This is a genomic window from Pseudomonas sp. MRSN 12121, from assembly GCF_000931465.1.
Taxonomy (GTDB): domain Bacteria; phylum Pseudomonadota; class Gammaproteobacteria; order Pseudomonadales; family Pseudomonadaceae; genus Aquipseudomonas.
Window position 1 is genome coordinate 5,270,219 of the sequence record NZ_CP010892.1, and the last position, 226,047, is coordinate 5,496,265.

The following is a 226,047-nucleotide window of genomic DNA, read 5'->3' on the forward strand; positions in this document are numbered from 1 at the left end:
GGGTATCGCGGATCGGCAGGTCGCGGCTGGCGACCACCACCTGGCGCACATTGACCAGTTCCTCCAGATAGAGCGTGGCGTCCGGCGCCATGGGCAGCGGATGGCGCGCGGAAATGCAGGCGATCATCCGCTCGCTGCCCACGTACTGGAAATACTCCAGGACGTTCAGGCTGACCCCGGCAAACGCCACGCCGACCGCGATCCGCCCGCTGTGCAGCAGTTGCAGGACATCGTCCTGGGGCGCGCTAAGCACTTCGATGTCGAGCAAGGGATGGCGCTCGGCGATCAGCTTGATCGCCGCCAGCACCTGCGACTTGTCGATGTCCTCGACCACGCCGATGGACAACCGGCTCTCCAGGCCCAGGGACAACTCCACCGCGTGCACCTGCAAGTGCTTGAGCTGCTCGGCGATCAGCCGCGCGTGGGGCGCCAGGGCGTTGGCCATGGCAGTGGGCACCGGCTCGCGGTGGCTACGGTCGAACAAGGGGTAACCCAGCTCGGCCTCGAGGTTGGCGATGCCCATGCTGACCGCCGACGGCACCTTGCCCAGGGCCCGGGCCGCCGCGGAAAACGAACCGCGCTCGAGCACGGCGAGAAACAACTGGATGCTGTCGCTGGAGAAATTCACACGCCCTACCTATCAATAATCCTGAAAGCTTCTGACTTTTTCTGTCAGGACTATTGAAGCTATCTTGCGCCGCCTTCGCCAGTCCTTCCTGCAACAGGAACGGCTCGCCCCCCTGAACACCGAGGAAAAAGCATGCAAGGCATCAAGCGCAAACTGGTCTATGTGTCACTGTTCGAGGTCTTCGGCATGACCTTCTCGGCCCTGGGCCTGGCCCTGCTCTCCGGCACGTCGCCCACCAGCACCGGACCGCTGGCGGTGGTGATCACCAGCATCGCGGTGACCTGGAACTTCATCTACACCAGCCTGTTCGAGCGCTGGGAAAGCCGCCAGGTCTCGCGGACCCGCACGGTCAAGCGGCGGATCGCCCACGCCGTGGGGTTCCAACTGACGCTGATCCTGTTCCTGATCCCGCTGATCGCCTGGTGGATGCACATCAGCCTGGTGCAGGCCTTCCTGCTGGACCTGGCGCTGATCCTGTTCATTCCCTGCTACACCTTCGCGTTCAACTGGCTGTTCGACCGGGTCTTCGGCCTGCCGGCATCGGCGCTGCCGGACCCGGCCTGAGCCCGCTGGCCGCAAATCGCCGTCGCCGCGAACCGGCGACACTGCTAAATTCCCTGGGCCTTCTCCAACCGCCAAGGAACGCCCATGGGAACCCTGAGAATTCTCGGTAGAGCCTCATCGATCAACGTCAGAAAAGTGCTGTGGACCTGCGAGGAACTGGGCCTGCCCTACGAACGCGAGGATTGGGGCAACGGCTTCCGCTCGACCCATAGCCCCGAGTTTCTCCAGCTCAACCCCAACGCCCAGGTGCCGGTGCTGATCGACGACGCCGGCGTGCTCTGGGAGTCCAACAGCATCTGCCGCTACCTGACCAGCAAGGTGCCCGGGCAGGCGCTGCTGCCCGACGCCCCGCGAGCCCGGGCGCTGGTGGAGCAATGGATGGACTGGCAGGCCACGGAGCTCAACCCCTCCTGGGGGTATGCCTTCCATGCCCTGGTACGGCGCAACCCGGACTACCAGGACCCGCAGCGGATCGCCGCCGGCGTGCGCGGCTGGAACGACAAGATGGCCCTGCTCGAACAGCAGCTGGCGCACACCGGCGCCTATGTGCTCGGCGATCGATTCACCCTGGCCGACATCGTCCTCGGCCTGTCGGTGCATCGCTGGGCGGCGGCGCCGCTGGAGCATCCGCACTATCCCGCCGTGGCCGCCTATTACGAGCGCCTCAGCCAGCGCCCGGGGTTCTTGCTGCATGGACGTAACGGCGAGCCTTGAGCCTTCTGTATCTTCTGTAGGAGCGAGGCTTGCCCGCGAAGGCGTCCGTCATCGCAACACCGATTCGGGTAGCCGAATTGGATGGTGCCTGTCAGGGCTCTATCGCGGGTAAGCCTCGCTCCTACGGAAGTGATGTGGTCTTGGCGGGTACGGCGGCACGAATCGGCAAAATGTAACGAAATACGACAATAAATCGGCGTGTATCCCGCCTTCCGGGCCTGCATTCACAATCATTGATTTCCGTTAGCCCGCTAAGATTCCTGGTCATCGCCACCTGGAATCCCGCGCATGTCTTCCCTCGCCTCTTCTGTCCCTGCCGGCGGCCGCGACCCGGTCCGCGCCGCCAGCATCAGCGCCCGCATCGATCGCCTGCCCGCCGTCGCCACGGTCTGGCGCCTGGTGGCGCTGCTGTCCATCGGCGGTTTCTTCGAGCTTTACGATCTGTTCCAGACCGCCTACATCAGCCCCGGCCTGATCCGCGACGGGATCTTCGCCACCGGCAGCGGCGGCGTGTTCGGTTTTTCCGACCAGGCCGCCTTCGCTTCGGCGACCTTTCTCGGGCTGTTCCTCGGCGCCAGCCTGCTGAGCCCGATCGCCGACCGCTTCGGGCGCCGGGCCATCTTCACCTTCGCCCTGGTCTGGTACACCGTGGCCACGGTCCTGATGGGTATCCAGACCTCGGCCCTGGGGGTCATCGGCATGCGCCTGCTGGTGGGCATCGGCCTGGGCATCGAACTGGTGACCATCGACGCCTATCTCTCGGAACTGGTGCCCAAGCACCTGCGCAGCTCGGCCTTCGCCTTTGCCTTTTTCGTGCAGTTCCTGTCGGTGCCGGCGGTGGCGCTGATGTCCTGGTGGCTGGTGCCGCAGGACCCGTTCGGCATCGCCGGCTGGCGCTGGGTGGTGCTGGCCAGCGCGGTGTTCGCGCTGTTTATCTGGTGGCTGCGTTCACGCTTGCCGGAGTCCCCGCGCTGGCTGGCCCAGCACGGGCGCTTCGAGGAGGCCGAGCGGATCCTGGACGGCATCGAGGCGCGCTGCGTCCGCGACCAGGGCCGGCCGCTGGACAGCCCGCAGCCCGAACCGGTGGACGTGCAGGGCACGGGGCGTTTCGCCGATATCTGGCAACCGCCCTATCGGCGCCGGGCGCTGATGCTGATCGTGTTCCATGTGTTCCAGGCCATCGGCTTCTTCGGTTTCGGCAACTGGCTGCCGGCGCTGCTCTCGGGCCAGGGGGTGAGCGTCACCCACAGCCTGATGTACGCCTTTATCATCACCCTCGCCTATCCGCTGGGGCCGCTGCTGTTCGTCAAGTTCGCCAATCGCTTCGAGAACAAGTGGCAGATTGTCGGCTCGGCGCTCGGGGCGATGACCTTCGGCACCCTGTTCGCCTGGCAGAGCACGGCCCTGGGGCTGATCGTCTGCGGGGTGCTGATCACCTTCTGCAACGCATGGCTGAGCTTCAGCTACCACGCCTACCAGAGCGAACTGTTCCCCACCGCGATCCGCGCCCGGGCCGTGGGCTTCTGCTATTCGTTCAGCCGCCTGTCGACGGTGTTCAGTAGCCTGCTGATCGGCTTCTTCCTCGACCACTTCGGCACGCCCGGGGTCCTGGCGTTCATTGTCAGCAGCATGCTGATCGTGATGTTCACCATCGGCCGTTTCGGCCCGCGCACCCGCAACCTGGCCCTGGAAAACATCGCCCAGCGCTGAGCGGTCGCCGCTGGCCGCAAGCGGCAAGGCCTGTCCGCCGCCTGCCGCTGGCTGCCCCCCGGCGCTGGCGCCAGGCCCCGGCGCAGAGGGCTGCCGGGCGCCGGCACGCAAATTGCTGCAATAGGCGCGATAGCCCTTACACACAGGTACCCAATCATGTTGGTCAGTGCCCACGCCACCTCGGCGATCCAGCCTTCCCAGCGGTCCGACCTGGACCCGACCACCGCTGCCGCCAGCGCGCTGTACAGCGGCCTGATGCAGAACGTGCAGAACGCCGCGACCTTCCAGGCGTCCCAGGCCGTGCAGCAGGCCAGCAACACCGTCAACGACAATGTCGCGGCGGCCTTCGCCAAGACCCGCGTGCTGTTGCAAGCCACCCCGCCGGCCAGCGGCACCGCGCAGACCAACAGCGCCACCCAGGGTTCGGCGGTGGACGAGTTCAAGGACTACATGAGCAAGTCTCCCGAACAGCGGATGCGCGACCAGATCCTCAACGAAATGGGGATTACCGAGGAAGACCTGAAAAACATGCCGCCGGAGAAACAACAGGCCGTGGCTCAGGAAATAGCCCAACGGGTCCAGGACAAGCTGAAACTGGCGCAGGTCGAGAAAGACCACAGCGGCGTCGCTACCCAGGTCGCCGACAAGTTCCTCGCCTCGTTGTAAGCCACGCAACACGCAACAACCGCTCAGCGCACAAGGGCTCCCCATGGGGAGCCCTTGTGCATTTCGCCACGCCGCATCGCCCGGACTCAGCCCGCATCCAGCATCTCGAGCAAGGCACGCAACGCCGGCGATGGCGCGCTGCCCTCGGCCGGCACCAGGGCGAAACTGCGCGGGATCGGCACGCTCAGCGGCAACACGCACAGGCCGTGGCGTTGCTCCGGCAAGGTCAGCTGCGGCACCAGGGTCACCCCCACCTGCTCGCGCACCAGGGTGAAGGCGCTGCTCCACTCCCGCACCTCGACCCGTACATCCGCCAGCGCCAGGCCGGCCTCCGCCGCCAGGCTCCGGGCGTTGGTCGAGCAACCGCCGGTGGCCAGCACGAAGGGCTCGCGCACCAGTTCCTGCAAGTCCACGCCCTGCTCCTGGCCACGCCGCGCCAGGGCATGCCCGGCCGGCAGCACCGCCACCCAGGTGTCGCGCCCCAACAGGCCGGCGCTACGCTGGGGCGCCGGATTGAGCACCACGCCGGCATCGACCAGCCGGGCGTCGAGCAAGGCCTCGACTTCATCGTCGCTGACCTCCAGCGCCACCACCTGGATACCCGGGTACAACTGCTTGAAACGCCGCAACAGCGGCGGCAGGAAGGTCGCCAGCACCATGGGAAAACTGGCCAGGCGGATCGTGCCCCGCAGCAGGTCCCGACTGGCGTCCGCGGTCTCGCGGATGGTCTGCAACGCCGCGAGCATCAGCCGCGCCTGCTCGATCACCTGCTCGCCGACGGCGGTGGGCAGGGCCTGGCGATTCTCGCGCACGAACAGCTGCACGCCGAGGTTGTCCTCGAGCTGCGCCAGGGCCTGGCTGGCGCCGGACTGGGTCATGCCGACCCGCTCGGCGGCGCGGGTGATGGTACCGGTATCCGCCACGGCCACCAGCATGCGCCAGTGCATCAGGTTCATCATGGCAGTAGCTGTCCTTATGGATAGTTCTTGAAAGAGTAATTTTACTGAGGGCAACGCGCACTATGACACTGGTCTCCCCTTTCCGGAGAGTCCTCGATGAACCTGTATTTTTCGCCCGATGCCTGCTCGCTGGCCCCGCATATCGTCCTGCGTGAACTGGCGCTGCCGTTCCGCCTGGTGCGGGTCGACAACCGCCGCAAGCTCACCGCCGACGGCGCCGACTTCCTGGCAATCAATCCCAAGGGTTACGTGGCGGCGCTGGAGCTGGACGACGGCCAGGTGCTGACCGAGGGCCCGGCGATCCTGCAATACCTGGCCGACCTCGAGCCCCGCGCGGGCCTGGCGCCGGCCAACGGCAGCTGGCCGCGGGTGCGCCTGCAGGAGATGCTCAATTTCGTCTCCAGCGAGATCCATGGCGGCCTCGGCTGGCTGTTCAACGACGAGTTTCCCGAAGCGACCCTGGCCCTGATCCGGCAGAAGCTGTTCAAGCGCCTGGGGCTGTTGAACCGTACCCTGGAACGGCAGGACTACCTCTTAGGCGCAACCTTCAGCGTCGCCGACGCCTACCTGTTCACCGTACTGCGCTGGACCACCGGCTTCGCCATCGACCTGGCGCAATGGCCCGCGCTGGCCCGCTTCCAGGCACGTATCGCACAGCGCCAAGCCGTACAGGCGGCCCTGGCGGCCGAGGCAGCCTCGTCCTAGCGACCGGCTTGCCCGCGATCGCAATCGCCCTGACACACCGCATCGCCGGCAAGCCGGGCTCCTACGAAAAGCCGCCCCCCCCCAACCGTAGGAGCGAGGCTTGCCCGCGATGGCGATCACCCTGGCACACCGCGGTGCCCGCATCGCCGGCAAGCCGGCTCCTACGAAAAGCCGACCCACCCCGGCTGTAGGAGCGAGGCTTGCCCGCGATCGCGATCGCCCTGGCGCACCGCGGCGCCTGTATCGCCGGCAAGCCGGGCTCCTACGAAAAGCTGGGCCGCACCGACCGTAGGAGCGAGGCTTGCCCGCGAGGGCCGTCGCCCCTTCACTCCAACCCGCCGCGTTCGATAAATTCGCTCAGCGCCAGCACATCCACCGAGCCCGGCCGGTCCTGGTCGAGGAAGGCCACCTGGCTGCGTACCGCGCGATGAATGCGCGCGCTGCCGCTGCCCAGTTGCAGGTCGCCGCGCAGGTCGATGGCCTGGGCGGCGACAATCAGCTCGATGCTCGCCAGCCAGCCCAGGCGCCGGACCAGTTGCCGGGTTTTCTCGATCACCGCCAGGGCCTGGCCGGCATAGTCCTCGACCCGGTCGGCGACCGGCACGCAGACCGCCGGCAGCGGATTGGCCAGGTGGCCGATCTCTGCCAGCAGCGCGGCGGCGGTCCGTTGCAGGGCTGCCATGCCGACCTGCCCGGAGCGCTCGCTGAGGAACCGAGGCAACTCGCTGGACGCCGGCGACAGCAGCTTGGCGATGCGCTCGGCGCAGCAGGCCGCCGCCCGGCTCAGGGCCAGCCCCAGGCTCTCCCCGGCGAGCGCCAGATGGGTGCTGTCGAAATTGGCGGTGGCCAGCACCTGCCGCTCCTCGTCGATCAGCGCCGGGTTGTCGGCGCCGCTGGCCAGTTCCACCTGCAGCTGTTCGCGCAGTTGCGCCCAGGCGTACCGCGCCGCGCCCTGGACCACGCCGGCACAACGAAAACTCAAGGGGTCTTGCAGGCGCCGCGCGCCGCCGGGCTGCTGCAACGAGCTGCCGTCGAGCAACGCCAGCAGCGCCGCCGATTGCTCGGCCTGCCCCGGCGCCGGGCGCAGGCGCGAAGCCCAGGGCTGGAAGGGGCTGAGGTTGGCCCGATAGCCTTCGCACGCCAGCGCCAGCGCCGCCAACAGGCTGTCCAGCGCGCGGTCGGCCTCGGCCAGCAACAAGGCCCCCAGGCCGACGCTCGCGGCATTCGCCGAGACCAGCGCCAGGCCGTCCTTGTCCACCAGCCGCGCCGGTGGCAGGCCATTGCGCCGCAGGGCTTCCCGCGCCGGCATGCGCTCGTCGCGCCACTGCACCCAGCCTTCGCCGAGCAGGGCCAGGCTCAGGTGCGCCAGCGGCGCCAGGTCGCTTTCGCCCAGGGAGCCCAGCAACGGCACCTCGGGCTCGATCCCGGCATTGAGCAAGGCCAGCAGGCTGTCGGCGCTGGCCAGGGAAATCCCCGAACGGCCCTGGGCCAGCCCGGCCAGGCGCGCAGCCAGCATGGCCCGCAGCTCGGCCCGCGTGGCCAGGCGCCCAAGGCCCACGGCGCGGCCCAGGGGGATGCGCCGTTGCCGGTCGTCATCCGCCTGGCTGAGGTCGACGTCCACCGCAGCGCCCAGGCCGGTGGTCACGCCATAGATCGAATCGCCCGCGGCCATCCGCTCGCGCAACAACCGGTGGCCGGCGTCGATCCGTTGCCGGGCCGACGGGGTAAATTGCAGCCCCGCGTCTTCCCGGGCCACCCGCAGCAGGTCCGCCAGCGCCAGGCCCTCCGGGCCCAGGCCGATCATGCGAAACGCAGCCGCTGGCCGATGCCCAGGCGCCGGGCCTTCTGCAGCAGCGCATGGCCCAGGGCGATATCGCTGAGGCTCAGGCCGCGGTGCCAGAACAGGATGGTTTCCGTGGCGCTCTGCCGGCCGCTGCGCAGCCCGGCGACGATCTGCCCGAGCTCGGCGTGCAGGGTTCGCTCACTCAGCTTGCCGGCCTCGACATGCGCCCGCAGCGCACCGAAGAGCCCACCCTTGCACTGGCCCCAATCGTCCACCACCAGCTTGTCCATGATGTCGGTCAGCGACAGCTCCACCGCGCTCATGGTGCCGTAGGGCACGACAAAGGCCCCCGGCTCGATCCACTCGGTGCGCAGCAACGGTTCGGGCTGGTTCAGCCGCGACGCCTCGACCACGATGTCCGCGCCGCGCACCGCGCTCTCCCAATCGCGGGTCACGCTCACCGGCTTGCCGAGGTCGCGGCGCAGGCGTTCGGCAAAGGCCTCGCGGCTGTCTTCGCGGCGCGAGTGCACGCGGATCTCCTCGAAGTCGAACAGGTGGTCGAGCAAGCGCACGTTCCAGTACGCCGTGCCGCGCGCGCCGATATGCGCCAGCACCTTGCTGTCCGGACGGGCCAGGTATTTGGCGCCGATGGCGGTGATCGCGCCGGTGCGCATATCGGTGATCGCCGAGGCGTCGAGAATGGCCTGGGGCACGCCGGTGGCCGGGTCCAGCAGGTTGAGGATCGCCAGTTCCGAGGGCAGGCCCTGCTGGTAGTTGTCGACGAAATCGCCCACCACCTTGACCCCGGCGCGGCCGATGTCGCCACCCAGCACGCCGCGCAGCACGTTGAAATGGCCGTTGGCCTCACCCCCGGGAATCAGGTGGGTACGCGGCTCGATTACCGCCTCGCCGCGGCCCTGGAGCGCCAGGCCGGCCTCGACGGCGGCGAGGATTTCAGCGTTGTCGAGGGCCAGTTCGGCGATGTCCGGGCCATTGAGAAAGTCGATATAGATAGGTCGCATGGCAGTCACTCGCTCTTGAACACGGCTTGCTCGATCCGCACCGCCCTGGGGATCAGGCGATTGGCGAGGAACAGGTCGGCGGTGCGCTGCTGGCTGGCGACGACCCGGGCGTCGATGCCCTGCAAGGGCGCGCGCGAACGATGGCTGAAGTAGCTTTCCACCACCGCCCGTTGCAGGCCGAGAATCCGCGTCATGCTGTCGATGCTGGCGTCGCGCTGGTCGAAGGACAGTTGCTGGGCCGCGCCGAACGCCTTGAGGATCGACGCCACGGCGGCGCCGTGCTGGCGCAGGAAGGCGCCGCTGGCGACGTAGAAGCTGCCGCCGGAATCCAGGCCCTGGCCGTCGCTCAGCAGCCGGGCGCTGCCATCGAGCAGCGCAGCCGAGTAGTAAGGGTCCCAGATCACCCAGGCATCCAGCTTGCCTTGCTCGAACGCGGCGCGGGCATCGGCCGGCGACAGGTACAGCAGGTTCACGTCGGTGAGTTTCAGGCCGGCGCGCTGGGCGCTCTTGAGGAAGAAGTTGTGCGCGCTGGAGCCCTTGAGCAGCGCCACGCGCTTGCCCTTGAGGTCGGCCAGGCCCTGGGCCTGGCTGCCCTTGGGCACCAGGATCGCCTCGGTCTTGCCGTCGCTCGGCTCGACGCCGATGTATTGCAGGTCGATGCCCGCGGCCTGGGCGAAGATCGGCGGGATGTCGCCGATATTACCCACATCCACGCTGCCGCCGTTGAGCGCCTCGATCAGTTGCGGGCCGCCGGGAAATTCGATCCATTGCACCTGGGTGCCGGGCAGGGCCTTTTCCAGCAACTGGTGCTCACGGGCCAGGACCATGCTCACCGAGCTTTTCTGATAACCGATCCGCAATTGCCCAGGCTCCCCGGCCAGGGCCAGCGAAGCGCAGAGCGTAAGACACAGGGTGACGATAAAACCTTTGAACATGAATGACTCCCAAACCCATTGAAAAAACGCCTCCTGTAGGAGCGAGGCCTGCCCGCGATAGCGGTTTGTCTGGCACACCGCGGCGCCTGCATCGCCGGCAAGCCTGGCTCCTACAAAAGCAGAGCCACGCCAACTGTAGGAGCGAGGCTTGCCCGCGATAGCGATGGCCCTGACACAGCGCGTTGCCGGCCACTGGCGGGCGGGCTACAGGGCGGCGCGAACGCGGCCGGCGACGTCGCTCGGCACCCAGCCCTGCCAGACCTGCGGCTGCTCGCGCAGGAAGGCCTCGGCGACCTGGCGCGGTGGCTGGCGCGTCTCGCTCATCTGCCCCAGGGTGCGGTTCAGCAGGTCGATGGGCAGGTCGACCTTTTCAAAGAAACTCACCAGTTCCGGGTACTGCGCCTTGAACGGCGCCGACACGCCGATGGCCAGGTGCGCCGGCATCGAACGGGTGCCCCGCGGATGGGGGTTGCTGGCGTCGGCCAGGGTCTTCCAGGCCTCGGCATCGAAGGCCGGCTCGTCCAGCTTCACCAGCTTGAACTTGCCCAGCAGCGGCGTCGGCGACCAGTAGTAGAACAACACCGGTTTGCCGCGGCGGATCGACGAGCTGACCTCGGCGTCCAGGGCCGCACCGGAGCCGGTGCGGAAGTTCACGAAGCTGTCGCTCAGGCCATAGGCCTTGAGCTTCTGGCTGTTGACGATTTCCGAGGTCCAGCCGGTGGGACTGTTGAGGAAACGCCCGCGAGCGGGGTCTTCCGGATCGCGGAACACCTCCTTGTAGCGGGCCAGGTCGGCCACCGACTTCAGCTCCGGCGCCAGTGGTGCGATACCGCGCGCGGCATCGCCCTTGATCACGTATTCCGGCACCCACCAGCCTTCGGTGGCGCCCTTGACCGTGTCGCCCAGGCCGAACACCTTGCCCTCGGCTTCGGCCTTGACCCAGGCCGGGCTGCGTCCGGCCCATTCTTCGCCGATCACCTGGATATCGTTCTTGGCCAGTGCCGCTTCCAGGCTCACGGTGCTACCGGGCAGGGTCTCGGTCGGGTAGCCGTAGCCTTTCTCGACGATCAGCCGCAGCACCTCGGTGATCAGGCTGCCGCTTTCCCAGGTGATGTCGCCGAAGTGGATCGGCGCCGGCTTGTCCGCCGCCGGGGCCTGCTGGGCCAGCAGGCCGAGGGTCAGCAGCGAAGTGCCGAGCAGGTGTCTGATGATCTTCATGGTGAACCTCTTGCTTGGTGTGCGTGGCGCCCCGTGGCCGCCGGCAGCGGCCACGAGGGGCGGTTAAAAGTCGTAGGTGAGCTTGGTGTAGTAGAACGCCCCCTCCGGCGCCGCCGGCGACAGGTAGCTGTACTGCTGGCCCGGGGTCTGGCGCAGGCGGCTGTTGAAATCGTCGGGCTTGCTGTCGAACAGGTTGTTGGCGCCCACCGACAGCCGCAGTTGGCGGTTGAAGGCGTAGTTGACGTCCAGGTCGGTGATCCACTGCGCGGCGAACGTCTGGTCGTACTGCGCATTGGCCGCCGACGCCGCGTACTTGCGGTACTCGCCGTAGCGGGTTTGGGAGAGCGCGACGGTCCAGGGGCCGTAGCGATGGATCGCCCCCAGCACCAGCTTGTCCTCGGGATAGCCATGTTCGAGGAAGCCCTGGGCCTCGCGGGTCAGCACGTCGAAGCCGAACGGGTTGGAGTGGATCTTCTCGATGGTGGTCCGCGCCTTGGTGTAGCCCGCCGACAGGCTCAGGGCGCCGTAACGCTGCAGGTCGAGGTTGTACTTGCCGACGATGTCGACGCCGCGGGTGCGCGTGTCGGCGGCGTTGGTCATGAACTGCGCCCAGGTGTACTGGCCGAACCCGGCCTCGCTGAGAATCCGCTCGGCATCCGGCCCGGAAATGCCGCCGCTGTAGAGCAGGCGGTCGCGGATCGAGATCTGGTAGGCATCGATGGTCAACGAGGCCTGCTCGGTCGGCCGCAGCACCAGGCCCAGCGAGTAGTTGGTGGATTTTTCCGGTTTCAGCGGCTGCGCGCCCAGGGCCCGGGCCGCCGGGTGGTCGGCCGGGAGCATGCGGGTCAGCACCGGGTTGCCGTTGACATCGACGTTGGTGGTGGTGGTCCAGGACGTACCGATCTGCCCCAGGGTCGGCGCGCGATAGGCATTGTTGACCGTGGCCCGCAGGCCCACTTGCGGGGTGAAGTCATAACGCGCCGAGAGCTTGCCGGTGGTGGCCGAACCGAAGTCGGAGTAATGCTCGCTGCGCCCGGCCAGGCCGAGCTGGAACTGGTCGGTGACCTGGTTTTCCAGGCCGAAATACACCCCGCCGACATGCCGCTTGTAGGTCCCGGCATCGTCCGGCGTCAGGCCCGACGCCTGTACCGCGCCGACCTGCACGCCATCGATACCGCCAAAGGAATAGGAGGAATAATCGCCCTCCTCCAGCCGGTACTGCTCGTCGCGATAGGCCACCCCGGCGGAGACCGTGAGCGGATGGCTCGACCAGGCGACGTCCAGGTCCTTGGCGTAATCCAGGGTGAGGTTGGTCTGTTCGTTGACCAGCGTCGCCACGTCGAACTTGGTCGGGCTGTTGGCGCCGTAGCTCGGGTTGACCGTGTTGAAGGCCAGTTCGTCGTGCTTGTCGCGGCCGTAGGTGGCGCTCAGGTCGAAGCGGCCGATGCTCTCGTCCTCGTAGCGGCTACCCACCGTCAGCGCGCCGTCCTCATAGCGGTAGCGGTATTTGGGAATGGTGCCGTTGGGGTAGATCGCGGCGACGTTGTTGGGGTTGCTGGCCAGCAGCGGCGGCGTGTTGTTGACCGACTTGTCCTGGCCGAACGTGGCGAAACTGTAGAGCCGCCACTGGTCGTTGAGACCGATCTCGGCGTTGGCCGCCAGGTTGTATTTGTCGCGCCCGGCGCCGCCCCAGCGCGGGTCCTGCAACTGGCCGCCGGCCTCGTACTTGTCGCCGATGTCGGTGGGTTTGTTGTTCAGGCCGTTGAAGCTCAGCGTCAGGAAACCATCCCCCGGCAGGCCCAGGCCGTACCAGCCGTCGGCGCTCTTGCTGAAGCCGTCGCCCTGGGCGTACTGGCCCAGTTGCGTGTTGAGCTGGCCGCCGCTGTCACGCTCCTTGAGCACGATGTTGACCACCCCCGCCACCGCGTCGGAACCGTATTGCGCCGAGGCGCCGTCGCGCAGCACTTCGACATGGTCGATGGCGCTGATGGGGATCATGTCCAGGTCCACCGGCTGCGCGCCAATGAACGGCACGCCGCCGGAGATGTTGACTACCGCCGAGGTGTGCCGGCGCTTGCCATTGATCAGCACCAGGGTCTGGTCCGGCGACAGCCCGCGCAGGGAAGCGCCCTTGGGGTTCTGCCCGCGGGTGGCGCTCTGGTTCTGCGGAAAGTTGAACGAGGGCAGCAGCTGGAACAGCGCCTGGTTGAGGCTGGTGGCGCCGGTCTGCACCAGTTCCTGGCTGTTGATCACGTCCACCGGCGCTGCGCTGGTCAGGGCCGTGGCGTCGTTGCGCCGGGTGCCGATGGCGACCACCCGGTCGAGGGTCGGGGCCGCTGCGTCGCTGGCCTGGGCCGAGGCTTTGCTGGCGGGCGCGCTGGCCGCTGGCGCGCCTTCCTTGATGATGAACGCGCCATCCGGGCTGACCTGCAATTGCAGGCCGGTGCCGCGCAGGGCGGCCGCCACCGCTTGCTCGGCGGACAACGAACCATCGACCGTGGCCGACGAGTACTGGCCCAGTTGCGGGGTAAAGGAAATCACCTGGCCGCTTTGCCGGCTGATGCTCAAGAGCACCTCGTCCAGCGGACCGGGCGCCAGGTGGTACTGCTGGCGGGCGGCTTCCGCGCCCTGCGCCCCGGTGAAGAACACGGCGGCCAAGGGACCGATGGCCAGGGCCAGGCGCGAACGACGCCGCACTGTTGTGGATGTACGCAAAATGACTCTCCCCCGCAAAAGATCCGACATCAGGAATCCCATCTCGGGAATCCGGTGACGCTGCTCCCCGCAGCGTTTACCGGAGTGATGTGCAATAGCCGGGAGAAAACTTGCAGATCGTTTGGTTATGGCCTTAGAACCAGCGTGCCCAGCCGTCGTAGGAGCGAGGCTTGCCCGCGATGGCGGTGTGTCTGGCCCACCTCGTCGCCTGCATCGCCGGCAAGCCTGGCTCCTACGGAAAAGCGCTGCCGGACCGTCGTAGGAGCGAGGCTTGCCCGCGATGACGGTGTGTCTGGCCCACCGTGTTGGCTGCATCGCCGGCAAGCCTGGCTCCTACGGAGGTGGTGTGTGATCCGATGAGGTTCACGCGGCACTCAGGGTCACCCACAGCTCGGTGTGGCGGGTGATACGGATGGGCAGGGTGCGGGCCAGGCTGTCGAGGATCTGCTGCGGGTTGTCCAGGCGGAACAGGCCGCTGACCCGCAACCCGGCGATGGCCGGGTCCAGGCGCAAGACCCCGCGTCGATACGGCCGCAGCGCTTCGACCACCTCCGACAGCGGCGTGTCGCGCAGTTCCAGCAAGCCATCGACCCAGGCTGTGGCGCTGCTCCGGCTCGGGTGCACGGGGCCGAAATGGAAGGCGTCGTAGGCCACTTCGTGGCCGCCGAGCAATTGCAGGCGCTCACCGCCGTGCCCGGCGATGTCCAGCGGGCCGTCCAGCGCCGTGGCCTGGCCCTGGCCGTCACGCTCGCGCAACAGCAGGCGGCTGCCGCTGGCCTGGACCCGCACCTGGGCGGTCTGCAGAAAAAACGGGCGCGCCGGATCACGGGCCAGGCTTAACAGCATCTCGCCCTCCAGCAACTGCACGACCCGCCGCTGCGGATCGAAGTCGATGTTCGCCGCGCTCCGCGCATTCAGGCGCAGCTGGCTGCCGTCGGGCAGGGTCAGCGACTGGCGCTGGCCAGTGCCGGTGCGCAGGTCCGCGGTCAACTCGGCCATGGGCAAGCCATGCTGGCTGAGCAGCGCGCCGGCCCCCAGCATCACCCCGGCGCCGAGCAAGGCCCGTTGCAGCACTTTGCGCCGGCTGCCGGGGGCGTTCAGCGCGCGTTGCAACAGCTGGCCGTCGATGCCCTGGGCGATCGGCACCTGGAACACCCCCAGGCGGGTCTCCAGTTGCCGGCACAGTTGCTCGTGGCGCGGGTCTTCGCTGCGCCAACGCTGGTAGGCACGGTGCTCGGCCTCGCTGGCCTGCCCCGAATTCATCAGCACCCACCAACGGGTGGCGTCGTCGATCAGGCGTTGCGTGGGTTCCTGGCTCATTTCAGTCCAGGTCCAGGCGCAGGCAACGCTGGGCGACCCGGGTCATGTAGTCGCTGACCGAACGTTGCGAGATCCCCAGTTGCTCGGCGATCTGCGGGTAGGTCAGGCCGTTGACCTGGGACAGCAGGAAGGTCGCCTTGACCTTGGCCGGCAGGCCGTCGAGCAGGCGGTCGATGGCTTCCAGCGCCTCGAGCATCTGCGCCAGGTCCTGAGGCGACGGCGGCACGCTGTCGGCCTCGTGCTGCAAGGCATCGAGGTAGGCTCGCTCCAGGTCGCGCCGGCGCCACAGCTGGTACATCAGGCGTTGCGAAATGGTCGTCAGCAAGGCCCGCGGCTGGCGGATCGGCGCCCCCTCGGGCCTGCTCAGCAACTGGACGAAGGTGTCGGCGGCGATGTCTTCGGCGCTGGCGCCAGCCTCCGAAGAGGCGTGCAGGTGACTGCGCAGGCGGCCGCACAGCCAGTCGTAATGACTGCGGAACAAGCCGCCCACATAGTCGCTGTGAGTCGTGTCGGCGCCGGACATAGTGGCTCCAATGAAGAAGGTTGCGCGGTATGTCCGGTGTTCCGGTGCGGCGATCCTAGCAAGGGATTTTTATTCTTTAAAAATATTTAAATCGCATTTTTATATGCAATTTAGAAATTAAAGAAACGACACGAAAAATCAGCGCAGGTGGGCGTACCCCAGGTTTTGCGCCTCGCGCTGGTAGTCGAGCAGGACCTGGTAGTCCGCCTCGGCAGCCGGCAGCACTTCGCGCAGCCCGAGGGTTTCGGCCACGGCGGGGAGTACCGCCAGCGCGGCGTTCATCGCCGCGCGGATCCGTTCGACCTGTTCGTCTTCCAGGCCCGCGACGCCGATATAAGGCAGGGTCGGGCTGGTGGCGCTGCGCGCGATCACTCGCAGGCCGGCCACCTCCTCTTCGGCATGCCGGGCCAGGTAGGCGAAGGTCACGCTGTCGACGGCCGCCAGGTCGGCCTGCCTTTCGCGCAGCCAGCGCAGGCTTTGCCGATGGCTGCCGCTGATGCCGACACTGGCGAAAAACCGCCCGTCGCGTTGCAGCGGCGCGAGCCGTTGGCGCAGCAGATTCATGCCGCTGTTGGAGTCTTCGCCGTTGATCACCCCGCGACTGCCCCGCAGCGCGGACAAGGTCTGCCGCGGATCGCTGGCGCGTCCCAGCAGCAGGCTGCAATGCTGGCCAGCGCTGGCGTCCGGCAGCTCGTAACATGGCCGGCCAATAACGCTGACCTTGCCTCGCAGGGTCGTCATCAGCGGGTAGCCGCAGGTCTGGGTCAGCAGCAGGTCCGGCGCCAGCCACAGCTGCATCAGGTCCAGGCCGCTGGCGTCGAGCCGGCTCTGGCCGAGGCGTTGCAGGATCGCCGCCAGCCACTGTTCATTGGCCTGGCGCACCGGCTCGGGGGCGACGTACATCAAGAGTTCGGCATAACCGGCCGTCATGGTTCAGCGCTCTGCAAAGGTGATTAGAGGGCAAAGGGGTGTTCGGGGCTGTCGATCGGCTTCACGGCATGGCGCCGCAGCAACTGGCCATAACCTTGCACCACAAAGCCGCCGCTGCGCGCCTGCCATTGTTCGCGGCGCTGGCGATAGGCGCGCGGCAGGCAATACCAGGGCAGGCCCGGCTGGTCATGGTGCACCAGGTGCAGGTTGAGGTGCAGGAACAGCCAGGTCCAGGGCCAGGCCGCCTCGTTGATGACCGTGCGCTGCTCCACCCGGGCATGGGGCCGGTGTTCGTAATAGGAGCGGAGCATCGCCACCGACAACGCCGGCACACTCACCAGCAGCAGGTAATGCCAGACCGGCAACACACTGTAGCGCGCGATGAACGCCAGCATCAGCAGGGTCAGCGCGCCGTGGGTCAGCCACATCAGCCAGGCCTGGCGCTGCCCTTGGCGCAGGCGCAGGGCCTCCTCCCGTGCCAGCGCCAGCAGGGCCAGGGGCGCGCCGAGCAGCAGGCGCCCCAGCAGGGTCTTGTTCAGCCAGTGCAGGCCCCGCTCGAACCACGAGCGGCTGTGCCAGTGCCGCTGGCCCAGGTAGCGGCTTTCCGGGTCGAGGCCGGGCAGGGTCAGGTCTTCGTCGCGGTGATGCCGCAGATGACTGTCGCGGTACAGGGTGTAGGGATACCAGACGGCGAAGGGCGCGTAGCCCAGCACCTTGTTCAGCCACAACCAGCGGGTGGGATGACCGTGCAGCAGCTCATGCTGCACCGACAGCCACAGCACCAGGATCGGGATCAGCAACAGGGTGCTCGGCCAGAGCCCCAGCCACGGGCTGGCCAGGAGTACGGCGAACCAGCTGGCGCTGGTGCCGACCAGCAATAGCCAGGTGGGCCATTCGGTGCGGGCGGTAAAGCTCTGGCGCAGGGTGTCGATTTCTTCGCGGTGCAGCGGGTCAAAATAATGGGCCATGGCGCGACTCGGAACAGGAACGGGCCGAAGGGCGGACCTTCGGCGTTTTGCTGTTCTGTGCAACGAGCCGGGGAAATCTTGCAGATCGATGGGTTATGAGCTTAGAAGCAAAAACAAGGAAGCCCGCAGGGCGGGCTTCGTGGCAGGGTCAATGGCCGAAGATATTGTGCTCGGCCTTTTTCGCACGCTTGTCGGCGCGTTTTTCCAGGGCGGTGCGCGCCGGTTTCTTCTTCGCCGCTTTTTTCGATTCCAGGCCTTTCATGATCCGCACTCCACACAGGGGGATGGTTCATCAGGTATACACCTGTTCCGCCCGCTCCGGTCTTTTATAATCTACGGCCCCGACTTGCCCGACGAACCCCATGCCCAGCCCCGACTACCTCCTGCTGGCCGACAGCCTGCGACCGCTGCTGAACAAGTTCTATCGTGCCCACCAGTCACCGATGCGCGCCGGCGAAGGCGAGCTGTGGGTTGCGAAACAGGACACGATCATCGCCGGCCTGAGCCTCACGCCCGTGGCCCAGGGGCATTGGCTGACCGGGCTGTTCGTCGCCCCGAGCCACCGTGGCCAGGGCATTGCCACGACCCTGGTCGCCCGCGCCCGGGCGCAAAAATCGCCAGCCCCGCTGTGGCTGTTCTGCCACCCGGACCTGCAAGCCCTGTACGCACGCATGGGTTTCGTCGCGGATCCCGCCCTGCCCCAGGCCCTGGCCGATCGCCTGGCGCGTTATCGCCGGAGCAAGAACCTGATCGCCATGGGCATGGATCCATTGGCATAGCTGCGTTGGCATAGCTCCGTTGCTATAGCTGCGTTGGCATAGCTCCGTTGCTATAGCTGCGTTGGTATAGATCCGTTGGTTAGGTCGACCGTCGATAATGTGTGATCGAAGGTCCAGGACCGCGTGCTAGCCTCGCACCCACATCGGCTACCCTCAGGACGCTCCATGAAACCGACCCTTCTGGCCCTCACCCTGCTACCTGCCCTGCTGCTCCCGGCCCTGGCCCAGGCCGCCGACACTGCGGTATCGCCCCGGCAGTACGCCGAAGTCCTGGCCGGCGACTGGCGAGCCCCGCAGAACAGCGCCCGCGACCGCTATCGTCACCCGCAGCAGACCTTGCAGTTCTTCGGTCTCAAGGCCGACCAGAAGCTGATCGAAATCACCCCCGGCGCCGGCTGGTACAGTGAAGTGCTCGCCCCGCTGCTCAAGGAGCGCGGGCAATACATCGCCGCGCTCCAGGCCCCGGCCAGCGGCGAATATTTCCAGAAATCGGCGGACAGCCTGAAACAGAAATTCGCCGCCGACCCGGCTCGCTACGCCAAGGCCCAGGTAGTCGAATTCGATCCCCAGGCGCCGGTACTGGGCCAGGCCGACTCGGCGGACGCCGTGCTGACCTTTCGCAACGTGCATAACTGGGTGCTGGCCGACACCGCGCCGGCCATGTTCCAGGCGTTCTTCAGCGTGCTGAAACCGGGCGGCGTGCTAGGCGTGGTGGACCATCGCGCCAAGGATGGCGCCTCGCTGGAAGACATCAGGCACAGCGGCTACCTGACCACCGCCTATGTGGTGAAACTGGCGACCGATGCCGGGTTCGTGCTCGATGGGCAAAGCGAGATCAACGCCAACCCGCGGGACACCAAGGACTATGCGCAAGGCGTCTGGACCCTGCCGCCGACACTCAAGCTGGGCGACGAGGACAAGGCCAGGTACCTGGCAATCGGCGAGTCGGACCGGATGACGCTGCGCTTCGTGAAGCCAGGGAAATGACCGCGGGGCTCGCCACCGCCCGGTGGCGAGCCTGATCCATCAGTCGTCGGCGTTGGGATCGAGGTCGGGGAACATCACCTCGGTGAAGCCGAACTTGCTGAAATCGGTGATCCGCGACGGGTACAGGCGACCGATCAGATGGTCGCATTCGTGCTGCACCACCCGCGCATGGAAGCCCGAGGCGACCCGCACGATCGGCTCGCCCCTGGGGTCGAGGCCTTCGTAGCGAATGTGCTGGTAACGCTCGACCGCGCCCCGCAATCCCGGCACCGACAGGCAGCCTTCCCAGCCCTCTTCGAGCACCGGGCTCAGGGGCGTGATCAGCGGGTTGATCAGGATCGTCTGCGGCACGGCCTCGGCTTGCGGATAACGCTCGCTGTGCTCGAAACCGAAGATCACCAATTGCAGGTCGACGCCGATCTGCGGCGCGGCCAGGCCGACCCCGCCGACGCTTTCCATGGTCTGGAACATGTCGTCGATCAATTGCCACAGCTCGGGGCTGTCGAACATTTCGGGCGGCACCGGTGGCGCGATGCGCAGCAGGCGCGGGTCGCCCATTCTGAGGATTTCACGGATCATGTTCAGGCTTCGTCAGTGGTCGGCTTGAGCGAGTGGTCCCGGCCCAGTCCCGATACGTGGTGTTTGGGTTCGTCGTGCTCGCCGGCCACCCTTTCTCCAGGGTTCTTGCCTTCGCTCGACATGTGCTCGATCACCGCATTCATTTCCGCCCCCAGCAACAGCACCGCCGAGGAAATGTAGAAGTACAGCAGCAGGACGATGATCGCCCCGATACTGCCATACATGGCGTTGTAGTTGGCAAAGGTCTTGACGTAGAAAGCGAAGCCCAGCGAGGCGACGATCCACACCATCACCGCCAGCACCGAGCCCGGGGTGATGAAGCGGAATTCCTGCTTCACGTCGGGCATCACGTAATAGATCAGGGCCACGGCGACCATCATCAGGATCACGATCACCGGCCAGCGCAGGATGGTCCAGACCGTGACGATGAAGTCTTCCAGGCCGACCTGCGAGGCGATCCAGCCCATTACCTGCGGCCCGAGCACCATCAGGGCCGCGGCCACCAGCAGCATGCCGGCGATGCCCACGGTGTAGAAAATCGACAGCGGGAAACGCTTCCACAGCGGGCGCTTCTCCACCACGTCGTAGGCGGCGTTCATCGCGCTCATCATCAGCCGCACGCCGGCCGAGGCGGTGTACAGCGCAATCACGATACCCACCGAAAGCAGCCCGCCCTTGGATTGCTGCAACTGGTCGATCACCGGGTTGACCTGCTCCAGCGCCTGAGGCGGCAACACCAGTTCCGATTGCAGGCGCAACCAGGAGAAGAAATCCGGCAGGTGCAGGAAGCCGATCAGGGCGATCAGGAACAGGATGAAGGGGAACAGCGAGAACAGCATCTGATAGGCCAGCGCCGAAGCGTAGGTCGACATTTCGTCGTCGATGAACTCGGTGACCGTGCGCACCAGCACCCGATGCAGGGGCAGGCCTTTCAAATCGGGAAAAATCATAGCGTCTCCTTTCGCCGCAGAAGGTCGTAGTCGGGAGCGACTCAGGGGCCGTTTTCTACAACAAACTAGCCTAGTTTGGCCACTTTGAACCCTTACGTCTTGTTTCGTGCCATGACCGACATGAAAACGGCCATCCGCGGATGGCCGTTTTCCTGCAGTGCGAACCGACGGATCACGCCTTGTCGATCGTCTTTTTCACCGCGTCCTTGGCCTTGCCGACAGCTTGCTGGGCTTCGCCTTTCTTTTCCTGGATCTTGCCTTCGGTTTCCAGCCGGGTGTTGTCGGTGGCCTTGCCGATCCCCTGCTTGATATTGCCGATGGCCTCGTTGGCCAGACCTTTTGCCTTGTCCGCTGTGCTGCCCATGGTATTTCTCCGTAGAACGATCGAGGGTTGAGGGTCTTGCCTTGGGATTGACCCGAGGCGTTCGCGCGGAGTTTCAATTATTTTCGGCAGGGCATTTCATCGCCTTATTTGCCTGCCACCTGCAGGTTGCGCTTTATGTTTGCCGGCCAACCCATGAGAATGCGCGACGTATTCAGGCTGCGCGCCGAAGATCCAATCCCGTAGGAATGTTATGAAACTCGATAAAAAGCTGGCCATCGCCCGCCGGAACCAGGAACTGGGCGGTGCGGTGCTGGGCGTCAACAACTGCCACTTCGCGGAACTGAACCGCAACCGCAACATCTGGTGGTTCGATCTGCCGGTCAGCCGCCTGGCCATCGGTCAGTACGAATGGGTGCACCTGCTGCTGTACACGCCGAGCACCGACCAGTTGCTGCACCTGAAGGTGCCGACCCTGTTCCTGCGCGAGAAAATCGAAGGCCTGGTGGTGCGTAACGCTGGCAAGCGCAAGGCGGCCCTGAGCCTGGAACTGAGCGCCGACAAGGATTCCTTCCTCAACGACGTGCGCCCTGCCGGCACCGGCGTAAATTTCGCCCAGTTCCAGCAGTAATCCGGCGAACGACGCCCAATAAAAAGCCCCGCGATGCGGGGCTTTTTTGTTGGCTGCCGGGCGCCTTACTTCTTCACGCCCAGCTTCTTCAGTTCCTCGTCGCGCAGCTCGCGGCGCAGGATCTTGCCGACGTTGGTGGTCGGCAGCGCATCGCGGAATTCCACGGCCTTGGGCACCTTGTAGCCGGTGACATTGGCGCGCATGTGCTCCATCACCTGCTCCTTGGTCAGGGTCACGCCCGGCTTGACCACGATGAAGATCTTGATCGCCTCGCCCGATTTCTCGTCCGGCACGCCGATGGCCGCGCACTGCAACACGCCCGGCAGGGTGGTCAGCACATCTTCCAGCTCGTTGGGGTACACGTTGAAACCGGAGACCAGGATCATGTCTTTCTTGCGGTCGACGATACGGATGTAGCCGTCGGGCTGGATCAGCGCGATATCGCCGGTTTTCAGCCAGCCGTCGCTCATCACTTCATCGGTGGCGTCCTGGCGCTGCCAGTAGCCCTTCATCACTTGCGGCCCCTTGACGCACAGCTCGCCGACTTCGCCCAGCGGCAGCTCGTTGCCGGCATCGTCGATGATCCGGCACAGGGTCGACGGCACCGGGATGCCGATGGTGCCGATCTGGATGTTCTGGCCCGGGTTGACGGTAGCCACCGGGCTGGTTTCGGTCATGCCGTAACCTTCGCAGATCGGGCAGCCGGTCACGTCTTTCCAGCGCTCGGCCGCCGCCAGTTGCAGCGCCATGCCGCCAGACAGGGTGACTTTCAGCGCCGAAAAATCCAGCTTGCGGAAGGCTTCGTTGTTGCACAGAGCGACGAACAGGGTGTTGAGGCCGACAAAGCCGCTGAACTTCCACTTCGACAGTTCCTTGACCATCGCCGGCAGGTCGCGCGGGTTGCTGATCAGGATGTTGTGGTTGCCGCTCAGCATCATCGCCATGCAATGAAAGGTGAAGGCATAGATGTGGTACAGCGGCAGCGGCGTGATCAGGATCTCGCAACCTTGATTGAGGTTGGCAGCCATCAGCGCCCGGCACTGCAGCATGTTCGACACCAGGTTGCGGTGGGTCAGCATCGCACCCTTGGCCACGCCGGTGGTGCCACCGGTGTATTGCAGCACGGCCACATCGCTGCTGGCCGGGTTGGCCTCCTTGACCGGCTGGCCATGGCCCTTGCTCAGCACGTCGTTGAACTTGACGGCCTTGGGCAGGTGATAGGCCGGCACCATCTTCTTCACGTACTTGATGACACTGTTGATCAGCAGGCGCTTGAGCGGCGGCAGCAGGTCCGCCACTTCGGTGACGATCACATGCTTGACGCCGGTCTTGGGCACCACGGCTTCGGCCAGGTGCGCCATGTTGGCCAGGCAGACCAGGGCCTTGGCGCCGGAGTCGTTGAACTGGTGCTCCATTTCCCGCGCGGTGTACAGCGGGTTGGTGTTGACCACGATCAGCCCAGCGCGGATGGCGCCGAATACCGCGACCGGGTACTGCAGGACGTTGGGCAGTTGCACGGCGATTCGATCGCCGGGCTGCAAATCGGTATGCTGTTGCAGATACGCGGCGAAAGCACCAGACAGTTCGTACAGCTCACCGTAGGTGAGTGTCTTGCCGAGGTTGCTAAAGGCCGGCTTGTTGGCAAAGCGTTGGCAGGACTGCTTCAACACTGCCTGAATGTTCGGATACTCGTCGGGATTGATTTCGGCAGCAATCCCAGCTGGGTATTTATCCTTCCAAAAGTCTTCGATCATGGAAGCCCACTCCTCAGCAACGCGAATTCGTCAGCGCATTCGATGCGATTATTATTGGTGTCTTTTGTTGGTGAGTCTGGCTGTTTAGATAGGCCGAGAAGTCACAAAGCGCGCCGAGAGTAGCAGCTTTGCCAAAGGCCGCCTAGAGCCAAAAAAGACCCATGCAGTCACCTTTGTGACTCAAGAATATTTAATAGTCATTTTTAGAGCAAAAATTCTAGCAGCCCGAATTCGGCTCTGGGATGGGCCTTTGCGGCCCGCAAAAGCATCGCGAGCAAGCTTCGCTCCTACAGAATCATGCAGGAGCGAAGCTTGCTCGCGATCACCGCGCCACAGCGCGCAATGGTTGGACCAGGCGCTGCATCAGGCGATGTCGCGCAGCTCCCGGCGCAGGATCTTGCCGACCGGAGTCATCGGCAACGAGTCGCGCAGCACGATGTGCTTGGGCACCTTGTAGCCGGTGAAGTTTTCCTTGCAGTAGGCCTTGAGTTCCTCGAGGCTGACTCCCGATTCGCGCGCCACCACGAACAGCTTCACCGCCTCCCCCGAACGCTCGTCCGGCACCCCGATCACCGCGCAGTTGGCGACTTTCGGATGGGCCATCACCACGTCCTCGATTTCATTGGGGTACACGTTGAAACCCGAGACGATGATCATGTCTTTCTTGCGATCGACGATGCGCACGAAGCCGTCGGGATCAATCACCGCGATATCCCCGGACTTGAACCAGCCCTCGGCATCCAGCACCTCGGCGGTGGCTTCCGGCTTCTGCCAGTAGCCCTTCATGATCTGCGGGCCCTTGATGCACAGCTCGCCGCGCGCCCCCAGCGGCTGCTCGACGCCCGCATCGTCGATGACCTTGAGCGTGGTGCCCGGCACCGGCAACCCCACCGTGCCCAGCCGCGACTGGTCGCCGTAGGGATTGGTGCAGGCCACCGGCGAAGTCTCGGTCAGGCCGTAGCCTTCGGTAATGCGGCAGCCGGTCAGTTGCGCCCAGCGCTCGGCGGTGGCCTTGACCAGCGCCGTGCCGCCGGAGTTGGTGAGCTTGAGGCTGGAGAAATCCAGGGTCTTGAACTCGGGATGATCCATCAGCGCCACGAACAGGGTGTTGAGCCCCAGCAGCGCCGAGAAACGCCACTTCTTCAACTCCTTGATGAAACCGCCGATGTCCCGCGGGTTGGTGATCAGCACGTTGTGGTTGCCGGTGACCATCATGCACATGCAGTTCGCCGTGAAGGCATAGATGTGGTACAGCGGCAGCGGCGCGATCATCACTTCCTGGCCCTCGCGCAGCAGCGGCTGGCCATCGGCGCCCAACTGGCCGAGGCAGGCGCGGGCCTGCTGCATGTTGGCCACCAGGTTGCCGTGGGTCAGCATCGCGCCCTTGGCCAGCCCCGTGGTGCCGCCGGTGTATTGCAGCACGGCGACGTCGTCGAGACCGGCACTCAGCGGCCTGATCGGCTGGCCACGGCCAAGGCGCAAGGTGCTCTTGAAGGCAATCGCCTGGGGCAGCCGGTAGGCCGGCACCATCTTCTTCACCTTGTCGACCAGGGTATTGACCAGCCAGCCCTTGGCGGACGGCATCAGGTCGCCCATCTTCGCCTCGATCAGGTACTGGATGTCGGTATCGGCCAGCACTTGCTCGACCTTCTGCCCGAACAGGTTCATGTACACCAGGGCCCGCGCGCCGGAATCCTTGAACTGGTGGCGCATTTCCCGGGTGGTGTACAGCGGGTTGGTGTTGACCACGATCAAACCGGCGCGCAAGGCGCCGAACACGGCGATCGGGTAATGCAGGACGTTGGGCATCTGCACCGCGATGCGGTCGCCGGGCGCCAGGTCGGTGTGGCTCTGCAGGTAGCCGGCAAAGGCAGCGCTGTGGCGCTCCAGCTCGGCGTAGGTCATGGTCACGCCCATGTTGCTGAAGGCCGGGCGGTCGGCGAACTTCTTGCAGGAACGCTCGAACACCTCGATCACCGATTCATAGGCACCCAGGTCGATGTCGACAGGTACTCCGGCGGGGCGTTTGTCATTCCAGAAATCAGGCTGCATTGTTCTTATCCTCGTTACCTGAGTTGTCCGACCGCTTGCCTGACGCCAGCGAAGCGGGGCTCTGCGGACGTTAGCAGCTATGGCGAACGGGGCAAATACGGGCGGGCGCGTCATTGATCACGTGAATCTTGCCGCCATGGCGCACACGGATCGGACGCTACGGCGACGATGGGCTATACAATGCAACGACCCCGCGCAAAGGAATCGCCATGATCCACCACTCTTTCTGGCTGACCGCGAGCGACCGTAGCCAGCTCTTCGTCAACCAGTGGCTGCCGCAGGCTCCGCTCAAGGCCGTGGTCCTCCTGGCCCACGGCATGGCCGAGCACAGCGGGCGCTACGCCAGGCTGGCGGCGGCGCTGTGCGACGAAGACTACGGCGTCTATGCGCTGGACCAGCGCGGCCACGGCAAGACCGCCGAGCACGGGGTACTCGGACACTTCGCCGACGATGACGGCTGGTGCAAGGTGGTCGGCGACCTGGCCAGCCTCAATCAGCACATCGGCCAGCAGCACCCGGACACGCCGATCGTGCTGCTGGGCCACAGCATGGGCAGCTACATCGCCCAGGCCTACCTGCTGCACCACAGCGCCAGCCTCGACGGGGCGATCCTCAGCGGCTCGAATTTCCAGCCGGTGGCGCTGTACCGCGCCGCCCGCCAGATCGCCCGCTTCGAACGCTGGCGCCAGGGCCCCCTGGGCCGCAGCGCCCTGATCGAATGGCTGTCCTTCGGTTCGTTCAACAAGGCCTTCAAGCCCAACCGCACGGCGTTCGACTGGCTCAGCCGCGACCCGGCCGAAGTCGACAAATACGTCCACGACCCGCTCTGCGGCTTTCGCTGCACCAACCAGCTGTGGCTCGACCTGCTGGGCGGCCTGCAACAGATCAGCAAGACCGGTAACCTGGCCCAGATCGATCCGGGCCTGCCGTTGCTGGTGATCGGCGGTGAATGTGATCCGGTGAGCGACGGCAAACGTCTCAAGGATCTGGCCGGCGCCCTGCGCGAAGCCGGCAGCCAGTGCCTGCAACTCACTATCTACCCGCAGGCGCGGCACGAATTATTCAATGAGAGCAACCGCGACGAAGTGACGGCGGACCTGCTGGCCTGGCTAAGCCAGGCCCTGGAACACCGCCGGCCGCCGAAAACCGAGTGACCCTGCTTCACACCCATTTTTTCCAAGCACAGGACTTGAGACACATGACCCAGGTGACCAACACCCCGTACGAAGCCCTCGAAGTCGGGCAGACCGCCAGCTACAGCAAGCATGTGGAAGAGCGTGACATCCAGCTGTTCGCCGCCATGTCCGGCGACCACAACCCGGTGCACCTGGACGCCGAGTTCGCCGCCGCCAGCATGTTCAAGGAACGCATCGCCCACGGCATGTTCAGCGGTGCGCTGATCAGCGCCGCGGTGGCCTGCGAACTGCCCGGGCCGGGCACCATCTACATCGGCCAGCAGATGAGTTTCCAGAAGCCGGTGAAGATCGGCGACACCCTGACCGTGCGCCTGGAAATCCTCGAGAAACTGCCGAAGTTCCGCGTGCGCATCGCCACTCGCGTGTTCAACCAGCGCGATGAGCTGGTGGTGGACGGCGAAGCCGAAATCCTCGCCCCGCGCAAGCAGCAGACCGTCACCCTGCCGACCCTGCCGGCGATCAGCATCGGCTGAGGCGCCTGTAGCCTGAACCCTGTAACTCTGTAGCCGCTGCCGAGCCTTGGCGAGGCTGCGATAGGACCGCAGGTCCTCCGGCGGCCTCAAGATCCTGCGCCCCCTTCGGGGTCGATCGCAGCCTCGCCAAGGCTCGGCAGCGGCTACAGGATCGGGTTCGGGTTCGGGTTCGGGTTCAGGATTCAGGGTTCAGGGTTCAGGGTTCAGGGTTCAGGGTTCAGGTTCGGGCTTATCGGCCGCCCTCTTCCACCTGCACGCTCGCCGTCATCCCGGCGCTCAGGTTGACGCCTTCGGGCACCTTGTCGAGCCTGATGCGCACGGGAATCCGCTGCGCCAGGCGCACCCAGTTGAACGTCGGCTCCACCTCGGCCAGCAGTTGTCCGTCCGGCGTGGTGTTGCGGTCGGTGATGCCGCGGCTGATGCTTTCCACATGCCCCTGCAAGGCCTCGCCCGCACTCATCAGCCACACCTTGACCGAGTCGCCGACCTGGATCCGCGGCAGCTTGGTTTCCTCGAAATACGCCTGCACATAGAAGGTCGAATCGTCGATCAGCGCCATCACCGACTGGCCGGCGTTCACATAGTTGCCTTCGGCCAGGCGCAGGTTGGTGATATGCCCGCTGCGCGGCGCGCGGACCTGGCTGCGCGCCAGGTTGAGCTCGGCGACCTTGGCATCGGCCTGGGCCTGGCGCAGCTCGCCGCGGGCGACGCCGGCGTTGATCTGGGCGTTCTCGCGCAGCTCGGCGCTGATCGCCTGCGGGCCGAGGCTGGCCCGGCGGCTGGCCTCGCGCTCTTTCAGGTTGAGCTGCTGCTGGCGGGTCTGCACCACCGCCTGGGCCTTTTCCAGCGCCGCCTCGAAGCGGTCGCGGTCGATGCTCAGCAACAGGTCGCCGGCTTTCACCGCCTGGTTGTCCTGGACCTTGAGCTCGCGCACCCAGCCCGACACATCGGGGGCGACTATCACCACGTCGGCGCGGATTCGCGCGTCGCGGGTCCAGGGGGTGAGCATGTAGTACTGCCACAGGTGAAAGCCGGCGAACAGCGCCGCCGCCACCAGGCACAGGGTAAACGCGATACGTACGGAGGCACGCATGAACAACTCCTTATAAAGGTCCGAGTACGACAGTGACCAGCGTCAGCACGCAGACGTACAGGGCCACATCGAACAGTGCTTCATGCCAGATCCAGCGTCCCAGCGGCGTCGCGCGCAACAGCATGCGCAACGCCCCGGTCAACACCAGCGCCAGCACCACATAAATCAGAAACGGGCTGAGCAACACTCCGCCCAGCGACCACTCACGCAGTCCCATGGTTTTCCTCCTGCTGCCGGCACCAGGCGCGCCAGCTCCTCTGCAACTGCACCACCGCGCCCCGGGCCAGCTTCAACGCGTCGCTGGGCGGGTGCTGTTCAAGACTGCGCAGAAACGCCGCGCTGGACTCGGCCAGCGCCTCGCCACGGCCAGCGCCCGGCCCTTGCTGCAAGACTTTCTCCAGGTGTTCCAGGTAACGCCGCTGCGAAGCGTCCGCGGGGACCTGCGCCACGGCCAGGCTCAGGCGCAGGTGCATCAGCTCGTCGCCGATATCCAGCCCCAGCAGGCCGTCGTCCCAGCGGCTGCGCGCCTGTTCCGGCAACTCCGGGTAATGCCGCGCCAATTGCAGCAGGCGATCGGCCATGCGCCCGCCGAACCAGCTTTCCGCGCCGCGCAGGTTGCGCCGGGTCAGGCGCACCAGGTCGTGCAGGGTCGCCGCCAGCAGGCGTCGCCCATGCCACGCCGGGTCGCGCAGGATCAGCAGCTGGAACGCCAGCACCGCGGCGCCCACGCCCAGCATCATCGCCTGGGCGCTGTTGAAGAAGTTCGCCACGTCGAAGCTCATCCGGTTCTGCGGCGAAATCAGCACAATGAAATGCAGGCAGAACGAGGTGGCCGTGGCGCCGATCTGTGGCTTGGCCATGCCCAGCGCGCCGAAAAACAACGGCACGCCCATGGCCATCGCCAGCAGCGCGAAACTGCTCCACTGCGGCAGCAGGACCTGCCCGACCACGAAGGCCACCGGGATCGCCAGGAAAATACCGCGCAGGAAACTCATGCCGATCTGCGCACCGTTTTCCCGGCTGGCGAACAGCCCGCAGACCACGCAGGTCAGCAGCATCGCCCCCGACGCCGCCGGCCAGGCGGTGGCCAGCCAGAAGCACGCCACGGTGAGGAACGCCAGGGCGCTGCGCGCGCCGAACAGCAGCGCCAGCGACAAGTCGCGATGGGGGGTCAGCGTGGCCGGCTGCTCGACCGGCGCCCGGCCCTCCTCCACCGCCTGCAATGCCAGGCAAGCGGCCAGGGCGGTGTCGAGCAACAGGGCGAAACGGGCCAGGCAATAGCTTTGCGCCGAACTGATGGCCGGGGCGTTGGAAGCGTCCAGCAACTGCGGCCGCAATACCTGCAAGGTCGCTGTGTCCTGGGCGGCGAGGGCCTGTTGCACCTGCTCCATCCAGGGTTCCAGTTGCCGCGCCTCGTCCGGCTCCAGCTGCTTCCATTGCCGGCGTACCGAGCGGGAAATGCGCAGCAGCATCAGCAGCTTCTGGCTCAGGCCGCTGATCGCCCGCGCCCGCTGCCGCCCCAGCGGGCCTTCGAACCAGGCATGTTCGCGCTGGGAATCCACGGCGACGATACGTCCGAGGATTTCCAACAGGCCCTTGCGCGCCAGCGCATCGCCGGCCAGGGTCGCGTGCGCCGCCTGCATCCCGCTTTGCCAGGCACTGCGCGCCTGGGCGCTCAACTGGCGTTCGACCCGCATGGGCCAGAGCAAGGCGCTGCTGGCGGTGGCACAGATGATGCCCAGGGAAATCTCGGTGCAGCGCGCCACGGCCTGGTCGAAGATCGACAACGGATGGGCGATGGCCGGCAAGGCGATGATCGCCACCGTGTAGCCGGCCAGCACGAAGGAATAGGACCAGGCGCTGCGCAACAGGGTCGAACTGGCGGTGCACAGCCCCAGCCACAGCGCCAGGGCCAGCAGGAACAGCCACGGCATCTGGGCGAACAGCCCCATGAACGCCACCGACATGCAGGTGCCCACCAGGGTCCCCACCAGCCGCGCCATGCCTTTTTGCAGGACCATCCCCGACAGCGGCTGGGCCACGATGATCGCGGTCATCAGCGCCCAGGACGGTTGCTCCAGCCCCCAGCGCATGGCCAGCCACAAGGCCAGCCCGCCACCCAGCACGGTCTTGATGGCGAATTGCACAGCCGCGAGATTGGGGGCGAACAGCGCCTGCAAAGTGATACGCACGAAAGAAACCCCGGGAAGGACAAGACAACGATAGTTGCAATAGAACCAGATTAGGTCGGCAAATTATTAGCTAGCTAACTATCATTAGTCCAGCACTAAATGACAGGCATAAAAAAACGCCAGGCTGGCTGGCGTTTTTGACAGGTTCGCAGCGTTACGAATTGGCGCGAGCCTGGTTGCGCAAGGCTTTGACCTGATCGTGGTTGCGCTGCACGCCGTGGTACTGGCGTTCCACTACATCGCGGATGCCTACCAGGTTGTGCTTGTCGATTTTCTCCAGCGCTTCCTTGTAGGCCTTCAGCGCGTGATCTTCGCCACGCTCGGCTTCATTGAGCACCGCTTCTTCGTCCTTGCCGGTCACCAGCGACTTGAGATCGACCCACCGGCGATGCAAGTCGCCGCTGACGCTGGTGGAGGTTTCCGGGTCGCCACCCAGCGAACGCACGGTGGCCTGCAATTCGGCCGCGGCCGTGGCGCAATCGGTGGCCCGCTTGGTGAACAGCGCCTTGAGCTCGGGGTGCTTGATGTCTTGCGCGCAGGTCTTGAACCCCTCCTGACCGTCCTTACTGGTTTCGATCAGATCGTTGAGGACCGAAATCGCTTCTTTGTTCATGTCAGTCATTTTTCAATTCCTTCCGGGTTGGGGGAGTCATGAGAGGTAGTGCACCGCCCATGCCAGTCAGCGGAATTTAATTTTTCCTTTATTTTTCAAATAGTTAATTTTTTACCCGGTTTCTGTATCCGCGTTATTTGCATGATCTGTCATTTGGCCTGCATGCAGAATGCCTGTATTTTCCGGGGTGTTCGTCACCTCAACAGACCGTTGCCATGAATCCCGAAACCCTCGAACTGCTGGTCACCCGCGAAATGCCCTACGGCAAATACAAGGGACGCATCCTCGCCGACCTCCCCGGCCCCTACCTCAACTGGTTCGCCCGCCAGGGCTTTCCCCATGGCGAGCTGGGCGGCCTGCTGGCGCTGATGCATGAAATCGATCACAACGGCCTCTCCGACCTGCTGGACCCGCTGCGCACCAAGCACGGCAAACCCAAACCCCGCCATTGAACAGAGACTCCCCATGCCACGGATTGCCCAACTTGCCCGCGACGAAGACTACTGGCGCGAAATTGCCCGCCGCTATGAGGTCGAGCCCGGGCCGATCAACCTGGAAAACGGCTATTTCGGGCGCATGAGCCGCGCCGTGGTCGACGAGTACCAACGGCAGATCGCCTTCGTCAACCGCAGCAACTCGGTGTATGTGCGCCAGCATTTCGACCGGGTCGGAAACTTGCAGATTCGACAGCAATTGGCCGATCTGCTCGGCGTCGACAGCCAAGCGCTCGCCTTCACCCGAGGCGCCGCGGAGGCGCTCCAATCGCTGATCCGCAACTACAACCGCCTCGAACCGGGCGACCAGGTGCTGTTCAGCGACCTGGACTACGGCAGCGTCAAGGGCGCCATGCGCTGGCTGGCCCGTTACCGCGGGGTCGAGGTGATCGAGATCGAGCATGCTCATCCGGCCAGCTTCGACAGCCTGCTGGCCAGCTATCGCGCGGCCTTCGCGCGTTACCCGCGCCTGAAACTGATGGCCCTGACCCACGTCACCCACCGCACCGGGCTGGTGATGCCCGTCCAGGCCATCGCCAGCGAAGCCCGCGAGTACGGAATCGATGTGGTGCTCGATGGCGCCCACGCCCTGGCCCAGCTGGATTTCGATCTCAAGGAGCTGGGTGTGGCCTTCGCCGGCTACAACCTGCAGAAATGGATAGGCGCGCCATTGAGCCTGGGTTTTGCCTACATCGACCCGCAACGCCTGGCCGACATCGACCCGGACATGGGCGAGGATCATTACGCCGCGGACGACATCCGCTCGCGGGCACCTTACGGCACGCCGAACATCCCGGCCTGGCTGACCCTGCCCCGGGTGTTCGAGGAGCACCGCGACATGGGCGGCGCAGCCCTCAAGGGCGCACGCCTGAATTACCTGCGCGACCTGTGGGTCAGCCAGGTGCGCGACCTGCCCGGCATCGAGGTGCTGACCCCGGACGATCCGCAGCTGTATTGCGGCATCACCGCGTTTCGCTTCACCCACCACGCCGACCAGCAGGCGATGGCCGAACGGCTGCTCGAGGAATACAACCTGTTCACCGTGGTGCGCAGCGGCTCGGCTTGCGGGCCGTGCATCCGCGTCACACCGGGCTTCGCCACCCCTGCCACGCATGTCCAGTTGCTGGTCGAAGCCTTGACGCAGTTGAGCGGCTGATCCTCCTGTAGGAGCACAGCTTGCGCGCGATGACGCCGGGACGGGCAATGCGGTTGGATGGCCGCTGCGCGGATCGCGAGCAAGCTTCGCTCCTACAGACAGGCTTTTCTCCAGGCAAAAAAAAACGGTGCACCGACCAAGCGCACCGTAAAGCCGTAGAACACACCAACGAATTTTTGAAACGGCAGGAACCTGTCAGTCCAGCAGCGCCAGGGCCTCGGCCGTGCACTCCTGGATCCGCGCCCAGTCGCCGTTCTTGATCCACTCGGGATCGAGCATCCAGCTACCGCCGACGCACATCACGTTCTTCAACGCCATGTAGCTCTTGATATTGGCCGGGCCGACACCGCCGGTCGGGCAGAACTTCACTTCGCCGAACGGGCCGCCCAGGGCCTTGATCGCGGCCACGCCGCCGCTGACTTCCGCCGGGAACAGCTTGAAGCGGCGATAACCCAGGCCATAGCCCTCCATGATCCCGGAGGCATTGCTGATCCCCGGCAACAGCGGGATCGGGCTGGCGACACTGGCTTCCAGCAGGTCGCGGGTGATGCCCGGGGTGACGATGAACTGCGAACCGGCGGCTTCGGCGGCGGCCAGCATCTGCCGGTCGAGCACGGTGCCGGCGCCAGTCACCAGCTCCGGGCGCTGTTCGCGCAGGATCTGGATCGCCTTGAGCCCGAACTGCGAGCGCAGGGTCACTTCCAGGGCGGTCAGGCCACCGGCGGCCAGGGCGTCGGCCAGCGGCAGCACGTCCTGTTCGCGGGCGATGGTGATCACCGGCAGGATCCGCGCCTTGGCGCAGAGGCTGTCGATCAGGGCAACTTTATCCGCCATGGAAACGGTCGGTTGGAGGTTTGTCATAGCGGCTGATCCTTGGCTCATGGGCACCAGTAAATCTCTAACGGAGGTTGCAGGAAGGCACGAATCGGCATGGCGGCGACATCGTCACCGGCCAGTGCCGCACCCAGGGTGGTCAATTTGGATTGACCGGAAATCGACAGCACGCTGTACTTGGCCGAAGCCAGCAAGGCGCGACTCATGGTCAGGCGCTGATGCGGCACACTCGGCGCCAGCATCGGCCAGCAGCGACGCGCGCCGTCGGCTTGCAGGGCCTCGGCCAGGTTCGGGCTGTTGGGGAACAGGGAAGCGGTGTGGCCGTCGTCGCCCATGCCCAGGACCAGCACGTCGATGGCGGACAATTCGCCCAGCAGCCGATCGGCCTGCACGGCGGCCTCTTCGAGATTGGCCGCGGCGTTATAGAGGCTGAGGAACTTGGCCTTGGCCGCCGGGCCCTGCAGCAGGTAGCGCTTGAGCAAGCCGGCGTTGCTGTCGGCGTGCTCGACCGGCACCCAGCGTTCGTCCGCCAGGGTCACCAGGACCTTCGACCAGTCCAGCGGCTGCTTGGCCAGGTGCTGGAAGAACGCCACCGGGCTACGCCCGCCAGACACCACCAGGGTGGCCTCGCCGCGCGCCTCGAGCGCCTGGGCCAGTTGCCCGGCCACCTTCAGCGCCAGGCCTTCGGCCAACAGCGCCGGGCTGCGGAACTCATGGGCCTGCACGCCCTGCGGCAGTTTCAATTCAGATATCGCCATACCAAGACCTCCCGTCCCGCGTGATCAGTGCGATGGAGCTCATCGGCCCCCACGACCCGGCCGCATACGGCTTGGGCGCATCGCCGGATTTTTTCCAGCCGGCGATCAGCTGGTCGCACCACTTCCACGCGGCTTCGATTTCATCTTTGCGGACAAACAGGTTCTGATTGCCACGCATCACTTCCAGCAACAACCGCTCGTAGGCATCGGGAATCCGCGCGCTGCGGTAGGTGTCGGAAAAATTCAGCTGCAACGGGCCACTGCGCAGTTGCATGCCCTTGTCCAGGCCTTGTTCCTTGGTCATCACTCGCAGGGAGATGCCCTCGTCCGGCTGCAGGCGGATGATCAGCTTGTTGCTGATCTGCAGGCGCTGCTCCGGAGCGAAGATGTAGTGCGACGGCTCCTTGAAGTGGATGACGATCTGCGACAGCTTCTGCGGCATGCGCTTGCCGGTCCGCAGGTAGAACGGCACCCCGGCCCAGCGCCAGTTGCGGATGTCGGCCCGCAGGGCGACGAAGGTCTCGGTGTCGCTCTGGGTGTTGGAGTTCTCTTCCTCCAGGTAGCCCGGCACCGCCTTGCCTTCGCTGTGCCCGGCGATGTACTGGCCACGCACCACCTGGGTGGTCAGGCCTTCCGGGCTGATCGGCGCCAGGGCCTTGAGCACCTTGACCTTCTCGTCGCGGATGCTGTCGGCCGAAAGGTCCGCGGGCGGGTCCATGGCGATCAGGCAGAGCAGTTGCAGCAGGTGGTTCTGGATCATGTCCCGCAACTGGCCGGCCTTGTCGAAGTAACCCCAGCGGCCTTCGATGCCGACCTTCTCGGCCACGGTAATTTCGACGTGGGAGATGTAGTTCTGGTTCCACTGGGTTTCGAACAGGCTGTTGGCGAAACGCAGGGCGATCAGGTTCTGCACCGTCTCCTTACCCAGGTAGTGGTCGATGCGATAGATGCGGTTCTCCGGGAAGAACTGCGCCACCGCGTCATTGACCTTGCGCGACGATTCCAAGTCCGAACCGATCGGCTTTTCCAGCACCACGCGGGTGTTCTCGGTCAGGCCGGCCTTCGACAGGTTCTCGCAGATCGCCCCGTACACCGCCGCCGGCGTGGCGAAATAGGCGATCAGGCGTTGCTCGCTGCCGGCCAGTTCGGCCAGCGCCTGGTAATCCTCAGCCTTGAGGAAATCCACATGCAGGTAAGTCAGGCGCGCCAGGAAACGCCCCAGCACCTCGGCGTCGATGTCCTTGGCTCCCACGTACTTGCGCAGTTCGGCTTCAATGTAGGCCAGGTGCTGCGGCTCGCTGCCCGGCTCGCGGGCCAGGGCGAGAATGCGCGTGTCGGCATGCAGCAGGCTGGCGGCATCGAGCTGGTACAGGGCAGGGAACAATTTGCGCAGCGCCAGATCGCCCAGCGCGCCGAACAAGGCGAAGGTGCACGGTTCAACCGTTATCGAAGGCATGATGTTTGTTCTTTTATCAAGTTCAACTACAAATACCTTTTTTCAAGGCATCACTCAAGGGAAAATGTAGTAATAACTACAACATTTTTGCAAAATACAGATTCGAAGTGGTGGTCAGCCGGAGCCATCAGTAGGATAAGCCACCGCCAAAGACCGGTTAAGACCGGCCTCCTTTGCATTGCCGACCCAGGAAAACCTTAATGGACCGCGTGCGAAACCTTCTGGAACAGATCCAGAATCGCCTTGAAGAATTGAACAAGGCGGAACGTAAAGTCGCCGAAGTCATCCTGCTCAACCCACAGCAGGCGACCCGCTTCAGTATCGCCGCCCTCGCCCAGGCCGCTTCGGTCAGCGAGCCGACGGTCAACCGCTTCTGCCGTTCGTTCGGCGTCAGCGGCTATCCGGAACTCAAGCTGCAACTGGCCCAGAGCCTGGCCAGCGGCGCGGCGTACGTCAGCCGCGCGGTGGAAGCCGACGACAACCCCGAAGCCTATACCCAGAAAATCTTCGGCAGCGCCATCGCCTCGCTGGACAGCGCCTGCCAGGCCCTGGACCCGAACCTGATCAGCCGCGCCGTCGACCTGTTGATCCAGGCCCGGCAGATCCACTTCTTCGGCCTCGGCGCCTCGGCCCCGGTGGCCCTCGATGCCCAGCACAAGTTCTTCCGCTTCAACCTGGCGGTCACCGCCCACGCCGACGTGCTGATGCAGCGGATGATCGCTTCGGTGGCCCATACCGGCGAGCTGTTCGTGATCATTTCCTACACCGGGCGCACCCGCGAACTGGTGGAAGTGGCGCGCATCGCCCGGGAAAACGGCGCCTCGGTGCTGGGCCTGACGGCCGCCAACTCGCCGCTGGCCAAGGCCAGCACCCTGAGCCTGAACATCCCGCTGCCGGAAGACACCGACATCTACATGCCGATGACCTCGCGGATCATCCAGCTCACCGTGCTCGACGTCCTCGCCACCGGCATGACCCTGCGCCGCGGCGTGGACTTCCAGCCGCACCTGCGCAAGATCAAGGAAAGCCTCAACGCCAGCCGCTACCCGGTGGGCGACGAGTTCAACTGATTCTGCATCGACCCTATCGCGGGCACGCCACACTCCTGTAGGAGCGAGGCTTGCCCGCGATGAGGCCCTCAAGCCCGAACGCTCACTTCTGCCCCCGCCCGCGCCTGCAGGCTCAGGTGCGCCCGCTCCCCCGGCGCCAGGCACAGGCTGTCGGTGCCGCCCGCCGCCGCTTCGACGCAGACGAACCCGGACACCTCGTTCCAACTCACCCCCAGCAAGGGCCGGCTGCCCGGGTGCCAGACCACGGTGTCGGCGGCGTTGCCGGTGTCGATGCGCAATTCGCGTTGCCAGGCATGGTCCTTGAGCTGCAATTCGCCTTCGTGCTGGAACACGCGCTGGCAGCCGCCATCCACCCGCAGTTCGCCTTGCTGGCGACACGCCTGGCGGTTCAATTGGTCGTAACCCTCGGCGCCATCGAGCCCAGACAGCGCTACCTCACCAACGTCGCCAATACGCCAGTAAGCGTGCAAAGCCTGGCTCAGCTGGCACGGCAGGCTGTCCTGATGCTCGGTGCTCAGGCGCAGGTCCATGCTTTCGCCCAGGTGCGCGTGCAGGTCGACCTGCCAGTCGCACAGCTGCAACTGCCAATGCAGGGACACCCCGTCGTCATCGCTGCCGCTGTCGAGCAGCTTCCAGTCGAGCAGCCGGGCCCAGCCATGGGACGGCCAGGCGTTCTCGCTCGGGTGACGGCCATACCAGGGCCAGCACACGGGCACCCCACCGCGAATCGCCCCCACTTGCGGCCACTTCGCCGCGCACCACAACCAGGGCTTCTGCCCCCGCGGCTGGAAGTGCAAAAGCTGCGCGCCCTGGCGACTGAACACCGCCTGGCACAGCGGATGGTCGATCACCAGCACGTCGCGCATCTGATAGCGCTCCCAGGCAAAAGTCGGGCGCTCGCGCAAGGATTTGAAAAAGCGTTGTAGCGGATGCTCATGCATGGGCCACGGTCCTGAAGATCATTGCTGTCCTGATATTCGTCATGCTGCGCACATTGCCGCGGCGAAGTCGCTCGCAAAAAAAAGCGGATAGCCTGGGCCATCCGCAAAAATGCGCACAGAGAGAGGAGCTTATAGCAACAACGTTAGGCTCTGTACGAAAAGTGGCTGCGCTCGGTCATGCTGCGTTAAAAACAGGCTCGGAATGCTCATGTAGGCCCCTACAGTCGAGCGCGACCCCGGCCGTTCCTCGCCTGTTTTTGCCTTGCCTGACCTTCGCTCGCCGACTTTTCCTACAGACCCTAGAACACCGACTGAATTTTCAAACCGGCCACCAGGGCATTATCCACTTCATCCACACCGCCCGGATGCGTGATGTATTGCAGGTTGGGGCGCACGGTCAGCCAGTTGGTGACATGGAAGCCGTAGTTGATTTCGTAGTTGTACTCGGTCTCGCGCAGCGGCGAGAACAGCGGGTCGTCGTAGTTGCTGACGCCGTTGCTGGCGTTGAGCAACTGGGCGTTTTTCTTCACGTCGTCGTTGACGTGGATACGAGCGACACCGATGCCGACGTCATCCTTGGGACGCGCATCGAACGGGCCCTTGTACACCAGCATCAGCGACTGGTAGTTGTCGATGAAGTTGGTGTCCTTGTCGTGGAAGGTGGCGTTGGCGGCGATATTCAGGCCGCGGGTCGCGTCGCCGTTGTGCGTGGTGAGTTGCTGCTGGCCGACGAACCAGTAGCCGTGCTTGCTGCTGTGTGAGCGGTAGGCGGCGCCGGTGGTGGCCGCGTCGTTGCCGTTGACGTCTTCGCGGACGTCGTCGGCATCGGCCGTGCTCTTGTAGTAACCCACGCGGTATTCGCCCGGCAGGTTGTTCACCTTCGGCGACCACACCAGTTCCACGGGCAGCACGGTGCCCTTGGTGCCGCTGCCGCTGAGCTTGAAGCCATTGCCCATCTCGGTTTGCGACGGGTTCTGGTTGTACGCACCGATCTGCGCATACAGCTCCGGCGTGATGTGGTACTTGACCCGTAATGCCGCCTGGCTGACCGGCCAGTTGTACCAGATGTTGGTCGCCCAGTTACCCACCTGGGATCCGCAGAACGCCAGGTTCTGGAAGTCGCAAGGGAAGGTGTTGAAGTCTTCGCCTTCGCCGAAGTAACCGGCCTTCACGTCCAGCTTGCCGTCGAGGAACTGATGCTGGATCCACAACTGGGTCAGACGCACCATGTGGCCGCGCCCGAAGACTTCCTGGGAGGAGCTCAGGGTCCCGGCACGCGGGTCGCCGACGCGGTCGTTGGAGATGTTTTCGCCGTTACGGTTGGTCAGCTGGATCTTGGCCTGGGTGTTGTCCCAGCCCCACAATTTTTCCAGGTCCAGCGCCACGCCCAGGCCGAACTGGTCGCTGTAGCGCCCGGTCTTGTCGTCGTTGTAGCCGCCATGCAGGTTGGCGCCCATTTCCCCGACGTAGTCGGCCTTGATGTCGATCCCTTTCTCGAGCAGCTTGGTGCGCTCGCCACCCCAGTCGCCGGTCATCCATTTCGAGTCGGCGCTGAACGCTTCGTCAGCGTGCGCGCTGCCGGCCAGGGTCATTGCCGCAATCGCAGACAACTGGCAGATCAAGCGTGCGTTGGTGCTCTTCTTTTTCATCCCTACATCCTCGTCTTTATTGTTATTAACTGTTTTTCTCTAACGCGGTTTACACCCGATGCGACGGATGACAGGCCATCCGCCGCGCATTCAGCGCGCCTTGCGCCAGCATCAACGGCCCTTGAACTGCGCCACGTTGGTCGCGTGGGCGGAGACGGACGCAGGGGCCGCAACACCCAGGCGCTCGCCACTCTTGGCATCAAACAGCAGGACCTTGGCCGGATCGAACTGCAAGGTCAGGGTCTCGCCGACCTGCGGCGCCACGTCCGGCGCCAGGCGGCAGCAGACCTTGGTGCCGTTGAGGTTGACGAACACCAGGGTATCGGGACCGGTCGGCTCGGTGACCTGGACCTCGGCACGCAGGGTCGGCAGGCCGTTGCCCTCGCCGTTCGCCAGGCCGATCTGCTCCGGACGGATACCGAGGATCACCTCGCGGTCCTCAAGGCCGGCGTCCTGCATGCCCAGGGGCAGCTCGCAACGGGCCTGGCCGCTGTCCAGCAGGGCCAGCAGGCGACCGTCCTTGCGTTGCAGGCGCAGGGGGATGAAGTTCATCGGCGGCGAGCCGATGAAGCTGGCCACGAACAGGTTGGCCGGGTCGTTGTAGATCTCCTTCGGCGTGCCGAACTGCTGGATGATCCCGTCCTTCATCACCGCCACCTTGTCGCCCAGGGTCATGGCCTCGATCTGGTCGTGGGTGACATAGACCGTGGTGGTCTTCAGGCGCTGGTGCATCAGTTTCATTTCGGTGCGCATCTCGACCCGCAACTTGGCGTCGAGGTTCGACAGCGGTTCGTCGAACAGGTAGATCTTCGGCCGCCGCGCCAGCGCTCGGCCCATGGCCACGCGCTGTTGCTGGCCGCCGGACAGTTGCCCCGGCTTGCGGGCGAGCAGGTGTTCGATCTGCAGCAGCTTGGCGACGCGGGCCACTTCCTCGTCGATCTCGGCGGTGGGCATCTTGCGGATCTTCAGGCCGAAGGCGATGTTGTCGCGCACGCTCATGGTCGGATACAGCGCATAGGACTGGAACACCATGGCGATGTCGCGGTCCTTGGGGCTCATGCCGCTGATATCTGCGTCGTCCACCAGGATCGCCCCGCCGCTGATGTTCTCCAGGCCGGCGATGCAGTTCATCAGGGTGGATTTGCCGCAGCCAGACGGCCCCACCAGGATCAGGAACTCGCCGTCGTCGATCTTCAGCTCGATGTTCTTCAGGGTGTCCGGCAAGCCGCTGCCGTAGGTCTTGTTGACGTTGCGTAATTCGAGAGTTGCCATCGTTTACCCCTTGACCGCGCCGGACGTCAGCCCACGCAGGAAATACTTGCCAGCGAATATGTAGACCAGCAGTGTCGGCAGCCCGGCGATCATCGCCGCCGCCATGTCAACGTTGTATTCCTTGGCCCCGGTGCTGGTGTTGACCAGGTTGTTCAGGGCCACGGTGATCGGTTGCGCATCGCCACTGGCGAACACCACGCCGAACAGGAAATCGTTCCAGATCTGGGTGAACTGCCAGATCAGGCAGACCATGATGATCGGCACCGACATCGGCAGCAGGATCTTGCCGAAGATGGTGAAGAAGCCCGCGCCGTCCAGGCGCGCGGCCTTGACCAGGGCGTCCGGCACGCTCACGTAGTAGTTGCGGAAGAACAGCGTGGTGAACGCCAGGCCGTAGACCACATGCACCAGCACCAGGCCGGTGGTGGTGTTGGCCAGGCCGAACTTGCCGAGGGTGAAGGACGCCGGCAGCAACACGGTCTGGAACGGCAGGAAGCAGCCGAACAGCAGCAGGCCGAAGAACAGCTGCGAACCGCGGAAGCGCCACATCGACAGCACGTAGCCGTTCAGGGCGCCGATGAAGGTCGAGATGATCACCGCCGGCACGGTGATCTTCACCGAGTTCCAGAAGTAGCCGCCCACCACGTCCCAGGCCTTGATCCAGCCGATGCCGTCGATCACGCTCGGCCAGCTCAGCAGGTTGCCGGTGCGGATGTCTTCCGGGGTCTTGAAGCTGGTCAGCAGCATCACCACCAGCGGCACCAGGTACACCGCCGCGGCCAGCAGCAGGGTGGCGTAGATGGCCACGCGGCTGAAGCTCAGCGCCGGTCTTGCGAGCGAATCAGTCATGGCGCTTGCCTCGCAGTTCGGAATACAGGTACGGCACCAGGATGGTCAGCACGGCGCCCAGCATCAGCATGGCGCTGGCCGACCCGATGCCCATCTGCCCGCGGCTGAAGGTGAAGGAATACATGAACATCGCCGGCAGGTCGGAAGAGTAGCCAGGGCCGCCGGCGGTCATCGCCGCCACCAGGTCGAAGCTCTTGATCGCGATGTGCGCGAGGATCATGAAGGCGCTGAAGAACACCGGGCGCAGGCTCGGCAGGACGATCTTCAGGTAGATGGTCGGCAGGCTCGCGCCGTCGACCTGGGCCGCGCGGATGATCGACTGGTCGACGCCGCGCAAGCCGGCGAGGAACATCGCCATGACAAACCCCGAGGCCTGCCATACGGCGGCGATCACCAGGCAGTAGACCACGCGGTCCTGGTCCACCAGCCAGTCCAGGCGAAAGCCTTCCCAGCCCCAGTCGCGCAGCATCTTGTCCAGGCCCAGGCCAGGGTTGAGCAGCCATTTCCAGGCGGTGCCGGTGACGATCATCGAGAGCGCCATCGGGTACAGGTAGACGGTACGGATAAAGCCTTCCTTGCGGATGCGCTGGTCCAGCAGCACCGCCAGGAACACGCCCAGCACCAGGCTGATGCCGATGAACATGCCGCCGAACAGCGCCAGGTTCTTGCTCGCCACCCACCAGCGGTCGTTGTCCATCAGGCGCATGTATTGCTGCAGGCCGACCCACTTGTAGCTCGGCATGAAGCTGGAATTGGTGAAGGACAGGATGAATGTCCAGAGGATGTAACCGTAAAAACCGACCAGGACGATCAGCATGCTGGGCGCCAGGACCAGCTTGGGCAGCCAGCGCTGCAACGCGTCGAACGGTGAGGCTTTGCTGAAAACCGCGACAGAGCTCATCGGGATAATCCAGTGTGGAGAAGTGAGTATCTGTAGGAGCGAAGCTTGCTCGCGAAGGCGGACTGACATTCAACATCGATGTCGACCGACGCACCGCCTTCGCGGGCAAGCCTCGCTCCTACAAGGAGAGCCTCAGAACGGCCGCGGGCGTACCCGCGGCAGCGGGATTACTGCGCGGCCTTGACCGCCGATGCCAGCTGCGCACTGGCCTTGACCGGGTCCGCGTCCTTGTCGTTCATGAAGTTGGTCACCACATCGAAGATCGCGCCCTGCACGGCCAGCGAAGTGGCCATGTTGTGCGCCATGCTCGGCTGCAGGCCGCCGGTCTTGTCGTCGGCCAGGAAGTCCTTGGCCGACGCCTGGGCGCAGGAGTCGAAGCCTTGCGCGGCCATGTCGTTGAGCATGTCGGTGCGTACCGGGATCGAACCCTTGTTGATGCTGAAGACCTTCTGGAAGTCCTTGCCCAGGGCGACCTTGGCCAGGTCCTGCTGCGCGGCGATGTCACCCTTGCGATCGGCCTTGAGCTTGAACACCGCCAGGGAGTCGATGTTGTAGGTGAAGGCTTTGTCGGTGCCCGGGAAGGCCACGCACTGGTAGTCCTTGCCGGCGACTTTCTTCGCCGCGGTCCACTCGCTCTTGGCCCAGTCGCCCATCATCTGCATGCCGGCCTTGCCGTTGATGACGTCGGCCGCGGCGATGTTCCAGTCACGCCCGGCGCGGTTCGGATCCATGTAGCTGGTGACTTTCTTCAGCTCGGCGAAGGCCTTGGCCATCTCCGGGCCGGCGAGGGTCTTCTGGTCCAGGTCGACCAGGGCTTTCTTGTAGCCGTCGGCGCCCATGACCGAGAGCACCACGTCTTCGAACACGGTGCTGTCCTGCCATGGCTGGCCGCCGTGGGCCAGGGCGATGAAACCGGCGGCCTTGAGCTTGTCGCCGGCGGCATAGAATTCTTCGAGGGTGGTCGGGGCCTTGTCGATCCCGGCTTTCTTGAACACTTCCGGGTTGATCCACAGCCAGTTGACGCGATGGATGTTCACCGGCACGGCCACATAGTCGCCTTCATATTTCACGGTGTCGGAGACTTTCTTGGACAGCAGGCCGTCCCAGTTTTCCGACTTGGCCACGTCTTTCAGGGTATCGGTGCTGAGCAGGCCGGTGCTGCCCCACTCCTGGATGTCCGGCCCCTTGATCTGGGCGACGCCGGGCGGGTTGCCGGATACGGCGCGGCTTTTCAGCACGGTCATGGCCGTGGCACCGCCACCGCCGGCGACGGCGCCGTCCTTCCAGGTGAAACCGTCTTTTTCGACTTGGGCCTTGAGCACATCGACCGCCGCCTTTTCACCGCCGGAAGTCCACCAATGGACGACTTCCACGGAACCCTTGGTATCGGCGGCAACGGAAACGAGAGGGAAAGCGCTGAGCGGGAACAACGAAGCAACGGAAATGACAGCAGCGAGACGAGAAATCGCATTCATCTGAGAGATACCTTTCTTGTTGTTATGCATGCAAGTCTGGTGCTTGCGTTGCACAGGATTCTAAACAGGGGGTGGGCTCGCGCAGGTAACGAAGGGATGCGCGAATGTCACCATGCAGTTACAAAACCCTCATTCTAGACGCTTCCGCCAAAGCCGAAGCCAGGCTCGGCGCCAAGGGCAGGCGCGGAATCAGCACCGCCTGCCAGGCGTGGTACAGGTCCGGCTTGCCGGCCCAGATCTCGGCGCTGGGCCGGTTGTCGCAGCCCAGCTCGTGGTGCCAGCTGCCGTGCAGCGGGTCGATGAAGTGCTCGGCGGTGAACTCCCAGAAGCGTCGATACCAGGCTTCGTAGCGCGCATCGCCAGTGCGTTGCAGCAGGGCGCTGGCCGCCGCGCTGGCTTCGGCGTGGGTCCAGTGCAGGCGCTGGCGCACCACCGGGCGCTGGTTCCAGTCCAGGGTGTAGACAATGCCCAGCGCGCCATCGACCTCCCAGGCGTCGCGGCAGGCGGTGTCGAACAGCTTCTGCGCATCCAGCACCAGCCAGCCCGGGCTCAGCATGCCGGCCTGGCAGCGCGCGGCTTCCAGGTGCAGCAACAGGCGGGCCCACTCGAACGCGTGGCCGGGGGTGGTGCCGTAGGGGCGGAAACCGTCGGCCGGATGCTCGCGGTTGTAGTCCGGCAGCGCTTGCCAGTGCCGGTCGAAATGCTCGACCACCCGGTAATCGCCGGCGGCGGCCTGCTGGTGGATGAGCCGTTCGACGATGTGCAGGGCGCGGTTGAGCCAGCGCGGGTCCTGGGTGACATCGGCCAGGGCGAGGAACGCCTCGGTGGCGTGCATGTTGCTGTTGGCGCCGCGGTAGGCCTCTTCCGCGCTCCAGTCGCGGCTGAAGGACTCGCGCATCGCGCCCTCCTCCTCGCTCCAGAAATGCGTTTCGATGATCCGGATCGCCTCCGCCAGCAGGGCCTCGGCCCCAGGCCGCCCGGCCACCACCGCGGAACTCGCCGCCAAAGCGACGAAGGCATGCAGGTACGCCGCCTTGCCACTGTTGCCGTCGCCGTGCTCCGGCGCGGCGAACCAGCCGCCATGCTCGCTATCGCGCAGCGCGCCGTTGAGCGCGGCGATGCCGTGGTCCACCAGGGTGGCGTAGCCGGGAATGCCCTGGATATGGGCCATGGCGAAACTGTGGGTCATGCGCGCGGTGTTCATGGTGCCGGCCCGGGCGCCGCTCGGCAGGCGCCCATGCTCGTCCAGGTCGCCGAAGCCGTCCGGCAACTGTGCAGCCCGGGCGAACGCCAGCAGGCGCTGGCCCTCGGCGGCCAGCCATTGATGATGGGCAGGGGCGTTCAGCCAGCTGCTGAACGCCAGGGGAATGCTGTTCATGGCGAACCTGTTGTTGTTCTTGTCAGGGCCTTGAGTCTAAACAACGGGTTCGCGCGGGCAGGTAACGAAGGTCACAGGAAATGTCACCAACCCGTGACAAAGCCCCCCCGGCTTCTGTAGGAGCGAAGCTTGCTCGCGAAAAACCTCAACGATGACCCGGTGTGGTTGAACGAACGCCGCTGCGCGGCTATCGCGGGCAAGCCTCGCTCCTACGAAGGCAGGAGCAGGACCTGACACACCCAGGATCCGTAGGAGCGAGCTTGCTCGCGATCAGCCGCCAGGCTGAGATTGGGCGCAGGCCGCGATATCGCTATCGCGGGCAAGTCGGATCGCCAGAAGATCTGTTCAGTCCATGGAACGGGGCAGGTACAGGGTCACGCGCAGGCCGCCTTCGCGCAGGTTCTGCAGGCTGACTTCGCCACCGTGGCTGTGGGCGATGTTACGTGCGATGCCCAGGCCCAGGCCGTAGCCCTGCTGCTGGCCGGACAGCCGGAAGTGTGGCTCGAACACCTGCTCCAGGCGCTGCTCCGGCACCCCGGGGCCTTCGTCGTCGACGTGCAGGACGAAGGCGCTGGCGTCGTCCTCGATGTGCAGGTGGGCGTTCTGCCCATATTTCAGCGCGTTGTCGATCAGGTTGCCCATGCAGCGCTTGAGCGCCAGCGGCTTGCCCGGGTACGGCGCCAGCGCCCGCCCCTGCTGGGTCACGCGGCCGTTGCCGTTGGGCGCCACGTAGGGCTCCACCAGGCAGTCGAGCACCTGGTTGAGGTCCACCGGCTCGATATTCTCGTGGATGTCGGTGTCCTTGACGCATTGCAGCGCGCCCTTGACCAGCAGCTCCAGCTCGTCCAGGTCGCGGCCGAACTTGGCCTGCAACTGCTCGTCCTCCAGCAGTTCGACCCGCAGCCGCAAGCGGGTGATGGGGGTGCGCAGGTCATGGGAAATGGCGCTGAACAACTGGCTGCGCTCGGTCAGGTAGCGGCTGATGCGCTCGCGCATGGCATTGAAGGCGCGGCCGACTTCCACCACCTCGCTGCCGCCGCCCTCGGCCACCGGCTGCACCTCGGCCCCCAGGGACATGTCCCGCGCCGCCCGCGCCAGGCGCTTGAGCGGCCGGCTCTGCCAATGCACCAGCAGGCCGATGAACAACAGCAGGAAACTGCTGGTCAGCACGATGAACCACACCTGCTGCGCCGGCAGCCCCTGTTCTTCGAGGCTGGTGTAGGGCTCGGGCAACAGCGAGGCGATGTACAGCCACTCGCCCGGCGCCATCTGGATCTGCGTGACCAGGACCGGCGGGTTCACCGGTTCCAGGGTCAGCGCATAGTGCGCCCAGGAGCGCGGCAGTTCGTCGAGCTTCAGCCCGCCATTGAAAATCCGCAGGTCGCCGGGGCTGACGAAGGTCACCGAGATATAGGCATCGCTGCCCAGGGACTGGCGCAGCACTTCCTCCACCGCCTTGAGCACCGCCTGCTTGCGCGGGGTGATGGGCAGCACCTCCATGCCCAGCGGCTTGTCGTTGAGGGTCACGACAAAACGGGTGCCGCCCATGCTGCGCAACTGGTCGAGCACCAGCGGCCGGTAGGCCACCGGCAGCGAGCGAAAGTAGCTGACGCTGGCGGTCATCGAATGGGCCAGGCTGCGCGCGCTGGTGACCAGGCCCTCAAGCTGCGTGGCACGCAATTGCGACACCCAGATCACGCTGGACAGGGCCTGGGCGAACAACACCGCCAGCAGGGTCAGCAGCAACATCCGGCCGAGCAGCGAACGCGGCACCGGCACTCGCGCCAGCAGCTTGCGCGCGAACTCAGTGGGCATTGCCGGCCACCACGGTGGCCGCCAACTGGTAGCCGCTGCCACGCACGGTGCGGATCAGCCGCGGCGGCTTCTCGGTGTCGCGCAAGCGCTGGCGCAGGCGGCTGACCGCCATGTCGACAATGCGGTCCAGGGGCATCAGTTCGCGCCCGCGGGTGGCATTGCCAATGGTGTCGCGGTCGAGGATTTCCTGGGGATGATCGAGGAACAGCTTGAGTAGGGCGAAGTCGGCGCCGGAGAGAATCACCTCCTCGCCGTCATTGTGGAACAGCCGGTGGCTGACCATGTCCAGGCGCCACTCGTCGAAACACAGCACCTCGCCCCCGACGCGTTCCTGGGCGAATTGCGCACGGCGCAGCAGGGCCTTGATCCGTGCCTGCAATTCGCGGGGGCTGAAGGGTTTGCCCAGGTAGTCGTCGGCGCCCAGCTCCAGGCCGATGACCCGGTCGGCTTCGTCGGAACTGGCGGTGAGCATGATGATCGGCACCTGGCCGACCCGCGGGTGCTGGCGGATCCAGCGGCACAGGCTGAAGCCGTCTTCGTCCGGCAGCATCACGTCGAGGATCACCAGGTCGCTCGGCGCCTCGTTCAGCGCCTGGCGAAAGCCGGCGCCGTCGGGCGTGCTGCGCACCTGGAAACCGGCGCGGCTGAGGTAGGTCTCCAGCAGCTCGCGTATTTCCTGGTCGTCATCAACCAACAAGATCGACTTACTGACTGAACTCACGCGGGCCGTCCTTTGTTGTTATGAATGGGGCCGGATTATGCCTTACCGCTCAGCAAAACGTAGACACCAAGGCTCTGTAGCCGCTGCCGAGCCTGCGAGGCTGCGATCGACCCCGCAGGGCGCGCGGGGATCTCAAGACCGCTGAAGGCCTTCGGCCTTATCGCAGCCTCGCAAGCTCGGCAGCGGCTACAGAGGCGGCGTAGTCGATCAGGCGAGCGCCTGTTCCAGCGCCACGCCGGCACCGGTCAGGCCGGAATACGGCGCGGTCACCAGCCACACCGGGATGCCCTTGAAGTAATCGCTCATGCAGCCCTTGTCGGCGAAACAACGGGCAAAGCCGCTCTCGACGAAAAAGTCGGCAAAACGTGGAATCACCCCGCCGACGATGTACACGCCACCGCGCGCGCCAGTGGTCAGCACGTTGTTGCCCGCCACCCGGCCCAGCCAGCAGCAGAACTGCTCCAGCACTTCCAGGGCGATGGGGTCGCCGGCCAGGCCGGCCGCGGTGATGGCTTCCGGGGTGTCGAGCCGCGGCGGGTGGCCGTCCACCGCGCAGATCGCCCGGTACAGCCGCGGCAGGCCGCCGCCGCTGAGGGCGGTCTCGGCGCTGACGTGGCCGATCTCGCTGTGCAGGTGCTGCCACAGCTGGGTTTCCCGCGGGCTACTCAACGGCAGGTCGACATGCCCGCCCTCGCCCGGCAAGGCAGCCCAGCGGCCTTCGCCCAGGTCGAGCAGGGTGCCGACGCCCAGGCCGGTGCCCGGGCCGATCACTACCGCCGGGCGCAGCGGCTCGGCGGTGCCTTCGCAGACCACCCGGAACTCGCCCGGCTGCAGCCGGGTCATGCCCAGGGCCATGGCCGAGAAATCATTGACCAGCAGCAGCTCGTCGACCTGCAGGGCCTGGCAGAACGCCTTGCGGCTCAGGCGCCAGTGATTGTTGGTAAAACGGAATTCGTCGCCGCCGACCGGGCCGGCCACCGACAGGCACACCGCGCCGATCGCCCCCGGCGCCAGGCCGAGCCCGCCCAGGTAGACGCCGATGGCTTGCTCCGGGCTGGCGTGATCCGCCGTCGCCAGGACCTGGACCGATTCCAGGCACTGGTTTTTCCACAACGCAAAACGGGCATTGGTGCCGCCGATGTCACCGACCAGCGCTAGCTTCACTTAAGGTTCTCCAGGGCAGAGGTAAAGGCGCTGGCGCCTTGCTCCGCCGAGCTGAAGGCCATGCGCATGAAACCGAACAATTCGCGGCCGGTGCCGACATTGTTGCCCAGCAGGCCCCGGGCCGGTTCACGGGCGGCGAATTCGTCGGCGTCTACCTTAAGCTCCAGCGTGCCCTTTACGCCATCCACACGAATGATGTCGCCATCGCGCACCCGCGCCAGCGCCCCGCCGACCTGGGCTTCCGGGCTGACGTGGATCGCCGCCGGGATCTTGCCCGAAGCCCCGGACATGCGCCCGTCGGTCACCAGCGCGACCTTGAAGCCGCGGTCCTGCAGCACACCGAGGAACGGCGTCATCTTGTGCAGTTCGGGCATGCCGTTGGAGCGCGGCCCCTGGAAGCGCATCACCGCGACGAAGTCCTTCTCCAGTTCGCCGGCCTTGAACGCGTCGGCCAGGTCCTGCTGGTCCTGGAACACCACCGCCGGGGCCTCGACGATCTGGTGCTGCAACGCCACCGCGGAGACTTTCATCACCCCGCGCCCGAGGTTGCCTTCCATCACCCGCAGCCCGCCTTCCGGCGAGAACGCGCGGGCCACCGGACGCAGGATGTTTTCGTCGAGGCTTTCGATCGGGCCGTCGCGCCACACCAGCTTGCCATTGTCCAGGAACGGCTCCTGGGTGTAGCGGCTCAGGCCACGGCCGGCCACGGTGTTGACGTCTTCATGGAGCAGGCCGGCTTCCAGCAGCTCGCGGATCAGGAACGCCATGCCGCCCGCAGCCTGGAAGTGGTTGATGTCGGCCTTGCCGTTCGGATAGACGTGGGACAGGGTCGGCACCACTTCGGAGAGGTCGGCCATGTCCTGCCAGGTCAGCTGGATGCCGGCCGCCTGGGCGATCGCCGGCATGTGCAGGGTGTGGTTGGTCGAGCCGCCGGTGGCGTGCAGGGCGACGATGGAGTTGACCAGCGAACGCTCGTCGACGATCTCGCCGATCGGCGTGAAGTTGCCGCTCTGCCTGGTCAGGCGGGTAACCTGCTGCGCCGCCTCGTAAGTCAGGGCATCACGCAACGGCGTGTAGGGGTTGACGAAGGAGGCGCCCGGCAAGTGCAGGCCCATGACCTCCATCAGCAGCTGGTTGGTGTTGGCGGTGCCGTAGAAGGTGCAGGTGCCCGGGCTGTGATAGGACTTCATCTCCGACTCCAGCAGCTCTTCGCGGGTGGCCTTGCCTTCGGCATAGCGCTGGCGCACGTCGGCCTTTTCCTTGTTGGAAATCCCCGACGGCATCGGCCCGCCCGGCACGAAGATGGTCGGCAGGTGGCCGAAGCGCAACGCGCCCATCATCAGGCCCGGGACGATCTTGTCGCAGATGCCGAGCATCAGCGCGGCGTCGAACATGTTGTGCGACAGCGCCACCGCGGTGGACAAGGCGATCACCTCGCGGCTCGGCAGGCTCAGTTCCATGCCGGCCTCGCCCTGGGTCACGCCGTCGCACATGGCGGGCGTGCCTCCGGCGAACTGGCCGACCGAGCCCATCTCGCGCAGGGCCTTCTTGATCTGTTCGGGGAAGTGTTCGTACGGCTGGTGCGCCGAAAGCATGTCGTTATATGACGAAACGATCGCCACGTTGGCGGCATTCATAATCCGCAGGCTGTGCTTGTCTTCGGCGCCGCACCCGGCGACACCGTGGGCGAAGTTCGCACACTGCAGCTTGCCCCGTTGCGGACCGTCGCTGGCAGCGCCGCGGATCAGGGCGAGATAAGCCTCGCGAGTGGCGCGACTGCGGGCGACAAGCCGTTCGGTGACCTCAAGAACGCGGGGATGCATGTGTAGAACTCCAGGCTAACGGATATGGCGACCTGTTTGTCTAGGCTGACCAGAACACCCGCCGCACAGGGGATAGCGGAGGGTTTCCTGACCATTCGGACCAGTTGATTCAGGTCACTCGTTGTAGATAAAACAAAATACTGCCACCAAAAAGGCTTGTTTTCTATTTTTTTGCGAATAATCTTGTAATTCCAACAACAAAATTTAGCAGGCGCTTTTCAATGACTCTACGAATCGCAATCAATGGTTTTGGCCGTATCGGCCGCAACGTCCTGCGCGCACTTTATACCCAAGGCTATCGTCAGGACCTGCAGATCGTCGCCATCAACGATCTGGGGGACAGTTCGATCAATGCCCACCTGCTCAAATACGACACCGTCCACGGCACCTTCGATGCCGAGGTGCAGCACGATCAGGAAAGCCTGACCGTCAATGGCGACCGGATCGCCGTCAGCGCCATCCGCAACCCGGCCGAACTGCCCTGGGCCGCCGAGAAAATCGACGTGGTCTTCGAATGCACCGGTCTGTTCACCGACCGTGCCAAGGCCGCCGCGCATATCAGCGCCGGCGCGCGCAAAGTGATCATTTCCGCCCCGGCCAAAGGCGCCGACGCCACCGTGGTGTATGGCGTGAACCACGACATTCTGCGCCAGTCGCACCAGATCATTTCCAACGCGTCGTGCACCACCAACTGCCTGGCGCCGGTGGCCCAGGTGCTGAACCGCGAGCTGGGCATCGAAAGCGGGCTGATGACCACCATCCACGCCTACACCAACGACCAGAACCTGACCGACGTCTATCACAGCGATCCGTACCGCGCGCGCTCGGCCACCCAGAACATGATCCCGAGCAAGACCGGCGCCGCCGAAGCGGTGGGCCTGGTGCTGCCGGAGCTGGCAGGCAAGCTGACCGGCATGGCGGTGCGGGTGCCGGTGATCAACGTATCGCTGGTGGACCTGACCGTGCAGCTCAAGCGCGACACCACCAGCGAAGAGGTCAACGCCCTGCTCAAGAGCGCCAGCCAGCATTCGAAGATCCTCGGCTACAACCACCTGCCGCTGGTCTCCAGCGACTTCAACCACAACCCGCTGTCGTCGATCTTCGACGCCAACCACACCAAGGTCAGCGGCGGCAGGCTGCTCAAGGTACTGGCCTGGTATGACAACGAGTGGGGCTTCTCCAACCGCATGCTGGATAACTGCCTGGCCCTGTGCAACGCCGAGTAAGCCCACCGCCTGCGACGCGGGAGCGGCCGCAGACTGCGATCTTTTGAACTTCAACCGGAGCTTCAAGCGCGCAAAGATCGCAGCCTCGGCCGCTCCTGCAGACACCATCGCCGCAGGAACCCCACCGATCGCTATCAGCCTCATCCAGGCCGGCATGGGCGCGCGCCAGCGCACCGCCACGGACGTCGATAATCCACTCGGGGCTTGACCGCCAGCGCAGATGATAAGCATTATCATCTGCTGCACATTCAGCCGGGTCCCGTTGTGAGCCAATCGCACTTCAATCATGTTTTTCTCGCCCAGCGCGTTTCCCTGCTGCGCACGTTGCAACGGATGGTCAACAATCCCAGCACCGCCGAGGACCTGCTGCAGGAAACCTACCTGCGCGTGACCCGGGCCCTGAGCGAGCGGGCCATCGATCACCTTGAACCCTTCGTCTTCCAGACCGCCCGTAACCTGGCGCTGGATCACCTGCGCTCGCGACGCATCCAGGCCCGTACTCTGCTCGAAGACGTGCCGCCGGAGGTAGTCGAGAGCGTTGCCGCGCCCCTGAGCAGCGCCGAGGATGCCGCCCATGCCGAACAGTTGCTGGAACGCCTGAACATGAGCCTTGCCCAACTCAGCCCACGCCAACAGCAGATCTTCATCCTCAGCCGCCTGCACGGCCACAGTTACCAGGAAATCGCCGAAAAGCTCGCGGTCTCGCAGAGCACGGTGCAGAAGGAACTGAAGCTGATCATGGCGATCTGCATTGGCGTCGCCGAGCGCCTGAACGGTCATTGAGGCGGCCGCCACGCCCCTTTGCTACCCTTGAGCGCCCTGCGCCCTCTCTCTGAAAAAACAGCCGTGCACAGACACAGCCGAGGAACACCCGTGACGGATATCCACCGTACCCAGTCGACCGCCCAGGCCGGGGCAACGCCGACTAGCGACAGCCCGGACCAGGCTATGGACCAGGCCTTGGACTGGCTGATCCTGCTGGAGAACCCGAGCCCGGAACAGACCCGGCAATTCCATCACTGGCTCAACGCCTCGCCGCTGCACGGCGCCGCCTTCGACAAGGCCCAGGCGATCTGGAACGGCCCGCAGATCGTGCGCTGCGCGCAAAGCCTGGACCAACGGAAAACCCGGCCCGGCGTGCTCGCGCGCCTGCGCCCGCACTGGCGGCCGCTGGCCACCGCGGCGGTGCTGATCCTCGGCCTGTTCAGTTTCAGCAATCTGCCCCTGCGCCTGCAGGCCGACCACCTGACGGTGGTTGGCGAACGCCAGCGCCTGCAACTGGAGGACGGCTCGAAAGTCCTGCTCAACACCAATTCGGCGTTCTCCAGCACCATCGACGAACGCCAGCGCGTGGCCCGCCTGTACCAGGGCGAAGCGTTCTTCGAGATTGCAGCCAGCCGCGGCCAGCCCCTGGAACTCGATGCCGGCCCGGTTCGCGCCAGTGTGCGCGATACCGATTTCGCGGTGCGCTACCTGGACGGCGTGGCCCAGGTCCGGGTGCAGCGCGGCGACGTCGACCTGCGCGCCACCCACGACGATGCCCGGGTGCGCCTGACGGCCGGCGAGAGCATCCGCATCGGTCCCAACGGTTTCGACCGCCCGGCCAGGCTCGACCCGGCCAAGGACCTGGCCTGGGTCCAGGGCCGGCTGGTGTTCGAGAACTGCCCGCTGGGCCAGGTGCTGGCCGAACTGCGCCGCTATTACCCGGGCTGGATCATCAACAACAACGAGCGCCTGGCCGATGTCGCCGTCACCGGCAACTACCGCCTCGACCAGCCGCTGGACGTGCTGCGCTCTTTGGCGCACATCACCTCGGCGCACCTGGAGGAATTCCCGGCGTTGGTGATTCTCAACTAGGCCCTGTCCAAAAAGTGGCTGCGCGCTGGACGCCTTCGGCGTTACGCGGGCCATGCTGCGTTAAAAACAGGCTCGGAATGCTCATGTAGGCCCCTACAGTCGGACGCGACCCCGGCCGTTCCTCGCCTGTTTTTGCCTTGCCTGACCTTCGCTCGCCTACTTTTTGCACAGAGCCTGGAACGCATTTATTTTTACGCGATCGCCACCGGTCGTTCGTCTCGTTATAGCCAATGCAATTGATTCGCATTAAAAACGGCGAATCAGCACCTATAAAGATTCGTGCGACACGGAGCGCTATCGATGTCCTCTCGCCTCAACAGCCGGTCCTCTGCTTCCCGCCCGGCCCGCCTGCAGCACTGCACACTGTCCCTGCTGACCGCCGCCATCCTGCTGGCCGGGGCCCAGGCCGCGCCGGTCATGGCCGCCAACGCGCCAGCCCAGCCGACGCGCAACATGGGCGACTACCAGTTCGCCATCGACCAGCAGCCGCTGGTCTCGGCGCTCAATGCCTTCACCGCCGTCACCGGCTGGCAGGTCGGCCTGCCGGCGGAACTGGGCGAAGGCATCGCCTCCCCCGGCGTGCACGGCTCGCTGCCCGCGGAAAAAGCCCTCGACCGCCTGTTGCTGGGCACCAACCTGAGCTACCGCAAGCTGGGCAGCAACAACATCGTCCTGGAAAAACGCGCCGCCGGCGGCGCCCTCAACCTGCAACAGGTGACCATCAGCGCCACGCGCCAGGAACAGGACGTCAACAGCGTGCCCAGCACCGTGACCGTGCACGACCGCCAGGACCTGGACCGCAACAACGTCAACACGATCAAGGAACTGGTGCGCTACGAGCCGGGCGTTTCGGTCGGCGGCGCCGGCCAGCGCGGCGGCATCAGCGGCTACAACATCCGCGGCATCGATGGCGACCGCATCCTCACCCAGGTCGATGGCGTCGAGATTCCCAACAGCTTCTTCAACGGCCCCTACGCCAAGACCCAGCGCAACTACGTCGACCCGGAAATCGTCAAGCGCGTGGAAATCCTCCGCGGCCCGGCGTCGGTGCTGTACGGCAGCAACGCCATCGGCGGCGCGGTCAGCTATTTCACCCTCGACCCGGACGACATCATCAAGCCAGGCCAGGACGTCGGCGCCCGCCTGAAGACCGGCTACAGCTCGGCGGACGACAGCTGGCTGAAATCCGCCACCGTGGCCGGCCGCCACGGCGAGTTCGACGGCCTGCTGCACTTCAGCCAGCGCGACGGCCATGAAACCGACTCCTACGGCAGCCACAACGGCACGGGCCTGGCGCGCACCGCCGCCAACCCGGAAGACGTGCGCACCAGCAACGTGCTGGCCAAGGCCGGCTGGAACTACGCCGACGACGCACGCCTGGGCCTGACCTACGAGAAGTACAAGGACGATCGCGACACCAACCAGAAAAGCGCCGTGGGCGGCCCGTTCAATGCCGGCCAGCCGCTGGGCATGTACCGTTCGCGCACCGGCAACGACACCATCACCCGCGAACGCTTCGGCCTGGAAAACAGCTTCGCGCTCGACAGCCTGGTGGCCGACCACATCAAGTGGAGCCTGAACTACCAGATCGCCAAGACCGACCAGAGCACCCTGGAGAACTACTTCCCGTTCACCCGCAACGTCATGCGCAGCCGCCAGACCCTCTACGAAGAAAAGCAGTGGGTCCTCGACGCCCAGGCCGACAAGGCCTTCGCCATCGGTGACACCGAGCACCTGCTGACCTACGGCACCACCCTCAAGCAGGAAAAGGTCACCGGCTCGCGCAGCGGCAGCGGCACCTGCCTGGCGGTCGGCCGCGGGTGCACGGCGGTGGGCGCCATCAGCCCGGCCGACGTGCTGAAAAAGTCCAGCGACTTCCCGGACCCGACCATCAACACCTACAGCCTGTTCGCCCAGGACCAGATCAGCTGGAACCGGTGGACCTTCCTGCCGGGCCTGCGTTACGACTACACCCAGCTCAAGCCGCACGTGACCCAGGAGTTCCTCAACACCGTGGCCGCCGACGGCCAGGGCACGGTGAGCGACAAGAACAAGACCTGGCACCGGGTCTCGCCCAAGTTCGGCCTGACCTACGCCCTGACCGACCAGTACACCTGGTACGGCCAGTACGCCGAGGGCTTCCGCACGCCGAGCGCCAAGGCGCTGTACGGCCGCTTCGAGAACAACACCACCGGCTACCGCGTGGAACCGAACTCGAACCTGGAACCGGAGAAAAGCCAGAGCTACGAGACCGGCCTGCGCGGCAACTTCGAGTCCGGCAACTTCGACGTGGCGGTGTTCTATAACAAGTACCGCGATTTCATCAACGAAGACGCGGTGACGCCCGGCTACAACGAGCTGACCTTCCAGAGCAACAACATCAAGCACGCCACCATCAAGGGCGTGGAGGTCAAGGGCCGGCTCAACCTCGACGCCCTGGGCGCACCGCAAGGCCTCTACACCCAGGGTTCGGTGGCTTACGCCTACGGGCGCAACAACGACACCGGCGAGCCGCTGAACGCGGTCAACCCGCTGACCGGCGTGTTCGGCCTGGGCTACGACCAGGACCACTACGGCGCGCTGCTCAGCTGGACCCTGGTGAAGAAGAAGGACCGCGTCGACGACACCAGCTTCAAGACCCCGGACGGCACCAGCGGCCAGTTCAAGACCCCGGGCTATGGCGTGCTCGACCTGACCGGCTTCTACAAGGTCACCGACGACGTCACCGTCAGCGCCGGCATCTACAACCTGGCCGACAAGAAGTACTGGCTGTGGGACGACGTGCGCGGTTACGACAGCGTGGGCGAGGCGGCGGTGCTCAGCCCCGCCAACCTCGACCGCCTGACCCAGCCGGGCCGCAACTTCGCGGTCAACCTGATCTGGGATATCTGACCCCGGACCTCCTCACTGCGCTTTTTCGATGGGCGCAGTGAGGATTTTTTACGCTACCGCGTCTTCTTGTTCGTCTAGTTAGCAAACGTCTCTCGTTCTCAGTCACCTTCGTTTTCACTGCCCAAGGACATCGTCATGACTTCCCAGGACTCCACCCAGCGTCCGAGCCTGCGCTCCCAACGCCTGAACCAGATCACCCATGAACCCCATGCCCGGCTCGACGCCCTGGTCAAGGCCCACGCGCCGTTCGAAAGCACCAGCAGCTACGCCCGTTTCGTCGTCGCCCAGTACCTGTTCCAGTCGGAACTGGTGGCGCTGTACAACGACCCGGCGCTGATCGCCATCGTCCCGGACCTGGCACAACGCTGCCGCGCCGAGGCGGCCAAGGCCGACCTGGCGGACCTGGACACCGAAGTACCGGCCCCGGTGGCTGGCGCGGTGCACAACCCGAGCAAGGCCGAGGCCCTGGGCTGGCTGTTCGTCTCCGAAGGTTCCAAGCTGGGCGCGGCCTTCCTGATCAAGCGCGCGGTGGGCCTGGGCCTCGGCGAAACCTTCGGTGCCCGGCACCTGGGCGAGCCGGCCGGCGGTCGCGCCGAGGGCTGGAAAACCTTCACCCGCATCCTCGACGGCCTGACGCTGAGCGCCGAAGAAGAGGCGGCCGCGGACAAAGGCGCGCTGGATGCCTTCAACCGCTTTACCGTGCTGCTGGAAAAGGCCTACGACACGGCGCCCGAACTGGCCTGATTTTTTCGCCGGCACCTTCGTTCCTGTAAGGAAGGCGTAGACTCACGCCAGCGACAGGAATGCCTGTGCCGGCGTCAGCCGTTTTTCCACCCTTTGTGGCTTGAGCCCCGGGCTCTTCCCCTCATCATCGAACCCATGACCGGCAAACCCCGCTCCTCGTCCAAAGCCTCGCGCCTGTTCTTCGGGTGCCTCGCCTATGTCAGCCTGGCCATCGGCCTGATCGCCATCGTCGTCCCCGGCCTGCCGACCACCGAGTTCGTACTCCTGGCCGCCTGGGCCGCGACCAAAAGCTCGCCGCGCCTGAGCGCCTGGATGGAAAACCACCGGCTGTTCGGCCCCATCCTGAGCAACTGGCGCAACGGCCGGATCATCAGCCGCCGGGCCAAGGTCAGCGCCACGGTCAGCATGCTGCTGTGCGCCGGGCTGATGCTGGGCCTGCTCACCCATCACTGGACGATGTACCTGGCCCTGGCCGGCATGGGCCTGGGCAACCTGTGGATCTGGTCCCGCCCCGAGGCTCTGCCCCAGGCCTCCTGAGCCCACTCGCCGCCCACCTCTGGCTGCCGCGCCCTGCGAGACAGCGCCTGTTTCCCGCGCCGCACATGGCAGTTTCATGACCGTTCATCAGATTTTTCTCAGGCAAATGCCGCCCAAGCCGATGTTCCGGGCATGGCGCTGAATGGACTTGGCGACCGGAGTCACTGACTCATCGCTCATCACCCGTCCATTCGCGAGATCGCCCTATGTTCGACGCTCTGTCCATTCGCCTGAAAATCGTACTGTTGTCCGGCCTGTGCCTGCTCGGCGTGGTGGGCCTGATTGTCGGGATGAACATCTACCAGAGCGACCAGAACGACCACCTGGTCAGCAGCTCCAGCTCGCGGATGCTCACCGACAGCGTGCAGAACCTGTTGCAGGCACGGGCCGCCGAGCAGGCGGTACGGGTACAGAAGACCTTTGGCGAAAGCCTGCTGGTGATCACAGCCCTGGCCGACCAGATCAATGACTTGCGGGCCATGGCCAACAAGCGCTCGCTGGATGCCCCGGCCCTGCGCGAAGAACTCAACCGCAGCCTGAAGACCGCCTTCGAGCGCAACACCAAGGTGCTGGGCATCTGGCTCGCCTTCGAGCCCAACGGCCTCGACGGCAAGGACAACGAGTTCGTCAACGACGCCGCCCGCGTCTCCAACGAAGCCGGGCGCTTCGCCAGTTACTGGAGCCGCGCCGGCGGCACCGGGCTGAACACGGTGATGGTCGAAGAGGACATGAACAAGACCACCCTGAGCGTCAGCGGCGTCCCCTACAACAGCTGGTACACCTGCCCGCGCGACGGCAAGCGCACCTGCCTGCTCGACCCCTACGCCGATACCGTGGGCGGCAAGCTGATGCTGATGACCACCATTTCCCTGCCATTGCTCGCCGACGGCAAAGTCATAGGCGTGGTCGGCGTGGATATCGCCCTGGATGCGCTGCAGGGCGCGGCGGCCGACTCCCAGCGCGGCCTGTTCGACGGTGCCGGGCATATGCTGATCGTCGCCGGCAGCGGCATCCTTGCCGCCTACAGCAACGATGCGAGCAAGGTGGGCAAAGGCATTGCCGAGACCCTCGGCGCCGAAGGCAAGGAGGTCCTGCAACTGCTGGCCGGCAATACCCCGAAAATCCTCAAGCAGGGCGACCTGATCCGCGCCGTTTACCCGGTCAGCCCGATTGCCGACGCCCGCCCCTGGGGCGTGGTGATCGACCTGCCCGAGCAGGTGCTGCTGGCCGACAGCGTGAAACTGCAAAGCGTACTCGACGAGGCCCAGACCCAGGGCACCCTGGTGTCGCTGCTGGTGGCGGCCGCCGCTGGCGTGCTCGGCCTGCTGCTGATCTGGCTGACCGCCTCCGGCGTGACCCGGCCGATCAACAGCGTCGCGCAGATGCTCAAGGCCATCGCCAGCGGCGACGGCGACTTGACCCAGCGCCTGGACTACAGCAAGCAAGACGAGCTGGGCGAACTGGTCGGCTGGTTCAACCGCTTCCTCGACAAGCTGCAACCGACCATCGCCCAGATCAAGCAGAGCATCACCGACGCCCGTGGCACCGCCGACCAGTCCTCGGAAATCGCCCGCCAGACCAGCGAAGGCATGCAGGTGCAGTTCCGCGAAATCGACCAGGTGGCCACCGCGTCCAACGAAATGAGCGCCACCGCCCATGACGTCGCCAACAGCGCCTCGAACGCCGCCAACGCCGCCCGTGGCGCCGATCAGTCGGCCAAGGAGGGCATGACCATCATCGAGCGCAGCACCCGCGACATCGGCACCCTGGCCGAGGAAGTCAGCAAGGCGGTGGTCGAGGTCGAGGCGCTGGCGGTCAACAGCGAGCAGATCGGCTCGGTGCTGGAAGTGATCCGCAGCATCGCCGAACAGACCAACCTGCTGGCCCTCAACGCGGCCATCGAGGCGGCGCGGGCCGGGGAAAGCGGCCGCGGCTTCGCCGTGGTCGCCGACGAGGTGCGCAACCTGGCCAAGCGTACCCAGGACTCGGTGGAAGAAATCCGCCAGGTGATCGAGCGCATCCAGAGCGGCACCCGCGGCGTGGTGGCGACCATGCATTCGAGCCAGGCCCAGGCCCAGAGCAACGCCGGGCAGATCCAGCAGGCGGTGCAGGCCCTGGGCCGGATCAGCGACGCGGTCACGGTGATCAGCGACATGAACCTGCAGATCGCCAGCGCCGCCGAAGAGCAAAGCGCGGTGGCCGAGGAGGTCAACCGCAACGTCTCGGCGATTCGCAGCGTGACCGAATCCCTCACCGAGCAGGCCACCGAATCGGCCCAGGTCAGCAGCCAGCTCAACGCCCTGACCACCCAGCAGATGAAGCTGATGGACCAGTTCCGCGTCTAAGCCTGCCTTTGTAGGAGCGAAGCTTGCTCGCGATGCACCCGGGGGCGCCGCATTCAACCAGTGAGTGCGCGTCTTCGTTGACGGCCATCGCGAGCAAGCTTCGCTCCTACGGATAAGCGTCGCGCCGTGACAGGGCTGCGGCGCCGCGCGGTTTTGCTCTATGCTGCCCCCTCTCTTGCGGAGGGCCTGCCATGACCGATCTACTGTCGTCTGTCCAAGCCGCGCTTGGCTTGCCTCATACCCCGATTGCCCTGACCTCGGAGGGCGCACTACCCTCGGCCTTCGCCGTCACCGAACTGGCCAGCGCCAGCATCGCCGCGGCCGGCCAGGCCACGGCCGGACTGCTGCTGGAGCAGACCGGGCGCCTGCCCGGCCTGAGCGTCGACCGGCGCCTGGCGTCCTTCTGGTTCGCCACCTCCCTGCGCCCGCTCGGCTGGCGCGTACCGCCCCTGTGGGACCCGGTCGCCGGCGACTACCCCAGCCAGGACGGCTGGATCCGCCTGCACACCAACGCGCCCCATCATCGCCAGGCGGCCGAACGGGTACTGGGCCAGGCCGCGGATCGTGCGGCCATGGCCGCCAGGGTGGCGCAGTGGAAGGCGCACGACCTGGAGCAGGCGGTGGTCGAGGCAGGCGGTTGCGCCGCGCAGATGCGCAGCTGGAACGAGTGGCAGGCCCATCCCCAGGGGCAGGCGGTGAACGCCGAGCCGCTGGTGCATTTCCTCTCCCGGCATGGCGACACCGCCCTGCCCTGGCGCGGCTCGCCGGCACGCCCCCTGGCCGGGATCGGGGTGCTGGACCTGACCCGGGTCCTGGCCGGCCCCATCGCCAGCCGTTTCCTCGCCGGGCTGGGCGCCGATGTGCTGCGTATCGACCCGCCGCACTGGAACGAGCCCGGCGTGGTGCCGGAGGTCACCCTGGGCAAGCGCTGTGCCCGCTTGAACCTGCACGACGCCGCCGATCGCCAGGTGTTCGAACACCTGCTGGCACACGCCGACCTGCTGTTGCATGGCTACCGCGCCGATGCCCTGGAACGCCTCGGCTATGGCGCCGCCGAGCGCCAGCGCCTGGCCCCGGGGCTGATCGACGTGAGCCTGAACGCCTATGGCTGGAGCGGCCCCTGGCAGAAGCGGCGCGGCTTCGACAGCCTGGTGCAGATGAGCTGCGGCATCGCCGAGGCCGGCCAGCGCTGGCAGCAGGCCGATAAACCCTGGCCACTGCCGGTGCAGGCCCTGGACCACGCCACTGGCTACCTGATGGCCGCCGCGGCGATCCGCCTTCTCGCCGAGCGCCTGAAAACCGCGGCCGTCGGCAGCGCCCGGCTGTCGCTGGCGCGCACCGCAAAACTGTTGTTCGAGCATGCCCCGGATGGCACCGAAGCCGCCCTGCGCGCCGAAGACCCGGACGATCAGGGGCTGCTGGTGGAACAGACCCCATGGGGGCCGGCCCATCGCCTGCGCGTGCCCTTGCACCTCAGTGGCACGCCGCTGCAATGGGACCTCCCCGCCAGCGACCTCGGCGCCCACCGCCCGCAGTGGCAAGCCCTGTAGCCCTGTAGCCCTGTAGCCGCTGCCGAGCACCAGCGAGGCTGCGATCGAGGACGCAGTCCTCGCCAAACCTGCCCATGCGGTGTGCCTGACGTAACGCGTGGCCTGATTTGCGTCCGCTTCGCGGCCGATCGCAGCCTCGCTTACGCTCGGCAGCGGCTACAGAATCACAGGATCGCAGGAATTACGGGATCACAACGCCGTCCACAAATGCTGCGCCGCATACCCGCGCCACGGGCGCCAGGCCTCGGCGCGGGCCAGCAATTGGCGGGCATTGACCGGCTCGCCTTCGAGCGCCGCCAGGGCGTTGATCAGGCCCACGTCCGCCGCCGGGAACGCATCCGCCTCGCGGAACTGGCGCAGCGCCACATAGTGCGCGGTCCAATCACCCACGCCCCACAGCGCCAGCAAGGCCGAAAGGCTGTGTTCGAGGCTGGCCTTGGGCGCAAACAACTGCGGGTCGTCGAGCGCTGCCTGGGCCAGCCCCGACAGGGTTCGCCCACGGCTGCGCGGCATGCCCAGGCTCGCCAGGTCGGCGCCGGCCATCTGCGCCGGCTCGGGAAACACATGGCTCAACCCCGCGGGCGCCCCCACCGCCGCCAACGGCTGGCCGTAGCGCGCCACCAGCTTGCCCGCCAGGCGAATGGCCGCGCCGACCGTGATCTGCTGCCCCAGCACCGCGCGCACCGCCAGCTCGAAACCGTCCCAGGCCCCAGGCACCCGCAACCCCGGCCGCGAGGCAATCAGCCCCGCCATCAGCGGGTCGCTGCACAGGTGCCGGTGGATGGGCGCAAGGTCGGTATCCAGGTCCAGCAGGCGGCGGATGCGCGCGACGATCGAAGTGCGGGCTTGCGGGTCGGGAAAATACAGTTGCAGATCCAGGGACGGCGCCAGCGCATCGGCATCGCCCGGCCCCACGCTGAACCAGCCATGCACGCCAGCGAGGCCGATGCTGCGCGAGTAACTATTACCCTCGACCCGCTCCAGCCCCTCGATGGCCCGCGCCTGGAGAAACCCCAGCATCGCCGGCCAGTCGTAGGGCGGTCGATAGGCCAGCCTCACAGCGACAGCACGCCACTGTACAAACCGTAGGCAGCCAGCAGGGCACCGGCGACCACGCAGGTGAAAATGCCCTTCTCGATCCCGGTGAACAACAGCTCGCCCTGTTCGCGCTTGGCCTTGGCGAACAGGATCACCCCGGGGGCATAGAGCAGCGCCGAGAGCAACAGGTACTTGACCCCGCCGGCGTACAGCAACCAGATCGCGTAGCACAGGGCGACGCCACCGATCAGCAGGTCTTTCATGCGTTCGGCCGAGGCGTGCTCGTAAGTCTCGCCACGCCCGCTGAGCAGCACCGCATAGGCCGCCGACCACAGGTAAGGCACCAGGATCATCGACGACGCGAGGTAGATCAGGCTGGTGTAGGTCCCGGCGGAAAACAGCGTGATCAGCAGGAACACCTGGATCATGCTGTTGGTCAGCCACAGGGCGTTGACCGGCACATGGTTGGCGTTCTCCTTTTTCAGGAAGGCCGGCATGGTCCGGTCGCGGGCGGTAGCGAACAGGATCTCGGCACACAGCAGCGCCCACGACAACAAGGCGCCGAGCAGCGACACCGCCAGGCCGACGCTGATCAACAGCGCGCCCCAGGGCCCGACTATGTGTTCCAGGACCGCCGCCAGCGACGGGTTCTGCAGGGTCGCCAGTTCCGGCTGGCTCATGATCCCCAGCGACAGCACGTTCACCAGCACCAGCAGGGCCAGCACGCCGATGAAGCCGATCACCGTGGCCCGGCCGACATCCGCGCGCTTCTCGGCCCGGGCCGAATAGACGCTGGCGCCTTCGATACCGATGAACACGAAGACCGTGACCAGCATCATGTTGCGCACCTGGTCCAGCACGCCGCCGAAGTTCGGATTGCTATGGCCCCAGATATCGCGGGTGAAGATATCGGCCTTGAACGCCACCGCGGCGATCACGATGAACATCACCAGCGGCACGATCTTGGCCACGGTGGTCAGCAGGTTGATGAACGCCGCTTCCTTGATCCCGCGCAGCACCAGGAAATGCACGGCCCACAACAACACCGAGGCGCAGGCGATAGCCACCGGGGTATTGCCCTGGCCAAACACCGGAAAGAAATAACCGAGGGTGCTGAACAGCAGGACGAAGTAACCGACGTTGCCCAGCCAGGCGCTGATCCAGTAGCCCCAGGCGGACGAGAACCCCATGTAGTCGCCGAACCCCGCCTTGGCATAGGCGTACACCCCGGAATCCAGCTCGGGCTTGCGGTTGGCCAGGGTCTGGAACACGAAGGCCAGGGTCAGCATGCCCACGGCGGTGATCGCCCAGCCGATCAGGATCGCCCCGGCATCGGCCCGGGCCGCCATGTTCTGCGGCAAGGAAAAGATCCCGCCGCCAATCATCGACCCCACCACCAGGGCGATCAGGGCGCCGAGCCGCAGTTTCTGTGTGGTTTGTGACATGCCTACCTCTGCGTCCGGTCAAATTGTCCAACAACAAAACTAGATGCAATTAGTTGCCTTGAACACGCCGGCAATGAACTAAAAGAGTCAATTATTCATCGTTTCCGGCCTCACCGACATGACGCCGATCAGAACTTGCTGAATGACTTGGCTTTTCTTCTCGAATAAAAGCCAGTTGCCATCAAGGCAGCTCGCCGCCTTATAACTTTTTAACTAGTTGCACATTCCTGAAAGCGGTCTAGTTTCAATCTGGCATCAATGAGAAGCCCTGTCATCCAGCCTTCCAGGCCTTCTGCAACACAGCTTCCAGGCATCCTGCCTGCTATCGCAAAGACTGCTTAAGTCATTCATTCACAATGGAATGTAGCGATGACCTGATCTAAGTCAGCTGTTTGAATCCCGTGCAGATCTACTCTGACGTCTCTCTTCTCCTGCAATGGAGTTATGCAATGTCTGACACTCCCGGAAAACTACGACTGGGTGCGCTAGTCGCCTTGGTAGTTGGCTCGATGATTGGCGGCGGGATCTTTTCCTTGCCACAAAACATGGCCGCAAGTGCTGATGTAGGCGCAGTTCTTATTGGTTGGGCGATTACCGCCGTCGGTATGTTGACGCTGGCGTTCGTGTTCCAGACCCTGGCCAACCGCAAGCCCGATCTGGATGGCGGTGTCTATGCCTACGCCAAGGCCGGTTTCGGCGACTACATGGGGTTCTCGTCCGCCTGGGGCTACTGGATCAGTGCCTGGCTGGGCAACGTGGGGTACTTCGTACTCTTGTTCAGCACCCTCGGCTACTTCTTCCCGCTATTTGGGGAGGGGAATACCCCGGCCGCGGTGATCGGTGCCTCGCTGCTGCTGTGGGCCGTGCATTTCCTGGTGCTGCGCGGGATCAAGGAAGCGGCGTTCATCAACCTGATCACCACGGTCGCCAAGGTGGTGCCGCTGCTGCTGTTCGTGCTGATCGCGCTGTTCGCCTTCAAGCTGGATATCTTCACCGCTGACATCTGGGGCTCGATGAACCCGGACCTGGGCAGCGTGATGAACCAGGTGCGCAACATGATGCTGGTCACCGTCTGGGTGTTCATCGGCATCGAGGGCGCGAGCATCTTCTCCTCCCGCGCGGAAAAACGCTCGGACGTGGGCAAGGCCACCGTGATCGGCTTCATCACCGTGCTGCTGTTCCTGGTGCTGGTGAACGTGCTGTCGCTGGGCATCATGACCCAGCCGGAACTGGCGAAGCTGCAGAACCCTTCGATGGCCGCGGTGCTGGAGCATGTGGTCGGCCACTGGGGCGCGGTGCTGATCAGCGTCGGCCTGATCATCTCGCTGCTGGGGGCGCTGCTGTCGTGGGTCCTGCTGTGCGCGGAGATCATGTTCGCCGCCGCCAAGGACCACACCATGCCGGAGTTCCTGCGCAAGGAGAACGCCAACCATGTGCCGGTCAACGCCCTGTGGCTGACCAATGCCATGGTGCAGATCTTCCTGGTCATCACCCTGTTCTCGGCCAGTACCTACCTGTCGCTGATCTACCTCGCCACCTCGATGATCCTGGTGCCTTACCTGTGGTCGGCGGCCTACGCGGTGCTGCTGGCGGTACGCAGCGAAACCTACGAAGCAGCCCTGGCCGAACGCAAGAAAGACCTGTTGATCGGCGGCGTCGCCCTGCTCTACGCGATCTGGCTGCTGTACGCCGGCGGGGTCAAGTACCTGCTGCTGTCCGCCCTGCTCTACGCCCCCGGCGCGATCCTGTTCGCCAAGGCCAAGCTGGAACTGGGCAAACCGATTTTCACCAACGTCGAGAAGCTGATTTTCGCCGCAGTGGTCATAGGCGCCCTGGTGGCCGCCTACGGGCTCTACGACGGCTTCCTGACTCTGTAACGCAAGATTGTTCCCATCTCTGGAGGATCACTGTAATGACCACGGAAAAAGTTAAGTACGGCGTCCATTCCGAAGCCGGCAAACTGCGCAAAGTCATGGTTTGCTCCCCAGGCCTGGCCCATCAGCGGCTGACTCCGAACAACTGCGACGAGCTGCTGTTCGACGACGTGATCTGGGTCAACCAGGCCAAGCGCGACCATTTCGACTTCGTCACCAAGATGCGCGAGCGTGGGATCGAAGTCCTGGAAATGCACAACCTGCTGACCGATACGATCCAGAATCCCGAAGCCCTGAAATGGATCCTGGACCGCAAGATCACCCCCGACACCGTCGGTGTCGGCCTGACCAACGAAGTGCGCAGCTGGCTCGAAGGCCTGGAGCCGCGCAAGCTGGCCGAGTTCCTGATCGGCGGCGTGGCCGGCGAGGACCTGCCGGACAGCGAAGGCGCCAGCGTGATCAAGATGTATCGCGACTACCTGGGCCACTCCAGCTTCCTGCTGCCGCCGCTGCCCAATACCCAGTTCACCCGTGACACCACCTGCTGGATCTACGGCGGCGTGACGCTGAACCCGATGTACTGGCCGGCCCGCCGCCAGGAAACCCTGCTGGCCAGCGCCATCTACAAATTCCACCCCGAATTCACCCAGGCCGACTTCGAAGTCTGGTACGGCGACCCCGACAAGGATCACGGCCAGGCCACCCTCGAGGGCGGCGACGTGATGCCGATCGGCAATGGCGTGGTGTTGATCGGCATGGGCGAACGGACCTCGCGCCAGGCCATCGGCCAGCTGGCGCAATCCCTGTTCGCCAAGGGCGCGGTGGAAAAAGTGGTGGTGGCGGGCCTGCCGAAATCCCGCGCGGCGATGCACCTGGACACCGTGTTCAGCTTCTGCGACCGCGACCTGGTCACGGTCTTCCCGGAAGTGGTCAAGGAAATCGTGCCGTTCGTCATCCGTCCCGATGGCAGCAAGCCCTACGGCCTGGACGTGCGACGGGAGAACAAGTCGTTCATCGAGGTGGTGGCCGAGTCCCTGAACCTCAAGCAACTGCGCGTGGTGGAAACCGGCGGCAACAGCTTCGCCGCCGAACGCGAACAATGGGACGACGGCAACAACGTGGTGGCCCTGGAACCCGGCGTGGTCATCGGCTACGACCGCAACACCTACACCAACACCCTGCTGCGCAAGGCCGGCGTGGAAGTGATCACCATCAGCGCCGGCGAACTCGGCCGCGGCCGCGGCGGTGGCCACTGCATGACCTGCCCGATCGTGCGCGACCCGATCGACTACTAAACGCGCCTTATCCGACATAGCAGCTTGCCGTCGCCTCCACAAAGGGCCTCGGCAAGTGGACGACCGAAATCTAGGAGATCCATCATGGCTTTCAATATCCACAACCGTAACCTGCTGAGCCTCGAACACCACACCGAACGCGAGCTGCGCTACCTGCTCGACCTGTCCCGCGACCTCAAGCGCGCCAAGTACACCGGCACCGAGCAGCAGCACCTCAAGGGCAACAACATTGCGCTGATCTTCGAGAAAACCTCGACCCGTACCCGCTGCGCCTTCGAGGTCGCCGCCTATGACCAGGGCGCCAACGTCACCTACATCGACCCCAACTCGTCGCAGATCGGCCACAAGGAAAGCATGAAGGACACCGCCCGGGTCCTGGGGCGCATGTACGACGCCATCGAGTACCGCGGCTTCAAGCAGGAAATCGTCGAGGAGCTGGCGAAATTCGCCGGGGTCCCGGTGTTCAACGGCCTGACCGACGAATACCACCCGACCCAGATGATCGCCGACGTGCTGACCATGCGCGAGCATGCCGACAAGCCGATCCACGACATCAGCTACGCCTACCTGGGCGACGCCCGCAACAACATGGGCAACTCGTTGCTGCTGGTGGGCGCCAAGCTCGGCATGGACGTGCGCATCTGCGCGCCCAAGGCCCTGTGGCCGCATGACGACCTGGTCAACCGCTGCAAGAAATACGCGGAAGAAAGCGGCGCCCGCATCACCCTGACCGAAGACCCGAAAGCCGCGGTCAAGGGCGTCGACTTCATCCATACCGACGTCTGGGTGTCGATGGGCGAGCCGGTCGAGGCCTGGGCCGAGCGCATCCAGCAACTGCTGCCCTACCAGGTCAACGCCGAACTGATGAAGGCCACCGGCAACCCACGGACCAAGTTCATGCACTGCCTGCCGGCGTTCCACAACAGCGAGACCAAGGTCGGCAAGCAGATCGCCGAGCAGTATCCGCACCTGGCCAACGGCATCGAAGTGACCGACGACGTGTTCGAGTCGCCGGCCTGCATCGCCTTCAAGCAGGCGGAAAACCGCATGCACACCATCAAGGCGATCCTGGTCTCGACCCTGGCCGACCTGTAACCACCCCGCCCGGGACCTTCTCCCGGAACCTGTAGGAGCGAGGCTTGCCCGCGATGGCGTCAGACCCGACACCACCTGATCGCAGGCAAGCCGCGCGCCCACCGGATCAACGAATTCTGGAAGGAATGCATTATGCGTATCGTCGTCGCATTGGGCGGCAACGCCCTGCTCCGCCGTGGTGAACCCATGACCGCGGACAACCAGCGCGCCAATATCCGGATCGCCACCGAACAGATCGCCAAGATCCACCCCGGCAACCAGCTGGTCATCGCCCACGGCAATGGCCCGCAGGTCGGCCTGCTGTCGCTGCAGGCGGCCGCCTACACCTCGGTCTCGCCTTACCCGCTGGATGTGCTGGGTGCCGAAACCGAAGGCATGATCGGCTACATCATCGAACAGGAACTGGGCAACCTGCTGGACTTCGAAGTGCCCTTCGCCACCCTGCTGACCCAGGTCGAAGTCGATGCCAAGGACCCGGCGTTCCAGAACCCGACCAAGCCCATCGGCCCGGTCTACGCCAAGGAAGAGGCAGAGAAGCTCGCCAAGGAGAAAGGCTGGACCATCGCCCCCGACGGCGATAAGTACCGCCGCGTGGTCGCCAGCCCGAAACCCAAGCGCATCTTCGAGATCCGGCCGATCAAGTGGCTGCTGGAAAAAAGCAGCATCGTGATCTGCGCCGGCGGCGGCGGCATTCCGACCATGTACGGCGAGGACGGTAAGCTCAGGGGCATCGAAGCGGTGATCGACAAGGACCTGTGCTCGGCGCTGCTGGCCGAACAGCTGGAAGCCGACCTGCTGGTGATCGCCACGGATGTCAACGCGGCCTTCATCGATTGGGGCAAGCCGTCGCAGAAGGCCATCGCCCAGGCGCATCCGGACGAAATGGAGAAGCTCGGTTTCGCCGCCGGCTCCATGGGGCCCAAGGTCCAGGCGGCCTGCGAGTTCGCCCGCCACACTGGAAAAGTCGCGGTGATCGGTTCACTCTCGGACATCGAGGCGATCGTCCAGGGCAAGGCCGGTACGCGCATCAGCACCGCCCAGTCCGGCATCAGCTACCGCTAAGAGAAATCCAGGGCGCAGGCCCCTCGCCTGCCCCTCTCCCATTCTGGAAGGAGAGACCCATGGCCCAGTTCGAACCCGGTCATTTGCACATCGAGCGACACGCGCTGAACAAGGATGATGTCAGCTACAACATCTGCATCGACTATCAGGTCGCGCAGGATCCCAAGGAAGGCAAGGGGATGCAGTTCAAGATGCACGGGACGATTCAGGGCAAGGAGCTCAACGAACCGTTCTTCCTGCCCAAGGACCAGGCCTACAACTTCGCCAGCAACGTGACGAAGATCGCCGAGAAATACGGGATTCCCAAGGCCCTGAGCAGCATCGGCTCGTTGCACAAGTACTACGACGCGATGTTCGAGGATGTGCGGGCGCAACTGGACATGAAATCCGGTGACCCGGTAAAACCCGAACACCTGGAGTGACCCCCTCCCCCCGCGGCCCGCGTACTTGTAGGAGCGAGGCTTGCCCGCGATAGTCGTCAACGATGACGCGGGCAGCCTGATACCCCCGCAGCGTCCTTGAGTTCATCGCGGGCAAGCCTCGCTCCTACAAGAAGCCCCGCGGACCGCACGGCGGATTTCACCAAACCCCATCCTCCAAGGCATACTGGCCACCCTCCGTTTTCCAGAACGTTCGACCGCCCCATGCGCATCCACGTCAGTTTCATCGACCGAGTCGGTATCACCCAGGAAGTCCTGGCCCTGCTCGGTGGACGCAACCTCAACCTGGATGCGGTGGAGATGGTGCCCCCCAACGTTTATATCGATGCGCCGACCCTCAGCCCGCAGGTGCTCGACGAGCTGCGCGACGCGCTGTTCAGCGTGCGCGGCGTACAGGCGGTGACCGTGGTCGACATCCTCCCGGGCCAGCGCCGCCACCTGCAACTCGACGCCCTGCTGGCGGCGATGACCGACCCGGTGCTGGCCCTGGACAGCGCCGGCAAGGTGCTGCTGGCCAACCCCGCGCTGATCGCCCTGTACGGTCGCGAACCGGCCGGGGAAAGCGTGGCCGAGCTGTTCGACGACCCGGCGCTGCTGGAAACCCTGCTCGAACAGGGCTTTCGCCTGCCGCTGCGGGAAATTGTCCTCAACGGCCAGACCCTGCTGCTGGACGCCACGCCGATCACCGACGCCGGCGCGCTGCTGACCCTGTATCAGCCGAACCGTATCGGCGAGCGCCTGTCGGCCTTGCATCACGACCACGCCGAAGGTTTCGACGCGCTGCTCGGCGAATCCCCGGCCATTCGCACCCTCAAGGCCCGCGCCCAGCGCGTCGCCGCGCTGGATGCGCCGTTGCTGATCCAGGGCGAGACCGGCACCGGCAAGGAGCTGGTGGCCCGAGCCTGTCACGCCATCAGCGCGCGCCACAACGCGCCGTTTCTCGCGCTGAACTGCGCCGCCCTGCCGGAAAACCTCGCCGAAAGCGAACTGTTCGGCTACGCCCCCGGCGCCTTCACCGGCGCCCAGCGCGGCGGCAAGCCGGGGCTGATGGAACTCGCCAACCAGGGCACGGTGTTTCTCGACGAGATCGGCGAAATGTCTCCCTATCTGCAGGCCAAGCTGCTGCGTTTTCTCAACGACGGCAGCTTCCGCCGGGTGGGTGGCGACCGTGAGATCAAGGTCAATGTGCGGATCCTCAGCGCCACCCACCGCGACCTGGAAAAGATGGTCGCCGAGGGCAGCTTTCGCGAAGACCTGTTCTATCGCCTGAACGTGCTGAATGTGGAAGTGCCGCCGCTGCGCGAGCGTGGCCAGGACATCCTCCTGCTGGCCCGCTACTTCATGCAGCAGGCCTGCGCGCAGATCCAGCGTCCGGTCTGTCGCCTGGCGCCGGGCACCTACCCGGCGCTGTTGGGCAACCGCTGGCCCGGCAACGTGCGCCAGTTGCAGAACGTAATCTTCCGCGCCGCAGCGATCTGCGAAAGCAGCCTGGTGGACATCGGCGACCTGGACATCGCCGGCACCTCGGTGGCGCGCCAGAACGACAGTGAAGTCGAAAGCCTGGAACAGGCCGTCGAGGAGTTCGAGAAAAGCCTGCTCGAAGGTCTCTATGTCAACTACCCCTCGACCCGCCAGCTCGCCAGCCGCCTGCAGACCTCCCACACCGCCATCGCCCATCGCCTGCGCAAATACGGGATTCCCAACAAGCCCTGAGGCAGAGCGCTCTGCTGCTTCTGTTTCTGCTTTTGTAGGAGCGAAGCTTGCTCGCGATGATTCTGAGGGCGCCGCATTCAGCCAGCGAGTACGCGTCATCGTTGACGATCATCGCGAGCAAGCTTCGCTCCTACGCAAACCAGGCGAAAAGCGACCTCCAGCTGTACTGAAAGCGCTACAGCGGAACGATATCGCTACAGCCGGTTGTAATCGGCGCTGCGCAAGGCTTTGATCCTCATAAGCTTTTTCTGGGGCCCCGCCCTGTAGCGATTTCGCTACAGGGGCAGTAATCCGTATCGCCTAAAAAACTCATAACTCATTGATTAATAACAAATAAAAAACATTGGCCGCCTTTTTGCTATGGGCTTGTCCATTCGGCTCTGCCCCGTGCACGAGCATTCAATCGCGTCCACCAGACGAATCTGGCCCTTGAGGAGTTTCCATGAGCGAGTTGCGTTTCACTGAAGATCACGAATGGCTGCGTACCGAAGCCGATGGCAGCGTTACCGTCGGCATCACGGCTTTCGCGCAAAACGCCCTGGGCGATGTGGTGTTCGTGCAATTGCCGGAACTGCAGGCCTACGACAAGGGCGCCGAAGCCGCCACCGTGGAATCGGTAAAAGCCGCCAGCGGCGTGTACATGCCCCTGGACGGAGAAGTGGTGGAAACCAACCCGGCGCTGGACGCCAGCCCCGAACTGGTCAACGAAGACCCGCTGGGCGAAGGCTGGTTCTTCCGCTTCATTCCCGCGGATGCCGCCGCTGTCGGCCAACTGCTGGACCAGGACGCCTACGACCGCCTGATCAAAGCCAACGCCGAAGCCTGAGGAGCGCCGCCATGACTCAAGCCAACCTGAGCACCGCCAACGAATTCATCGCGCGCCACATCGGCCCGCGCCAGGACGACGAGCAAGCCATGCTCAACAGCCTGGGCTTCGACTCCCTGGAAGCCCTGAGCGCCAGCGTGATCCCCGACAGCATCAAGGGCACCAGCGTTCTCGACCTGCCCGCCGGGCAGAGCGAAGCCGACGCCCTGGCCTCGATCAAGGCCATCGCCGCCAAGAACCAGCTGTTCAAGACCTACATCGGCCAGGGCTACTACAACTGCCACACGCCGTCGCCGATCCTGCGCAACCTCCTGGAAAACCCCGCCTGGTACACCGCCTACACCCCGTACCAGCCGGAAATTTCCCAGGGCCGCCTGGAAGCGCTGCTGAACTTCCAGACCCTGATCAGCGACCTCACCGGCCTGCCGATCGCCAACGCCTCCCTGCTCGACGAAGCCACCGCCGCCGCCGAAGCCATGACCTTCTGCAAGCGCCTGAGCAAGAACAAGGGCAGCCACGCTTTCTTCGCCTCCAGCCATTGCCATCCGCAGACCCTCGACGTGCTGCGCACCCGCGCCGAGCCGCTGGGCATCGAGGTGGTGGTCGGCGACGAGCGTGAACTCAGTGACGTCAGCCTGTTCTTCGGTGCCCTGCTGCAATACCCGGCGAGCAACGGCGACCTGTTCGACTACCGTGCACTGACCGAACGCTTCCACGCCGCCAATGCGCTGGTGGCGGTCGCCGCCGACCTGCTGGCGTTGACCGTGCTGACCCCTCCGGGCGAATTCGGCGCCGACGTGGCCATCGGCAGCGCCCAGCGCTTCGGTGTCCCGCTGGGCTTCGGTGGCCCGCACGCCGCCTACTTCTCCACCAAGGACGCGTTCAAGCGCGACATGCCGGGCCGCCTGGTCGGGGTGTCGGTGGACCGTTTCGGCAAGCCGGCGCTGCGCCTGGCGATGCAGACCCGCGAACAACATATCCGTCGCGAGAAAGCCACCAGCAACATCTGCACCGCCCAGGTGCTGCTGGCCAACATCGCCAGCATGTACGCCGTGTACCACGGCCCCAAAGGCCTGACCCGGATCGCACAGCGCATCCACCAGCTGACCGCGATCCTGGCCCAGGGCCTGAGCAAGCTGGGGATCAAGGTCGAACAGGAACACTTCTTCGACACCCTGACCCTGCACACCGGCCCACGCACCGCGGCGCTGCACGACAAGGCGCGCGCCCAGCGCATCAACCTGCGGGTGATCGATAGCGAGCGCCTGGGCCTGTCCCTGGACGAAACCACCGGCCAGGCCGATGTCCAGACCCTCTGGGGCCTGCTCGCCGAAGGCCAGGCCCTGCCGGACTTCGCCGCGCTGGCCGCGGCGCTGCCAAGCCGCATCCCGGCTACGCTGGCCCGCCAGTCAGCCATCCTCAGCCACCCGGTGTTCAACCGCTATCACTCGGAAACCGAGCTGATGCGCTACCTGCGCAAGCTGGCCGACAAGGACCTGGCCCTGGACCGCACCATGATCCCGCTGGGCTCGTGCACCATGAAGCTCAACGCCGCCAGCGAAATGATCCCGATCACCTGGGCCGAATTCGGCGCCCTGCACCCGTTCGCCCCGGCCGAGCAAAGCGCCGGCTACCAGCAACTGACGTCCGAACTGGAAGCCATGCTCTGCGCCGCCACCGGCTACGACGCGGTGTCCCTGCAGCCGAACGCCGGCTCCCAGGGTGAATACGCAGGCCTGCTGGCCATTCGCGCCTATCACCAGAGCCGTGGCGACGACCGTCGCGACATCTGCCTGATTCCTTCGTCCGCCCACGGCACCAACCCGGCCACCGCCAACATGGCCGGCATGCGCGTGGTGGTCACCGCCTGCGACGCCCGCGGCAACGTCGATATCGAAGACTTGCGGGCCAAGGCCATCGAGCACCGCGAACACCTCGCCGCGCTGATGATCACCTACCCCTCGACCCACGGCGTGTTCGAGGAAGGCATCCGCGAAATCTGCGGCATCATTCATGACAACGGCGGCCAGGTGTACATCGATGGCGCCAACATGAACGCCATGGTCGGCCTCTGCGCCCCGGGCAAGTTCGGCGGCGACGTGTCGCACCTGAACCTGCACAAGACGTTCTGCATTCCCCACGGCGGTGGCGGCCCGGGCGTCGGCCCGATCGGCGTCAAGTCGCACCTGGCGCCGTTCCTGCCGGGCCACGCGGCCATGGAGCGCAAGGAAGGCGCGGTGTGCGCCGCACCGTTCGGCAGCGCGAGCATCCTGCCGATCACCTGGATGTACATCCGCATGATGGGCGGCGAAGGCCTCAAGCGCGCCTCGCAGCTGGCGATCCTCAATGCCAACTACATCTCGCGGCGCCTGGAAGAGCACTACCCGGTGCTCTACACCGGCAGCAACGGCCTGGTGGCCCACGAGTGCATCCTCGACCTGCGCCCGCTCAAGGACAGCAGCGGCATCAGCGTCGACGACGTCGCCAAGCGCCTGATCGACTTCGGCTTCCACGCCCCGACCATGTCGTTCCCGGTGGCCGGCACGCTGATGATCGAACCGACCGAAAGCGAATCCAGGGAAGAACTGGACCGCTTCTGCGACGCGATGATCCGCATCCGCGAAGAAATCCGCGCGGTGGAAAACGGCAGCCTGGACAAGGACGACAACCCGCTGAAAAACGCCCCGCACACCGCGGCGGAAATCGTTGGCGAGTGGTCGCACCCCTACAGCCGCGAACAGGCGGTATACCCGGTGGCCTCGCTGGTCGAAGCCAAGTACTGGCCACCGGTCGGCCGGGTAGACAACGTGTTCGGCGACCGCAACCTGGTCTGCGCCTGCCCGTCGCTCGAAAGCTACGCTTGATTCATACAGGGGGCGGTAGCTTATCCGCCCCCCTGTAGGAGCGAGGCTTGCCCGCGATAGCCGTTATGCGACCGGCCTGCCGGAACGCATCATCGTTCATCGCGGGCAAGCCTCGCTCCTACAGGTTTGTGCCAATTTCAATAACAAGAAACCGGAGAACAACCATGTCGTTAAGCGTGTTCGACCTGTTCAAGATTGGCATCGGCCCCTCCAGCTCCCACACCGTCGGCCCGATGCGCGCAGCCGCGCGCTTCGTCGAAGGCCTGCGGCGTGACGAACTGCTGAGCGCCACCACCTGCGTCAAGGTCGAGCTGTACGGCTCGCTCGGCGCCACCGGCAAGGGCCACGGCAGCGACAAGGCCGTGCTCCTGGGCCTGGAAGGTGAACACCCGGATACCGTGAATACCGAAAACATCGCTGCCCGCCTGCAGGAAATACGCGGCAGCGCACGCTTGAACCTGCTCGGCGAACGTCCCATCGCGTTCAACGAGAAAGAACACCTGGCCATGATCCGCAAGCCCCTGGCCTACCACCCCAACGGCATGATCTTCCGCGCCTTCGACGCCGCCGGCCTGCAGATTCGCAGCCGCGAGTACTACTCGGTGGGCGGCGGTTTCGTGGTCGACGAGGACGCCGCGGGGGCCGACCGTATCGTCGAGGACACCACCCAGCTGACCTTCCCCTTCAAGAGCGCCAAGGACCTGCTCGGTCACTGCACCACCTACGGGCTGTCCATCAGCCAGGTGATGATGACCAACGAAAGCGCCTGGCGTCCGGAGGCGGAAACCCGCGCCGGCCTGCTGAACATCTGGCAGGTGATGCAGGACTGCGTGGATGCGGGCTGCCGCAACGAGGGGATCCTGGCCGGCGGCCTGAAGGTCAAGCGCCGTGCGGCGGCGCTGTATCGCCAGTTGTGCAAGCACCCCGAAGCGGCCCTGCGCGATGCGCTGTCGGTGCTGGACTGGGTCAACCTGTACGCCCTGGCGGTCAACGAAGAAAACGCCAACGGCGGACGCGTCGTCACCGCGCCCACCAATGGCGCCGCCGGCATCGTCCCGGCGGTCCTGCACTACTACATGCGCTTCATCCCCGGCGCCAACGAGGACGGGGTGGTGCGTTTCCTGCTGACCGCCGCCGCCATCGGCATTCTCTACAAGGAAAACGCGTCGATCTCCGGTGCCGAAGTCGGCTGCCAGGGCGAGGTCGGCGTCGCCTGCTCGATGGCCGCCGGCGCCTTGTGCGAAGTGCTCGGCGGTACGGTGCAACAGGTGGAAAACGCTGCCGAGATCGGCATGGAACACAACCTCGGGCTGACCTGCGACCCGATCGGCGGCCTGGTGCAGGTGCCCTGCATCGAGCGCAACGCCATGGGCTCGGTCAAGGCGATCAACGCCGCGCGCATGGCCCTGCGCGGCGACGGGCAGCACTTCGTCTCGCTCGACAAGGTCATTCGCACCATGCGCCAGACCGGCGCCGACATGAAAAGCAAATACAAGGAAACCGCCCGTGGCGGTTTGGCAGTCAACATTATCGAGTGCTGATGCAGGCCCAGCCGCATCTCACGTTTATTCAGGAGCTGAATATGTCCACCGAAACACTGTTGAAGACCCCGCTGCATTCGCTGCACCTCGAACTCGGCGCGCGCATGGTACCGTTCGCCGGCTACGACATGCCCGTGCAATACCCGCTGGGCGTGATGAAGGAGCACCAGCACACCCGTGAACAGGCCGGCCTGTTCGATGTCTCGCACATGGGGCAGATCCGCCTGACCGGCGCCAATGCCGCACAAGCGCTGGAAACCCTGGTGCCGGTGGACATCGTCGACCTGCCGGTGGGCATGCAGCGCTACGCCATGTTCACCAACGAAAACGGCGGCATCCTCGACGACCTGATGGTCGCCAACCTGGGTAACGACGAGCTGTTCCTGGTGGTCAACGCCGCCTGCAAGGAACAGGACCTGGCCCACCTGCGCCAGCACATCGGCCAGGCATGCAGCATCGAGCCACTGTTCGAGTCACGCGCCCTGCTTGCCCTGCAAGGCCCGGCGGCGGTCACCGTGCTGGCGCGCCTGGCGCCGGAAGTGGCGAAGATGACCTTCATGCAGTTCACCCGGGTGAAGCTGCTGGGCGTGGACTGCTTTGTCAGCCGTTCGGGCTACACCGGCGAAGATGGCTTCGAAATCTCCGTGCCGGCCGCCGACGCCGAAACCCTGGCTCGCGCCCTGCTGGCCGAGCCGGAAGTGGCCGCGATCGGCCTCGGCGCACGGGACTCGCTGCGCCTGGAAGCCGGCCTGTGCCTGTATGGCCACGACATGAATGGCGAGACCACGCCGATCGAAGCCAGCCTGTTGTGGGCCATCTCCAAGCCGCGCCGCGCCGACGGCGTGCGAGCCGGTGGTTTCCCCGGCGCGGAACAGGTATTTGCCCAGCAACACAATGGCGTCAGCCGCAAACGCGTGGGCCTGCTGCCCCAGGAACGCACACCGGTGCGCGAAGGTGCAGAGATCGTCAACGAGGCGGGTGAGGTGATCGGCACTGTCTGCAGCGGCGGTTTTGGCCCGACCCTGGGCGGTCCGCTGGCCATGGGTTACCTCGATAGCGCCTATGTCGCACTCGATACGGCAGTTTGGGCAATTGTTCGTGGGAAAAAGGTGCCAATGCTTGTAAGCAAAATGCCATTCGTTGCACAACGCTATTATCGTGGTTGAGCGACTGTTTCCATAAGTAACGCGGTTGCGTTAAAAGTGCACTAATCTGTAACGCAACCGCCATAAAATAGTGCGTTTTTTCGATATTGAACTTGCCTTATAACAGTTGAAAACAATTGAACGAGCCTATCGAATAAGCCCGCGCGGCTAGTACCGGCAAACAGCCGCCAGGCTGAGGAAAACCGGGCTTTCGCAGGGCTTGTATTTTCTCCCGTAGTTGGCGTAGAGTTTCCCCACTGTGTTTGCATGGGTCGCTTGGAATCGTGACCTGGGCAGTAGCCAACAAGTTTGCTACACCCGTTCGACGTCTCTTACTTTCCTGCAACCCAGCCCAGTACTCTTTCATGAGAAAGAGACTGTCATTAATTTTTTAGCGTCAAAGGAAATAAGAAATGTCCCAACGTCAGAGCGGTACCGTCAAGTGGTTTAACGACGAGAAAGGTTTTGGTTTTATCACTCCAGAAAGCGGTCCGGATCTGTTCGTACATTTCCGCGCTATTCAGGGCAACGGCTTCAAGAGCCTGAAAGAAGGCCAGAAAGTAACCTTCATCGCTGTGCAGGGCCAAAAAGGCATGCAGGCTGACGAAGTACAAGCTGAAGGCTGATCGTCTGTAACGAAAAAGCCCCTGATGCTGACATCAGGGGCTTTTTTGTGCGCGCAATTCCGTAAAATGGCTTTCTTTTTCTTGAGAGCCCTGCCATGTCGAAATCCCTGCTGAGCCCCCAGGGCGAATTTCCCGCCGCTGGCCTGGGCCGTCGCCTGGCAGCGATGTTCTACGATTTCCTGCTGTGCACTGCCCTGCTGATTGTCACTGGCGGGGTCTACAAGATGATCCAACTGCAAATCCTCGGCGAAACCCGGATGCGTACCCTGACCGAGTCTGGCGCCCTGGACGGCGATCCTCTCTACTCCACGGTCCTGCTGTTCGTGCTGTTCGCCTTCTTCGCCAAGTTCTGGACCCATTCCGGGCAGACCCTGGGCATGCAGGTCTGGGGGCTGCGTGTACAGAACGCCGACGGCAGCCGCATCACCCTGTGGCAGGCCCTCCTGCGCTTCATGGTCTCTATCGCTTCCTGGCTGTGCGCCGGGCTGGGGTTCATCTGGGTCCTGGTCGACAAGCAGAAGCGCAGCTGGCACGACATCTACTCTTCCAGCCAGATCGTGCGTATTCCCAAGCAGAAAAAGTAAGTCGGCACCTACAAAAACGCCCCGAACTGTCGGGGCGTTTTTTTGGGCGTCGATCGATGGCGATCAGGCGTTGCCCGCCAGTTTCATCCGCGCCGCCTGGGTGAAATCCAGCATGCGCTTGAGAGGACGAATCGCCTGGGGGATCAGTGCCGGGTCGACAAAGATCTCGTTGCTGCCCTCACGCAGGCACTGCAGGGTGCGCTCCAAGGTGTTCATGGCCATCCATGGGCAGTGGGCGCAGCTGCGGCATGCCGCGCCGTTACCGGCCGTTGGCGCCTCGATGAAGACCTTGTCCGGGCACAGCTGCTGCATCTTGTAGAAAATGCCGCGGTCGGTGGCCACGATCAGGGTCTTGTTCGGCAAACGTTGTGCGGCGGCAATCAGTTGGCTGGTGGAACCCACGGCATCGGCCAGTTCGATGACCGACGTCGGCGACTCCGGGTGCACCAGGATGGCCGCATCCGGATAGAGCGCCTTCATGTCCTCCAGCTGCTTGGACTTGAACTCCTCGTGGACGATGCAGGCACCGTCCCACAACAGCATGTCCGCACCGGTCTGGCGCTGAATGTAGGTCCCCAGGTGCTTGTCCGGCCCCCAGATAATGGTTTCGCCGTTATCCATCAGGCTTTCGACGATTTCCAGCGCGCAACTGGAGGTCACCACCCAGTCGGCACGGGCTTTTACCGCCGCCGAGGTGTTGGCATAGACCACCACGGTGCGCTCCGGATGCTGGTCGCAGAAGGCCGAGAATTCGTCCACCGGGCATCCCAGGTCGAGAGAGCAGGTGGCTTCCAGCGTGGGCATCAGCACGCGTTTTTCGGGATTGAGGATCTTCGCGGTCTCGCCCATGAACCTGACACCGGCGACCACCACCGTCTTGGCCGGGTGAGCGTTGCCGAAACGGGCCATTTCCAGGGAATCGGACACACAGCCGCCGGTTTCCTCGGCCAGGGCCTGGATCACCGGATCGCAGTAGAAGTGAGCCACCAGCACGGCGTCCTGAGCCTTGAGCTCGGCGGCGATGGCAGCGCGGTAATGGGCTTCCTCTTCGGCACTGAGCGGCTTCGGCTGCTTGGCGTCGAGGTGGGCTTGAACCAGAAGGCGTTCGGAAATCTGCGTCATGTTCGCAAGACCTGCAGGCGCGTAGGCGCGAAAGTCGAGTATACCACCGGCTCCGGACCACTCAGGGCCCCGCCGGGAGAGTGAATTCATCAGGCACGGACAGCGTGAAGCTGCGCAAGGCTACAGAATATCTCCTTGATGTAAAAGATGATTCTGACCTGCGTCAGGTGCTCCGCCCAGCGGCCGCCACCGCCGACGTACAAGGGGCAGGCGAGCCTGCGAATCGGCGCCTGCCAGCGCCATCGATCCAGCGCCACACCCGGAAAATCGCCCCCCTCACCCGCCCCAGCGAAAGAGGCTCAATTCGGCGGGTCAGGGGCAATCCCCACGATCGATTGAACACTTTTTTACACTCGATAGCATTTTTACCTTTCTGCGCTAACGTGATTTACAGAAACAGCTAAATCCAGATTGGCTGCTGTAACACTCGGCGGGCTCCGGCTCAGGGAATGAGAATGATCTTCACCGGACCTCGCGGTCTCCCCCAGCTCAGACAAGGAAGCAGTGCATGAACAGTAATTGTGTACGGGCGTTCAGGAGAGTGGCGTGGGCATTGATTGTCTCCGGCCTGCCTGCCGGGATAGCCATCGCAGCGCCCAATAATTGCACAGGATTGCAACCGCTTCCCGCAACCGTAGAGGTGGGAGAAGGCCAGCAGACGCTGATGCATTCTTCCGTCCCCATCACCCGGCTGGCGGTGGGCGATCCGAAAGTGGCCGATGTGTATCTCAATGGACGGGATTCCTATCTGCTGACCGGTATCGCACCCGGCGCAACCAGCCTGATGGTCTGGACGGCCTGCGATCAGAAACCTCGTGAGAGCGTGGTCTTCGTCCAGGGCAAAGGCCCTCATTCCATGGTCAGTTCGCTGCTGCCGCCGTCCGAAGATCCGGCGCTGGCCAGCCAGGTGCAGACCGATATCCGCTTTGTCGAAGTCAGCCGCAGCAAGCTCAAAGAGGCCGGCACCTCGATCTTCGGCAAGAGCGGCAATTTCCTCTTCAGTTCTCCGGGCACGGTGCCAGGGCTGAGGGTGACGCCCGGCAACATCGGCGGCGTCACGGCCAACCTGCCGCTCAACAACGGTACGTTCAATATCGGCTTTGGCGGCGGCAACGTGCTGGGGTTGATCAACGCCCTGGAAGGCAGCGGCTTTGCCTACACCCTGGCGCGTCCGAGCCTGGTGGCGCTGAGCGGGCAGAGCGCAAGCTTTCTCGCCGGTGGTGAAGTGCCGATCCCGGTGCCCAGCAGTGGCAGCGACTCGATCACCATCCAGTACAAGGAATTCGGTATCCGCCTGACCCTGACCCCGACCATAGTCGGCAGCGACCGCATCGCCTTGAAGGTCGCCCCGGAGGTCAGCGAGCTGGACTTCACCAACGGGATTTCCGTCAACGGCATCACCGTGCCTGCGCTGATCGTGCGCCGCACCGACACCAGCATCTCCCTGGCCGACGGTGAGAGTTTCGTGATCAGCGGCCTGATCAGCACCACCAATACCACCGCGGTGAGCAAATTCCCGGGCCTGGGAGAGATCCCGATCCTGGGGGCGTTTTTCCGCGACTCCTCGATCCGCCGCGAAGAGAAGGAACTCTTGATGATCGTCACTCCGCACCTGGTGCAACCGCTGGCGGTCAACGCCAAGTTGCCAACGCTGCCTGGCGAACCCCTGCGCAACTACGACCCGAACTGGTTCCGCCTGTACTTCCTGGAAAACGGCGACTTTGACCAGGCCTCCAGCGGGCTGTCGCAATGACCTGGCGCTCGGGCTCTGCGCCCACCGCCCCCAGGCTTATGGGCGGCGTATCCGGCAAACCACGGGTACGCCACGGTTTGGCAGGCGGATCGTTGCAGGAGCGAAACATGAAGGTCGTCATCGCGGCGCTGGGATTGGCCCTGCTCAGTGGTTGCGCCAGCAACGGCGGCAACGCCTGGTCGCAACAGTCCTGCAGCAAGCTGGATTCGGACCAGGAACTGTCCCTGAGCCTGGCCGACGGCATGATCGGCGAAGGCAAGCTGCACGCCGGCCTGGCCAACCTGCAACGCCTGCCGGATAACCTGGTGCAGGTCCGCCTGCGCAAGGCCAAGATCTATCGCCAACTGGGACAAAGCGACGCCGAGCCCCTGTTTCGCAGCCTGCTCGGCACCTGCCTGTCCGCCGAAGGCGAACAGGGCCTGGGCCAGTTGGCGGCCTCACGCAACGATAACGCGGTGGCCCTGGACCATCTGAAACGCGCGGCGCAGCTTTCCCCTACCGACGAAAAGATCCGCAACGACCTGGGGGTGATCTACCTCAACCAGGGCAATACCAAGCAAGCCAGCTTCGAGTTTCTCACCGCCATGGAGCTGAAACAGGACGATCAGCTGGCCGCCCTCAACCTGGTGACCCTGCTGCTGTATCAAGGCAACACCAAGCAGGCCTCGGACCTGGCCACTCGTGTCGGCCTCAAGCCCGAACAAATCACCAGTGCCCGGGAACGGGCCGAGAAACTGCGGAACGCGAAGAAGGGCAAGGCACCCGCCGAAAAGGTAGTGACTGCCAATCCGTCGCCATCGGTGTCAATCAACCAATAACGCGGAGGTCGCGATGAAATACCAAACGCTTGGCTGCCTGGGACTCTTGCTGCTTCCGCTCGCGGCCCAGGCCATCGAACCCGGCCCGTCGTCGCCGTCGCAGAAGCCGACCGAAACCTGGTTGCTGCTGCAGAGCCGTAACCAGGTCAAGTCGACCATCCCGCAAAATGCCTCGCCCAGCGAGCGAGAATTGAGCCTGCAGCGCTGGCTGGACAACTACAAGCACCCGATCCCCGAGTACTACAAGGAGTACGCAGGCTCGCAGGGTTCAGGGGGCTCGCAAGGGCAATAGAAGGGCAATGGATCGCGCTGGCGCTCAGCGGGGGCAAGGTCGTTGCCCCCGCCCTTTCTCATAACTTCCCGAAGACCTTGAACACCCCGATGATCGCCGGTCCTATGGCCACCAGGAAGAAACTGGGCCACAGGCAGAAGATCAGCGGGAACACCAGTTTGGTACCGATCTTCGCGGCCTTTTCTTCGGCCTGCTGGGTGCGCCGGTCACGAAACTCCTCGGCATAGATACGCAGGGTCGTACCGACGCTCGTACCGAAGCGAATACTCTGCGCCAACAGGCTCACCAAGCCGCGGATATCCTCCAGCCCGGTACGTTCGGCCAGGTGCTTGAGCGCTTCGGTGCTGGGAATCCCGGCACGGATCTCGGCGTTGACCAATGCCAGTTCCATGGCCAGGTCGGGCTGGCTGACGGCGATCTCTTCCGATACCCGCTCGATCGCCTGGGGCAAGGCCAGGCCCGACTCCACGCAGACCACCATCAAGTCCAGCGCGTCCGGGAAAGCCACCAGCAAACGGGTCATCCGTGCGTTCCGGCGGGCATCGACGTAGATCGCCGGCGCCAGCCAGCCCACTCCCAGCGCCAGGATCACCAGGCCGATCCCGATCAGCAGCGACACATTCGGCATCAGCGGCAGCGCCAGTACCGCCAGGGCCATCAGGGCCAGCGGGGTCAGCAGGCGCACCGCCCAATACATCTGCACGGCGGCCTGGGAGCGAAAGCCGGCATGAATCAGCAAGGTCCGGGTCGCCGAAACCTGCTCCCGCTCATCGGCGACAAAACGCTGGCCGACCTGCTCCAGCATCAATTGCAGGTTGCTTGGCGCGTCCTGCCGATGACCGTCGCCGTGGCCACGCTTGATCAGCAGCAGACGGCGCTGCACCGGATCGCGCAGGCCCTGGAGCAGCAGCACCAGGGTCGCGACGGCCAGCACCACGCTCAGGCCGATGGCCCCGGCGAACAGCAGGCGCGCCAGTTGCTCGTTGCCCACCACGCGGTTGATCAGACTCAGTAGATATTCCATGACTTCACCCCCTGCGAATGACTGTGCTCACACCTGGATGCGGATGATCTTGCGGATCCACAAAATGCCCACCAGCATCGCCACGAACGCGCCGATCACCAGCTTCTGCCCCAGCGGCTCGTTGAACAGCAGCGGCAGGTAGGTCGGGCTCGACAGCACAATCGCCGCCGCCAGGACAAAGGGCATCGCCACCAGGATCCAGCCCGACAGGCGCCCCTCGGCGGAGAGCGTCTTGACCTTGCGCTGAAAGCGGAAACGGCCGCGAATCAGGCTGCTCAAGCGCTCCAGTACCTCGGTCAGGTTACCGCCCGTCTCGCGGTGGATCAGCACCGTGGTCACCAGCATCATCACGGTCATGCTCGGCATGCGTTCGAGCAGGCCGAGCATGGCCCGGCGCACATCGTTGCCATAGTTGATGTCGGAGAAGGTCAGGCCGAACTCGTGGGCCACCGGCCCCTTGTGCTCGTCGGCCACCAGTTGCAGGGTTTCGTTGAACGGATGCCCGGCACGCAGCGCCCGGCACATGGCGTCCAGCGCGTCCGGCAACTGCTCCTCGAAGCGGGCAAAGCGCTTGTTGCGATCACGGGAGATTTTCAGCACCGGCAGCCAGAACGCCGCGGCCGCCGCCGGGAGCGCCACCCACCAGAGCTGGGTGAACAGCCAGAGCGCGATGCCTGTCGCCGCCATCAATGTCAGGCAGAGCATCAGCACCCGATAGGCCCGGTAGTCATGCCCGGCCTGCTCGATCATCTGCGCCAGGGCCTCCATCGCCGGCAGCTGCTCCAGGCGCGCCTCCAGCGGAGACAGGCGCCGCAGGTATTTCTGGCGCAGTACCGACTGCATGTTCTGCAGGTTACTGGCCCGTTCCAGCAGGTCGAGGCGGCTGCGAATCCGCTTGCGTACCTTGCCGGCCTCGCCGAACACCGGCACCGCCAGGCTCTGGCTGAGCAGGAACATGGCCGTGAACACCATCCCGAGAAAGGCCAGGATGAACTCGCTGGGAATATGACTCATGGCTAGCCCTCCATCCATTCAGGCCGGAACAGGCTGAGCGGCAACTCGATCCCGCGCTTGGCCAGCACATCGCGGAAGGCCGGGACCATGCCGGTGGGACGAAACTCGCCCAGCACCTCGCCCTTCTCCCCCACGCCATTGCGCACGAAAGAAAAGATCTCGGTCATGGTGATGATCTCCCCTTCCATGCCGTTGATTTCCTGCACGCTGACCAGCCGGCGCGTACCGTCTTCCTGCCGTTCCAGCTGGATGACCACGCCGATGGCCGAGGCGATCTGCTGGCGCAGGGCCTTGATCGGAAAGGTCGCACCGGTCATCGACACCATGTTCTCGATCCGCCCCAGGGCATCGCGGGCGGTGTTGGCGTGGATGGTGGTCAACGAACCGTCGTGGCCGGTATTCATCGCCGTCAGCATGTCCAGCGCCTCGGCGCCCCGCACCTCACCGATCACGATGCGGTCCGGGCGCATCCGCAGGCTGTTGCGCACCAGTTCGCGCTGGCTCACCTCGCCGCGCCCCTCGATGTTCGACGGGCGGGTTTCCAGGCGTACCACGTGGGGTTGCTGCAGCTGCAACTCGGCCGAGTCTTCGATGGTCACGATCCGCTCGTTGTGCGGGATGAAACTGGACAGCACATTGAGCATGGTGGTCTTGCCGCTGCCGGTGCCGCCGGAGATCAGCACATTCAGCCGCCCGCGGACGATGGCCTTGAGCATCAGGGCGATGGCCGGGGTCAGGGTGCCCATCTGCACCAGGCTCTCGGTGTTGAGCAGATCCACGGCGAAGCGGCGGATCGACATGCTCGGCCCGTCGATGGCCAGCGGGGGGATGATCGCATTCACCCGGGAACCGTCTTTCAGGCGGGCGTCCACCAGCGGCGAAGACTCGTCGATGCGCCGCCCCAGGCTGGAAACGATGCGATCGATGATGTTGAGCAAGTGCTGGTCGTCGCGAAAACGCACATCCGTGCGTTGCAGCTTGCCGAAACGCTCGACGTACACCGAGGCATGCCCGTTGACCAGGATGTCCGACACCGTGTGATCGTTCAGCAGCGGCTCCAGGGGGCCCAGGCCCAGCACCTCGTCGGCGATCTGCTTGAGAATCAGCTGCCGGCTGCTGGCGTTGACCGGCGCTGAATGCTCATCGAGCAGGCGCTGGCAGATGTCGCGGATCTGCCGTGTGGCTTCGGCGGGCTCCAGGGAATCGAGGAGCGACAGGTCCATGACCTTGAGCAGTTGCTGGTAGATTTTTTCCCGCCACTCGCTCTCCATCGGGCCGAGCTTGGTCTTGGTTTCATAGATCAGGTCCGGCACGGCGGCCTCCCAGGCCATGAGCGCGCTGGCGCACGCCTCGCCGTCGAGGGGCGCTTGCGGTTTCTCTGCCGGGGCCTGCTTGCCGGGGTGCTGACGCAGGCGATTACGAAAGTCGCTGAGCATGGCCTAGCCTCCGAACAGACGGTTGACGGTACGTTTGAACAAACTCTTGCGGGCGATCTCGATGCCGACCAGGTTCTGGGTCAGCTCGCGCAGCGCCAGGGTCACGGCGGAACGCGGCGCGTGCCGCTCCAGCGGTACGCCGGTGTTCTGGCTCTCGCTGACCGCCGCATAGTCGTTGGGCAGGGTCTGCAGGGCCGGGCAGCGCAGGGCATCGGCAATGTCCTTGAGGCTCACCGGCGACGCCTTGTTGTAGCGGTTGACCACCACCTGGATCCGGCTGCCCTGCACATTCAGGTCCTCGCGCAGGATACGGGTCAGGCGGGTGCCGTCCTTCAGGTGGCTGAGGCTCTGTTGCAGCACCACATAAATGTGGTCGGCCTGCTCCAGGGTGACGCCGGTGAGGTGGTCGATCTGGCGTGGCAGATCCACCACCACCCAGTCGTAGGTGCCACGGGCCAGGCGCAACAGTTTTTCCAGCTGCTCCAGGTGCACATCCTGGGTCAGGCACAGTTCTCCGGTGCGCCCGCCCAGCACATGCAGGGTCTGGCTGAAGTGGTTGCAATAGCCACGCAGGGCAATGCTATCCAGGGACTCGACCTGCTTCAGCACATCCACATGGCTGTGGGCAGGCACCACATCCAGGCAGTGCGCCACGCTGCCGAACTGCAGGTCCAGGTCCAGCAACAGGGTCCTGCCGCCGCGGTCGGCCAGTTGCTGCGCCAGGTTGCAGGCCAGCATCGAGGCGCCCGAACCGCCCTTGGCGTTCATGACCGCGATCAGCTTGCCGCCGGTGCCCTGCTCTGCGTTGGCCTCCATCTGCATGCGGCCGATGGCGGCCTGCAATTCCTCCGCCGCGACCGGCTCGGGCAGGAAATCCCGGGCTCCGGCCTGCATCGCCAGGCGGATGCCCTCGCGTTCATCCAGCGGGCCGCAGACCAGTAGCGGTGGGCGCTCCTTGGCGGGATGCTGCAACAAGGCCGCCAGTTCTTCGCGCCATAGATGGCTGACGCGCAGCAGCAGGAAGTCGGGCATCTGCTCCAACCCGTACAGCGGATCGGTGTGACCGTTACTGACCAGGCGAGTGCTGACCTGCAGGTTCGGCAATCCCTGGCTCAACGCTTGCAGATGGTTCAAGGCCGTCGCGTCGCGCCCGCTGATCAGCAGGCGTTTGCCTTGCTTTCCAGCCGCAGCGACGACGGGCGCTTCTCGAGTACTCAACATGGCGTGATCTCCGGTGTGACTGCTGCCTGGGGTTGTCGACCGAGGCTTTCACGCGGCACGGTCGAGCGGAACACCGGTAAGACAAAGACTCCGTTGAACCCAGGAATCAGCAGGTTGAAACTGAAATTGGTGACCTGGAGCTGGATGTAGCGAATGGCGGCATATCCATTGCTGCCGGTCAGATCGTTGGGGCTGGCGACCACCGCACCGTTGGCGTCCAGGTAAACCAGGTTGAGGTTGGCGGATGTCAGGTTGTTGAGCAGGCTGCTCGGACCGCTGTTGGTGGACGCATTGAACATCGCCCGGCGCAGGATCACCGGGTCGTTGATATCGCATACCGCCGCCAGGCGCGCGCCGCGGCGCACGGTTTCGTTCAGGGCGTTGACGGTGAAGTACAGGCGGCCCATCTCCAGCACGCCGAACAACAGGGTGAACAGCACCAGGCTGGTGATCGCGAACTCCACGGTGTACAGCCCACGCATGCCTTTGACGTTCATCACAAAGCCCTCATGACCACGGTCGAAGTCAACGCCAGGCCCAGCGGTACGCTGCTGCCATACAAGGCGGGCAAGGCGCTGCCGATCACTGGCACATAGGTGTAGGTGATGCTGACCTGGACATGCTCGGTCCCCACCGCACTGACGGTGACATTGCCGGTGGTCAGCCCCGGCACGACCGCCGGATAGCCATTGGGATTGGCCGGCACGCCATAGACCGCGACGCTCTTGGTCTGGGTCTGCAACGTGTCGCTCAGGTCGAGCTTGCCGAGGGTGGGGTTCCACGCCTGGCCGGCGACATAACGCCCGGCATCGCGGCTGGCCTGCATCAGGCTGTTGTACTGGAACAGCATGCGGCCGAACTCGGCGAAGGTCAGCATCAGCAGCAGCAACAACGGCAGCGTCAGCACCAGCTCCACCATCGCCATCCCGCTCTGGTCGTGCGGCGCTCGGAAACCTGTGCGTCCCATAAAGCCTCCTAGGAATCGGTGCTGGGCGTCTGGCTGTTGTCGATATAGGTCTTGTACAGCTGGATGATCTGCGGCCCGTTGCTGCTGGCCGGGTTGGGGCCTGGCACGTTGTCGCCTTCGCAGGCGCTCACAAACTGACCGAAGATCTGCGCCTCATTGCCCTTTTGCGATTCGGGCTGCAGGACGAAGTAGCAGCCGAAACCCAGCACCGGTATCGACGAGGCCCCATCGTTCTTGCCGCTACAGTTGCCGATCACGATCTTGATGATCCGCCGTTCGAACGCCCCGCCGCTCTGGCAGCCACCACCGCCGCCGGAAACGCAGCCGGCGGAGTCCTGGACCCAGTTGTTGTAGTCGTACAAGGCGCTGCCACCGGCGGACAGGTTGCCGCTGCTGGATGTCACCGCCTGGCTGTCGTACTGGATCTGCGCCAGCGTATCGTCGTAGGTGAACGACTTGGCATTGACCGTGGTGACCAGGTCCGGTGGATAGTCCGCGGCCTTCAAGCCACCGGAATACTCGTTGAAGCGCGTATTGAGGCCCTGGGCGGAAGGCCCCACGGTGTTCCCCGGCTTGGTCTGGACGTTCGAGCCAACGTTGTTGCACTGGCTGATGCCACCCGCCAACCCCTCGCGGACCGTGCTGCCACCGGAGCCGAAATCGAGCAGCTGGAAGTTGCCGGGGCCGATTGCCGAACTGTTGCCGGCGGCGGTTTTCAGTACCTGTGGATCGCCGAACTTGAAGCCCCAGAAGGTCCCGGTGGCCGGACTGTTCTTCGTCGGGTCGCCGCACACCATCAAGGGCGTCAGGTCGCACGGGCTGGTGGGGCTGGGCCCGGCGGTGGCGACGGCGCTCACCGACTTGCTGCCGACACCGTTGCCCAGGGCCTGGAAGACGCCCCAGAAGAAGCCGCTCAGGGAATAGTTGCCGACCGTCACCCGCACGTAGCTGGCATTGGCCGGCCCCGGGAAGGAGAACGGTCCGTAGACGCTGGCCGCCAGTTCCACCGTGGCAAAGCCGCCGACATTGTTGCCGATGGCGGTGGCCAATTCCTGGTTGCCGCTGGCACTGGCATTCAGGCTCAGGGTATTGAGCGCGGCGGTCTGCGCCAGGCTCGCGGCCCCTGTCGTACCCAGCACCATGCTCAAAGTCTTGGCACCACTGAGGGCCGCTGCGTCCACCGCATTCTGCAGCCGGGACTTGTTCACCAGCATGTGGCCGCCATCCAGCGCCAGGGCTCCCAGCAACAACATCGAGGCCAGCGCGATCACGACCAGTACGATCATGGCGCCGCCCTGCTGCCGTGGAAATGCGCTCAATGGCTGTTGGATTCGCGCGCTCATCATCAAGCCCTCTTTATCCGCCCTTGTCGTGCCCGATCGTTTACAACTGGGACTTCACGACGTTGACCTCGATCCCGCGAATCACCGTGATGCCGCTATCGTTGACGGCCCGCTGGCGCACGACGGGATGCACCACGGGAGGCGCCGGCGCTTCCTGGACCATGGCCACCGGTTCGGCGACCGCGGCTTGCTTCTGGTTGTCCAGCGGGTTGCGCAGGGCCAGTTGCAGCTTGCCGGCGGTCATGCCCTTGACCAGCTCCTCGGCCTGGACAGGCGTCATTTCCAGGGTGACCGCCCGCACGACCACCGGTTGGGTCTTGTCGGTGCTGGCCGTCTGGTCCACCGCCAGCACCCGCAGGTCTTGCAGGATGGTCCTGGACTCGGCATTCCCGTCGTTGCCGGTCTGCCGGGTAGCCAGCACATCGACCCGATTGCCTGGCAAGAGGAACCCGCCGACGCCGACCACATCGTCGACCCGCACCGAAATGGCCCGCTTGCTCGGTTCGATCAGCGATGCCAGGGTGCTGCCGCCCAAATGTTCGGCCAGGCGCGCGCCGCGCAGGATGTCGCCGCGCAGCATGGAGAAGGTGGCGATCTTGCCCACCACCTTGTCGGTGGCGTCGAAGGCGTCCTCGGGAACGGTTTCCTTGGGCATGCGCACCAGCGCCACCTGTTGCGGCTCGACCATTTGCCCGAAGGCGATTTCCACGGTCGCCACCACCACGTTCTGCTGGTTATCGTCGGGGCTGGCATTGAGTCGTGCATTGAGCCAGTTGTTGGCCATCCATGCCGCACCCAGGCCCAGCACCACGGACAAGGTCACCAGTGTGAAAGTGCGAGAACTCATGTCGGTATCTCCTTACTCAAAGAAAATCGAGCTGGACGAAATAGCTGTGCCAGGCCCACTCCAGCTCCACGCTTGACAGCGGTCCGCTGGCGCCCACGTAACGCTGGCGATCGAGCGCCATGCTCAAGAGATCCCTTGGGTGACAAGGAACCAGCGGCATGCTTTCGGCGCCGTAGAGTTCCTCCAGGACGTAGCGCAACAGCTGGGGGTCATAGTGGGTACCCAGGCGCTCCGTCTCTTGAATCCAGATGCGTTCGTACTCCTCGGGCTTGAGGTAGCCGAACTGCAGTTTGTAGCCAATACGCCGCAGGAAGGCCTCGTCGGCCAGCTCCAGCGGGTTCAGGTTGGTGGAAAACACCAGGACCAGGTCGAAGGGCAGCTCGCAGTGCCGCCCGCCACCGAGATTGAGGAAGTCACGCTTCTCCTCCATCGGAACGATCCAGCGATTGAGCAACTCCGCGGGAGCCATGCGCTGGCGCCCCATGTCGTCGATGACGAACAGGCCGTTGCTGGCCTTGAGCTGCAAGGGCGCCTGGTACTGGCGAGTGAACGGGTCGTAGCGGATATCCAGCTGCTCCATGGTCAGCTCGCCGCCGGTGATGACGATCGGCCGTTCGCAGCACAGCAGCCGACGGTCGATTCCTTCATTGAGCAGCAGGCTGTTCTGCGCGTCGCCGGCATCCAGGCGCCGGTGCACCTGGGGGTCGTAGACCTCGATTACCGCATCGTTGATCGCAATGGCATGAGGCACCCAGATGGCCTCGGAAAACAGCCGGATCAAGCGGCTGCTGACATAGGTCTTGCCCGTCCCGGCCGGCCCGTAAATCATGATTGCGCGGCCGGAGTTCAAGGCCACGCCCAGCTGATCGAGCATGTTCTGCGCCAGCACCATCGAGCCGAAGGAAGCCTGCATGTCCCGGGCGCTGATGCGGCCATGGTGAATGGTCTGGACCTTGAGCAGCGAGCGATAGGCGCCGACCGGAAAGGGCGCCGCGCCGATGTAGCCGCTGCGTGACAGGGCGTCGCGGGCGGTGCTGCGGCCGCGCTCGGTCAGCCCGAAGCGCAAGCCCTGGCCGGTGCCCTGGCCGAGGACCTCGATCCGATGATCCTGGCGCAGGAAATTGAGGACTTCTTCAACAACCGCCCCGGTCAGCGCCAGGCGCTCGACCAGCCGTGGCATGTCCAGCACGCCCGCATCGTGCAGGTGCTTGCAGACTAGGTCCGCGAGGAAATTGTCCGCCAGCCCGGTCTCGAGGATGGTGCGCGGCTGGGGAGCCAGCCGCTGCACTGCCTCGCGTTCTTTGCCGTTCGGCCGGCTGTTGCTGATGGCATACATAATGTTCTCCTGAGCTACTGGCCAACGGGCAACCAGAAAAAGCTGGCCAATGTGCCGAGCAGGATCGCAACCGAATAAGGAAAGGGTTTGCCGGCCACTTCATCGTCCGCCGGCGACAAATAGGCTCTGGCTCGCATCATCAGCCAGTAGCGCCCCATCGTCTGTTGAACCTGGCCACGCACCAGGACAATCAGAACTCCACACGCACCACCGGCGATAAGGCTGAAAAACGCCGCCCAGAGGGCGTGATGTGGCGTAAGAAAAGTGCCGACCATGGCCATGAGCTTGACGTCGCCGGCCGCCATTCCCCCAAAGGCGTACAGGGGGAGAAAAACGATAAAGCCGATCGACATGCCCAGCAGTCCGTAACCGAAGCCAATGACGCCGGAGGCCCAGACCTGACCGGCAATCCCCAGCCCCAACCCCAACAGCACCAAGAGGTTGGGAATACGGTGGCGACGCAGATCGCTCACCACCGCAATCCCCAGCAGTCCCAGCATCAATGCAACAGCGAAAAACTGCTCTTTGCCCATGACTGCATCCCTCGGCGACAGCTGGCGTGTTAGCAGGTCTTGCCCTGGACAGCGCACCCCAGGCTGGTAATGGCTGTCTTCACGTTGGTGCCCAGGGTGATGAAGGCGGCAACAGCCCCCAAAGTGATCAACCCGCCGGCCACTGCGTACTCCACGATGGTCAGGCCGTCTTCGTCTTTGGCGAACTTGATTACCGAAGTCTTGATCGATTGCAGATTCATTTTGTCCACCTCACTCAAGTGATTTCTTCGAGAGCAGCACTGGCGTACTGCCTGGTTGAACATTAGTCAGGGGAACATTGAGAGGGTTAGGAGTTTTTTGCTGATCGTTAGGACTTTATTGCGGGAGGCGGAAAGATCTAAAACATCAGGAATAACACTCCCGCGAAGCGGGGAATTGATACGAGAGAGGCGTCGAGAGAACCTCTCGAACAGCATCGGCCGGCACTGCGGCTAGCACCCGGAGCACTGTCGATAATGACAAAGGCCTCGATCATGTCCGCGGCACCGAAACCATAGTGCGAAACGAACTAACCGAGCGTGTTCATATCGAGACTTGATCTTCACGAGGGCCATACAGCGACGATACTTCTTGAGCGGGAAAAGAGAATTTCAAGGTCGCCGAGCCATGTCGGCCAACGGTCGCCTGGCGAGGTCGGTCCCGTTCGAGACCGAAGTGAAGTGGCTTGGCTGCAACAAGATCGGATAGTGGAGCGCAGATGCACGACAGCAACAACCTGAGGAAACCCGCTCTTCGGGGCCAGACCCGAAGAGTCTGGCCGCGCAGGAACCACAAGCAACCGCGGCCCGGAACAGAGGGCTCGAGGCAGCGGCTGTCGTCAACAGGTCTTGCCCTGAACAGCACAACCCAGGCTGGTGATGGCAGTGCTCACATTCCCACCCAGGGTAATGAACGCTGCAACGGCTCCCAGCGTTATCAAGCCACCTGCTACGGCATATTCCACGATGGTCAAGCCTTCTTCGTCCTTGATGAATGCCAGCACCGAGGTTTTGATTGATTGCAGATTCATCTTCTCCACCTCACACGTAAAGTTGCATTAAGGCGATCAGTAGTTGTGCCGCCTGACTGAAGCCTAGTCAGGGGCTATCCACCAGAGTTAGGAGTTTATTGTCGTTTTCTAGGACTTTTTTGCGAGGCCTGGCGGGCCGCAAAACAACGGCTAAGTTGCTGGCAGGCGCAAAAAGTATTCAAAAGGGAAGCGTTCTCATATGGCACGAGTTTGATTCAACCGCAGCAGTGGAGCAGGCGATGCAATCACGACAACAAGGATCTGCCAGTCGATTGCTATCCCGCTGCCAGGCATAGAAGGTAATCAAGAGAATGTATGACCTCTTATCCGAACTCGATCCTTGGTCCTTAAAGTCCAATGGCGATACTGACAGCGACAGCGCGACCCCAGGAAGGAAAAAGGAAATGAAACCTGAGTCGACCCAGAAACCTTCGCTTCTATGGTTCGACCTCACGCGCAATCGATCATCCGAAGAGCTGATTGCGCTGTTTCGCCCGACCTGCGATTGCCAGGTGGCGAAAGAGGCCGTTGCTCCCGACAAGCACGCTCTTCCACCGCCAGACATGATCTGCATGCACTATGACCGCCCGGACATGCCGGGGCTCAACCTGCTGCTGGACATCAAGCACAAGCTGCCTTCCATCCCCATCGCCATGTTCACCGTGCAGCACTCCGAGGAACTCGCCGTGTGGGCCATGCGCTCGCGGGTCTGGGAGTACATGGTGCTTCCTCTGTCGAGTGCCGAGATTCGACGCTTCCTGCACGCCATGAAGCAACTCTACGAACTGCGCCACAGCCTCAACCCCGCCAACCGGCAGATCGAGCATGGCCCGTCCCTGCCGGACAGCATCCGGCTGACCGTAGAACATCAGAAACATCAGGCGCTCAGCGACGTGCTGCTGTATATCGAGCAGAACTTCCGCGAAAGCATCGACCAGAAAGAACTGGCTAAGCGTTGTGGCATGACCACGTTTCGCTTCAGCCGCCTGTTCAAGGAAGTCCATGGCCTGGGATTCATGGACTACATCCTGAGCAAGCGCATGGATAACGCCAAGAACCTGCTCGACAACAGCCAGATGCCCATCACCAGCATCGGTTATGAAGTCGGCTTCAAGGACCCTTCCTACTTCGCCCGCGCCTTCAAGCAATTCGTGGGCGTGAGCCCCAGCGAATACCGGCAGAATTCAAGAAGTGCCGAACCGGCAGAAGAAGAGCAATCGGAACAGACGCTGTCCCAGGTGATCGACAGCCTGCCGCTGCGTATCGAAGGCCGATAAGCGCACAGCGCCGACTGTGACAGCCGGAATGGGAAACGCCGGACTGACCTGCGGCGCGGTTCCCCCCGGGAACCCGAGCGAAACAAAATCCGCGGGGTTTTCCTCAGCCGATCTTCCTCGATAAATCAATAAATAAAGTATGGGATAACACACTCCATCAGATTAAGGATGACGGCATCTCAGTCTTTTCTGATTTCGTCATGGATATTTTTTACGCAATCATTTACATCGAATGCAGTTGCATCGCATTCAACTCGCAATTACCCAATACAGTGAGAGTATTCATGAAAGAATTGAACGAAATGGAAATCGGATATATCAGTGGTGCTGCTAATGAGTTGTCACCGAAAACACTGGAGTTCGACTTCGATAAGCTAGTGGGTGTCATGCCAACCGTTCCTCCAAAAGACTGCATATTCTGGAGGCCCGTCACCCAAGGGGCGCTTGAAGGGCGTCCAGGCATTCCTCCCTCCTGGTGGCGCTGATACTCAATCCTCACCTTGAAGCTTTCCTAGAGCATGGGAAACCCTCAAGTAGTTCATATCCCCCTACTTTCCTTCTAAAAAAGGTAGAACAGATGAAAGAACTAACCAGCAGTGAGATTGAAGCTGTTTCCGGCGCACTCTCGTTACAGGAGTCGATCGCCGGCAGTGCGATCGGCGCCATTGGAGGTAGCTGGGTCGGCGCCATCGCCGGCGGCAAATTCGGTGCAAATGCCGGCGGCTGGATCGTCGGCGGTATCTCCGCCGGTGTCGGCATGCTCTACGGAACGGTTCTCGGCGGTCTCGGCGGTTTAATCGGCGGCGCCTTTGTAGGTCCTGACCGTGCCGTCGACATTGCGATTGAAGCAGGCCGTATCCTGTTCGGCAGGTCGAAGGCCTGATCTACCCCTGCGCGTCTACCCAGCTATAACGGGTAGACGCCTTCATCTTTTCGCCATAACAAATCATCGTTACCAAGATCGTGATCAATACATAATCAAGTGCGGCATAACTCAACTCACGGATCACAACTTATAAAAGACCACTTCCAACCGAGATATCGTGAGGCATCGAAAAACAAAAGCCGGCAGTACTTCTAAAATACGTCCCCCTGGCATAAGAAACCAAAAGCAAAAACTATCCAGATCCCACTCCACTATATAAAACCAATATGGACACCACCCTAGGCCAAAGGCATTAAAGCTCTCCTACCAACTAACCAGTGCAACAGGAAAACAATTCCTTAACAGAGCGTCTGCCAACTACACAACCCTCTTACAGAAACAACCCCACTGACTGATAACAACCCTAAATGCATATTCTCGCCTCCTCATAACCACCGAACTCACATGCTCAATGACAGGATGTTCCCCCGATGCCCCAAATGACCTTGTTCCGCCAGGAGGCGCTCGACGCACAACATTCCGGCGGACTGGGCGAGATCATGCTGATCCGCCCCGTTTCCTTCTCGTTCCTGACGCTGCTGGCGACAGCAATGGCTTTGATGGTCATCGGATTTTTCCTGCTAGGCAGCTACACCAAGCGCAGCACCGTCAGCGGCCAACTGGTTCCGGCCAACGGCCAGGTCAAGGTGCATGCTCCGCAACCGGGCATCGTACTGGAGAAGTTCGTCCACGAGGGCCAGAGGGTGAAACGCGGGGAACGCCTGATGATTCTCTCCAGCGAACGCTACGGCAGTGATGCAGGGCCGGTACAAGCAGGTATCAGTCGCACGCTCGAACAACGTCGTGACTCCCTGCGCGACGAGCTCGAGAAGATCCGCCGGCTACAGGCTGACGAGCGCGACAGCCTGACCAGCAAGGTGTCCAGTCTGCAACGTGAGCTCGCCACCCTCTCCGCGCAAACCGATAGCCAACAGCGCCTGCTGGCGCTGGCCAGCGATGCCGTCGAGCGTTACCAGGGGCTGATGGACAAGGGCTACATTTCCATGGACCAGTTGCAACAGCGCCAGTCCGAACTCCTCGGCCAGCGCCAGACCCTGCAAGGCCTGGAACGTGAGCGCACGTCCCTGCAACAGCAGTCCACCGAACGGCGCAACGAACTAGCAGGCTTGCCGGCACGCCAGGCGAACCAGCTCGCGGAAATCCGTCGTCAGCTCTCGACCCTGGAACAAGACCTGGCGGAAAGCGAGGCCAAACGCACGCTGCTGATCATCGCCCCGGAAACCGGGATCGCCACCGCCGTGCTCGCCGAGGTGGGCCAGACCGTGGACAGCTCACGTCCGCTGCTGAGCATCGTGCCCGCCGACACTCCCTTGCAGGCAGAGCTCTACGCCCCGAGCAAATCCATCGGTTTCATCAAGCCGGGAGACTCGGTGCTGATCCGCTATCAGGCCTATCCGTACCAGAAGTTCGGCCAGTACCACGGCCAGGTGCAATCGATCTCCCGCACCAGCGTGTCGCCGGCCGAACTGTCCAGCATGATCGGTGGCGTGCCGGGACTGGGCCAGGACGGTGAACAGCTGTATCGCTTGCGCGTCAGCCTCGACCAACAAGCGGCCACCGCCTACGGGCAGCCTCGGCCATTGCAGAGCGGCATGCTGCTCGACGCGGACATTCTCCAAGACACCCGACATTTATATGAATGGGTGCTGGAACCGCTCTACAGCCTGACCGGCAAACTTTAGGAAGCGCCAGCATGGTATTTCTCGACAACCTCGCCCTGCGCCTGACGCGACGCCTGCCGCTGATACTGCAAACCGAAGCCACCGAATGCGGCCTGGCCTGTCTGGCGATGATTGCCGGCTACCACGGCTACCATACCAACCTGATGGAACTGCGCCGGCGCTTCAGCGTGTCGCTCAAGGGCATCGCCTTGAAGCAACTGATCCAGACCGCGCACCGCCTGCAACTGGGAACCCGCGCGGTGAAGCTGGATCTCGGCGATCTCGGCAAGCTCAAGCTGCCGTGCGTGCTGCACTGGAATTTCAATCATTTCGTCGTACTGAAGGCGATCGATGCCCGCGGCGCCTTGCTCCACGATCCCGCTCACGGGCTGCGCCGGGTGAGCCTGGCAGAGTTCTCGCAAAGCTTCACCGGCGTCGCGGTGGAGTTCTGGCCGGACAGCGGCTTCGAGAAGCAGCAAGCGCCGCCGCGGATCAAGTTGCTGGGCATGCTGGGCAAAGTCACCGGGCTCTACCGCTCGCTGGCTCAGGTTCTGTTGCTGGCCGGCGCGCTCGAGGTGTTCTCGTTGGTCAGCCCGTTCTTCCTGCAATGGACGATCGACAACGTCATCGTCAGCGCAGATCGCGACCTGCTCAGCACCCTGGTCATAGGCTTCGGCCTGCTGCTACTGATGCAACAGGCGGTCAGTGGGGTGCGCGCCTGGGTCATGATGCACATGAGCACCCTGCTCGGCGTGCAGTGGCAGGCCAACGTATTCAGCCACCTGCTGCGCCTGCCCATCCAGTATTTCGAGAAGCGCCATCTGGGCGACGTGGTTTCGCGCTTCGGCGCGGTGGGCAACATCCAGCAGACCCTCACTGCAGCCTTTCTCTCAGCCGTGCTGGACGGTCTGATGACCGCCGCCACCCTGGGCATGATGCTGCTCTACAGCCCGCCGCTGGCGGCCATTGCTCTTGCCTCCATGAGTCTCTATGCCCTGGGCCGCTGGATCTGGTACCGCCCGCTGCGCAATGCCACCGAAGAGCAGATCGTGCATGCCGCACGCCAGCAGAGCCACTTCCTGGAAACAGTGCGCGGCATCCGTCCATTGAAGCTGTTCCAACGCCAGGACGAGCGCCGCGCGGTGTGGCTCGGCCTGCTGGTGGAGCAGATCAACGCCGGCCTGCGCACGCAGAAACTGCAACTGATCTATCAACAGATGAATGGCCTGCTGTTCGGCGTGGAAAACCTGCTAGTGATCTGGCTCGGTGCGACCATGGTGATGGACGGCCAGTTCAGCGTCGGCGTACTGATGGCCTTCAACGCCTACAAGTCGCAGTTCGATGACCGCGTCGGCAGCCTGATAGACAAGTTCTTCGAACTGCGCATGCTGCAACTGCAAGGCGAGCGCCTGGCCGATATCGTCCTTCAGCCCGCGGAAAACAACCACGGCAATGTGGACCTGGACAGCCTCGACGAACGCGAAGCGGGCATCGAGATACAGGGCCTGCGCTACCGTTACTCGGACCAGGAGCCGTGGGTGCTCGACGGCGTCGACCTACGGATCGGCGCAGGTGAATCAGTGGCCATCGTAGGCCCTTCGGGCTGCGGCAAGAGCACCCTGTTCAACGTTCTGCTCGGCATCCTGCCGGCCAATGAAGGGCAGGTTCGCGTGGCCGGACTGGAACTCTCGCAACTGGGCCTGGACGGGCTGCGCGAGTTGGTTGCCACGGTCTTGCAGGACGATGTGCTGTTTGCCGGCTCGCTCAGCGAAAACATCGGTTTCTTCGACCCGCAGGTGGACATGCCGTGGCTGATCCAATGCGCGCAGATGGCCGCTATCCATGACGACATCCAGGCCATGCCGATGGGCTACAACACCCTGGTCGGCGAGATGGGCACGGTGCTTTCCGGTGGCCAGAAACAGCGGGTCATGCTGGCCCGGGCGTTGTACAAGAAACCGAAAGTCCTCTTTCTCGACGAGGCGACGAGCCACCTCGATGTCCATTGCGAACAGCGGGTGAATGCCGCCATCCGTGCGCTGCGCATCACCCGCATCATGGTCGCCCACCGTCCAGAGACCATTGCCTCTGCGGATCGGGTCGTGGTCCTCGGCCAAGGCAAGATAGTGCTGGACGAAACCGCCGAGAGCCTGGCCGAACGCCAGGCCATGACTACGCAAGGGCAAGCCTGATGCGTGCGCCGGCCTGCCTGCTGCTCTGCCTCCTGGGCAGCGCCTCTTTTGCCACCGCCGAACCGGACGTATTTGGCACTGCCAAGCATGTCGTGTACGACCTTGGGACCGATGGCCAGCCATGCGTCTCCGGGTCGTTGCCGGCCGAACTGACCCTGGCGCAAGCCATTGAACGAATGCTCTGTCACGACCCGCAGACCCGTCTGGCCTGGGCCAATGCCAAGGTGCAGGCCGCGCAAGTCGGGATCGCCCGCTCGGCCTTCCTGCCGCGCCTCGACGGACGCCTGGAAAGCAGCCGGAACGATACCCGAATCGATTACCGAGACCTCCCCGGACAATCTATCGACGGTCAGCGCCGGCGCCGCGGCGGCAATCTCGAACTGAGTTGGGTACTGTTTGACTTCGGTCGGCGCAGCGCCACCCTGAACAACGCCCAGCAGCTCTTGCTGGCAGCCATCGCCAGCCAGGAGATGACGCTGCAGAACGGCTTCGCCCTCGCCGCCCAGGCCTACTACGATGCCCTCGCCGCGCAACGCAGCCTGACGGCCTCGCGACAGGTGACGGCACTGGCGGAACAAAATCTCGAAGCCGCCGATGCCAAGTACAGGGCCGGCGTCGCCGCGCTTTCCGATCGCTTGCAGGCGCAAACCGCCTTGTCCGAGGCGAACCTGCGCCAGGTCCGTGTTGAGGGAACCCTGCGCAGCGCCCTTGGCGTCATCGCGCTACGCATGGGCCAACCGCCAGACATGCCTCTGCGCCTGGTCAGCGATCTGGAAACCCTACCCGATACCGGTTTCGTCAAGGCCATCGACGAGCTGCTTGCCGAGGCCCGACGCGAACATCCGGCATTGCTTGCCGCCCAGGCGCGGCTGCAAGCCGCGGGGGCCGCAGTGACGGAAAGCCGCGCGATGGGCCGACCGAGCCTGGCGCTGACTGCCAACCTGGCACGCAATCATAACGATCAATCGCGGGCGCTCAATGGCGATACCCGCGAGTACGATCGCAGCATCGGCCTGCAACTGAAGATCCCCTTGTTCGAAGGCTTTGAGCGTAACTATCAGGTGCGAAACGCCCTGGCCCGCCAGGAGGCCAGCCGGCTGGAGTTGGCCGATACCGAGCAGCAAGTATCGCTGGAAGTCTGGAGCAACTACCAGTCACTGAGCACGGAAACCCGCAGCCTGAGGCGCACCCGCGAGCTGGTCGAACAGTCGCGACAGAGTCTGGAGGTGGTGCAGGGGCGCTATCGCTCGGGGGTCGGCAGCATGATCGAACTGCTGAACACCCTGACCGCCTACGCCAGTGCCGAGGAGCAACATATCCAGGCCCTCGGCAACTGGCAGACCTCCCGCCTGCGTTTGGCGGCAAGCCTCGGCCGCCTGGGATTCTGGGCGCTGCCCTGAATGAGCGTGAACCTGAAACCGCTGAAAAGGCGGCACTGCCAGACCGAACGAGCAAGGCGCGCCGGGGCTTTTCTGCAGGCAAAAAAAAATCCGAAAATCCTCACTTTCGTGGGCCTTTCGGATTTCAAATACTGCTGAAAATGGTGGGTCGTGTAGGATTCGAACCTACGACCAATTGGTTAAAAGCCAACTGCTCTACCAACTGAGCTAACGACCCGCTGTGTGGTGGCGCGTATAATACTGATTTCTAAAAGGAATTCAACACTTCATATGAAAAAAATCAAAAATAAGGTGTTGGATCGCTGACGCCCGCCGCAGCAAAACCTTCTGCGCGCAAACGGCAACTGTCGCACTTGCCACATGCACGACCGTTGTCATCGGCCTGATAGCAGGAAACGGTCAGGCTGTAATCCACCCCAAGCTTGACGCCCGCCTTGACGATATCGGCCTTGCTCAGGTTCTGCAGCGGAGCCTGGATACGGAACCCCTGCCCCTCTACCCCGGCCTTTGTCGCCAGATTGGCCATGCGCTCGAACGCTTCGACAAACTCTTGGCGACAATCCGGATACCCCGAGTAGTCCACCGCGTTGACGCCGATGAAGATATCCCGCGCGCCCAGCACTTCCGCCCAGCCCAGCGCCAGGGACAGGAACACGGTGTTACGCGCGGGCACGTAGGTGACCGGGATCCCTTCGCTCGGTGCCTCAGGCACGTCGATGGAGCTGTCGGTCAGCGCGGAGCCGCCAATACCGTTCAGGTTGAGGCCGATCACTTTGTGTTCGACCACGCCCAGGTCGCGCGCGACCCGCTCGGCCGCTTGCAATTCGGCGCGGTGACGCTGGCCGTAGTCGAAGCTCATGGTGTAGCAGCGGTAACCTTCGGCCTGCGCCATGGCAACCACCGTGGCCGAATCGAGGCCACCGGACAGCAGGATCACCGCGCGTTTTTCGGTGGAAACTTGGTTCTGTGCGTGTTCAGTCATATCAGCGCCCCGGCTCGTCATTCCAAAGATATTTATGCAGCTGCAATTGCAGGCGCACCGGCAGGTTGTCCGCAACGATCCAGTCGGCCAGATCGCGGGCATTCAGGTCATGATGGCTCGGCGAGAACAGCACCTCCCCCGCCCGCCGCTCCAGACCGTACTGGATCAGCTTGGAAACCGCCCAGTCATAGTCCTCACGGGAACAGATGACAAACTTGACCTGGTCATTGGCTGTCAGCAGCTCGATGTTCTCGTAGCGATTGCGCTGGGCTTCTTGCGAGCCGGGGGTCTTCAGGTCGAGCACCCGGCTGACACGCGGGTCGACCGCGGAAATGTCCAGCGCTCCGCTGGTTTCCAGCGAAACCTCATAACCGGCGTCGCACAGCTGCTTGAGCAGGGGAATGGCGTTAGGTTGCGCCAGCGGCTCGCCGCCGGTCACGCAGACGTAACGCGGGCGGAAATCGGCAACCTGTTCGAGCAGGCTTTCAAGGGTGCGCAGGGTGCCGCCGCTGAACGCGTAGGCACTGTCGCAGTATTGGCAACGCAGCGGACAACCGGTCAGGCGCACAAAAACCGTGGGCAGGCCGGCAGTCCGAGTTTCACCCTGCAACGAGTAGAAAACTTCGGTAATTCTCAATGTGTCTTGCATAGTCGCCACGGGCGTAACAGCTAAACAGGCTGTCCGCCTCCGTCAGGCACCTCGAGGAATCCCGCAAACACGGTAATCCCAGGAAGCGTGTTTCATAAAAAGGGCATGGATTCTAACGAAAAAACCCGCGACAAGCGCGGGTTTCTTCAAAACAGCTCAAACTCGATTACATGCGTTGCAGATCGCGCTGGGCCAACTGGGCAGCGGAAGTGCCCGGATATTGCGCCACGACCTGCTGCAGAATGCCTTTGACCTTGTCTGCATGGCCCAGGCGACGTTCCACGTCAGCCAGCTTGTACAGCGAGTCCGGCACCTTGGCATGCTTCGGATACAGCTGGGAAACCTTGGCAAATGCCTGGCCAGCGCCTTGCAGGTCGCCCTTGGCCAGGTTCACTTCGCCCAACCAGTACTGGGCATTGCCCGCATACTGGCTGTTCGGGTATTTACGCAGGAAAGCGGCAAACGCCTGACTGGCCTTGTCGAAATCCTTGGCCTTGATCAGGTCGAAGGCTGCGTCGTAATACAGCTTTTCCTTCGCCGGATCGCCCGGTTCACTACTGGCCGCTGGAGCTTGCGAGGCAGCTCCGGCAGCCGCACCGGCGGCACCTACATCACCACCGGCGGAAGAATTCTCAGGAGTCGCGGCAGGTGCACCGCCCGCTCCAATGCGCCGATCAAGATCCTGGTAACGTTCCAGGCTTTCCTGTTTCATCCGCGCAACATCGTTTTGCAACACTTCGATCACACCTTGTTGCCGCGCAATCTGCTCCTGCATTTGCTGCAGTTGCTGGAACAGCTCGCCCTGTGCCGAGACAGGGGTCGAAACCCCTCCCCCGGCATAGGCGCCGTTCGTGCCATAACCCGCTGGCGGATAACTGCCCCCGCTATTGTTATAGCCCGAGTTGTTATCGACCACAGGAACCGCAGCCCACACCGAAAGCGGCGCGAGGCTGAGAGCCAAGACAGTTAGAGCACGACGGCACGTTCGCATGACGAATTACTTACGCAGTTCGACGCGACGGTTTTGAGCCCAGGACTGCTCGTCGTTGCCGGTAGCAACTGGACGCTCTTCGCCGTAGGAAACCAGTTCCAGCTGAGCTGGGGAAACACCTTGCAGAACCAGGTAGCGTTGAACGGCTTTCGCACGACGCTCGCCCAGTGCCATGTTGTACTCACGAGTACCACGTTCGTCGGTGTTGCCTTCCAGAACAACGCGAGCGCCGTTTGCTTTCAGGTCTTTGGCGTGAACGTCCAGAGCGCGCATGGCTTCTGGCTTCAGGTCCGAGCTGTCGTATTCGAAGTAGAAGGTGGTGATTGCGCGCAGAGCAGCTTCTTCGCTCAGGGAGCCGTCAACTGCACCGGTGTTAGCGCCGTAACCAGCGTTTGGATCGACAGCGCCTTCACCAGCGTTGTCACCGCCCTTGGAGGAGCAACCTACAGCTACGGCCATGGCCAGAGCCAGCGCAGCAAACTTACCAAACTTCAGCATTTCCATCGTGAAACTCCTAATGAACCCCAGTGTGTTAAGTAAAACGTAAAGCGCCGCGTCAGTTCAGGTAAGGGGACCAGGACGGTTCTCTGACTTCGCCTTGAGCGGTAGGAAGCGGGAGCCTCACGCGTCCATTGATGGACACGAGCATCAAGACTCCCCGGCCCTGCTGGCGGGTGGCGTAGATTACCATGGTGCCGTTGGGCGCAACAGTAGGCGACTCATCAAGTGTGCTGTCGGTAAGGATTTTCACATTACCGCGCTGCAGGTCCTGAGCCGCTACCTTGAAGTTGGTGAAACCATCCTGGCGATGAATCATGACCAGGGTCTTCTCGTCCGCAGACAGTTTCGGGTTGGCGTTGTAGTTGCCCACGAACGTCACGCGTTCGGCACCGCCACCACCAGCACTGGTCTTGTAGATCTGTGGCTTGCCGCCGCGGTCCGAGGTGAAGTAGATGGTCGAGCCATCCTTGCCCCAGAACGGTTCGGTGTTGATGCCGGGACCTGCGGTCACACGCGAGATCTGGCGCGAACCCAGGTTCATCACATAGATGTCGGGGTTACCGTCCTTGGACAGCACGAACGCCAGGCGCTGGCCGTCCGGCGACCAGGCAGGCGCGCCGTTCAGGCCTTCGAAGTTGGTGATCTGCTCGCGACGGCCAGTGTCGATGTGTTGCACGAAGATGCGCGGGCGCTTCTGCTCGAACGACACATAGGCAATACGCTTGCCATCCGGCGCGAAGCGTGGCGACAGGATCGGCTCGCGGGATTGCAGCAGGGTCACCGCACGCGCGCCGTCGTAGTCGGAGCGCTGCAGGGTATAACGGGTGTTCTTCTCGGAGAAACGCTCTGCCGTGACGTACAGCATGCGAGTCGAGAAGGCGCCCTTGATACCCGTCAGTTTCTCGAACGACTGGTCGGAAATGTAGTGAGCCATGTCACGCAGCTGGTCGACGCTGCCCGAAACGCTGCCGGTCAGCACTTGCTGCTCGGTGGCGACGTTGAACAGCGCGTACTGCACCTGCAGGCGACCGCCCGCCGGAACAATGCTGCCGACCATGATGTACTGGGCGCCCAGGGCCTTCCAGTCGCGGTAGATGACTTCGCTGGCCTGGGTCGGCAGGCTGATCATGTTCTGCTTTGGAATCGGCGAGTAGTAACCCGAGTTACGCAGGTCGTTGCCGATGATTTCCGCCATGTCGTCGGGCAGCACGCTGCCCCCTTGCCAACCGAATGGCACGACAGCGATCGGCGTGGCCCGGTCGCTACCACTGGTGACCAGAATGTTCTTTTCATCCGCCGTCGCTATCCCTGCCATACAGCAAATAACGACAAGCAATCCTCGAAGAAGGTTTCTCACAAGGCTAGATCCTCAGGTGTGAATGTCATCTTGAACGAACGATACGGAGCGAAATCGCTCGGCTTCATTCCCTGCATTTCTGTCAAACGTCCAATGTTCTTGACCGCAGCTACCGCCGAGGCATCGAACGGACCATCGCCGCTGGACTTGGCCACCGATACGGAAGTCACCGTACCGTCGGGCAACATGCCAATTTGCAGCACGACCGTCATGTTGTTGCGCGCCGAAGGAGGACGAGCCCAGCCTTCCGCCGCACGAGCACGAATCAGATCGTCGAAACTGCCTGCGACTTCATCGCCACGCTCGTCCGCCAGGGCCTGCTGACGCTGCGGCGTGTCGGAAAGCAAATCGGCAAGGGCCTGAGCCTTTTTCTCTTCGGCCGATTTACGCGCTGCTTCCTGAGCCTTTTTCTTGGCTGCGTCGGCGGCGGCTTTCTTCTTCGCTTCCTCGGCGACCTTCTTCTTCGCCTCGTCTGCTTCAGCTTTCTTCTTGGCGTCTTCCGCGGCTTTCTTCTTCGCGTCTTCGACTATCTTTTTCTTCGCTTCTTCAGCGGCCTTTTTCTTGGCCTCTTCTTCAGCGGCTTTCTTGGCTTCTTCTTCGGCTTTCTTCTTGGCTATATCAGCCAATTGTTTCTCTTCGGCCTTTTTCGCTTCGGCAGCCTTCTTCGCGTCGTCGGCTTTCTTGGCTTCATCAGCCTTCTTCGCCTCTTCCGCTTTCTTGGCTTCGTCGGCCTTTTTCGCTTCCTCGGCTTTTTGAGCCGCCTCTTCTTTCTTTTGTTCCGCGGCCTTCACTGCTTCCTGCTCGACCTTTTTCTGCTCCATCTGCTCGACTTCGGTCTGGCGCGCGGCGGATTTCTTCGCTTCACCCGCAATCTTCTGATTGGTCTGGGTGGTCGCCTGACTTTTCGATTTCAGCTGATACAGGGTCGCTTGGACGATCGGCTTGGACGGCGGCAATTCCGGCGTCATGGCAAAACTGACGAACAGCATGCCGAACACCAGAACGTGCAGGGCAATTGCCCACACGCTAGGCCAGAAGTAGCTTTCCGAGGCGGACGGCTCTCGCTGCTGCATCAGGGCGCCTCGGTAATCAAGCCAACGTTACCGACGCCGGCCTTCTGCAGCCCGCCCATGGCACCCATGACGGCACCGTAGTCGACGGACTTGTCGCCGCGAATGAACACCTGGGTATGCTTGCCGCCTTCATTGCCGGCGCGAATGATCTTGGTCACGGCGTCGGTCATCTGCGGCAAGGTCATGGCCTTATCCATCTGCTTGTCGGTGTCGACTTCGCTGCCAAGGTTCCAGTAGTAGGTCTTGTCAGCCTTGATCGAAATGGTCAGGACCTGGGTGTTGTTGTCCTGCGGCAAGGCTTCGCTGGAAACCTTGGGCAGATCGACTTTCACGCCCTGATTGAGCATCGGCGCGGTCACCATGAAGATAACCAGCAGTACCAACATCACGTCGATGTAGGGCACCACGTTCATCTCGGCAACCGGCTTGCGTTTGTGGCGAACTCGAGCCATGGGGATTTACCTGCTCACTCTTCGCTGGTGTGCACTTTGCGGTGCAGGATCGCCTGGAACTCGTCGGCGAAGGTGTAGTAACGGCTGATCAGGGTTTCGCCACGGGCCGAGAAACGGTTGTAGGCGATAACGGCCGGGATCGCTGCGAACAGGCCGATCGCAGTGGCGATCAGGGCTTCGGCGATACCCGGGGCCACGGTCGCCAGGGTCGCCTGCTGGGCGCTGGCCAGGCCGCGGAAGGAGTTCATGATCCCCCAGACGGTACCGAACAGGCCGATGTACGGGCTGACCGAGCCGACAGTGGCGAGGAACGGCAGGCTTTGCTCGAGCTTCTCTTCTTCGCGGGAGATAGCCACACGCATGGCGCGCGCGACCCCTTCCATGACCGCCTCGGGATCGACGCCCGACTGCTGGCGCAGGCGCGAGAATTCCTTGAAGCCGGCACGGAAGATCTGTTCCACGCCCGAATCGGGGTCCGGGTTGCTGCCCGCCTGGCGGTACAGCTTGGACAGGTCGATGCCCGACCAGAAGCGCTCCTCGAAGCTCTCCAGGGCGCGTCGACCGGCACGCAGCAGGTTGCTGCGCTGAAAGATCATGATCCATGAGGTCACCGATGCGGCTACCAGGGTCAGCATTACCAACTGCACAACGACGCTGGCATTGCTGACCAGGCTCCACATGGAGGAATGGTCGACGACGTTAGCTTCCACGCTTTATCTCCTGCTCTGAGTGTGTACCCGCGCCGCTCACGTCGGCAAAGGCCGCACGTAGAGCTTCGGGAATGGCCCGGGGTTTCAAATTGTCGGTGCGCACACAGGCCACCAGGAACTGCCCCTCGCAGAGCAGCGCATTATCCGTGGCTCGCCTGACCTGCTGTCTGAAGCGCAGGCTGGCCCGGTTCAATTCGATGACTTCTGCACTTACCAGAAGCTCGTCGTCCAGTCGCGCCGGCGCGTGATAGCGCGCTTCGCTGGAATGCACGACGAACAACAGGTTCTCCCCCGCCAGCTGCGATTGGGCGAAGCCCAGGTCGCGTAGCCGCTCGGTTCGAGCCCGTTCCATAAACTTAAGGTAATTAACGTAATACACGATGCCGCCGGCATCGGTGTCTTCGTAATAAACGCGACACCGATGTGCGAACGGCTCAAGCCCGTTTTGCGCGCGCATACTCTAGTGCTTACTCCTCAGGTTGCCAATCCGGCCAGGCAACTGTTTTTTCATTGTCGAACGCCATTCCGGGGAAATAAAGACGATGCCAGCCCCTAGGACAGCACAACCTTCGAATAAATCGTTACCGCGGCCTTTTATTAATCGTCCACGGCATCGAGGAATTCGTCTACCACAGGCATCTCCCCCAATCGTGACGGAATGTTTAGACCGAAATGCAGATAGGCATGCCGGGTCACCACCCGCCCCCGCGGCGTGCGCATGATATAGCCCTGCTGGATCAGGTAAGGCTCGAGCACATCCTCGATGGTATGTCGCTCTTCGCTGATGGCCGCGGCCAGGCTGTCGACCCCCACGGGCCCGCCATCGAACTTCTCGATCATGGTCAGCAGCAGGCGCCGGTCCTGGTGGTCGAAACCCCGCTCGTCGACGTCCAGCAGGTTCAACGCCAGGTCGGCAATGGCCTTGGTGATATGCCCCTTGGCGCGCACCTCGGCGAAATCCCGTACCCGGCGCAACAGGCGGTTGGCGATACGCGGCGTTCCCCGGGCACGCCGGGCGACTTCAAAGGCCCCTTCCGGGTCCAGCGGCAAGCCGAGAATGCCGGCGGAACGCCCGACGATGGTCGCCAGGTCCGCGTTACTGTAGAACTCCAGCCGCTGGACGATACCGAAGCGATCGCGCAACGGATTGGTCAGCATGCCCGCGCGGGTCGTCGCCCCGACCAGGGTAAATGGCGGCAGGTCGAGCTTGATCGAACGAGCGGCCGGACCTTCGCCGATCATGATGTCCAGCTGGAAATCCTCCATCGCCGGATACAGCACCTCCTCGACGATCGGCGACAGGCGATGGATCTCATCGATGAACAGCACGTCGTGCGGTTCGAGATTGGTCAACAGGGCCGCCAGATCCCCGGGCCGCTCCAGCACCGGGCCCGAGGTGCTCTTGATCGACACGCCCATTTCCTGGGCGATGATGTTGGCCAGCGTGGTCTTGCCCAGGCCTGGCGGGCCGAAGATCAAGGTATGGTCCAGCGATTCGCTGCGTCCGCGGGCAGCCTGGATGAACAGCTCCATTTGCTCGCGCACCGTCGGCTGGCCGATATAGTCGGCCAGACTGACAGGGCGGATCGCGCGGTCCTGGACTTCTTCGCGCTCACGGGGCCCCGTGGCGGCGATCAGACGATCTGCTTCTATCACTTAAATCATTCCCTTCAGGGCGCGGCGGATCAGGTCTTCGCTGCTCAGGCCTTTTTCCTTGATGGCGGAGACGGCCTTGCTGGCCTCCTGCGGTTTGTAGCCCAGGGAGATCAGGGCGCTGACCGCGTCGGTTTCGGCGCTGGCCACCGGTATCGGGGCATCCGGCTGGTTCGGCACCAGGGCGAACATGCTAGGGACGGTCTCCCAGGCCTTGAAGCGGTCCTTGAGCTCAACCAGCAGACGTTCAGCGGTCTTTTTACCAACCCCCGGCACCTTGGTCAGCGCCGAGGTGTCTTGTGCTTGCACACAGCGCACCAGTTCATCGACCTCCAGGCTGGACATCAACGCCAGCGCCAGTTTCGGCCCCACACCATTGAGGCGAATCAGCTCGCGAAAAAAGTCCCGCTCGCGCTTGCCGGCAAATCCATAGAGTAACTGGGCATCTTCTCGCACGACCAAATGGGTGTGCAGGGTAAGCGGCTCGCCGACCGACGGCAGGCGGTACAGGGTGGTCATGGGCACTTCCACCTCATAGCCCAGGCCGTTTACATCGAGAATCAGGTACGGCGGCTGCTTCTCAGCCAAGGTGCCGCGCAAGCGTCCAATCACGTTTCAATCCTTAGCTCGGGCCGGATCAGCGGCCGGCGGGTAATCGGGTGCAGGGTCCGGGCCGGGCAGACAGGCGCGGCACACTCCACTCATCAAATGTTTGCGCAGATGCTATCAGAGACGCAGCCGGCCGCCACGACTGCGTGCCGTACCCAGGCCATGGGGCACCAGGCTCGAGCGGGTATGGGCATGGCAGATGGCGATCGCCAGGGCATCCGAGGCATCGATCTGGGGTTTGCTGGTCAATTTCAGCAGATGCATGACCATCATCTGCACCTGCTCCTTGTTGGCCCCACCGGTCCCGGCCACCGCCTGCTTGACCTGAGTCGCCGTGTATTCGGCGATTTCCAGGCCTTCCTCGACCCCGGCCACGATCGCCGCGCCTCGGGCCTGCCCCAGCTTCAAGGCCGAATCGGCATTGCGTGCCATGAATACCTTTTCGATGCCCATGGTGACCGGCCCGTACGTCTGAATGACCTCGCGCACCCCGCGATAGACGATTTGCAGGCGTTCGGGCAGCTCGCCGGCACCTGTTCGAATGCACCCCGAAGCCACATAGACGCAGCCGCGCCCGGTATCACGCACCACGCCGTAACCAGTGATGCGCGAACCCGGGTCGATACCAAGAATAAGAGTCATAACGCCTGCAAAGAGAAAATCCGGTTGCCTAAGGTAACCCCGGAAGAAATCGAAAAAACAAAAAATCGCAGCCTTCGACAGCTCCCCTTCAGGTACAACCTGAACCTGGGAGCCGTCGAAAGCTGCGATCCTTTATCGCGGTATCAGCCGAGTTGCTCGGCAACCGACTCGGGAATATCCGCGTTGGAGTAGACGTTCTGCACGTCGTCCAGGTCCTCGAGCATGTCGATCAGCTTGAGGACCTTCTCGGCGCCCTCCAGGTCCAGTTCGGCGCTGGTGGTCGGCAACATGACGATTTCCGCGTCCGCGGCTTTGAAACCGGCAGCTTCCAAAGCGTTGCGCACAGCATAGAAACCGGCGAAGGAGGTGAACACGTCGATGGAGCCGTCATCGTTGGTCACCACGTCATCGGCATCCGCCTCCATGGCGGCTTCCATCAGCGAATCCTCGTCGACGCCCGGCTCGAAGGAAATCTGCCCCTTGCGCTCGAACAGATAGGCCACCGAACCATCGGTGCCCAGATTGCCGCCGCACTTGCTGAAGGCATGGCGCACGGCTGCCGCGGTACGGTTGCGGTTGTCGGTCATGCATTCGACCATCACCGCCACGCCGTTCGGCCCATAACCTTCATAGGTCAGTTCGACCACGTCGTCGCTGCCCGCCGCCCCGGTACCGCGGGCGATCGCGCGATCGATGATGTCGCGGCTCATGTTGGCGCCCAGGGCCTTGTCCAGGGCCAGGCGCAGGCGCGGGTTGGAACCCGGCTCGCCGCCGCCCTGACGAGCAGCGACCGTCAGCTCACGAATCCACTTGGTGAAGATCTTGCCTCTCTTGGCATCCTGACGCTCTTTGCGGTGCTTGATGTTCGCCCACTTGGAATGACCGGCCATAACGTGCTCCAAATTCTCTTTGCAACATTGCCCGCCCGCCTGTAACGGCGGGCGGGCAACAAAATATCTCGACCCAATAGAAAAAGGCGCATCCGAAGATGCGCCTTCAGGTCGGCCTTACTCAGCCTTTGGCTGTTCGCGCAGGCGGATGTGCAGCTCGCGCAGCGCCTTGGCGTCGACCAGGCCAGGGGCCTGGGTCATCACGCAAGCGGCGCTCTGGGTTTTCGGGAAGGCGATCACTTCACGGATCGACTGGGCGCCGGTCATCAGCATGACCAGGCGGTCCAGGCCGAACGCCAGGCCACCGTGCGGCGGCGCGCCGTACTTCAGGGCGTCGAGCAGGAAGCCGAATTTCTCTTCCTGTTCCGCTTCGTCGATACCCAGCAGGCGGAATACCGCTTGCTGCATTTCCTTGCGGTGGATACGGATCGAACCGCCACCCAGCTCGGTACCGTTGAGCACCATGTCGTAGGCACGGGACAGCGCGGTCGCCGGGTTGGCTTCCAGCTCTTGCGGCGAGCACTTCGGCGCGGTGAACGGGTGGTGCAGCGCGGTAAAGCTGCCGTCTTCGTTTTCCTCGAACATCGGGAAGTCGACGACCCACAGCGGAGCCCATTCGCAGGTCAGCAGGTTCAGGTCGTTGCCGACCTTGATCCGCAGCGCGCCCAGGGCTTCGCTGACGATCTTGGCCTTGTCGGCGCCGAAGAACACGATGTCGCCATCGACGGCACCTACGCGATCGAGGATCACGTTCAGGTTGGCTTCCGGAATGTTCTTGACGATCGGCGACTGCAGGCCTTCAACGCCCTTGGCACGCTCGTTGACCTTGATGTACGCCAGGCCCTTGGCACCGTAGATGCCGACGAACTTGGTGTAGTCGTCGATCTTGCTGCGCGGCATGCTCGCCCCGCCCGGCACGCGCAAGGCGGCCACACGGCTCTTCGGATCGTTGGCCGGGCCGCTGAACACCTTGAACTCCACTTCCTTGAGCTGGTCGGCAACGTCCACCAGTTCCAGCGGGATGCGCAGGTCCGGCTTGTCGGAGCCGTAGCGGCGCATGGCCTCTTCGAAGGTCATGTGCGGGAACTCGCCGAATTCCAGATCCAGCACTTCCTTGAACAGGTTGCGGATCATACCCTCGGTCAGGCCCATGATGTCTTTTTCGTCGAGGAAGCTGGTCTCGATGTCGATCTGAGTGAACTCAGGCTGACGGTCGGCACGCAGGTCTTCGTCGCGGAAGCATTTGGCGATCTGGTAGTAGCGATCGAAACCGGCCACCATCAGCAGTTGCTTGAACAGCTGTGGCGATTGCGGCAGCGCGAAGAAGCTGCCGGCGTGGGTACGGCTCGGCACCAGATAGTCACGCGCGCCCTCGGGAGTGGCACGGGTCAGGATCGGGGTTTCGACGTCGAGGAAACCGTTCTCGTCCAGGTAACGGCGGATGCTGGTGGTCATGCGCGAACGCAGGCGCAGCTTCTCGGCCATTTCCGGACGACGCAGGTCGATGAAGCGATAACGCAGGCGGGTTTCTTCGCCGACATCGGAATATTCGTTGAGCGGGAACGGCGGAGTTTCCGCTTCGTTCAGCACTTCCAGCTGGTAGCCCAGGATTTCTATCATGCCCGACGCCATGTTGGCGTTGCCGGCGCCGGCCGGACGCAGGCGCACCTTGCCGGTGATCTTGACCACGTATTCGCTGCGCACACGGTCGGCGGCGGCGAAGGTGTCGGCGCGGTCCGGGTCGAACACCACCTGGGCCAGGCCTTCACGATCACGGATATCGAGGAAAATCACCCCGCCGTGGTCACGACGACGGTGGACCCATCCGCAAAGGGTAACTTCCTGACCTTCCAGGCTTTCGTTCAGTTGGCCGCAATAATGGCTGCGCATCATGGTAGTGGTTTCACTTCTCGTAATTCGAAATTCGATGGGAGGCCTTGCGCATCCCGGGTACCGGATAATGCAAGAGCTCGCGCGTGTCGTTCAACTTAGTCAGCTTTGTCGCCACCGGCCAGATTCTTCTTGGCGCCGGTTTTGAAGTCGGTCTCATACCAGCCCGAGCCGCTGAGGCGAAAACCTGGCATGGACAGCATCTTTTTCAGCTCGGGCGCCTGGCAGGCCGGGCAATCGACCAGCGCAGGCGCGCTGATCTTCTGAATGGCTTCCAACTGATGACCACAGGAAGCGCATTGGTAGTCGTACATGGGCATTGAGAGCGTCTCGGCGTGCTTAACATCTGCCTTGAACCCACGCCAGGGGCCGGGTCATATAGCAAAGAGCGGGATTATATCCATTAAATCGGCCCTGTGCAGCCGTATGACGGCACCGATGAGCCATGGCCGCCCCAAAACCATCGCGGCTGCCCTGCCCTGCTCTCGACTCACTCACCCCGAAGGTTCGACCAGCCTGATCGCCCCCTTGAAAAACAAATGGCGCCGAGAACGGCGCCATTCGACGTGCGGGAAGGTTACTGCTCGCTCAACAGCGCACGCAGCATCCACGCGGTTTTTTCGTGCACTTGCATCCGCTGGGTCAGCAAGTCCGCGGTGGGCTCATCGCTGACTTTATCGATGATCGGGAAAATGCCGCGCGCGGTCCGGGTCACAGCCTCTTGCCCCGCGACCAGTTGCTTGATCATCTCTTCGGCACTCGGCACGCCTTCTTCTTCCTTGATGGAGGACAAGCGCGCATAGATGGAATAGGCGCCCGGCGCCGGGAATCCCAGGGCCCGGATACGCTCGGCGATCAGGTCCACCGCCAGCGCCAGTTCGTTGTATTGCTCTTCGAACATCAGGTGCAATGTACGGAACTGGGGACCTGTGACGTTCCAATGGAAATTATGGGTCTTCAGATAAAGCACATAAGTATCCGAAAGCAGGCGAGAGAGCCCCTCCACGATGGATTTACGGTCTTCTGCGCTGATACCGATATCGATTGCCATGTCTATCTCCGTTAAAAACACATTCAATTCAACAGATCAGGTACCGGACCACTCTAGCAAGACTGCCAGGCCCCCGCAGCCGACGATTGCCCGCGGAACTGCGACAGATTGCCCGAGCAGGCCAACGGCCCCGCCGGAAGAGTCACGATCGTTGTGACCCGACTGAAAAGCCTGCGTTCCCTGTCTTTTTCGATGCTGGCTCTCTAGCACAAGGCTTTGCCCGATAGTCCGGCTCTGCCCCTCGACCAGCGGGGCTTTTGCCTTCCGGCAGCGCGCGGCGCCTGATTTGAGAAGGCTTGGGCTTTGCTGTTAAATAGGGGCCGTGTCGCTGTTGCCTATTTCTCGGCCTCGGCGCATAGGCTGATCCCGCGCACGTGCTCACCGCCTCCCATAGTTCAGAAGCGAACCGTGCACGCTCAGCTCTTCCTTGTGATCCGTCTTAACGTGAGTTCATTAAAATGTTGAAAATCGTCCACCTGCTAACGGGCGCAGCGGCCTTGCTGCTGTCCTTTATCCCTAGCCTGCGATCTGAAGCCGTTCCCTTCCTGCAACAACCCGATGCTCTTTACCTGGCCTTCTTCGGCCTGCTCAACCTGGCGCTGGCTCCAGTTATCCCCTACTGGAACAAAGGCCCACGCCACCAACTGCAAAACCTGGTCAGCGCGCTCCTGGTGCTGGCGGTGGTATTGCAGACCCTGACCCTGCTGGCACCGATGCCGGTTATCGCAGGTCAACCGGCTGTGCTGTTCAGCCTGCTGACCGCCGCGATCGCCATTGCCCTGCACCTGGCCGTCAGCTTCTACAAATCGTCTCCTGCGACCAGCACTTCGCAAACCTATGACATGAGCAATCGCGATACCGGTACCGTCAAGTGGTTCAACACTTCGAAGGGATTCGGCTTCATCTCCCGCGACTCCGGCGATGATATCTTCGTGCATTTCCGTGCGATCCGCGGCGAAGGTCACCGCGTCCTGGTGGAAGGCCAGCGCGTGGAGTTCTCGGTGATGAATCGTGACAAGGGCCTGCAAGCCGAAGACGTGATCGCGGCCTTGCCGCGACGCTGATTCGCCCCATAAAAAACCGCGATGCAGCCCAGGCTGCTCGCGGTTTTTTCATGCCCGGGCGAAACGTCGCCTCTCAATAATGAGGGGGCGGCGCCTCTTCCTCGAACGACTCGAACTGCCCCACCATCTCCTCTTGACGCTTGAGCAAGGCAGCCATCTGCAACTGCAGGCGTTCGACCACCCGCTGCTGCCCTACCAGTACATCATTCAGGGCTTGGATAGTGTCGTCCTGGAAAGCCAGGCGGCTTTCCAGGTCGGTTACCCGTTCTTCCAGACTCATGGCTCAGCCCTCCTGAAACGTGAAGTCGTCGGTCAGGACCAGACGCAAGCGTTCACGGATCGCGGCCACCTGTTCGGCACCGTAGGGCTTGGCGGGAAGCTTGCCCCACACCGGTGCGGGCCAGGCCGCATCGTCGCGCTTGCGAACGATAACGTGCATGTGCAACTGGCTGACGACGTTACCCAAGGTCGCCACATTCAACTTGTCGGCATCGAACGAATCCTTGAGCAACTCGGCCAGGGCGGTAGTTTCGCGCCATAGCTGCTGCTGGTCGGCGTCATCGAGCTGAAACAACTCACTGATATCTTCCCGGCGCGGTACCAGGATGAACCATGGGTAATTGGAATCGTTGGACAGCAACAGCCGGCAAAGGGGGAAATCGCCGATAGGCAATGTGTCTTGTTGAAGTCGTGGATCTAAAGCGAACACCGCGCGTACTCCCGCTCAGCTCATCAATTTTCAGCTTAGCGAACGCCATGACCGGCCGCCCGCCAAGCGACAGAACGGCAGCATACCTGCGAAAGCCCTTCCGTTCATCGCCACAACGCACGGTGCCTGCCTCGATACCCACGCAGCCCCTCATCCGGATGCCCTGACCTGGAACATTTTTCCAACACATCGCACCACGACCGAACGAGCCTCCTGAACGACAGTGGCAGAAATCCCCAATAGACGGCTGTTACTGCACTCCTGAGCCTCTAAAGCCGAACGCCGAAGACGCCTCGTGCAGAAAGTTTTGCACCAAAACCGCACAGTGCGTCTACGCTCAATGCGTCGACCATCCGCCATCTACTCACTCACCAGGGTGAACCGGTAACGTTTTGGAATGTCGTGCCTTTTTTTCATGGAGCAACACCAGGAGGACCTGAAACGTCAAGCCCAACCAAAACGACCTTAAAACCCCTGTTTTATGCGGTTTTTACAGCCTGTCGGGCTGGCATCGAAAAAAACTCGATGCGCTGGCGTTTTGTGCACGCTTGTTGCATTAACCCTCGTATTGTCCCAAAGGAAGGTCATTGCAGAAGGCCTTCTGTCGGGACTAATAACGATAGTGGCAAGGCTGCCCCATGGAGATTTGATTGCTTGACCAAAGTTCTTTTTGTTCCAGGTACAAGCCTTCGAAAACAGCGCTGAAGTTGTCAGTCCGGCTACATGCGGACTGCGGATTTGCGACATTGATCGAGCATTTTGCGACAGGGTCGTAAAGAAGCTGAAAGGACTGATACGCAAGTATCGCCAATATTGTCAGCGTGATATAAGTTTGCGCCGACACAAAAAGAAAGAGCCGCCCAGATAATAAAACAGGTGGGACGGCAGTACTCTTCTAAAAACCAAAGGAGCAAATCACGATGCGCGTGATGAAGTGGAGCATGATCGCACTGGCGGTTGCAGCAGCAGCCAGTACTCAAGTGGCTACGGCCGCACCTTTCGTAAGTGACCAGGCTGAAGCCAAGGGTTTCGTTGAAGACGCCAAACTTAACGTCTTGCTGCGTAACTATTACTTCAACCGTGATAACAAGAATGGTGGCAACGACCAGAAAGACTGGACCCAGGGTATCTGGGGCAACTTCAGCTCCGGTTACACCCAAGGAACTGTTGGCGTCGGTGTTGATGCCTTTGGTTATCTGGCACTCAAACTGGACGGCGGCGACGGCACTGGCGGCACTGGCAACATGAGCCGCGACTCCGACGGCGACGTCAACAAGAGCCAGGGCAAAGCAGGTGCAGCGGTCAAGTTCCGCATCTCCAAAACCGAGCTGAAAGTCGGCGACATGCAGCCAAGCACCTCCCCGGTGTTCGCAGTCGGTGGCTCCCGTATCCTCCCTCAAACTGCCAGCGGCCTCCAACTGCAGAGCAGCGAGATCAAGGACCTGGATCTGGAAGGCGGCCACTTCTACTCCGGTACCAGCCAGGACTCCAACGCTCGTAACGGCAACTTGTATGCGAACTATGCCGGCGTGGCATCCAACAGCATCGACTACTTCGGCGGCAAGTACGGCATCAGCGACAACCTGAGCGCATCGCTCTACGGCGCCAAGCTGGAAGATATCTGGAACCAGTACTACGCCAACCTGAACTACACCATCCCGATGGGTGGCGACCAGTCGCTGAACCTGGACGGTAACATCTACCGTACTACCGATACCGGCAAAGCCAAGGCTGGTGATATCAGCAACACCACGTTCTCCCTGGCAGCGGCGTTCTCGTTCCTGAAGGCGCATACCATTACCGTCGGGTTCCAGAAGGTCAATGGCGACACTCCATTCGACTACATCGGTATCGGTGGCCACGACTCCAGCAAACGTGGTTCCAACCGTGGTGGCGACTCGATCTTCCTCGCCAACTCCATCCAGTACTCTGACTTCAACGGTCCGAACGAGAAGTCCGCGCAGATCCGTTATGACCTGAAAATGGCCGAATACGGTATTCCTGGCCTGAGCTTCATGACCCGTTACGTGAAAGGTTGGGACATCGACGGCACCAAGATGGACGCCGACAGCCCATACCGCCTTTACGGTTACGGCGCAGATGGCAAACATCACGAAACCAACTTCGAAGCCAAGTATGTTGTCCAGACTGGCCCAGCCAAGGACCTGTCGTTCCGGGTTCGTCAAGCCTGGCACACCGCCAACGCCGACCAGGCCGAAGGCGATATCAAAGAGTTCCGCCTGATCGTCGACTACCCACTGTCGATCTTGTAATAGCGGTAACTTAGCGCGTCATGAAAAAGGCCCATCATCCGATGGGCCTTTTTTGTTGAAACCGGGCGACCGGCCAAAACAACCGACTACCGACAGCTAATTGTTACAACCAGATTACATCCCGCTCTCAACGAACTATCAATTAAAAGTCTGACCATCCGATCAAACTTTTAACCCTCGACCTCCACTACTTACTGAACAGCCGCTTCCTGCACCACACGAATCACTCGTTGTGGAAACGGAATATCGATACCTGCATCTTTCAAGCGATCGCGGGCCAGCTCGTTGAACTGGAACATCACATCCCAGTAGTCCGCGGTCTTCACCCAGACCCGTAGCGAAAGGGTAATAGCGCTGTCCCCGAGCATGGAAACCACCGCGACCGGTGCCGGATCCGCCAGCACACGCTCATCCTTGGCCAGATCCAGCAGAACCTCACGGGCCTTTTGCAGATCGGCCTCGTAGTTCACGCCAACATCGAATACCACCTTACGGGTCAATTGACGGTTGTGGTTGGTGATGATGCCGTTGGACAGGTTGCCGTTAGGCACGATGACCGTCTTGTTGTCACCGGTACGCAGCACCGTGTGGAAGATCTGGATGCTGTCGACCGTACCGCTGATGCCCTGGGCTTCGATCACATCACCGATGCGGAATGGACGGAACAGCAGGATCAGCACCCCACCGGCGAAGTTCGCCAGGCTGCCTTGCAAGGCCAGGCCGATGGCCAGGCCCGCCGCACCGATCGCGGCAACGAACGAAGTGGTTTCGACACCGATCATCGACGCCACGCTGACGACCAACAGCACCTTGAGGATGATGTTCGCCAGGCTGCTGATAAAACCCTGCAAGGCCTGGTCGGCATTGCGCAGTGCCAGCAGCTTGCCGACCTTATGCGTCAACTTGTTGATCAGCCACCAGCCGATGGCCAGTGTGATCACCGCCAGCAATACCCGACTGCCGTATTCCATGATCATCGGAATCCAGGCTTGGGAAGCCTTGACCAGGTTGTCCACTTCAGCATTCAAATCCATCTATCTCTCCTGATTCCCGGCTGCCGGGCATACAAAAAACAAGGGCAGAACGAGGGCTTCATCAGAGGCTCAATCGTTTCTGCCCGCTACTCGGCCTCGGACGCCGATAACGACCCGAGGTTCCCGAAAAACCGATCAGTCGCGGAAGTTGTTGAACTGCAGCGGCATGCCGAACTCTTTCGCGCGCAGGGCGGCAATGGCTTCCTGCAAATCGTCGCGTTTCTTGCCGGTAACCCGTACCTGCTCGCCCTGGATGGCGGCCTGGACCTTCAGCTTGGCGTCCTTGATATGAGCAACGATCTTCTTCGCCAGCTCTTTATCGATACCTTCCTTGAGCGTCGCTTCCTGCTTCATCACCTTGCCCGAAGCATAAGCATCCTTGACCTCGAGGCACTGCACATCGATCTTGCGCTTGACCAGCGCCAGCTTGAGGATCTCGATCATCGCTTCCAGCTGGAATTCGGCTTCGGCGGTCAGGTTGACGGTCAGTTCCTTGTCCTTGAACTCGAAGCTGCCCTTGCCCTTCAGGTCATAACGGCGGTCCAGCTCCTTGACGGCGTTTTCCACGGCGTTGGTGACTTCGTGCTTGTCCAGTTCGGATACCACGTCAAACGACGGCATGTAATTTCTCCAATAAAAAAAGGGGCGCCGCTCGATAAAGATGGAGCACGCCCGGTTTGCGGTTAAAATCCGGGCTCATTATAACGGGTCTTTTCTCTCCTTCACTGCGAGCCGCACATGCGCCTGCCGAACCGAGCACTACGCTGATGTCGACCACCTGGCACATTCTGGGCGTGGGCAGCCTGGGCACCCTGTGGGCAACGCGCCTGGCCCGGGCCGGCTTGCCGGTACGCCTGATCCTGCGGGACCAGGCGCGGCTGCAGGCTTACCAGGCCGCTGGCGGACTGACGCTGGTGGAACAAGGACAAGCCAGCATGCATGCCGTTCCCGGGGAACTCGCCGACGGCCCCGGGCCCATCACCCGCCTGCTGGTGGCCTGCAAGGCCTATGACGCGGAACAGGCGGTGAGCCAGCTGCTCCCACGACTGGCTGCCGATGCCGAACTGATCCTGCTGCAGAATGGCCTGGGCAGTCAGGACGCGGTGGCCGCCCGGGCGCCACAGGCCCGCTGCATTTATGCCTCCAGCACCGAAGGCGCCTTCCGCGAGGGTGACTGGCGCGTCGTATTCGCCGGCCATGGTTATACCTGGCTGGGCGACGCCAGCCACCCTACCGCGCCCTTCTGGCTGGACGACCTGAGCGCCAGCGGCATTCCCCATGAATGGAGCGCGGATATCCTCACCCGCCTCTGGCGCAAGCTGGCGCTCAATTGCGCGATCAACCCGCTGACGGTCCTGCACGGCTGCCGCAACGGCGGCCTGCTGGAACATCATTGCGAAGTGGCCATGCTGTGCCTCGAGCTGACCGAGCTGCTGCAGCGTTGCGGCCAGCCGGCGGCCGCCGAAAACCTGCAACAAGAAGTCGAACGAGTGATCCAGGCGACCGCCGCCAACTATTCCTCCATGTACCAGGACGTCGCCAACCGGCGCAGGACCGAAATCAGCTACTTGCTGGGGTATGCCTGCAGCGTTGCCTCCCGGCATCGATTGAGCCTGCCGAATCTCGAGCGCCTGCAACGGCGGCTGGTGGAGCACCTGCAGCAACGCGGATTGCCCAGCGACTGAGCAGCGGCTACGCTGCCCACGTGTTCCTTTCTAGCGACCTCCCTGATGCCATTGCGCCAGCGCCTTGAAAACCTGCCGGTCGGCCAAAAGCTGCTGGCGGCCCTGCTCGTCCTGCTGATTACCGTGTTGCTGGTGGCCAACCTGACCTTTATCAGCGCCGCCTACTGGATCTCCCAGGAAAGCATGGCACCGCAAGCCCTGCAGACCATCGGCCGGCTGGTCTCGAACCCGACCCTTGCCGCCCAGGCACTGGACTCGCCACAAAACGCCGAAAAACTGCTCAACGAGCTCAACAGCTACTCGCCCCTGCGGGCCGCGGCCATCTATGACGGCAAAGGCGCCCGCCTGGCCCAGTTGCAACATGGCGAGCGCTTGAAGCTGCCGGAGCGCTACCGGCATATCGAAGCCTGGCAACTGACCGAATTCCGCAGCAACCAGGTCATTGCCCTGCCTCGCGCCGGCCAGCCCCCGGGGCATCTGCTGCTGGTGGCCAGCAGCGAACTGCCGATGGCCTTCTATACCGGCACCCTGACCGCCAGCCTGGGCATCCTGATCTTCAGCGTACTGTTGTGGCTGGTGATTGCCCGGCAGATCAAACGGTTGATCACCCGCCCCATCCATCAACTGGAAGAGCTGTCCCGACAGGTGACCCGCGAGGAAAACTATTCACTGCGCGCCTCGCGCGGCAATCACGATGAAATCGGCAGCCTCGCCGAGGCCTTCAACACCATGCTGTCGCGCATCGAGGCGCGGGAGCAGCAACTCAAACGCGCCCGCGACGACTCCCAGGCCGCCTATGACCAGGCCCAGGGCCTGGCCGAGGAAACCCGCCATACCAACCGCAAGCTGGAACTGGAAGTCCAGGTGCGCAGCAAGATCGAGAAGAAACTCACCGGTTTCCAGAACTACCTCAACAGCATCATCGACTCGATGCCCTCGGCACTGATCGCCCTGGACGAGCAGCTCTATGTCACCCAGTGGAACCAGGAGGCCAGCGCCCTCTCGGGCACCCGCCTGGACGAAGCCTTGAACCAGCCCATCTTCCTGGCTTTCGAACCGCTCAAGCCCTTCCTGCCCCAGCTCAAGGAAACCGTGGAGCAGCATACGGTCACCAAGGTCGAGCGGGTTACCTGGGTCAAGGATGAGGAAGCGCGGCACTATGCCCTGACGTTCTACCCGCTGATGGGCGGCGCCGGGCGCGGTGTGGTGATCCGGATCGACGACATCACCCAGCGCCTGTCCCTGGAAGAAATGATGGTGCAGTCGGAAAAGATGCTCTCCGTGGGCGGCCTCGCCGCCGGGATGGCGCATGAAATCAACAACCCTCTGGGCGCCATCCTGCACAACGTGCAGAACATCCGCCGGCGCCTGTCCCCCGAATTGCCGAAGAACCTGGAGCATGCCGAGCAACTGGGCATCGAACTGGAAACCGTCAACCAATACCTGCAGGGCCGCGAAGTGCCACAACTGCTCGACGGCATCCAGCAGGCCGGCGCGCGGGCGGCGAAGATCGTCACCCACATGCTCAGCTTCAGCCGCCGCAGCAATCGCCAGATGGCGCCTTGCGACCTACCGGCCCTGATCGACCAGGCAGTGGAGATCGCCGGTAACGACTTCGACCTGGCCATCGGCTTCGACTTCAAGGGCCAGGCGATCATTCGCCAGTTCGACCCGCAACTGGGCCCGGTACTCGGCACCGCCAACGAGCTGGAACAGGTCCTGCTCAATCTGCTGAAAAACGCGGCCCAGGCCATCCACCAGCGTGCGGACGACAGCGAGCCGGGACGCATCATCCTGCGCACCCGGCTGAATCCGCCCTGGGCGGAAATCCAGGTCGAGGACAACGGTATCGGCATGAGCGAAAGCGTGCGCAAACGCACCTTCGAGCCGTTCTTCACCACCAAGGAAATCGGCCAGGGTACGGGCCTGGGACTGTCGGTCTCGTACTTCATCATCACCAACAATCACAAAGGCCAGATGGAAGTGCAGTCGGCGCAAGGCCAGGGCACCTGCTTCACCTTGCGCCTGCCCTTGGCGGGCAGCCAGCCGCCTCTGGAACATCCCCCACAGGAGAGGTAAGCATGGGCTTTCGCCTGTCGAAGATTTACACCCGCACCGGCGACAAAGGCGAAACCGGGCTGGGTGACGGACGCCGGGTTCCCAAGGACCATCCGCGGATCGAGGCCATCGGCGAAGTCGATACACTGAACAGTCAGCTGGGGCTGCTGCTGGCCGGATTGGCCGAACAGCGCCTCGCACATCCCGGCCTACAGGAACTGATCGAGGTGCTGAGCCCTTGCCAGCATCGCCTCTTCGACCTGGGTGGCGAGCTGGCCATGCCGGCGTACCAGGCCCTCGACACAGCCGAGGTCGAACGCCTGGAGCGTGCCATCGATACCTGGAACGAAGAGTTGGGACCGCTAGAGAACTTCATCCTGCCGGGTGGTTCGAGCCTGATCGCCCAGGCCCATGTCTGCCGCAGCCTGGCGCGCAGCGCCGAACGCCGCTGCCAGCACTTGAATGCCGTGGAACCGCTGGCGGGGGTCGGCCTGGCCTATATCAACCGCCTGTCCGACCTGCTGTTCGTGGCCGCGCGCCTGATTGCCAGGCGCCAGGGGATTGCCGAGATTCTGTGGCAGGCCGCGCAGAAGCCAACTGCTGATTGAGACCAGGGGTCAGCTCGCTCCTGCGGGAGCGAGCTTGCGAGGAACTCAGGGCCAGAACGCACGGATTCCCGCTACCCCTTGTGCCCCGGCTTGCCAGGCCTGCTCACGGTGATCCGGGCCGAGCCCGCCCAGCAGATACACCGGCTTGTTGAAACCGCTGATCAGTCGAGCGGCCTGCTCCCAGCCCAGCGGCTGGGCATCGGGGTGGGTCTGGGTGGGCTGGACCGGCGACAGGGTCACGAAGTCCACATCCATCTGCTGCGCCAATGACAGCTCTTCCGCGTCATGGCAGGAAGCGGCCAACCAGCGTTCCTTGCCGAAGGGGCGCCCCGCATTGGCGTATTTGCGCAGTTGTGCCGAGGTGATATGCCAACCCGCCGAGGGGAAATCCCCCAGCCATTCGAACGGCCCCTTGAGCATCAATTGCGCCTTGCCCGCGCACAGCCCGGCCGCATCCACCGCCAGGTCGCGGTATTGCGGGTCGTAGCCATTGGGCGCGCGCAGTTGCACCAGCTTGATGCCGCCGGCAATCGCCTGCTGCATCCCCCGCAGCAGCGCCGGGGTTTCCAGGCCTTCCGGGGTGATCAGGTACTCGCCGGGCAGGCGCGCGGCCGCCACGATCGGCTGGTTGGCCGCCGGAAACTCGTAATTCTCCAGTTCACGGGCCGCCACCCAGGCCAAGGGCTGGCCCTCTGCGCCATGGGGCTCGCCGGTAAAGCCGGCGACTTCCCAGACATCCAGCAACACCTGCTTGTCCGGGTAGTCATGCTGGACCTTGATCAGTGGCCGTGCCTGGGTCACCCGGATGCCCAGCTCCTCTTGCAGCTCACGGCTCAACGCCGCCTCCACCGCTTCGCCCGCCTCGACCTTACCCCCGGGGAACTCCCAGAGACCGCCCTGGTGCTGGGTATCGGCACGCCGGGCAATCAGAATCCGGCCATCGGTATCACGGATAACGGCCGCCGCCACATGTACTCGTTTCACCGTACTGCTTCCTCTAATCCGGCTTTCTGCCAGGCCTTGAAGGCCGGCCATTGATAAATCGTTTCAACATAAGCGGCGGCGTCCGCCGGCAGCGCGACCCGATAGGTGCGCAGGCGTACGGCGATCGGCGCAAAAAAAGCGTCCGCCAGGCTGACCTGGCCAAACAGGAATGGCCCCGGCTCGGTGGCCGCCGCACGGCACTCGGCCCACAGGATCAGCATCCGCTCGATATCGGCCTGAGCTTCAGGCGGCATGGGCGACAGCGGCGCATCGCGGCTCAAGTCGAATGGCAGGTTGCCACGCATTGCGAAGAAACCGCTGTGCATCTGCGCGCAGGCGGAACGCGCCTGGGCACGCGCCGCCACATCCCGCGGCCAGAGCGCGACCAGGGGAAACCGTTCGACCAGGTATTCGGCGATCGCCAGCGAATCGGCAATGGTGCCGTGCTCGGTTTTCAACAGCGGGACCTTGCCAGTCGACGAATGCCTGAGAATCAGCTCGCGGGTATCGGGCTGGTTCAGCTTGATCACTTCTTCGGTATAGGCCGCACCGGCCAACTCGAGGGCCAGGGCAGCGCGCAGCGACCAGGAGGAATAGAGTTTGTCGCCGATGATCAGGTGGAGATTCATGTCGGGAACCTTTCAGGAAGGAATGGAGGCCCCTGGGGGCCTCCATCGCGAGCCGGCTCGCTCCTAGAAATGATGTACGGCCTGGCGGCTCGTGATCAGGTGCGGTATTCCGCGTTGATTTTCACGTATTCGTGGGACAGGTCGGTGGTCCAGATGGTTTCGCTGCAATTGCCGCGGCCCAGTTCGATACGGATGGTGATTTCTTCCTGCTGCATCACCGCCGCGCCCTGGGCTTCGGTGTAGCTGGCGGCACGCGCGCCGCGGCTGGCGATGCACACATCGCCCAGGAACACATCGATCTTGCTCACATCCAGGTCCGCCACGCCGGCACGGCCAACCGCCGCCAGGATACGTCCCCAGTTCGGATCGGAGGCGAACAGCGCCGTCTTGATCAGAGGCGAATGCGCCACGGTGTAGCCGACATCCAGGCATTCCTGGTGATTGCCGCCACCGTTGACTTCGACCGTCACGAACTTGGTCGCCCCTTCACCGTCGCGCACGATGGCCTGGGCCACTTCCATGCACACCTCGAACACCGCCTGCTTCAGCGCGACGAACAGCGGGCCGCTGGCCTCGGTGATTTCCGGCAGGGCTGCCTGGCCGGTGGCAATCAGCATGCAGCAGTCGTTGGTGGAGGTATCACCGTCGATGGTGATGCGGTTGAACGACTTGTTGGCGCCATCGAGTAACAGGTTCTGCAGCACGTCGCGGGACACCTTGGCGTCCGTGGCGATGTAGCCGAGCATGGTTGCCATGTTCGGACGAATCATGCCCGCTCCCTTGCTGATGCCGGTGACCGTGATGGTCACGCCGTCATGCTGGAACTGGCGGCTGGCGCCCTTGGGCAGGGTGTCGGTGGTCATGATGCCAGTCGCGGCGGCGGCCCAGTTGTCCACGGACAGATCGTCCAGCGCGGCCTGCAGCGCGCCTTCGATTTTCTCGACCGGCAACGGCTCGCCGATCACCCCCGTGGAGTAAGGCAGCACTGCGCTGGCATCGACACCCGCCAGTTCGGCCAACTTGGCGCAGGTACGGGTAGCGGCGGCCAGGCCAGGCTCGCCGGTGCCGGCGTTGGCATTGCCGGTGTTGGTCAACAGGTAACGCACGGGCCCTTGCACACGTTGCTTGGCGAGGATCACCGGTGCCGCGCAGAACGCGTTCAGGGTGAACACGCCGGCTACCGTGGAGCCCTCGGCACAGCGCATGACCACGACGTCCTTGCGCCCGGGGCGCTTGATGCCCGCCGAAGCGATACCGAGTTCAAAACCGGCAACCGGGTGCAACGTTGGCAAAGGACCAAGACCAACAGCCATGAATGCGCTCCTCTTTTTAAGCTGATATAGGCACCGCTATCGCAAAAGGCAGTGCCGCGAATGGAAAAACGCCGCGACGGCTGATGCCGGTCGCGGCGCGGGTATTTCAGTGTCAGGCAAAAATCTTAGTTGATCTGACCGTGACAGTGTTTGTACTTCTTGCCCGAACCGCAGTAGCACAGTTCGTTGCGACCCAGCTTCTGCTCGTTGCGCACAGGCGCCGAAGCCAGAGCCACGTCGACATCGACGCCCTCTTCCAGTGCTTCCGGCTGGTCCAGGCCTGGAGCGGCGGCATGCTCGAACTGCATGCGCTGAGCCAGGGCTTCAGCTTCCTGACGCAGGCGCGCTTCTTCCTCGGCCGGATCCTCGCGGCGGACCTGAACGTGCGACAGCACGCGGATCGAGTCGCGCTTGATCGAATCCAGCAGTTCGGAGAACAGGGTGAAGGACTCGCGCTTGTACTCCTGTTTCGGGTTCTTCTGCGCATAACCACGCAGGTGAATACCGTGACGCAGGTGATCCATGGTCGACAGGTGGTCTTTCCACAGGTCGTCCAGCACGCGCAGAACGATCTGCTTCTCGAACGTGCGCAGCGCCTCGGCGCCGGCCTGGTCTTCTTTCTCGTTGTACGCCGCCACCAGCTCGTTCAGCAGCTTCTCGCGCAGGGTTTCTTCGTACAGGTGATCGTCTTCGTCGAGCCATTGCTGGATCGGCAGGCTCACCCCGAAATCGCTCTGCAACGCAGCTTCCAGACCTGCCACATCCCACTGCTCAGGCAGCGACTGCGGAGGAATGTGCGCGCTGACGGTGGCGTTGAGCACGTCCTGACGGAAATCGGAGATGGTTTCGCCAATGTTGTCTGCGGCCAGCAACGTGTTACGCATGTGATAGATCACTTTACGCTGTTCGTTGTTGACGTCGTCGAACTCGAGCAGTTGCTTGCGAATGTCGAAGTTGCGGCCTTCCACCTTGCGCTGGGCCTTCTCGATCGCGTTGGTCACCATGCGGTGCTCGATCGCTTCGCCGGACTGCATGCCCAGCGCCTTCATGAAGTTCTTCACCCGGTCGGAGGCGAAGATGCGCATCAGGCTGTCTTCCAGCGACAGGTAGAAACGGCTGGAACCGGCGTCGCCCTGACGACCGGCGCGACCACGTAGCTGGTTGTCGATACGACGCGATTCGTGACGTTCGGAGGCGATCACCTGCAGGCCACCGGACTCCAGTACCTGCTGGTGACGCTTCTGCCAGTCGGCCTTGATCTGGGCGATCTGCTCGGGGGTCGGGTTTTCCAGGGAAGCGACTTCGACTTCCCAGTTGCCGCCCAGCAGGATGTCGGTACCCCGACCGGCCATGTTGGTGGCGATGGTCAGGGCGCCCGGCCGGCCGGCCTGGGCAATGATTTCCGCTTCCTTTTCGTGGAACTTGGCGTTCAGCACCTTGTGCTCGATGCCTTCCTTGTTGAGCAGGTTGGAAACGTGCTCGGAAGTCTCGATGGTCGCCGTACCTACCAGGATAGGACGGCCCTGGGCCATGCCATCCTTGATGTCGTTGATGATCGCCGCGTATTTCTCTTCGGCGGTCAGGAACACCAGGTCGTTGTAGTCCTTGCGCGCCAGCGGCTTGTTGGTCGGGATCACCGTCACTTGCAGGCCGTAGATCTGGTGGAACTCGAAGGCCTCGGTGTCCGCGGTACCGGTCATGCCGGACAGCTTGCTGTACAGGCGGAAGTAGTTCTGGAAAGTGGTCGACGCCAGGGTCTGGCTCTCGGCCTGGATATTCAGGTTTTCCTTGGCTTCGATGGCCTGGTGCAGGCCTTCGGACAGACGGCGACCCGGCATGGTACGGCCGGTGTGTTCGTCGACCAGGACCACCTGGCCATCCTGCACGATGTACTCGACGTTGCGATGGAACAGCTTGTGCGCGCGCAGGCCGGCATACACGTGGGTCAGCAGGCCCAGGTTGTGCGCCGAATAGAGGCTTTCGCCCTCGGCCAGCAGGCCGACCTGGGTCAGCATGTCTTCGATGTACTGGTGACCGGCTTCGTTCAGCTCTACCTGACGGGTTTTCTCGTCGATGGTGTAATGGCCGGCCTTGGTCACTTCGCCTTCCACTTCCTCGATGTGCTGCTCGAGGCGCGGGATCAGCTTGTTGATTTCGCTATACAGCCGCGAGCTGTCTTCGGCCTGGCCGGAGATGATCAGCGGGGTACGGGCTTCGTCGATGAGGATCGAGTCGACTTCGTCGATCACGGCGAAATTGAGCTCGCGCTGGAACTTGTCTTCCATACTGAAAGCCATGTTGTCGCGCAGATAGTCGAAACCGAATTCGTTGTTGGTGCCGTAGGTGATGTCGGCGGCGTAGGCGGCACGCTTCTCTTCCGGCGGCTGGAACGGCGTGACCACGCCGACCGTCAGGCCGAGGAATTCATAGAGCGGACGCATCCAGTTGGCGTCGCGGCGGGCCAGGTAGTCGTTCACCGTGACCACGTGCACGCCCTTGCCGGACAGCGCGTTGAGGTAGACGCCCAGGGTCGCCACCAGGGTCTTGCCTTCACCGGTGCGCATCTCGGCGATCTTGCCTTCATGCAAGGTCATGCCGCCGATCAACTGTACGTCGAAGTGGCGCATACCCATGACCCGCTTGCCGGCTTCGCGGGCGACCGCGAAGGCTTCGGGGAGCAGTTTGTCGAGGGTCTCGCCTTTGGCTATGCGGGCCTTGAACTCTGCGGTCTTGGCGCGCAACTGATCGTCCGAAAGGGCTACCATTTGCTCTTCGAAGGCATTGACGATCTGTACCGTCTTGAGCATGCGCTTGACTTCACGCTCGTTCTTGCTTCCAAAAAGTTTCTTTAACAAAGGCGCAAACATATCGGCAGGATCTTCCACACATAGGGATGGAGGGCGGCCCCGTGAGTCGCCCGTGCAGCCCTTATGGCCGCATGCGAACGAGCATTCTACCCGGAAACGATGGTGAGGAAAGTGGCGTTATTCCACGATGCTGGTACAGCGCTGTGACGGGGCTCACTTACAATAAGGCCTTTTGCGCCAGTTTCAACCCGGACGAGTACGAAGTTAACCATTGATTTAACAGATAAACTCGGCCCGCAGCGATGAGCGAGGTCAGGCCGGCGCTTTCTGCTACCATGGCGGCTCTGTAACTTCAGGTGTCTGATCATGGCATTTCGCCCTCTTACGGCCAGAGCACCCGCCGTCCTCCTTCGCGAAGCCAAGCCTCTCAAAGCCATACTCGGCCACGCCCAGCGCCTGGCGCACCTGCAGCGCCTGCTGGAAAGCCAGCTGCAACCGGCCGCGCGCGAACATTGCCACGTTGCCTCCTGGCGCGAAGGCAGCCTGTTGCTGATCGTCACCGACGGCCACTGGGCGACCCGCCTGCGTTATCAGCAAAAACGCCTGCAACGTCAGCTCATGGAGTTCAACGAGTTCGCCAACCTGACGCGGATTCTGTTCAAGGTTCAGCCTCCCACCGTGCAAAGCGGCGCGGCCGGCCACACCATGGACTTGTCGAGCAATGCCGCCGAGACCATCCAGGCCACCGCCAATGGCATCGCCGATCCTAACCTGCGCGCCGCCCTGGAACGCCTGGCCAGCCACGCCAAACCAAGGGCGTGACCGGCCTGCCGGCGATCAGCGGCGCTTGCTGCCACCCAGCAAAGACCCCATCAGGCCGCGCACCAGCTGCCGCCCCAATTGATTGGCGGCCTGGCGCATGGCCGACTTCAGGGCTTGCCCTGCGGCAGTCCCGAGAAACTCGCCGGCCCGGTCGGTAAAGCTCGGTTCCTCGGCAGCCGGCTTGCCTGGCGCAGCCTCGGCCTGCGGTGCCAGCTCCTTGCGTCCCATCAGCACTTCATAGGCCGACTCGCGGTCGATCGGCTTGTCGTAGCGACCGGCCAGGGGCGAACTGCTGATCAGTGCCTGGCGCTCCGCCTCGGTGAGCGGCCCGATACGCGATTGCGGCGGCGCCACCAGTACGCGCTGGACCATCTCCGGCGTGCCTTTTTCCTGCAGGGTGCCGACCAGCGCCTCGCCGATCCCCAGCTCGGTCAGCACCGACAGGGTGTCGAAGGCCGGGTTCGGCCGGAAACCGTCCGCCACGGCGCGCAAGGATTTCTGCTCCTTGGCGGTAAAGGCCCGCAAGCCGTGCTGGATGCGCAGCCCCAGTTGCGCCAGGACGTCGTCCGGCAGGTCGCCCGGCGACTGGGTGACGAAGTACACCCCCACGCCCTTGGAACGAATCAGCCGCACGACCTGTTCCAGGCGATCCTGCAACGCCTTGGGCGTACCCGTGAACAACAGGTGGGCTTCGTCGAAGAACAGCGCCAGCAGCGGTTTTTCCGCATCGCCACGCTCCGGCAATTGTTCGAACAGCTCGGCCAGCAGCCACAGCAGGAAGGTCGCATAGACCTTGGGCGCCTCGTGCACCAGACGGCTGGCGTCGAGCAGGTGGATGCGTCCGCGGCCGTCGCTGGCCGGCTGCAGGATGTCTTCCAGTTGCAGGGCCGGCTCGCCGAACAGGGCTTCAGCGCCCTGCTGCTCCAGCGTGGCCAGGCGGCGCAACAGCGCCTGGCTGGAACCGGTGGTCATCAGCGCGGCGTCATCGCCCAGCAGTTGCGGGTTGTCCTTGAGGTGATTGAGCAACGCCTTGAGGTCTTTCAGGTCGAGCAGCAGCAAACCTTCGCGGTCGGCCACCTTGAAAGCCGCGTACAGGGCCGACTGCTGGCTGTCGGTCAGTTCCAGCAAGCTGCCCAGCAGAAGCGGACCCATCTCGCTCAGCGTGGTGCGCAGCGGGTGACCGGACTGTCCGTGGATGTCCCACAGCGTGACCGGATAGGCCTGGGGCTGGTGATTCAGCCAGGGCATCCCGGCGATGCGCTCGGCGATCTTGCCTTGCGGGTTGCCCGCGGCGCCCAGGCCACACAAATCACCCTTGATATCCGCGGCGAACACCGCGACACCGGCATCGCTGAAGGCTTCCGCCAGTCGTTGCAAGGTGACGGTTTTCCCTGTCCCGGTGGCGCCTGCCACCAGCCCGTGACGGTTTGCCAGGCGCATGGCCTGGGCGATCGGTTGCCCCGAGAGATCGGCGCCGATAACGAGTTGCGATGAATCCGGCATTTTGTCACCCATGGTTAATCTTTAGCCTTGCCCGGCCGATATGAGATCAGAAAAGACTGAACAACAAACAGATAATTCCACAGGGATAGATGGAAATATCAACTTACTTTCAACCCAGCCCATTTTGCGCGCTTTTACAACAGCGCGCCCGTGACATTAAGACCTTAGCGGACACCACAAGCCATGAACAAAAATCTGCGCTTCAGCCATAAAATCCTGCTTGCCGCCTCCCTCATCGTCATTGCCGCCTTCGCCTCCTTCACGCTGTACAACGATTATCTGCAGCGCAACGCCATCCGCGAAGACCTGGACAATTACCTGCATGAAATGGGCGATGTGACCGCCAGCAACATCCAGACCTGGCTCAGCGGACGCATCCTGCTGATCGAGAATCTGGCGCAAAACCTGGCGATCGACCCGCAATCGGGCAAGGTCGCCAGCCTGCTCGAACAGAAGGCCCTGACCTCGACGTTCATGGCCTCTTACCTGGGCGACGCCAGCGGCAGCTTCACCATCCGTCCGGATGCGAAAATGCCCGACGGTTTCGACCCGCGTGTCCGCCCCTGGTACAAGGGCGCCGAGAACAGCAGCGGTTCGACCCTCACCGAGCCCTATATAGATGCAGCCACCGGCCAGTTGATCATTTCCGTCGCCACCGCCTCGCGCAGCGCCGGCAAGAGCATCGGTGTGGTGGGCGGCGACCTGAGCCTGCAAACCCTGGTCGAAACCCTCAAGGCCCTGGACTTCGACGGCATGGGTTATGCCTTCCTGGTCAGCGCCGACGGCAAGATCCTGGTGCACCCGGACAAGGCGCTGGTGATGAAGAGCCTGAGCGAGGCTTACCCGCAGAACACCCCGCGCATCAACGGCGATTTCAGCGAAGTCGAAGCCGAGGGCAAGACCCGCATTGTTACCTTCACCCCGATCAAGGGCCTGCCGTCGGTGAACTGGTACATCGGCCTGTCCGTGGACAAGGACAAGGCCTTCTCGATGCTCAGCGAATTCCGCGCGTCGGCCATCGTCGCCACCGTGATTGCCGTGGCCATCATCATCGCCTTGCTGGGCATGCTGATCCGCGTGCTGATGCAGCCCCTGCATGTGATGACCCGCGCCATGCAGGACATCGCCGACGGCGAAGGCGACCTGACCCGCCGCCTGGCCATCCAGAACCAGGACGAATTCGGCATCCTCGGTACCGCCTTCAACCGCTTCGTGGAACGCATCCACGGATCGATCCGGGAGGTGTCGTCGGCCACCGAACACGTCAACGAGGTGGCCCTGCGGGTGGTCAGCGCCTCGAACTCGTCGATGCTCAATTCCGACGAACAGGCCAGCCGCACCAACAGCGTGGCCGCGGCGATCAATCAGCTCGGCGCCGCCGCCCAGGAAATCGCCCGCAATGCCGCCCAGGCCTCGCAACAGGCCAGCGACGCGCGCAACCTGGCCGAGGACGGGCAACAAGTGGTGGATCGCAGCATCCTGGCGATGAACCAGTTGTCGGACATGATCAGCGCTTCCAGCACCAACATCGAAACCCTCAACAGCAAGACCGTGAACATCGGGCAGATCCTCGAGGTGATCACCAGCATCTCCCAGCAGACCAACCTGCTGGCGCTCAACGCCGCCATCGAAGCGGCCCGGGCGGGCGAGGCCGGGCGCGGGTTCGCGGTGGTCGCCGACGAAGTGCGCAACCTGGCCCACCGCACCCAGGAATCGGCGCAACAGGTACAGACCATGATCGAGGAATTGCAGGTCGGCGCCCGCGAATCGGTCAGCACCATGAGCCACAGCCAGCGCCACAGCCAGGACAGCGTGGAGATCGCCAACCAGGCCGGCGAACGCCTGAACAGCGTGACCCAGCGCATCGGCGAGATCGACGGCATGAACCAGTCGGTCGCCACCGCGACCGAGGAACAGACCTCGGTGGTGGAGTCGATCAACATGGACATCACCGAGATCAACACCCTGAACCAGGAAGGGGTGGAAAACCTGCAATCGACCCTGCGTGCCTGTTCCGACCTGGAGCAGCAGGCCGCCCGCCTGAAACAACTGGTAGGCAGCTTCCGGATCTGATCCGGCGCCAGCCGGTGCCCGGGCCCCGCGCCCAGGCACCGGCTGAGGCGCCAAAGCGTTCTTGCAGACGCCTCGCCAGGCCCCCTGGCATCCCGACCGAACATCTATCCTTGAGAGGGGTCAACCCTAGGGAGAGCCATGATTCGGAGGGATGAGCACCGTGCATATCGCTGACATCACCATGTTCTACGCCCCTGCCAGCGGTGGCGTGCGTACTTATCTGGACGCCAAGCATCGTCGCCTGGGACGCGAGCCAGGCATCCGTCACAGCCTGATGATCCCCGGCGCCCGTTTCAGCGAGCGCGACGGTATCTACACGGTGCCCGCGCCCGCCCTGCCCTTTGGCAAAGGCTACCGGTTCCCCCTGCGCCTGGCCCCCTGGCGCAATGTGCTGCGCGACCTGCAACCGGAGCTGATCGAGGTCGGCGACCCCTACCTCACCGCCTGGGCGGCCCTCGATGCCCGGCGCCAGTTGGATGTACCTGTGATCGGCTTCTATCACTCGGACCTGCCGCTGCTGGTCAGCAACCGCATGGGGCCCTGGTTCACGCCGAATGTCGAAGCCTATGTGCGCAAGCTGTACGGCAACTTCGACCGGGTGCTGGCGCCCAGCCGGATCATGGCCGACAAGCTGGTCGACCTGGGCGTGCGCAATGTCCATGTGCAACCGCTGGGCGTGGACCTGCAGACCTTCCATCCACAGCGCCGCGACCCCGGGCTGCGCGCCGAACTGGGAGTCGCCGAAGACAGCCGCCTGTTGATCTTTGCCGGGCGCGGCTCCAAGGAAAAGAACCTGCCCGTCCTGCTCAACTGCATGCAGCGCCTGGGCAAGCGCTATCACCTGTTGCTGGTGGGATCGGCCATGCCTGCCGCGGTACCGGACAATGTCACGGTGATCGACGAGTTCCGCCCGGCCGCCCAGGTCGCCCGGCTGATGGCCAGCGCCGATGCCCTGGTCCATGCCGGGGATCAGGAAACCTTCGGCCTGGTGATCCTCGAGGCCATGGCCAGCGGCATTCCCGTGGTCGCAGTGGCCGCCGGGGCCTTCCAGGAAATCGTCACCGCCCAAGGCGGCCTGCTGTGCGCGCCGAACGATCCTCAGGCCATGGCCAACGCCGTGCGGGAGCTGTTTGCCCAGGGCTGCGCCGAGCGCGGCCAGCTGGCCCGGCGCCATGTCGAACGGCACTATGCCTGGGATACGGTGGTCGCCAGCCTGCTGGAGCACTATCAGGCCGTCCTCGGCCAACAGCAGCCGCTGCGCGCCCATGGCTGAGCCCGCCGCCCTGCGCAGCGTGCTGCTGGTCCTGCACGATGTCGCGCCACAGACCTGGACCGACTACCAGCCCTTCGTCGAGGCCGTCGATGCCCTGGGCAACGTGCCCATGACCTGGCTGGTGGTGCCGGACTTTCATCGACGCAACTCGCTGGATGACCATCCCGGGTTTCGGCGCCTGCTCTGTTCGCGCCTGGAGCGCGGCGACGAGCTGGCGCTGCACGGTTATTTCCATTGCGACGACGGCCCGCCGCCACGCACCCCGTATGACTGGTTCATGCGCCGCCTCTACACCCATGAGGGTGAGTTCTATCGGCTTTCGCAAAACGCCGCCCTGGCTCGCCTGCATGCCGGCCTGGAACTGTTCCAGCGCTACAACTGGCCTGTGCAGGGTTTCGTCGCGCCCGCCTGGCTGATGAGCCCCGGTACGCGCCAGGCCCTGCGCCAGTTGCCCCTGCGCTATACCAGCAGCCCGCAGCACCTGTACCGGTTGCCGGAGTTCTCGCCCATCGCAGCTCCCGGCCTGGTCTGGAGTGCACGCAGCGCCTGGCGCCGGCAATTGTCCCGGCTGCTCAGCGATCAACGCGAACGGCAGTGGCGACAGGCTCCGGTGATTCGTCTCGGCCTGCACCCGGTGGACATGCGCTACCCCGACTCCCGCCAGTACTGGCTGGACACCCTCGAACGCCTGCTGGCACAAGGCCGCAAGCCACTGACCAAGGCCGACTGGCTGGACACCCAGCCACCCAGGGGCCGCGGCGCGTCATGAGCAGAGCACTCTTCATGAACCGAGCGCTCTGGCTGGCCCTGGCCCTGCTGGCGGCGGTGCTGATACCGCTGCTGCTGGGCGGCGGCGAGTTGTGGGGGCGGGTCCAGCGTTTTCCCCTGCCGTTGCTGCTCGCCATGTTGGGCATGATCCTCCTGTGCTGGATTATCAACTCGCTGCGCCTGCGCCTGCTGCTGGGGAGCCAACGCCGCCAGCTGGGGCGCTGGAAAAGCCTTGGGGTGGTGATCTCCACCGAGTTCGCCCTGTGTGCCACGCCTGGCGGCAGCGGCGGCCCGCTGACCTTGATGGCCCTGCTGGCACGCAACGACGTGCGCCCTGCGCGTGGCAGCGCAGTATTTGCCATGGATCAGCTGAGCGACCTGCTGTTCTTTCTCTGCGCGCTGCTGGGCATCCTGCTGTACGCGCTGTTGCAGAACCTCAACCAGCGCCTGGAATGGTTGCTGTTCCTCAGCAGCCTCACGCTGCTCGCCGGGCTGTGCCTGTGTGTGACGGTCGCGCGCTACCATCGTCGCCTGATCCTGCTCAGCGGGCGCCTGTTGGCCCCTTTCAAGATCCGCCCGGCTACCCGTCGGCGGCGGGCGCGCCAATGGCTGCATTTCCTCAAGGCCTTCGGCGACAGCCTGAAGCTGCCCTGGCAGACGCTGACCGGCGTGTTCGCCTTGACCTGCGTGCATTGGGGGCTGCGCTACAGCGTGCTGTATCTGGTGCTGCGGGGGTTGGGGGCGGACCTGCAATGGGCCTGGACCTTTCTGATCCAGATGCTCGCCCTCAGTGCGGGGCAATTCAGCCTGCTGCCCGGCGGCGCGGGAGCGGCGGAGCTGACCTCGGCGGCGCTGCTGGCACCCATGGTGGGAAAATCGACGGCGGCCGCGGCCATCCTGATCTGGCGGGCGATTACCTACTACTTCTATCTGCTGGCCGGCGGGCCGGTGTTCGTGGTGATGGTCGGACGTCCGTTGCTGCGCAGCCTGATGAAACTCAAGCAGGCTTAGGCGGTGTCGGCGGCGGGTCCTGCTGCAACTGCTCCCACAATTCGGCGGCACCGGGAAACTCGGTACCGTCCTCGGCCGTCAGGTCGTCCGGGTCGTAGCGGCTCAGGCAGCCTTCGCCCAGCGTGGCCGGGGCCCTGGATGTGGCTTTATCCAACGGATCATTCATCTGCCGAACCTCCCGAGGAACAATCGCCGGGCCTGGCGCAAGCACGCAGGCCCGAGCGAAACACGCTGGATCAGAACACGACCGTCTTGTTGCCGTGGACCAGCACACGGTCTTCCAGGTGATAGCGCAGGCCGCGGGCCAGGACCATCTTCTCCACGTCGCGACCGAAACGCACCATGTCTTCGATGCTGTCGCTGTGGCTGACCCGGACCACGTCCTGCTCGATGATCGGACCGGCGTCGAGCTCTTCGGTCACGTAGTGGCACGTCGCGCCGATCAGTTTCACACCCCGCAGCGAAGCCTGGTGGTAAGGCTTGGCGCCGACGAACGAGGGCAGGAAGCTGTGGTGGATGTTGATCACCTTGTGCGCATATTCGTTGCACAGTTGCGGCGGCAGGATCTGCATGTAGCGCGCCAGCACCACCACTTCGGCATCGTGCTGCTTGACCAGGCGCGAGACCTCGGCGAACGCCGGCTCCTTGTCCTGCGGATTGACCGGCACATGGTAATAAGGAATGCCGTGCCACTCGACCATGCTGCGCAGGTCGTCGTGGTTGGAAATCACGCAGGAGATTTCGCAGTCGAGTTCGTCGCTGTGCCAGCGGTGCAGCAAGTCGGCCAGGCAGTGGGACTCGCGGCTGGCCATCAGTACCACGCGTTTTTTCTGCGCGGTATCGGTGATGCGCCAGTCCATCGAGAACTCTTCGGCAATCGGCGCAAAGGCCTCGCGGAAGGCCTCAAGGCCAAAAGGCAAAGAGTCGGCACGTATTTCGTGACGCATGAAGAACCAGCCACTGAGATCATCCGAGTGGTGACTGGCTTCGGTGATCCAGCCGTTGTGGGACGCCAGAAAGTTACTGACTTTGGCAACGATGCCAACGCGGTCCGGGCAAGAAATCACCAACCGAAAAGTGCGCATGAGGGGGAAACTCCAGAACTTCGCAAAGGCCGCCATTCTAGCGATTGCGCGGCAAAACTGCAGTATTCGTTGCGATTCCGATTCATCCGAGCAGTCTGTAGGGCATATGCCCGAGTGGATGGGAAAAATTCCCTACATTTGAAAAGATGCCCTTTAAGTCATTTTGAAACATTCGTGCCGATTCGTTCACAGTATTTAACTGATTGCCCCCACTTCTTTGCTAAACACTCTAAACACACTAAATAAAAGCCCGCTTTAATGTTTACTTGGGGAAAACGTCTGACTATTATTACGCCACTGTAATCCTGCCACCCAGCACTCAACATAAGGCAACCCTCATGTCCCTGATCAACGAATACCGCGCCACGGAAGAAGCTATCAAAGAGCTGCAAGCTCGTTTGAAGAACCTCTCCCAAGACGACAAACTACAAGCCGAGCTGGAATTCGAAGGCAAACTGCGCGCCCTGATGGGTGAATACTCCAAGTCCCTGCGCGACATCATCGCGCTGCTGGATCCGGACTCGAAAGTTAAGGCGCCACGTGCTGCCGTCAAAACTACCGGCACCAAGCGCGCACGCAAAGTCAAACAATACAAGAACCCGCACAACGGTGAAGTCATCGAAACCAAGGGCGGCAACCACAAGACCCTCAAAGAGTGGAAAGCCAAGTGGGGCGGCGACGTGGTCGAAGGCTGGGCAACCCTGCTGGGCTAAGCGTCACACCCTGTCACAGAGGGATTTGCGACTTATGAAAAAACGCCAGCTTGCTGGCGTTTTTTTATTGCTGGCCCATCGTTCGCACTTGTTCCAGTTCGAACATTCAAAGCCCAAGTCGTAGAGCCAGCGACCGGCAATAAGCCTGCCATTCATCCAGTACCTGACGCTGAATCGATGTAGCGCTCACCACTAGTTCAGCGCTGGCCCGATTGAAACTTTCCAGGGTATTGGGCGCGCCCCACTGCGGGTCGGACAGGCGCTGGCGACAGAATGTTTTCCAGGTTTCCCGCTCTTGCCCACTCAAGGTTTCAGGAAAGTTACGGGCGCGATAGCGAAACAATAATTCCGGCAAACGTTCATCATCGAACGGCCATTGCTCTTGGCCTAATTGAGCCGGATCGGCATTGCGCACTTGCTCGCATAAGCGCCGGTCACGGTCACCGATAAAACCATCGTACAACTGCTGCTCGGGATCGAGGCTGGGGGCAAAGTCCTCGCTGGCGTAAATAGCCGCAAGTTTATCCCGCCAAACTTCCTGTGCGTCACTTAGCCGCAGCGCCCGAGCCTTATATTGCGCCATGTCCAGTTGCAGGCGCTGCTGGTCTTCGCCGCGCAAAACATTCAATGGTGCGACGACCGGGCAACGATTGATATGAATCAGCTTCAACGGCACCGGCAACTCGCCTTCGGCCAGGTCCTCGCGCCGGGTGTACAGACGCTGGCGCAGCGTCTCGGCATCCAGTTCGAGCAGCGCCTGCGGATCCAGATGCAGGTCGCAAACGATCAGCGCATTGCGATTGCGCGGATGCCAGGCCAACGGCAGGACCACCCCCACATAACTGCGAGCCGCGGAAAAGCGCCCGGAAATATGCACCAGGGGTTGCAGCAGGCGGATCTGGTCCATGACCTTCTGTTTGCTGCGCAACTGGAACAGCCAGTCATACAGCTTCGGCTGCTTGTCGCGGATCAGCCGGGCCAGGGCGATCGTGGCGCGAACATCGGAAAGCGCTTCGTGAGCATGCCCGTGATCGATACCGTTGGCCGCCGTCAGCCGCTCCAGCTTGAGGCTCACCCGCCCTTCTTCATCCCGCGGCCAGGCTATCCCTTCCGGGCGCAAGGCATAGGCGGTACGGACCACGTCGATCAGGTCCCAGCGACTGTTGCCGCCTTGCCACTCGCGGGCGTAAGGGTCGAAGAAATTCCGGTACAGGCTGTAGCGGGTCATCTCATCGTCGAAACGCAGGGTGTTGTAGCCCGCGCCACAGGTGCCCGGGGCCGCCAGCTGGGCGTGCACCCGGGTCATGAAGTCGGCTTCGCCGAGCCCCCGCTCGGCCAGTTGGCCCGGGGTGATGCCGGTGATCATGCAAGCCGCCGGATGGGGCAGGATGTCGTCGCCCGGCTGGCAATAGAGATTGACCGGCTCGCCAATCTCGTTGAGGTCGAAGTCGGTGCGAATCCCTGCCACCTGCAGCGGCCGATCGCAGCGCGGGTTGATGCCGGTGGTTTCGTAGTCGTACCAGAAGATGGAGGTCACGGGCTGTTCCTGAACAAAAGACCGCCAGAGTCTAGGCGCTAGGCACTGGCCGCGGCCAGCCTTGGTATGTTTCAAGGAACACCGCGCGCCTCATCCGGGACAGTTAATGATGTCGTTCGCCCCTCCGACACTGCTAGCATCAGGCGGGTCTTCCTTCTCAACCAGGCCAGCCACCCCGTTGCCCATGCTCGAGACGACAGCACTGCCAGGGAAAGCATTGCCCCCGCCACTGGATACCCGGTATCAGGTCGAAACGCCCGAAGGCATCGACCTGCCGCTGCGGCCGGCGGGGCTGATATCGCGCGCGCTGGCCTTTGCCATCGACCTGGGGTTTCGCGGCCTGATCCTCGGCGTGACGTTCATTGTCCTGGGCTTTCTCGGCCAGCTCGGCATGGGCCTGGGCTCGATCCTGCTGTTCCTGGTCAGCTGGTGGTACATGGTGCTGTTCGAGGTCCTGAACCAGGGCTGCTCGCCGGGCAAGCGCCTGATGGGCCTGCGGGTGGTGCAGGACGACGGCACGCCTATCGGCTGGGGGCCGTCGCTGACCCGCAACCTGCTGCGTTTTGTCGATATGCTGCCGTTCGGCTACTTCCTCGGCGCGATCAGTTGCCTGCAACACCCGACCTTCAAGCGCCTCGGCGACCTGGCCGCCGGCACGCTGGTGATCTATCGCGAGCAACCGGTGCCGCGGCCGACCCTGCCCGCCGCACCGCCCAAGACCCCGCCCTTCGCCCTGAGCCTGACGGAGCAGCGCGCGATCCTCGGCTTCGCCGAACGCCAGGCGCAACTGTCCGCGCAACGGGTCGAGGAACTGGCCGGCCTGCTCGCCGAGGCCCTCAAGGTCGACCCTGCCCTGGCCAGCGCCGAACTCAACGGCATCGCCCGCGGGCTATTGGGGCCGACATGAAACAGAGCCTGTTCGAAAGCCGTCACCAAGCCTTGTGGCAACGCCTGCGCGAACAGCTCGAGCAACTGGAACGCGGGCGGGCGAGCGCCGACACCTGTGCCCGCTTTCCCGAGGATTACCGCCGACTGTGCCAGCACCTGGCCCTGGCCCGGGAGCGCGGCTACAGCAGTTTCCTGATCGATCCGTTGCAGCAGTTGGCCCTGCGCGGCCACCAGCAGTTGTACCGGCAACGCAGCCCGTTGGGGCCCCGGGCCCTGGGCTTTGTCCTGGCGGGTTTCCCACGGCTGGTGCGGGCGCAATGGCACTTTGTCCTGGCCGCCGGGCTGGTGTTCTTCGCCAGCCTGTTGGGCATCGGCCTGCTGGTGTACCTGGTGCCCGACCTGATCTACAGCGTGGTCAGCCCGCAGCAGGTGGCCGAGATGCAACGCCTCTACGACCCGCACGCCAGCCGCCTGGGACGACTGGCCGAGCGCGCCGCCGGCGAGGACTGGATGATGTTCGGCTACTACATCATGAACAACCTCGGCATCGCGTTTCAGACCTTCGCCAGCGGCCTGCTGTTTGGCCTGGGCAGCCTGTTCTTCCTGTTTCTCAACGGCCTGACGATCGGCGCGGTGGCCGGCCACCTGACCCAGATCGGCTATGGCGCCACGTTCTGGTCGTTTGTCGTCGGCCACAGTGCCTTCGAACTCGGCGCCATCGTGCTGGCCGGCGCGGCCGGGTTGAAAATGGGCTGGGCGCTGATCGCCCCCGGGCGCCTGTCCCGTGGCGAAGCCTTGCTGCAGGCGGCGCGTATCAGCGTGCAACTGATCTGCGGCGTTATTCCGCTGCTATTGCTCGCGGCGTTCGTCGAAGCCTACTGGTCCTCCCTGACCTGGCCGGCGGCGTGGCTCAAATACCTGGTCGGCGGCGCCTGCTGGCTGCTGCTCCTGGCTTACCTGACACGTGCCGGACGCCATCATGCGCCTGAGTGAAGCCAGCGTGGTCATCCGCCCGCGCAGCAGCTGGGAAGCCATGGACCTGGGCATCCTGCTGAGCCAGCGGCATCGACGCCTGCTGATGACCAGCTGGGCGCTGGTCACCCTGCCGGTCTTCATTCTGCTCAGCCTGTTGCTGTGGGACTCGCCGACCCTCGCCCTGCTGGTGTTCTGGTGGCTCAAGCCGGCGTTCGAACGGCTGCCGCTGTACATCCTCGCCCAGGCGCTGTTCGGCGAAACCCCGACCTTGCGCCAGGCCCTGCGCCAGTGGCCGCGGCTGCTCAAGCCACAATTGCTGGCCAGCCTGACCTGGCGCCGGCTGAGCCTGAGCCGCAGCTTTCTGCTGCCGGTCACCCAGCTCGAAGGCTTGAGCGGCGAGGCGCGCCAGCAACGCGTGCGGGTGCTGCAACAACGCAACGCCGGCGCCGCTCACTGGCTGACCCTGATCGGCGTGCACCTTGAGGGCGCGCTGTGGATCGGCCTGATGGTGCTGTTCTACCTGCTGCTCCCCCAACAGATCGAGCTGGATTGGGACTGGCAGACCCTGATCGCCGCCACCGAGCAGGACTGGCGCTGGCTCGAGCACCTGACCAATGCCTTCTACGCACTGGTCCTGATTGTCTGGGAGCCGGTGTATGTCGCCTGTGGCTTCACCCTGTATCTCAACCGCCGCACCCTGCTGGAGGCCTGGGACATCGAACTGGTCCTGCGTCGCCTGCGCCAGCGCCTGGGCAGCGTGGCGCTATTGCTGATCATCGGCGGCCTCGGCCTGCTCCCCCTGGCACCCGACGCCCGGGCCGCCGAACCGGCCAGCGGCCCCGACAGCCCGCGCCTGCTGGAGCAACCCCTGACCAGCCAGGCGGCGAAAGACAGCATCGAACGCATCCTCGCAGAGCCGCCCTTCAAGAACCCGCAGACGGTGACCCGCTATCGGTTCGCCGAGGACACCCCGCGCAACCCGGAAGAATCCGCCCCGCCCGGTTGGCTCACGGCGCTCGGCAAGTGGCTGGACAGCAGCGTCTTCGACGCCGCGGCCAAGGCCCTGCAGATTCTGCTCTGGGCCCTGCTGCCGGGGGCGCTGGTCCTGCTGCTGTGGCGTTATCGCCAGGGGTTGCGGGCCTTCCTCGGACGTGCGCCATCGCCCGCCAAGGCTCGCCTGGCGCCGCAAAGGTTGTTCGGTCTCGACCTCAGCCCCGAGGCCCTGCCCGAGGATGTCGCCGCCGCGGCCGAAGCGCTCTGGCCGCAGCAGCCACGCGAAGCCCTGGGGCTGTTGTACCGCGCGCTGTTGAGCCGGCTCCTGCATGACTTCCAGCTGCCCCTGAAACCGGCGGACACCGAAGGCCAGGTCCTCGAGCACATCAAGAGCTTGCAGCAGCCACCGCTACAGGCGTTCAGCAACGACCTGACCCGGCATTGGCAGAACCTCGCCTACGGGCATCGCCTGCCCCCCGCGCAACTGCGGCAGGAGCTGTGCGATGGCTGGCGCGCGCTGTTCGGCCCGGGAGCCCGACCATGAGCCGGCGCCTGATGCCACTGCTGGCGCTGCTGGTCGCCTGCCTGCTGGGGGGAGGGCTGCTGTACGTCTACCTCAACGCCACGCCCTACGAAGAAACCGTCGACCGCGGCCCCTCGCCGCAAGCCCGCGCCAACCCTTACCTGGCGGCGGAAATCTTCCTGCGCCAGCGTGGCTTGCAGGTCCACCACGCCAACGGCCTGGAAGTGCTGGCGACTCTCAAGCCAGAGCAGCACAGCCTGCTACTGCTGGGCGAACGCACGAACATGACGCCCCGGCAGGTCGAGCAAGTGCTGGACTGGGCCAGGGCCGGCGGCCGCCTGCTGTTCGTCGCCGAAGCCCTGTGGAATGAAGAGGCCGGACGCAGCGGCGACCTGCTGCTCGATCGCCTGAACCTGCGCCAGTTTCTCAGCAAGGACCTGAAGGCGCCCGCCCCCGAAGCCGCCAGGGAACCCTATCCGAAACTGACCAAGCTCTACCTGGAGGACGAAGAGGCCCCGGCCTACATCGGCTTCGACACCGCCTTCCACCTGGAAGACCCGGACAACCTCGCCCAGTCGTGGGCCAATAGCGCCCTGGCCACCCACATGATGCAACTGGGCTACGGCCAGGGTTCGATCACCGTGCTCACCGACGCCGAGATCTGGAAGACGCCCTTCATCGCCAAGCACGACAACGCCTGGCTGCTCTGGTACCTGAGCGCCGACAGCGACGTCACCCTGCTGTTCGACACCGACCACGACAGCCTCTGGAGCCTGCTGCTGGAGTACTTCCCGCAGGCGCTGGTGGCCCTCGCGGCGCTGCTCGGCCTGGGGTTGTGGCATGTCGGCATGCGCCACGGGCCGATCCAGGCCCCGGCGCCCAAGGCCCGGCGCCAGTTGCGCGAGCACCTGCAGGCCAGCGCTCACTTCCTGCTGCGCCACACTGGCCAGCAAGGGCTGGTGCACAGCCTGCGGCAGGACATCCTGCGCCGCGCCCAGCATCGTCACCCCGGTTTCGAACATCTGCCACCCGACGCACAGTGGCAGGTCCTCGCCCGCCTCACCCGGCAGCCGGACACCGCCATCAGCCAAGCGTTGGCTCCAGCCTCGGCGCAACGCCTTTCCAGCGCCGATTTCAGCCGCCTGGTCACCCACCTGCAAACTATCAGGAATGCCCTATGAGCGACCTTCCCGCCGCACCGCTTCCCGCCGCAGAGCCCGACCCCACGCACGCTCATGCCGCCCAGCAACGCCAGCGCGCCAGCCAGCTGGCCCAGGCCCTGCGCCACGAACTGCAAAAGGCGGTGATCGGCCAGGAGGCGGTGATCGACGACGTACTCACGGCCTTGATCGCCGGCGGCCATGTGCTGCTCGAAGGCGTCCCCGGCCTGGGCAAGACCCTGCTGGTGCGGGCCCTGGCCCGGTGCTTCGGCGGTGAGTTCGCGCGGATCCAGTTCACCCCCGACCTGATGCCCAGCGACGTCACCGGGCATGCGGTCTACGACTTGCAGACCGAGCAGTTCAAGCTGCGCAAGGGGCCGCTGTTCACCCACCTGCTGCTGGCCGACGAAATCAACCGCGCGCCGGCCAAGACCCAGGCCGCGCTGCTCGAAGCCATGCAGGAACGCCAGGTGACCCTCGAAGGCCGGGCCTTGCCGATCGCCCAGCCGTTCATGGTCCTGGCCACGCAGAACCCGATTGAGCAGGAAGGCACCTACCCGCTGCCGGAAGCCGAACTCGATCGTTTCATGCTCAAGCTGCGCATGGATTACCCGGACAGCGACGAGGAAGTGAGCATGGTCCGCCAGGTCACCCGCTCGCCGCGGGCCGACATGCTCGACGTGCAGCCCCTGCGCACCCTGCTGCAGGCCAAGGACGTACTGGCCCTGCAGCGGATCGCCAGCGACCTGCCGCTGGACGAACAGGTGCTCGACTACGCCGTGCGCCTGGCCCGCGCCACCCGCAGCTGGCCGGGGCTGACCCTCGGCGCCGGGCCGCGGGCGTCCATTGCGCTGGTGCGCGGCGCACGGGCCAGGGCACTGCTGCGCGGCGGTGAGTTCGTGATTCCGGACGACATCAAGGGCTGCGCCCTGGCGGTGCTGCGCCACCGCGTGCGAATCGCGCCGGAACTGGACATCGAAGGCTTGTCGGTGGAGCACGTGCTCAAGCAGTTGCTCGACCAAGTGCCGGCGCCGCGGCTATGAGCGGCCTGACCGTGAGCCTGCGCACGCCATGAAGCCCTCACGCCTGCTGCTGATCTGGCTCGGCGTGCTGCTGGCGCTGGACGTGCTGCTCGGTGCCGCGCGCGCCCTTGGCCTGGCGCTCGCGAGCAGCCTGCAAGCGATCGCCTGGGGCCTGCTCCTGGCCCTGTTGCTGCTGGCCGCGCTGGACGCCTTCAGGCTGCGGCGCCTGCCTTCGCCACGCCTGCTCCGCCAGTTGCCCGGCAGCCTGCCCCTGGGCCGCTGGAGCGAAGTGCGCATCGAGGTTCGCCATGACTTTGCCCAGCCGCTGAGCCTGGAACTGTTCGACCACGTACCGGACGGCCTGGAATTCGAGCACCTGCCCCACTCACTGGAGCTGGAGCCTGGCCAGCTGCAGGACCTGGGCTACCGGGTGCGCCCGCTCAAGCGCGGCCACTTCGACTTCGAACGCTGCGAGGTCGGCCTGCCCAGCCCGCTGGGCCTGTGGACAGCCCGACGGCTGCTGCCACTGCGTGACAGCACCCGCGTCTACCCGGACTTCGCCCGGCTCTATGGCGCACGGCTGCTGGGGGTCGATAACTGGCTGAGCCGGATCGGCGTTCGCCAGCAGCCGCGCCGCGGCCTGGGCCTGGAGTTCAACCAGCTGCGCGAGTTTCGCGAGGGCGACAGCCTGCGGCAGATCGACTGGAAAGCCACCGCCCGGCAACGCACGCCGATTGCCCGCGAATACCAGGACGAGCGCGACCAGCAGATCGTCTTCCTGCTCGACTGCGGCCGGCGCATGCGCAGCCAGGACGGCGAACTGGCGCACTTCGACCACGCGCTCGATGCCTGCCTGCTGCTCAGTTATGTCGCCTTGCGCCAGGGCGACGCGGTGGGCTTGTGCACCTTCGCCGGCGAGCGCCAGCGCTACCTGGCGCCGGTCAAGGGCGCCGACCAGTTGAGCGCCCTGCTCAACAGCGTCTACGACCTCGACAGCAGCCAGCGCAGCGCCGACTTCCAGGCCGCCGCCAGCGAATTGCTGGCCCGGCAGAAACGCCGGGCCCTGGTGGTGCTGGTCACCAATCTGCGCGACGAAGACGACGAGGAACTGCTGACCGCGGTCAAGCGCCTGGGACGCCAGCATCGGGTCCTGGTGGCCAGCCTGCGCGAGGAAGTCCTCGACCAGTTGCGCCAGGCGCCCGTGCACAGCCTGTCCGACGCCCTGACCTACTGCGGCACCGTCCATTACCTGAACGCCCGCGACGATCTGCATGAGCGCCTGAACGCCCAGGGCGTCGCCCTGCTCGATGTACGGCCGGGCGAACTGGGGGCGCAACTGGTGACCCGCTACCTCAGCTGGAAAAAGGCCGGGGTGCTGTAGGGCTCAGGCGGAAGTCTGCAGCGGGTGAAAACTGAAGTAGTTGCGCAGGGCGCTCACCAGCTCGCGGTACTCGGCGGGAGAACGCAGCAGCACGAAACCGGCGTCGTAGTGATGAGGCGTGACATCTTCGTGGCACCAGCGGCAGGCGGCGGTGATATCCACGGTCTGCAATTGACCGTCGCGACCGGGGGCCGTCAGGCGCAGCTCGAAGTCGGCGCCGACCAGCATCGGCAGCTGGCTGATCAGCATCAGCCCGTCTTCGGAGACGTTGCCCAGGTAACCGATCGGTTGACCGGTCAGTCGATTGAACACCTTCAAAAAACACGGCAACTGGTGCCGTTCGATCCGCCGGTCCGTGAACATGTCGAGCATCGCTATGAAATGACCATTGAGCATGGCCGCACTAGGGCTTGGCAAAAGGCTGCCGGGCTGCTCCCACAGGAATTCCAGCCCGAACGCGCCATTTTAGAAACAAAGCTCTAAAACTGACCAGCCCCATTTAACCCGCTGCGCGAATCGGTAGGGCGGATGTTACAAGGCAGTCGGGCGCGCCTGGGCCGTGCCGCGCGACGGGTAGTGCCCCAGTTGCTGCAGGGTTTCCAGCCGGGCGCGGGCGCGGTAGGCGTATTCGCTGTTGGGGTGCTCGGTGATGATGTACTGGTAGGTCTGCGCCGCATCGAGGAACAGCTTCTGCCGCTCCAGGCACTGGCCGCGCAGCATCGACACCTCCGGCTGGATATAACGGCGCGAGCGGCTCGTGCGGTCGACCTGGCTCAGTTCGAGCATCACCCGTTCGCAGTTGCCGGCGTCGTAGGCGCGGTAGGCCGTGTTCAGATGATGGTCCATCGACCAGCGGGTACAGCCGACAACACTGACGGCCAGGGCAGCAATGAGCACGAATCGCATGGGGGTTCTCCTGTCTTGGGCAGGTTATCGACCCGCGTTGGAAAATCTTCAGGAATGTTCGTTTAAAGAAACAAACGAATAAGTAGTGCAAACGAACAATGACTACAGCCGCGGACCATAGTAGCCTCTCGTTGCGCTTGAACTCAGGAGTCTTTGCATGTCCGTCCGTCGTACCAAAATCGTCGCTACCCTTGGCCCGGCCAGTAACTCGCCGGAAGTTCTCGAACAGCTGATTCTGGCTGGCCTGGACGTCGCCCGCCTGAACTTCTCCCACGGCACCCCGGACGAGCACAAGGCTCGCGCCAAGCTGGTACGTGACCTGGCCGCCAAGCACGGGCGCTTCGTCGCGCTGCTGGGCGACCTGCAAGGGCCGAAGATCCGTATCGCCAAATTCGCCAACAAGCGCATCGAGCTGAAGATCGGTGACAAGTTCACCTTCTCCACCAGCCACCCGCTGACCGAAGGTACCCAGGATATCGTCGGCATCGACTATCCGGACCTGGTCAAGGACTGCGGCGTGGGCGACGAACTGCTGCTCGACGACGGCCGCGTGGTGATGCGCGTCGATACCGCCACCAGCACCGAACTGCATTGCACCGTGACCATCGGTGGCCCGCTGTCGGACCACAAGGGCATCAACCGTCGCGGCGGCGGCCTGACTGCGCCGGCCCTGACCGAAAAAGACAAGGCCGACATCAAGCTGGCCGCCGAAATGGACCTGGACTACCTGGCCGTGTCCTTCCCGCGCGATGCCGCGGACATGGAATATGCCCGCCAACTGCGCGACGAGGCCGGCGGTACCGCCTGGCTGGTGGCGAAGATCGAGCGTGCCGAAGCCGTGGCCAATGACGAGACCCTCGATGGCCTGATCAAGGCTTCCGACGCCGTGATGGTCGCCCGTGGCGACCTTGGCGTGGAAATCGGCGACGCCGAGCTGGTGGGCATCCAGAAGAAAATCATCCTGCACGCCCGTCGTCACAACAAGGCGGTGATCGTGGCGACCCAGATGATGGAGTCGATGATCCAGAACCCGATGCCGACCCGTGCCGAAGTGTCCGACGTGGCCAACGCCGTGCTCGACTACACCGACGCCGTGATGCTCTCGGCCGAAAGCGCCGCCGGCGCCTACCCGCTCGAAGCGGTCCAGGCCATGGCGCGTATCTGCGTCGGCGCGGAAAAGCATCCGACCAGCAAGACCTCCAGCCACCGCATCGGCAAGACCTTCGAGCGCTGCGACGAGAGCATCGCCCTGGCGACCATGTACACCGCCAACCACTTCCCGGGCGTGAAGGCGATCATCGCGTTGACCGAAAGCGGCTACACCCCGCTGATCATGTCGCGTATCCGTTCCTCGGTGCCGATCTACGCGTTCACCCCGCACCGCGAAGCCCAGGCCCGCACCGCGATGTTCCGTGGCGTCTACACCATCCCGTTCGACCCGGCGTCCCTGCCGCCCAGCGAAGTCAGCCAGAAGGCGATCGACGAACTGGTCAAGCGCGGCGTGGTGGAAAAAGGCGACTGGGTCATCCTGACCAAGGGCGACAGCTACCACACCACCGGCGGCACCAACGGCATGAAGATCCTGCACGTGGGCGACCCGATGGTCTGAGCCCCCCTGAGGCCGTACTGAAAAAGCCCCGCAGCGAACACTGCGGGGCTTTTTTATGACCGGCGAACCTGTAGGAGCGAAGCTTGCTCGCGATGGCGGGCACCGCATTGGTTCTGGCGAACCGCGGTGTGGCCATCGCGAGCAAGTCGGATCGCCACCCGTTCGCCCCTACAGGGCCAAGGTCAGCCCTTGGCGAAGAAGCCGGACAGGGCGGCGACGGCTTCCGGCGAATGCAGGCGTTGCGTGAACAGGACGCCCTCCTCCTCGATCACCTTGAGCAACTGCTCGCGATCCGGCGCGCGCATCAGTTGCTTGCTGCTTTGCACCGCCTGCGGCGCCAGCGTCTCAAAGCGCAGCGCCACCTCCCGGGCCCTGGCCAGGGTCGCGGCGCCATCGTCCAGGGCCTGGTTGGCGATGCCCCACTGCGCCGCCTGCTCACCGCTGAAGCCATCGCCCAGCAGCAACAGTTCGGCGGCCCGGGCCGGCCCGAGCAAGCGCGGCAGGATCAGGCTGGAACCGAATTCGGGGCACAGGCCGAGATTGACGAACGGCATGCGCAAACGGGCATCGCGGCTGACGTACACCAGGTCGCAATGCAGCAGCAAGGTGGTGCCGATCCCCACGGCCGGCCCGGCCACCGCGGCGACCACCGGCTTGCGGCACTCCAACAGGCTGAGCATGAACTGGAAGGGTGGGCTGTCGAGCCCGGTGGGCGGCTGCTGGAGGAAGTCGGCGATATCGTTGCCGGCGGTGAAGCAGTCGCTGCTGCCGCTGAGCAGCACGGCACGGATCTCGGGATCGCTGTCGGCTTGGCGCAGCCCTTCGGCCAACTGGCTGTACATGGCACGGGTCAGGGCGTTTTTCTTGTCCGGGCGGTTCAGGCGCAGGGTCAGCAGCCCGCCTTCGCGTTCAAACAGGATGGTGTCGGTCATGGTGGTCTCGCTCAGGACGGATCAGCGCTCAACCACGGGGCAGGAAGACATCGGCCAGCAGTTGATTGCGCGGCAGCCCCGCCAGGTACAGGCGTCGGGCGAACGCGTCGACGCTGTCGGGGTGCCCGCAGAGTAAGGCCTGGGTTTGCCGCGAAACAAGCCGCAGTTGCGCCAAAGCCGCTGGCAGCTCGGTCGCGGTCAACAACTCGACGCTGAGGTTGGCGTGCCCCGCCGCCAGTGCTGCCAAGGGCTTGGCCAGGTAATGCTCGCTGGCGTCATGGGCCAGGTGAATGAGCCGGATGGCGCCCTGATGATCCTGGCGCAACGCCTCGCGCAGGATACCGAACAGCGGTGCGAGCCCGGTGCCGGCCGCCAGCAGCCAGAGCGGCCGGGCCTGCCAGTCGGGGTCATAGTGCAGCGCGCCGCCGCGCAGCTCGCCCAGGCGCAAGCCGTCGCCGGGCTTGAGCTGGCGCGCCGCGTCGCTGAACGCGCCGGGCCGGCGGCAATCGAGGTGGAACTCCAGAAAACGGTCCTCGCCGGGCAGGCTCGCCAGCGAATACGGGCGCGCCACGCCGCCAGCCGTCCACAGCACCAGGTGCTGGCCGGCCTGATAGCGCAGGTTGCGCTGCGGTTGCAAACGCAGGCGCAGCACCGTGGCCGACAGCCAGTCCAGTCCCACCACCTCGGCCGGCAGGCCATCGCGCAGCGGGTCGTAGGTTTCCACCCGCAGGTCCTCCACCACCTGGCACTGGCAGGCCAGCCGCCAACCGTGCTGGCGCTGCTCGTCGCTCAAGGCATCGGGCCGGCTGTCGCCAGGCAGCCCCTCGACGCAGTGCACCAGGCAGGCGTGGCAACTGCCGGCGCGGCAGCTGTAGGGCACCGCCACGCCAGCCTGGTTCAGGGCATCGAGCAGATTGCTGCCCGCGGCCACCGACCACTGCCGCTCACCGACCCGTAGCTCAGGCATCGACATTTTCCCAGGCTGCGGCGCAGCGGTTGCGGCCATCGCGCTTGGCGCGGTACAGCGCCTGGTCGGCGCGTTGCAGGGCGGCGTCCAGATCGTCGCCCAGCTCCACCAGGGTCATCCCCACCGACAGGCTCAGGCCGGGCACTTCGATGCCGATCAACTGGGCGTCCATGAACGCCAGCCGCAGGCGCTCGCAGCACGAAGTCAGGCGCTCGGGATCGCAATCGGGCAGTAACATCACAAACTCCTCGCCGCCGTAGCGGGCCAATACGTCGCCCTCGCGCAGACAGGCACTGGCCACGGCGGCGAACGCCTGCAGCACTTGATCGCCCGCGGCATGGCCATGCACGTCGTTGATCCGCTTGAAGTGGTCAAGATCGATCAGCGCCAGGCCATGCATCTGGTCCAGGTTCATCACATGCAACTCGCGGGAAGCCAGGCGCAGGAAATGCCGGCGATTGTACAGGCCGGTCAGCTCGTCGGTGGCGACCAGGTCTTCCAGCTGGCGCATCATGCCGCGCAGCGTGTCCTGGTGCGCCTGCAAGGCGAAGCGCCGTTGCCGCATGCGCTGCCGGGAAGCTTGCACATAACTGGCGTACAGGCACAGCCAGGCCAGCACCGCGAACAGCACGCCCACCTGCAGCGCGGCGAGCATCGGGTCGGCCAGCTTGAAGTGGTAGCCGTCCCACAGCGTGAGCCCGGCAAAAGCGATGAAGATCGACAGGGCGCAGCGCACGAAGGCCCGGCGCGACAGATGGAACAGGCCGAACAGCAGCGTCAGCAGGTAAAACACCAGGAAGGTGCCGCGCGCCGTATCGAGATGGGCCAGCATCCAGGTCTGCCAGCCGATGCCCAGCAGGATCTGGATCTCGGTCAGGCTCGGGTCGTGAAAGCGCAGGTTGCGCCCGGACAGGAACAGCCATAGCAGCACTGTCTGGCTCAGTACCACCAGGCCGGTATCGACCAGCGCCGAACGGGCCGATGCCGAATAGTAGCCACTGAAAATAGCCACCCAGAGCAACAGCAACGCCAGCCCATAGGTACCGGCCGCAAGGGCGAAGCGCTTGAGTAACAGACTCTGGATAGCGTTATGGGTCAATCGTTGACTCACCATGCGAAAGAGGGCTTTAAAGAGTTTCCTACCCTACAGGCCACTTGCCACTTTAGTGGGCTCGCCCAGAAATGACTATCCAATTTTTGTGCCCCGCAGGCCCGGCACCAGGCCGGCATCGCCCCACGGGGCCATTCGCGGCATGCGACTTTGGTTTGACTGCCGGCGGGTGTGCCGGGCACCGAGGCGCGGTATACTGCCGCGCCTTTTTAGCGTCGCGCCAGTGTGTCCGGCGTGCCTTGAAGGTGTTTGCAACCGACCGATGCACCCAAGCTGCAAGCACCTTATTAAATGTTCCCGTCTTTTAGAGGAGCGCGACTCATGACCGTGATCAAGCAAGACGACCTGATTCAGAGCGTTGCCGACGCCCTGCAGTTCATTTCCTACTACCACCCCGTGGACTTCATCCAGGCGATGCACGAAGCCTACCTGCGCGAAGAATCGCCAGCGGCCCGTGATTCCATGGCACAGATCCTGATCAACTCGCGCATGTGCGCCACCGGCCACCGCCCGATCTGCCAGGACACCGGTATCGTCACCGTATTCGTTCGCGTGGGCATGGACGTGCGCTGGGACGGCGCGACCATGAGCCTGGACGACATGATCAACGAAGGCGTGCGTCGCGCTTACAACCTGCCGGAAAACGTCCTGCGGGCCTCGATCCTTGCCGACCCGGCGGGCGCGCGCAAGAACACCAAGGACAACACCCCTGCGGTCATCCACTACTCCATCGTCCCGGGCAACACCGTGGAAGTGGACGTGGCGGCCAAGGGCGGCGGCTCCGAGAACAAGTCGAAGATGGCGATGCTCAACCCGTCCGACTCGATCGTCGACTGGGTGCTCAAGACCGTTCCGACCATGGGCGCCGGCTGGTGCCCGCCGGGCATGCTCGGCATCGGCATCGGCGGTACCGCCGAGAAGGCCGCGGTGATGGCCAAGGAAGTGTTGATGGAGTCCATCGACATCCACGAGCTGAAGGCCCGCGGCCCGCAGAACCGTATCGAAGAGATGCGCCTGGAGCTGTTCGAGAAGGTCAACCAGCTGGGCATCGGCGCCCAGGGCCTGGGCGGCCTGACCACCGTGCTCGACGTGAAGATCATGGACTACCCGACCCACGCCGCGTCCCTGCCGGTGTGCATGATCCCGAACTGCGCCGCCACCCGCCACGCGCACTTCGTGCTCGACGGTTCGGGCCCTGCGGCCCTGGAAGCGCCACCCTTGGACGCCTACCCGGAAATCGTCTGGGAAGCCGGCCCGTCGGCCCGTCGCGTCAACCTCGACACCCTGACCCCGGAAGAAGTGCAGAGCTGGAAACCGGGCGAGACCGTGCTGCTCAATGGCAAGATGCTCACCGGCCGCGATGCCGCGCACAAGCGCATGGTCGAGATGCTGAACAAGGGCGAGACCCTGCCGGTGGACCTCAAGGGTCGCTTCATCTACTACGTCGGCCCGGTCGATCCGGTCGGCGACGAAGTGGTAGGCCCGGCCGGCCCGACCACCGCTACGCGGATGGACAAGTTCACCCGGCAGATCCTCGAGCAGACCGGCCTTCTGGGCATGATCGGCAAGTCCGAGCGCGGCCCGACCGCCATCGAGGCGATCAAGGACAGCAAGGCCGTGTACCTGATGGCCGTCGGCGGCGCCGCCTACCTGGTGGCCCAGGCGATCAAGAAGTCCAAGGTCCTGGCCTTTGCCGAACTGGGCATGGAAGCGATCTACGAGTTCGAAGTCAAAGACATGCCGGTCACTGTCGCGGTCGACAGCAAAGGTGAGTCGGTGCACATCACCGGTCCTGCCATCTGGCAGAAAAAGATCAGTGAAAGCCTGGCGGTAGAAGTGCAGTAAGCGCTTCGGGCCATCACCCAGGGCGGCGTTGCTCGACGAGCAGCGCCGCCTTTTTCATGCCCGCTCGGGCAAGCACTGCCCACGATCAACGAAGGGCCGGGCAGGCATGCTATCTTGCCTGCCCCTTCAGCCTGCCTCCGGAATCATGGTCCAGATCTTTCGCCCGCTGCGCCTGGCCGTCTACACCCTGGTGATCGTCGCCGGCGCCGTGGTCAGCGCGACCCTCGCCATGCGCCATGCCGAACACCAGGCGTTGCAGGACGACGCCGCCCGCGCCAACGAACAGCTGGCGTTGTATGCCAATTCCCTGCACACCCTGATCGAGCGCTATCGCGCCCTGCCCGCCGTGCTGGCCCTGGACCCGGAACTGCGTTCGGCGCTCAAGGGCCCGGTCGGCCCCGAGCAGCAGGACGCGCTCAACCGCAAGCTGGAACAGATCAACGGCGCCGCCCGCTCCTCGACCCTGGAGCTGCTGGATCACACCGGCCTGGCCGTGGCCGCCAGCAACTGGCGCCTGCCCAGCAGCTACGTCGGCCACAACTACGGTTTCCGTCCCTATTTCAGCCAGACCCGCAGCCAGGGCAGCGGACGCTTCTATGCCGTGGGCGTCACCAGTGGCATTCCCGGCTATTTCCTGGCCAGCGCGGTCAAGGGCGAGCAGCAACAGTTCCTCGGCGCGATGGTGGTGAAGCTGGAGTTTCCCGAACTGGAACGCGAATGGAGCCAGGGCAACGACACCCTGCTGGTCAGCGACGCCCGCGGCATCGTGTTCATCGCCAACCAGCCCGGCTGGCGCTATCGCCAACTGCGCCCGCTGTCGGACAGCGACCGCGCCGAACTCCAGGCCACCCGGCAATACGACAAGCAACACCTGGCCCCGCTGGAACACCAGGTGCAGCAACGCTTTGACGACAACAGCACGCTGACCCGGGTCGCCGGGCCGGACGGCAGCGTCGACTACCTGTGGGAATCCCTGCCCCTGGCCGCCGAAGGCTGGACCCTGCATTTGCTGCGCCGCCCGCAGATCGCCTTCGAGGACCGGCGCAATGCCGGCCTGGCCGCCGCCGGTGCCTGGCTGACCCTGGTGTTCCTGCTGCTGTTCCTCAATCAGCGCTGGCGCCTGGCCAGGCTGCGCCAGCGCAGCCGTGAGGAGCTCGAGCGCCTGGTCGAGGAGCGCACCCGTGACCTGCGTACCGCCCAGGACGGCCTGGTGCAGTCGGCCAAGCTCGCCGCTCTCGGCCAGATGTCCGCGGCCCTGGCCCATGAAATCAACCAGCCGCTGACCACCCAGCGCATGCAACTGGCTACCCTGCGCCTGTTGCTCGATCACGGGCGCATCGACGAGGCCTACCAGGCCCTCAAGCCCCTGGACGACATGCTGACCCGCATGGCCAGTCTCACCGGCCACCTCAAGACCTTTGCCCGCAAGAGCCCCAGCGGCCTGCGCGAGCGCCTGGACCTGGCGGCGGTGATCGATCAGGCGCTGCAACTGCTGGACACCCGGCTGCGCGACGAACAGGTCGACATCCGCCTGCAACTGACCCGCCCGGCCTGGGTCCGCGGCGACGCCATACGCCTGGAGCAGGTGCTGATCAACCTGCTGCGCAACGCCCTGGACGCCATGCACGACAAACCCGTGCGCCAGCTGCGGATCCACCTCGAAGCCGACCAGCAGCTATGGAACCTCAGCGTGATCGACAGCGGCGGCGGCATCGCCGAAGCGCATCTGCCGAATGTCTTCGATCCGTTCTTCACCACCAAGCCGGTGGGCGACGGCCTGGGCCTGGGCCTGGCGGTGTCCTACGCTATCGTCCACGAACTGGGCGGGCGCCTGAGCGCCGGCAACCAGGACCAGGGCGCGATCTTCACCCTGAGCCTGCCCATCGACCTGGAGGCGCATATCCCATGTTGAATTCGGTGCTGTTGGTGGATGACGAAGCCAGCATTCGTACCGCCGTCGAACAATGGCTGAGCCTGTCGGGCTTCCAGGTGCAGCTGTTCAGCCGCGCCGAGGATTGCCTGGCGCGGCTGCCCCGGGACTTTCCCGGGGTGCTGCTCAGCGACGTGCGCATGCCCGGCATGAGCGGCCTGGAGTTGCTCAAGCAGGTACAACTGCGCGATGCCGATCTGCCGGTGATCCTGCTCACCGGGCACGGCGACGTGCCGATGGCGGTCGAGGCCATGCGCGATGGCGCCTACGACTTCCTGGAAAAACCCTTCAGCCCGGAAACCCTGCTGAGCAGCCTGCGCCGGGCCCTGGACAAGCGCAGCCTGGTCCTGGAAAACCGGCGCCTGCACGAACAGGCCGATGCCCGGGAAAAAATCGACTCGACCCTGCTCGGTGTGTCCCGGGCGTTGCAGACCCTGCGGCGCCAGGTGGTCGACCTGGCGGCGTTGCCGGTCAATGTGCTGATCCGCGGCGAGACCGGCAGCGGCAAGGAGCTGGTCGCGCGCTGCCTGCACGATTTCGGCCCGCGCGCCGACAAGCCCTTTGTCGCCCTGAACTGCGCGGCGATTCCCGAGCAGTTGTTCGAGGCCGAGCTGTTCGGCCATGAAAGCGGCGCCTTTACCGGCGCCCAGGGCAAACGCGTCGGCAAGCTGGAATACGCCGACGGCGGCACCCTGTTCCTCGACGAGATCGAAAGCATGCCCCTGGCCCAGCAGGTCAAGCTGCTGCGGGTGTTGCAGGAACAGAAACTCGAACGCCTGGGGTCCAACCAGAGCATCAAGGTCGATCTGCGGATCGTTGCCGCGACCAAGCCGGACCTGCTCGACGAAGCGCGGGCCGGGCGCTTTCGCGAAGACCTGGCCTACCGCCTGAACGTCGCGCAACTGCGCCTGCCACCTTTGCGCGAGCGGCGCGAAGACATTCCGCTGCTGTACGAACACTTCGCCCAGGCCGCCGCCGAGCGCCTGGGCCGCAGCGCCAAGCCGCTGAACGGTGGGCAGTTGAGCCGCCTGCTCGGCCACGACTGGCCCGGCAACGTGCGCGAGCTGGCCAACGTCGCCGAGCGCCAGGTGCTCGGTCTCGGCGAGCCCGAGCCGGAAGCCATCGAGCCCGGCCAGTCCCTGGCGGCGCAGCAGGAAGCCTTCGAGGCGCAATGCCTGCGTGCCGCGCTGACTCGGCACAGGGGCGATATCAAGGCGGTGCTCAATGAACTGCAACTGCCACGCCGCACCTTCAATGAAAAGATGCAGCGCCATGGGCTGGCGCGGGAGATGTTTCTTGGCGAGGAGTGAGGCTCAAGGGCGGTGGCGCGCCTTCTGCTGTCATCGCGGGCAAGCCTCGCTCCTACAGAAGATCGGGGACCGTAGGAGCGAGGCTTGCCCGCGATAGGGCCCTCGCACACACCGCCACCATCGGCAACTTTCCGCTCAGCACCCTGCACCAATAAGCGGATTTCCGCTCATCAAAATCTTCAAACCCTTCTAAACCGGGCCTTTTGGCTCCTGGCACAGCTCCTGCTATAGCCCTGGCAGGCTGCGTTTCGGCGCGCTCCACAAAAACAATTAAATGAAGGATCCGTCATGGATAACTCGCAAACCCTGCCTCTTGGGTCGGCAGCTGCGCCTGCCAAAGAAAAGACCACCGCCAGTCGCCTGAAATCGATCTTCAGCGGCTCGGTCGGCAACATGGTCGAGTGGTACGACTGGTACGTCTACGCCGCCTTCTCGCTGTACTTCGCCAAAGTCTTCTTCCCCAAGGGCGACACCACCGCCCAATTGCTGAACACCGCGGCGATCTTCGCCGTGGGCTTCCTGATGCGTCCGATCGGCGGCTGGCTGATGGGCCTCTACGCCGACCGCAAGGGCCGCAAGGCCGCCTTGATGGCCTCGGTGCTGCTGATGTGCTTCGGCTCGCTGATCATCGCCCTGACCCCCGGCTATGAAACCATCGGCGTCGGCGCCCCGATCCTGCTGGTCCTCGCGCGCCTGATGCAGGGCCTGTCGGTGGGCGGCGAATACGGCACCTCGGCCACCTACCTCAGCGAGATGGCGACCAAGGAACGCCGTGGTTTCTTCTCCAGCTTCCAGTACGTGACCCTGATCTCCGGCCAGCTCATCGCCCTGGCGGTGCTGATCGTGCTGCAGAACGTCCTGACCACCGAGCAGCTGCAATCCTGGGGCTGGCGGATTCCGTTCGGCATCGGCGCGCTGTGCGCGGTCGTCGCCCTGTATCTGCGCCGCGGCATGGAAGAAACCGAGTCCTTCACCAAGAAGAAGGAAAAGCCGAAAGAGAGCCTGATGCGCACCCTGCTGCGTCATCCGAAGGAACTGATGACCGTGGTCGGCCTGACCATGGGCGGCACCCTGGCCTTCTACACCTACACCACCTACATGCAGAAGTACCTGGTGAACACCGTCGGCATGAGCATCTCCGACTCGACCACCATTTCGGCGGCGACCCTGTTCCTGTTCATGTGCCTGCAACCGGTGATCGGCGCGCTGTCGGACAAGATCGGCCGGCGTCCGATCCTGATCGCCTTCGGGATCCTCGGCACAATCTTCACCGTGCCGATCCTCACTACCCTGCACACGGTGCAGAGCTGGTGGGGCGCGTTCTTCCTGATCATGGCCGCGCTGATCATCGTCAGCGGCTATACCTCGATCAACGCCGTGGTCAAGGCCGAGCTGTTCCCGACCGAAATCCGCGCCCTGGGCGTGGGCCTGCCCTACGCGCTGACCGTGTCGATCTTCGGCGGCACCGCCGAATACATCGCCCTGTGGTTCAAGAGCGTCGGCATGGAAACCGGGTACTACTGGTATGTCACCGGCTGCATCGCGGTGTCGCTGCTGGTCTACATCACCATGAAAGACACCCGCAAACACTCGCGGATCGAAACTGACTGACAGGCAAAAAAAGCGCGAGGGTGCAAGGCCCTCGCGCTGTGGTGTGTCAGGTAAATCGTCATCGCGGGCAAGTCGGATCGCCGCCCGCTCGCTCCTACAGACGTTGCAGGGTTCCTGTAGGAGCGAGGCTTGCTCGCGATCACCGCGACGCGGTGCTCAGCCCATCACCCCAGTTCCGCCGCCACCTGCCGCTCGCCACGGCTCTTGTAGTACGACGCCCCGACAATCATCACCAGCAGAATCCCCGCCAGTACCGCCGACGAGCCGATGGTGCCGAAATCCAGGCCGCCCTTTTCATGGGGCTTGGTCAGGAAGTCGCCCAGGGTCGCGCCGAACGGCCGGGTCAGCACGAAAGCCACCCAGAACAGCAGGACCGACGAGATCTTGGTGAAGTACTTGAGCAGTACCACCACGGCGATGGTCGAGCCGATCAGCAGCGCCCCGCCGGCAAAGCCCAGGCCCGAATCGTCCGCCAGGTAATCCCCCAGCGCCGTGCCCAGGGTGTTGGAGAACAGGATCGCCGCCCAATAGAACAGCTCGCCGCGCAGGGTCTGGATCTTGTTGACGTTGAGCGGGTCGCCGCTCAAGCGCCAGACCGCGAAGATCGCCAGCAGGATCGCGATCAGGATGGCCGAGCCGGTGGCATACCCCAGGTCCAGGGTACGGTCCATGAAGTCCGACATGGTGGTGCCGGCGGTGCTGGTGGAGAGGATCACGATCCAGTACAGCACCGGATTGTAGGTTTTGGAGAACAGCTGGGTGACCAGGGTCAGCAGGAACACGCTGATCAGGATCATCGAGCTGACGGCGTAACCGACGTTCAGGGTCATCGACAACAAGTCGCCAGCGGTTTCGCCGAGGGTCGTCGCGCAGATTTTCATGACCCAGAACGCCAGGGTGATCTGAGGGAGTTTATTCATTCGCTGCTGTGCTCCAGAGCATGATTGAAGAGAGTCCTTGGTGGACTTCTGATAGTCGGAGCGAAGGCTGAGGGGCTGAGGGTGAAAAATCGGTAAGCGACAAATGAAAAAACCGTTGATCGGGTCTTTTCAACGCCTCGGACAGATTAATGATCGGTTAATGCCTGGTCCGCATTCTGCACCCCATCGAAATCGGTAACGACGCGTCGCGGACGCCAGCAGCGGAAAAAAGACCGTGAACTGTCATTTTCGACGCCAAAATAATCGATTAAATCGATAATTCCGTGCATATATTTGCACTTTTTAATCAAATTTATTGGCGTAGTATCCATCCCATACCCGCCGACCACCATGTAAACGAATCTGGAGTGACCACCATGAGCCGCAAACTGATCCTCGCCCTGACCCTGTCCGTATTGGCCGCCAACACCTTTGCCGCCGACGGTTACGACCGCACCGGCTCGGCTGCCTTCACCTCCGGCCGCACCGCCAGCCTGACTTCCGAGGTTGTCGACCGTGCCGGTGCCGCAGCCACCGTCGCTGCTGACGGATTCGACCGCACCGGCACCGCTGCTGCCATCGCCGCCGACGGGTTCGACCGCACCGGCACCGCTGCTGCCATCGCCGCCGACGGGTTCGACCGCACCGGCACCGCTGCCGCCATCGCCGCCGACGGGTTCGACCGCACCGGCACCGCAGCCGCCATTGCCGCCGACGGGTTCGACCGCACCGGCACCGCAGCCGCCATTGCCGCCGATGGTTTCGACCGCACCGGCACCGCAGCCGCCATCGCCGCCGACGGATTCGACCGCACCGGCACCGCAGCCGCCATCGGTTGATCCTTCGTCTCGGCCCACAGCCCGGCTTCGGCCGGGCTCAGTGTTTGCGGGCCGGGCAAAACCGCCTGTTGCGGCGCTGGCATTCGTTTTCAATGGCTTGCACTATGACGGCCTTCCCTCTTTCCATCCGCGCAAGTGCCCGCCATGCCTGAAGACATTCATTACTACGAACCCGCCCAGGGCCACGGCCTGCCCCACGACCCGTTCAACGCCATCGTCGGTCCGCGACCGATCGGCTGGATTTCCTCACAGGACCCGCAGGGCCGGCTGAACCTCGCGCCCTACAGTTTTTTCAACGCCTTCAACTACATCCCGCCGATCGTCGGTTTCGCCAGCGTCGGGCGCAAAGACAGCCTGAACAACATCGAGCAGACCGGCGAGTTCGCCTGGAACCTCGCCACCCGCCCGTTGGCCGAACAGATGAACCAGAGCTGCGCGGCGGTGCCCGCCGAGGTCGACGAGTTCGCACTGGCCGGGCTGACACCCGTGGCCTCGAAGGTGATTGGCGTACCGCGGGTAGCCGAAAGCCCGGTGTCCTTCGAATGCAAGGTCACGCAGATCATTCAACTGCGGCGTGCGGATCAGGAGCCGGTGCCCACCTGGCTGATCCTCGGCGAAGTAGTCGCCGTGCATATCGCCAGGCGGTTGCTCAAGGAAGGGATATACGACACCGCCGCGGCAGAACCTATTCTGCGCGGCGGCGGGCCGGCAGATTATTTCCAGCTGGGGCCGGAGGCCTTGTTCAAGATGTTCCGCCCCGGGGCGAACCGGTAGCGTTCACCGGCGGACAGCGTCGCGGATCAGCTCGCGGCCCAGGTCAGCTCACCGTCCTGGCTCACGTCGACCAACTGTTCGAGCTGCTGCGCGGCAGCCAGGTCGGCGTCGTGGGCGGTCTTGAATTTCTGTTCGTCCAGCACCTTGTGAAAGCGCGGCGCGCCTGAACCATCCAGGGCCTTGACCGCGATGGCGGCGCTGTAGCCCCCCTCGCCTGGAACCACGGCCGAAACCGCTTCGTATGCTGCAAACTCTTTACGTGCCATGTTGCTGGTCCTGGCCTGTGGAAAGCCGGGCATTCTAAACCTTCAACTGGCCAGCTGGTGTAGCGATCCGCGCTCCGGCTGCACGTATTCGCCTGCGGCCTGGGCTGCCGACACATCCTTGAAGGTATGGAAATCCAGGCTGTTGACCACCAGGTCCTGGACCAGCTCGGTGAAGATCGCCATGGCGGGCGAGCAGAAGTAATCGGTCATCGCCTCCTGGCTGCTCCAGAACCCCGATACCAGCCACAGGTCGGCGTCACATTGCGAATGCTGCAGGGCGAACTGCAGGCAACCTGCAGACTGGCGGGAGGGTTCGATCAGACTGCTCAGGCGGGCTCCCAACTCTGTTGAGCGACCGGCGCGAGCGCGGAGGAATGCCATGTGGCTGACGGGAATATTTATGGACATGTGCGACCCTCTCAACGTGATGCCGAGGCAGCCTTGGGACGTGCTGCAACAGGATCCAAGATTAAGCGCGCGGCATGACGGCCGTTAGTCGATTCCTGTCGTCACCTTGCACAATCCTGCGAGACTGGGTGGAGAACGCCTGTCCCGCCCTTTCCCGGGAGGAAAAACCCACGAAGTTGTTTCAAGCAAGTGACACCCCATGCTCACGACCCGACTCCCTTCACACGCGCACGCGCGGCAGGATCAGGCAAGATTTACGCAGGATTCGCCTACCCCTGGCGCTTGCACAAATTTAAGCTTCGCTCCATCGCCAGCTTCCCGGAGGGACCGCCATGTCATCGCTTGAAACCCTGCCGCCGCCCCTGGACGCGGAGATGGAAAAACAGCGCGCGGAGCTCGCCGGGATCATTGCTCGCAACACCGCCGAAGACGGCAGCTATGCCACCGCGATCCAGTCGCTGTTCGTCTCCCGCTACAGCCACTCCCACGATTTCGCCTCGGTGCTGGCCCAGCCGGCACTGTGCATCATGGCCCAGGGGCGCAAGGAGGTCCGGCTGGCCGACGAGCATTTCAACTACGACCCGCTCAACTACCTGGTGGTCTCGGTCTCCATGCCCTTGAGCGGACGCCTGAGCGACGTGTCGCCGCTGGAGCCGGTCCTGGCCCTGCGCCTGGACATCGACCCGGCCGAGATCAGCGCGCTGATCGCCGATGCGGGGCCGCTGGGCGTGCCGAATCGTCCGGTCGGCCGCGGCCTGTATGTGGAGCGCCTGGACACGCCGATGCTCGACGCGGTCCTGCGCCTGACCCGCCTGCTGGATACGCCGAAAGACATCGCCATGCTCGCGCCGCTGATCCGTCGGGAAATCCTCTACCGGCTGCTGCGCAGCCCGCAGGGCCATCGGCTGTATGAGATCGCCATCGCCAACAGCCAGGGCCACCGGGTCAGCCAGGCCATCAAGTGGCTGAACGGCAACTTCGAGCAACCGCTGCGCATCGACGACCTGGCGCGAGGGGTGAACCTCAGCGTGTCGACCCTGCACCACCGCTTCAAGGCCATGACCGCCATGAGCCCGTTGCAGTACCAGAAGCAACTGCGCCTGCAGGAAGCCCGCCGGCTGATGCTGGCCGAAGGCCTGGAGGCGTCCGCCGCCGGTTATCGGGTCGGCTATGAAAGCCCCTCGCAGTTCAGCCGCGAATACAGCCGCCAGTTTGGCGCCCCGCCGCTGCGGGACATGGCGCGCCTGCGCAGCAGCGTCTGACGCCCCGCGCGCCCTGTGCCCCGCGCCCTATAGAAGCGAAGCTTGCTCGCGACAGCCGCCTAGCGGCGTTCCATCGACAACACCGCGTCATCGCTGACCAGCATCGCGAGCAAGCTTCGCTCCTACAGAGAGGACATATCGTGGGGTCAGTGCGCGCGCACCACGTGCTTGATCTCCTGGAAGGCTTGCAGCCCCCACGGCCCCAACTCGCGGCCGATGCTGCTCTGCTTGTAGCCGCCCCAGGCGGTCTGGGGAAAGATCACCTGCGGTGCGTTGATCCATACCAGCCCGGCCTGCAAGGCGTCGGCGACCCGCTCGGCATTGCCCACATCGCCGCCGACCACGCTGGCCACCAGGCCGAACTCGCTGTCGTTGGCCAGCGCGATGGCCTCCTCTTCACTGGCGAAACTGCGCACGCACAGCACCGGGCCGAAGATCTCCTCGCGCCACAAGGCACTGTCCAGCGGCACTTCGGTGAAGATCGTCGGCCGCAGGAAATAGCCGCGCGGTAACTGCGCCGGACGCTCGCCACCGCACACCAGCCGCGCCCCGGCATTGCGCCCCTGCTCGATATGGGCCAGCACCCGCCGGTACTGCGCCTGGTTGACCAGGGCGCCCATTTCCACCTCCGGATCGAAAGGGTCCGCCACCCGGATGGCTTCGGCCCGTGCCTTCAACCGCAAGAGAAATTCGTCCGCCAGCTCGTCGGCGACCAGCACCCGGCTGGTGGCCGAGCACATCTGCCCGGCGTTGAAAAAACCGCCTCCACACGCCAGCTCCACCGCCAGTTCCAGGTCGGCATCGGCCAGCACCAGCAGCGATGACTTGCCGCCCAGTTCCAGGCTCACGCCCTTGATGGTTTCCGCCGCGCGCTGCATGACCTGGACCCCGACCGCATTGCTGCCGGTGAAGGAAATCTTCGCCACCCGCGGATCGGCCGCCAAAGGCGCGCCTACCGCCAGCCCGGTGCCGCAGACCAAGTTGAACACGCCCTTGGGCAGGCCGCTGGCGGCGATGATCGCGGCCAGTTCCAGCTCCGGCAACGGCGTGACCTCCGAGGGCTTGAGCACCACGCTGCAACCGGCGGCCAGGGCGGGCGCGAGCTTCCAGGCGGTGGTGACCATGGGGAAATTCCACGGCACGATCAGGCCGACCACCCCGCAGGGTTCGCGGCGCACACGGGCGCTGAACGCGTCGCTGGGCAACGGCACGTCACGGTCCTCGGCGTCCAGGGCTTCGGCCAGGCCGGCGTAATACTCGAAGGTGGCGATCACGTCGTCGACGTCGATGGCCGCTTCGAATTGCGGCTTGCCGTTGTTGCTCGATTGCAGCTGCATCAGGCGTTCGCGACGTTCGGCGACACCGGCGGCGATCCGCCGCAAGACTGCGCCACGCTCGGCCCCGGGGGTGGCGGCCCAGCGGGCGAGCGCGGCCTGGGCGGCCGATACCGCCTGCTCGACGCTGTGCCGATCGCCGCCGCCGACCACCGCCAGCGGCGCCTCGGTGGACGGGTTGATCACCGTCAACGGCTCGCCGCCGGCGGACCATTCGCCGTCGATGTACAGACCGTGCAACAGGTTGGCCTGGCTCATGCCTGCACCGCCCGCATCCAGCCGGCCTGGTCGATTTCGATCAGGGTCGGCCCCTGGCGATCGCTGGCCGCGCGCAACGCCTGGCGCAGTCCTTCGACGCTGTCGATGGCCTCGGCGGCGCAGCCCAGGGCCTTGGCCACGCCGACGAAATCCGGCGTGTAGATGTCCACGCCCACCGGTTCGATGGCGCGGTTGACCATGTACCGCTTGATTTCTTCATAGCCCTGGTTATTCCACAGCAGCACGATCACCGGCGTACGGGCTTCCACGGCGCTGGCCAGTTCCGCCAGGGTGAATTGCAGGCCGCCATCGCCGATCAGGCAGGCCACCGGCCGCCGCGCGGCGCGGGCGCCCAGCCAGGCGCCGATGGCGGCGGGCAAGGCATAACCCAGGGTGCCGTAGCCGGTCGAGGCGTTGAACCAGCGGCGCGGATGTTCGGGGTTGAAGGTCAGGTTGCCGGTGTACACCGGCTGCGTCGAATCGCCGACGATGACGATCTCCGGCAGCTCCTCCACCACGGTGGCGAGAAAGCGGGTCTGCGCCCGGGTCGGCGCATCCCATTGCTGGTCCAGTTCGTTACGCAGGGCCGCGGCACGGGTCGCGCCCCAGGCGTGGTCGCGCTCGCCCAGAGGCTGGCCGGCCAGTTCGACCAGCAGCGCCTCGGCCGCGCTGCGCGAGTCGGCCACCAGCGCGATTTTCGGCGGATAGTTGCGCACGGTCTGGTCGGGATCGATGTCGATCCGCAGCAAGGCGCCGGGGATCTTGAAACCGCCGGCGAAGGTCACGTCGTAATCGGTTTCGGCCAGCTCGGTGCCGATGGCCAGGACCACATCGGCATCGGCCACCAGGGCTCGGGTCGCCACCAGTGTCTGGGTCGAGCCGATCAGCAGCGGGTGCCGCGCGGGCAGCATGCCCTTGGCGTTGATGGTCAGCGCCACGGGCGCCTGCAGCAGTTCGGCGAGGCGGGTCAGGGGCGCCGCGGCATCGATCGCGCCGCCACCGGCGAGGATCAGCGGCCGCCGCGCGCCAGCCAGTGCCTGGACCATTCGCGCAATGGCCGCCGGCGCGGCACCGGCCGGGGCGATGCTCACCGGCTCGCTGTCGAGCAGTTCATCGGCCTCCTCCACCAGCACATCGAGGGGAATCTCGATGTGCACCGGGCGCGGGCGGCCCGCCTGGAACAAGGCGAAGGCACGCGCCAGGACGCCCGGCAGTTCCGCCGCGGACATCAGCGTGTGAGAGAACGCCGCCACGCCGCTCACCAGGGCGCTCTGGTTCGGCAGTTCGTGCAGCTTGCCCCGCCCGCCGCCGAGCTGGCTGCGCGATTGCACGCTGGAGATGACCAGCATCGGAATCGAATCGGCGTAGGCCTGGCCCATCGCGGTGGTGATATTGGTCATCCCCGGGCCGGGGATGATGAAACACACACCCGGCTTGCCGCTGGTGCGCGCATAACCGTCGGCCATGAAACCGGCGCCCTGCTCATGGCGCGGCGTGACATGCTCGATGCTCGAACGGGCCAGCCCGCGATACAGCTCGACGGTATGCACCCCGGGAATGCCGAACACCTGCTCGACGCCATAACCTTCGAGTAACTTGACCAGAACTTCGCCGCACGTCGCCATGTCTTGCCCTTCTTGTTCGCTTGAGACGGTGGGCCTGGATGGCCGGTACATGGCCGGGCCCAGGAAAGGCCTCATTGGAACGGGCCGCACGTAGCGGGAACAATGGATAAAAAGTCATACTAGCCATGTCCTCACGTCATGCCTTGGCCACCCCATGAAACGCCTTCCGCCCCTGCCCGCGCTGTACACCTTCCTGGTCACCGCCCGGTGCTGCAACTTCACCCACGCCGCCGAGCGGCTGCACATCACCCAGGGTGCGGTGAGCCGGCAGATCGCCGGGCTGGAGAGCCACCTGGGCTATGCCTTGTTCCAGCGCCAGGCCCGCGGCCTGAGCCTGACGGCCGAAGGCCGGGAATGGTTGCCACGGGTGGAACAGGTGTTCGGCCTGATCAGCGAAGCGGTGGAACAGGTCGGCGGCGACCGCGACACCCTGCAACTCAAGGCCTCCACCTGTGTGATGCGCTGGCTGCTGCCGCGCCTGCTGCAATGGCAGAAAGAGCGTCCGGACGTGCCCGTGCGGTTGACCACCACGGTGCAGCACGGGGTCGACTTCAGCCGCGAGCGATTCGACGCCGCGGTGATCTACGGCCCGCCGCCGTCCGCGGCCTTGGGCGCCTATCATCTGTTCGACGAACAGCTGACGCCGGTGTGCTCACGATCGTTGCTGGAAGGGGCGATACCGCTCGAGACGCCGTCCGATCTGCAACAGCACATGCTGTTGCATCCCACCCTCGATACCCATGACTGGAACACCTGGCTGAAAGCCTCGGGAACGGTGCTGAACAACCTCGGCAAGGGGCAGCATTTCGAAACCCTGGACCTGGCGATGTCCGTGGCGGCCCAGGGCACGGGCGTGGCCATCGGCGACCGGGCATTGATTGGCGAAGACCTGAGCGCCGGGCGGCTGGTCATGCCATTTGAATTGAAGGTGCGCACCGGCCTGGCTTACTACCTGGTCCACCCCGATCGCGCGGCGCCGTCGCCGCGATTGCGCGAGCTGCTCGACTGGCTGGTGGAGCAGGCCCACACGGATTCCCCGTAGCCGCTGCCGAGCCTGGGCAGCGACTACGGGAGGGGTTAGTAACCGACGGTGAAACGCTGGCGGGAATGCTTCGGTGTTTCCACTTCATCGATCAAGGCGATGGCGTAGTCGGCGAAGGTGATCCAGCTCCTGCCTTCGGCGCTGACCAGCAGGTGGTCCTGGCCCAGGCGGAATGTCGCGCTGCGCTCGCCTTCGACGAACTCCGCCGATGGCGACAGGAAGCTCCAGTCCAGTTCCTTTTCCTGGCGCAGGGTATCGAGAAACGCACTGCCGGCCGTGGCTTCGGCCTTGTACTCGGCCGGGAACCCGGCGGCATCGATCACCCGGCTGCCGTCGGGCAACAGCAGCGAACCCGCGCCGCCCACCACCAGCAGGCGCTTGACCCCGGCCTTTTTCACCGGGTCGATCACCGCCTTGGCCGGCAGGGTGGAAAAATGCGCCGCGCTGATCACCACATCGTGACCGGCGACCGCCGCCTGCAACGCGGCGCTGTCCAGCGCATCGACGGCCTTGCTCACCACACCGGCGCGCTGGCCGATCTTCGCCGGGTTGCGGGCGATCGCGGTAACGCTGTGACCGCGACGCAGGGCTTCTTCCAGCAGTTGGCTACCGGCACGGCCGGTGGCACCAATGATTGCGATCTTGCTCATGACAGTTCTCCAGTTCCGATAAGTGACGCAAAACCTTGCAGGGCATGCCCCCGCGCCAGGCGCGGGGACGGTCGGATCACCACTTCATCTCGCCCTTGGCTACCTTGGCGCTCAGCTCCAGGGAGCTGTCTTCGCCCAGGTCCGGGTAACGTTTTTTCATCGCCACGATCAGCGCTGCGGAATCCTTGGCCTTGGCGGTTTCTTCATCGAAGGCCTTGATGTAGTCGGCGGTGAAGTGCACCGGGGCCAGGGAGCGGGCGCTTTCACCCAGGTAGTGGCCGGGGATCACGGTCTTGGGTTTCAGCGCGGCGATGGTGTCCAGGGTGGTCAGCCAGTCCTTGTGGGATTGCGCGCTCTGGGTGTCGGCCATCCACACATGAATGTTTTCCGCCACCACCACGCCGCCGACCACGGCCTTGATCGAGGGGATCCAGACGAAAGTGCGATCCGGCTGCTTGCCGTCCAGGCCGATGATGTCCAGCTTCTGCCCTTCCAGGGTCAGGCTATCACCCTTGAGCACCTGCGGCACCAGGGTCTTGGCCGGCACGTCGGCGCCCATTTTCGGGCCCCAGAACGCCAGCTTGCCGTCGACCGTGGCCTTGATGTGGTCGACGGTCGGCTGCGATGCCACGACCTTGGCCTTGGGGAAAGCCTGGGTGAGGGTATCCAGGCCGAAGTAGTAGTCCGGATCGCCATGGCTGATATAGATGGTGGTCAGTTGCTTGCCGCTGGCGCGGATCTTCTCCACCACCTGCTCGGCCTGGGACTTGCCGAACTGCGCGTCCACCAGGATCGCGTCCCGCTTGCCGCTGACCAGCACCGAGGTCACCGGGAAGATCGCCGCGGCGCCCGGGTTGTACACATCCAGGCTCAGCGCCGGTTCGGCGGCTGCGGCATGGGCGGCGAAGCCCAGGGTGGCGGTGGCCAGCAACAGGCGCTTGAGAGAGGTGAATCCGATCATGTGCAACTCCGGTGGTCTGTGGGCCGTGATTGGCCATGGCTCAGTGAAGATGGAGGCAAGCTTAGTTGCCGCACTCGTTACAAAAAATGCGATGCTTGGACATAGTTTGTTTCTGAAAGCGGGCAAATCATGGATCGTCTTCAAGCAATGCGCGTCTTCGTCACCGTGGTCGACCTGGGCAGCCAGTCGGCCGCCGCCGACCACCTGGACCTCTCGCGGCCGGTGGTGTCGCGCTATCTGGCGGAGCTGGAGGATTGGGTAGGCGCGCGGCTGATGCATCGCACCACCCGCAAGCTGAGCCTGACCGCGGCGGGCACCGAGATTCTTCCCCGCTGCCGGCAGATGCTCGAGTTGTCGACGGACATGCAGGCCGCCGTCAGCGAACCCGACGATACCCCCCGCGGCTTGCTGCGCATCAGCGTCAGCACGTCGTTCGGCCAGGCCCAGCTGGCGGATGCCATGGCCACCTACGTCAAGCGCTACCCCGGCGTCAGCATCGACCTGCAGATGCTCGATCGCACGGTGAACCTGGTGGACGAACGCATCGACCTGGCGATCCGCACCAGCAACGACCTGGACCCCAACCTGATCGCCCGGCGGCTGACCGTGTGCCGCTCGGTGATCTGCGCCTCCCCGGCGTATCTGCGCGAACACCCGGCGCCGCAAAGGGTCGAGGAGCTCAGCCGGCACAACTGCCTGACCCACTCCTATTTCGGCAAGAGCCTGTGGCATTTCGAGCAGGACGGCGAACAGGTCTCGGTGCCGGTGCAGGGCAACATCAGCGCCAACGAAGCCAGCACCCTGTTGCGCGCGACCATGGCCGGGGCCGGCGTGGCGATGCTGCCCAGCTACCAGGCCGGGGTGCATATCCACAGCGGCGAACTGGTGCGCCTGCTGCCTCGCGCCGAACCCCGGCAAATGACCATGTACGCGGTCTATGCCTCGCGCAAGCACATGCCGGCGGCGCTGCGCAGCATGCTGGATTTCCTGGTGCTGCGCTTCCCCGAGGAACCGGAGTGGGACAAGGGGCTTTAGGGCCGATAACACCGCTGAATACCCCATCAACACGAGACCCGCGATCTGGCGGCCGGCCATGGCCGATCCCGATGGCTGATCTATGCTGATAACAGTACCCCCGCACGCGCAGGGGCACTCGTTCAGAGGTGATCGCCATGAGCATCAAGACCCGAAGGTACCTGGCCATTTTCGTCACCTGCAGCGCAACCCTGGCCCTTTATGGGACCGCGGCCTATCGCGTCGAACAGGCCCGGCAACAGCCGCGTATCTATGCCAGTTGCAGCCTCGACCAATGCATCCCGCACAACGCCACCCTCAATGCCCTGAAATGATCCGGGCGTGCGGCGTCATTGTTCGTGTTCGGTCTTCAAGCGATCGCGGAAGGCCTTGGGCGAGATCCCGACCCGGCGGCGGAACAGCCGGGTGAAGTTGGTGGGATCGGAGAACCCCAGCACGTCGGAAATCTCGTAGATGGTCATGCTGGTGTAGGTCAGCAGGCGCTTGGCTTCCAGTAGCTGGCGCTCGTGCATGATCTGCAGCGCCGGCTGGCCCGCCAGCTCGCGGCAGGTGCCATTGAGGTGGGAAACGGAGATCCCCAGCTTATGCGCCAGGTCCTCGACCTTCACATGCTCGCGGTAGTGGGTCTCCACCAACTGGATATACCCGTTGAAATATTCCCGTGCCCGCTGCGGCCGCTGGCTGGCGCTGCGCCGTCGGATCGCCTGGCGGCTGAGCCACACCATGATCACGCTGACCAGCGAATGCATGAGCATTTCCCGCGCGGGCTCGCGCCCCTGGTATTCGTTCTGCAAGGCGGCGAACAGGCTGTTCAGGTAGTCGCCGTCGCTGCCCGCCGGGTAACTCTCGGCCACGGCCAGGGCATTCACTGAGTGGCCCAGCTGGGCTTGCAGATGGGTCATCAAGGGGGCCGCCAGGGTCACCACATAACCGTCGATGTCCTCGGAAAAACGAAAGCCGTGCACCGACAGGGCCGGCAGGATCTGCAACGCCGACTCCCCCAGCAACGTGCGCTGCCCCTCGATCTCAAGCTCGGCCTGCCCGCGATGCACGAACAACAACTGGCACAGATCGGCATGCCGGTGTGGCTTGATTTCCCATTGGTGCTCGCGGCTGCGCTTGGAAATGGTCTCGCAGTGCAGCAGGTCGGGCGTCGGCCAGTCCAGGCTTTCCCCATAGAGTTTGAACACCGGAATCGAAGGCAGGGCTGGCTTATTCATAACTGCAATCCAGGACTCTGGGTGGCGGGCGATAATCGCCCCCTTTGGTGAAATGAACAGATATCGGCTCAGTTTTCACCTTCAACTGACAGCTTCACAAGTGAAAAATGCCGGGACTCGAAACATAAAAATCACTCAGCGACCCCGTTCGCCTGAAGCTTGCGAGTCATAAAAACAATGAAGACCCTGAAAACTCAAGTCGCCATCATTGGCGCCGGCCCCTCCGGATTACTACTCGGCCAACTGCTGCACAAGGCCGGTATCGATACCCTGATCCTCGAACGCCAGACCCCCGACTATGTGCTCGGGCGGATCCGCGCCGGGGTGCTCGAACAGGGCATGGTCGACCTGCTGCGCCAGGCCGGTGTCAGCCAGCGCATGGACGCCGAGGGCCTGGTGCATGGCGGTTTCGAACTGGCCCTCGACGGGCGGCGGGTGGCCATCGACCTGGCGGCCTTGACGGGCGGCAAGCACGTGATGATCTACGGCCAGACCGAAGTCACCCGCGACCTGATGCAGGCTCGCCAGGCCGTGGGCGCCCGCACCCTCTACCAGGCCGACAACGTGCACCCCCACGACCTGGAGAGCGAGCGGCCCTACCTGACCTTCGACTACCAGGGCGAACCCCATCGCCTGGACTGCGACTACATCGCCGGCTGCGACGGTTTCCACGGCGTCGCCCGGCAATCGATCCCGGCCGAGAAGCTGAAGGTTTTCGAGCGCGTCTATCCGTTCGGCTGGCTCGGCATACTCGCCGACACCCCGCCGGTGCACGACGAGCTGGTCTACGCCCGGCACGAGCGCGGCTTCGCCCTGTGCAGCATGCGCTCGACCACCCGCACCCGCTATTACCTGCAGGTGCCGGCCGACGAGCAGGTCGCGGACTGGTCCGATCAGCGCTTCTGGGATGAGCTCAAGAAGCGCCTGCCCGAAGAACTGGGCGAGCGCCTGGTGACCGGTCCCTCGATCGAGAAAAGCATCGCCCCGTTGCGCAGTTTCGTGGTCGAGCCGATGCAGTACGGACGGCTGTTCCTGGTCGGCGACGCCGCGCACATCGTGCCGCCCACCGGGGCCAAGGGGTTGAACCTGGCCGCCAGCGATGTCAGCACGCTGTTCAACATCCTGCTCAAGGTCTATCGCGAGCAGCGTACCGACCTGCTGCAACGGTATTCGCAGATCTGCCTGCGGCGGATCTGGAAGGCCGAGCGTTTCTCCTGGTGGATGACCGCCATGCTGCATCGCTTTCCCGATGCCGACGACTTCAGCCAACGCATCGCCGAGTCGGAGCTAGCGTACTTCGTCGACTCCGAGGCCGGGCGCAAAACCATCGCGGAAAATTACGTCGGGCTTCCTTACGAGGCTATCGAGTAGGAACCTATCGAGTACACTGGCGAGCCTTCCCGCTCGCCTTGCCTACAGCGGGCCACTCACTGCCCACAGGTTCGTTCGTGACTCATCCCACCCAGCCTGGCCCGCTCAAACCGGCTCTTCGCAGCGTGCTGATCGCCCTGATGCTGGCGATCTTCCTCGGCGCCCTGGACCAGACCATCGTCGCCGTCTCCATGCCCGCCATCTCTGCGCAATTCAAGGACGTCAGCCTGCTGGCCTGGGTGATTTCCGGCTACATGGTGGCCATGACCGTGTCGGTGCCGATCTACGGCAAGCTCGGCGATCTCTACGGGCGCCGCAAACTGATGCTGTTCGGCATGGGCCTGTTCACCCTCGCGTCGCTGTTCTGCGGCATGGCCCAGAGCATGGAACAACTGGTGCTGGCGCGGATCTTCCAGGGCATCGGCGCCGGCGGGATGATTTCCGTCAGCCAGGCGATTATCGGCGACATCGTGCCGCCCCGCGAACGCGGGCGCTACCAGGGCTATTTCAGCAGCATGTACGCGGTGGCCAGCGTCGCCGGCCCGGTGCTCGGCGGCTACATGACCGAGTACCTGTCCTGGCGCTGGGTGTTCCTGATCAACTTGCCGCTGGGCCTGGGCGCGTGGTTGATCGCCAGGCGCAACCTGCGTGGGCTGCCGATTCCACAGCGCAAGCCGATCATCGATTACCTCGGCACCCTGTTGATGATCGTCGGCCTCACCGCCCTGCTGCTGGCGATCACCCACTTCGGCCAAGGCCATGCCTGGCGCAGCCCTGAAGTAGCTGGCCTGCTGGCGTTTGCCGTCATCGCCCTGGCCCTGTTCGCCTGGCATGAACGGCGCACGCCGGAGCCCTTGCTGCCCATGCATCTATTCGCCAACCGCAATGCCCTGCTGTGCTGGTGCACCGTGTTCTTCACCAGCTTCCAGGCCATCTCGCTGGTGGTGCTGATGCCGCTGCGCTTCCAGAGCGTTACCGGCGCCGGGGCCGACAGCGCGGCGCTGCACCTGCTGCCCCTGGCCATGGGTCTGCCGATCGGCGCTTACTGCGCCGGGCGCCTGACCTCGGTGACCGGCCGTTACCAACCGATGATCCTGGGGGGCGCCCTGCTGATGCCGCTGAGCATCCTCGGCATGGCCTTCAGCCCGCCCCAGGCGGTCTTGCAGAGCAGCCTGTTCATGTTGCTCAGCGGCATCGCTTCCGGCATGCAGTTCCCGACTTCGCTGGTGGGCAGCCAGAACTCGGTGGCGCAACGGGACATCGGCGTCGCCACCAGTACCACCAACCTGTTCCGCTCCCTGGGCGGCGCGGTGGGCGTGGCCTTGATGTCGGCGCTGTTGCTGGCGTTGTTGCAGGGCTCCAGTTTCGCCCAGTTGAGCGGCTCGGCCCTGCTCGGCGAAGGCTCGGGCAACGTGCTGCTCGACGGCCTGAACGCCGCGGCGGGGCCGGCGCAGGAGGCACTGCGGGGCGAATTGCTGCAAACCTTCCAGCACTTGCTGATGGTCAGTGCGGCGGTGTCGCTGCTGGGGTTGGCGGCAGCGCTGGCGATGCCCAACGTGCTGCTGCGGGGGCGTGAGGAAAAACTCGAATAACGCATCGCTCCCGCACAACCCTGCGGGAGCGAGCCGGCTCGCGAGGCTCTCAAGCCCTCATGGGCTGTAGTACCCCACCGCCACCAGGAAGTGCCCGACCTTGCGTAGGTAAGCGTGCTTGTCCTCCACCTTGGCGGTCACCGGGTTCTTCCAGCGGTAGGCGTATTCGCCCTGATCCTGGTGGGCCATCAGCGCCAGGATCGGCTCGCCCACCGGCTTGCCGTCCGGGTCCCTGACCTTGCCGAAATCGGTGTTGATCAAGCGCAGGTTGGTGCCATGGGCCACGTAGCGCTGGTTCTCCAGGTCGACCACGAACACATACAGGTCGTCCTGCAGGAAGCCACCCTTGAGTGAGTTGATCGCCGTCAGCGTGCCCTTCTCGTCCTTGGCCAGTTCGCTCGCCGCCTTGTCCAGCAGGGCCCTGGCCTGCTCGGCGGACGCCCGTGGCAGGTAATAGCCGACCGCGAGGATCCGTTCGCCGATGCGCTGGTAATACACGTGCTTGCGCTCGACCTTGCCGTCGGCCCAGTTCTGCCAGCGGTATTCGGCTTGCTGGATACCATTGCCCTCGGGAATCTTCAGGGCGTCCTTGAACGCCTTCTGCAGGTCCGGCCCGAGGACTTCGGACACGTCGCGCCCGATCAGCGCCGACGACGGCCCGCCGCTGGCCAGCATCACGCCCCGGGTATCGACCACGAACACATAACGGTCCTTGTCGACGAACTCGCCCTGGCGGCTGAAGGCCGCGAACGCCTTGTCGCCATGCTCGTGGTAATAGGCCAGGGCCTTTTCCAGCAGGGCCTTGGCGGCCGTGGCGTCGTCCGCGGCCGGCGCGGCCTGCGCCTGGCTGAAACACAGCATCAGCAACCAGCCCAAGCCAATGCTTCGCAGCAATATCCTCATGGCACATCCCCCGTTCTTGTTGGTGTTTCAAGAGCGTAGACGGCTATGCAAGAGGGTCGAGTTCAGGCGCGCCAGGCGGCGGCAGAAACCGCTGGCCTGCCCGCGCCACGCGCGGGCAGGCCGCGAGGGTCAGGGACGGTTGTTGAGCTGCTGTTGCAGGTTCTGGATCTGGCTCTGCAGGGTATTGATGTTGCGCGTGACCTGGCCACGGAAGGCGTCGAACTCGGCGGTGTTGGCGCCGCCCTGAGCCGCGGCGGGGCGATTGTCCTGCTGGCTCTTGAGCACGATCAGGTCCTGTTCCAGGCGCTCGATGGCCGCGCTCGGGTTGCCCTGTTTTTTCAAGGCGGCGATCTCGGCGTTCAGGCTCTTGAACTGGGCATCGACCTTGCTGGTATCGGCCGGGGCGCTTTTCAGCGCGGCCAGTTCGGCGCCCAAGGTTTTCACCTGCGCCTGCAACTGGGTATTGGCCGCCTGCTGCTCGGTGGCCTGGGCTGTCATCTGGGCCAGGCGCTTGTCCAGGTCCGTGGCTTGTCCGGCCACGCCCTGTTGCTGCTTGCTCTGGTCCTGCAGGCGGCCTTCGAGCTGCTTGAGCTGCAACTTCAGGGCCTCGCTGTCGCTGTTGACGCTGGACTGGCTGGCCACCACCTTGCCGGAAATGTCCTGCAGGCGTCCCGCCGCTTCCTCGCTGATACGGGCGAAGCTTTCCTGGGTCGCGACCAGTTGCTGCTCCATCAGCGAAATCTGCTGGAAGCTCCACCAGGCAAGGCCGATAAAGGCGAAGAACAAGGCGCCGACCAGCGCCCACAGCGGCCCGGCGTTCGACGCCTTGGCCTTGGCGGCCGGCACGCTGCGCGCATGGACCGAAGTCCGTTCGCGGCCAGTGGCCGTGGTCGGGAAGTCATCGTCGAGCGTATCGGCCCGCAGGCTCGGAACATCGTCGAAGTCGTCGTTGGCATCGTTACGCATGGGGCAACCTTTATGAACCGCGTGATAGCTGAAATGCGGCGAGTATAAACCGCGAACCCGCCGCACTCATCGACCCTGAACCCCGGACTCGGTTCAGTGATTGGTTTCAGCTTATGTCCTGGGCCTTCCACCAGCCGCAGAATTCGTCCAGCGCCGTCCACAGGCTGACCTTCGGCTCGTAGTCCAGGTAATGGCGGGCGCGACTGATGTCCAGGGTGAAATTCTTGTTCATCACTTGCATGCCCAGGCGCGACAGGGTCGGCTCCGGACGCCCCGGCCAGAGCTTGCAGAAACCTTCGTTGAGCGCCGCCACGCTGTAGGCCAGGCCGAAGGAACGGTAGCGCCTGACCTGCGGTACCTCCATCTGGCGCATCACATAATTGACCACGTCCCACAACGGCACCGGCGCGCCGTTACTGATGTTGTAGGCCTTGCCCAGCGCCGACCCGCTGGCCAGCAGGGCACTGAGCAGCGCTTCATTGAGGTTCTGCACGCTGGTGAAGTCGACCTTGTTCAGGCCGTTGCCGACAATCGCCAGGCGCCCCTTGCGCTGCATCTTCAGCAGCCGCGGGAAAATGCTCATGTCGCCGGCACCGGTAACAAAACGCGGGCGCAGCGCCAGCACCTCCAGGCCGAACTCCTGGGCGCCGAACACCTTCTGCTCGGCCAGGTATTTGGTGGCGGCATAAGGGTGCTTGAACCGCTTGGGTACCTGCTCCTCGGTCAGCCCCAGATGATCGCGGCCATCGAAATAGATCGACGGCGACGACAGGTGCACCAGGCGCCGGACATGACGCTTGAGACAGGCCTCGACCACATTCTCCGTGACCAGCACGTTGCCCTGGTGAAAGTCCTGGTAACGCCCCCAGAGCCCCACCGCCCCGGCGCAATGCACCACGGCGTCGACCCCGTGGCACAGGTCGAGCACCAACTGCGCATCGCTCAAGTCACCCTGGACAAACTCGGCCCCGCGCCGCACCAGATGCTCGACACCTTCGGCCCGACGCCCGTTGACCCGTACTTCCAGGCCTTGCTCAAGAGCGAAGCGCGCGAAGCGCCCGCCAATGAAACCGCTTGCGCCGGTGACCAGAATTTTCATGACTTGCTCCTAGAAATACTTACCCACTGCCGGCTCTGCACCGCCCGCTTGATGCTTGACGCTCATGCCTGCTGCAACGGCACCAGCCATTGCGCCGAAGAGCGTGCCAGATGCTCGGTGAGCAGGCCCAGCAGTTGGCCACCATTGCGCCAATGATGCCAGTACAGCGGCACATCGATCGGTTTATCCGGCAAAAGCTCCACCAGCACGCCCCGTTCCAGCTGGTCGCGGACCTGCAGCTCGGGCACCAGCCCCCAGCCAAGGCCGGCCTCGGTCAGGCGAATGAAGCCCTCGGACGAAGGGCACAGGTGGTGCTCGAAAGCGCCATCCACCCCCAGCGCCGCCAGATAGCGGTGCTGCAGGAAATCGTCCGGGCCGAACACCAGGGCCGGGGTCCGGGCCAGGCGTCCGGCTTGCACGCCTTGCGGGAAATGCCGCTCGAGAAATGCCGGGCTGGCCAGGGCCCGGTAGCGCATGGCGCCCAGCAGCACGCTGCGGGCACCGGCCACTGGCCGCTCGCTGGCGCAGACACAGGCCGCCACTTCCCCGGCCCGCATGCGCTTGAGCCCCACGGTCTGGTCCTCGACGACCAGGTCCAGCAGCACATGTTGCTCGGCACAGAAATCCCCTACTGCCTCGGCCCACCAGGTCGCCAGGCTGTCGGCGTTGAGGGCGACGCGCAGGCGTTCCGGCAAGCCTTCTTCGTCCAGGGCCGGCACCTGGCTCTGCAGGTCGCGCTCGAGCAGGCGCACCTGCTGCACATGGTTGAGCAGGCGCCGGCCGATTTCCGTCGGTGCCGGTGGCGTGACCCGCACCAGCACCGGCTGGCCGATCCGCGCCTCGAGCAACTTGATGCGCTGGGAAATGGCCGATTGCGACAACCCCAGCACCTGCGCCGCGCGCTCGAATCCGGCCTGCTCGATCACCGCGGCCAGGGCAGACAGCAACTTATAGTCGAACATCAGTTCTCCTAATGAGCGATCAGCAATATTGGTTTTTCTTATACAGGCTGCCACCGGAAAATAGCCAGCATGCTTTCTCGTCCAAGGACCTTTTTCATGGCTGGCGAAACCTCCCTCGATATCCTGCTGCGCAGCATGAGCCCGCAGCTCAACCCCGGCGATTACGTGTTCTGCTCCATCGCCGATCACGCGCAGCTCGAAGGCTGCGAAGTGCTCGGCAGCTTTCGCGAACGGGAAGGGCTGACGGTGATCCTCGAACGCCAGCAAGCCGAACGGCTGGGGCTGGGGTTCGACTACGTCGCGGCCTGGATCACCCTGAATGTGCACTCGGCCCTGGCAGCGGTCGGCCTGACCGCCGCGTTCGCCGGCGCCCTGGGCCAGGCCGGCATCAGTTGCAACGTGATCGCCGGCTACTACCACGATCATCTGTTTGTCGGGCGTGCCGATGCCGATCGCGCCATGGACGTGTTGCGGCAACTGGCGGCGGGCGAGGAGTAGACGCTATGTGGCAAAGCTACGTTAACGGGCTGCTGGTCGCGGCCGGGCTGATCATGGCGATCGGCAGCCAGAATGCCTTTGTCCTGGCCCAGAGCCTGCGGCGCGAACACCACCTGCCGGTGGCCGTGCTGTGCGTGACCTGCGATGCGTTGCTGGTGGCGGCCGGGGTCTTCGGCCTGGCCACGGTGCTGGCGCAGAACCCGACGCTGCTGGCGATCGCCCGCTGGGGCGGCGCCGCGTTCCTGATCTGGTACGGCAGCCAGGCCCTGCGGCGCGCCTGTTCGAAACAGAGCCTGCAGCAAGGCGAGAACCAGACCGTGCGCTCGCTGCGCGCGGTGTTGCTCAGCGCGCTGGCGGTGACCCTGCTCAACCCTCACGTGTATCTGGACACGGTGCTGCTGATCGGCTCGCTGGGCGCCCAGCAGACCGAGCCCGGCGCCTATGTGGTCGGCGCGGCCAGCGCTTCGTTGCTGTGGTTCTTCACCCTGGCCCTGGGCGCCGCCTGGCTGGCACCGTGGCTGGCGCGCCCGAGCACCTGGCGCATCCTCGACCTTCTGGTAGCGGTGATGATGTTCAGCGTGGCGCTGCAGTTGGTGACCGCTGGGTGATTTATTCCAAAAGGCTCTGGAACCTCTATCCCACACAGTTGTTGCGTGGTTAAGCCCGACCCCCGGTGCTATGATCCGAACCCTGCGCCGCAAAGAGTACAAACTCCCCGGCGCTTGTCTGGCCGCCCGTGATCGGCCTTGCGCTCACCGCAACTGACCTGATTAGGAGAATCATCATGGCTTTCGAATTGCCGCCGCTGCCCTACGCACACGATGCCCTGCAGCCGCACATTTCCAAGGAAACCCTGGAATACCACCACGACAAGCACCACAACACCTATGTCGTGAACCTGAACAACCTGGTGCCAGGCACCGAGTTCGAAGGCAAGACCCTGGAAGAGATCGTCAAGTCCTCCTCGGGCGGTATTTTCAACAACGCCGCTCAGGTCTGGAACCACACTTTCTACTGGAACTGCCTGGCGCCAAACGCCGGCGGCCAGCCAACCGGCGCACTGGCGGAAGCCATCAACGCAGCGTTCGGTTCGTTCGACAAGTTCAAGGAAGAATTCACCAAGACTTCCGTCGGCACCTTCGGCTCCGGCTGGGGCTGGCTGGTGAAAAAGGCTGACGGTTCCCTGGCCCTGGCCAGCACCATCGGCGCCGGCAACCCGCTGACCAGCGGCGACACCCCGCTGCTGACCTGCGACGTCTGGGAACACGCTTACTACATCGACTACCGCAACCTGCGTCCAAAGTATGTCGAAGCGTTCTGGAACCTGGTCAACTGGAAATTCGTGGCCGAGCAGTTCGAAGGCAAGACCTTCGTCGCCTGAGCCCGTTTGCAGTGAAAAAAACCCGGCAATGCCGGGTTTTTTCATTCTACAGGCCGAGGTCCGGCTTGCTCCGCCAGCGTGGCGCGTTAACATCCTCCCGGCTAAAAACTGTCGCCCAGCCTCAAGTTGCGAGGCCTGGCTACCGACATAGATCCAACGAGCGCGGATATGCCAGGTCCAGGCATTCCGGCCAAGCCTACAGGTGGAATATCCTGGGCATGATTGTCCCTTTGACTGCCACCCCGGGATTGCCAATACTCATGGCAACTTGACGCTACACGCACGGAACAAGGAATAACCCTTTGAAGCTGGAACTCAAAAACAGCTTGTCGGTGAAGTTGCTCCGGGTTGTGCTGCTGTCGGCACTGATAGTGGGCGTAGTTCTGAGCTGCGCACAAATCGTCTTCGATGCTTATAAAACTCGGCAGGCGGTCGCTAGCGATGCCCAGCGCATTCTCGACATGTTTCGCGACCCGTCGACCCAGGCCGTCTACAGCCTGGACCGCGAGATGGGCATGCAAGTCATCGAAGGCCTGTTCCAGGACGATGCCGTGCGCATGGCGTCCATCGGCCATCCCAACGAAACCATGCTCGCGGAAAAGACCCGCGACCTGCAGGCGTCCTCCAGCCGCTGGCTGACCGACCTGATCCTGGGCAAGGAGCGCACCTTCACCACCCAGCTGGTGGGTCGCGGCCCCTACAGCGAATACTACGGCGACCTGAGCATCACCCTCGACACGGCCACCTATGGCCAGGGCTTCATCGTCAGTTCGGTGATCATTTTCGTTTCCGGCGTCCTGCGCGCCCTGGCCATGGGCCTGGTGCTGTACCTGGTTTACCACTGGCTGCTGACCAAGCCGCTGTCGCGCATCATCGAACACCTGACCACCATCAATCCGGACCGCCCCAGCGAACACCAGATTCCATTGCTCAAGGGCCACGAGCGCAACGAACTGGGAATCTGGATCAACACCGCCAACCAGTTGCTGGCCTCGATCGAACGCAACACCCACCTGCGCCATGAAGCGGAAAACAGCCTGCTGCGCATGGCCCAGTACGACTTCCTCACCGGCCTGCCCAACCGCCAGCAATTGCAGCAGCAACTGGACAAGATCCTGATCGATGCCGGGCGCCTGCAACGGCGGGTCGCAGTGCTCTGTGTCGGCCTCGACGACTTCAAGGGCATCAACGAACAATTCAGCTACCAGACCGGCGACCAGTTGCTGCTGGCCCTGGCCGATCGCCTGCGTGCCCACAGTGGCCGCCTCGGCGCCCTCGCCCGCCTGGGCGGCGATCAGTTCGCCCTGGTCCAGGCCGACATCGAACAACCCTACGAAGCCGCCGAACTGGCGCAGAGCATCCTCGACGACCTGGAAGCGCCGTTCGCCCTCGACCACCAGGAAATCCGCCTGCGCGCCACCATCGGCATCACCCTGTTCCCGGAGGACGGCGACAGCACCGAGAAGCTGCTGCAAAAGGCCGAACAGACCATGACCCTGGCCAAGAGCCGGTCGCGCAATCGCTACCAGTTCTATATCGCCAGCGTCGACAGCGAGATGCGCCGGCGCCGCGAGCTGGAGAAAGACCTGCGCGAAGCCCTGAGCCGCGAACAGTTCCACCTCGTCTATCAACCGCAGATCAGCTACCGCGATCACCGCGTGGTCGGCGTCGAGGCCTTGCTGCGCTGGCAGCATCCGGAACACGGCTTCGTGCCGCCGGACCTGTTCATTCCCCTGGCCGAACAGAACGGCACCATCATCGCCATCGGCGAATGGGTGCTGGACCAGGCGTGCCGCCAGTTGCGCGAATGGCATGACCTGGGCTTCAGCGACCTGCGCATGGCCGTCAACCTGTCCACCGTGCAACTGCACCACGCCGAGCTGCCGCGGGTGGTCAACAACCTGCTGCAGATCTACCGCCTGCCGCCGCGCAGCCTGGAGCTGGAAGTCACCGAGACCGGCCTGATGGAAGACATCAGCACCGCCGCCCAGCACCTGCTCAGCCTGCGTCGCTCCGGCGCGCTGATCGCCATCGACGACTTCGGCACCGGCTATTCGTCGCTGAGCTATCTCAAGAGCCTGCCACTGGACAAGATCAAGATCGACAAGAGCTTCGTCCAGGACCTGCTGGATGACGACGACGATGCGACCATCGTCCGGGCGATCATCCAGCTGGGCAAGAGCCTGGGCATGCAAGTGATCGCCGAAGGCGTGGAAACCGCCGAGCAGGAGGCCTACATCATCTCCGAAGGCTGCCACGAAGGTCAGGGCTATCACTACAGCAAACCCTTGCCCGCACGGGAGCTGAGCGCCTACCTGAAACAGGCCCAGCGCAGCAACGCCGCGATCCTCTGAACCCCGAATGCACGCGCAGGCTTGATCCAGAGCAAGCGCGGTGTGAATGGGAAATATTTCCAACCCCAAGTCTTTACACATAATGCAAATCTTTCGCATTATGTCGCAGTTTTACGCGCCCTCCGCGCCATTCCACCCCTCTCTCGAAGCAGGATGTTCGCCATGATTCGTATGCCTCTGGCTACCGCCAGTCTGTTGGCCATCGCTATTTCCCTCGCCGGTTGCGGCGAAGGCAAAGACAAGGCTGCCGCGCCGCAAGCCGCTACTCCAGCCGCCAGCACCTCGGCCCCAGCGACCACGCCTGCGGCCGGCAAGGTCGACGAAGCGGCCGCCAAGGCGGTCGTCGCGCATTACGCCGACATGGTCTACGCCGTCTACAGCGATGCCGAATCCACCGCGAAAACCCTGCAAAGCGCGATCGACGCCTTCCTCGCCAAACCCAACGCCGACACCCTGAAAGCCGCCAAGGCCGCCTGGGTCGCCGCGCGCGTGCCTTACCTGCAGAGCGAAGTGTTCCGCTTCGGCAACACCATCATCGACGACTGGGAAGGCCAGGTGAACTCCTGGCCGCTGGACGAAGGCCTGATCGATTACGTCGACAAGTCCTACGAGCACGCGCTGGGCAACCCGGGCGCCACTGCCAACATCATCGCCAACACCGAGATCCAGATCGGCGAAGACAAGGTCGACGTCAAGGACATCACCCCGGAAAAACTCGCCAGCCTCAACGAGCTGGGCGGTTCCGAAGCCAACGTCGCCACCGGCTACCACGCCATCGAATTCCTGCTCTGGGGCCAGGACCTGAACGGCACCGGCCCTGGCGCCGGCAACCGTCCGGCCTCGGACTACCTGGAAGGCGCCGGCGCCACCGGCGGCCACAACGACCGTCGTCGCGCCTACCTGAAGGCCGTGACCCAGTTGCTGGTCAGCGACCTGGAAGAAATGGTCGGCAACTGGAAACCGAACGTGGCCGACAACTATCGCGCCACCCTGGAAGCGGAACCGGCTGAAAGCGGCCTGCGCAAAATGCTGTTCGGCATGGGCAGCCTGTCCCTGGGCGAACTGGCGGGCGAGCGGATGAAGGTTTCCCTGGAAGCCAACTCCCCTGAAGACGAGCAGGACTGCTTCAGCGACAACACCCACAACTCGCACTTCTACGATGCCAAGGGCATCCGCAACGTCTACCTGGGCGAATACACCCGCGTGGACGGCACCCAGCTGACCGGCGCCAGCCTGTCGTCGCTGGTGGCGAAAGTCGACCCGGCCGCCGACACCGCGCTGAAGAACGACCTGGCCGCCACCGAAGCCAAGATCCAGGTCATGGTCGACCACGCCAACAAGGGCGAGCACTACGACCAGTTGATCGCCGCCGGCAACGACGCGGGCAACCAGATCGTGCGCGACGCCATCGCAGCCCTGGTCAAGCAGACCGGTTCGATCGAACAGGCCGCGGGCAAGCTGGGCATCAGCGACCTGAACCCGGACAACGCCGATCACGAGTTCTGATCGCCGTTGCGAACATGAAAAGGCGACCTTCGGGTCGCCTTTTTTGTCGCCCGTCGTCCGGCAGCCACTGCCGCAGGGTCAGCGGGCCCCGGACAGCCTTGTCCCACGTCAAGCGGAACGATAATTCCTCTTATTCAAACTCCCCTGTCCTGTTAGACTTTGCGCCCTTGTTTTGCTCGCCTTGCAGGATATCCGATGCCCCCGTCGCTGCTTCGCTGGTCTGTGCTGTTCATGGCCTTGAGCCTGAGCGCCTGCGATGACGCCCCGCGCTTTACCCAGGCCGAGCCCGGCGAAGCGCGCGCAGGGGGTGACGCGACCGTGCGCAAGAGCGACCAGAACGCCTTTTCCATGCCGTCGGCCAACCTGTCGCCGAGCCGGCGCCTGGACTTCAGTGTCGGCAACAGCTTCTTCCGCAACCCCTGGGTCATCGCCCCCTCGACCACCACCGCCCGCGATGGCCTGGGCCCGCTGTTCAACACCAACGGCTGCCAGAACTGCCATATCAAGGACGGCCGCGGCCACCCGCCCACGCCCGACTCGGACAACGCGGTGTCGATGCTGGTGCGCCTGTCGATCCCCGACGCTCCGGCCTACGCCAAGGTCATCGAACAGTTGGGCATCGTGCCCGAGCCGGTCTACGGCGGGCAGCTCCAGGACATGGCGGTGCCTGGCGTAGCCCCCGAAGGCAAGGTGCGGGTCGACTACGAACCGCTGAGCGTGCGCTTCAAGGACGGCAGCGAAGTCGAACTGCGCAAACCGAAGCTGCAGATCACCCAGCTCGGCTATGGCCCGATGCATCCCGACACCCGTTTCTCGGCCCGCGTGGCGCCGCCGATGATCGGCCTGGGCCTGCTCGAAGCCATCCCCGAGGCGGCGATCCTGGCCAACGCCGAGGCCCAGGCGAAGGCCAATGACGGCATCGCCGGACGGCCGAACCGGGTCTGGGACGATGCGCAGCAGAAGACCGTGCTCGGGCGTTTTGGCTGGAAAGCCGGGCAACCGAACCTCAATCAACAAAATGTTCACGCGTTCTCTGGTGATATGGGCCTGACCACCCGCCTGAGACCCTTCGATGACTGCACCGACGCCCAGACCGCCTGCAAGCAAGCCCCCAACGGCAATGGCCCGGACGGCGAACCGGAAGTCAGCGACAACATCCTGCGCCTGGTGCTGTTCTACAGCCGCAACCTCGGGGTCCCGGCGCGGCGCGACGTCGACTCGCCGCAGGTCCTGGCCGGCAAGAACCTGTTCTACCAGGCCGGCTGCCAGTCCTGTCATACCCCGCAATTCACCACCGCCACCGATGCCGCGGAACCCGAGCTGGCCAATCAAGTGATCCGCCCCTACAGCGATCTGCTGCTGCACGACATGGGCGAAGGCCTGGCCGACCACCGCAGCGAATTCCAGGCCGGCGGCCGCGACTGGCGCACGCCACCGTTGTGGGGAATCGGCCTGACGGAGACGGTCAGCGGCCATACCCAGTTCCTGCACGACGGCCGCGCCCGCAACCTGCTCGAGGCCGTGCTCTGGCACGGCGGCGAAGCCCGGGCGGCGCAGCAACAGGTTTTATCCTTCAACGCCGAGCAGCGCGCCGCGCTGCTGGCCTTCCTGAATTCTCTTTAACGCCTTCTTACAAGAAACGGGAGCCCGAACATGTTCCGTCCCAAGCTGTTGTTCACCAGCCTTGCCGCCCTCGCCCTGGGCGCCTGCTCGCCCCAGGACCCACAAGCCGTGACCTCGGCGGCCATCGCCAAGCAGGTGATCCTGCCGACGTACAGCCGTTGGGTCGAAGCCGACCGTCAACTGGCGATCAGTGCCCTGGCCTTCTGCGAAGGCAAGCAGAGCCTGGACACCGCCCGCGCCGACTTCCTGCACGCGCAGAAGGCCTGGGCCGAACTGCAACCGCTGCTGATCGGCCCGCTGGCCGAGGGCAACCGTTCCTGGCAGGTGCAATTCTGGCCCGACAAGAAGAACCTGGTCGGCCGTCAGGTCGAGCAACTGGTGACTGCCACGCCACAGATCGACGCCGCCGCCCTGGCCAAGTCCAGCGTCGTGGTGCAGGGCCTCTCGGCCTACGAATACATTCTTTTCGACAGCAAGATCGACATGGCCGACAGCGCGCAGAAAGCCCGCTACTGCCCACTGCTGACCGCCATCGGCGAACGCCAGAAGCAGCTCGCCGAAGAGATCCTGTCGCGCTGGAACACCAATGACGGGATGCTCGCGCAGTTGAGCAAATTCCCCAACCAGCGCTACGCCGACTCCCATGAAGCCATCGCCGACCTGCTGCGGGTCCAGGTCACCGCGCTGGACACCCTGAAGAAAAAACTCGGCACGCCGATGGGCCGCCAGAGCAAGGGCATTCCACAGCCGTTCCAGGCCGATGCCTGGCGCAGCCAGTCGTCGATGCAGAGCCTGGAAGCCAGCCTCGCCGCCGCCCAGACCGTCTGGGCCGGGGTCGACAACAAAGGCCTGCGCAGCCTGTTGCCGGCCGAGCAGAAACCCTTGGCCGACAAGATCGACGCCGCCTACGCCGCTTCGCTGAAGCTGTTCGCCAGCACCCAGCGTTCGCTCACCGAACTGCTGGCCGACGACGCTGGCCGCCAGCAACTGAACGATCTCTACGACAGCCTCAACGTCGTCCACCGCCTGCACGAAGGCGAACTGGCCAAGGCGCTGGGCATCCAACTGGGCTTCAACGCCAACGACGGTGACTGATCATGCTGCGACGTCAGGCTCTGGCACTCGGCAGCCTGCTGCTGAGCGCCGTCACACTGGGTGGCTGGACGCTGTTCAAGCACAAGGACCAGGGCCCGCTGCTGCTCTCGGCGCGGGATGACGGCGACGGCAAGCATTACGCCGTCGGTTATCGCCTGGATGGCAAGCCCGTGTTCGCCACCCGGGTCGGTCAACGCTGCCACGACATCATCAACCACCCGACGCTGCCGATCGCCTTGTTCGTGGCCCGTCGCCCGGGCACCGAAAGCTACCTGATCGACTTGCGCGACGGCAGGTTGCTGCAGACCCTGGCCTCGCAACCGGACCGGCATTTCTACGGCCATGCGGTGATCCACAAGAGCGGCGACTGGCTGTACGCCACCGAAAACGATACCCGCGATCCGGGCCGCGGCCTGCTTGGCGTGTACCGCTTCGAGGGCGAACGCCTGGTACACAGCGGCGAGATCCCGACCCACGGCATCGGCCCGCATCAGGTGTCGTGGCTGCCGGACGGCGAAACCCTGGTGGTGGCCAATGGCGGGATCCGCACCGAGGCCGAAAGCCGCGTCGAGATGAACCTCGATGCCATGGAACCGAGCCTGGTCCTGATGCAGCGCGACGGCACCCTGCTGAGCAAGGAAACCCTGGCCCAGCAGATGAACAGCGTGCGGCACATGGGCATCGCCAGTGACGGCACCATTGTCACCGGCCAGCAATTCATGGGCGCCGCCCACGAGTCCTCGCAGCTGTTGGCGATCAAGCGGCCGGGGCAACCCTTCCAGGCCTTCCCGGTGGCCGAACAGCAGTTGCAGGCGATGGGGCACTACACAGCGAGCGTCGCGGTGCACAGCGAACTGCGCCTGGTGGCGCTCACCGCCCCGCGCGGCAACCGCTTTTTCATCTGGGACCTGGACAGCGCCGAAGTGCGCCTGGACGCGCCCCTGCCAGACTGCGCCGGCGTGGGTGCGGTGGCCGACGGTTTCGTCGTGACCTCGGGCCAGGGACGCTGCCGCTTCTACGACTGTCGCCAGTCACAACTGGTAGCGAAACCCCTGGATCTGCCGGCAGGGCTCTGGGACAACCATTTGCACCTGGTCTAGCTTTTCTGCCCTGACGGCATCGGAAAACGGGACCTCCAGATAACCGGATTGTTATCTGGATGCCCCCGGAAAGTCGGAGTAATGTCCCGGCTACCTGCTGCGTTTTCCCAGCTTCGCTTTTCCAAAGGACCGGAATATGCTGCGCCGCCGCCTGCTTGTCATGTTGGCTGTCGTCCTGTTGATCGTGCTGTCGCTGGCGGGCTACAAGGCCCTCTCCATCTATCGGCAGATCCAGCTTTTCTCGGTGCCCAAGCCGCCCATCAGCGTGGCCGTGGCCACGGCGCATGAACAGCCATGGCAAGCGCGCCTGCCCACGGTCGGCACGCTCAAGGCCCTGCAAGGGGTCAACCTCAGCCTGGAAGTGGCGGGCACCGTCAAGGCGCTGCAGTTCGAGTCCGGGCAGAAGGTCAAGGCCGGACAGCCCCTGCTACAACTCGACAGCGCTGTGGAAAGCGCCCTGCTGGGAACCGCCCAGGCCGACCTGGGGCTGTCCCAGCTGGACTTCGGCCGCGGCAGCCAGCTGGTGGGCAGCCAGGCGATTTCCCGCGGCGAGTTCGATCGCTTGTCGGCGGTACTGCAAAAGAACAAGGCCACGGTCAACCAGCTCAAGGCGGCGCTGGAAAAAAAGCGCCTGCTCGCGCCCTTCGACGGCACCATCGGCATTCGCCAGGTAGATGTCGGCGACTACCTGGCCAGCGGCACCGTCATCGCGACCCTGCAAGACCTCAGCAGCCTGTATGTCGACTTCTTCGTCCCGGAACAGGCGGTGCCGAAAATCGCCCTGGGCCAGCCGGTCAGCGTCGCGGTGTCCGCCTACCCGGGGGAAACGTTCGACGCCCGCATCAGCGCCATCAACCCCAAGGTCGAAGACAGCACGCGCAACGTGCAGGTCCGCGCGACCCTGGCCAACCCCGACGGCAAGCTGCTGCCGGGAATGTTCGCCAACCTGCAGGTGCTGCTGCCCGACCCGCAGCCCCGGGTGGTGGTGCCGGAAAGCGCCATTACCTACACCCTGTACGGCAATTCGCTGTATGTGGTCAGCGAGAAAAAGACCGCCGACGGCCAGCCGGAGAAAGACAGCCAGGGCCAGCCGGTCCTGATCGCCGAGCGGCGCTTCGTCGAAACCGGCGAGCGACGCAACGGCCTGGTGCTGATCAACAAGGGCGTCAGCAGCGGCGAACAGGTGGTCAGCGGCGGGCAGATCAAGCTGGACCATGGCGCCCGCATCGCCACCACCCCGGACAAGCGGCTGCCTACCGAACAGGGCAGCCAGCCACGCGTGGACTGATCGAGGAATCCCCATGGCCTTTACCGATCCGTTCATCCGCCGCCCGGTCCTGGCCACCGTGGTCAGCCTGCTCATCGTGCTGCTGGGGTTCCAGGCCTGGAGCAGGCTGCCGCTGCGCCAGTACCCGCAGATGGAAAACGCCCTGATCACGGTGACTACCGCCTATCCCGGGGCCAACGCCGAAACCATCCAGGGCTATATCACCCAGCCGATGCAGCAGAGCCTGGCCAGCGCCGAGGGCATCGACTACATGACCTCGGTCAGCCGCCAGAACTTCTCGGTGATTTCCGTCTACGCGCGCATCGGCGCCAACAGCGACCGCCTGTTCACCGAGCTGCTGGCCAAGGCCAACGAGGTGAAGAACAAACTGCCCCAGGACGCCGAGGACCCGGTGCTGAGCAAGGAAGCCGCCGATGCCTCGGCGCTGATGTACATCAGCTTTTTCAGCCAGCAACTGAGCAACCCGCAGATCACCGATTACCTGTCCCGGGTGATCCAGCCCAAACTCGCGACCCTGCCGGGCATGGCCGAAGCCGAAATCCTCGGCAACCAGGTGTTCGCCATGCGCCTGTGGCTGGACCCGGTCAGACTCGCCGGCTACGGCCTGAGCGCCAGCGACGTGACCAGCGCGGTGCGCCGCTACAACTTCCTATCCGCCGCCGGCGAGATCAAGGGCGAGTACGTGGTCACCAGCATCAACGCCAGCACCGAACTCAAGACCGCCGAAGCCTTCGCCGCCATCCCCCTGCGGACCGACGGCGACAGCCGGGTACTGCTCAGCGACGTGGCCCGGGTAGAGATGGGCGCGGAGAACTACAACGCCATCAGTTCCTTCGGCGGCGTCCCTTCGGTCTATATCGGCATCAAGGCCACCCCCAACGCCAACCCGCTGGAGGTGATCAGGGAAGTGCGCAAGATCATGCCCGAGCTGGAGGCCCAGTTGCCGCCCAACCTCAAGTCCGAGATCGCCTACGACGCCACGCTGTTCATCCAGGCCTCGATCAACGAGGTGGTGAAAACCCTGTTCGAAGCCGTGCTGATCGTGATCGTGGTGGTCTTCCTGTTCCTCGGCGCGCTGCGCTCGGTGGTGATCCCGGTGGTGACCATCCCGCTGTCGATGATCGGCGTGATGTTCTTCATGCAACTGATGGGCTACTCGATCAACCTGCTGACCCTGCTGGCGATGGTGCTGGCCATCGGCCTGGTGGTGGACGACGCGATCGTGGTGGTGGAAAACATCCATCGGCATATCGAAGAAGGCAAGACGCCCCTGGAGGCGGCCCTCGAAGGCGCCCGGGAAATTGCCATGCCGGTGGTGTCGATGACCATTACCCTGGCCGCGGTCTATGCCCCGATCGGCTTCCTGCAGGGGCTCACCGGGGCGCTGTTCAAGGAGTTCGCCCTGACCCTGGCCGGGGCGGTGGTGATTTCCGGCATCGTCGCCCTGACCCTGTCGCCGATGATGTGCGCCCTGCTCCTGCGCCACGAACAGAACCCCAGCGGCCTGGCCCATCGGCTGGACCTGATTTTCGAGGGGCTCAAGCAGCGCTACCAGCGCCTGCTGCATGGCACCCTCGACACCCGGCCGGTGGTGCTGGTGTTCGCCCTGATCGTGCTGTGCCTGATTCCGGCGCTACTCAAGTTCACCAAGTCGGAACTGGCCCCGGACGAAGACCAGGGCATCATTTTCATGATGGCCACCGCGCCCCAGCCGGCCAACCTGGATTACCTCAACGCCTATACCGACGAGTTCCTGGAGATCTTCAAGACCTTCCCCGAGTACTACTCGTCGTTCCAGATCAATGGCTTCAACGGCGTGCAATCGGGGATCGGCGGCTTCCTGCTCAAGCCCTGGAACGAACGCCAGCGCACGCAGATGCAGATCCTCCCCGAGGTCCAGGCCCGGCTCGCGGGCATCGCCGGGCTGCAGGTGTTCGGTTTCAACCTGCCGTCCCTGCCGGGCACCGGTGAAGGCTTGCCGTTCGCCTTCATCATCAACAGCCCCAACGATTACGAATCCTTGCTGGAACTCTCGAACCGGGTGAAGAAGCGCGTCATGGAGTCGGGCAAGTTCGCCTTCGTCGATATCGACCTGGCGTTCGACAAGCCGGAAGTGGTGGTCGACATCGACCGGGCCAAGGCGGCACAGATGGGCGTGTCGATGCTGGACCTGGGCAGCACCCTGGCGACCTTGCTGGGCGAGGCGGAAATCAACCGGTTCACCATCGATGGCCGCAGCTACAAGGTCATCGCCCAGGTCGAGCGCCCCTATCGCGACAATCCCGAATGGCTGAACAACTACTACGTGAAAAACGCCAGGGACGAGGCGCTGCCGCTCTCGACCCTGATCACCGTCACCGATCGCGCCCGGCCGCGGCAGCTCAACCAGTTCCAGCAACTCAACGCGGCCACCATTTCCGGGTTCCCGATCGTCAGCATGGGGGAAGCGATCGATACCGTGCGCCAGATCGCCGAAGAGGAAGCGCCTCCGGGCTACGCCTTCGACTACGCCGGCGCCTCGCGCCAGTTCGTCCAGGAAGGCCATGCGCTGTGGGTGACCTTCGGCCTCGCGCTGGCGATCATTTTCCTGGTGCTGGCGGCGCAGTTCGAGAGCTTCCGCGATCCGCTGGTGATCCTGGTGACGGTGCCGCTGTCGATCTGCGGAGCCCTGATCCCGCTGTTTCTCGGCTGGTCGAGCATGAACATCTATACCCAGGTCGGGTTGGTGACCCTGATCGGCCTGATCAGCAAGCACGGCATCCTGATCGTCGAGTTCGCCAACCAGTTGCGCAAGGACCAGGGCCTGACCCCGCGCGAGGCCGTGGAGGCCGCGGCGGCCATTCGCCTGCGGCCAGTGCTGATGACCACCGCGGCCATGGTCTTCGGCATGGTGCCGCTGATCCTCGCCACTGGGGCCGGTGCGGTCAGCCGGTTCGACATCGGGACGGTAATCGCCACGGGGATGTCGATCGGCACGCTGTTCACCCTGTTCGTACTGCCCTGCATCTACACCTTGCTGGCCAAGGCGGAACCATGAGGGCCGCAATAAAAAAGGCCTCGCAATGCGAGGCCTCTTATCCGGGTTCGAGGGTATTCAACTCTGCGGCTTCATGGCCTGAGTCAGGCCGAACATGAACAACAGCAGATCCTGGTCAGGTCGCGCCGCGACGGTGGTCTTGGGCACTTTCGCGACCCGTGGCAAAGGGCAATTGGCCCCTGCCTGTGTACTACTGAGAACTTCCATGCGCGGCTGCTCCCAGGCAGCCACCGCCAAGGAGGCAACTGCCAAGGCTCCTACTAAAAACAAACCTCGCGCAATTTCGAGTTTCATCGCTATAAGCCTTTGATAGCGCTGCCAAACGCCGTTTTATAAAAGTAGTAGAGTTTGTCCCAGTCCGTGGCATTCCACGACGAGTGGCGACGCAATTGTTTGATGTCATGGGCCGCAGCCCGTTTGGCGGTCAGCCGCTGGCGGCATTTCTCGAAGTCCAGCAAGGCGATTTCCACCTTCGCGGCCTCCCCCTCGCCACTGACCCGCACGAACACGTGCTTGATATACAGGCAGCCATGCTGCCAGCGGCCCTTGTGCATCCGCGCCAGGGTGGCCGCCAATTCCTTCAGTACCCGCTCGTGCAACGCCTCGCCATGGCGCTCGCGCTCGCCAGCGGCGTACCACTGCTCGATTTCCACGAAACCTTCCAGGGCCTCGGTCACCAGCAATGCCCGCCATTGTCCCTGGGAATCCCGCTGGGCACCGCAGAACACCAATTGCGGTACGTTCACATTGAGCTGGCTCAGGCCCTTGAGCGCATCCTGCTCGCGCAGCACCGTGGGGCGTCCGAAAGGATGCAACCAGCTGCGATAGATATGGCCCACCTGCCGCTTGGCATACAGCGTCCGCCCATCGGCACCGGTAATACGTTGAACGCCACTTTCTCCACCACGACGCTTATTCGGCTCTTCGACCCACTCGCCCTGCCGACTCCAGAAGTAGTCGAAACGGTCTACAGCAGCGACTTCCATTTCCGGTGCACATTCAACGGCCATCCTGTTACCTCTTGCGTAATACGTAGACTCGCCACATGGCGTAGAGCGGAAAAAAGTCCAGATGATCCTGGACACGAAAACCCGCCTGCTTGAATTCTTCTTCAACCGTAGCAGCCGGTAACACAAAACGGTTCTGGTAACCTTCCTGCCCGGATTCCTGCTTGCGCCGCACTTCCATGCGCTTGCGTTTCCAGGCCTTGAAATTGCCATCGACCCACAACGAAACGATCACGCTGTCCCGGGTAACCCGCTGAAACTCCTGCAACAACGCCATCCGATGGTCCGACTCGCCAATGTGGTGCAGCAGCCGCATGCAGAAAATGCTGTCGACGGCGTTGTCCGGCAAGTCGATGTCGAACGCAGATGTCTGCAAAGGTCGTACCCGTTTCACCACCTCGGCCGGTTGCGCCACCGTGGCGATCTTCAGCATCGCCGCCGAGTTGTCCGCACCGATGATCACCCGGTTGGGCTTTTCCGCCAGCAAGGGCCAGAAACGCCCGGCCCCACAGGGCAGGTCGAGCACCAGGCCCGGTTCGCCGGCCATGGCCAGCGCCGCACGCGCCAGTTGCTCGTCACGCTTGTGGGACAAACGGCGGGACATGCCGTCCTGATGCTTGAGCAGATACTCCTGCGCGTGTTGTTCGTCGTACTTGTCGGAAAATTCCAGCTTGATCGGGGGGGCCATCACACAGTCTCCTGAATCTGATGGCCCACCTTAGGCAGCGGCTTGTCAGCTTCAGGTCATGTCTTTGTGAAAACTTCGTCCGGTCCAGAGTGGAAATATTTCAGGGTTTTACAGCCTCTCACAGGTGGCCTGGGGCCATCATTCACGCAGATTTCCGACCGTCTGCCCCCAGTCCACAGGTGATAAAGACCCTCATGCCGTATGACGGTTCAACTCGACATGAAAGCGGCAGCCATTGGGTTCCATGGTGCTCAGCGTCACGCTCCAGCCCTGGTCCTCGCAGATCCGCTGCACCAGCGACAAGCCCAGGCCCAGCCCTTCGCCACGCTTCTCGTCGCCACGCACGAAGGGCTCGAACATGGCCTCGCGCTTTTCCTCGGGAATGCCAACGCCGCTGTCCTCGACCACAAAGCCGCTGGGCTCCAGGCTCAGGCGGATGAAACCCTGTTCGGTGTAATGCAGGGCATTACGCAACAGATTGCCCATCACCGCATGCAGGAAGGTGGCGTTATAACGGGTATCCAGTGGCTGACCAGGCTCGAACACCAGTTCGAGCCCCTTCTGCCTGATCGGCTCGCCCCACAACCCCATCAGGTCCTCGGCCACCTGCTTCAGGGTGAACTGGGGCGACATGCCCTCATCGCGCTGGGCCCGCGCCAGCATCAGGAAGGTCTGCACCAGTTCGCGCATTTCACCGCACGCCCGGGCGATGCGTTCGACCTGGTTGCGACCGCGCTGATCGATGGCCGGGTTTTCCAGCAACAGCTCGCAGGAGGTGGCCAGCACCATCAGCGGCGTGCGCAATTCGTGGCTGACGTCGCTGGTGAACAGGCGCTCGCGAGTCAGGGCCTGGCGCAGACGCCCCAGGGTCGCGTCGAAAGCCACCGCCAGTTCCCCCACCTCGTCGGCGGCATAGTCCGGCGCCAAGGGGGGCGCCAGTCCCAGCAACTGATCGCGATGGCGCACCTGGCGCGCCAGCCTGACCACGGGCGCCATGACCCGGCGTGCCAACACCCAACCGAGGAACACCGCCAGAGCCAGGCTCAGCACGAAGCCCACCAGGACCACGGCGAACAACACCCGCTCGCGCTCCTCGAAATCGCTCTGGTCCTGCAGCAGCACGTAGCGCCGGCCGTCGACCACCTCGACCATCGCGTGATACGACAGTTGCTCGCGAAATACTTCGTGAAAGCCCGGATCCAGATGCCGCAGGTCCTTGGGCAACTCGAAGTCGCCGCGCCCGCCGCTGAAGTAGAACAGCTGGTCCGGTTCGGGACGGTGGCTCCAGTCCGACACGTTGTCCATCAGCAACAGACGCTGAAGGTCGCCTCCCAGGCCCGCGGAAATCAGCTTTTCTTCCACCAGGTGCACCGTCGCCACGATCCCCATGGCGAAGGCTCCGGCCACCAGCGCGCTCATCAACGCAAAGGCGATGATGATCCGCTGGGAAAGGCTTTGCTTAAACTCCATCACGACCCTCAGCCAGGCGGTAACCGACACCGTGCACGGTATGCAGCAACGGTTTGCCGAACGGCTTGTCGATCACCTGGCGCAACTGGTGAACGTGGCTGCGCAGGCTGTCGCTGTCCGGGCAGTCGTCGCCCCACAGCGCTTCCTCGAGGATTTCACGGCGCAACACGTGCGGGCTTTTCTGCATCAGCACCGCAAGCAACTTGAGCCCCACGGGGTTGAGCTTGAGCAGGCGCCCTTCGCGGGTGACCTCCAGGGTATCGAGGTCGTAATTCAGGTCGCCGACCTGCAAGGCGCGGCGCCCGCCGCCCTGGGTACGGCGCATGACCGCCTCGATGCGTGCGGCCAGTTCGGACAGGGCAAACGGCTTGACCAGATAATCGTCGGCCCCGGACTTGAATCCCTGCAGGCGATCATCCAGTTGATCGCGCGCGGTGAGCATGATCACCGGCGTATCGCGGCGCGCATCTTCGCGCAGGCGCTTGCACAGGGTGTAGCCGTCGATGCCCGGCAGCATGATGTCGAGCACGATCAGGTCGTAATGTTCGGTGGCGGCCAGGTGCAGGCCCGACAGGCCATCCTGGGCACAATCCACGGTGTAGCCCTTGAGCCCCAGGTAATCTGCCAGGTTGGCCAGAATATCGCGGTTGTCTTCAACCAACAGGATTCGCATGGGCACTTTCTCCGTACAGGGTTGCGACCGTCTTGGCTCGGCAGCTTAAGGCCAAGCGTGGCTGACGGCTAGGGCCGTTCAATACGCTGCGGCGAATGCCGGCATGGGATACTGCCGCCTTGACAAGTTTTTCACTCATGCTTCACACGCTGCCAACAGCGGCGTGCCCAGACTCCGCGGGACTCCGCGACCGCAACGCGCCCTTCGAAGGATTTTCCATGGCCTCATCCCTTGCCCGCCCTGCCTCCAGACCTCTTAACGGCTGGATCTGCCTGGGCATTCCCGGCTTAGCCGCCATCATGCTGCTCCTGCTCGAACTGACCTCCCTGGACATGGACCTGGCCAAGGCCTTTTATGATCCCGCCGCGGGTGGCTTCATCGGCAGCCATAGCTATTTCCTGGAAAACATCCTGCACGACCGGGCCAAGCAGGTGGTCATCGCCTTTTCGGTGCTGGCGATCGTCGGTTTCATCGGCGCCTTTTTCATCCAGCGGCTCAAGCCCTTCAAGCGCGAGCTGGGTTGCCTGGTGTTGTCGCTGGGCCTGGCCACGGCCTTCGTCACCCCGGTCAAGGCCATCACCGCCGTGCAATGCCCCTGGAGCCTGAAAGAGTTCGGTGGCAAGGAAACCTACAGCGAGCTGCTCAGCCCACGACCGGCGACCGACAAGCCCGGCCGCTGCTGGCCAGGCGGCCATGCGGCCACCGGCTTTACCCTGTTCGCCCTGTTTTTTGTCCTGCGTGATCGCCGCCCGCGCCTGGCGCGCCAGGCGCTGGTGTTTGCCTTTGCCCTCGGCACGGTGTTTTCGATCGGACGCATGCTGCAAGGCGCGCACTTCTTCTCCCACAACGTCTGGACGGCGATTTTCTGCTGGCTGATCTGCCTGGGGGCGTATTACTTCATTCTCTACAAGCCGCAAGGCAAGGCTGACCCGCTCCTCGAAGCGGAACCGGCAAACGCCTGAGGCCTTTCGCCGGACAGGCCCGTTCCCGCAGCCATCCCCAGGGCGGCGGGAACGAGAGGGTTCACGATGGCCCTGGCGCAAATGCCCCGCCCATAAAAAAGCCCCGCCGGCTTTCACCGGCGGGGCTTTTTCGTTGCAGGGGGTAAGGCTGGCTTACATCATGCCGCCCATGCCACCCATGCCGCCCATGTCTGGCATGCCGCCGCCAGCTGGAGCGTCTTTCTTCGGTGCGTCAGCCACAGCTGCTTCGGTGGTCAGGATCAGACCGCCGATGGAAGCAGCAGCTTGCAGCGCCGAACGGGTCACCTTGGTTGGGTCCAGGATGCCCATTTCGATCATGTCGCCGTATTCGCCGGAAGCAGCGTTGTAACCGAAGTTACCTTTGCCGTTCTTCACTTCGTTGACCACAACGCTTGGCTCGTCGCCGCTGTTGGCGGAGATCTGGCGCAGCGGAGCTTCAACGGCGCGACGCAGAACCGCGATACCCACGTCCTGGTCAGCGTTGTCGCCCTTCAGGTCGACGATCGCTTGCAGGGCACGGATCAGGGCCACGCCACCGCCAGGCACCACGCCTTCTTCGACGGCTGCACGGGTAGCGTGCAGGGCGTCTTCAACGCGGGCTTTCTTCTCTTTCATTTCAACTTCGGAGCCAGCGCCAACCTTGATCACCGCAACGCCGCCGGACAGCTTGGCCAGGCGCTCTTGCAGTTTTTCACGGTCGTAGTCCGAGGAAGTCTCGGCCACTTGGGCACGGATCTGAGCGATACGGGCTTCGATGTCGGACTGGTTGCCAGCACCGTCGACCACGGTGGTGTTTTCCTTGGACAGGGTCACGCGCTTGGCGCTGCCCAGGTGCTCCAGGGTGGTGCTTTCCAGGCTCAGGCCGATCTCTTCGGAGATCACGGTACCGCCGGTCAGAACGGCGATGTCCTGCAGCATGGCCTTGCGACGGTCGCCGAAGCCTGGTGCCTTGACGGCAGCGACTTTGACGATGCCACGCATGTTGTTCACAACCAGGGTCGCCAGGGCTTCGCCTTCGACGTCTTCAGCCACGATCAGCAGTGGGCGGCCGGCTTTGGCAACGGCTTCCAGCACTGGCAGCATTTCGCGGATGTTGGAGATCTTCTTGTCCACCAGCAGGATCAGCGGGCTGTCCAGCTCGGCAACCATGGTGTCTGGCTTGTTGACGAAGTAAGGGGACAGGTAGCCGCGGTCGAACTGCATGCCTTCAACGACGGACAGTTCGTTTTCCAGGCCGGTGCCTTCTTCAACGGTGATCACGCCTTCTTTACCGACTTTTTCCATGGCTTCGGCAATGATGTCGCCGATGGAGTTGTCGGAGTTGGCGGAGATGGTACCGACCTGAGCGATGGCCTTGGTGTCCGCGCATGGCTTGGACAGGGCCTTCAGCTCCTTGACGATGGCGATGGTCGCCTTGTCGATGCCGCGCTTGAGGTCCATCGGGTTCATGCCGGCAGCAACGGCCTTCAGGCCTTCGTTGACGATCGACTGAGCCAGGACGGTAGCGGTGGTGGTGCCGTCGCCCGCGTCATCGTTGGCACGGGAGGCAACGTCCTTGACCAGCTGCGCGCCCATGTTCTCGAAACGGTCTTCCAGCTCGATTTCCTTGGCTACGGAAACGCCGTCCTTGGTGATGGTCGGAGCGCCGAAGCTCTTTTCCAGGATCACGTTACGGCCTTTCGGGCCCAGGGTCGCTTTTACCGCGTCAGCCAGGACGTTAACGCCGGTGAGCATTTTCTTGCGGGCGGAGTCGCCGAATTTAACTTCTTTAGCAGCCATGATCGATATTCCTTAAATACTTTGTAGTAACGGGAAAATGAGCGGGTAATCAGCCTTCGATAACAGCGAGAATCTCGTTCTCGGCCATTACCAGCAGGTCCTCGCCGTCTACTTTCACAGTGTTGCTGCCGGAGTAAGGGCCGAACACAACCTTGTCACCCACTTTCACGGCCAGCGCACGTACTTCACCGTTTTCCAGCACTTTGCCGGTACCTACAGCGATCACTTCACCGCTGTTGGCTTTCTCAGCAGCCGAACCTGGCAGAACGATACCGCCAGCGGTTTTCTTTTCTTCTTCGCTGCGACGGATGACGACGCGGTCATGCAGAGGACGAAGCTTCATTGTCGATCTCTCCTAATTATGGTTTTCAGCGGCCGGTGTCGTACCGGCGGGTTAACAAATCCGGCGTGGCCGGGTACGGCTCGACGAGCGAGACGCGGAAGTCTGTCTGGTGTCACCACCAGAAACCTTGCGGTGACCGATACATGAGGGCACGCAAGCCTATTACAAGGGCAACCTGGTGAAATTTTTTTGATTTTCAGCCGGGTAAAACGAACACGGCACCCGAAGGTGCCGTGTCGCTCATTTACAGGGTCAGGAATCGCGGTGTTCGAATTCGCCTTCGATCACGTTCGGCTCGCGTCCCACGGGACGCTGCGGCGCGGGCCCGCCGCGGGCGGCCTGCATGTCGTCGGCGAAGGCGCGCTGGCGCATGGCTTGTTCTTCGGCACGCTGGCGCATCTTGCCGGCCATCAGGCGGCGGGTGATCGGCAGCAGCAGGAGCAGGCCGAACACATCGCTGATGAAACCCGGCAGGATCAACAGGCCGCCGGCCAGGGCCAGCATCAGGCCTTCGAGCATGGTCTGGGCCGGCAACTCGCCGCGGTTCAGGCTTTCACGGGCGCGCAACGCCGTGGCCAGCCCCGCGACACGCAGCACCAGCACACCCAGCATCGAGCCCAGGATAATCAGCAGCAGCGCCGGGAAAAACCCGATCGCCGCACTGACCTTGACGAAGACGAACAGCTCTAGCACCGGGAACAGCAGAAAGAGCAACAGAAAAGGGCGCATCAAATGGTTTCCTCTACGGAAGAAGTCCTTCCAGTAGACCCTAGATGACGTCGGCAATTCGTGATTTCAAGCCTCAGCACCGGCCTTTTTCGGCCATTGTTCGGCGTGAGCCAGGAAAACCAGGGCCTCGCGCACTTGTGTCGGCGTATTGCAGGGGCTTGGGAAAGGCAGCCAGTACACCCCTTGGCCGATGCGCAGGTGCATGCCCTCGGTGTCGATGCCGACCAGTTGCGCCGCGGCGGTTTTCGGCAACCCGGCCAGCTCGACGTAATGGGCGATGGCCTTGGCGTGATCGCTGTTCATGTGCTCGATCATGCTCGCCTCGGCCTTGCCGGCGAACGGGTTGGCCAGCGTCACCTGGTCAATCCAGTGGATCGCGCCAAAGCCGCCGATGTAGCGATGACGCACCGGCTTGAGCAACCAGAAATCGAAATCATGGGCCTGGTGATAGTTCTGCGACTCCGGAAAGTACCGGTAATAGCGTTCGGCTGCCGCCTCGATCGCCGCGGCGTCGGCGATCTTTTCCGCTTCGGCCAGGCAGGTCAGGCGCCCTACCGCCTGCACATCCTCGGCCTCGCGCTCGCCCACCAGCAGCGAACACTTGGGATCCTTGAGCAGGTTGTGGGTGTGCTGGGCAATGCGGCTGATCAGGATCAGCGGCCGCCCCTGCTCGTCCAGGCAATAAGGAACCACGGAGCCGAAGGGAAAACCCGGCATGGCCTTGGAATGCGTCGACAACACGCCACGGTATTCCTTGAGCAGTAATTCTCGTGCATGCTTGGCAGCTTCAACGCTCAATTTATGACTCCTTATATAGAATCCGTCGAAAACGGACGGGCGTCTGGAGCAAAGTTCCAGCGACGCCATCGGGGCAATTCTCACTCTGCAGCCAGGCCATGCCCGCCGCAAGAGAGGCGCCTAACCAAGGACACCACTCCAGACCTGCTACGGGGGCATGCGAATGCAACTCAATGACAAAGTAATCATTATCACCGGCGGTTGCCAGGGTTTGGGCCGCTCCATGGCGGAGTATTTCGCGGCCAAGGGGGCGCGGCTGGCACTGGTCGACCTGAACCAGGAAAAGCTCGACCAGGCCGTCGCCGCCTGCCAGGCCGCGGGTGGCGAAGCCCGTGCCTATCTGTGCAACGTCGCCAATGAAGAACAGGTGGAACACATGGTCGCCCAGGTGGCCGCGGACTTCGGCGCCATCCACGGCCTGGTCAACAACGCCGGGATCCTGCGCGACGGCCTGCTGCTCAAGGTCAAGGATGGCCAGATGAGCAAGATGAGCCTGGCCCAGTGGCAATCGGTGATCGACGTCAACCTGACCGGGGTCTTCCTCTGCACCCGCGAAGTCGCGGCAAAGATGGTCGAGTTGCAGAACAGTGGCGCGATCATCAACATTTCCTCGATCTCCCGGGCCGGCAATATCGGCCAGACCAACTATTCCGCCGCCAAGGCCGGAGTCGCCGCCGCGACTGTGACCTGGGCCAAGGAACTGGCGCGCTACGGCATCCGCGTGGCGGGAATCGCCCCAGGTTTCATCGAGACCGAAATGACCCTGGGCATGAAGCCCGAGGCCCTGGAGAAGATGACCTCCGGCATCCCGCTCAAGCGCATGGGCAAGCCGGAAGAGATCGCCCACTCGGCGGTCTATATCTTCGAGAACGATTACTACACCGGGCGGATCCTGGAGCTGGACGGCGGCCTGCGTATCTGAGCCTTGCCCTGATCCGTCTCCCACAAAAAAGCCCGGTGTAACGCACCGGGCTTTTTTTGTTCGCCAGCGCCTCAGTCGTCGCTGACGGTGATGTTCGGCATCGCCGGTGCCGCGGCTTCCTGCAACACGATGCGCGCTCCGACCTGGCGGGCCAGTTCCTGATAGACCATGGCGATCTGGCTTTCCGGCTCGGCGATCACGGTCGGCTTGCCGCCGTCGGCCTGCTCGCGAATCAGCATCGACAGCGGCAGCGAGGCCAGCAGTTCGACGCCGTACTGGGTGGCCAACTTCTCGCCGCCGCCTTCGCCGAACAGGTGCTCGGCATGACCGCAGTTGGAGCAGATGTGCACGGCCATGTTTTCCACCACGCCCAGCACCGGGATGTTGACCTTGCGGAACATCTCCACGCCCTTGCGCGCGTCCAGCAGCGCCAGGTCCTGCGGGGTGGTAACGATCACCGCGCCGGCCACCGGGACCTTCTGCGCCAGGGTCAGCTGGATATCGCCGGTGCCCGGCGGCATGTCGATCACCAGGTAGTCCAGGTCGCCCCAGGCGGTCTGGGTCACCAGTTGCAGCAAGGCGCCGGAAACCATCGGGCCGCGCCAGACCATCGGCGTGTTGTCGTCGGTCAGGAAGGCCATGGACATGACCTCGACCCCGTGGGACTTGATCGGCACGAACCACTTCTGGTCCTTGACCTGCGGTCGGGTGCCCTCGGCGATGCCGAACATGATGCCCTGGCTCGGCCCATAGATGTCGGCATCGAGAATCCCCACCCGGGCGCCTTCGCGTGCCAGGGCCAGGGCCAGGTTGGCCGCGGTGGTGGACTTGCCCACGCCGCCCTTGCCGGACGCCACCGCCACCACGTTCTTGACGTTGGCCAGTCCCGGCACCTGGGCCTGGGCCTTGTGCGCGGCGATCACGCTGGTGACTTCGACCTTGGCCGAACTCACGCCATCCAGACCTTCGATGGCCAGTTGCAGCATCTGCGCCCAGCCGCTCTTGAACAGGCCTGCGGCATAGCCCAGCTCCAGCTGGACCGTTACCCGGTCGCCCTGGACCTCGATGGAACGGACACAACCGGCGCTGACCGGGTCCTGGTTCAGGTAAGGGTCGGTGTACTGGCGAAGCACGGCTTCCACCGCTGCGCGATTGACGGCGCTCATGGGCAACTCCGATAACAAGACTGGAAAATCAGGCGGCTATCCTACGCCGGACACCGATCCGTGGCGAGGGAGCCGGCCGCGGGTCATGCCCGCCGGTGACCAGCGCATCCGGAAACCGGCCCGAAGGGTGAAAAATATGCGCCGGCGCTTTATAGTGGCCGACCTCCGTTTCATCAAGTAGCCGAGCCCCATGTCCGAGCCACGCAAGATCCTCGTCACCAGCGCCCTGCCCTATGCCAATGGTTCGATCCACCTTGGCCACATGCTTGAGTACATCCAGACCGATATGTGGGTGCGCTTCCAGAAGCATCGCGGCAATCAATGCATCTATGTCTGCGCGGACGACGCTCACGGCTCGGCCATCATGCTGCGCGCGGAAAAGGAAGGCATCACCCCGGAACAACTGATCGCCAATGTCCAGGCCGAACACAGCGCCGACTTTGCCGACTTCCTGGTGGACTTCGACAACTTCCACTCGACCCACGCCGAGGAAAACCGCGAGCTGTCGAGCCAGATCTACCTGAAGCTGCGTGACGCCGGGCACATCGCCACGCGTTCGATCACCCAGTACTTCGACCCGGAAAAACAAATGTTCCTGGCCGACCGCTTCATCAAGGGCACCTGCCCGAAATGCGGCACCGAAGACCAGTACGGCGACAACTGCGAAAAGTGCGGCGCCACCTACGCGCCTACCGACCTGAAGGATCCGAAGTCGGCGATCTCCGGCGCCACTCCGGTGCTCAAGGATTCCCAGCACTTCTTCTTCAAGCTGCCGGACTTCCAGCAAATGCTGCAGGAGTGGACCCGCAGCGGCACCCTGCAGGACGCCGTGGCGAACAAGATCGCCGAATGGCTGGACGTCGGCCTGCAGCAGTGGGACATCTCCCGCGACGCGCCGTACTTCGGTTTCGAGATCCCGGGCGAACCGGGCAAGTACTTCTACGTCTGGCTGGACGCGCCGATCGGCTACATGGCCAGCTTCAAGAACCTGTGCAACCGCACGCCGGAGCTGGACTTCGACGCGTTCTGGGGCAAGGACTCGACGGCCGAGCTGTACCATTTCATCGGCAAGGACATCGTCAACTTCCACGCACTGTTCTGGCCCGCCATGCTCGAAGGCGCCGGCTACCGCAAGCCGACCGGCATCAACGTGCACGGCTACCTGACCGTCAACGGCCAGAAGATGTCCAAGTCCCGCGGCACCTTCATCAAGGCCCGCACCTACCTCGACCACCTGTCGCCGGAATACCTGCGCTACTACTATGCGTCCAAGCTGGGCCGCGGCGTCGACGACCTGGACCTGAACCTCGAAGACTTCGTGCAGAAGGTCAACTCCGACCTGGTGGGCAAGGTGGTGAACATCGCCAGCCGTTGCGCCGGCTTCATCCACAAGGGCAATGCCGGCGTGCTGGTGGACCGCAACGCCGCGCCGGAACTGACCGACGCCTTCCTGGCCGCCGCGCCAGGCATCGCCGATGCCTATGAAGCCCGCGACTTCGCCCGTGCCATGCGCGAGATCATGGCCCTGGCCGACCGCGCCAACGCCTGGATCGCCGACAAGGCGCCCTGGTCGCTGAACAAGCAGGAAGGCAAGCAGGACGAGGTCCAGGCCATCTGCGCCACCGGCGTCAACCTGTTCCGCCAGCTGGTGATCTTCCTCAAGCCGGTGCTGCCGCTGCTGGCCGCCGATGCCGAGGCGTTCCTCAACGTCGCCCCGCTGACCTGGAACGACCACCAGACCCTGCTGAGCAACCACCAGCTGAACGAATTCAAGCCGCTGATGACGCGGATCGACCCGGTAAAAGTACAAGCCATGACCGACGCCTCGAAAGAAGACCTGACCGCCAGCCAGACCGACACCGGCGCAGCCGCCCCGGCCGGCAATGGCGAACTGGCCAAGGACCCGCTGTCGCCGGAAATCGACTTCGACACCTTCGCCGCCATCGACCTGCGCGTGGCCCTGATCGTCAAGGCCGAGCACGTGGAGGGCGCCGACAAGCTGCTGCGCCTGACGCTGGACATCGGTGACGAGCAACGCAACGTGTTCTCCGGGATCAAGAGCGCCTACCCGGATCCGTCCAAGCTCGACGGCCGCCTGACCATGATGATCGCCAACCTCAAGCCACGGAAAATGAAATTCGGCATCTCCGAAGGCATGGTGATGGCGGCCGGTCCCGGCGGCAAAGAAATCTACCTGCTGAGCCCGGACAGCGGCGCCAAGCCGGGCCAGCGGATCAAGTAAACCCGCTTGCAGGACCAATCCCCCCGTCGCGCCGTCGCGTGGCGGGGGGATTTTCATATCTGGATGGGCCTGCGCCCTTGCCGGATAATTGCCTAGTCTTCAGCTATGCACTCCGCCCTTACCGGCCACGAACATGACCGAGATTGTCCTCACGCTCATCAGCGCCGCCCTGATCAACAACTTCGTGTTGTATTGGCCGCTGGGCGTCGATCCGCTGTTGCAGGCCGGCACCGGATCGCGCCAGCGGGTGCACGCCCTGGGCATCGCCACCAGCGGCCTGATGCTGCTCTGCAGCCTGCTGGGCCATGGACTTTATCAATGGGTGCTGGTGCCGCTGGGCCTGACCGCGTTGCACCTGTTCGTGTTCCTGCCGTTGGCCGTGCTATTGATCGCACCGCTGCTCGGCCTGCTGGCCCGGCTGTTGCCCGGATTGCCGTTCGGCGGTCTCTGGCCCTTGCTGCTGGGCAATGCCGGCGTGCTCGGCGCCTTGCTGCTGGCGGCCGAAGCCAACCGGGGGCTCGCCTATAGCGCTGCCCTGGGCCTGGGTGCGGGCCTTGGTTTCTGGCTGGTGTCGAGCCTGTTCGACGACCTGCGCCAGCGTACTCTCAACAACGATGTGCCCCTGCCCTTTCGTGGCCTGCCGATCGACCTGATCAGCGCCGGCCTGATGGCGGTGGCGTTTCTCGGTTTCAACGGACTGCTCAAGACATGAGTCTGATTCAACGCATCGACGCCCTGCTGCCGCAGACCCAATGCGGCAAATGCGGCCATGCCGGATGCAAGCCCTACGCCGAAGGCATCGCCCGTGGCGAGGCGATCAACAAGTGCCCGCCCGGCGGCGACGAGACCATTGCCGGCCTGGCCAGGCTGCTGAACGTGCCGGTGGTAGAGCTGGATATCAGCCGCGGCCCGGCGCCGGCCCAGGTGGCCTTCATCCGCGAGGCCGAATGCATCGGTTGCACCAAGTGCATCCAGGCCTGCCCGGTGGATGCCATCGTCGGTGCGGCCAAGCAGATGCACAGCGTCCTGGTCGACGAATGCACCGGTTGCGACCTCTGCGTGGCGCCGTGCCCGGTGGACTGCATCGAGATGCACCCGCTGCCCCGCGGCACGGTCGTGGCGATCGTCGGTGGCCTGGCCACCAGCCCCGAAGAACAACGCGCCAGGACCGCCAAGCGCGATCATGCACGACTGCGTTTCGAGCGCCGCAACGCCCGGCTGGAACGCGAAGAACAACGCAAGCAGGTCGAGCGCGCCGCGCGGGCGCAGCGGGCCGAGCAACCCGGCACCGGCAGCGCGAACCCGGTACAGGCCGCCATCGAGCGGGTACGGGCGCAAAAAGCCGCTGCGGTGGATGCGGCGGTGAAAAAAGCCAAGATCGACCTGGCGATGAGCCGGGCCCAGTTGAACAAATCGCTGAAAGCCTTCGGCCATCCGCCCACCTTCGAGCAGCAGGCGCAACTGATTGTCCTGCAACGCCAGTTCGAAGCCGCCGAACAGGCCCTCGCCCAACTCGAAAACACAGTAGAAACGGTTGCCGCTCCAGCTCCTGCCAAGGACGCCGAGCTCAAGCGGGCGAAGATCCAGCTGGCCATGCGGCGCGCGGAACTGAAAAAAGCCCAGGACAACCAGGCGCCGGCCGAGCAACTGGCCAGTCTCGCCCAGACGCTGAAGGACGCGGAGCAGGCCCTGCACCAAGCCGAGGAGGCCTGCGGCAAGCCGGCGCCCGATCTCGTGCGGGTCGAGAAGCGCCCGATCGACGCGCGCCTGCGGCAGTTGAAAACCGAGCTGGCTTACGCCCGAGCAGAAGTCAGCAAGCTGGAACGTCACGGCGACACCCCAGCGGCGCAACTGGCCGAGGCCCGCGAGCGACTGGCCGAAGCCGAGCGCCAGGTACACGCCCATGACGCCCCTTGAACAACCGGACGAACGCCTGCGCCACGCCATGCGGCGGGTCCTGCTGGCGACCCTGCCGGGGTTGCTGGCACTGGTCTGGTGGTTTGGCTGGGGCGTCCCGATCAACCTGCTGCTGGCTACTGTCACCGCCCTCGCCGTCGAGGCCGCGGTACTCAGGCTGCGCGGCTGGCCATGGCGGCCGTTTCTTGGCGATGGCAGCGCGCTGGTCAGCGCTACGCTGCTCGCCCTGGCCCTGCCGCCATATTGCCCATGGTGGCTGACCGTCGGCGCGGCCGCCGGCGCCTTGCTGTTCGGCAAGCACCTGTATGGCGGGGTCGGCAAGAACCCGTTCAACCCGGCCATGCTCGGCTATGCCCTGGTGCTGGTGTCGTTTCCGCAGCAAATGACCCACTGGCCCGCGCCCCATGGCCTGGACCTGCTGGCGGGCCTGCAACAGGTCTTCGGCATCTCCGGCAGCGCCCCCGACGCCTGGGCCCAGGCCACGGCACTCGACAGCCTGCGGATCGACAAGAGCCTGACCATCGATGAACTCTTCGCCGGTAACGGCGCTTTCGGCCATGTCGGCGGCCGGGGCGTGGAATGGATCAACCTGGCCTTTCTGGCCGGTGGCGCCTTCTTGTTGCAGCAACGGGTATTCAGCTGGCACGCGCCGGCCGGCATGCTCGGCAGCCTGTTCGTCATCAGCCTGCTGTGCTGGAACGGCTCCGGGTCCGACTCCCACGGCTCGCCGGTTTTCCATCTGCTGACGGGCGCGACCATGCTCGGCGCGTTCTTTATCGTCACCGAGCCGGTTTCCGGCCCCCGAAGCGCCAGGGCCCGCCTGCTGTTCGGCGCTGGCGTCGGCCTGCTGACCTACCTGATCCGCACCTGGGGCGGCTACCCGGACGGCGTCGCCTTCGCGGTGCTGCTGATGAACCTCGCGGTCCCGGCCCTGGAACGCCTGGCCGCCGCGCCCCGCGAGCCGTCCCTGCCATGAGCCGCGCAACGGGCCTGGGCATGCTGCTCCTGCTGGCGGTGGGCGGCGCCTGCGGTACGTTCTTCGTCCAGCAGGTCACAGCGCCGCGTATCGAGTGCGAACAACGCGCCATCCAGGCCCGCGAGCTGTTGCAGATCCTGCCGGCCGAGAGCTACGACAACCAGCCGCTGGATCATCCCCTGCCCCTGGATAACGTGCCGCTGGACCACAGCACGCTGCTCGGCGGTTACCGCGCCAGCCGCAACGGCCAAGCCAGCGCCGTGCTGCTGCGCAGCCAGGTCAGCGGCTATGGCGGCCCGATCGAACTGCTGATCGCGATCACCGCCGATGGCAAGCTGCTGGGCAGCAAACCGCTGAGACACGCCGAGACACCCGGGCTGGGCGCGCGCATCGCCGAACGCCCCGGCGCCTGGCTGCAAGGGTTTATCGGTAAGTCCCTGGAAGATCCGGGCGACGCGGGCTGGGGCCTGAAAAAGGACCACGGTCAATTCGACCAGATGGCGGGGGCGACCATCACCTCACGGGCCGTGATCGATGGGATCCACGACAGCCTGCGCTACTTCGACGCGCATCGTGAGCAACTGCTGGGAAATCCTGCCCATGAATAAGTCGTCGCCCCTGGGCCAATCGCTGATGCTGGCGCCGCTGATCGGCGCCAGCGACTCGCTGGTCAAGGCCCTCGGCCTGGGCCTGGCGTTCCTCGGCGTGGGCTGCGTGTTCGGCCTGTGCCTGAATGTCCTGCGCCCACGCCTGACTGGCCAGGGCCGGCTGCTCGCCAGTATCCTGCTCAGCGCCACGCTCACCAGTTGCGCGATACTCGTCGCCCAGGCCTGGGCCCTGGAACTGCAACGACAACTGGCCCTGTACCTGGGCCTGATCGCCGTGCAATGCGTGGTGCTGGAGCATCAGGATTTTTTCCGGCAGCCCGCACGCTTTCGTTTCGCCGCCCGGTTCTGCCTGTTGCTGATCGCTCTCGGCGCCCTGCGCGAGGCACTCGGCCACGGCCACATCGGCCAGCACCTGCCGTGGCTGCTGGGCATCACCGACGTCGACTGGCCGGGCTGGGCCCTGGCTTCGCCAGGTGGCTTGCACCTGCTGACGCTCGCCCCCGGCGGTTTTATCCTGCTGGGGTTGCTGCTGGCCGCGAGGCAAGCCTGGACCGCCTCTTCACACCGATCGCCTTCAAGGAAATGACTCACCCATGAATGCCGCAAAACGCCTGGAAATTTTCCGCAGGCTGCACGAAGACAATCCGGAACCGAAAACCGAACTGGCCTACTCGTCGCCCTTCGAGCTGCTGATTGCCGTGATCCTCTCGGCGCAGTCCACCGACGTCGGGGTCAACAAAGCCACGGCCAAGCTGTTCCCGGTGGCCAATACGCCGGCCGCCATCCACGCCCTGGGTGTCGAGGGGCTGTCCGAGTACATCAAGACCATCGGCCTGTACAACAGCAAGGCGAAAAACGTCATCGAGACCTGTCGCCTGCTGGTGGAACGACACAACGGCGAAGTCCCGCAGACCCGGGAAGAACTCGAAGCCTTGCCGGGCGTTGGCCGCAAAACCGCCAACGTGGTGCTCAACACCGCTTTCCGCCAACTGACCATGGCGGTCGACACGCATATCTTCCGGGTGAGCAATCGCACGGGTCTGGCTCCGGGAAAGAATGTTGTGGAGGTGGAACACAAGCTGATGAAGTTCGTGCCCAAGGAGTTTCTGCTCGACTCTCACCACTGGCTGATCCTGCATGGCCGCTATGTGTGCCTGGCCCGCAAGCCGCGTTGCGGAAGCTGTCGAATCGAGGACCTGTGCGAATACAAGCACAAGACCTCCGACGATTGAGCAATTATTGATTTCGATGATGGGTCGATTGAAAAAATCTTTTTTACCAGTCCTGAGAATATCGATATAAGGAGCGCCAATGGCAGTATCAGCCTGGAGTTGACCTTATGAGTACTGGCAAAGAACAACTGGACGTAGAAGACGACTTCGTCGCCGTTGAAACCGAAGATGCCGAGCCTGTGGTAGAGGTAGCCAAGACCAACTTGAGCAAACGTCGGACCATCGACAACCTCCTGGAGGAGCGGCGCTTGCAAAAGCAATTGGCCGATTACGACTTTGATCTCTAGTAACAAAAAGCCTCCTTTCACGGAGGCTTTTTTGTTACGCCCCATTCTCCTGCAGCAACCTGGCATTCAAGCCAGCCGCCATCAGCAGGCCTTCATGCCAACTGATGGCGCTTGGCGAACTCGATCAGGTCCACCAGCGAGCGAGCATTGAGTTTGCCCAACAAGCGCCTCTTGTAGGTGCTGACCGTCTTGCTGCTCAAACACAGGCCTTCGGCAATTTCCTTGTTGGTCTGGCCTCCGGCAAGTTGCTTCAAGACCATGAGTTCCCGGCCGGAAAGGCTCGACAGCATGCCCTCCTCGCTGGCGATGCCCAGGCTCGAGCGCAGGGTATGCAAGGCTTCGTTGGGAAAGTAGCTGTAGCCGGCCAATACCGCCCTGACGGCACTGATCAATTCGGTGATGTCCTGTTCCTTGCACACATAACCCGCCGCGCCCGCCTGCATGCAGCGCATGGAAAAAGGACCGGGTACTTGCAGGCTCAATACCAGTACTTTGGTCGGCATGGATTTCGAGGCGAGTCGGGCAATAACTTCCAGGCCATCGAGCCTGGGAATACCAATATCAAGAATAAGGATGTCCGGAACATGTTCATAAGACAGTTTCAGGGCATCCATGCCATTGTCCGCCTCGGCAACAACTTCAAAGCCATGACGCTCCATCAGCATGCGCACGGCCAGACGAGTGACGGGATGATCATCTACGATCAAAACTTTCTTCATGGGTAAGTCCAGAGTTCGCTATTGGTTTTAAGCCAGCACCATAACCCAGTCATTTGACCCGTGGCATGGCCAGCCCCAGTGCCAGCAGCGCCCAGAGAAGTTCCTTACAAGCAATACGGATTTGCCTTACAAGTTTTTTTAATGAAGTTGCCGATATATTAAAGTTCGCCTCCCCGCCTACACTTCGTATTGAAGAAAACATACAAAGGAACGTCAGATAAGCCTTGAGACAATCAATGACTGAAATGACTTAACCAGGCACTTGTCGGCTTTAAACAATTAATCATCCGGCATAAAAAAGCCCCGCTCATGGCGGGGCTCTTTCAAACGACCACAGGTATCAGGACAGTGTCCGGCCCTTGTTGGCTGCGATACGCATGCGCAGGGCGTTGAGCTTGATGAAGCCCGCCGCGTCCGCCTGGTTGTAGGCACCGCCATCTTCCTCGAAGGTCGCGATGTTGGCGTCGAACAACGACTGGTCGGACTTGCGACCGGTGACGATCACATTGCCCTTGTACAGCTTCAGGCGAACCACGCCGTTCACATGAGCCTGGGAAGCGTCGATCATCTGTTGCAGCATCAGGCGCTCCGGGCTCCACCAGTAGCCGGTGTAGATCAGGCTGGCGTACTTGGGCATCAGCTCGTCTTTCAGGTGAGCCACTTCGCGATCCAGGGTGATCGATTCGATCGCCCGGTGAGCGCGCAGCATGATGGTGCCGCCCGGGGTTTCATAGCAGCCGCGGGACTTCATGCCGACATAGCGGTTTTCCACGATGTCCAGGCGGCCGATGCCGTTTTCGCCGCCGATGCGGTTCAGGGTAGCCAGCACGGTGGCCGGAGTCATCTCGACGCCGTCGATCGCCACGATGTCGCCGTTGCGGTAGGTCAGCTCGATGTAGGTCGGGGTATTGGGAGCCTTCTCCGGGGAGACGGTCCAGCGCCACATGTCTTCTTCGTGCTCGGTCCAGGTGTCTTCCAGCACGCCGCCTTCATAGGAGATGTGCAGCAGGTTGGCATCCATCGAGTACGGGGATTTCTTCTTGCCGTGACGCTCGATCGGGATCGCGTGCTTCTCGGCGTAGTCCATCAGTTTCTCGCGGGACAGCAGGTCCCACTCACGCCAGGGAGCGATCACTTTCACGCCTGGCTTCAGGGCGTAGGCGCCCAGTTCGAAACGAACCTGGTCGTTACCCTTGCCGGTGGCGCCGTGGGAAATGGCGTCGGCGCCGGTTTCATTGGCGATTTCGATCAGGCGCTTGGCGATCAGCGGACGAGCGATGGAAGTACCCAACAGGTACTCACCTTCGTAGACGGTGTTGGCGCGGAACATCGGGAAGACGAAATCGCGAACGAACTCTTCGCGCAGGTCGTCGATATAGATCTCTTTCACGCCCATGGCTTGCGCCTTGGCACGTGCAGGTTCGACCTCTTCGCCCTGACCCAGGTCAGCGGTGAACGTCACCACTTCACAGTTATAAGTATCCTGCAGCCACTTGAGGATCACCGAAGTGTCCAGGCCGCCGGAATACGCCAGAACGACCTTGTTTACGTCCGCCATGCCATCACTCCACGGGGTTCTACGGAAAGCCGTCGAGTTTACCGATCAATGCGGAAAATTTACAGAGGCGCGACAGCTTATGACGATGAAGCGACAGATTATGTCGAGCGAGCGACGACGATAGCCGTCTCAGGAAGTCGCCGCGGCGTTGGCGGGAGCCGTCGCCTGGGGAGCCGGTTTTTCCACCACCGGGACTCGCTCGAGCTGCACATTCACCCGACGGTTCTTCGCTCGGTTCGCGGCATTGGTATTGGGCGCCAACGGGTAGCGTTCGCCATGGAAGCGCATCTCGATCTGCGATTCGGGAATGCCGTTGGCCTTGAAGAACTCCATGACCGCCAACGCCCGGCGGCGCGACAGGTCACGGTTGGTCAAGCGATTGCCGCTGTTGTCCGAATGGCCGTCGAGCTGAATGTGATTGACCGTCGGATCGGCCTTGAGGAACTCGAGCATCACCTGCAACTTCGCCTTGGCCTTGGCATCCAGATCGATACCGCCCCCGGGAAAGCCGACCTCCGATTGCCTGACCTGATCGAAATTCATCGGCAGCAACTTGGCGACACAGCGCTGATAGTCGCCATAAGCCTTGCTGAACTTGACCGGCAGCAGGCGCACCTCGGACACCCCGCCCTCGCGGGAATAATGGCGAACCACCGGGCTGCGGCCATCTATCAGCCCGCCGATCAGTCGCCCGGCCTGTAGTTGCGAGCTGTTGAACAGCACATCACCACTGCCGAGCCGCACCGCCCCCAGGTTGATGTCGCCACGTCCCGGCTGCCACGGCGCGGCGGCCGCGAGCAGCGTGGCCGAACCGCCGGCGAGCATCGGGTTATAAGTCTTGAGGCGGAATGTCGCCTGCTCACCCGCGCGGCGCACGAACTCCCCGGAACCGAAATCGGTGATCGGCTGGCTCAGACGACACTCGAACTTGTCGCCTTCGACCGTCCACTCAATGCTCTCCAGACGGGTCTGGAAAGTCAGCGCCATCGCGGGAAAGCTGACAAACACACTGAGCAAGGCTAGATAACGCTGGCGCACGGGAGGCTCCACTGACTTGTACATCACGAAAATCGACATGCCTGTTTACGGCATACCTTCGGGATATCGGAAGCTTCACGCAAAACTTGATAGCGAGTGCCTGCAAGAGTCTTTTCCGGTAGCATTCACCGGAGTTTGACCCGCCTGGAACCCCCCAATGTCCGACCGCCTGACCCTGCTGCGTCCCGACGACTGGCATATTCATCTTCGCGATGGTGCCGTGTTGACCAATACTGTCGCGGATGTCGCGCGTACCTTTGGTCGCGCCATCATCATGCCTAACCTGGTACCTCCGGTGCGCAATGCCGCTGAAGCCGACGCCTATCGCCAGCGCATCCTCGCTGCACGGCCGGCCGGCAGCCGCTTCGAACCGCTGATGGTGCTCTACCTGACCGACCGCACCCAGCCCGACGAAATCCGTGCGGCCAAGGCCAGCGGTTTCGTCCATGCCGCCAAGCTCTACCCGGCCGGGGCGACCACCAACTCGGACTCGGGCGTCACCAGCATCGACAAGATCTTCCCGGCGCTGGAAGCCATGGCCGAAGTCGGCCTGCCGCTGCTGATCCATGGCGAAGTCACCCGCGGCGAAGTCGATGTGTTCGACCGCGAGAAGCTGTTCATCGACGAGCACATGCGCCGTGTCGTCGAACGCTTCCCGACGCTCAAGGTGGTGTTCGAGCACATCACCACCCGTGAAGCCGTGCAGTTCGTCAACGAGGCCTCGGCCAACGTCGGCGCGACCATCACCGCCCATCACTTGCTGTACAACCGCAACCACATGCTGGTCGGCGGGATTCGCCCGCATTTCTATTGCCTGCCGATCCTCAAGCGCAACGTGCACCAGGACGCGCTGCTCGAGGCCGCCACCAGCGGCAGCCAGAAGTTCTTCCTCGGCACCGACTCGGCGCCCCATGCCCAGCATGCCAAGGAAGCCGCCTGCGGCTGTGCCGGCTGCTATACCGCGTACGCCGCGATCGAGCTGTATGCCGAGGCATTCGAGCAGCGCAATGCGCTGGACCAGCTGGAAGCCTTCGCCAGCCTCAACGGCCCGCGCTTCTACGGCCTGCCCGCCAACACCGATCGCATCACCCTGGTCCGTGAAGAATGGACCGCCCCTGCCAGCCTGCCTTTCGGCGAGCTGACTGTCATCCCGCTGCGCGCCGGTGAAAAACTGCGCTGGCGCCTGCTGGAGGAACACGCGTGAGTGAAGACCATTTCGACGACGAGCAGGACGGCCAAGGCGGTGGTGGCTCGCGTCATCCAATGGCGGCACGCTTTCGCGGTTACCTGCCCGTAGTGGTCGACGTTGAAACCGGTGGTTTCAACTCGGCCACCGATGCCCTGCTGGAAATTGCCGCGACCATCATCGGCATGGATGAAAAGGGTTTCGTGTTCCCGGAGCACACCCTGTTTTTCCGCGTGGAGCCCTTCGAGGGCGCCAACATCGAGCCGGCGGCGCTGGAGTTCACCGGCATCAAGCTCGATCACCCACTGCGCATGGCCGTCAGCGAGGAAACCGCGCTGAACGATATCTTCCGCAGCGTACGCAAGGCCCTGAAGGCCAATGGTTGCAAGCGCGCGATCCTGGTCGGGCACAACAGCAGCTTCGACCTGGGCTTCCTCAACGCGGCGGTCGCGCGGCTGGACATGAAACGCAACCCGTTCCATCCGTTCTCCAGCTTCGATACCGCAACGCTCGCTGGCCTGGCTTACGGCCAGACCGTGCTGGCCAAGGCGTGCCAGGCCGCCGACATCGACTTCGATGGCCGTGAAGCGCATTCCGCCCGCTACGACACCGAGAAAACCGCCGACCTGTTCTGCGGCATCGTCAATCGCTGGAAGGAAATGGGCGGTTGGGAAGACTTCGACGACTGATCCCGTCGTTGATCCACGCGCATAAAAAAACCGGCCCTGGGGCCGGTTTTTTTATGCGTGAAGCGCGGCTTACAGCTTGCCGGCGTTCTCGCTCAGGTAAGCAGCAACGCCTTCTGGCGAAGCGGTCATGCCCTTGTCGCCCTTCTTCCAGTTGGCAGGGCAGACTTCGCCGTGCTCTTCGTGGAACTGCAGAGCGTCGACCAGGCGGATCAGCTCTTCCATGTTACGACCCAGTGGCAGGTCGTTGACGATCTGCGAACGCACGACGCCCTTGTCGTCGATCAGGAACGCGCCACGGAAAGCCACGCCGCCTTCGGACTCTACGTCGTAGGCCTTGGCGATGTCGTGCTTCATGTCGGCAGCCATGATGTACTGCACCTGACCGATGCCGCCGGCATTGATCGGGGTGTTGCGCCAGGCGTTGTGAGTGAAGTGCGAGTCGATCGAAACCGCGATCACTTCCACGTTGCGCGCCTTGAAGTCAGCCATGCGGTGGTCCAGGGCGATCAGCTCGGACGGGCAGACGAAGGTGAAGTCCAGCGGGTAGAAGAACACCAGGCCGTATTTGCCTTTGATGGCCGAGGACAGGGTGAAGCTGTCGACGATTTCGCCATTGCCCAGGACAGCTGGAACGGTGAAATCAGGGGCTTGTTTGCCTACGAGTACGCTCATTGGATATCTCCTTGTGTGATCGGATGAAGATGAGACCCCGTCCAGTCTGACGCCGCCAGGCGACAGCCCTGTGACGCGATCCCGCTTCGTAAGGACCGCCCATCATACACCTCGTCCTTGAGCTGTCCTTAGTGGTTTTTCGCTCAGCCGGGCCCGGGCAGCCAAAAACCATCCCATTGGAACGCCCCGCCGCCAGGCTGGAAAAACCGTTCGTCTGCCCGAAACAAGTTCGATTAAAAGCTCGGGGAAACCACTTTGACAATCATTCTCGTTAACATTAAGATCCGTCGCATTGAGCCATAACCCAGCGACGGTTCTCACTTATGTATGTCTGCCTTTGCACTGGCGTCACCGACGGACAAATCCGCGATGCAATCTACGACGGCTGCTGCAGCTATCGTGAAGTACGCCAGGCGACCGGCGTTGCCAGTCAATGCGGAAAGTGTGCCTGCCTGGCCAAGCAGGTCGTTCGTGAAACACTGACCGAACTGCAAAGCAGCCAGCCCGCGATTCCTTATCCCGTAGAATTTAATGCCGCGTAATTAACAGCATTTAAAACAGCCGGACTTCATGTCCGGCTTTTTTATGCCTGTAATTCAATCGCTTAGCGTCAAAACGCAGAACACAAACATTCTTATTCCGATTAATTTTCATATATTATTCAATAACTTAGGTTTGACACCCATGATTGTGCGGCTCAGACTCTGCCCCTATACCGCTAATTACAGGGCAGGACCCCATCATGAAAGGCGACATCACAGTCATCCAGCATCTCAACAAGATCCTTGCCAATGAACTGGTCGCGATCAATCAGTACTTCCTGCATGCACGCATGTATGAAGACTGGGGCCTGAACAAGCTGGGCAAACACGAGTATCACGAGTCCATCGACGAGATGAAGCATGCGGACAAGCTGATCAAGCGCATCCTCTTCCTCGAAGGCCTGCCAAACGTCCAGGACCTGGGCAAGCTGCACATCGGCGAACACACCAAGGAAATGCTCGAGTGCGACCTGCGCATCGAACGCACCGGCCACGCCGACCTGAAGGCCGCCATCGCCCACTGCGAGTCGGTTGGCGACTTCGGTAGCCGCGAGCTGCTGGAAGACATCCTGGAGTCGGAAGAAGAACATATCGACTGGCTGGAAACCCAGTTGGGCCTGATCGATAAAGTCGGCCTGGAAAACTACCTGCAATCGCAGATGGGCGACGAGTAACTCTTCGCCACAATAAAAAAGCCCCGCCTCTCTTACGAGGGCGGGGCTTTTTTATTGCGTGGATAAAACCACGCAACGTACGGGCGCGAACCTGTCGCGCCCGCAACGGGCGAATCAGGCTTCGGTCTTGGCGGCGGCTTTTTCAGCGGCGGCCTTGATCAGGGTCTGCAACTCACCATTGGCGAACATCTCGGCCATGATATCGCTGCCGCCGACCAGCTCACCCGCTACCCACAGTTGCGGGAAAGTAGGCCAGTTGGCGTATTTAGGCAGGTTGGCGCGGATTTCCGGGTTCTGCAGGATGTCCACGTAAGCGAACTTCTCGCCACACCCCATCACGGCCTGAGCGGCTTTCGCGGAGAAGCCGCACTGTGGGGCATTCGGCGAACCTTTCATGTAAAGCAGAATGGTGTTGTTGGCAATCTGCTCTTTAATAGTTTCGATGATATCCATGGAGCACCTCGGCTGAACTTTCCGACTCTGTTGTCGACACGGTGGCGCATTGTAACGGAAAGCCGAGCACCATGCTCGGCCTCTCCGACAGACTCCTCAGGCCGCCTCCACCTTCACCGGCACGCCATTGAGCGCCGCATTGCCCGACAGCTCGTCCAGCTGGCGCTCGTCGGTCAGGTCATTGGCGCTCGATCCCGGCTGCGCCATGGCGATGCTCATCTGCACGCCCGGCCGCCCATGCCCCCAGCCGTGGGGCAGGCTGACCACGCCGGGCATCATCTCGCTGCTGGCCAGGACCTCCACCTCGATCGCCCCGACCCGCGAACTGACTCGCACGCGCTGCCCGTCGGTCAAGCCGCGGCGATCCAGGTCATCGGGGTGCATCAGCAACTGATGCCGTGGCTTGCCCTTCACCAGCCGATGGTAGTTGTGCATCCACGAGTTATTGCTGCGTACATGACGCCGGCCGATCATCACCAGTTCGTCGGCCTCGGGCGCCCGTAGCGTGGCAAAGCGCTCGAGGTCCGCCATGATCGCCGCCGGAGCGGCCTGCACCCGACGGTTCTCGGTTTTCAGGCGCGCCGCCAGGTTGGGACCGAGCGGCCCCAGGTCGATCCCATGGGGATGATCGGCCAGCGTCGCCACTGACAGCTTGAACGCGGACGCTTCGCCATACCGGCCTGCCCGCAGCCCTCTGTCGACCATCTGCGCCGGCGGCAGGGTCGGCTTGAGTTCCTTGCCGGTGCGCGCGGCGAAGGCCCTGGCCAGGCCGACGAAGATTTCCCAGTCATGCAGCGCTCCCTCAGGCTTGGGCAGGATCGCCCGGTTGAAGCGACTGACATTGCGCACCGCGAACATATTGAAGGTGGTGTCGTAATGATCGTTTTCCAGCGCCGAGGTCGACGGCAGGATCAGATCCGCGTAACGCGTGGTTTCGTTGATATACAGGTCGACGCTGACCATGAACTCCAGGCCGTCCAGGGCCTGTTCCAGCTGCCGCCCGTTGGGCGTGGACAGCACCGGGTTGCCGGCCACCGTGATCAGCGCCTGGACCTGGCCGGCCCCTTCGGTCAGCATCTCTTCGGCCAGCGCCGACACCGGCAGTTCGCCACCATACTCCGGACGCCCGGAAACCCGGCTTTGCCAGGCATTGAAGTGCCCACCCGAGGTCGCCGCCACCAGGTCCACCGCGGGCTCGGTGCACAAGGCCCCGCCGACCCGATCGAGATTCCCGGTCACCAGGTTGAGCAACTGCACCAACCAGTGGCAAAGGGTGCCGAACGACTGCGTGGACACCCCCATGCGGCCGTAACACACGGCCTTGTCTGCCGCGGCGAAATCCCGCGCCAGCTGGCGGATCCGCGGCGCCGGCACCGAACACAACGGGCTCATGGCTTCGGCGCTGAAGCCGGCGACGGCCTGGCGTACTTGCTCCAGGCCGTCCACCGGCAAATGAGTGTCGCGCCCCAGGCCTTCCTCGAAGATCGTCTGCAGCATGCCGAACAGCAGCGCCACGTCGCCTCCCGGGCGAATGAACACATGCTGGTCGGCCATCGCCGCCGTCTCGCTCCGGCGCGGATCGACCACTATCACTTTGCCGCCTCGCGCCTGGATCGCCTTCAGCCGCTTCTCCACATCCGGCACCGTCATGATGCTGCCGTTGGAGGCCAGCGGGTTGCCGCCGAGGATCAGCATGCAATCGGTGTTATCGATATCCGGGATCGGCAGCAGCAACCCGTGGCCGTACATCAGGTAACTGCTCAAATGCTGCGGCAGCTGGTCCACCGACGTGGCGGAAAAACGGTTGCGGGTCTTCAACAGGCCGAGGAAGTAGTTGCTGTGGGTCATCAGCCCGTAGTTGTGCACGCTGGGATTGCCCTGGTAGACCGCCACCGCATCGCTGCCATGGCGCTCCTGGATCGCCGCCAGCCGCTCGGCCACCAGGTCGAAAGCCTCGTCCCACTCCATGGCCTGCCATTCGCCACCGACCCTGCGCATGGGTTGGCGCAGCCGGTCCGGATCGTTCTGGATATCCTGCAGCGCCACGGCCTTGGGGCAGATGTGGCCACGACTGAAGCTGTCCTGGGCATCGCCCTTGATCGACGTTATCCGCGGGCCGGCGCCGTCGAGGTCGGTGGTTTCGATGGTCAAGCCGCAGATGGCTTCGCACAGGTGGCAGGCACGGTGGTGGAGAGTCTTGGTCATGGCCAGTCTCTGTTTTATTCGGGCGGCCAGCGTCAGGCCGCGGGAACAAAACTATGCTGCCGGACCGGCATCGGCGCCAGAGACGTTCGTCTTGTGAATCGACCGGCATCAAGCCAGCCGATGGCTCAACTGGAAGGCAGCCGGGGAGGATCGTCCTGATGCGCGACGGGCGTCATGCCGTCCAGCGGAGCCTGCTCGCCCTCCGCCCCATTGAACTCAGCGAGCAATCGCCAGTGCTCGTCCAGGTTGCTGCTGATGCTCAACATGCGCTCGATCATCTGGCGCGCGGCGTTACGCGTCACGCTGTCTTCGCTGCGCAACAACTCGAAAGACATCGAGGTGATGGAAGCGGTCAGGTCGGTCAGGGTGCGCGTGGTCAACCCCAACAAGGTCTTCAGTTGCTGTTCTTTCGATTCCATTCCAAGCACTTCCCTGTTGCCGGTGCGCCTTTATAACCTCAGCCTTCTGCCTCGGGAAAGGTTTCAGGCCAGGGACCTCAAGCGCAGGGTATGACGACGCTTCGGGGCCTGGCGCCCGCCCTAGGCCAATGCTCGCAGAAAACCCTGGAGGGAAATGCCAAGTCGCGCCAACCAGATGCCAGATAGCGGCGTGTGGCGGGAGCCGCGTTGCAAAGCGGCCGAGGCGCAGTGTAAAAAGGGGGCCTGCTCGCCCGGCACCCGGGGGAGCAACGCCCCGCACAGCGGCGCATGCCGATCTGGCAGAGCCCCTGGTTGAACAGGGTGAAAGCCCGGATACCAAGCCTACTATTGGTAAGACGCGACATTTAATTATAAGATCGCGCCTTCCCCTATTTCGTCGCCCCGTGCGGCTTTCGCCGCAGGTCTCGCCCGTTTCTCGATTAAACAAGGCTTTGAGTATCTGCGGTCTGTTGCAAAAAGGTAGTTAATGATGAGCGCAAGGCACTTTCTCTCCCTGATGGATTGCACGCCCGAAGAGCTGGTCAGCGTGATTCGTCGAGGCATCGAGCTGAAGGACCTGCGTAATCGCGGCGTACTCTTCGAGCCCCTGAAAAACCGCGTTCTCGGGATGATTTTCGAGAAGTCCTCTACCCGCACCCGTCTTTCCTTCGAGGCCGGCATGATTCAGCTCGGCGGCCAGGCGATCTTCCTGTCCCCACGGGATACCCAGCTGGGCCGTGGCGAACCGATCAGCGACTGCGCGATCGTGATGTCGCGCATGCTCGATGCGGTGATGATCCGTACCTTTGCCCACAGCACCCTGACCGAGTTCGCGGCCAACTCCCGCGTACCGGTGATCAATGGCCTGTCCGACGACCTGCATCCGTGCCAGTTGCTGGCGGACATGCAGACCTTCCTCGAACACCGCGGCTCGATCCAGGGCAAGACCGTGGCCTGGATCGGCGACGGCAACAACATGTGCAACAGCTATATAGAAGCGGCGATCCAGTTCGACTTCCAACTGCGCATCGCCTGCCCCGAAGGCTACGACCCCAACCCTGAATTCGTCGCCCGCGCCGGCGACCGGGTGAGCATCGTGCGCGATCCGAAAGACGCGGTCATCGGCGCCCATCTGGTGAGCACCGATGTCTGGACTTCCATGGGCCAGGAAGAAGAAACCGCCGAGCGCCTCAAGCTGTTCGCGCCGTTCCAGGTCAGTCGTGCCCTGCTCGACCTGGCCGCCGAGGATGTGCTGTTCATGCACTGCCTGCCCGCCCACCGCGGCGAAGAAATCAGCCTCGATCTGCTGGACGACCCACGCTCCGTGGCATGGGACCAGGCAGAAAACCGTCTCCACGCACAGAAGGCCCTGCTCGAGTTTCTGGTCGAGCCGGCGTACCACCACGCATGAGCCAGTCACTGCTGCTCAACCTGCGCAACCTCGCCTGCGGCTATCAGGACCAGCGGGTCGTACAGAACCTCAACCTGCACCTCAACGCCGGTGATATCGGCTGCCTGCTCGGCTCTTCCGGTTGCGGCAAGACCACCACCCTGCGCGCGATTGCCGGCTTCGAACCGGTGCACGAAGGGGAGATCCAGCTGGCCGGGGAGACCATTTCCAGCGCCGGTTTCACCCTGGCCCCGGAACGGCGGCGAATCGGCATGGTGTTCCAGGACTACGCCCTGTTCCCCCACCTTTGCGTGGCGGACAACATCGCCTTCGGCATCCGCAAGCATCCACAGAAGCAGCGGGTCGTCGAAGAGATGCTGGAACTGGTCAACCTGAAGAACCTCGGCAAACGCTTCCCCCACGAGCTGTCCGGTGGCCAGCAGCAACGGGTCGCCCTGGCCCGGGCACTGGCGCCGGAACCGCAGTTGCTGCTGCTCGACGAACCCTTCTCCAACCTCGACGGCGAATTGCGCCGCAAGCTCAGCCACGAGGTCCGCGACATCCTCAAGGCGCGGGGCACCAGCGCGATTCTGGTCACGCACGACCAGGAAGAAGCCTTTGCCGTCAGCGACCACGTCGGTGTGTTCAAGGAAGGACGCCTGGAACAGTGGGACACCCCGTACAACCTCTATCACGAACCGCTGACGCCGTTCGTGGCGAGCTTTATCGGCCAGGGATATTTCATTCGCGGCCAGCTGGACAGTCCGGAGTCGGTGCAGACCGAGCTGGGCGTGCTGCGCGGCAATCGCGCCTACACCTGGCCAGCCGGCGGCGCGGTGGATGTCCTGCTACGTCCGGACGATATCGTCTACGCCCCGGACAGCGCCCTCAAGGCGCGGATCGTCGGCAAGAGCTTCCAGGGCGCGTCGACCCTGTACCGCCTGCAACTGCCGACCGGCAGCCAGCTGGAATCGATCTTCCCGAGCCATGCCGACCATCAGGTAGGAGCCGACGTGGGGATCCGCGTGGCCGCCGAGCACCTGGTGCTGTTCCAGGCCTCCGGCAGCACCGCGGCCCAGCTGCCGCAAAGCGAATCGGGCGTTCGTCGCTACAGCGGCGCCCGTTGATCGACCCGGAGCCGGTGCGCCGGCTCCGCTGTCCTCTTCTACCCCACCTGCCCCACACCACAGCCCAGCGCGGCGCGGCGCGCTGAATCAGTCGCGACCGATATCGGCGAATGTCGCCTGGGTGTGTTCGGCCAATACCGCGGCGGCAAGCTCCACCTCCAGCCCGCGCCGACCGGCGCTGACGAAAATGCTGGCAAAGGGTTGGGCACTGTTATCGATAAAGGTGCGCAGGCGCTTTTTCTGCCCCAGCGGGCTGATCCCGCCCAACAGGTAGCCCGTGGCCCGTTGCGCCGCGGCCGGGTCGGCCATCTCGGCCTTCTTCACCCCAGCGGCATGGGCCAGCGCCTTGAGATCGAGGCTTCCGACGACTGGAACCACTGCCACCAGCAACTCCCCTTTTTCACTGCTGGCCAATAGCGTCTTGAACACCTGCGCCGGATCGAGGCCCAGCTTTTCCGCTGCCTCCAGGCCATAGGACGCGGCCTTGGGGTCGTGTTCGTAACTGTGCACACGATGTTCGGCGCGAACTTTCTTCAGCAGATCCAGTGCAGGGGTCATGGCAACTCCATTGGCGGGAAAACGAATGAGGAAGGTGCCGGCGATTCTAGGATATCCGTCGGAAAAAGGCTCTATTCCCGCGCCCTTCACAACCACCTCGACTATCACCGAGGCCGCGCCGGCCGGGACTTTTGCCCAGAACCGCTGCGCCCTGCGCAAGATCATTCATACAACTGATAGTTATTAAATGACCAATGGTTCACTTTCGACCTTTGACAGCAATCTTTCTTGTCTATATTTTTTCGTTTGCGAATATCATGTACCGGATTCAACGTCGTACCCAGCAGTGAGCCGAGACCGGGATGGGGATCCCGCCAAGGCTGGAAATCGCGACCAGAGCCATCCAGGCCGGCGCCAGACAACAACAAAAACCGAGGTTTTCAATGACAACTGCGCTACAACAACCGTCGCTCTCCGGCCAATGCATGGCCGAATTCCTGGGTACCGCCTTGTTGATCTTCTTCGGCACCGGTTGCGTCGCCGCGCTCAAGGTCGCGGGCGCCAGCTTTGGCCTGTGGGAAATCAGCATCATCTGGGGGATCGGCGTCAGCATGGCGATCTACCTCACCGCCGGCGTTTCCGGCGCGCACCTCAATCCCGCCGTCAGCATCGCGCTGTGCATCTTTGCCGATTTCGAAAAACGCAAACTGCCGTTCTATATCTTCTCCCAGGTCGCCGGCGCCTTCTGCGCGGCGCTGCTGGTCTACACCCTGTACAGCAACCTGTTCTTCGATTACGAACAGGCTCATCAGATGGTCCGCGGCTCCCAGGCCAGCCTCGAACTGGCGTCGGTGTTTTCCACCTACCCCAACCCGGCCCTGTCCACCGCCCAGGCCTTCCTGGTCGAAGTGGTGATTACCGCGATCCTGATGGGCGTGATCATGTCCCTGACCGACGACAATAATGGCCTGCCGCGCGGCCCTATGGCTCCCTTGCTGATCGGCCTGCTGATTGCCGTGATCGGCAGCGCCATGGGCCCATTGACCGGTTTCGCGATGAACCCGGCGCGGGATTTTGGCCCTAAACTGATGACATTCTTCATGGGCTGGGGCGAGGTGTCCTTTACCGGCGGGCGCGATATTCCGTATTTCCTGGTGCCGATTTTCGCGCCGATCCTTGGCGCCTGCCTCGGCGCCGTGGCCTATCGCGGGTTGATCGCACGCCACCTGCCCGCCGCTGTTCCCGCACCCACGGATGCCAAGCAAGCCATTGACGGCAAAGTAAGAACTTCTTGAAACCGGCGGCACGGGGTCCTGCCCACTACCGATCCCGCGCCCTCAGCCCACTTCCTTATTTTCGTCCAAGGCAATCGACATGACCGACATCCAGAATAAGAACTACATCATTGCCCTCGATCAGGGTACGACCAGCTCGCGCGCGATCATCTTCGATCGCGATGCCAACGTCGTCTGCACCGC

General features: G+C 63.7%; 212 protein-coding genes, 1 tRNA gene and 1 pseudogene (2 of these 214 only partly in view). 101 read left to right on the top strand and 113 right to left on the bottom strand.

The genetic code is table 11. The features are described 5' to 3' along the window. On the bottom strand, positions 1-628 hold the 5' portion of the coding sequence (locus TO66_RS23875; protein ID WP_044464585.1) for a LysR family transcriptional regulator. It extends 281 nt beyond the left edge of the window; the window shows 628 of its 909 coding nt (coding positions 1-628); its start codon is at positions 626-628; its stop codon lies off the left edge, out of view. Positions 629-760: 132 nt separating this feature from the next. On the opposite strand from TO66_RS23875, the gene TO66_RS23880 reads away from it, so the two are divergent. The 4 genes from TO66_RS23880 (at position 761) to TO66_RS23895 (ending at position 4,282) form a co-directional block, all read left to right on the top strand. Next, on the top strand, positions 761-1,192 hold the full coding sequence (locus TO66_RS23880) for a PACE efflux transporter (RefSeq protein ID WP_044464586.1): 432 nt from the start codon (positions 761-763) through the stop codon (positions 1,190-1,192). A gap of 84 nt (positions 1,193-1,276) precedes the next feature. Further along, on the top strand, positions 1,277-1,906 hold the full coding sequence (locus tag TO66_RS23885; protein ID WP_044464587.1) for a glutathione S-transferase family protein: 630 nt from the start codon (positions 1,277-1,279) through the stop codon (positions 1,904-1,906). A 288-nt stretch (positions 1,907-2,194) separates the two neighbouring features. Then, entirely contained in the window at positions 2,195-3,616 is a 1,422-nt protein-coding gene (locus TO66_RS23890; protein ID WP_044464588.1) for an MFS transporter, read from the top strand. A gap of 156 nt (positions 3,617-3,772) precedes the next feature. Continuing rightward, positions 3,773-4,282 carry a hypothetical protein gene (locus TO66_RS23895; RefSeq protein WP_044464589.1) on the top strand — a complete coding sequence of 170 codons (510 nt, stop codon included), beginning with the start codon at positions 3,773-3,775 and terminating at the stop codon, positions 4,280-4,282. 86 nt (positions 4,283-4,368) lie between these two features. Here TO66_RS23895 and TO66_RS23900 read toward each other — a convergent pair whose 3' ends face one another. Further along, a complete protein-coding gene (locus TO66_RS23900; protein WP_044464590.1) occupies positions 4,369-5,241 on the bottom strand; it encodes a LysR family transcriptional regulator in 873 nt (290 codons plus the stop codon). Between the two features lie 96 nt (positions 5,242-5,337). Between TO66_RS23900 and gstA the strand changes: the two genes are divergently transcribed. Then, complete coding sequence (gene gstA / locus TO66_RS23905; RefSeq protein WP_044464591.1) at positions 5,338-5,946, top strand: glutathione transferase GstA; 609 nt, start codon at positions 5,338-5,340, stop codon at positions 5,944-5,946. Between the two features lie 325 nt (positions 5,947-6,271). On the opposite strand, the gene hutH is transcribed toward gstA, so the two are convergent. From hutH to TO66_RS23950, 9 genes are all read right to left on the bottom strand, one after another. Further along, positions 6,272-7,750, bottom strand: coding sequence for a histidine ammonia-lyase (gene hutH / locus TO66_RS23910; RefSeq protein WP_044464592.1), 1,479 nt, complete (start codon positions 7,748-7,750; stop codon positions 6,272-6,274). After that, entirely contained in the window at positions 7,747-8,751 is a 1,005-nt protein-coding gene (locus TO66_RS23915) for an ornithine cyclodeaminase family protein (RefSeq protein WP_044464593.1), read from the bottom strand. Before TO66_RS23915 ends, hutH begins: the two co-directional genes overlap by 4 nt. 5 nt (positions 8,752-8,756) lie before the next feature. Continuing rightward, the gene (locus TO66_RS23920; RefSeq protein ID WP_052506153.1) at positions 8,757-9,686 is read right to left on the bottom strand and encodes an aliphatic sulfonate ABC transporter substrate-binding protein; all 930 of its coding nucleotides are present in this window, start codon (positions 9,684-9,686) and stop codon (positions 8,757-8,759) included. Positions 9,687-9,890: 204 nt separating this feature from the next. After that, complete coding sequence (locus TO66_RS23925; RefSeq protein WP_044464594.1) at positions 9,891-10,904, bottom strand: ABC transporter substrate-binding protein; 1,014 nt, start codon at positions 10,902-10,904, stop codon at positions 9,891-9,893. A 63-nt stretch (positions 10,905-10,967) separates the two neighbouring features. After that, a complete protein-coding gene (locus TO66_RS23930; protein ID WP_082061179.1) occupies positions 10,968-13,622 on the bottom strand; it encodes a TonB-dependent receptor in 2,655 nt (884 codons plus the stop codon). 360 nt (positions 13,623-13,982) lie between these two features. After that, the gene (locus TO66_RS23935) at positions 13,983-14,939 is read right to left on the bottom strand and encodes a FecR domain-containing protein (RefSeq protein ID WP_044464595.1); all 957 of its coding nucleotides are present in this window, start codon (positions 14,937-14,939) and stop codon (positions 13,983-13,985) included. 1 nt (position 14,940) lies between these two features. After that, positions 14,941-15,462: a sigma-70 family RNA polymerase sigma factor gene (locus TO66_RS23940; RefSeq protein ID WP_044464596.1), complete on the bottom strand. Its 522-nt coding sequence runs from the start codon at positions 15,460-15,462 to the stop codon at positions 14,941-14,943. A gap of 138 nt (positions 15,463-15,600) precedes the next feature. Next, positions 15,601-16,392 carry a phosphate/phosphite/phosphonate ABC transporter substrate-binding protein gene (locus TO66_RS23945; protein ID WP_044464597.1) on the bottom strand — a complete coding sequence of 264 codons (792 nt, stop codon included), beginning with the start codon at positions 16,390-16,392 and terminating at the stop codon, positions 15,601-15,603. A 23-nt stretch (positions 16,393-16,415) separates the two neighbouring features. Continuing rightward, on the bottom strand, positions 16,416-17,360 hold the full coding sequence (locus TO66_RS23950) for a fatty acid desaturase (RefSeq protein ID WP_044464598.1): 945 nt from the start codon (positions 17,358-17,360) through the stop codon (positions 16,416-16,418). A gap of 362 nt (positions 17,361-17,722) precedes the next feature. On the opposite strand from TO66_RS23950, the gene TO66_RS23955 reads away from it, so the two are divergent. Then, positions 17,723-18,139 (top strand): GNAT family N-acetyltransferase, encoded by a 417-nt coding sequence (locus tag TO66_RS23955; RefSeq protein ID WP_044464599.1) that lies wholly within the window; start codon positions 17,723-17,725, stop codon positions 18,137-18,139. Between the two features lie 165 nt (positions 18,140-18,304). Next, entirely contained in the window at positions 18,305-19,126 is an 822-nt protein-coding gene (locus TO66_RS23960) for a class I SAM-dependent methyltransferase (RefSeq protein WP_044464600.1), read from the top strand. A gap of 39 nt (positions 19,127-19,165) precedes the next feature. On the opposite strand, the gene def is transcribed toward TO66_RS23960, so the two are convergent. The 3 genes from def to TO66_RS23975 all read right to left on the bottom strand — a co-directional run bounded on the left by def (position 19,166) and on the right by TO66_RS23975 (position 21,019). Beyond that, positions 19,166-19,705, bottom strand: coding sequence for a peptide deformylase (gene def, locus TO66_RS23965; RefSeq protein ID WP_044464601.1), 540 nt, complete (start codon positions 19,703-19,705; stop codon positions 19,166-19,168). A gap of 2 nt (positions 19,706-19,707) precedes the next feature. Continuing rightward, positions 19,708-20,655 carry a YihY/virulence factor BrkB family protein gene (locus tag TO66_RS23970; protein ID WP_044464602.1) on the bottom strand — a complete coding sequence of 316 codons (948 nt, stop codon included), beginning with the start codon at positions 20,653-20,655 and terminating at the stop codon, positions 19,708-19,710. A 172-nt stretch (positions 20,656-20,827) separates the two neighbouring features. Further along, entirely contained in the window at positions 20,828-21,019 is a 192-nt protein-coding gene (locus TO66_RS23975) for a CsbD family protein (protein ID WP_044464603.1), read from the bottom strand. 211 nt (positions 21,020-21,230) lie between these two features. On the opposite strand from TO66_RS23975, the gene TO66_RS23980 reads away from it, so the two are divergent. Further along, a complete protein-coding gene (locus TO66_RS23980; RefSeq protein ID WP_044464604.1) occupies positions 21,231-21,608 on the top strand; it encodes a hypothetical protein in 378 nt (125 codons plus the stop codon). A gap of 65 nt (positions 21,609-21,673) precedes the next feature. Here the strand turns inward: TO66_RS23980 and fadD1 are convergent, their stop codons facing one another. Further along, positions 21,674-23,362 carry a long-chain-fatty-acid--CoA ligase FadD1 gene (fadD1, locus tag TO66_RS23985; RefSeq protein WP_044464605.1) on the bottom strand — a complete coding sequence of 563 codons (1,689 nt, stop codon included), beginning with the start codon at positions 23,360-23,362 and terminating at the stop codon, positions 21,674-21,676. A 363-nt stretch (positions 23,363-23,725) separates the two neighbouring features. Beyond that, a complete protein-coding gene (gene fadD2 / locus TO66_RS23990; RefSeq protein WP_044464606.1) occupies positions 23,726-25,414 on the bottom strand; it encodes a long-chain-fatty-acid--CoA ligase FadD2 in 1,689 nt (562 codons plus the stop codon). A gap of 209 nt (positions 25,415-25,623) precedes the next feature. Between fadD2 and TO66_RS23995 the strand changes: the two genes are divergently transcribed. Next, the gene (locus tag TO66_RS23995; protein ID WP_044464607.1) at positions 25,624-26,568 is read left to right on the top strand and encodes an alpha/beta hydrolase; all 945 of its coding nucleotides are present in this window, start codon (positions 25,624-25,626) and stop codon (positions 26,566-26,568) included. A gap of 44 nt (positions 26,569-26,612) precedes the next feature. Beyond that, complete coding sequence (locus tag TO66_RS24000) at positions 26,613-27,083, top strand: MaoC family dehydratase (RefSeq protein ID WP_044464608.1); 471 nt, start codon at positions 26,613-26,615, stop codon at positions 27,081-27,083. A gap of 229 nt (positions 27,084-27,312) precedes the next feature. Here the strand turns inward: TO66_RS24000 and TO66_RS24005 are convergent, their stop codons facing one another. From TO66_RS24005 to TO66_RS24020, 4 genes are all read right to left on the bottom strand, one after another. Beyond that, complete coding sequence (locus TO66_RS24005; protein ID WP_044464609.1) at positions 27,313-28,176, bottom strand: HlyD family secretion protein; 864 nt, start codon at positions 28,174-28,176, stop codon at positions 27,313-27,315. 10 nt (positions 28,177-28,186) lie between these two features. Then, positions 28,187-28,393: a DUF1656 domain-containing protein gene (locus tag TO66_RS24010; RefSeq protein WP_023966774.1), complete on the bottom strand. Its 207-nt coding sequence runs from the start codon at positions 28,391-28,393 to the stop codon at positions 28,187-28,189. Next, positions 28,380-30,368: an FUSC family protein gene (locus TO66_RS24015; RefSeq protein ID WP_044464610.1), complete on the bottom strand. Its 1,989-nt coding sequence runs from the start codon at positions 30,366-30,368 to the stop codon at positions 28,380-28,382. The genes TO66_RS24010 and TO66_RS24015 overlap by 14 nt, the downstream gene beginning before the upstream one ends. A gap of 154 nt (positions 30,369-30,522) precedes the next feature. Beyond that, positions 30,523-30,990, bottom strand: a complete 468-nt coding sequence (locus TO66_RS24020) for a PA2169 family four-helix-bundle protein (RefSeq protein WP_044464611.1) — start codon at positions 30,988-30,990, stop codon at positions 30,523-30,525. 206 nt (positions 30,991-31,196) lie between these two features. On the opposite strand from TO66_RS24020, the gene TO66_RS24025 reads away from it, so the two are divergent. After that, positions 31,197-31,433, top strand: a complete 237-nt coding sequence (locus tag TO66_RS24025) for a DUF3820 family protein (protein WP_044464612.1) — start codon at positions 31,197-31,199, stop codon at positions 31,431-31,433. Positions 31,434-31,446: 13 nt separating this feature from the next. After that, positions 31,447-32,631: an aminotransferase class V-fold PLP-dependent enzyme gene (locus TO66_RS24030; RefSeq protein ID WP_044464613.1), complete on the top strand. Its 1,185-nt coding sequence runs from the start codon at positions 31,447-31,449 to the stop codon at positions 32,629-32,631. Positions 32,632-32,826: 195 nt separating this feature from the next. Here TO66_RS24030 and TO66_RS24035 read toward each other — a convergent pair whose 3' ends face one another. The 3 genes from TO66_RS24035 to zwf are packed head-to-tail and all read right to left on the bottom strand — an operon-like array spanning position 32,827 to position 35,679. Next, entirely contained in the window at positions 32,827-33,492 is a 666-nt protein-coding gene (locus TO66_RS24035; RefSeq protein ID WP_044464614.1) for a bifunctional 4-hydroxy-2-oxoglutarate aldolase/2-dehydro-3-deoxy-phosphogluconate aldolase, read from the bottom strand. Between the two features lie 17 nt (positions 33,493-33,509). Then, the gene (gene pgl, locus TO66_RS24040) at positions 33,510-34,223 is read right to left on the bottom strand and encodes a 6-phosphogluconolactonase (protein ID WP_044464615.1); all 714 of its coding nucleotides are present in this window, start codon (positions 34,221-34,223) and stop codon (positions 33,510-33,512) included. Further along, the gene (zwf, locus tag TO66_RS24045) at positions 34,210-35,679 is read right to left on the bottom strand and encodes a glucose-6-phosphate dehydrogenase (RefSeq protein ID WP_044464616.1); all 1,470 of its coding nucleotides are present in this window, start codon (positions 35,677-35,679) and stop codon (positions 34,210-34,212) included. The genes pgl and zwf overlap by 14 nt, the downstream gene beginning before the upstream one ends. Positions 35,680-35,888: 209 nt before the next feature. Here zwf and TO66_RS24050 point away from each other — a divergent pair, with 209 nt between their 5' ends. After that, positions 35,889-36,749, top strand: coding sequence for a MurR/RpiR family transcriptional regulator (locus TO66_RS24050; protein WP_171820105.1), 861 nt, complete (start codon positions 35,889-35,891; stop codon positions 36,747-36,749). Positions 36,750-36,817: 68 nt separating this feature from the next. On the opposite strand, the gene TO66_RS24055 is transcribed toward TO66_RS24050, so the two are convergent. From TO66_RS24055 to edd, 11 genes are all read right to left on the bottom strand, one after another. Continuing rightward, complete coding sequence (locus TO66_RS24055; protein ID WP_044464618.1) at positions 36,818-37,690, bottom strand: D-hexose-6-phosphate mutarotase; 873 nt, start codon at positions 37,688-37,690, stop codon at positions 36,818-36,820. 299 nt (positions 37,691-37,989) lie between these two features. After that, a complete protein-coding gene (locus tag TO66_RS24060; RefSeq protein ID WP_044464619.1) occupies positions 37,990-39,339 on the bottom strand; it encodes a carbohydrate porin in 1,350 nt (449 codons plus the stop codon). Positions 39,340-39,450: 111 nt separating this feature from the next. Next, complete coding sequence (locus tag TO66_RS24065; RefSeq protein ID WP_044464620.1) at positions 39,451-40,611, bottom strand: ABC transporter ATP-binding protein; 1,161 nt, start codon at positions 40,609-40,611, stop codon at positions 39,451-39,453. 3 nt (positions 40,612-40,614) lie between these two features. Next, entirely contained in the window at positions 40,615-41,460 is an 846-nt protein-coding gene (locus TO66_RS24070; protein WP_044464621.1) for a carbohydrate ABC transporter permease, read from the bottom strand. Further along, the gene (locus TO66_RS24075; RefSeq protein ID WP_044464622.1) at positions 41,453-42,361 is read right to left on the bottom strand and encodes a carbohydrate ABC transporter permease; all 909 of its coding nucleotides are present in this window, start codon (positions 42,359-42,361) and stop codon (positions 41,453-41,455) included. Before TO66_RS24075 ends, TO66_RS24070 begins: the two co-directional genes overlap by 8 nt. A 167-nt stretch (positions 42,362-42,528) precedes the next feature. Continuing rightward, on the bottom strand, positions 42,529-43,836 hold the full coding sequence (locus TO66_RS24080) for an ABC transporter substrate-binding protein (protein WP_044464623.1): 1,308 nt from the start codon (positions 43,834-43,836) through the stop codon (positions 42,529-42,531). 118 nt (positions 43,837-43,954) lie between these two features. Continuing rightward, positions 43,955-45,214, bottom strand: coding sequence for an AGE family epimerase/isomerase (locus TO66_RS24085; protein ID WP_044464624.1), 1,260 nt, complete (start codon positions 45,212-45,214; stop codon positions 43,955-43,957). Between the two features lie 345 nt (positions 45,215-45,559). Next, entirely contained in the window at positions 45,560-46,987 is a 1,428-nt protein-coding gene (locus TO66_RS24090) for an ATP-binding protein (RefSeq protein ID WP_218187736.1), read from the bottom strand. 31 nt (positions 46,988-47,018) lie between these two features. Further along, positions 47,019-47,750: a response regulator gene (locus TO66_RS24095; protein ID WP_044464626.1), complete on the bottom strand. Its 732-nt coding sequence runs from the start codon at positions 47,748-47,750 to the stop codon at positions 47,019-47,021. A gap of 207 nt (positions 47,751-47,957) precedes the next feature. Then, entirely contained in the window at positions 47,958-48,914 is a 957-nt protein-coding gene (locus tag TO66_RS24100; RefSeq protein ID WP_044464627.1) for a glucokinase, read from the bottom strand. After that, positions 48,911-50,737 carry a phosphogluconate dehydratase gene (edd, locus tag TO66_RS24105; protein WP_044464628.1) on the bottom strand — a complete coding sequence of 609 codons (1,827 nt, stop codon included), beginning with the start codon at positions 50,735-50,737 and terminating at the stop codon, positions 48,911-48,913. Before edd ends, TO66_RS24100 begins: the two co-directional genes overlap by 4 nt. A 221-nt stretch (positions 50,738-50,958) precedes the next feature. Between edd and gap the strand changes: the two genes are divergently transcribed. From gap to TO66_RS24145, 8 genes are all read left to right on the top strand, one after another. Beyond that, positions 50,959-51,963 carry a type I glyceraldehyde-3-phosphate dehydrogenase gene (gap, locus tag TO66_RS24110; protein ID WP_044464629.1) on the top strand — a complete coding sequence of 335 codons (1,005 nt, stop codon included), beginning with the start codon at positions 50,959-50,961 and terminating at the stop codon, positions 51,961-51,963. Positions 51,964-52,227: 264 nt separating this feature from the next. Then, positions 52,228-52,746, top strand: coding sequence for an RNA polymerase sigma factor (locus TO66_RS24115; protein ID WP_044466148.1), 519 nt, complete (start codon positions 52,228-52,230; stop codon positions 52,744-52,746). A gap of 90 nt (positions 52,747-52,836) precedes the next feature. Further along, positions 52,837-53,820 (top strand): FecR domain-containing protein, encoded by a 984-nt coding sequence (locus TO66_RS24120; RefSeq protein ID WP_044464630.1) that lies wholly within the window; start codon positions 52,837-52,839, stop codon positions 53,818-53,820. A gap of 300 nt (positions 53,821-54,120) precedes the next feature. Then, entirely contained in the window at positions 54,121-56,712 is a 2,592-nt protein-coding gene (locus TO66_RS24125) for a TonB-dependent receptor (RefSeq protein WP_044464631.1), read from the top strand. A 135-nt stretch (positions 56,713-56,847) separates the two neighbouring features. After that, entirely contained in the window at positions 56,848-57,456 is a 609-nt protein-coding gene (locus tag TO66_RS24130) for a biliverdin-producing heme oxygenase (protein ID WP_044464632.1), read from the top strand. Between the two features lie 135 nt (positions 57,457-57,591). After that, positions 57,592-57,993, top strand: a complete 402-nt coding sequence (locus TO66_RS24135) for a YbaN family protein (protein ID WP_044464633.1) — start codon at positions 57,592-57,594, stop codon at positions 57,991-57,993. Between the two features lie 206 nt (positions 57,994-58,199). Beyond that, complete coding sequence (locus TO66_RS24140) at positions 58,200-60,338, top strand: methyl-accepting chemotaxis protein (protein WP_044464634.1); 2,139 nt, start codon at positions 58,200-58,202, stop codon at positions 60,336-60,338. Positions 60,339-60,529: 191 nt separating this feature from the next. Further along, positions 60,530-61,888 (top strand): CoA transferase, encoded by a 1,359-nt coding sequence (locus TO66_RS24145; protein ID WP_044464635.1) that lies wholly within the window; start codon positions 60,530-60,532, stop codon positions 61,886-61,888. Positions 61,889-62,077: 189 nt separating this feature from the next. On the opposite strand, the gene TO66_RS24150 is transcribed toward TO66_RS24145, so the two are convergent. After that, the gene (locus TO66_RS24150) at positions 62,078-62,947 is read right to left on the bottom strand and encodes a DNA-3-methyladenine glycosylase (RefSeq protein WP_044464636.1); all 870 of its coding nucleotides are present in this window, start codon (positions 62,945-62,947) and stop codon (positions 62,078-62,080) included. After that, entirely contained in the window at positions 62,944-64,371 is a 1,428-nt protein-coding gene (gene arcD, locus TO66_RS24155; RefSeq protein ID WP_044464637.1) for an arginine-ornithine antiporter, read from the bottom strand. The genes TO66_RS24150 and arcD (TO66_RS24155) overlap by 4 nt, the downstream gene beginning before the upstream one ends. Before the next feature lie 449 nt (positions 64,372-64,820). Between arcD (TO66_RS24155) and arcD (TO66_RS24160) the strand changes: the two genes are divergently transcribed. From arcD (TO66_RS24160) to TO66_RS24215, 12 genes are all read left to right on the top strand, one after another. After that, on the top strand, positions 64,821-66,248 hold the full coding sequence (arcD, locus tag TO66_RS24160) for an arginine-ornithine antiporter (RefSeq protein ID WP_044464638.1): 1,428 nt from the start codon (positions 64,821-64,823) through the stop codon (positions 66,246-66,248). 35 nt (positions 66,249-66,283) lie between these two features. Beyond that, positions 66,284-67,540 carry an arginine deiminase gene (arcA, locus tag TO66_RS24165; protein WP_044464639.1) on the top strand — a complete coding sequence of 419 codons (1,257 nt, stop codon included), beginning with the start codon at positions 66,284-66,286 and terminating at the stop codon, positions 67,538-67,540. Positions 67,541-67,624: 84 nt separating this feature from the next. Continuing rightward, positions 67,625-68,635 carry an ornithine carbamoyltransferase gene (locus TO66_RS24170; RefSeq protein WP_044464640.1) on the top strand — a complete coding sequence of 337 codons (1,011 nt, stop codon included), beginning with the start codon at positions 67,625-67,627 and terminating at the stop codon, positions 68,633-68,635. Positions 68,636-68,767: 132 nt separating this feature from the next. Then, on the top strand, positions 68,768-69,697 hold the full coding sequence (gene arcC, locus TO66_RS24175; RefSeq protein WP_044464641.1) for a carbamate kinase: 930 nt from the start codon (positions 68,768-68,770) through the stop codon (positions 69,695-69,697). A 59-nt stretch (positions 69,698-69,756) separates the two neighbouring features. Continuing rightward, entirely contained in the window at positions 69,757-70,119 is a 363-nt protein-coding gene (locus TO66_RS24180; protein WP_044464642.1) for a DUF5064 family protein, read from the top strand. 222 nt (positions 70,120-70,341) lie between these two features. After that, positions 70,342-71,850 carry a sigma-54-dependent transcriptional regulator gene (locus TO66_RS24185; RefSeq protein WP_044464643.1) on the top strand — a complete coding sequence of 503 codons (1,509 nt, stop codon included), beginning with the start codon at positions 70,342-70,344 and terminating at the stop codon, positions 71,848-71,850. Between the two features lie 442 nt (positions 71,851-72,292). Beyond that, complete coding sequence (gcvH, locus tag TO66_RS24190; protein ID WP_038576481.1) at positions 72,293-72,676, top strand: glycine cleavage system protein GcvH; 384 nt, start codon at positions 72,293-72,295, stop codon at positions 72,674-72,676. 11 nt (positions 72,677-72,687) lie between these two features. Then, the gene (gcvP, locus tag TO66_RS24195; RefSeq protein WP_044464644.1) at positions 72,688-75,540 is read left to right on the top strand and encodes an aminomethyl-transferring glycine dehydrogenase; all 2,853 of its coding nucleotides are present in this window, start codon (positions 72,688-72,690) and stop codon (positions 75,538-75,540) included. 164 nt (positions 75,541-75,704) lie between these two features. After that, positions 75,705-77,081: an L-serine ammonia-lyase gene (locus TO66_RS24200; protein ID WP_044464645.1), complete on the top strand. Its 1,377-nt coding sequence runs from the start codon at positions 75,705-75,707 to the stop codon at positions 77,079-77,081. A 41-nt stretch (positions 77,082-77,122) separates the two neighbouring features. Continuing rightward, positions 77,123-78,247 carry a glycine cleavage system aminomethyltransferase GcvT gene (gene gcvT / locus TO66_RS24205; RefSeq protein ID WP_044466149.1) on the top strand — a complete coding sequence of 375 codons (1,125 nt, stop codon included), beginning with the start codon at positions 77,123-77,125 and terminating at the stop codon, positions 78,245-78,247. A gap of 392 nt (positions 78,248-78,639) precedes the next feature. Beyond that, positions 78,640-78,852 carry a cold-shock protein gene (locus tag TO66_RS24210; RefSeq protein ID WP_007931076.1) on the top strand — a complete coding sequence of 71 codons (213 nt, stop codon included), beginning with the start codon at positions 78,640-78,642 and terminating at the stop codon, positions 78,850-78,852. Positions 78,853-78,947: 95 nt separating this feature from the next. Further along, complete coding sequence (locus tag TO66_RS24215; protein ID WP_044464646.1) at positions 78,948-79,436, top strand: RDD family protein; 489 nt, start codon at positions 78,948-78,950, stop codon at positions 79,434-79,436. Positions 79,437-79,499: 63 nt separating this feature from the next. Here the strand turns inward: TO66_RS24215 and nadA are convergent, their stop codons facing one another. Further along, positions 79,500-80,558, bottom strand: coding sequence for a quinolinate synthase NadA (gene nadA / locus TO66_RS24220; RefSeq protein WP_044464647.1), 1,059 nt, complete (start codon positions 80,556-80,558; stop codon positions 79,500-79,502). Between the two features lie 508 nt (positions 80,559-81,066). Between nadA and TO66_RS24225 the strand changes: the two genes are divergently transcribed. From TO66_RS24225 to TO66_RS24235, 3 genes are all read left to right on the top strand, one after another. Then, complete coding sequence (locus TO66_RS24225) at positions 81,067-82,311, top strand: type II and III secretion system protein family protein (RefSeq protein ID WP_044464648.1); 1,245 nt, start codon at positions 81,067-81,069, stop codon at positions 82,309-82,311. Positions 82,312-82,418: 107 nt separating this feature from the next. Next, complete coding sequence (locus TO66_RS24230; protein ID WP_044464649.1) at positions 82,419-83,129, top strand: lipopolysaccharide assembly protein LapB; 711 nt, start codon at positions 82,419-82,421, stop codon at positions 83,127-83,129. A gap of 13 nt (positions 83,130-83,142) precedes the next feature. Beyond that, complete coding sequence (locus TO66_RS24235) at positions 83,143-83,421, top strand: DUF3613 domain-containing protein (RefSeq protein WP_044464650.1); 279 nt, start codon at positions 83,143-83,145, stop codon at positions 83,419-83,421. Between the two features lie 58 nt (positions 83,422-83,479). Here TO66_RS24235 and TO66_RS24240 read toward each other — a convergent pair whose 3' ends face one another. The 12 genes from TO66_RS24240 to TO66_RS24295 all read right to left on the bottom strand — a co-directional run bounded on the left by TO66_RS24240 (position 83,480) and on the right by TO66_RS24295 (position 94,172). Then, positions 83,480-84,445 (bottom strand): type II secretion system F family protein, encoded by a 966-nt coding sequence (locus tag TO66_RS24240; protein WP_044464651.1) that lies wholly within the window; start codon positions 84,443-84,445, stop codon positions 83,480-83,482. Positions 84,446-84,472: 27 nt separating this feature from the next. Next, positions 84,473-85,459: a type II secretion system F family protein gene (locus TO66_RS24245; RefSeq protein ID WP_044464652.1), complete on the bottom strand. Its 987-nt coding sequence runs from the start codon at positions 85,457-85,459 to the stop codon at positions 84,473-84,475. Between the two features lie 2 nt (positions 85,460-85,461). Then, positions 85,462-86,895: a CpaF family protein gene (locus TO66_RS24250; RefSeq protein WP_044464653.1), complete on the bottom strand. Its 1,434-nt coding sequence runs from the start codon at positions 86,893-86,895 to the stop codon at positions 85,462-85,464. A 3-nt stretch (positions 86,896-86,898) separates the two neighbouring features. Beyond that, positions 86,899-88,116: a DMSO reductase family iron-sulfur subunit gene (locus tag TO66_RS24255; protein WP_044464654.1), complete on the bottom strand. Its 1,218-nt coding sequence runs from the start codon at positions 88,114-88,116 to the stop codon at positions 86,899-86,901. Then, positions 88,110-88,613 (bottom strand): TadE/TadG family type IV pilus assembly protein, encoded by a 504-nt coding sequence (locus tag TO66_RS24260; RefSeq protein ID WP_044464655.1) that lies wholly within the window; start codon positions 88,611-88,613, stop codon positions 88,110-88,112. The genes TO66_RS24255 and TO66_RS24260 overlap by 7 nt, the downstream gene beginning before the upstream one ends. Continuing rightward, the gene (locus TO66_RS24265) at positions 88,613-89,083 is read right to left on the bottom strand and encodes a TadE/TadG family type IV pilus assembly protein (RefSeq protein ID WP_044464656.1); all 471 of its coding nucleotides are present in this window, start codon (positions 89,081-89,083) and stop codon (positions 88,613-88,615) included. Before TO66_RS24265 ends, TO66_RS24260 begins: the two co-directional genes overlap by 1 nt. An 8-nt stretch (positions 89,084-89,091) precedes the next feature. Next, a complete protein-coding gene (locus TO66_RS24270; RefSeq protein ID WP_044464657.1) occupies positions 89,092-90,429 on the bottom strand; it encodes a TadE/TadG family type IV pilus assembly protein in 1,338 nt (445 codons plus the stop codon). A gap of 37 nt (positions 90,430-90,466) precedes the next feature. Next, positions 90,467-91,273, bottom strand: a complete 807-nt coding sequence (gene cpaB, locus TO66_RS24275; protein ID WP_044464658.1) for a Flp pilus assembly protein CpaB — start codon at positions 91,271-91,273, stop codon at positions 90,467-90,469. Positions 91,274-91,289: 16 nt separating this feature from the next. Further along, positions 91,290-92,609 carry an ATPase AAA gene (locus TO66_RS24280; RefSeq protein WP_044464659.1) on the bottom strand — a complete coding sequence of 440 codons (1,320 nt, stop codon included), beginning with the start codon at positions 92,607-92,609 and terminating at the stop codon, positions 91,290-91,292. A gap of 14 nt (positions 92,610-92,623) precedes the next feature. Then, positions 92,624-93,142: a prepilin peptidase gene (locus TO66_RS24285; protein ID WP_044464660.1), complete on the bottom strand. Its 519-nt coding sequence runs from the start codon at positions 93,140-93,142 to the stop codon at positions 92,624-92,626. A gap of 29 nt (positions 93,143-93,171) precedes the next feature. Then, positions 93,172-93,363 carry a Flp family type IVb pilin gene (locus TO66_RS24290; RefSeq protein ID WP_038576427.1) on the bottom strand — a complete coding sequence of 64 codons (192 nt, stop codon included), beginning with the start codon at positions 93,361-93,363 and terminating at the stop codon, positions 93,172-93,174. A 617-nt stretch (positions 93,364-93,980) separates the two neighbouring features. Further along, complete coding sequence (locus tag TO66_RS24295; RefSeq protein WP_044464661.1) at positions 93,981-94,172, bottom strand: Flp family type IVb pilin; 192 nt, start codon at positions 94,170-94,172, stop codon at positions 93,981-93,983. 404 nt (positions 94,173-94,576) lie between these two features. On the opposite strand from TO66_RS24295, the gene TO66_RS24300 reads away from it, so the two are divergent. The 6 genes from TO66_RS24300 to TO66_RS24320 all read left to right on the top strand — a co-directional run bounded on the left by TO66_RS24300 (position 94,577) and on the right by TO66_RS24320 (position 101,648). Further along, on the top strand, positions 94,577-95,449 hold the full coding sequence (locus TO66_RS24300) for an AraC family transcriptional regulator (RefSeq protein ID WP_044464662.1): 873 nt from the start codon (positions 94,577-94,579) through the stop codon (positions 95,447-95,449). Between the two features lie 284 nt (positions 95,450-95,733). Next, positions 95,734-95,934 (top strand): hypothetical protein, encoded by a 201-nt coding sequence (locus TO66_RS33495; RefSeq protein ID WP_148558625.1) that lies wholly within the window; start codon positions 95,734-95,736, stop codon positions 95,932-95,934. 92 nt (positions 95,935-96,026) lie between these two features. Further along, the gene (locus TO66_RS24305) at positions 96,027-96,332 is read left to right on the top strand and encodes a hypothetical protein (RefSeq protein ID WP_044464663.1); all 306 of its coding nucleotides are present in this window, start codon (positions 96,027-96,029) and stop codon (positions 96,330-96,332) included. 488 nt (positions 96,333-96,820) lie between these two features. Beyond that, entirely contained in the window at positions 96,821-98,077 is a 1,257-nt protein-coding gene (locus TO66_RS24310) for an HlyD family secretion protein (RefSeq protein WP_080926030.1), read from the top strand. 11 nt (positions 98,078-98,088) lie between these two features. Further along, a complete protein-coding gene (locus tag TO66_RS24315; RefSeq protein WP_044464665.1) occupies positions 98,089-100,248 on the top strand; it encodes a peptidase domain-containing ABC transporter in 2,160 nt (719 codons plus the stop codon). Continuing rightward, the gene (locus TO66_RS24320; RefSeq protein WP_044464666.1) at positions 100,248-101,648 is read left to right on the top strand and encodes a TolC family protein; all 1,401 of its coding nucleotides are present in this window, start codon (positions 100,248-100,250) and stop codon (positions 101,646-101,648) included. The genes TO66_RS24315 and TO66_RS24320 overlap by 1 nt, the downstream gene beginning before the upstream one ends. Before the next feature lie 141 nt (positions 101,649-101,789). On the opposite strand, the gene TO66_RS24325 is transcribed toward TO66_RS24320, so the two are convergent. The 17 genes from TO66_RS24325 to TO66_RS24405 all read right to left on the bottom strand — a co-directional run bounded on the left by TO66_RS24325 (position 101,790) and on the right by TO66_RS24405 (position 115,098). Beyond that, positions 101,790-101,865 (bottom strand) — tRNA-Lys (locus TO66_RS24325). Positions 101,866-101,928: 63 nt separating this feature from the next. Continuing rightward, entirely contained in the window at positions 101,929-102,630 is a 702-nt protein-coding gene (gene queC / locus TO66_RS24330) for a 7-cyano-7-deazaguanine synthase QueC (protein ID WP_044464667.1), read from the bottom strand. Position 102,631: 1 nt separating this feature from the next. Further along, entirely contained in the window at positions 102,632-103,279 is a 648-nt protein-coding gene (queE, locus tag TO66_RS24335; RefSeq protein WP_044464668.1) for a 7-carboxy-7-deazaguanine synthase QueE, read from the bottom strand. Between the two features lie 166 nt (positions 103,280-103,445). Continuing rightward, positions 103,446-104,270 (bottom strand): tol-pal system protein YbgF, encoded by an 825-nt coding sequence (gene ybgF, locus TO66_RS24340; RefSeq protein ID WP_044464669.1) that lies wholly within the window; start codon positions 104,268-104,270, stop codon positions 103,446-103,448. A 6-nt stretch (positions 104,271-104,276) separates the two neighbouring features. Next, complete coding sequence (gene pal / locus TO66_RS24345; RefSeq protein ID WP_003178634.1) at positions 104,277-104,774, bottom strand: peptidoglycan-associated lipoprotein Pal; 498 nt, start codon at positions 104,772-104,774, stop codon at positions 104,277-104,279. A gap of 52 nt (positions 104,775-104,826) precedes the next feature. Beyond that, positions 104,827-106,086, bottom strand: a complete 1,260-nt coding sequence (gene tolB, locus TO66_RS24350) for a Tol-Pal system beta propeller repeat protein TolB (protein ID WP_007931107.1) — start codon at positions 106,084-106,086, stop codon at positions 104,827-104,829. A gap of 38 nt (positions 106,087-106,124) precedes the next feature. Beyond that, a complete protein-coding gene (gene tolA, locus TO66_RS24355) occupies positions 106,125-107,204 on the bottom strand; it encodes a cell envelope integrity protein TolA (protein ID WP_044464670.1) in 1,080 nt (359 codons plus the stop codon). Beyond that, on the bottom strand, positions 107,201-107,653 hold the full coding sequence (gene tolR / locus TO66_RS24360; RefSeq protein WP_007931110.1) for a protein TolR: 453 nt from the start codon (positions 107,651-107,653) through the stop codon (positions 107,201-107,203). Before tolR ends, tolA begins: the two co-directional genes overlap by 4 nt. 14 nt (positions 107,654-107,667) lie before the next feature. Beyond that, entirely contained in the window at positions 107,668-108,363 is a 696-nt protein-coding gene (gene tolQ / locus TO66_RS24365; protein WP_044464671.1) for a protein TolQ, read from the bottom strand. Next, on the bottom strand, positions 108,353-108,820 hold the full coding sequence (gene ybgC / locus TO66_RS24370; protein ID WP_044464672.1) for a tol-pal system-associated acyl-CoA thioesterase: 468 nt from the start codon (positions 108,818-108,820) through the stop codon (positions 108,353-108,355). Before ybgC ends, tolQ begins: the two co-directional genes overlap by 11 nt. Positions 108,821-108,960: 140 nt before the next feature. Next, positions 108,961-110,019 carry a Holliday junction branch migration DNA helicase RuvB gene (gene ruvB, locus TO66_RS24375; RefSeq protein ID WP_044464673.1) on the bottom strand — a complete coding sequence of 353 codons (1,059 nt, stop codon included), beginning with the start codon at positions 110,017-110,019 and terminating at the stop codon, positions 108,961-108,963. Further along, complete coding sequence (ruvA, locus tag TO66_RS24380; RefSeq protein WP_044464674.1) at positions 110,020-110,628, bottom strand: Holliday junction branch migration protein RuvA; 609 nt, start codon at positions 110,626-110,628, stop codon at positions 110,020-110,022. Positions 110,629-110,742: 114 nt separating this feature from the next. Continuing rightward, complete coding sequence (gene ruvC / locus TO66_RS24385) at positions 110,743-111,267, bottom strand: crossover junction endodeoxyribonuclease RuvC (protein ID WP_044464675.1); 525 nt, start codon at positions 111,265-111,267, stop codon at positions 110,743-110,745. A 143-nt stretch (positions 111,268-111,410) separates the two neighbouring features. Continuing rightward, positions 111,411-112,157: a YebC/PmpR family DNA-binding transcriptional regulator gene (locus TO66_RS24390; protein ID WP_044464676.1), complete on the bottom strand. Its 747-nt coding sequence runs from the start codon at positions 112,155-112,157 to the stop codon at positions 111,411-111,413. 117 nt (positions 112,158-112,274) lie between these two features. Beyond that, a complete protein-coding gene (gene aspS / locus TO66_RS24395) occupies positions 112,275-114,050 on the bottom strand; it encodes an aspartate--tRNA ligase (protein ID WP_044464677.1) in 1,776 nt (591 codons plus the stop codon). 95 nt (positions 114,051-114,145) lie between these two features. After that, entirely contained in the window at positions 114,146-114,367 is a 222-nt protein-coding gene (locus TO66_RS24400; protein ID WP_007931131.1) for an FmdB family zinc ribbon protein, read from the bottom strand. Positions 114,368-114,624: 257 nt separating this feature from the next. After that, on the bottom strand, positions 114,625-115,098 hold the full coding sequence (locus tag TO66_RS24405; RefSeq protein WP_044464678.1) for a Dps family protein: 474 nt from the start codon (positions 115,096-115,098) through the stop codon (positions 114,625-114,627). Between the two features lie 458 nt (positions 115,099-115,556). Between TO66_RS24405 and TO66_RS34150 the strand changes: the two genes are divergently transcribed. After that, positions 115,557-116,162 carry a cold-shock protein gene (locus TO66_RS34150; protein WP_044464679.1) on the top strand — a complete coding sequence of 202 codons (606 nt, stop codon included), beginning with the start codon at positions 115,557-115,559 and terminating at the stop codon, positions 116,160-116,162. 73 nt (positions 116,163-116,235) lie between these two features. Here TO66_RS34150 and TO66_RS24415 read toward each other — a convergent pair whose 3' ends face one another. Together TO66_RS24415 and TO66_RS24420 are read right to left on the bottom strand one after the other, a co-directional pair. Next, complete coding sequence (locus tag TO66_RS24415; protein ID WP_009050472.1) at positions 116,236-116,442, bottom strand: SlyX family protein; 207 nt, start codon at positions 116,440-116,442, stop codon at positions 116,236-116,238. A gap of 3 nt (positions 116,443-116,445) precedes the next feature. Further along, on the bottom strand, positions 116,446-116,871 hold the full coding sequence (locus TO66_RS24420; protein WP_044464680.1) for an HIT domain-containing protein: 426 nt from the start codon (positions 116,869-116,871) through the stop codon (positions 116,446-116,448). Positions 116,872-117,791: 920 nt separating this feature from the next. On the opposite strand from TO66_RS24420, the gene TO66_RS24425 reads away from it, so the two are divergent. Continuing rightward, positions 117,792-119,144, top strand: a complete 1,353-nt coding sequence (locus tag TO66_RS24425; RefSeq protein ID WP_044464681.1) for an OprD family porin — start codon at positions 117,792-117,794, stop codon at positions 119,142-119,144. Positions 119,145-119,335: 191 nt separating this feature from the next. On the opposite strand, the gene TO66_RS24430 is transcribed toward TO66_RS24425, so the two are convergent. Both TO66_RS24430 and TO66_RS24435 read right to left on the bottom strand, forming a co-directional pair. After that, positions 119,336-120,178 (bottom strand): mechanosensitive ion channel family protein, encoded by an 843-nt coding sequence (locus TO66_RS24430; RefSeq protein WP_044464682.1) that lies wholly within the window; start codon positions 120,176-120,178, stop codon positions 119,336-119,338. Between the two features lie 135 nt (positions 120,179-120,313). Next, positions 120,314-120,799: a YajQ family cyclic di-GMP-binding protein gene (locus TO66_RS24435; RefSeq protein WP_044464683.1), complete on the bottom strand. Its 486-nt coding sequence runs from the start codon at positions 120,797-120,799 to the stop codon at positions 120,314-120,316. Positions 120,800-120,945: 146 nt separating this feature from the next. Here TO66_RS24435 and TO66_RS24440 point away from each other — a divergent pair, with 146 nt between their 5' ends. Genes TO66_RS24440 through TO66_RS24450 form a run of 3 tightly spaced genes read left to right on the top strand, consistent with a single transcriptional unit; the run spans position 120,946 to position 124,529 of the window. After that, entirely contained in the window at positions 120,946-121,863 is a 918-nt protein-coding gene (locus TO66_RS24440; protein ID WP_044464684.1) for a putative 2-dehydropantoate 2-reductase, read from the top strand. A gap of 45 nt (positions 121,864-121,908) precedes the next feature. Beyond that, complete coding sequence (locus TO66_RS24445) at positions 121,909-123,942, top strand: ATP-binding protein (RefSeq protein WP_044464685.1); 2,034 nt, start codon at positions 121,909-121,911, stop codon at positions 123,940-123,942. A 2-nt stretch (positions 123,943-123,944) separates the two neighbouring features. Continuing rightward, positions 123,945-124,529, top strand: coding sequence for a cob(I)yrinic acid a,c-diamide adenosyltransferase (locus TO66_RS24450; RefSeq protein WP_044464686.1), 585 nt, complete (start codon positions 123,945-123,947; stop codon positions 124,527-124,529). Positions 124,530-124,574: 45 nt separating this feature from the next. On the opposite strand, the gene TO66_RS24455 is transcribed toward TO66_RS24450, so the two are convergent. From TO66_RS24455 to secA, 4 genes are all read right to left on the bottom strand, one after another. Beyond that, on the bottom strand, positions 124,575-125,513 hold the full coding sequence (locus tag TO66_RS24455) for a Nudix family hydrolase (protein WP_044464687.1): 939 nt from the start codon (positions 125,511-125,513) through the stop codon (positions 124,575-124,577). Further along, complete coding sequence (locus TO66_RS24460) at positions 125,510-126,142, bottom strand: glutathione S-transferase (RefSeq protein WP_044464688.1); 633 nt, start codon at positions 126,140-126,142, stop codon at positions 125,510-125,512. Before TO66_RS24460 ends, TO66_RS24455 begins: the two co-directional genes overlap by 4 nt. Positions 126,143-126,237: 95 nt before the next feature. After that, the gene (gene argJ, locus TO66_RS24465) at positions 126,238-127,455 is read right to left on the bottom strand and encodes a bifunctional glutamate N-acetyltransferase/amino-acid acetyltransferase ArgJ (protein ID WP_044464689.1); all 1,218 of its coding nucleotides are present in this window, start codon (positions 127,453-127,455) and stop codon (positions 126,238-126,240) included. A 125-nt stretch (positions 127,456-127,580) separates the two neighbouring features. Continuing rightward, entirely contained in the window at positions 127,581-130,322 is a 2,742-nt protein-coding gene (gene secA / locus TO66_RS24470; RefSeq protein ID WP_044464690.1) for a preprotein translocase subunit SecA, read from the bottom strand. A 306-nt stretch (positions 130,323-130,628) separates the two neighbouring features. Here secA and TO66_RS24475 point away from each other — a divergent pair, with 306 nt between their 5' ends. Continuing rightward, positions 130,629-131,084 carry a DUF721 domain-containing protein gene (locus TO66_RS24475; protein ID WP_044464691.1) on the top strand — a complete coding sequence of 152 codons (456 nt, stop codon included), beginning with the start codon at positions 130,629-130,631 and terminating at the stop codon, positions 131,082-131,084. Positions 131,085-131,099: 15 nt separating this feature from the next. On the opposite strand, the gene TO66_RS24480 is transcribed toward TO66_RS24475, so the two are convergent. Further along, positions 131,100-132,587: a helicase HerA-like domain-containing protein gene (locus TO66_RS24480; RefSeq protein WP_044466150.1), complete on the bottom strand. Its 1,488-nt coding sequence runs from the start codon at positions 132,585-132,587 to the stop codon at positions 131,100-131,102. Between the two features lie 183 nt (positions 132,588-132,770). Here TO66_RS24480 and TO66_RS34330 point away from each other — a divergent pair. The 5 genes and pseudogenes from TO66_RS34330 to TO66_RS24500 all read left to right on the top strand — a co-directional run. Next, positions 132,771-133,802: pseudogene (locus TO66_RS34330) on the top strand (cache domain-containing protein); the annotation flags it as partial. Positions 133,803-133,895: 93 nt separating this feature from the next. Beyond that, the gene (locus TO66_RS34335; RefSeq protein WP_409077200.1) at positions 133,896-134,660 is read left to right on the top strand and encodes a methyl-accepting chemotaxis protein; all 765 of its coding nucleotides are present in this window, start codon (positions 133,896-133,898) and stop codon (positions 134,658-134,660) included. A 151-nt stretch (positions 134,661-134,811) separates the two neighbouring features. Continuing rightward, positions 134,812-135,933 (top strand): glycosyltransferase family 1 protein, encoded by a 1,122-nt coding sequence (locus TO66_RS24490; protein ID WP_044464693.1) that lies wholly within the window; start codon positions 134,812-134,814, stop codon positions 135,931-135,933. Continuing rightward, positions 135,926-136,702, top strand: a complete 777-nt coding sequence (locus TO66_RS24495) for a DUF2334 domain-containing protein (RefSeq protein ID WP_171820033.1) — start codon at positions 135,926-135,928, stop codon at positions 136,700-136,702. Before TO66_RS24490 ends, TO66_RS24495 begins: the two co-directional genes overlap by 8 nt. A gap of 14 nt (positions 136,703-136,716) precedes the next feature. Further along, positions 136,717-137,712: a lysylphosphatidylglycerol synthase transmembrane domain-containing protein gene (locus TO66_RS24500; RefSeq protein WP_044464694.1), complete on the top strand. Its 996-nt coding sequence runs from the start codon at positions 136,717-136,719 to the stop codon at positions 137,710-137,712. Here the strand turns inward: TO66_RS24500 and TO66_RS24505 are convergent. Further along, positions 137,699-137,878: a hypothetical protein gene (locus tag TO66_RS24505; protein WP_044464695.1), complete on the bottom strand. Its 180-nt coding sequence runs from the start codon at positions 137,876-137,878 to the stop codon at positions 137,699-137,701. The genes TO66_RS24500 and TO66_RS24505 overlap by 14 nt on opposite strands. 70 nt (positions 137,879-137,948) lie before the next feature. Then, positions 137,949-138,797, bottom strand: a complete 849-nt coding sequence (gene purU / locus TO66_RS24510; protein ID WP_044464696.1) for a formyltetrahydrofolate deformylase — start codon at positions 138,795-138,797, stop codon at positions 137,949-137,951. Positions 138,798-139,135: 338 nt separating this feature from the next. Here purU and mvaT point away from each other — a divergent pair, with 338 nt between their 5' ends. Further along, positions 139,136-139,510, top strand: coding sequence for a histone-like nucleoid-structuring protein MvaT (gene mvaT / locus TO66_RS24515; RefSeq protein WP_044464697.1), 375 nt, complete (start codon positions 139,136-139,138; stop codon positions 139,508-139,510). A gap of 106 nt (positions 139,511-139,616) precedes the next feature. Here mvaT and sbcB read toward each other — a convergent pair whose 3' ends face one another. Further along, on the bottom strand, positions 139,617-141,047 hold the full coding sequence (sbcB, locus tag TO66_RS24520; RefSeq protein WP_044464698.1) for an exodeoxyribonuclease I: 1,431 nt from the start codon (positions 141,045-141,047) through the stop codon (positions 139,617-139,619). A 184-nt stretch (positions 141,048-141,231) separates the two neighbouring features. Here sbcB and TO66_RS24525 point away from each other — a divergent pair, with 184 nt between their 5' ends. From TO66_RS24525 to TO66_RS24550, 6 genes are read left to right on the top strand one after another with little or no spacing between them, the layout of a single operon-like run. Beyond that, complete coding sequence (locus TO66_RS24525) at positions 141,232-141,954, top strand: RDD family protein (protein ID WP_044464699.1); 723 nt, start codon at positions 141,232-141,234, stop codon at positions 141,952-141,954. After that, positions 141,951-142,928 (top strand): stage II sporulation protein M, encoded by a 978-nt coding sequence (locus TO66_RS24530; protein WP_044466152.1) that lies wholly within the window; start codon positions 141,951-141,953, stop codon positions 142,926-142,928. Before TO66_RS24525 ends, TO66_RS24530 begins: the two co-directional genes overlap by 4 nt. Then, the gene (locus TO66_RS24535; RefSeq protein ID WP_044464700.1) at positions 142,915-144,447 is read left to right on the top strand and encodes a DUF4129 domain-containing protein; all 1,533 of its coding nucleotides are present in this window, start codon (positions 142,915-142,917) and stop codon (positions 144,445-144,447) included. The genes TO66_RS24530 and TO66_RS24535 overlap by 14 nt, the downstream gene beginning before the upstream one ends. Further along, the gene (locus TO66_RS24540) at positions 144,444-145,607 is read left to right on the top strand and encodes a DUF4350 domain-containing protein (protein WP_044464701.1); all 1,164 of its coding nucleotides are present in this window, start codon (positions 144,444-144,446) and stop codon (positions 145,605-145,607) included. Before TO66_RS24535 ends, TO66_RS24540 begins: the two co-directional genes overlap by 4 nt. Then, positions 145,604-146,629 carry a MoxR family ATPase gene (locus TO66_RS24545; RefSeq protein WP_044464702.1) on the top strand — a complete coding sequence of 342 codons (1,026 nt, stop codon included), beginning with the start codon at positions 145,604-145,606 and terminating at the stop codon, positions 146,627-146,629. Before TO66_RS24540 ends, TO66_RS24545 begins: the two co-directional genes overlap by 4 nt. 28 nt (positions 146,630-146,657) lie before the next feature. Next, the gene (locus TO66_RS24550) at positions 146,658-147,989 is read left to right on the top strand and encodes a DUF58 domain-containing protein (RefSeq protein WP_044464703.1); all 1,332 of its coding nucleotides are present in this window, start codon (positions 146,658-146,660) and stop codon (positions 147,987-147,989) included. Positions 147,990-147,992: 3 nt separating this feature from the next. Here the strand turns inward: TO66_RS24550 and TO66_RS24555 are convergent, their stop codons facing one another. After that, positions 147,993-148,352: a PilZ domain-containing protein gene (locus tag TO66_RS24555; protein WP_044466153.1), complete on the bottom strand. Its 360-nt coding sequence runs from the start codon at positions 148,350-148,352 to the stop codon at positions 147,993-147,995. A gap of 168 nt (positions 148,353-148,520) precedes the next feature. Then, entirely contained in the window at positions 148,521-148,895 is a 375-nt protein-coding gene (locus tag TO66_RS24560) for a hypothetical protein (RefSeq protein WP_044464704.1), read from the bottom strand. Between the two features lie 157 nt (positions 148,896-149,052). Between TO66_RS24560 and pyk the strand changes: the two genes are divergently transcribed. Continuing rightward, on the top strand, positions 149,053-150,504 hold the full coding sequence (gene pyk, locus TO66_RS24565) for a pyruvate kinase (RefSeq protein WP_044464705.1): 1,452 nt from the start codon (positions 149,053-149,055) through the stop codon (positions 150,502-150,504). 182 nt (positions 150,505-150,686) lie between these two features. Here pyk and TO66_RS24570 read toward each other — a convergent pair whose 3' ends face one another. Genes TO66_RS24570 through TO66_RS24580 form a run of 3 tightly spaced genes read right to left on the bottom strand, consistent with a single transcriptional unit; the run spans position 150,687 to position 153,502 of the window. Beyond that, a complete protein-coding gene (locus tag TO66_RS24570; RefSeq protein WP_044464706.1) occupies positions 150,687-151,436 on the bottom strand; it encodes an enoyl-CoA hydratase-related protein in 750 nt (249 codons plus the stop codon). Positions 151,437-151,464: 28 nt separating this feature from the next. Then, positions 151,465-152,403: an iron-sulfur-binding ferredoxin reductase gene (locus TO66_RS24575; RefSeq protein ID WP_044464707.1), complete on the bottom strand. Its 939-nt coding sequence runs from the start codon at positions 152,401-152,403 to the stop codon at positions 151,465-151,467. Continuing rightward, entirely contained in the window at positions 152,396-153,502 is a 1,107-nt protein-coding gene (locus TO66_RS24580; protein WP_044464708.1) for a diguanylate cyclase, read from the bottom strand. Before TO66_RS24580 ends, TO66_RS24575 begins: the two co-directional genes overlap by 8 nt. Positions 153,503-153,835: 333 nt before the next feature. On the opposite strand from TO66_RS24580, the gene TO66_RS24585 reads away from it, so the two are divergent. From TO66_RS24585 to TO66_RS24600, 4 genes are all read left to right on the top strand, one after another. Continuing rightward, on the top strand, positions 153,836-155,359 hold the full coding sequence (locus TO66_RS24585; RefSeq protein ID WP_044464709.1) for a fumarate hydratase: 1,524 nt from the start codon (positions 153,836-153,838) through the stop codon (positions 155,357-155,359). Positions 155,360-155,504: 145 nt separating this feature from the next. Beyond that, positions 155,505-157,271 (top strand): ATP-binding protein, encoded by a 1,767-nt coding sequence (locus tag TO66_RS24590; RefSeq protein WP_044464710.1) that lies wholly within the window; start codon positions 155,505-155,507, stop codon positions 157,269-157,271. Next, positions 157,265-158,599 (top strand): sigma-54 dependent transcriptional regulator, encoded by a 1,335-nt coding sequence (locus TO66_RS24595; protein ID WP_044464711.1) that lies wholly within the window; start codon positions 157,265-157,267, stop codon positions 158,597-158,599. The genes TO66_RS24590 and TO66_RS24595 overlap by 7 nt, the downstream gene beginning before the upstream one ends. A 288-nt stretch (positions 158,600-158,887) precedes the next feature. After that, on the top strand, positions 158,888-160,210 hold the full coding sequence (locus tag TO66_RS24600) for an MFS transporter (protein WP_044464712.1): 1,323 nt from the start codon (positions 158,888-158,890) through the stop codon (positions 160,208-160,210). A gap of 164 nt (positions 160,211-160,374) precedes the next feature. On the opposite strand, the gene TO66_RS24605 is transcribed toward TO66_RS24600, so the two are convergent. Further along, positions 160,375-161,130: a membrane protein gene (locus TO66_RS24605; RefSeq protein WP_044464713.1), complete on the bottom strand. Its 756-nt coding sequence runs from the start codon at positions 161,128-161,130 to the stop codon at positions 160,375-160,377. 377 nt (positions 161,131-161,507) lie between these two features. Between TO66_RS24605 and TO66_RS24610 the strand changes: the two genes are divergently transcribed. Then, positions 161,508-161,969: a hypothetical protein gene (locus tag TO66_RS24610; protein ID WP_044464714.1), complete on the top strand. Its 462-nt coding sequence runs from the start codon at positions 161,508-161,510 to the stop codon at positions 161,967-161,969. 144 nt (positions 161,970-162,113) lie between these two features. Then, a complete protein-coding gene (locus TO66_RS24615; protein ID WP_044464715.1) occupies positions 162,114-162,743 on the top strand; it encodes a flavin reductase family protein in 630 nt (209 codons plus the stop codon). A 26-nt stretch (positions 162,744-162,769) separates the two neighbouring features. On the opposite strand, the gene TO66_RS24620 is transcribed toward TO66_RS24615, so the two are convergent. Next, complete coding sequence (locus tag TO66_RS24620; protein WP_044464716.1) at positions 162,770-163,042, bottom strand: hypothetical protein; 273 nt, start codon at positions 163,040-163,042, stop codon at positions 162,770-162,772. A 9-nt stretch (positions 163,043-163,051) separates the two neighbouring features. After that, on the bottom strand, positions 163,052-163,417 hold the full coding sequence (locus TO66_RS24625; protein ID WP_044464717.1) for a putative quinol monooxygenase: 366 nt from the start codon (positions 163,415-163,417) through the stop codon (positions 163,052-163,054). 332 nt (positions 163,418-163,749) lie between these two features. Between TO66_RS24625 and TO66_RS24630 the strand changes: the two genes are divergently transcribed. Continuing rightward, positions 163,750-164,679 (top strand): AraC family transcriptional regulator, encoded by a 930-nt coding sequence (locus TO66_RS24630; protein WP_044464718.1) that lies wholly within the window; start codon positions 163,750-163,752, stop codon positions 164,677-164,679. Between the two features lie 146 nt (positions 164,680-164,825). Here TO66_RS24630 and TO66_RS24635 read toward each other — a convergent pair whose 3' ends face one another. Continuing rightward, entirely contained in the window at positions 164,826-166,271 is a 1,446-nt protein-coding gene (locus tag TO66_RS24635) for an aldehyde dehydrogenase family protein (RefSeq protein ID WP_044464719.1), read from the bottom strand. After that, positions 166,268-167,896: a 5-guanidino-2-oxopentanoate decarboxylase gene (locus tag TO66_RS24640; RefSeq protein ID WP_044464720.1), complete on the bottom strand. Its 1,629-nt coding sequence runs from the start codon at positions 167,894-167,896 to the stop codon at positions 166,268-166,270. Before TO66_RS24640 ends, TO66_RS24635 begins: the two co-directional genes overlap by 4 nt. Before the next feature lie 154 nt (positions 167,897-168,050). Here TO66_RS24640 and TO66_RS24645 point away from each other — a divergent pair, with 154 nt between their 5' ends. Further along, entirely contained in the window at positions 168,051-168,938 is an 888-nt protein-coding gene (locus TO66_RS24645) for a LysR substrate-binding domain-containing protein (protein ID WP_044464721.1), read from the top strand. Between the two features lie 35 nt (positions 168,939-168,973). On the opposite strand, the gene TO66_RS24650 is transcribed toward TO66_RS24645, so the two are convergent. Together TO66_RS24650 and TO66_RS24655 are read right to left on the bottom strand one after the other, a co-directional pair. After that, a complete protein-coding gene (locus tag TO66_RS24650; RefSeq protein WP_044464722.1) occupies positions 168,974-169,588 on the bottom strand; it encodes an NAD(P)-dependent oxidoreductase in 615 nt (204 codons plus the stop codon). 76 nt (positions 169,589-169,664) lie between these two features. Further along, positions 169,665-170,549: an MBL fold metallo-hydrolase gene (locus tag TO66_RS24655; protein ID WP_044464723.1), complete on the bottom strand. Its 885-nt coding sequence runs from the start codon at positions 170,547-170,549 to the stop codon at positions 169,665-169,667. 129 nt (positions 170,550-170,678) lie between these two features. Here TO66_RS24655 and TO66_RS24660 point away from each other — a divergent pair, with 129 nt between their 5' ends. Beyond that, positions 170,679-171,584, top strand: coding sequence for a LysR family transcriptional regulator (locus TO66_RS24660; protein ID WP_044464724.1), 906 nt, complete (start codon positions 170,679-170,681; stop codon positions 171,582-171,584). 137 nt (positions 171,585-171,721) lie between these two features. Further along, positions 171,722-171,898 (top strand): hypothetical protein, encoded by a 177-nt coding sequence (locus TO66_RS33725; protein ID WP_171820032.1) that lies wholly within the window; start codon positions 171,722-171,724, stop codon positions 171,896-171,898. A 15-nt stretch (positions 171,899-171,913) separates the two neighbouring features. On the opposite strand, the gene TO66_RS24665 is transcribed toward TO66_RS33725, so the two are convergent. Then, on the bottom strand, positions 171,914-172,804 hold the full coding sequence (locus tag TO66_RS24665) for a helix-turn-helix domain-containing protein (RefSeq protein WP_044464725.1): 891 nt from the start codon (positions 172,802-172,804) through the stop codon (positions 171,914-171,916). Positions 172,805-172,990: 186 nt separating this feature from the next. On the opposite strand from TO66_RS24665, the gene pobA reads away from it, so the two are divergent. After that, the gene (gene pobA / locus TO66_RS24670; RefSeq protein WP_177330447.1) at positions 172,991-174,175 is read left to right on the top strand and encodes a 4-hydroxybenzoate 3-monooxygenase; all 1,185 of its coding nucleotides are present in this window, start codon (positions 172,991-172,993) and stop codon (positions 174,173-174,175) included. Positions 174,176-174,315: 140 nt separating this feature from the next. After that, the gene (locus TO66_RS24675; protein ID WP_409077201.1) at positions 174,316-175,767 is read left to right on the top strand and encodes an MDR family MFS transporter; all 1,452 of its coding nucleotides are present in this window, start codon (positions 174,316-174,318) and stop codon (positions 175,765-175,767) included. Between the two features lie 57 nt (positions 175,768-175,824). Here the strand turns inward: TO66_RS24675 and TO66_RS24680 are convergent, their stop codons facing one another. The 4 genes from TO66_RS24680 to TO66_RS24695 form a co-directional block, all read right to left on the bottom strand. Continuing rightward, positions 175,825-176,670, bottom strand: coding sequence for a cache domain-containing protein (locus TO66_RS24680; RefSeq protein ID WP_044464728.1), 846 nt, complete (start codon positions 176,668-176,670; stop codon positions 175,825-175,827). A gap of 129 nt (positions 176,671-176,799) precedes the next feature. After that, positions 176,800-177,636 carry a hypothetical protein gene (locus TO66_RS24685; protein WP_044464729.1) on the bottom strand — a complete coding sequence of 279 codons (837 nt, stop codon included), beginning with the start codon at positions 177,634-177,636 and terminating at the stop codon, positions 176,800-176,802. Between the two features lie 106 nt (positions 177,637-177,742). Next, positions 177,743-178,735: an NAD(P)-dependent oxidoreductase gene (locus TO66_RS24690; RefSeq protein WP_044464730.1), complete on the bottom strand. Its 993-nt coding sequence runs from the start codon at positions 178,733-178,735 to the stop codon at positions 177,743-177,745. A gap of 62 nt (positions 178,736-178,797) precedes the next feature. Next, positions 178,798-179,697 (bottom strand): LysR family transcriptional regulator ArgP, encoded by a 900-nt coding sequence (locus tag TO66_RS24695; RefSeq protein WP_044464731.1) that lies wholly within the window; start codon positions 179,695-179,697, stop codon positions 178,798-178,800. 96 nt (positions 179,698-179,793) lie between these two features. Between TO66_RS24695 and TO66_RS24700 the strand changes: the two genes are divergently transcribed. The 10 genes from TO66_RS24700 (at position 179,794) to TO66_RS24745 (ending at position 193,579) form a co-directional block, all read left to right on the top strand. Continuing rightward, positions 179,794-180,195 carry an ACT domain-containing protein gene (locus tag TO66_RS24700; RefSeq protein ID WP_044464732.1) on the top strand — a complete coding sequence of 134 codons (402 nt, stop codon included), beginning with the start codon at positions 179,794-179,796 and terminating at the stop codon, positions 180,193-180,195. 5 nt (positions 180,196-180,200) lie between these two features. Further along, positions 180,201-180,803, top strand: a complete 603-nt coding sequence (locus tag TO66_RS24705; RefSeq protein ID WP_044464733.1) for a LysE/ArgO family amino acid transporter — start codon at positions 180,201-180,203, stop codon at positions 180,801-180,803. 176 nt (positions 180,804-180,979) lie between these two features. After that, positions 180,980-181,576 (top strand): superoxide dismutase, encoded by a 597-nt coding sequence (locus TO66_RS24710; protein WP_007929765.1) that lies wholly within the window; start codon positions 180,980-180,982, stop codon positions 181,574-181,576. Positions 181,577-181,878: 302 nt separating this feature from the next. Next, the gene (locus TO66_RS24715) at positions 181,879-183,930 is read left to right on the top strand and encodes a bifunctional diguanylate cyclase/phosphodiesterase (RefSeq protein ID WP_044464734.1); all 2,052 of its coding nucleotides are present in this window, start codon (positions 181,879-181,881) and stop codon (positions 183,928-183,930) included. A 162-nt stretch (positions 183,931-184,092) separates the two neighbouring features. Beyond that, positions 184,093-185,436, top strand: a complete 1,344-nt coding sequence (locus TO66_RS24720) for an imelysin family protein (RefSeq protein WP_044464735.1) — start codon at positions 184,093-184,095, stop codon at positions 185,434-185,436. Between the two features lie 195 nt (positions 185,437-185,631). Further along, on the top strand, positions 185,632-187,059 hold the full coding sequence (locus TO66_RS24725) for a di-heme oxidoredictase family protein (RefSeq protein WP_044464736.1): 1,428 nt from the start codon (positions 185,632-185,634) through the stop codon (positions 187,057-187,059). Positions 187,060-187,089: 30 nt separating this feature from the next. Beyond that, positions 187,090-188,154, top strand: coding sequence for an imelysin family protein (locus TO66_RS24730; protein ID WP_044464737.1), 1,065 nt, complete (start codon positions 187,090-187,092; stop codon positions 188,152-188,154). Between the two features lie 2 nt (positions 188,155-188,156). Further along, the gene (locus tag TO66_RS24735) at positions 188,157-189,254 is read left to right on the top strand and encodes a DUF1513 domain-containing protein (RefSeq protein WP_044464738.1); all 1,098 of its coding nucleotides are present in this window, start codon (positions 188,157-188,159) and stop codon (positions 189,252-189,254) included. A gap of 136 nt (positions 189,255-189,390) precedes the next feature. Further along, the gene (locus TO66_RS24740) at positions 189,391-190,542 is read left to right on the top strand and encodes an efflux RND transporter periplasmic adaptor subunit (protein WP_044464739.1); all 1,152 of its coding nucleotides are present in this window, start codon (positions 189,391-189,393) and stop codon (positions 190,540-190,542) included. 13 nt (positions 190,543-190,555) lie between these two features. Next, a complete protein-coding gene (locus TO66_RS24745; RefSeq protein WP_044464740.1) occupies positions 190,556-193,579 on the top strand; it encodes a multidrug efflux RND transporter permease subunit in 3,024 nt (1,007 codons plus the stop codon). 57 nt (positions 193,580-193,636) lie between these two features. Here the strand turns inward: TO66_RS24745 and TO66_RS24750 are convergent, their stop codons facing one another. From TO66_RS24750 to colR, 5 genes are all read right to left on the bottom strand, one after another. Then, positions 193,637-193,873: a hypothetical protein gene (locus TO66_RS24750; RefSeq protein ID WP_044464741.1), complete on the bottom strand. Its 237-nt coding sequence runs from the start codon at positions 193,871-193,873 to the stop codon at positions 193,637-193,639. Between the two features lie 2 nt (positions 193,874-193,875). After that, positions 193,876-194,589, bottom strand: coding sequence for a lipopolysaccharide kinase InaA family protein (locus tag TO66_RS24755; RefSeq protein ID WP_044464742.1), 714 nt, complete (start codon positions 194,587-194,589; stop codon positions 193,876-193,878). A 4-nt stretch (positions 194,590-194,593) separates the two neighbouring features. Next, a complete protein-coding gene (locus tag TO66_RS24760) occupies positions 194,594-195,274 on the bottom strand; it encodes a class I SAM-dependent methyltransferase (RefSeq protein WP_044464743.1) in 681 nt (226 codons plus the stop codon). Positions 195,275-195,466: 192 nt separating this feature from the next. Beyond that, the gene (locus tag TO66_RS24765) at positions 195,467-196,744 is read right to left on the bottom strand and encodes a HAMP domain-containing sensor histidine kinase (protein WP_044464744.1); all 1,278 of its coding nucleotides are present in this window, start codon (positions 196,742-196,744) and stop codon (positions 195,467-195,469) included. Continuing rightward, complete coding sequence (gene colR, locus TO66_RS24770) at positions 196,734-197,417, bottom strand: two-component system response regulator ColR (RefSeq protein WP_044464745.1); 684 nt, start codon at positions 197,415-197,417, stop codon at positions 196,734-196,736. The genes TO66_RS24765 and colR overlap by 11 nt, the downstream gene beginning before the upstream one ends. Before the next feature lie 218 nt (positions 197,418-197,635). Here colR and TO66_RS24775 point away from each other — a divergent pair, with 218 nt between their 5' ends. Further along, positions 197,636-198,379, top strand: coding sequence for a phosphatase PAP2 family protein (locus TO66_RS24775; RefSeq protein ID WP_044464746.1), 744 nt, complete (start codon positions 197,636-197,638; stop codon positions 198,377-198,379). A gap of 153 nt (positions 198,380-198,532) precedes the next feature. Here the strand turns inward: TO66_RS24775 and groL are convergent, their stop codons facing one another. The 4 genes from groL to TO66_RS24795 all read right to left on the bottom strand — a co-directional run bounded on the left by groL (position 198,533) and on the right by TO66_RS24795 (position 202,049). Beyond that, a complete protein-coding gene (gene groL, locus TO66_RS24780; protein WP_044464747.1) occupies positions 198,533-200,179 on the bottom strand; it encodes a chaperonin GroEL in 1,647 nt (548 codons plus the stop codon). A gap of 49 nt (positions 200,180-200,228) precedes the next feature. Beyond that, positions 200,229-200,522, bottom strand: coding sequence for a co-chaperone GroES (locus tag TO66_RS24785; protein ID WP_044464748.1), 294 nt, complete (start codon positions 200,520-200,522; stop codon positions 200,229-200,231). Between the two features lie 252 nt (positions 200,523-200,774). After that, positions 200,775-201,251, bottom strand: a complete 477-nt coding sequence (locus tag TO66_RS24790; RefSeq protein WP_044464749.1) for an FxsA family protein — start codon at positions 201,249-201,251, stop codon at positions 200,775-200,777. Between the two features lie 66 nt (positions 201,252-201,317). Further along, positions 201,318-202,049, bottom strand: a complete 732-nt coding sequence (locus tag TO66_RS24795; RefSeq protein WP_044464750.1) for a HugZ family protein — start codon at positions 202,047-202,049, stop codon at positions 201,318-201,320. Positions 202,050-202,212: 163 nt separating this feature from the next. Between TO66_RS24795 and TO66_RS24800 the strand changes: the two genes are divergently transcribed. Then, the gene (locus tag TO66_RS24800) at positions 202,213-202,971 is read left to right on the top strand and encodes an SDR family oxidoreductase (protein WP_044464751.1); all 759 of its coding nucleotides are present in this window, start codon (positions 202,213-202,215) and stop codon (positions 202,969-202,971) included. A 71-nt stretch (positions 202,972-203,042) separates the two neighbouring features. Here the strand turns inward: TO66_RS24800 and apbC are convergent, their stop codons facing one another. Then, entirely contained in the window at positions 203,043-204,137 is a 1,095-nt protein-coding gene (gene apbC, locus TO66_RS24805; RefSeq protein ID WP_044464752.1) for an iron-sulfur cluster carrier protein ApbC, read from the bottom strand. A gap of 190 nt (positions 204,138-204,327) precedes the next feature. On the opposite strand from apbC, the gene metG reads away from it, so the two are divergent. The 8 genes from metG (at position 204,328) to TO66_RS24845 (ending at position 211,399) form a co-directional block, all read left to right on the top strand. Continuing rightward, entirely contained in the window at positions 204,328-206,379 is a 2,052-nt protein-coding gene (metG, locus tag TO66_RS24810; protein ID WP_044464753.1) for a methionine--tRNA ligase, read from the top strand. Between the two features lie 133 nt (positions 206,380-206,512). Beyond that, entirely contained in the window at positions 206,513-207,091 is a 579-nt protein-coding gene (locus TO66_RS24815; RefSeq protein WP_044464754.1) for an Rnf-Nqr domain containing protein, read from the top strand. Then, positions 207,088-208,296 (top strand): electron transport complex subunit RsxB, encoded by a 1,209-nt coding sequence (gene rsxB / locus TO66_RS24820; protein WP_044464755.1) that lies wholly within the window; start codon positions 207,088-207,090, stop codon positions 208,294-208,296. Before TO66_RS24815 ends, rsxB begins: the two co-directional genes overlap by 4 nt. After that, complete coding sequence (locus TO66_RS24825; protein ID WP_044464756.1) at positions 208,283-209,272, top strand: RnfABCDGE type electron transport complex subunit D; 990 nt, start codon at positions 208,283-208,285, stop codon at positions 209,270-209,272. The genes rsxB and TO66_RS24825 overlap by 14 nt, the downstream gene beginning before the upstream one ends. Beyond that, positions 209,269-209,880, top strand: a complete 612-nt coding sequence (locus tag TO66_RS24830; protein WP_044464757.1) for an RnfABCDGE type electron transport complex subunit G — start codon at positions 209,269-209,271, stop codon at positions 209,878-209,880. The genes TO66_RS24825 and TO66_RS24830 overlap by 4 nt, the downstream gene beginning before the upstream one ends. Next, positions 209,873-210,466 (top strand): Rnf-Nqr domain containing protein, encoded by a 594-nt coding sequence (locus tag TO66_RS24835; protein WP_044464758.1) that lies wholly within the window; start codon positions 209,873-209,875, stop codon positions 210,464-210,466. Before TO66_RS24830 ends, TO66_RS24835 begins: the two co-directional genes overlap by 8 nt. Positions 210,467-210,473: 7 nt before the next feature. Further along, positions 210,474-211,112, top strand: a complete 639-nt coding sequence (gene nth / locus TO66_RS24840; protein ID WP_044464759.1) for an endonuclease III — start codon at positions 210,474-210,476, stop codon at positions 211,110-211,112. 107 nt (positions 211,113-211,219) lie between these two features. Then, positions 211,220-211,399 (top strand): PA3496 family putative envelope integrity protein, encoded by a 180-nt coding sequence (locus TO66_RS24845; RefSeq protein WP_044464760.1) that lies wholly within the window; start codon positions 211,220-211,222, stop codon positions 211,397-211,399. Between the two features lie 92 nt (positions 211,400-211,491). Here the strand turns inward: TO66_RS24845 and TO66_RS24850 are convergent, their stop codons facing one another. From TO66_RS24850 to TO66_RS24860, 3 genes are all read right to left on the bottom strand, one after another. Further along, complete coding sequence (locus tag TO66_RS24850; protein ID WP_044464761.1) at positions 211,492-212,118, bottom strand: response regulator transcription factor; 627 nt, start codon at positions 212,116-212,118, stop codon at positions 211,492-211,494. 340 nt (positions 212,119-212,458) lie between these two features. Continuing rightward, entirely contained in the window at positions 212,459-213,676 is a 1,218-nt protein-coding gene (locus TO66_RS24855; RefSeq protein WP_044464762.1) for an argininosuccinate synthase, read from the bottom strand. Positions 213,677-213,805: 129 nt separating this feature from the next. Beyond that, a complete protein-coding gene (locus tag TO66_RS24860) occupies positions 213,806-214,714 on the bottom strand; it encodes an OmpA family protein (protein WP_044466154.1) in 909 nt (302 codons plus the stop codon). 157 nt (positions 214,715-214,871) lie between these two features. Here TO66_RS24860 and pyrC point away from each other — a divergent pair, with 157 nt between their 5' ends. Both pyrC and rnt read left to right on the top strand, forming a co-directional pair. Beyond that, entirely contained in the window at positions 214,872-215,918 is a 1,047-nt protein-coding gene (gene pyrC / locus TO66_RS24865) for a dihydroorotase (RefSeq protein WP_044464763.1), read from the top strand. After that, the gene (gene rnt, locus TO66_RS24870) at positions 215,915-216,589 is read left to right on the top strand and encodes a ribonuclease T (protein WP_044464764.1); all 675 of its coding nucleotides are present in this window, start codon (positions 215,915-215,917) and stop codon (positions 216,587-216,589) included. The genes pyrC and rnt overlap by 4 nt, the downstream gene beginning before the upstream one ends. 69 nt (positions 216,590-216,658) lie before the next feature. On the opposite strand, the gene TO66_RS24875 is transcribed toward rnt, so the two are convergent. Beyond that, on the bottom strand, positions 216,659-217,261 hold the full coding sequence (locus tag TO66_RS24875; RefSeq protein ID WP_007922432.1) for a peroxiredoxin: 603 nt from the start codon (positions 217,259-217,261) through the stop codon (positions 216,659-216,661). Between the two features lie 323 nt (positions 217,262-217,584). On the opposite strand from TO66_RS24875, the gene TO66_RS32920 reads away from it, so the two are divergent. Both TO66_RS32920 and bfr read left to right on the top strand, forming a co-directional pair. Further along, entirely contained in the window at positions 217,585-217,803 is a 219-nt protein-coding gene (locus TO66_RS32920) for a bacterioferritin-associated ferredoxin (RefSeq protein ID WP_081001588.1), read from the top strand. A gap of 200 nt (positions 217,804-218,003) precedes the next feature. Beyond that, positions 218,004-218,477, top strand: coding sequence for a bacterioferritin (bfr, locus tag TO66_RS24880; RefSeq protein ID WP_009050554.1), 474 nt, complete (start codon positions 218,004-218,006; stop codon positions 218,475-218,477). A gap of 114 nt (positions 218,478-218,591) precedes the next feature. Here bfr and grxD read toward each other — a convergent pair whose 3' ends face one another. From grxD to TO66_RS24895, 3 genes are all read right to left on the bottom strand, one after another. Continuing rightward, positions 218,592-218,930, bottom strand: coding sequence for a Grx4 family monothiol glutaredoxin (grxD, locus tag TO66_RS24885; RefSeq protein WP_007922425.1), 339 nt, complete (start codon positions 218,928-218,930; stop codon positions 218,592-218,594). 96 nt (positions 218,931-219,026) lie between these two features. Beyond that, a complete protein-coding gene (locus tag TO66_RS24890; RefSeq protein WP_044464765.1) occupies positions 219,027-221,135 on the bottom strand; it encodes a molybdopterin oxidoreductase family protein in 2,109 nt (702 codons plus the stop codon). 125 nt (positions 221,136-221,260) lie between these two features. Then, positions 221,261-221,554 carry a hypothetical protein gene (locus TO66_RS24895; protein WP_044464766.1) on the bottom strand — a complete coding sequence of 98 codons (294 nt, stop codon included), beginning with the start codon at positions 221,552-221,554 and terminating at the stop codon, positions 221,261-221,263. A gap of 490 nt (positions 221,555-222,044) precedes the next feature. Between TO66_RS24895 and argF the strand changes: the two genes are divergently transcribed. Further along, positions 222,045-222,965, top strand: a complete 921-nt coding sequence (argF, locus tag TO66_RS24900) for an ornithine carbamoyltransferase (RefSeq protein WP_044464767.1) — start codon at positions 222,045-222,047, stop codon at positions 222,963-222,965. Beyond that, entirely contained in the window at positions 222,962-224,071 is a 1,110-nt protein-coding gene (locus tag TO66_RS24905) for an ABC transporter ATP-binding protein (RefSeq protein ID WP_044464768.1), read from the top strand. The genes argF and TO66_RS24905 overlap by 4 nt, the downstream gene beginning before the upstream one ends. Positions 224,072-224,158: 87 nt before the next feature. Here the strand turns inward: TO66_RS24905 and ybaK are convergent, their stop codons facing one another. After that, the gene (gene ybaK / locus TO66_RS24910; RefSeq protein WP_016703437.1) at positions 224,159-224,629 is read right to left on the bottom strand and encodes a Cys-tRNA(Pro) deacylase; all 471 of its coding nucleotides are present in this window, start codon (positions 224,627-224,629) and stop codon (positions 224,159-224,161) included. 383 nt (positions 224,630-225,012) lie between these two features. Here ybaK and TO66_RS24915 point away from each other — a divergent pair, with 383 nt between their 5' ends. After that, complete coding sequence (locus tag TO66_RS24915) at positions 225,013-225,864, top strand: MIP/aquaporin family protein (RefSeq protein WP_044464769.1); 852 nt, start codon at positions 225,013-225,015, stop codon at positions 225,862-225,864. A 79-nt stretch (positions 225,865-225,943) separates the two neighbouring features. Next, on the top strand, positions 225,944-226,047 hold the beginning of the coding sequence (gene glpK / locus TO66_RS24920; RefSeq protein ID WP_044464770.1) for a glycerol kinase GlpK. It continues 1,402 nt past the right edge of the window; the window shows 104 of its 1,506 coding nt (coding positions 1-104); its start codon is at positions 225,944-225,946; its stop codon lies off the right edge, out of view.

What these genes read in the sequence shown, in the direction of transcription:
- TO66_RS23940 (WP_044464596.1), bottom strand. Translation starts at nt 15,462, where the DNA reads ATGTCCGGCGCCGACACGACTCACAGCGACTATGTGGGCGGCTTGTTC.
- TO66_RS24635 (WP_044464719.1), bottom strand. Translation starts at nt 166,271, where the DNA reads ATGAGCCAGGCCAACCTGTTGCACGGTCTGTACATCGACGGCGAATGG.
- TO66_RS24495 (WP_171820033.1), top strand. Translation starts at nt 135,926, where the DNA reads ATGGCTGAGCCCGCCGCCCTGCGCAGCGTGCTGCTGGTCCTGCACGAT.
- TO66_RS24020 (WP_044464611.1), bottom strand. Translation starts at nt 30,990, where the DNA reads ATGACTGACATGAACAAAGAAGCGATTTCGGTCCTCAACGATCTGATC.
- groL (WP_044464747.1), bottom strand. Translation starts at nt 200,179, where the DNA reads ATGGCTGCTAAAGAAGTTAAATTCGGCGACTCCGCCCGCAAGAAAATG.
- TO66_RS24755 (WP_044464742.1), bottom strand. Translation starts at nt 194,589, where the DNA reads ATGGCCGTTGAATGTGCACCGGAAATGGAAGTCGCTGCTGTAGACCGT.
- TO66_RS24875 (WP_007922432.1), bottom strand. Translation starts at nt 217,261, where the DNA reads ATGAGCGTACTCGTAGGCAAACAAGCCCCTGATTTCACCGTTCCAGCT.
- TO66_RS24130 (WP_044464632.1), top strand. Translation starts at nt 56,848, where the DNA reads ATGACTTCCCAGGACTCCACCCAGCGTCCGAGCCTGCGCTCCCAACGC.
- TO66_RS24300 (WP_044464662.1), top strand. Translation starts at nt 94,577, where the DNA reads ATGAAACCTGAGTCGACCCAGAAACCTTCGCTTCTATGGTTCGACCTC.
- TO66_RS23975 (WP_044464603.1), bottom strand. Translation starts at nt 21,019, where the DNA reads ATGGGCAGCACAGCGGACAAGGCAAAAGGTCTGGCCAACGAGGCCATC.
- secA (WP_044464690.1), bottom strand. Translation starts at nt 130,322, where the DNA reads ATGTTTGCGCCTTTGTTAAAGAAACTTTTTGGAAGCAAGAACGAGCGT.
- TO66_RS24660 (WP_044464724.1), top strand. Translation starts at nt 170,679, where the DNA reads ATGGATCGTCTTCAAGCAATGCGCGTCTTCGTCACCGTGGTCGACCTG.
- TO66_RS24265 (WP_044464656.1), bottom strand. Translation starts at nt 89,083, where the DNA reads ATGGGACGCACAGGTTTCCGAGCGCCGCACGACCAGAGCGGGATGGCG.
- mvaT (WP_044464697.1), top strand. Translation starts at nt 139,136, where the DNA reads ATGTCCCTGATCAACGAATACCGCGCCACGGAAGAAGCTATCAAAGAG.
- TO66_RS24035 (WP_044464614.1), bottom strand. Translation starts at nt 33,492, where the DNA reads ATGACAAACCTCCAACCGACCGTTTCCATGGCGGATAAAGTTGCCCTG.
- TO66_RS23890 (WP_044464588.1), top strand. Translation starts at nt 2,195, where the DNA reads ATGTCTTCCCTCGCCTCTTCTGTCCCTGCCGGCGGCCGCGACCCGGTC.
- TO66_RS24895 (WP_044464766.1), bottom strand. Translation starts at nt 221,554, where the DNA reads ATGGAATCGAAAGAACAGCAACTGAAGACCTTGTTGGGGTTGACCACG.
- TO66_RS24560 (WP_044464704.1), bottom strand. Translation starts at nt 148,895, where the DNA reads ATGCGATTCGTGCTCATTGCTGCCCTGGCCGTCAGTGTTGTCGGCTGT.
- TO66_RS24620 (WP_044464716.1), bottom strand. Translation starts at nt 163,042, where the DNA reads ATGCCCGGCTTTCCACAGGCCAGGACCAGCAACATGGCACGTAAAGAG.
- TO66_RS24240 (WP_044464651.1), bottom strand. Translation starts at nt 84,445, where the DNA reads ATGGAATATCTACTGAGTCTGATCAACCGCGTGGTGGGCAACGAGCAA.
- TO66_RS23970 (WP_044464602.1), bottom strand. Translation starts at nt 20,655, where the DNA reads ATGATTTTTCCCGATTTGAAAGGCCTGCCCCTGCATCGGGTGCTGGTG.
- def (WP_044464601.1), bottom strand. Translation starts at nt 19,705, where the DNA reads ATGATCCGTGAAATCCTCAGAATGGGCGACCCGCGCCTGCTGCGCATC.
- TO66_RS24295 (WP_044464661.1), bottom strand. Translation starts at nt 94,172, where the DNA reads ATGAATCTGCAATCAATCAAAACCTCGGTGCTGGCATTCATCAAGGAC.
- TO66_RS24695 (WP_044464731.1), bottom strand. Translation starts at nt 179,697, where the DNA reads ATGTTCGACTATAAGTTGCTGTCTGCCCTGGCCGCGGTGATCGAGCAG.
- TO66_RS24445 (WP_044464685.1), top strand. Translation starts at nt 121,909, where the DNA reads ATGCCATTGCGCCAGCGCCTTGAAAACCTGCCGGTCGGCCAAAAGCTG.
- TO66_RS24790 (WP_044464749.1), bottom strand. Translation starts at nt 201,251, where the DNA reads ATGCGCCCTTTTCTGTTGCTCTTTCTGCTGTTCCCGGTGCTAGAGCTG.
- TO66_RS24230 (WP_044464649.1), top strand. Translation starts at nt 82,419, where the DNA reads ATGAAGGTCGTCATCGCGGCGCTGGGATTGGCCCTGCTCAGTGGTTGC.
- TO66_RS24750 (WP_044464741.1), bottom strand. Translation starts at nt 193,873, where the DNA reads ATGAAACTCGAAATTGCGCGAGGTTTGTTTTTAGTAGGAGCCTTGGCA.
- arcD (WP_044464637.1), bottom strand. Translation starts at nt 64,371, where the DNA reads ATGTCACAAACCACACAGAAACTGCGGCTCGGCGCCCTGATCGCCCTG.
- TO66_RS24235 (WP_044464650.1), top strand. Translation starts at nt 83,143, where the DNA reads ATGAAATACCAAACGCTTGGCTGCCTGGGACTCTTGCTGCTTCCGCTC.
- TO66_RS24800 (WP_044464751.1), top strand. Translation starts at nt 202,213, where the DNA reads ATGCAACTCAATGACAAAGTAATCATTATCACCGGCGGTTGCCAGGGT.
- gcvH (WP_038576481.1), top strand. Translation starts at nt 72,293, where the DNA reads ATGAGCGAGTTGCGTTTCACTGAAGATCACGAATGGCTGCGTACCGAA.
- TO66_RS24575 (WP_044464707.1), bottom strand. Translation starts at nt 152,403, where the DNA reads ATGCCTGAGCTACGGGTCGGTGAGCGGCAGTGGTCGGTGGCCGCGGGC.
- TO66_RS23900 (WP_044464590.1), bottom strand. Translation starts at nt 5,241, where the DNA reads ATGATGAACCTGATGCACTGGCGCATGCTGGTGGCCGTGGCGGATACC.
- TO66_RS24685 (WP_044464729.1), bottom strand. Translation starts at nt 177,636, where the DNA reads ATGCGTAACGATGCCAACGACGACTTCGACGATGTTCCGAGCCTGCGG.
- ruvC (WP_044464675.1), bottom strand. Translation starts at nt 111,267, where the DNA reads ATGACTCTTATTCTTGGTATCGACCCGGGTTCGCGCATCACTGGTTAC.
- TO66_RS24835 (WP_044464758.1), top strand. Translation starts at nt 209,873, where the DNA reads ATGAATAAGTCGTCGCCCCTGGGCCAATCGCTGATGCTGGCGCCGCTG.
- TO66_RS24595 (WP_044464711.1), top strand. Translation starts at nt 157,265, where the DNA reads ATGTTGAATTCGGTGCTGTTGGTGGATGACGAAGCCAGCATTCGTACC.
- TO66_RS24390 (WP_044464676.1), bottom strand. Translation starts at nt 112,157, where the DNA reads ATGGCCGGTCATTCCAAGTGGGCGAACATCAAGCACCGCAAAGAGCGT.
- gcvP (WP_044464644.1), top strand. Translation starts at nt 72,688, where the DNA reads ATGACTCAAGCCAACCTGAGCACCGCCAACGAATTCATCGCGCGCCAC.
- TO66_RS24215 (WP_044464646.1), top strand. Translation starts at nt 78,948, where the DNA reads ATGTCGAAATCCCTGCTGAGCCCCCAGGGCGAATTTCCCGCCGCTGGC.
- TO66_RS24425 (WP_044464681.1), top strand. Translation starts at nt 117,792, where the DNA reads ATGCGCGTGATGAAGTGGAGCATGATCGCACTGGCGGTTGCAGCAGCA.
- TO66_RS24255 (WP_044464654.1), bottom strand. Translation starts at nt 88,116, where the DNA reads ATGTTGAGTACTCGAGAAGCGCCCGTCGTCGCTGCGGCTGGAAAGCAA.
- purU (WP_044464696.1), bottom strand. Translation starts at nt 138,797, where the DNA reads ATGCGCACTTTTCGGTTGGTGATTTCTTGCCCGGACCGCGTTGGCATC.
- TO66_RS24545 (WP_044464702.1), top strand. Translation starts at nt 145,604, where the DNA reads ATGAGCGACCTTCCCGCCGCACCGCTTCCCGCCGCAGAGCCCGACCCC.
- TO66_RS24855 (WP_044464762.1), bottom strand. Translation starts at nt 213,676, where the DNA reads ATGGCGGACGTAAACAAGGTCGTTCTGGCGTATTCCGGCGGCCTGGAC.
- TO66_RS23925 (WP_044464594.1), bottom strand. Translation starts at nt 10,904, where the DNA reads ATGAAGATCATCAGACACCTGCTCGGCACTTCGCTGCTGACCCTCGGC.
- nth (WP_044464759.1), top strand. Translation starts at nt 210,474, where the DNA reads ATGAATGCCGCAAAACGCCTGGAAATTTTCCGCAGGCTGCACGAAGAC.
- TO66_RS24400 (WP_007931131.1), bottom strand. Translation starts at nt 114,367, where the DNA reads ATGCCCATGTACGACTACCAATGCGCTTCCTGTGGTCATCAGTTGGAA.
- TO66_RS24705 (WP_044464733.1), top strand. Translation starts at nt 180,201, where the DNA reads ATGTGGCAAAGCTACGTTAACGGGCTGCTGGTCGCGGCCGGGCTGATC.
- TO66_RS24645 (WP_044464721.1), top strand. Translation starts at nt 168,051, where the DNA reads ATGAAACGCCTTCCGCCCCTGCCCGCGCTGTACACCTTCCTGGTCACC.
- TO66_RS24680 (WP_044464728.1), bottom strand. Translation starts at nt 176,670, where the DNA reads ATGAGGATATTGCTGCGAAGCATTGGCTTGGGCTGGTTGCTGATGCTG.
- TO66_RS24475 (WP_044464691.1), top strand. Translation starts at nt 130,629, where the DNA reads ATGGCATTTCGCCCTCTTACGGCCAGAGCACCCGCCGTCCTCCTTCGC.
- TO66_RS24730 (WP_044464737.1), top strand. Translation starts at nt 187,090, where the DNA reads ATGTTCCGTCCCAAGCTGTTGTTCACCAGCCTTGCCGCCCTCGCCCTG.
- TO66_RS24700 (WP_044464732.1), top strand. Translation starts at nt 179,794, where the DNA reads ATGGCTGGCGAAACCTCCCTCGATATCCTGCTGCGCAGCATGAGCCCG.
- TO66_RS24125 (WP_044464631.1), top strand. Translation starts at nt 54,121, where the DNA reads ATGTCCTCTCGCCTCAACAGCCGGTCCTCTGCTTCCCGCCCGGCCCGC.
- ybaK (WP_016703437.1), bottom strand. Translation starts at nt 224,629, where the DNA reads ATGACCCCTGCACTGGATCTGCTGAAGAAAGTTCGCGCCGAACATCGT.
- TO66_RS24640 (WP_044464720.1), bottom strand. Translation starts at nt 167,896, where the DNA reads ATGGCGACGTGCGGCGAAGTTCTGGTCAAGTTACTCGAAGGTTATGGC.
- TO66_RS24070 (WP_044464621.1), bottom strand. Translation starts at nt 41,460, where the DNA reads ATGACTGATTCGCTCGCAAGACCGGCGCTGAGCTTCAGCCGCGTGGCC.
- TO66_RS24505 (WP_044464695.1), bottom strand. Translation starts at nt 137,878, where the DNA reads ATGAATGATCCGTTGGATAAAGCCACATCCAGGGCCCCGGCCACGCTG.
- TO66_RS24250 (WP_044464653.1), bottom strand. Translation starts at nt 86,895, where the DNA reads ATGCTCAGCGACTTTCGTAATCGCCTGCGTCAGCACCCCGGCAAGCAG.
- TO66_RS24610 (WP_044464714.1), top strand. Translation starts at nt 161,508, where the DNA reads ATGAGCCGCAAACTGATCCTCGCCCTGACCCTGTCCGTATTGGCCGCC.
- TO66_RS24525 (WP_044464699.1), top strand. Translation starts at nt 141,232, where the DNA reads ATGCTCGAGACGACAGCACTGCCAGGGAAAGCATTGCCCCCGCCACTG.
- arcD (WP_044464638.1), top strand. Translation starts at nt 64,821, where the DNA reads ATGTCTGACACTCCCGGAAAACTACGACTGGGTGCGCTAGTCGCCTTG.
- aspS (WP_044464677.1), bottom strand. Translation starts at nt 114,050, where the DNA reads ATGATGCGCAGCCATTATTGCGGCCAACTGAACGAAAGCCTGGAAGGT.
- TO66_RS24315 (WP_044464665.1), top strand. Translation starts at nt 98,089, where the DNA reads ATGGTATTTCTCGACAACCTCGCCCTGCGCCTGACGCGACGCCTGCCG.
- zwf (WP_044464616.1), bottom strand. Translation starts at nt 35,679, where the DNA reads ATGCCTTCGATAACGGTTGAACCGTGCACCTTCGCCTTGTTCGGCGCG.
- TO66_RS24225 (WP_044464648.1), top strand. Translation starts at nt 81,067, where the DNA reads ATGAACAGTAATTGTGTACGGGCGTTCAGGAGAGTGGCGTGGGCATTG.
- TO66_RS24690 (WP_044464730.1), bottom strand. Translation starts at nt 178,735, where the DNA reads ATGAAAATTCTGGTCACCGGCGCAAGCGGTTTCATTGGCGGGCGCTTC.
- TO66_RS24600 (WP_044464712.1), top strand. Translation starts at nt 158,888, where the DNA reads ATGGATAACTCGCAAACCCTGCCTCTTGGGTCGGCAGCTGCGCCTGCC.
- TO66_RS24065 (WP_044464620.1), bottom strand. Translation starts at nt 40,611, where the DNA reads ATGGCAACTCTCGAATTACGCAACGTCAACAAGACCTACGGCAGCGGC.
- TO66_RS23980 (WP_044464604.1), top strand. Translation starts at nt 21,231, where the DNA reads ATGAAACTCGATAAAAAGCTGGCCATCGCCCGCCGGAACCAGGAACTG.
- TO66_RS23920 (WP_052506153.1), bottom strand. Translation starts at nt 9,686, where the DNA reads ATGTTCAAAGGTTTTATCGTCACCCTGTGTCTTACGCTCTGCGCTTCG.
- TO66_RS24075 (WP_044464622.1), bottom strand. Translation starts at nt 42,361, where the DNA reads ATGAGCTCTGTCGCGGTTTTCAGCAAAGCCTCACCGTTCGACGCGTTG.
- fadD2 (WP_044464606.1), bottom strand. Translation starts at nt 25,414, where the DNA reads ATGCAGCCTGATTTCTGGAATGACAAACGCCCCGCCGGAGTACCTGTC.
- TO66_RS24435 (WP_044464683.1), bottom strand. Translation starts at nt 120,799, where the DNA reads ATGCCGTCGTTTGACGTGGTATCCGAACTGGACAAGCACGAAGTCACC.
- TO66_RS24745 (WP_044464740.1), top strand. Translation starts at nt 190,556, where the DNA reads ATGGCCTTTACCGATCCGTTCATCCGCCGCCCGGTCCTGGCCACCGTG.
- TO66_RS24775 (WP_044464746.1), top strand. Translation starts at nt 197,636, where the DNA reads ATGGCCTCATCCCTTGCCCGCCCTGCCTCCAGACCTCTTAACGGCTGG.
- TO66_RS24590 (WP_044464710.1), top strand. Translation starts at nt 155,505, where the DNA reads ATGGTCCAGATCTTTCGCCCGCTGCGCCTGGCCGTCTACACCCTGGTG.
- TO66_RS24785 (WP_044464748.1), bottom strand. Translation starts at nt 200,522, where the DNA reads ATGAAGCTTCGTCCTCTGCATGACCGCGTCGTCATCCGTCGCAGCGAA.
- TO66_RS23935 (WP_044464595.1), bottom strand. Translation starts at nt 14,939, where the DNA reads ATGAGCCAGGAACCCACGCAACGCCTGATCGACGACGCCACCCGTTGG.
- TO66_RS24540 (WP_044464701.1), top strand. Translation starts at nt 144,444, where the DNA reads ATGAGCCGGCGCCTGATGCCACTGCTGGCGCTGCTGGTCGCCTGCCTG.
- gstA (WP_044464591.1), top strand. Translation starts at nt 5,338, where the DNA reads ATGAACCTGTATTTTTCGCCCGATGCCTGCTCGCTGGCCCCGCATATC.
- gcvT (WP_044466149.1), top strand. Translation starts at nt 77,123, where the DNA reads ATGTCCACCGAAACACTGTTGAAGACCCCGCTGCATTCGCTGCACCTC.
- TO66_RS24285 (WP_044464660.1), bottom strand. Translation starts at nt 93,142, where the DNA reads ATGGGCAAAGAGCAGTTTTTCGCTGTTGCATTGATGCTGGGACTGCTG.
- TO66_RS24905 (WP_044464768.1), top strand. Translation starts at nt 222,962, where the DNA reads ATGAGCCAGTCACTGCTGCTCAACCTGCGCAACCTCGCCTGCGGCTAT.
- TO66_RS23950 (WP_044464598.1), bottom strand. Translation starts at nt 17,360, where the DNA reads ATGGCCCATTATTTTGACCCGCTGCACCGCGAAGAAATCGACACCCTG.
- TO66_RS24720 (WP_044464735.1), top strand. Translation starts at nt 184,093, where the DNA reads ATGATTCGTATGCCTCTGGCTACCGCCAGTCTGTTGGCCATCGCTATT.
- hutH (WP_044464592.1), bottom strand. Translation starts at nt 7,750, where the DNA reads ATGATCGGCCTGGGCCCGGAGGGCCTGGCGCTGGCGGACCTGCTGCGG.
- TO66_RS24005 (WP_044464609.1), bottom strand. Translation starts at nt 28,176, where the DNA reads ATGCGTGCCTCCGTACGTATCGCGTTTACCCTGTGCCTGGTGGCGGCG.
- TO66_RS24170 (WP_044464640.1), top strand. Translation starts at nt 67,625, where the DNA reads ATGGCTTTCAATATCCACAACCGTAACCTGCTGAGCCTCGAACACCAC.
- TO66_RS24405 (WP_044464678.1), bottom strand. Translation starts at nt 115,098, where the DNA reads ATGGCAATCGATATCGGTATCAGCGCAGAAGACCGTAAATCCATCGTG.
- TO66_RS32920 (WP_081001588.1), top strand. Translation starts at nt 217,585, where the DNA reads ATGTATGTCTGCCTTTGCACTGGCGTCACCGACGGACAAATCCGCGAT.
- fadD1 (WP_044464605.1), bottom strand. Translation starts at nt 23,362, where the DNA reads ATGATCGAAGACTTTTGGAAGGATAAATACCCAGCTGGGATTGCTGCC.
- TO66_RS24060 (WP_044464619.1), bottom strand. Translation starts at nt 39,339, where the DNA reads ATGAAAAAGAAGAGCACCAACGCACGCTTGATCTGCCAGTTGTCTGCG.
- TO66_RS24480 (WP_044466150.1), bottom strand. Translation starts at nt 132,587, where the DNA reads ATGCCGGATTCATCGCAACTCGTTATCGGCGCCGATCTCTCGGGGCAA.
- pal (WP_003178634.1), bottom strand. Translation starts at nt 104,774, where the DNA reads ATGGAAATGCTGAAGTTTGGTAAGTTTGCTGCGCTGGCTCTGGCCATG.
- TO66_RS24850 (WP_044464761.1), bottom strand. Translation starts at nt 212,118, where the DNA reads ATGAAGAAAGTTTTGATCGTAGATGATCATCCCGTCACTCGTCTGGCC.
- bfr (WP_009050554.1), top strand. Translation starts at nt 218,004, where the DNA reads ATGAAAGGCGACATCACAGTCATCCAGCATCTCAACAAGATCCTTGCC.
- TO66_RS23960 (WP_044464600.1), top strand. Translation starts at nt 18,305, where the DNA reads ATGAAACCGACCCTTCTGGCCCTCACCCTGCTACCTGCCCTGCTGCTC.
- TO66_RS24085 (WP_044464624.1), bottom strand. Translation starts at nt 45,214, where the DNA reads ATGAACAGCATTCCCCTGGCGTTCAGCAGCTGGCTGAACGCCCCTGCC.
- TO66_RS24320 (WP_044464666.1), top strand. Translation starts at nt 100,248, where the DNA reads ATGCGTGCGCCGGCCTGCCTGCTGCTCTGCCTCCTGGGCAGCGCCTCT.
- TO66_RS24135 (WP_044464633.1), top strand. Translation starts at nt 57,592, where the DNA reads ATGACCGGCAAACCCCGCTCCTCGTCCAAAGCCTCGCGCCTGTTCTTC.
- grxD (WP_007922425.1), bottom strand. Translation starts at nt 218,930, where the DNA reads ATGGATATCATCGAAACTATTAAAGAGCAGATTGCCAACAACACCATT.
- TO66_RS24450 (WP_044464686.1), top strand. Translation starts at nt 123,945, where the DNA reads ATGGGCTTTCGCCTGTCGAAGATTTACACCCGCACCGGCGACAAAGGC.
- TO66_RS24830 (WP_044464757.1), top strand. Translation starts at nt 209,269, where the DNA reads ATGAGCCGCGCAACGGGCCTGGGCATGCTGCTCCTGCTGGCGGTGGGC.
- TO66_RS23885 (WP_044464587.1), top strand. Translation starts at nt 1,277, where the DNA reads ATGGGAACCCTGAGAATTCTCGGTAGAGCCTCATCGATCAACGTCAGA.
- TO66_RS34335 (WP_409077200.1), top strand. Translation starts at nt 133,896, where the DNA reads ATGCTCAATTCCGACGAACAGGCCAGCCGCACCAACAGCGTGGCCGCG.
- TO66_RS24530 (WP_044466152.1), top strand. Translation starts at nt 141,951, where the DNA reads ATGAAACAGAGCCTGTTCGAAAGCCGTCACCAAGCCTTGTGGCAACGC.
- TO66_RS24725 (WP_044464736.1), top strand. Translation starts at nt 185,632, where the DNA reads ATGCCCCCGTCGCTGCTTCGCTGGTCTGTGCTGTTCATGGCCTTGAGC.
- TO66_RS34150 (WP_044464679.1), top strand. Translation starts at nt 115,557, where the DNA reads ATGTTGAAAATCGTCCACCTGCTAACGGGCGCAGCGGCCTTGCTGCTG.
- arcA (WP_044464639.1), top strand. Translation starts at nt 66,284, where the DNA reads ATGACCACGGAAAAAGTTAAGTACGGCGTCCATTCCGAAGCCGGCAAA.
- TO66_RS24460 (WP_044464688.1), bottom strand. Translation starts at nt 126,142, where the DNA reads ATGAATCTCCACCTGATCATCGGCGACAAACTCTATTCCTCCTGGTCG.
- TO66_RS23995 (WP_044464607.1), top strand. Translation starts at nt 25,624, where the DNA reads ATGATCCACCACTCTTTCTGGCTGACCGCGAGCGACCGTAGCCAGCTC.
- TO66_RS24185 (WP_044464643.1), top strand. Translation starts at nt 70,342, where the DNA reads ATGCGCATCCACGTCAGTTTCATCGACCGAGTCGGTATCACCCAGGAA.
- TO66_RS24665 (WP_044464725.1), bottom strand. Translation starts at nt 172,804, where the DNA reads ATGAATAAGCCAGCCCTGCCTTCGATTCCGGTGTTCAAACTCTATGGG.
- TO66_RS24735 (WP_044464738.1), top strand. Translation starts at nt 188,157, where the DNA reads ATGCTGCGACGTCAGGCTCTGGCACTCGGCAGCCTGCTGCTGAGCGCC.
- TO66_RS24500 (WP_044464694.1), top strand. Translation starts at nt 136,717, where the DNA reads ATGAACCGAGCGCTCTGGCTGGCCCTGGCCCTGCTGGCGGCGGTGCTG.
- TO66_RS24415 (WP_009050472.1), bottom strand. Translation starts at nt 116,442, where the DNA reads ATGAGTCTGGAAGAACGGGTAACCGACCTGGAAAGCCGCCTGGCTTTC.
- TO66_RS24055 (WP_044464618.1), bottom strand. Translation starts at nt 37,690, where the DNA reads ATGCATGAGCATCCGCTACAACGCTTTTTCAAATCCTTGCGCGAGCGC.
- TO66_RS24655 (WP_044464723.1), bottom strand. Translation starts at nt 170,549, where the DNA reads ATGATCGGATTCACCTCTCTCAAGCGCCTGTTGCTGGCCACCGCCACC.
- TO66_RS24440 (WP_044464684.1), top strand. Translation starts at nt 120,946, where the DNA reads ATGTCGACCACCTGGCACATTCTGGGCGTGGGCAGCCTGGGCACCCTG.
- TO66_RS24280 (WP_044464659.1), bottom strand. Translation starts at nt 92,609, where the DNA reads ATGTATGCCATCAGCAACAGCCGGCCGAACGGCAAAGAACGCGAGGCA.
- ybgC (WP_044464672.1), bottom strand. Translation starts at nt 108,820, where the DNA reads ATGCGCGCGCAAAACGGGCTTGAGCCGTTCGCACATCGGTGTCGCGTT.
- TO66_RS24210 (WP_007931076.1), top strand. Translation starts at nt 78,640, where the DNA reads ATGTCCCAACGTCAGAGCGGTACCGTCAAGTGGTTTAACGACGAGAAA.
- TO66_RS33495 (WP_148558625.1), top strand. Translation starts at nt 95,734, where the DNA reads ATGAAAGAATTGAACGAAATGGAAATCGGATATATCAGTGGTGCTGCT.
- TO66_RS24675 (WP_409077201.1), top strand. Translation starts at nt 174,316, where the DNA reads ATGCTGGCGATCTTCCTCGGCGCCCTGGACCAGACCATCGTCGCCGTC.
- argF (WP_044464767.1), top strand. Translation starts at nt 222,045, where the DNA reads ATGAGCGCAAGGCACTTTCTCTCCCTGATGGATTGCACGCCCGAAGAG.
- TO66_RS24615 (WP_044464715.1), top strand. Translation starts at nt 162,114, where the DNA reads ATGCCTGAAGACATTCATTACTACGAACCCGCCCAGGGCCACGGCCTG.
- TO66_RS23880 (WP_044464586.1), top strand. Translation starts at nt 761, where the DNA reads ATGCAAGGCATCAAGCGCAAACTGGTCTATGTGTCACTGTTCGAGGTC.
- TO66_RS23895 (WP_044464589.1), top strand. Translation starts at nt 3,773, where the DNA reads ATGTTGGTCAGTGCCCACGCCACCTCGGCGATCCAGCCTTCCCAGCGG.
- TO66_RS24010 (WP_023966774.1), bottom strand. Translation starts at nt 28,393, where the DNA reads ATGGGACTGCGTGAGTGGTCGCTGGGCGGAGTGTTGCTCAGCCCGTTT.
- TO66_RS24025 (WP_044464612.1), top strand. Translation starts at nt 31,197, where the DNA reads ATGAATCCCGAAACCCTCGAACTGCTGGTCACCCGCGAAATGCCCTAC.
- metG (WP_044464753.1), top strand. Translation starts at nt 204,328, where the DNA reads ATGTCCGAGCCACGCAAGATCCTCGTCACCAGCGCCCTGCCCTATGCC.
- TO66_RS24305 (WP_044464663.1), top strand. Translation starts at nt 96,027, where the DNA reads ATGAAAGAACTAACCAGCAGTGAGATTGAAGCTGTTTCCGGCGCACTC.
- apbC (WP_044464752.1), bottom strand. Translation starts at nt 204,137, where the DNA reads ATGAGCGCCGTCAATCGCGCAGCGGTGGAAGCCGTGCTTCGCCAGTAC.
- TO66_RS24180 (WP_044464642.1), top strand. Translation starts at nt 69,757, where the DNA reads ATGGCCCAGTTCGAACCCGGTCATTTGCACATCGAGCGACACGCGCTG.
- pyk (WP_044464705.1), top strand. Translation starts at nt 149,053, where the DNA reads ATGTCCGTCCGTCGTACCAAAATCGTCGCTACCCTTGGCCCGGCCAGT.
- TO66_RS24710 (WP_007929765.1), top strand. Translation starts at nt 180,980, where the DNA reads ATGGCTTTCGAATTGCCGCCGCTGCCCTACGCACACGATGCCCTGCAG.
- TO66_RS24290 (WP_038576427.1), bottom strand. Translation starts at nt 93,363, where the DNA reads ATGAATCTGCAATCGATCAAGACTTCGGTAATCAAGTTCGCCAAAGAC.
- argJ (WP_044464689.1), bottom strand. Translation starts at nt 127,455, where the DNA reads ATGGCTGTTGGTCTTGGTCCTTTGCCAACGTTGCACCCGGTTGCCGGT.
- TO66_RS24000 (WP_044464608.1), top strand. Translation starts at nt 26,613, where the DNA reads ATGACCCAGGTGACCAACACCCCGTACGAAGCCCTCGAAGTCGGGCAG.
- edd (WP_044464628.1), bottom strand. Translation starts at nt 50,737, where the DNA reads ATGCATCCCCGCGTTCTTGAGGTCACCGAACGGCTTGTCGCCCGCAGT.
- queC (WP_044464667.1), bottom strand. Translation starts at nt 102,630, where the DNA reads ATGACTGAACACGCACAGAACCAAGTTTCCACCGAAAAACGCGCGGTG.
- TO66_RS24570 (WP_044464706.1), bottom strand. Translation starts at nt 151,436, where the DNA reads ATGACCGACACCATCCTGTTTGAACGCGAAGGCGGGCTGCTGACCCTG.
- tolR (WP_007931110.1), bottom strand. Translation starts at nt 107,653, where the DNA reads ATGGCTCGAGTTCGCCACAAACGCAAGCCGGTTGCCGAGATGAACGTG.
- TO66_RS24245 (WP_044464652.1), bottom strand. Translation starts at nt 85,459, where the DNA reads ATGAGTCATATTCCCAGCGAGTTCATCCTGGCCTTTCTCGGGATGGTG.
- TO66_RS24535 (WP_044464700.1), top strand. Translation starts at nt 142,915, where the DNA reads ATGCGCCTGAGTGAAGCCAGCGTGGTCATCCGCCCGCGCAGCAGCTGG.
- nadA (WP_044464647.1), bottom strand. Translation starts at nt 80,558, where the DNA reads ATGACGCAGATTTCCGAACGCCTTCTGGTTCAAGCCCACCTCGACGCC.
- TO66_RS24585 (WP_044464709.1), top strand. Translation starts at nt 153,836, where the DNA reads ATGACCGTGATCAAGCAAGACGACCTGATTCAGAGCGTTGCCGACGCC.
- TO66_RS33725 (WP_171820032.1), top strand. Translation starts at nt 171,722, where the DNA reads ATGAGCATCAAGACCCGAAGGTACCTGGCCATTTTCGTCACCTGCAGC.
- gap (WP_044464629.1), top strand. Translation starts at nt 50,959, where the DNA reads ATGACTCTACGAATCGCAATCAATGGTTTTGGCCGTATCGGCCGCAAC.
- TO66_RS23955 (WP_044464599.1), top strand. Translation starts at nt 17,723, where the DNA reads ATGCCCAGCCCCGACTACCTCCTGCTGGCCGACAGCCTGCGACCGCTG.
- TO66_RS24490 (WP_044464693.1), top strand. Translation starts at nt 134,812, where the DNA reads ATGAGCACCGTGCATATCGCTGACATCACCATGTTCTACGCCCCTGCC.
- TO66_RS24625 (WP_044464717.1), bottom strand. Translation starts at nt 163,417, where the DNA reads ATGTCCATAAATATTCCCGTCAGCCACATGGCATTCCTCCGCGCTCGC.
- TO66_RS24890 (WP_044464765.1), bottom strand. Translation starts at nt 221,135, where the DNA reads ATGACCAAGACTCTCCACCACCGTGCCTGCCACCTGTGCGAAGCCATC.
- TO66_RS24845 (WP_044464760.1), top strand. Translation starts at nt 211,220, where the DNA reads ATGAGTACTGGCAAAGAACAACTGGACGTAGAAGACGACTTCGTCGCC.
- TO66_RS24825 (WP_044464756.1), top strand. Translation starts at nt 208,283, where the DNA reads ATGACGCCCCTTGAACAACCGGACGAACGCCTGCGCCACGCCATGCGG.
- TO66_RS24140 (WP_044464634.1), top strand. Translation starts at nt 58,200, where the DNA reads ATGTTCGACGCTCTGTCCATTCGCCTGAAAATCGTACTGTTGTCCGGC.
- TO66_RS24760 (WP_044464743.1), bottom strand. Translation starts at nt 195,274, where the DNA reads ATGGCCCCCCCGATCAAGCTGGAATTTTCCGACAAGTACGACGAACAA.
- pgl (WP_044464615.1), bottom strand. Translation starts at nt 34,223, where the DNA reads ATGGCGATATCTGAATTGAAACTGCCGCAGGGCGTGCAGGCCCATGAG.
- TO66_RS24550 (WP_044464703.1), top strand. Translation starts at nt 146,658, where the DNA reads ATGAAGCCCTCACGCCTGCTGCTGATCTGGCTCGGCGTGCTGCTGGCG.
- TO66_RS24605 (WP_044464713.1), bottom strand. Translation starts at nt 161,130, where the DNA reads ATGAATAAACTCCCTCAGATCACCCTGGCGTTCTGGGTCATGAAAATC.
- rsxB (WP_044464755.1), top strand. Translation starts at nt 207,088, where the DNA reads ATGAGTCTGATTCAACGCATCGACGCCCTGCTGCCGCAGACCCAATGC.
- TO66_RS24080 (WP_044464623.1), bottom strand. Translation starts at nt 43,836, where the DNA reads ATGAATGCGATTTCTCGTCTCGCTGCTGTCATTTCCGTTGCTTCGTTG.
- TO66_RS23945 (WP_044464597.1), bottom strand. Translation starts at nt 16,392, where the DNA reads ATGACGGCCGGTTATGCCGAACTCTTGATGTACGTCGCCCCCGAGCCG.
- TO66_RS24765 (WP_044464744.1), bottom strand. Translation starts at nt 196,744, where the DNA reads ATGGAGTTTAAGCAAAGCCTTTCCCAGCGGATCATCATCGCCTTTGCG.
- cpaB (WP_044464658.1), bottom strand. Translation starts at nt 91,273, where the DNA reads ATGAGTTCTCGCACTTTCACACTGGTGACCTTGTCCGTGGTGCTGGGC.
- TO66_RS24200 (WP_044464645.1), top strand. Translation starts at nt 75,705, where the DNA reads ATGTCGTTAAGCGTGTTCGACCTGTTCAAGATTGGCATCGGCCCCTCC.
- TO66_RS24555 (WP_044466153.1), bottom strand. Translation starts at nt 148,352, where the DNA reads ATGTTCACGGACCGGCGGATCGAACGGCACCAGTTGCCGTGTTTTTTG.
- TO66_RS24270 (WP_044464657.1), bottom strand. Translation starts at nt 90,429, where the DNA reads ATGATGAGCGCGCGAATCCAACAGCCATTGAGCGCATTTCCACGGCAG.
- colR (WP_044464745.1), bottom strand. Translation starts at nt 197,417, where the DNA reads ATGCGAATCCTGTTGGTTGAAGACAACCGCGATATTCTGGCCAACCTG.
- pyrC (WP_044464763.1), top strand. Translation starts at nt 214,872, where the DNA reads ATGTCCGACCGCCTGACCCTGCTGCGTCCCGACGACTGGCATATTCAT.
- TO66_RS24650 (WP_044464722.1), bottom strand. Translation starts at nt 169,588, where the DNA reads ATGAGCAAGATCGCAATCATTGGTGCCACCGGCCGTGCCGGTAGCCAA.
- TO66_RS24260 (WP_044464655.1), bottom strand. Translation starts at nt 88,613, where the DNA reads ATGAACGTCAAAGGCATGCGTGGGCTGTACACCGTGGAGTTCGCGATC.
- ybgF (WP_044464669.1), bottom strand. Translation starts at nt 104,270, where the DNA reads ATGCGAACGTGCCGTCGTGCTCTAACTGTCTTGGCTCTCAGCCTCGCG.
- TO66_RS24630 (WP_044464718.1), top strand. Translation starts at nt 163,750, where the DNA reads ATGTCATCGCTTGAAACCCTGCCGCCGCCCCTGGACGCGGAGATGGAA.
- TO66_RS24815 (WP_044464754.1), top strand. Translation starts at nt 206,513, where the DNA reads ATGACCGAGATTGTCCTCACGCTCATCAGCGCCGCCCTGATCAACAAC.
- TO66_RS24915 (WP_044464769.1), top strand. Translation starts at nt 225,013, where the DNA reads ATGACAACTGCGCTACAACAACCGTCGCTCTCCGGCCAATGCATGGCC.
- TO66_RS24740 (WP_044464739.1), top strand. Translation starts at nt 189,391, where the DNA reads ATGCTGCGCCGCCGCCTGCTTGTCATGTTGGCTGTCGTCCTGTTGATC.
- TO66_RS23915 (WP_044464593.1), bottom strand. Translation starts at nt 8,751, where the DNA reads ATGCGACCTATCTATATCGACTTTCTCAATGGCCCGGACATCGCCGAA.
- queE (WP_044464668.1), bottom strand. Translation starts at nt 103,279, where the DNA reads ATGCAAGACACATTGAGAATTACCGAAGTTTTCTACTCGTTGCAGGGT.
- TO66_RS24430 (WP_044464682.1), bottom strand. Translation starts at nt 120,178, where the DNA reads ATGGATTTGAATGCTGAAGTGGACAACCTGGTCAAGGCTTCCCAAGCC.
- arcC (WP_044464641.1), top strand. Translation starts at nt 68,768, where the DNA reads ATGCGTATCGTCGTCGCATTGGGCGGCAACGCCCTGCTCCGCCGTGGT.
- tolB (WP_007931107.1), bottom strand. Translation starts at nt 106,086, where the DNA reads ATGGCAGGGATAGCGACGGCGGATGAAAAGAACATTCTGGTCACCAGT.
- TO66_RS24030 (WP_044464613.1), top strand. Translation starts at nt 31,447, where the DNA reads ATGCCACGGATTGCCCAACTTGCCCGCGACGAAGACTACTGGCGCGAA.
- TO66_RS24145 (WP_044464635.1), top strand. Translation starts at nt 60,530, where the DNA reads ATGACCGATCTACTGTCGTCTGTCCAAGCCGCGCTTGGCTTGCCTCAT.